General features: G+C 71.7%; 188 protein-coding genes, 1 tRNA gene, 1 other RNA gene and 7 pseudogenes (1 of these 197 cut by a window edge). 89 read left to right on the top strand and 108 right to left on the bottom strand.

Annotated features, from left to right (window positions below):
- Positions 1-176: 176 nt before the first annotated feature.
- Complete coding sequence (locus ACZ6D7_RS06845; RefSeq protein WP_469484504.1) at positions 177-2,000, bottom strand: hypothetical protein; 1,824 nt, start codon at positions 1,998-2,000, stop codon at positions 177-179.
- A 154-nt stretch (positions 2,001-2,154) separates the two neighbouring features.
- Between ACZ6D7_RS06845 and ACZ6D7_RS06840 the strand changes: the two genes are divergently transcribed.
- From ACZ6D7_RS06840 to ACZ6D7_RS06830, 3 genes are all read left to right on the top strand, one after another.
- On the top strand, positions 2,155-2,343 hold the full coding sequence (locus ACZ6D7_RS06840) for a hypothetical protein (RefSeq protein WP_469484501.1): 189 nt from the start codon (positions 2,155-2,157) through the stop codon (positions 2,341-2,343).
- Positions 2,344-2,605: 262 nt separating this feature from the next.
- Positions 2,606-4,114, top strand: coding sequence for a hypothetical protein (locus ACZ6D7_RS06835; protein WP_469484498.1), 1,509 nt, complete (start codon positions 2,606-2,608; stop codon positions 4,112-4,114).
- Positions 4,115-4,123: 9 nt separating this feature from the next.
- Positions 4,124-4,750, top strand: coding sequence for a hypothetical protein (locus ACZ6D7_RS06830; protein WP_469484496.1), 627 nt, complete (start codon positions 4,124-4,126; stop codon positions 4,748-4,750).
- Here ACZ6D7_RS06830 and ACZ6D7_RS06825 read toward each other — a convergent pair.
- The 3 genes from ACZ6D7_RS06825 to ACZ6D7_RS06815 form a co-directional block, all read right to left on the bottom strand.
- Positions 4,741-5,601 carry a hypothetical protein gene (locus tag ACZ6D7_RS06825; RefSeq protein WP_469484492.1) on the bottom strand — a complete coding sequence of 287 codons (861 nt, stop codon included), beginning with the start codon at positions 5,599-5,601 and terminating at the stop codon, positions 4,741-4,743. The genes ACZ6D7_RS06830 and ACZ6D7_RS06825 overlap by 10 nt on opposite strands.
- Before the next feature lie 74 nt (positions 5,602-5,675).
- Positions 5,676-6,584, bottom strand: coding sequence for a hypothetical protein (locus tag ACZ6D7_RS06820; RefSeq protein ID WP_469484489.1), 909 nt, complete (start codon positions 6,582-6,584; stop codon positions 5,676-5,678).
- 41 nt (positions 6,585-6,625) lie between these two features.
- The gene (locus ACZ6D7_RS06815) at positions 6,626-7,066 is read right to left on the bottom strand and encodes a MarR family winged helix-turn-helix transcriptional regulator (protein ID WP_469484487.1); all 441 of its coding nucleotides are present in this window, start codon (positions 7,064-7,066) and stop codon (positions 6,626-6,628) included.
- Positions 7,067-7,176: 110 nt separating this feature from the next.
- Here ACZ6D7_RS06815 and ACZ6D7_RS06810 point away from each other — a divergent pair, with 110 nt between their 5' ends.
- Together ACZ6D7_RS06810 and ACZ6D7_RS06805 are read left to right on the top strand one after the other, a co-directional pair.
- A complete protein-coding gene (locus ACZ6D7_RS06810) occupies positions 7,177-8,196 on the top strand; it encodes an NADP-dependent oxidoreductase (RefSeq protein ID WP_469484484.1) in 1,020 nt (339 codons plus the stop codon).
- A 121-nt stretch (positions 8,197-8,317) separates the two neighbouring features.
- A complete protein-coding gene (locus tag ACZ6D7_RS06805; protein WP_469484481.1) occupies positions 8,318-8,737 on the top strand; it encodes an organic hydroperoxide resistance protein in 420 nt (139 codons plus the stop codon).
- A 130-nt stretch (positions 8,738-8,867) separates the two neighbouring features.
- Here the strand turns inward: ACZ6D7_RS06805 and ACZ6D7_RS06800 are convergent, their stop codons facing one another.
- Together ACZ6D7_RS06800 and ACZ6D7_RS06795 are read right to left on the bottom strand one after the other, a co-directional pair.
- Positions 8,868-10,031, bottom strand: a complete 1,164-nt coding sequence (locus ACZ6D7_RS06800) for a serine hydrolase domain-containing protein (RefSeq protein ID WP_469484584.1) — start codon at positions 10,029-10,031, stop codon at positions 8,868-8,870.
- 5 nt (positions 10,032-10,036) lie between these two features.
- Positions 10,037-12,601, bottom strand: a complete 2,565-nt coding sequence (locus ACZ6D7_RS06795) for a M14 family zinc carboxypeptidase (RefSeq protein WP_469484478.1) — start codon at positions 12,599-12,601, stop codon at positions 10,037-10,039.
- 180 nt (positions 12,602-12,781) lie between these two features.
- On the opposite strand from ACZ6D7_RS06795, the gene ACZ6D7_RS06790 reads away from it, so the two are divergent.
- The 4 genes from ACZ6D7_RS06790 (at position 12,782) to ACZ6D7_RS06775 (ending at position 16,374) form a co-directional block, all read left to right on the top strand.
- Entirely contained in the window at positions 12,782-13,645 is an 864-nt protein-coding gene (locus ACZ6D7_RS06790) for a hypothetical protein (protein WP_469484475.1), read from the top strand.
- Between the two features lie 73 nt (positions 13,646-13,718).
- Positions 13,719-14,504 carry an EI24 domain-containing protein gene (locus tag ACZ6D7_RS06785; RefSeq protein ID WP_469484472.1) on the top strand — a complete coding sequence of 262 codons (786 nt, stop codon included), beginning with the start codon at positions 13,719-13,721 and terminating at the stop codon, positions 14,502-14,504.
- Positions 14,501-15,115: a LysE family translocator gene (locus tag ACZ6D7_RS06780; RefSeq protein ID WP_469484468.1), complete on the top strand. Its 615-nt coding sequence runs from the start codon at positions 14,501-14,503 to the stop codon at positions 15,113-15,115. The genes ACZ6D7_RS06785 and ACZ6D7_RS06780 overlap by 4 nt, the downstream gene beginning before the upstream one ends.
- The gene (locus ACZ6D7_RS06775; RefSeq protein ID WP_469484581.1) at positions 15,112-16,374 is read left to right on the top strand and encodes a winged helix DNA-binding domain-containing protein; all 1,263 of its coding nucleotides are present in this window, start codon (positions 15,112-15,114) and stop codon (positions 16,372-16,374) included. Before ACZ6D7_RS06780 ends, ACZ6D7_RS06775 begins: the two co-directional genes overlap by 4 nt.
- Here the strand turns inward: ACZ6D7_RS06775 and ACZ6D7_RS06770 are convergent.
- Complete coding sequence (locus tag ACZ6D7_RS06770) at positions 16,351-17,580, bottom strand: pyroglutamyl-peptidase I (protein WP_469484465.1); 1,230 nt, start codon at positions 17,578-17,580, stop codon at positions 16,351-16,353. The two genes, ACZ6D7_RS06775 and ACZ6D7_RS06770, sit on opposite strands and share 24 nt — an antisense overlap.
- Positions 17,581-17,655: 75 nt before the next feature.
- The gene (locus ACZ6D7_RS06765) at positions 17,656-18,609 is read right to left on the bottom strand and encodes a LysR family transcriptional regulator (RefSeq protein WP_469484462.1); all 954 of its coding nucleotides are present in this window, start codon (positions 18,607-18,609) and stop codon (positions 17,656-17,658) included.
- Between the two features lie 49 nt (positions 18,610-18,658).
- On the opposite strand from ACZ6D7_RS06765, the gene ACZ6D7_RS06760 reads away from it, so the two are divergent.
- Positions 18,659-19,051 (top strand): RidA family protein, encoded by a 393-nt coding sequence (locus ACZ6D7_RS06760; protein ID WP_469484459.1) that lies wholly within the window; start codon positions 18,659-18,661, stop codon positions 19,049-19,051.
- A gap of 3 nt (positions 19,052-19,054) precedes the next feature.
- Here ACZ6D7_RS06760 and ACZ6D7_RS06755 read toward each other — a convergent pair whose 3' ends face one another.
- Positions 19,055-19,636, bottom strand: a complete 582-nt coding sequence (locus tag ACZ6D7_RS06755) for a TetR/AcrR family transcriptional regulator (protein ID WP_469484456.1) — start codon at positions 19,634-19,636, stop codon at positions 19,055-19,057.
- Positions 19,637-19,689: 53 nt separating this feature from the next.
- On the opposite strand from ACZ6D7_RS06755, the pseudogene ACZ6D7_RS06750 reads away from it, so the two are divergent.
- Positions 19,690-21,147: pseudogene (locus ACZ6D7_RS06750) on the top strand (glycoside hydrolase family 3 C-terminal domain-containing protein); the annotation flags it as partial.
- A gap of 112 nt (positions 21,148-21,259) precedes the next feature.
- On the opposite strand, the gene ACZ6D7_RS06745 reads toward ACZ6D7_RS06750, so the two are convergent.
- Entirely contained in the window at positions 21,260-22,231 is a 972-nt protein-coding gene (locus ACZ6D7_RS06745) for an aldose epimerase family protein (RefSeq protein ID WP_469484454.1), read from the bottom strand.
- Between the two features lie 38 nt (positions 22,232-22,269).
- Positions 22,270-23,163: an SGNH/GDSL hydrolase family protein gene (locus ACZ6D7_RS06740; protein ID WP_469484452.1), complete on the bottom strand. Its 894-nt coding sequence runs from the start codon at positions 23,161-23,163 to the stop codon at positions 22,270-22,272.
- A 279-nt stretch (positions 23,164-23,442) separates the two neighbouring features.
- Here ACZ6D7_RS06740 and ACZ6D7_RS06735 point away from each other — a divergent pair, with 279 nt between their 5' ends.
- The gene (locus ACZ6D7_RS06735; protein ID WP_355708429.1) at positions 23,443-23,937 is read left to right on the top strand and encodes a DUF3145 domain-containing protein; all 495 of its coding nucleotides are present in this window, start codon (positions 23,443-23,445) and stop codon (positions 23,935-23,937) included.
- Between the two features lie 67 nt (positions 23,938-24,004).
- Here ACZ6D7_RS06735 and fabF read toward each other — a convergent pair whose 3' ends face one another.
- From fabF to ACZ6D7_RS06710, 5 genes are all read right to left on the bottom strand, one after another.
- Positions 24,005-25,270, bottom strand: a complete 1,266-nt coding sequence (gene fabF, locus ACZ6D7_RS06730) for a beta-ketoacyl-ACP synthase II (RefSeq protein ID WP_469484448.1) — start codon at positions 25,268-25,270, stop codon at positions 24,005-24,007.
- Positions 25,271-25,352: 82 nt separating this feature from the next.
- Positions 25,353-25,601 carry an acyl carrier protein gene (locus tag ACZ6D7_RS06725; protein WP_019067091.1) on the bottom strand — a complete coding sequence of 83 codons (249 nt, stop codon included), beginning with the start codon at positions 25,599-25,601 and terminating at the stop codon, positions 25,353-25,355.
- A gap of 78 nt (positions 25,602-25,679) precedes the next feature.
- Positions 25,680-26,681, bottom strand: coding sequence for a beta-ketoacyl-ACP synthase 3 (locus tag ACZ6D7_RS06720; protein ID WP_469484446.1), 1,002 nt, complete (start codon positions 26,679-26,681; stop codon positions 25,680-25,682).
- 12 nt (positions 26,682-26,693) lie between these two features.
- Positions 26,694-27,632 carry an ACP S-malonyltransferase gene (locus ACZ6D7_RS06715; RefSeq protein ID WP_469484443.1) on the bottom strand — a complete coding sequence of 313 codons (939 nt, stop codon included), beginning with the start codon at positions 27,630-27,632 and terminating at the stop codon, positions 26,694-26,696.
- 89 nt (positions 27,633-27,721) lie between these two features.
- Positions 27,722-28,927 carry a PucR family transcriptional regulator gene (locus tag ACZ6D7_RS06710; protein ID WP_469484441.1) on the bottom strand — a complete coding sequence of 402 codons (1,206 nt, stop codon included), beginning with the start codon at positions 28,925-28,927 and terminating at the stop codon, positions 27,722-27,724.
- Positions 28,928-29,023: 96 nt separating this feature from the next.
- Here ACZ6D7_RS06710 and ACZ6D7_RS06705 point away from each other — a divergent pair, with 96 nt between their 5' ends.
- On the top strand, positions 29,024-29,707 hold the full coding sequence (locus tag ACZ6D7_RS06705) for a pirin family protein (protein WP_469484578.1): 684 nt from the start codon (positions 29,024-29,026) through the stop codon (positions 29,705-29,707).
- Here the strand turns inward: ACZ6D7_RS06705 and ACZ6D7_RS06700 are convergent.
- Both ACZ6D7_RS06700 and ACZ6D7_RS06695 read right to left on the bottom strand, forming a co-directional pair.
- Positions 29,704-30,555, bottom strand: coding sequence for a serine hydrolase domain-containing protein (locus tag ACZ6D7_RS06700; RefSeq protein ID WP_469484438.1), 852 nt, complete (start codon positions 30,553-30,555; stop codon positions 29,704-29,706). The two genes, ACZ6D7_RS06705 and ACZ6D7_RS06700, sit on opposite strands and share 4 nt — an antisense overlap.
- Positions 30,556-30,574: 19 nt before the next feature.
- The gene (locus ACZ6D7_RS06695; RefSeq protein WP_469484435.1) at positions 30,575-30,715 is read right to left on the bottom strand and encodes a hypothetical protein; all 141 of its coding nucleotides are present in this window, start codon (positions 30,713-30,715) and stop codon (positions 30,575-30,577) included.
- 58 nt (positions 30,716-30,773) lie between these two features.
- Here ACZ6D7_RS06695 and ACZ6D7_RS06690 point away from each other — a divergent pair, with 58 nt between their 5' ends.
- Both ACZ6D7_RS06690 and ACZ6D7_RS06685 read left to right on the top strand, forming a co-directional pair.
- Positions 30,774-31,271 carry a MerR family transcriptional regulator gene (locus ACZ6D7_RS06690; protein ID WP_469484432.1) on the top strand — a complete coding sequence of 166 codons (498 nt, stop codon included), beginning with the start codon at positions 30,774-30,776 and terminating at the stop codon, positions 31,269-31,271.
- Positions 31,268-32,284, top strand: a complete 1,017-nt coding sequence (locus tag ACZ6D7_RS06685; protein WP_469484429.1) for an aldo/keto reductase — start codon at positions 31,268-31,270, stop codon at positions 32,282-32,284. The genes ACZ6D7_RS06690 and ACZ6D7_RS06685 overlap by 4 nt, the downstream gene beginning before the upstream one ends.
- Here ACZ6D7_RS06685 and ACZ6D7_RS06680 read toward each other — a convergent pair whose 3' ends face one another.
- The 3 genes from ACZ6D7_RS06680 to ACZ6D7_RS06670 form a co-directional block, all read right to left on the bottom strand.
- On the bottom strand, positions 32,285-33,145 hold the full coding sequence (locus ACZ6D7_RS06680; protein ID WP_469484575.1) for a DUF4429 domain-containing protein: 861 nt from the start codon (positions 33,143-33,145) through the stop codon (positions 32,285-32,287). It lies immediately after the preceding gene.
- Positions 33,146-33,202: 57 nt separating this feature from the next.
- Positions 33,203-34,420, bottom strand: a complete 1,218-nt coding sequence (locus ACZ6D7_RS06675; protein WP_469484426.1) for an alpha/beta hydrolase — start codon at positions 34,418-34,420, stop codon at positions 33,203-33,205.
- A gap of 116 nt (positions 34,421-34,536) precedes the next feature.
- Positions 34,537-35,184, bottom strand: a complete 648-nt coding sequence (locus ACZ6D7_RS06670) for a TetR family transcriptional regulator (protein WP_469484423.1) — start codon at positions 35,182-35,184, stop codon at positions 34,537-34,539.
- A 123-nt stretch (positions 35,185-35,307) separates the two neighbouring features.
- Here ACZ6D7_RS06670 and ACZ6D7_RS06665 point away from each other — a divergent pair, with 123 nt between their 5' ends.
- Positions 35,308-36,927, top strand: coding sequence for an MFS transporter (locus tag ACZ6D7_RS06665; RefSeq protein ID WP_469484421.1), 1,620 nt, complete (start codon positions 35,308-35,310; stop codon positions 36,925-36,927).
- Between the two features lie 297 nt (positions 36,928-37,224).
- Here the strand turns inward: ACZ6D7_RS06665 and ACZ6D7_RS06660 are convergent, their stop codons facing one another.
- Together ACZ6D7_RS06660 and aceE are read right to left on the bottom strand one after the other, a co-directional pair.
- Positions 37,225-37,962 (bottom strand): potassium channel family protein, encoded by a 738-nt coding sequence (locus tag ACZ6D7_RS06660; RefSeq protein WP_469484418.1) that lies wholly within the window; start codon positions 37,960-37,962, stop codon positions 37,225-37,227.
- An 81-nt stretch (positions 37,963-38,043) separates the two neighbouring features.
- Complete coding sequence (gene aceE, locus ACZ6D7_RS06655) at positions 38,044-40,776, bottom strand: pyruvate dehydrogenase (acetyl-transferring), homodimeric type (protein ID WP_469484415.1); 2,733 nt, start codon at positions 40,774-40,776, stop codon at positions 38,044-38,046.
- 341 nt (positions 40,777-41,117) lie between these two features.
- Here aceE and ACZ6D7_RS06650 point away from each other — a divergent pair, with 341 nt between their 5' ends.
- The 6 genes from ACZ6D7_RS06650 to ACZ6D7_RS06625 all read left to right on the top strand — a co-directional run bounded on the left by ACZ6D7_RS06650 (position 41,118) and on the right by ACZ6D7_RS06625 (position 45,713).
- Entirely contained in the window at positions 41,118-41,555 is a 438-nt protein-coding gene (locus tag ACZ6D7_RS06650; protein WP_469484412.1) for a DUF3052 domain-containing protein, read from the top strand.
- Positions 41,556-41,700: 145 nt separating this feature from the next.
- A complete protein-coding gene (locus ACZ6D7_RS06645; protein ID WP_469484409.1) occupies positions 41,701-42,159 on the top strand; it encodes a peroxiredoxin in 459 nt (152 codons plus the stop codon).
- A 203-nt stretch (positions 42,160-42,362) separates the two neighbouring features.
- On the top strand, positions 42,363-42,938 hold the full coding sequence (locus ACZ6D7_RS06640) for a calcium homeostasis/redox stress adaptation protein (protein ID WP_469484407.1): 576 nt from the start codon (positions 42,363-42,365) through the stop codon (positions 42,936-42,938).
- A 130-nt stretch (positions 42,939-43,068) separates the two neighbouring features.
- On the top strand, positions 43,069-43,644 hold the full coding sequence (locus ACZ6D7_RS06635) for a TerD family protein (RefSeq protein ID WP_469484405.1): 576 nt from the start codon (positions 43,069-43,071) through the stop codon (positions 43,642-43,644).
- Positions 43,645-43,720: 76 nt separating this feature from the next.
- On the top strand, positions 43,721-44,869 hold the full coding sequence (locus tag ACZ6D7_RS06630) for a DUF475 domain-containing protein (protein ID WP_469484402.1): 1,149 nt from the start codon (positions 43,721-43,723) through the stop codon (positions 44,867-44,869).
- Positions 44,870-44,975: 106 nt separating this feature from the next.
- Complete coding sequence (locus ACZ6D7_RS06625) at positions 44,976-45,713, top strand: TerD family protein (protein ID WP_469484400.1); 738 nt, start codon at positions 44,976-44,978, stop codon at positions 45,711-45,713.
- Between the two features lie 58 nt (positions 45,714-45,771).
- On the opposite strand, the gene ACZ6D7_RS06620 is transcribed toward ACZ6D7_RS06625, so the two are convergent.
- Complete coding sequence (locus tag ACZ6D7_RS06620) at positions 45,772-46,521, bottom strand: TerD family protein (RefSeq protein ID WP_469484398.1); 750 nt, start codon at positions 46,519-46,521, stop codon at positions 45,772-45,774.
- A 176-nt stretch (positions 46,522-46,697) separates the two neighbouring features.
- On the opposite strand from ACZ6D7_RS06620, the gene ACZ6D7_RS06615 reads away from it, so the two are divergent.
- From ACZ6D7_RS06615 to ACZ6D7_RS06605, 3 genes are read left to right on the top strand one after another with little or no spacing between them, the layout of a single operon-like run.
- Positions 46,698-47,864: an HpcH/HpaI aldolase/citrate lyase family protein gene (locus tag ACZ6D7_RS06615; RefSeq protein WP_469484396.1), complete on the top strand. Its 1,167-nt coding sequence runs from the start codon at positions 46,698-46,700 to the stop codon at positions 47,862-47,864.
- Between the two features lie 24 nt (positions 47,865-47,888).
- Positions 47,889-50,369 (top strand): phosphoribosyltransferase, encoded by a 2,481-nt coding sequence (locus ACZ6D7_RS06610; RefSeq protein ID WP_469484393.1) that lies wholly within the window; start codon positions 47,889-47,891, stop codon positions 50,367-50,369.
- Positions 50,369-51,181, top strand: coding sequence for an HAD family hydrolase (locus tag ACZ6D7_RS06605; RefSeq protein WP_469484390.1), 813 nt, complete (start codon positions 50,369-50,371; stop codon positions 51,179-51,181). Before ACZ6D7_RS06610 ends, ACZ6D7_RS06605 begins: the two co-directional genes overlap by 1 nt.
- Positions 51,182-51,252: 71 nt before the next feature.
- Here ACZ6D7_RS06605 and ACZ6D7_RS06600 read toward each other — a convergent pair whose 3' ends face one another.
- A complete protein-coding gene (locus ACZ6D7_RS06600; RefSeq protein ID WP_469484388.1) occupies positions 51,253-51,471 on the bottom strand; it encodes an FmdB family zinc ribbon protein in 219 nt (72 codons plus the stop codon).
- A 288-nt stretch (positions 51,472-51,759) separates the two neighbouring features.
- On the opposite strand from ACZ6D7_RS06600, the gene ACZ6D7_RS06595 reads away from it, so the two are divergent.
- From ACZ6D7_RS06595 to ACZ6D7_RS06585, 3 genes are all read left to right on the top strand, one after another.
- A complete protein-coding gene (locus ACZ6D7_RS06595; protein WP_469484385.1) occupies positions 51,760-54,006 on the top strand; it encodes a transglycosylase domain-containing protein in 2,247 nt (748 codons plus the stop codon).
- 47 nt (positions 54,007-54,053) lie between these two features.
- Entirely contained in the window at positions 54,054-55,337 is a 1,284-nt protein-coding gene (locus ACZ6D7_RS06590) for a polysaccharide deacetylase family protein (protein ID WP_469484383.1), read from the top strand.
- Between the two features lie 276 nt (positions 55,338-55,613).
- Complete coding sequence (locus tag ACZ6D7_RS06585; RefSeq protein ID WP_469484380.1) at positions 55,614-56,792, top strand: amidase domain-containing protein; 1,179 nt, start codon at positions 55,614-55,616, stop codon at positions 56,790-56,792.
- Here ACZ6D7_RS06585 and ACZ6D7_RS06580 read toward each other — a convergent pair.
- The 3 genes and pseudogenes from ACZ6D7_RS06580 to ACZ6D7_RS06570 form a co-directional block, all read right to left on the bottom strand.
- The gene (locus ACZ6D7_RS06580) at positions 56,780-57,346 is read right to left on the bottom strand and encodes a DUF4383 domain-containing protein (protein WP_469484377.1); all 567 of its coding nucleotides are present in this window, start codon (positions 57,344-57,346) and stop codon (positions 56,780-56,782) included. The genes ACZ6D7_RS06585 and ACZ6D7_RS06580 overlap by 13 nt on opposite strands.
- A 113-nt stretch (positions 57,347-57,459) precedes the next feature.
- Positions 57,460-58,833 carry a hypothetical protein gene (locus tag ACZ6D7_RS06575; RefSeq protein ID WP_469484374.1) on the bottom strand — a complete coding sequence of 458 codons (1,374 nt, stop codon included), beginning with the start codon at positions 58,831-58,833 and terminating at the stop codon, positions 57,460-57,462.
- A 75-nt stretch (positions 58,834-58,908) separates the two neighbouring features.
- Positions 58,909-59,269: pseudogene (locus tag ACZ6D7_RS06570) on the bottom strand (DUF4097 family beta strand repeat-containing protein); the annotation flags it as partial.
- A gap of 337 nt (positions 59,270-59,606) precedes the next feature.
- Here ACZ6D7_RS06570 and ACZ6D7_RS06565 point away from each other — a divergent pair.
- From ACZ6D7_RS06565 to ACZ6D7_RS06555, 3 genes are all read left to right on the top strand, one after another.
- Positions 59,607-59,681 (top strand) — tRNA-Val (locus tag ACZ6D7_RS06565).
- 79 nt (positions 59,682-59,760) lie between these two features.
- Positions 59,761-60,192: a DUF6153 family protein gene (locus ACZ6D7_RS06560; RefSeq protein ID WP_469484371.1), complete on the top strand. Its 432-nt coding sequence runs from the start codon at positions 59,761-59,763 to the stop codon at positions 60,190-60,192.
- Positions 60,193-60,277: 85 nt separating this feature from the next.
- On the top strand, positions 60,278-60,979 hold the full coding sequence (locus tag ACZ6D7_RS06555; protein ID WP_469484368.1) for a DUF305 domain-containing protein: 702 nt from the start codon (positions 60,278-60,280) through the stop codon (positions 60,977-60,979).
- On the opposite strand, the gene ACZ6D7_RS06550 is transcribed toward ACZ6D7_RS06555, so the two are convergent.
- The 3 genes from ACZ6D7_RS06550 to ACZ6D7_RS06540 all read right to left on the bottom strand — a co-directional run bounded on the left by ACZ6D7_RS06550 (position 60,976) and on the right by ACZ6D7_RS06540 (position 62,684).
- The gene (locus ACZ6D7_RS06550; RefSeq protein ID WP_469484365.1) at positions 60,976-61,320 is read right to left on the bottom strand and encodes a hypothetical protein; all 345 of its coding nucleotides are present in this window, start codon (positions 61,318-61,320) and stop codon (positions 60,976-60,978) included. The genes ACZ6D7_RS06555 and ACZ6D7_RS06550 overlap by 4 nt on opposite strands.
- 81 nt (positions 61,321-61,401) lie before the next feature.
- Entirely contained in the window at positions 61,402-62,244 is an 843-nt protein-coding gene (locus tag ACZ6D7_RS06545; RefSeq protein WP_469484363.1) for a serine hydrolase domain-containing protein, read from the bottom strand.
- 8 nt (positions 62,245-62,252) lie between these two features.
- Positions 62,253-62,684, bottom strand: a complete 432-nt coding sequence (locus ACZ6D7_RS06540) for a thiol-disulfide oxidoreductase DCC family protein (RefSeq protein ID WP_469484360.1) — start codon at positions 62,682-62,684, stop codon at positions 62,253-62,255.
- Positions 62,685-62,848: 164 nt separating this feature from the next.
- On the opposite strand from ACZ6D7_RS06540, the gene ACZ6D7_RS06535 reads away from it, so the two are divergent.
- On the top strand, positions 62,849-63,370 hold the full coding sequence (locus ACZ6D7_RS06535) for a GNAT family N-acetyltransferase (RefSeq protein ID WP_469484357.1): 522 nt from the start codon (positions 62,849-62,851) through the stop codon (positions 63,368-63,370).
- Here the strand turns inward: ACZ6D7_RS06535 and ACZ6D7_RS06530 are convergent.
- A complete protein-coding gene (locus ACZ6D7_RS06530) occupies positions 63,360-64,301 on the bottom strand; it encodes a ketopantoate reductase family protein (RefSeq protein ID WP_469484573.1) in 942 nt (313 codons plus the stop codon). The two genes, ACZ6D7_RS06535 and ACZ6D7_RS06530, sit on opposite strands and share 11 nt — an antisense overlap.
- A gap of 111 nt (positions 64,302-64,412) precedes the next feature.
- Here ACZ6D7_RS06530 and ACZ6D7_RS06525 point away from each other — a divergent pair, with 111 nt between their 5' ends.
- Entirely contained in the window at positions 64,413-64,634 is a 222-nt protein-coding gene (locus tag ACZ6D7_RS06525; protein WP_469484354.1) for a DUF2277 domain-containing protein, read from the top strand.
- A gap of 91 nt (positions 64,635-64,725) precedes the next feature.
- On the opposite strand, the gene ACZ6D7_RS06520 is transcribed toward ACZ6D7_RS06525, so the two are convergent.
- Entirely contained in the window at positions 64,726-65,340 is a 615-nt protein-coding gene (locus tag ACZ6D7_RS06520) for a DedA family protein (protein ID WP_469484353.1), read from the bottom strand.
- A 559-nt stretch (positions 65,341-65,899) separates the two neighbouring features.
- On the opposite strand from ACZ6D7_RS06520, the gene ACZ6D7_RS06515 reads away from it, so the two are divergent.
- Positions 65,900-66,067, top strand: a complete 168-nt coding sequence (locus tag ACZ6D7_RS06515; protein ID WP_469484350.1) for a hypothetical protein — start codon at positions 65,900-65,902, stop codon at positions 66,065-66,067.
- Positions 66,068-66,175: 108 nt separating this feature from the next.
- On the opposite strand, the gene ACZ6D7_RS06510 is transcribed toward ACZ6D7_RS06515, so the two are convergent.
- From ACZ6D7_RS06510 to ACZ6D7_RS06495, 4 genes and pseudogenes are all read right to left on the bottom strand, one after another.
- Positions 66,176-66,631 carry a DoxX family protein gene (locus tag ACZ6D7_RS06510; protein WP_469484347.1) on the bottom strand — a complete coding sequence of 152 codons (456 nt, stop codon included), beginning with the start codon at positions 66,629-66,631 and terminating at the stop codon, positions 66,176-66,178.
- A 101-nt stretch (positions 66,632-66,732) separates the two neighbouring features.
- Positions 66,733-68,644, bottom strand: a pseudogene (locus ACZ6D7_RS06505) (FAD/NAD(P)-binding protein).
- A 284-nt stretch (positions 68,645-68,928) separates the two neighbouring features.
- A complete protein-coding gene (locus ACZ6D7_RS06500) occupies positions 68,929-70,557 on the bottom strand; it encodes an alkaline phosphatase D family protein (RefSeq protein ID WP_469484345.1) in 1,629 nt (542 codons plus the stop codon).
- Positions 70,558-70,635: 78 nt separating this feature from the next.
- A complete protein-coding gene (locus ACZ6D7_RS06495; protein WP_469484343.1) occupies positions 70,636-71,280 on the bottom strand; it encodes an HNH endonuclease family protein in 645 nt (214 codons plus the stop codon).
- Between the two features lie 376 nt (positions 71,281-71,656).
- Here ACZ6D7_RS06495 and ACZ6D7_RS06490 point away from each other — a divergent pair, with 376 nt between their 5' ends.
- Both ACZ6D7_RS06490 and ACZ6D7_RS06485 read left to right on the top strand, forming a co-directional pair.
- Complete coding sequence (locus tag ACZ6D7_RS06490) at positions 71,657-72,238, top strand: TMEM165/GDT1 family protein (protein WP_469484340.1); 582 nt, start codon at positions 71,657-71,659, stop codon at positions 72,236-72,238.
- Between the two features lie 226 nt (positions 72,239-72,464).
- Complete coding sequence (locus tag ACZ6D7_RS06485; RefSeq protein ID WP_469484336.1) at positions 72,465-73,148, top strand: HAD family hydrolase; 684 nt, start codon at positions 72,465-72,467, stop codon at positions 73,146-73,148.
- An 87-nt stretch (positions 73,149-73,235) separates the two neighbouring features.
- Here the strand turns inward: ACZ6D7_RS06485 and ACZ6D7_RS06480 are convergent, their stop codons facing one another.
- On the bottom strand, positions 73,236-74,411 hold the full coding sequence (locus tag ACZ6D7_RS06480; RefSeq protein WP_469484333.1) for a peptidoglycan-binding domain-containing protein: 1,176 nt from the start codon (positions 74,409-74,411) through the stop codon (positions 73,236-73,238).
- Positions 74,412-74,603: 192 nt separating this feature from the next.
- Here ACZ6D7_RS06480 and ACZ6D7_RS06475 point away from each other — a divergent pair, with 192 nt between their 5' ends.
- Positions 74,604-76,685: an MDR family MFS transporter gene (locus ACZ6D7_RS06475; protein WP_469484330.1), complete on the top strand. Its 2,082-nt coding sequence runs from the start codon at positions 74,604-74,606 to the stop codon at positions 76,683-76,685.
- An 82-nt stretch (positions 76,686-76,767) separates the two neighbouring features.
- Here the strand turns inward: ACZ6D7_RS06475 and ACZ6D7_RS06470 are convergent, their stop codons facing one another.
- Complete coding sequence (locus ACZ6D7_RS06470; protein WP_469484327.1) at positions 76,768-77,262, bottom strand: GNAT family N-acetyltransferase; 495 nt, start codon at positions 77,260-77,262, stop codon at positions 76,768-76,770.
- A gap of 22 nt (positions 77,263-77,284) precedes the next feature.
- Positions 77,285-77,899 (bottom strand): dihydrofolate reductase family protein, encoded by a 615-nt coding sequence (locus ACZ6D7_RS06465; RefSeq protein ID WP_469484324.1) that lies wholly within the window; start codon positions 77,897-77,899, stop codon positions 77,285-77,287.
- Positions 77,900-78,152: 253 nt separating this feature from the next.
- On the opposite strand from ACZ6D7_RS06465, the gene ACZ6D7_RS06460 reads away from it, so the two are divergent.
- Both ACZ6D7_RS06460 and ACZ6D7_RS06455 read left to right on the top strand, forming a co-directional pair.
- Positions 78,153-78,836: a hypothetical protein gene (locus ACZ6D7_RS06460; RefSeq protein WP_469484321.1), complete on the top strand. Its 684-nt coding sequence runs from the start codon at positions 78,153-78,155 to the stop codon at positions 78,834-78,836.
- Between the two features lie 113 nt (positions 78,837-78,949).
- Complete coding sequence (locus ACZ6D7_RS06455) at positions 78,950-79,324, top strand: hypothetical protein (protein ID WP_469484318.1); 375 nt, start codon at positions 78,950-78,952, stop codon at positions 79,322-79,324.
- A gap of 3 nt (positions 79,325-79,327) precedes the next feature.
- Here ACZ6D7_RS06455 and ACZ6D7_RS06450 read toward each other — a convergent pair whose 3' ends face one another.
- Positions 79,328-79,783, bottom strand: a complete 456-nt coding sequence (locus ACZ6D7_RS06450) for a DnaJ family domain-containing protein (RefSeq protein ID WP_469484313.1) — start codon at positions 79,781-79,783, stop codon at positions 79,328-79,330.
- Positions 79,784-79,888: 105 nt separating this feature from the next.
- Between ACZ6D7_RS06450 and ACZ6D7_RS06445 the strand changes: the two genes are divergently transcribed.
- A complete protein-coding gene (locus ACZ6D7_RS06445) occupies positions 79,889-80,281 on the top strand; it encodes an FHA domain-containing protein (RefSeq protein ID WP_469484310.1) in 393 nt (130 codons plus the stop codon).
- A 24-nt stretch (positions 80,282-80,305) separates the two neighbouring features.
- Here ACZ6D7_RS06445 and ACZ6D7_RS06440 read toward each other — a convergent pair whose 3' ends face one another.
- Both ACZ6D7_RS06440 and ACZ6D7_RS06435 read right to left on the bottom strand, forming a co-directional pair.
- Positions 80,306-80,977, bottom strand: a complete 672-nt coding sequence (locus ACZ6D7_RS06440; protein ID WP_469484307.1) for an O-methyltransferase — start codon at positions 80,975-80,977, stop codon at positions 80,306-80,308.
- A gap of 92 nt (positions 80,978-81,069) precedes the next feature.
- Entirely contained in the window at positions 81,070-82,593 is a 1,524-nt protein-coding gene (locus ACZ6D7_RS06435) for a DUF2330 domain-containing protein (protein ID WP_469484304.1), read from the bottom strand.
- Between the two features lie 345 nt (positions 82,594-82,938).
- Here ACZ6D7_RS06435 and ACZ6D7_RS06430 point away from each other — a divergent pair, with 345 nt between their 5' ends.
- A complete protein-coding gene (locus tag ACZ6D7_RS06430; RefSeq protein WP_469484301.1) occupies positions 82,939-84,990 on the top strand; it encodes a bifunctional glycosyltransferase 87/phosphatase PAP2 family protein in 2,052 nt (683 codons plus the stop codon).
- A 40-nt stretch (positions 84,991-85,030) separates the two neighbouring features.
- On the opposite strand, the gene ACZ6D7_RS06425 is transcribed toward ACZ6D7_RS06430, so the two are convergent.
- Positions 85,031-85,483 (bottom strand): ATP-binding protein, encoded by a 453-nt coding sequence (locus tag ACZ6D7_RS06425; RefSeq protein WP_469484298.1) that lies wholly within the window; start codon positions 85,481-85,483, stop codon positions 85,031-85,033.
- 79 nt (positions 85,484-85,562) lie between these two features.
- On the opposite strand from ACZ6D7_RS06425, the gene ACZ6D7_RS06420 reads away from it, so the two are divergent.
- A complete protein-coding gene (locus ACZ6D7_RS06420; protein ID WP_469484295.1) occupies positions 85,563-86,393 on the top strand; it encodes a helix-turn-helix domain-containing protein in 831 nt (276 codons plus the stop codon).
- On the top strand, positions 86,371-86,628 hold the full coding sequence (locus ACZ6D7_RS06415) for a DUF397 domain-containing protein (RefSeq protein WP_469484292.1): 258 nt from the start codon (positions 86,371-86,373) through the stop codon (positions 86,626-86,628). Before ACZ6D7_RS06420 ends, ACZ6D7_RS06415 begins: the two co-directional genes overlap by 23 nt.
- Here ACZ6D7_RS06415 and ACZ6D7_RS06410 read toward each other — a convergent pair.
- Positions 86,612-87,781 (bottom strand): steroid 3-ketoacyl-CoA thiolase, encoded by a 1,170-nt coding sequence (locus tag ACZ6D7_RS06410; RefSeq protein ID WP_469484289.1) that lies wholly within the window; start codon positions 87,779-87,781, stop codon positions 86,612-86,614. The genes ACZ6D7_RS06415 and ACZ6D7_RS06410 overlap by 17 nt on opposite strands.
- Before the next feature lie 173 nt (positions 87,782-87,954).
- Between ACZ6D7_RS06410 and ACZ6D7_RS06405 the strand changes: the two genes are divergently transcribed.
- Positions 87,955-89,190, top strand: a complete 1,236-nt coding sequence (locus ACZ6D7_RS06405) for a cytochrome P450 (protein ID WP_469484286.1) — start codon at positions 87,955-87,957, stop codon at positions 89,188-89,190.
- Here the strand turns inward: ACZ6D7_RS06405 and ACZ6D7_RS06400 are convergent.
- From ACZ6D7_RS06400 to ACZ6D7_RS06370, 7 genes are all read right to left on the bottom strand, one after another.
- A complete protein-coding gene (locus tag ACZ6D7_RS06400; RefSeq protein WP_469484283.1) occupies positions 89,177-89,365 on the bottom strand; it encodes a tudor domain-containing protein in 189 nt (62 codons plus the stop codon). The two genes, ACZ6D7_RS06405 and ACZ6D7_RS06400, sit on opposite strands and share 14 nt — an antisense overlap.
- Positions 89,366-89,563: 198 nt before the next feature.
- Positions 89,564-89,977, bottom strand: coding sequence for an aggregation-promoting factor C-terminal-like domain-containing protein (locus tag ACZ6D7_RS06395; protein WP_469484280.1), 414 nt, complete (start codon positions 89,975-89,977; stop codon positions 89,564-89,566).
- Positions 89,978-90,313: 336 nt separating this feature from the next.
- Positions 90,314-91,120 carry an ECF transporter S component gene (locus tag ACZ6D7_RS06390; protein ID WP_469484278.1) on the bottom strand — a complete coding sequence of 269 codons (807 nt, stop codon included), beginning with the start codon at positions 91,118-91,120 and terminating at the stop codon, positions 90,314-90,316.
- On the bottom strand, positions 91,117-92,898 hold the full coding sequence (locus ACZ6D7_RS06385; protein ID WP_469484275.1) for an ABC transporter ATP-binding protein: 1,782 nt from the start codon (positions 92,896-92,898) through the stop codon (positions 91,117-91,119). Before ACZ6D7_RS06385 ends, ACZ6D7_RS06390 begins: the two co-directional genes overlap by 4 nt.
- Complete coding sequence (locus tag ACZ6D7_RS06380; RefSeq protein ID WP_469484569.1) at positions 92,895-94,019, bottom strand: CbiQ family ECF transporter T component; 1,125 nt, start codon at positions 94,017-94,019, stop codon at positions 92,895-92,897. Before ACZ6D7_RS06380 ends, ACZ6D7_RS06385 begins: the two co-directional genes overlap by 4 nt.
- A gap of 70 nt (positions 94,020-94,089) precedes the next feature.
- On the bottom strand, positions 94,090-94,728 hold the full coding sequence (locus tag ACZ6D7_RS06375; RefSeq protein WP_469484272.1) for an SCO2322 family protein: 639 nt from the start codon (positions 94,726-94,728) through the stop codon (positions 94,090-94,092).
- Positions 94,725-95,975 (bottom strand): prenyltransferase/squalene oxidase repeat-containing protein, encoded by a 1,251-nt coding sequence (locus ACZ6D7_RS06370; protein WP_469484269.1) that lies wholly within the window; start codon positions 95,973-95,975, stop codon positions 94,725-94,727. The genes ACZ6D7_RS06375 and ACZ6D7_RS06370 overlap by 4 nt, the downstream gene beginning before the upstream one ends.
- Before the next feature lie 290 nt (positions 95,976-96,265).
- On the opposite strand from ACZ6D7_RS06370, the gene ACZ6D7_RS06365 reads away from it, so the two are divergent.
- Positions 96,266-96,961, top strand: coding sequence for a phosphotransferase (locus ACZ6D7_RS06365; protein WP_469484266.1), 696 nt, complete (start codon positions 96,266-96,268; stop codon positions 96,959-96,961).
- On the opposite strand, the gene ACZ6D7_RS06360 is transcribed toward ACZ6D7_RS06365, so the two are convergent.
- Complete coding sequence (locus tag ACZ6D7_RS06360) at positions 96,958-97,485, bottom strand: nuclear transport factor 2 family protein (RefSeq protein WP_469484265.1); 528 nt, start codon at positions 97,483-97,485, stop codon at positions 96,958-96,960. The two genes, ACZ6D7_RS06365 and ACZ6D7_RS06360, sit on opposite strands and share 4 nt — an antisense overlap.
- Positions 97,486-97,625: 140 nt before the next feature.
- Positions 97,626-98,714, bottom strand: coding sequence for an MBL fold metallo-hydrolase (locus ACZ6D7_RS06355; RefSeq protein ID WP_469484263.1), 1,089 nt, complete (start codon positions 98,712-98,714; stop codon positions 97,626-97,628).
- A gap of 94 nt (positions 98,715-98,808) precedes the next feature.
- On the opposite strand from ACZ6D7_RS06355, the gene ACZ6D7_RS06350 reads away from it, so the two are divergent.
- Both ACZ6D7_RS06350 and ACZ6D7_RS06345 read left to right on the top strand, forming a co-directional pair.
- A complete protein-coding gene (locus ACZ6D7_RS06350; protein ID WP_469484566.1) occupies positions 98,809-100,266 on the top strand; it encodes an aldehyde dehydrogenase in 1,458 nt (485 codons plus the stop codon).
- A 3-nt stretch (positions 100,267-100,269) separates the two neighbouring features.
- The gene (locus tag ACZ6D7_RS06345) at positions 100,270-100,542 is read left to right on the top strand and encodes a ferredoxin (RefSeq protein ID WP_469484261.1); all 273 of its coding nucleotides are present in this window, start codon (positions 100,270-100,272) and stop codon (positions 100,540-100,542) included.
- A gap of 333 nt (positions 100,543-100,875) precedes the next feature.
- On the opposite strand, the gene ACZ6D7_RS06340 is transcribed toward ACZ6D7_RS06345, so the two are convergent.
- Both ACZ6D7_RS06340 and ACZ6D7_RS06335 read right to left on the bottom strand, forming a co-directional pair.
- The gene (locus ACZ6D7_RS06340) at positions 100,876-104,787 is read right to left on the bottom strand and encodes an NACHT domain-containing protein (protein ID WP_469484259.1); all 3,912 of its coding nucleotides are present in this window, start codon (positions 104,785-104,787) and stop codon (positions 100,876-100,878) included.
- Between the two features lie 86 nt (positions 104,788-104,873).
- A complete protein-coding gene (locus ACZ6D7_RS06335; protein WP_469484256.1) occupies positions 104,874-105,500 on the bottom strand; it encodes a TetR family transcriptional regulator in 627 nt (208 codons plus the stop codon).
- A 208-nt stretch (positions 105,501-105,708) separates the two neighbouring features.
- Between ACZ6D7_RS06335 and ACZ6D7_RS06330 the strand changes: the two genes are divergently transcribed.
- The 3 genes from ACZ6D7_RS06330 to ACZ6D7_RS06320 are packed head-to-tail and all read left to right on the top strand — an operon-like array spanning position 105,709 to position 108,898.
- Entirely contained in the window at positions 105,709-107,085 is a 1,377-nt protein-coding gene (locus ACZ6D7_RS06330) for a glycosyltransferase family 4 protein (protein WP_469484253.1), read from the top strand.
- Positions 107,079-107,831 carry a class I SAM-dependent methyltransferase gene (locus ACZ6D7_RS06325; RefSeq protein WP_469484250.1) on the top strand — a complete coding sequence of 251 codons (753 nt, stop codon included), beginning with the start codon at positions 107,079-107,081 and terminating at the stop codon, positions 107,829-107,831. The genes ACZ6D7_RS06330 and ACZ6D7_RS06325 overlap by 7 nt, the downstream gene beginning before the upstream one ends.
- Positions 107,828-108,898: a prenyltransferase/squalene oxidase repeat-containing protein gene (locus ACZ6D7_RS06320; RefSeq protein WP_469484247.1), complete on the top strand. Its 1,071-nt coding sequence runs from the start codon at positions 107,828-107,830 to the stop codon at positions 108,896-108,898. Before ACZ6D7_RS06325 ends, ACZ6D7_RS06320 begins: the two co-directional genes overlap by 4 nt.
- 311 nt (positions 108,899-109,209) lie before the next feature.
- Here the strand turns inward: ACZ6D7_RS06320 and ACZ6D7_RS06315 are convergent, their stop codons facing one another.
- Positions 109,210-109,503 (bottom strand): hypothetical protein, encoded by a 294-nt coding sequence (locus ACZ6D7_RS06315; RefSeq protein ID WP_469484245.1) that lies wholly within the window; start codon positions 109,501-109,503, stop codon positions 109,210-109,212.
- 149 nt (positions 109,504-109,652) lie between these two features.
- On the opposite strand from ACZ6D7_RS06315, the gene ACZ6D7_RS06310 reads away from it, so the two are divergent.
- From ACZ6D7_RS06310 to ACZ6D7_RS06300, 3 genes are read left to right on the top strand one after another with little or no spacing between them, the layout of a single operon-like run.
- Positions 109,653-110,948 carry a hypothetical protein gene (locus ACZ6D7_RS06310; protein ID WP_469484243.1) on the top strand — a complete coding sequence of 432 codons (1,296 nt, stop codon included), beginning with the start codon at positions 109,653-109,655 and terminating at the stop codon, positions 110,946-110,948.
- Positions 110,945-112,525 (top strand): substrate-binding domain-containing protein, encoded by a 1,581-nt coding sequence (locus ACZ6D7_RS06305; protein ID WP_469484240.1) that lies wholly within the window; start codon positions 110,945-110,947, stop codon positions 112,523-112,525. Before ACZ6D7_RS06310 ends, ACZ6D7_RS06305 begins: the two co-directional genes overlap by 4 nt.
- The gene (locus tag ACZ6D7_RS06300; protein WP_469484237.1) at positions 112,512-113,294 is read left to right on the top strand and encodes a hypothetical protein; all 783 of its coding nucleotides are present in this window, start codon (positions 112,512-112,514) and stop codon (positions 113,292-113,294) included. The genes ACZ6D7_RS06305 and ACZ6D7_RS06300 overlap by 14 nt, the downstream gene beginning before the upstream one ends.
- Before the next feature lie 15 nt (positions 113,295-113,309).
- Here ACZ6D7_RS06300 and ACZ6D7_RS06295 read toward each other — a convergent pair whose 3' ends face one another.
- The 6 genes from ACZ6D7_RS06295 to ACZ6D7_RS06270 form a co-directional block, all read right to left on the bottom strand.
- On the bottom strand, positions 113,310-114,323 hold the full coding sequence (locus ACZ6D7_RS06295) for an LLM class F420-dependent oxidoreductase (RefSeq protein WP_469484234.1): 1,014 nt from the start codon (positions 114,321-114,323) through the stop codon (positions 113,310-113,312).
- 102 nt (positions 114,324-114,425) lie between these two features.
- Complete coding sequence (locus tag ACZ6D7_RS06290) at positions 114,426-115,244, bottom strand: hypothetical protein (RefSeq protein ID WP_469484231.1); 819 nt, start codon at positions 115,242-115,244, stop codon at positions 114,426-114,428.
- Positions 115,245-115,423: 179 nt separating this feature from the next.
- Positions 115,424-116,395, bottom strand: a complete 972-nt coding sequence (locus ACZ6D7_RS06285) for an N-acetylmuramoyl-L-alanine amidase (protein WP_469484229.1) — start codon at positions 116,393-116,395, stop codon at positions 115,424-115,426.
- 10 nt (positions 116,396-116,405) lie between these two features.
- Positions 116,406-117,230 carry a hypothetical protein gene (locus ACZ6D7_RS06280; protein WP_469484226.1) on the bottom strand — a complete coding sequence of 275 codons (825 nt, stop codon included), beginning with the start codon at positions 117,228-117,230 and terminating at the stop codon, positions 116,406-116,408.
- Positions 117,227-117,769 (bottom strand): SigE family RNA polymerase sigma factor, encoded by a 543-nt coding sequence (locus ACZ6D7_RS06275; RefSeq protein ID WP_469484224.1) that lies wholly within the window; start codon positions 117,767-117,769, stop codon positions 117,227-117,229. Before ACZ6D7_RS06275 ends, ACZ6D7_RS06280 begins: the two co-directional genes overlap by 4 nt.
- Positions 117,770-117,805: 36 nt before the next feature.
- Complete coding sequence (locus ACZ6D7_RS06270) at positions 117,806-119,317, bottom strand: MFS transporter (protein ID WP_469484221.1); 1,512 nt, start codon at positions 119,315-119,317, stop codon at positions 117,806-117,808.
- Positions 119,318-119,626: 309 nt separating this feature from the next.
- Between ACZ6D7_RS06270 and ACZ6D7_RS06265 the strand changes: the two genes are divergently transcribed.
- Together ACZ6D7_RS06265 and ACZ6D7_RS06260 are read left to right on the top strand one after the other, a co-directional pair.
- Positions 119,627-121,369: an MFS transporter gene (locus tag ACZ6D7_RS06265; protein WP_469484218.1), complete on the top strand. Its 1,743-nt coding sequence runs from the start codon at positions 119,627-119,629 to the stop codon at positions 121,367-121,369.
- A 254-nt stretch (positions 121,370-121,623) separates the two neighbouring features.
- Positions 121,624-122,292 (top strand): class I SAM-dependent methyltransferase, encoded by a 669-nt coding sequence (locus tag ACZ6D7_RS06260; protein ID WP_469484217.1) that lies wholly within the window; start codon positions 121,624-121,626, stop codon positions 122,290-122,292.
- 275 nt (positions 122,293-122,567) lie between these two features.
- Here the strand turns inward: ACZ6D7_RS06260 and ACZ6D7_RS06255 are convergent, their stop codons facing one another.
- The 4 genes from ACZ6D7_RS06255 to ACZ6D7_RS06240 are packed head-to-tail and all read right to left on the bottom strand — an operon-like array spanning position 122,568 to position 126,262.
- Positions 122,568-123,038 (bottom strand): hypothetical protein, encoded by a 471-nt coding sequence (locus ACZ6D7_RS06255; protein ID WP_469484214.1) that lies wholly within the window; start codon positions 123,036-123,038, stop codon positions 122,568-122,570.
- A 14-nt stretch (positions 123,039-123,052) separates the two neighbouring features.
- Positions 123,053-124,087 carry a hypothetical protein gene (locus tag ACZ6D7_RS06250; protein ID WP_469484211.1) on the bottom strand — a complete coding sequence of 345 codons (1,035 nt, stop codon included), beginning with the start codon at positions 124,085-124,087 and terminating at the stop codon, positions 123,053-123,055.
- 49 nt (positions 124,088-124,136) lie between these two features.
- Positions 124,137-124,769, bottom strand: coding sequence for a response regulator (locus tag ACZ6D7_RS06245; protein ID WP_469484563.1), 633 nt, complete (start codon positions 124,767-124,769; stop codon positions 124,137-124,139).
- 29 nt (positions 124,770-124,798) lie between these two features.
- Positions 124,799-126,262, bottom strand: coding sequence for a sensor histidine kinase (locus ACZ6D7_RS06240; protein ID WP_469484208.1), 1,464 nt, complete (start codon positions 126,260-126,262; stop codon positions 124,799-124,801).
- 376 nt (positions 126,263-126,638) lie between these two features.
- On the opposite strand from ACZ6D7_RS06240, the gene ACZ6D7_RS06235 reads away from it, so the two are divergent.
- The 3 genes from ACZ6D7_RS06235 (at position 126,639) to ACZ6D7_RS06225 (ending at position 129,709) form a co-directional block, all read left to right on the top strand.
- Complete coding sequence (locus ACZ6D7_RS06235; protein ID WP_469484205.1) at positions 126,639-127,496, top strand: MaoC/PaaZ C-terminal domain-containing protein; 858 nt, start codon at positions 126,639-126,641, stop codon at positions 127,494-127,496.
- A gap of 163 nt (positions 127,497-127,659) precedes the next feature.
- On the top strand, positions 127,660-128,736 hold the full coding sequence (locus ACZ6D7_RS06230) for a Zn-dependent alcohol dehydrogenase (protein ID WP_469484200.1): 1,077 nt from the start codon (positions 127,660-127,662) through the stop codon (positions 128,734-128,736).
- Between the two features lie 16 nt (positions 128,737-128,752).
- Entirely contained in the window at positions 128,753-129,709 is a 957-nt protein-coding gene (locus ACZ6D7_RS06225; protein ID WP_469484197.1) for a 3-oxoacyl-ACP reductase, read from the top strand.
- 70 nt (positions 129,710-129,779) lie between these two features.
- Here the strand turns inward: ACZ6D7_RS06225 and ACZ6D7_RS06220 are convergent, their stop codons facing one another.
- Both ACZ6D7_RS06220 and ACZ6D7_RS06215 read right to left on the bottom strand, forming a co-directional pair.
- Entirely contained in the window at positions 129,780-129,941 is a 162-nt protein-coding gene (locus ACZ6D7_RS06220; RefSeq protein WP_469484195.1) for a hypothetical protein, read from the bottom strand.
- Positions 129,942-130,037: 96 nt separating this feature from the next.
- Positions 130,038-131,309 carry a hypothetical protein gene (locus tag ACZ6D7_RS06215; RefSeq protein WP_469484192.1) on the bottom strand — a complete coding sequence of 424 codons (1,272 nt, stop codon included), beginning with the start codon at positions 131,307-131,309 and terminating at the stop codon, positions 130,038-130,040.
- Positions 131,310-131,505: 196 nt separating this feature from the next.
- Here ACZ6D7_RS06215 and ACZ6D7_RS06210 point away from each other — a divergent pair, with 196 nt between their 5' ends.
- From ACZ6D7_RS06210 to ACZ6D7_RS06200, 3 genes are read left to right on the top strand one after another with little or no spacing between them, the layout of a single operon-like run.
- Positions 131,506-132,378, top strand: a complete 873-nt coding sequence (locus ACZ6D7_RS06210; RefSeq protein WP_469484190.1) for a Nif3-like dinuclear metal center hexameric protein — start codon at positions 131,506-131,508, stop codon at positions 132,376-132,378.
- The gene (locus ACZ6D7_RS06205; protein ID WP_469484561.1) at positions 132,375-133,118 is read left to right on the top strand and encodes a zinc ribbon domain-containing protein; all 744 of its coding nucleotides are present in this window, start codon (positions 132,375-132,377) and stop codon (positions 133,116-133,118) included. The genes ACZ6D7_RS06210 and ACZ6D7_RS06205 overlap by 4 nt, the downstream gene beginning before the upstream one ends.
- Positions 133,119-133,130: 12 nt before the next feature.
- A complete protein-coding gene (locus tag ACZ6D7_RS06200) occupies positions 133,131-134,483 on the top strand; it encodes a bifunctional RNase H/acid phosphatase (RefSeq protein WP_469484187.1) in 1,353 nt (450 codons plus the stop codon).
- On the opposite strand, the gene eda is transcribed toward ACZ6D7_RS06200, so the two are convergent.
- Entirely contained in the window at positions 134,455-135,123 is a 669-nt protein-coding gene (eda, locus tag ACZ6D7_RS06195) for a bifunctional 4-hydroxy-2-oxoglutarate aldolase/2-dehydro-3-deoxy-phosphogluconate aldolase (protein ID WP_469484185.1), read from the bottom strand. The genes ACZ6D7_RS06200 and eda overlap by 29 nt on opposite strands.
- 125 nt (positions 135,124-135,248) lie before the next feature.
- The gene (yaaA, locus tag ACZ6D7_RS06190; protein WP_469484182.1) at positions 135,249-136,031 is read right to left on the bottom strand and encodes a peroxide stress protein YaaA; all 783 of its coding nucleotides are present in this window, start codon (positions 136,029-136,031) and stop codon (positions 135,249-135,251) included.
- Positions 136,032-136,129: 98 nt separating this feature from the next.
- Here yaaA and ACZ6D7_RS06185 point away from each other — a divergent pair, with 98 nt between their 5' ends.
- Positions 136,130-137,563, top strand: a complete 1,434-nt coding sequence (locus tag ACZ6D7_RS06185) for an RNB domain-containing ribonuclease (RefSeq protein WP_469484177.1) — start codon at positions 136,130-136,132, stop codon at positions 137,561-137,563.
- On the opposite strand, the gene ACZ6D7_RS06180 is transcribed toward ACZ6D7_RS06185, so the two are convergent.
- Positions 137,514-138,116, bottom strand: a complete 603-nt coding sequence (locus ACZ6D7_RS06180) for a hypothetical protein (protein ID WP_469484174.1) — start codon at positions 138,114-138,116, stop codon at positions 137,514-137,516. The genes ACZ6D7_RS06185 and ACZ6D7_RS06180 overlap by 50 nt on opposite strands.
- A complete protein-coding gene (locus ACZ6D7_RS06175) occupies positions 138,113-138,865 on the bottom strand; it encodes a MerR family transcriptional regulator (protein WP_469484172.1) in 753 nt (250 codons plus the stop codon). Before ACZ6D7_RS06175 ends, ACZ6D7_RS06180 begins: the two co-directional genes overlap by 4 nt.
- A 338-nt stretch (positions 138,866-139,203) precedes the next feature.
- Here ACZ6D7_RS06175 and ACZ6D7_RS06170 point away from each other — a divergent pair, with 338 nt between their 5' ends.
- The 5 genes and pseudogenes from ACZ6D7_RS06170 (at position 139,204) to rnpB (ending at position 142,761) form a co-directional block, all read left to right on the top strand.
- Positions 139,204-139,965, top strand: a complete 762-nt coding sequence (locus tag ACZ6D7_RS06170) for a TNT domain-containing protein (protein ID WP_469484169.1) — start codon at positions 139,204-139,206, stop codon at positions 139,963-139,965.
- A 28-nt stretch (positions 139,966-139,993) separates the two neighbouring features.
- Positions 139,994-140,401, top strand: coding sequence for a hypothetical protein (locus ACZ6D7_RS06165; protein ID WP_469484166.1), 408 nt, complete (start codon positions 139,994-139,996; stop codon positions 140,399-140,401).
- 189 nt (positions 140,402-140,590) lie between these two features.
- Positions 140,591-141,427: a helix-turn-helix domain-containing protein gene (locus tag ACZ6D7_RS06160; RefSeq protein ID WP_469484163.1), complete on the top strand. Its 837-nt coding sequence runs from the start codon at positions 140,591-140,593 to the stop codon at positions 141,425-141,427.
- A 19-nt stretch (positions 141,428-141,446) separates the two neighbouring features.
- Positions 141,447-142,229 (top strand): annotated as a pseudogene (locus ACZ6D7_RS06155) (DMT family transporter); the annotation flags it as partial.
- Positions 142,230-142,356: 127 nt separating this feature from the next.
- Positions 142,357-142,761, top strand: an RNA gene (gene rnpB / locus ACZ6D7_RS06150) — RNase P RNA component class A.
- Between the two features lie 102 nt (positions 142,762-142,863).
- Here rnpB and ACZ6D7_RS06145 read toward each other — a convergent pair.
- The 4 genes from ACZ6D7_RS06145 to ACZ6D7_RS06130 all read right to left on the bottom strand — a co-directional run bounded on the left by ACZ6D7_RS06145 (position 142,864) and on the right by ACZ6D7_RS06130 (position 152,294).
- Positions 142,864-143,082 carry a hypothetical protein gene (locus tag ACZ6D7_RS06145; RefSeq protein WP_469484160.1) on the bottom strand — a complete coding sequence of 73 codons (219 nt, stop codon included), beginning with the start codon at positions 143,080-143,082 and terminating at the stop codon, positions 142,864-142,866.
- 420 nt (positions 143,083-143,502) lie between these two features.
- Entirely contained in the window at positions 143,503-143,868 is a 366-nt protein-coding gene (locus tag ACZ6D7_RS06140; RefSeq protein ID WP_469484158.1) for a hypothetical protein, read from the bottom strand.
- 153 nt (positions 143,869-144,021) lie between these two features.
- Positions 144,022-144,372, bottom strand: a complete 351-nt coding sequence (locus ACZ6D7_RS06135; RefSeq protein WP_469484155.1) for a hypothetical protein — start codon at positions 144,370-144,372, stop codon at positions 144,022-144,024.
- Positions 144,369-152,294: a ricin-type beta-trefoil lectin domain protein gene (locus tag ACZ6D7_RS06130; RefSeq protein WP_469484152.1), complete on the bottom strand. Its 7,926-nt coding sequence runs from the start codon at positions 152,292-152,294 to the stop codon at positions 144,369-144,371. The genes ACZ6D7_RS06135 and ACZ6D7_RS06130 overlap by 4 nt, the downstream gene beginning before the upstream one ends.
- A 574-nt stretch (positions 152,295-152,868) precedes the next feature.
- On the opposite strand from ACZ6D7_RS06130, the gene ACZ6D7_RS06125 reads away from it, so the two are divergent.
- A complete protein-coding gene (locus ACZ6D7_RS06125; protein ID WP_469484150.1) occupies positions 152,869-156,048 on the top strand; it encodes a DNRLRE domain-containing protein in 3,180 nt (1,059 codons plus the stop codon).
- Positions 156,049-156,132: 84 nt separating this feature from the next.
- On the opposite strand, the gene ACZ6D7_RS06120 is transcribed toward ACZ6D7_RS06125, so the two are convergent.
- The 3 genes from ACZ6D7_RS06120 to ACZ6D7_RS06110 all read right to left on the bottom strand — a co-directional run bounded on the left by ACZ6D7_RS06120 (position 156,133) and on the right by ACZ6D7_RS06110 (position 157,928).
- Positions 156,133-156,762, bottom strand: coding sequence for an FxLYD domain-containing protein (locus tag ACZ6D7_RS06120; protein WP_469484147.1), 630 nt, complete (start codon positions 156,760-156,762; stop codon positions 156,133-156,135).
- Positions 156,763-156,868: 106 nt separating this feature from the next.
- Entirely contained in the window at positions 156,869-157,288 is a 420-nt protein-coding gene (locus ACZ6D7_RS06115) for a MazG-like family protein (RefSeq protein ID WP_469484143.1), read from the bottom strand.
- 97 nt (positions 157,289-157,385) lie between these two features.
- Positions 157,386-157,928 carry a DoxX family protein gene (locus tag ACZ6D7_RS06110; protein WP_469484140.1) on the bottom strand — a complete coding sequence of 181 codons (543 nt, stop codon included), beginning with the start codon at positions 157,926-157,928 and terminating at the stop codon, positions 157,386-157,388.
- Positions 157,929-158,060: 132 nt separating this feature from the next.
- Between ACZ6D7_RS06110 and ACZ6D7_RS06105 the strand changes: the two genes are divergently transcribed.
- Positions 158,061-158,387 (top strand): nuclear transport factor 2 family protein, encoded by a 327-nt coding sequence (locus ACZ6D7_RS06105; RefSeq protein WP_469484137.1) that lies wholly within the window; start codon positions 158,061-158,063, stop codon positions 158,385-158,387.
- 70 nt (positions 158,388-158,457) lie between these two features.
- Here ACZ6D7_RS06105 and ACZ6D7_RS06100 read toward each other — a convergent pair whose 3' ends face one another.
- From ACZ6D7_RS06100 to ACZ6D7_RS06090, 3 genes are all read right to left on the bottom strand, one after another.
- Positions 158,458-159,216, bottom strand: a complete 759-nt coding sequence (locus ACZ6D7_RS06100) for an ABC transporter ATP-binding protein (RefSeq protein ID WP_469484132.1) — start codon at positions 159,214-159,216, stop codon at positions 158,458-158,460.
- 127 nt (positions 159,217-159,343) lie between these two features.
- Positions 159,344-160,852, bottom strand: a complete 1,509-nt coding sequence (locus ACZ6D7_RS06095) for an ABC transporter permease (protein WP_469484130.1) — start codon at positions 160,850-160,852, stop codon at positions 159,344-159,346.
- A gap of 478 nt (positions 160,853-161,330) precedes the next feature.
- The gene (locus tag ACZ6D7_RS06090) at positions 161,331-162,092 is read right to left on the bottom strand and encodes an SDR family oxidoreductase (protein WP_469484127.1); all 762 of its coding nucleotides are present in this window, start codon (positions 162,090-162,092) and stop codon (positions 161,331-161,333) included.
- 159 nt (positions 162,093-162,251) lie between these two features.
- On the opposite strand from ACZ6D7_RS06090, the pseudogene ACZ6D7_RS06085 reads away from it, so the two are divergent.
- The 3 genes and pseudogenes from ACZ6D7_RS06085 to ACZ6D7_RS06075 form a co-directional block, all read left to right on the top strand.
- A pseudogene (locus ACZ6D7_RS06085) lies at positions 162,252-162,803 on the top strand (alkaline phosphatase D family protein); the annotation flags it as partial.
- Positions 162,804-163,002: 199 nt separating this feature from the next.
- Positions 163,003-164,226 carry an RNA-guided endonuclease InsQ/TnpB family protein gene (locus tag ACZ6D7_RS06080; protein ID WP_469484124.1) on the top strand — a complete coding sequence of 408 codons (1,224 nt, stop codon included), beginning with the start codon at positions 163,003-163,005 and terminating at the stop codon, positions 164,224-164,226.
- Positions 164,227-164,287: 61 nt separating this feature from the next.
- A pseudogene (locus ACZ6D7_RS06075) lies at positions 164,288-165,372 on the top strand (alkaline phosphatase D family protein); the annotation flags it as partial.
- Between the two features lie 40 nt (positions 165,373-165,412).
- Here the strand turns inward: ACZ6D7_RS06075 and ACZ6D7_RS06070 are convergent.
- The 3 genes from ACZ6D7_RS06070 to ACZ6D7_RS06060 are packed head-to-tail and all read right to left on the bottom strand — an operon-like array spanning position 165,413 to position 168,841.
- Complete coding sequence (locus ACZ6D7_RS06070) at positions 165,413-166,399, bottom strand: small ribosomal subunit Rsm22 family protein (RefSeq protein WP_469484121.1); 987 nt, start codon at positions 166,397-166,399, stop codon at positions 165,413-165,415.
- Between the two features lie 40 nt (positions 166,400-166,439).
- Complete coding sequence (locus ACZ6D7_RS06065; protein ID WP_469484118.1) at positions 166,440-167,606, bottom strand: serine hydrolase domain-containing protein; 1,167 nt, start codon at positions 167,604-167,606, stop codon at positions 166,440-166,442.
- Positions 167,561-168,841, bottom strand: a complete 1,281-nt coding sequence (locus ACZ6D7_RS06060) for a multidrug effflux MFS transporter (RefSeq protein WP_469484115.1) — start codon at positions 168,839-168,841, stop codon at positions 167,561-167,563. Before ACZ6D7_RS06060 ends, ACZ6D7_RS06065 begins: the two co-directional genes overlap by 46 nt.
- Before the next feature lie 87 nt (positions 168,842-168,928).
- Here ACZ6D7_RS06060 and ACZ6D7_RS06055 point away from each other — a divergent pair, with 87 nt between their 5' ends.
- The 4 genes and pseudogenes from ACZ6D7_RS06055 to ACZ6D7_RS06040 form a co-directional block, all read left to right on the top strand.
- The gene (locus ACZ6D7_RS06055; RefSeq protein ID WP_469484113.1) at positions 168,929-169,930 is read left to right on the top strand and encodes a Gfo/Idh/MocA family protein; all 1,002 of its coding nucleotides are present in this window, start codon (positions 168,929-168,931) and stop codon (positions 169,928-169,930) included.
- Positions 169,931-170,005: 75 nt separating this feature from the next.
- On the top strand, positions 170,006-170,638 hold the full coding sequence (locus tag ACZ6D7_RS06050; RefSeq protein WP_469484110.1) for a TetR/AcrR family transcriptional regulator: 633 nt from the start codon (positions 170,006-170,008) through the stop codon (positions 170,636-170,638).
- Positions 170,639-170,752: 114 nt separating this feature from the next.
- Positions 170,753-171,490 carry a bifunctional DNA primase/polymerase gene (locus ACZ6D7_RS06045; protein WP_469484107.1) on the top strand — a complete coding sequence of 246 codons (738 nt, stop codon included), beginning with the start codon at positions 170,753-170,755 and terminating at the stop codon, positions 171,488-171,490.
- A 45-nt stretch (positions 171,491-171,535) separates the two neighbouring features.
- A pseudogene (locus ACZ6D7_RS06040) lies at positions 171,536-171,772 on the top strand (calcium-binding protein); the annotation flags it as partial.
- A 61-nt stretch (positions 171,773-171,833) separates the two neighbouring features.
- Here the strand turns inward: ACZ6D7_RS06040 and ACZ6D7_RS06035 are convergent.
- The 6 genes from ACZ6D7_RS06035 to ACZ6D7_RS06010 all read right to left on the bottom strand — a co-directional run bounded on the left by ACZ6D7_RS06035 (position 171,834) and on the right by ACZ6D7_RS06010 (position 178,873).
- Positions 171,834-172,844 carry an SCO2278 family lipoprotein gene (locus ACZ6D7_RS06035; RefSeq protein ID WP_469484104.1) on the bottom strand — a complete coding sequence of 337 codons (1,011 nt, stop codon included), beginning with the start codon at positions 172,842-172,844 and terminating at the stop codon, positions 171,834-171,836.
- Positions 172,792-173,676, bottom strand: coding sequence for an iron uptake transporter permease EfeU (gene efeU / locus ACZ6D7_RS06030; protein ID WP_469484101.1), 885 nt, complete (start codon positions 173,674-173,676; stop codon positions 172,792-172,794). Before efeU ends, ACZ6D7_RS06035 begins: the two co-directional genes overlap by 53 nt.
- A 3-nt stretch (positions 173,677-173,679) precedes the next feature.
- On the bottom strand, positions 173,680-174,927 hold the full coding sequence (efeB, locus tag ACZ6D7_RS06025; RefSeq protein ID WP_469484099.1) for an iron uptake transporter deferrochelatase/peroxidase subunit: 1,248 nt from the start codon (positions 174,925-174,927) through the stop codon (positions 173,680-173,682).
- A 17-nt stretch (positions 174,928-174,944) separates the two neighbouring features.
- Positions 174,945-176,096: an iron uptake system protein EfeO gene (gene efeO, locus ACZ6D7_RS06020; protein WP_469484096.1), complete on the bottom strand. Its 1,152-nt coding sequence runs from the start codon at positions 176,094-176,096 to the stop codon at positions 174,945-174,947.
- A 189-nt stretch (positions 176,097-176,285) separates the two neighbouring features.
- Positions 176,286-177,104, bottom strand: coding sequence for a heme ABC transporter ATP-binding protein (locus ACZ6D7_RS06015; protein ID WP_469484093.1), 819 nt, complete (start codon positions 177,102-177,104; stop codon positions 176,286-176,288).
- A gap of 683 nt (positions 177,105-177,787) precedes the next feature.
- The gene (locus tag ACZ6D7_RS06010; protein WP_469484090.1) at positions 177,788-178,873 is read right to left on the bottom strand and encodes a FecCD family ABC transporter permease; all 1,086 of its coding nucleotides are present in this window, start codon (positions 178,871-178,873) and stop codon (positions 177,788-177,790) included.
- A gap of 65 nt (positions 178,874-178,938) precedes the next feature.
- On the opposite strand from ACZ6D7_RS06010, the gene ACZ6D7_RS06005 reads away from it, so the two are divergent.
- Entirely contained in the window at positions 178,939-179,583 is a 645-nt protein-coding gene (locus ACZ6D7_RS06005) for a PhzF family phenazine biosynthesis protein (RefSeq protein ID WP_469484087.1), read from the top strand.
- Positions 179,584-179,707: 124 nt separating this feature from the next.
- A complete protein-coding gene (locus ACZ6D7_RS06000) occupies positions 179,708-179,923 on the top strand; it encodes a hypothetical protein (RefSeq protein ID WP_469484085.1) in 216 nt (71 codons plus the stop codon).
- A 116-nt stretch (positions 179,924-180,039) separates the two neighbouring features.
- On the opposite strand, the gene ACZ6D7_RS05995 is transcribed toward ACZ6D7_RS06000, so the two are convergent.
- Both ACZ6D7_RS05995 and map read right to left on the bottom strand, forming a co-directional pair.
- Positions 180,040-180,687 (bottom strand): biliverdin-producing heme oxygenase, encoded by a 648-nt coding sequence (locus ACZ6D7_RS05995; RefSeq protein ID WP_469484082.1) that lies wholly within the window; start codon positions 180,685-180,687, stop codon positions 180,040-180,042.
- Between the two features lie 174 nt (positions 180,688-180,861).
- Positions 180,862-181,719 carry a type I methionyl aminopeptidase gene (gene map, locus ACZ6D7_RS05990; protein WP_469484078.1) on the bottom strand — a complete coding sequence of 286 codons (858 nt, stop codon included), beginning with the start codon at positions 181,717-181,719 and terminating at the stop codon, positions 180,862-180,864.
- 59 nt (positions 181,720-181,778) lie between these two features.
- On the opposite strand from map, the gene ACZ6D7_RS05985 reads away from it, so the two are divergent.
- Positions 181,779-182,012 (top strand): hypothetical protein, encoded by a 234-nt coding sequence (locus ACZ6D7_RS05985; RefSeq protein ID WP_469484075.1) that lies wholly within the window; start codon positions 181,779-181,781, stop codon positions 182,010-182,012.
- Between the two features lie 12 nt (positions 182,013-182,024).
- Here the strand turns inward: ACZ6D7_RS05985 and ACZ6D7_RS05980 are convergent, their stop codons facing one another.
- A complete protein-coding gene (locus ACZ6D7_RS05980) occupies positions 182,025-182,621 on the bottom strand; it encodes a hypothetical protein (protein WP_469484073.1) in 597 nt (198 codons plus the stop codon).
- A 103-nt stretch (positions 182,622-182,724) separates the two neighbouring features.
- Between ACZ6D7_RS05980 and npdG the strand changes: the two genes are divergently transcribed.
- Complete coding sequence (gene npdG / locus ACZ6D7_RS05975; RefSeq protein ID WP_469484071.1) at positions 182,725-183,441, top strand: NADPH-dependent F420 reductase; 717 nt, start codon at positions 182,725-182,727, stop codon at positions 183,439-183,441.
- Positions 183,442-183,529: 88 nt separating this feature from the next.
- The gene (locus tag ACZ6D7_RS05970) at positions 183,530-183,709 is read left to right on the top strand and encodes a hypothetical protein (RefSeq protein ID WP_469484068.1); all 180 of its coding nucleotides are present in this window, start codon (positions 183,530-183,532) and stop codon (positions 183,707-183,709) included.
- Here the strand turns inward: ACZ6D7_RS05970 and ACZ6D7_RS05965 are convergent.
- Positions 183,699-184,499, bottom strand: a complete 801-nt coding sequence (locus tag ACZ6D7_RS05965; protein ID WP_469484065.1) for a site-2 protease family protein — start codon at positions 184,497-184,499, stop codon at positions 183,699-183,701. The genes ACZ6D7_RS05970 and ACZ6D7_RS05965 overlap by 11 nt on opposite strands.
- 170 nt (positions 184,500-184,669) lie before the next feature.
- Here ACZ6D7_RS05965 and ACZ6D7_RS05960 point away from each other — a divergent pair, with 170 nt between their 5' ends.
- Complete coding sequence (locus tag ACZ6D7_RS05960) at positions 184,670-188,116, top strand: AfsR/SARP family transcriptional regulator (RefSeq protein ID WP_469484063.1); 3,447 nt, start codon at positions 184,670-184,672, stop codon at positions 188,114-188,116.
- A 12-nt stretch (positions 188,117-188,128) separates the two neighbouring features.
- On the opposite strand, the gene ACZ6D7_RS05955 is transcribed toward ACZ6D7_RS05960, so the two are convergent.
- The 3 genes from ACZ6D7_RS05955 to panB all read right to left on the bottom strand — a co-directional run bounded on the left by ACZ6D7_RS05955 (position 188,129) and on the right by panB (position 191,063).
- Entirely contained in the window at positions 188,129-188,965 is an 837-nt protein-coding gene (locus ACZ6D7_RS05955) for an ABC transporter permease (protein WP_469484558.1), read from the bottom strand.
- A gap of 11 nt (positions 188,966-188,976) precedes the next feature.
- Positions 188,977-190,002 (bottom strand): ATP-binding cassette domain-containing protein, encoded by a 1,026-nt coding sequence (locus ACZ6D7_RS05950; RefSeq protein WP_469484060.1) that lies wholly within the window; start codon positions 190,000-190,002, stop codon positions 188,977-188,979.
- A 185-nt stretch (positions 190,003-190,187) separates the two neighbouring features.
- Entirely contained in the window at positions 190,188-191,063 is an 876-nt protein-coding gene (panB, locus tag ACZ6D7_RS05945) for a 3-methyl-2-oxobutanoate hydroxymethyltransferase (protein ID WP_469484057.1), read from the bottom strand.
- Between the two features lie 168 nt (positions 191,064-191,231).
- Here panB and ACZ6D7_RS05940 point away from each other — a divergent pair, with 168 nt between their 5' ends.
- From ACZ6D7_RS05940 to ACZ6D7_RS05925, 4 genes are all read left to right on the top strand, one after another.
- A complete protein-coding gene (locus ACZ6D7_RS05940) occupies positions 191,232-192,824 on the top strand; it encodes an MFS transporter (RefSeq protein ID WP_469484055.1) in 1,593 nt (530 codons plus the stop codon).
- 55 nt (positions 192,825-192,879) lie between these two features.
- The gene (locus tag ACZ6D7_RS05935) at positions 192,880-193,506 is read left to right on the top strand and encodes a TetR/AcrR family transcriptional regulator (protein WP_469484051.1); all 627 of its coding nucleotides are present in this window, start codon (positions 192,880-192,882) and stop codon (positions 193,504-193,506) included.
- A 227-nt stretch (positions 193,507-193,733) separates the two neighbouring features.
- Positions 193,734-194,801 (top strand): endonuclease/exonuclease/phosphatase family protein, encoded by a 1,068-nt coding sequence (locus tag ACZ6D7_RS05930; RefSeq protein WP_469484047.1) that lies wholly within the window; start codon positions 193,734-193,736, stop codon positions 194,799-194,801.
- Between the two features lie 123 nt (positions 194,802-194,924).
- A complete protein-coding gene (locus tag ACZ6D7_RS05925; RefSeq protein WP_469484044.1) occupies positions 194,925-196,148 on the top strand; it encodes an MFS transporter in 1,224 nt (407 codons plus the stop codon).
- Positions 196,149-196,178: 30 nt separating this feature from the next.
- Here ACZ6D7_RS05925 and ACZ6D7_RS05920 read toward each other — a convergent pair whose 3' ends face one another.
- From ACZ6D7_RS05920 to ACZ6D7_RS05910, 3 genes are all read right to left on the bottom strand, one after another.
- Positions 196,179-197,933, bottom strand: coding sequence for an NAD+ synthase (locus ACZ6D7_RS05920; protein ID WP_469484042.1), 1,755 nt, complete (start codon positions 197,931-197,933; stop codon positions 196,179-196,181).
- Positions 197,934-198,026: 93 nt separating this feature from the next.
- On the bottom strand, positions 198,027-198,641 hold the full coding sequence (locus tag ACZ6D7_RS05915; protein WP_469484039.1) for a DUF305 domain-containing protein: 615 nt from the start codon (positions 198,639-198,641) through the stop codon (positions 198,027-198,029).
- Positions 198,638-199,306, bottom strand: a complete 669-nt coding sequence (locus tag ACZ6D7_RS05910; RefSeq protein WP_469484036.1) for a DUF3105 domain-containing protein — start codon at positions 199,304-199,306, stop codon at positions 198,638-198,640. The genes ACZ6D7_RS05915 and ACZ6D7_RS05910 overlap by 4 nt, the downstream gene beginning before the upstream one ends.
- Positions 199,307-199,463: 157 nt before the next feature.
- Between ACZ6D7_RS05910 and ACZ6D7_RS05905 the strand changes: the two genes are divergently transcribed.
- Both ACZ6D7_RS05905 and ACZ6D7_RS05900 read left to right on the top strand, forming a co-directional pair.
- Positions 199,464-199,898, top strand: a complete 435-nt coding sequence (locus ACZ6D7_RS05905; RefSeq protein ID WP_469484033.1) for an RrF2 family transcriptional regulator — start codon at positions 199,464-199,466, stop codon at positions 199,896-199,898.
- 58 nt (positions 199,899-199,956) lie between these two features.
- Positions 199,957-200,490 carry a hypothetical protein gene (locus ACZ6D7_RS05900; protein ID WP_469484030.1) on the top strand — a complete coding sequence of 178 codons (534 nt, stop codon included), beginning with the start codon at positions 199,957-199,959 and terminating at the stop codon, positions 200,488-200,490.
- A 51-nt stretch (positions 200,491-200,541) separates the two neighbouring features.
- Here ACZ6D7_RS05900 and ACZ6D7_RS05895 read toward each other — a convergent pair whose 3' ends face one another.
- On the bottom strand, positions 200,542-201,735 hold the full coding sequence (locus ACZ6D7_RS05895) for a globin domain-containing protein (protein WP_469484027.1): 1,194 nt from the start codon (positions 201,733-201,735) through the stop codon (positions 200,542-200,544).
- A gap of 322 nt (positions 201,736-202,057) precedes the next feature.
- Here ACZ6D7_RS05895 and ACZ6D7_RS05890 point away from each other — a divergent pair, with 322 nt between their 5' ends.
- Positions 202,058-203,419 (top strand): glutamine synthetase family protein, encoded by a 1,362-nt coding sequence (locus tag ACZ6D7_RS05890; protein WP_469484024.1) that lies wholly within the window; start codon positions 202,058-202,060, stop codon positions 203,417-203,419.
- 1,248 nt (positions 203,420-204,667) lie between these two features.
- Here ACZ6D7_RS05890 and ACZ6D7_RS05885 read toward each other — a convergent pair.
- From ACZ6D7_RS05885 to ACZ6D7_RS05865, 5 genes are all read right to left on the bottom strand, one after another.
- Positions 204,668-204,922: a hypothetical protein gene (locus tag ACZ6D7_RS05885; protein WP_469484021.1), complete on the bottom strand. Its 255-nt coding sequence runs from the start codon at positions 204,920-204,922 to the stop codon at positions 204,668-204,670.
- Between the two features lie 390 nt (positions 204,923-205,312).
- Positions 205,313-206,836: a hypothetical protein gene (locus ACZ6D7_RS05880; protein WP_469484015.1), complete on the bottom strand. Its 1,524-nt coding sequence runs from the start codon at positions 206,834-206,836 to the stop codon at positions 205,313-205,315.
- A 683-nt stretch (positions 206,837-207,519) separates the two neighbouring features.
- A complete protein-coding gene (locus ACZ6D7_RS05875; protein WP_469484012.1) occupies positions 207,520-208,857 on the bottom strand; it encodes a tyrosine-type recombinase/integrase in 1,338 nt (445 codons plus the stop codon).
- A 77-nt stretch (positions 208,858-208,934) separates the two neighbouring features.
- Positions 208,935-209,177, bottom strand: coding sequence for a helix-turn-helix domain-containing protein (locus tag ACZ6D7_RS05870; protein WP_469484009.1), 243 nt, complete (start codon positions 209,175-209,177; stop codon positions 208,935-208,937).
- Between the two features lie 176 nt (positions 209,178-209,353).
- Positions 209,354-209,411 carry the end of a DUF3631 domain-containing protein gene (locus ACZ6D7_RS05865; RefSeq protein WP_469484006.1) on the bottom strand. 1,190 nt of this gene lie beyond the right edge of the window, so 58 of the gene's 1,248 nt are visible here — the last part of the coding sequence; its start codon lies beyond the right edge, outside the window; the stop codon is at positions 209,354-209,356.

Genomic DNA, 209,411 nt, shown 5'->3' with positions numbered 1-209,411 from the left:
CAACATCCGTGCTCGCGCGGAAGAGTTGTGGCGACGCGGGGCGCAGTCAACCGCCCCAGACCCACCCCCCGAACCCGAGGGTGGGACCGGACGCAGGCGCAGCACCACAGCCAGTGGCGCCCGCTGTGCAAGCCCGGGACTTTAGTCCCGGGTCGTTGACAAGCCCTCGGGTGCCGTCAGGTGCCGTACGGCCAGGGGAAGCCGAGTTCCTCGGCGCGTTCGCGGCTGCCGCCGGACACGCGGGCGTAGGTCTTCGGGTCCTCCTCGGTCAGCCGCCGGAGCGCGGCCGCGGCCTGGGCGGCGGGGGAGGTGCCGTCGTCGCGGACGGTCCAGCGGAAGACGAGCGGGTGGCCGTCCGGCTCCCCCGAGCCGAGACCCGGGGTGTACCAGAGTTCCGCCTCGACGGTGTCCGGATCCTGCCCTCCGGTGCTGATCCAGCCCTGGCGCATGTCCCACCGGCTCACCAGGTCCGGCCGGTCCGCCAGCCCCTTCCTGATCAGCCGGGCGAGGTCGCGGGCCGGCCAGGACCAGGAGGGGTCGGCCTCCACCCGGGCGATCTCCGCGTCGTAGGCGACGGCGTCGAAGCGCTCGGCGGACAGCGGGGGCGTCGGCCGGCCGCGGCCCGGCAGGGGCGGCCGCCGCCAGTTCTCCCACACCACCTGGTTCCCGTCGCGGCGGATGGTGACGGAGAGCGCGCCGCAGCACCCCTCGGTGCAGTCGGCCTCGGCGAGCCGCACCTCCCGGGGCTCCGGACCGGCCCGCAGCTCACCGTCGTCCAGCAGGAACTCGGGCCGGCAGGCCGGGCCGCGGGGGAAGAGCGCCGGGACCAGGGGACGTCCGTCGACGAGCACCCGGGTCTCGTCCGGTTCCCCGTCCAGCGGATCCCGGGCCACGACCTCGATGCGCAGCCGGCCGGGCGGCGCGGCCGGGAGCGTGAACGGCCGCCGTCCCGTACGCCGGATCCAGCGGGCCCGCGCGCGTTCGGCCGGATCGTCGGTGCCGGCGTCCGCCACGGCGGCCCAGCGGGGCTCCGCCAGCAGCCGTCCGAGCGAGTCCAGCAGTGCCGCGCGCCGGCCGGCGGGCCAGTCCAGCAGCACAGCGGTACCGCTGCTCAGGTCCAGGGCGAGGGACAGCAGGGCGGCGTGGTGGCCGAGGGTCGGCGGCAGAAGGCCGGCCCGCGCCACGACGGTCTCGTAGAGGGCGGGTGCGTCACCGCAGGCGAGGAACTCGGTGGCGCCGTCGTGCGAGGACGCCATCCGCACCAGGAGCCGGGCCGCCCGGCCCAACAGGGCGGTGCGGGTGGGGTGTCGGTCCAGCAGCTCGGGCAGGAGGGTGGCCTGGACGACGCGGCGGGCGCTCTCCGCGCCGAGGAACCGGGAGGCGGTGGGCAGGACTTCGAGCTCGGCGAGGACGGCCGCCCGGTCCTCGGCGCACAAGGCGCGTACGAGCGGCCGCAGTTCGGGGCGGTGGTCGTGGCCGAGCGCCAGCACGGCGGCCCGGCGGGGATCGATCGTGTCCAGGGCCTCGATGGCCGGGGCGCGGAATTCGCGCAGCATGCCGAGGGCGGTCAGGCACGCGACGTCCTCGGGTTCGCCGACGCGGGCGAGCAGGGCGAGGCCCACGGTGACGGCGGGCACGGTCGTCCCGGTCCGGGCCAGCCGTCGGCCCAGCGAACGGGCGGCGTTGCGCCGCTCGTCCGGCAGCGGGAGCCCGGCGACGACGTACCGGATCAGCGATCTGTGCCGGTCGCGGACGCCGAGTTCGGCGAAACGACGGTGCAGGGTGGCGGGGTCGGACGGCAGCGGGTCCAGCGCGGAGCGGACGGCGTCCCGCGCCTCCTCGTGGGGCAGGGCCGTCGACAGGCCGTCCTCGGGCGGGCGGGGGAGGGAGTATCGACGGCGGGGCGGGAGTCCGTCCCGGGACGCGCGCGTCAGGCGCAGGGCGACGTCGTACAGGGCGAGCGGGACGGCGAGCGCGGCGCGCTCTTCCGGGGCGCTCACCGAGCGGGGCGGTACTCGATTCCATGGATCATGGGGAGAGCGTGCCGCCCCGGCCGGCGGTCTGTCGAAGGAATTTTCGGGAACCGCCGGCCGTCTCCGGGCGTAGTGGAGGACAGGGCTCGACGAAGGGCTCTGCGGAAGAGGGGGGAAGAGCATGGCTGTACTTGTGCTGTCCGGTGTTCTCGCGCTGGTCGTCGGCGGCTGCGTCTGCGTCGTCTGGGCGGCCCGCGGCGGCCCCCGCTGGACCCGCGGGGTCTCCACCGTGACCCTGACACTGGCGAAACTCGTCAGCGCGGCGAACACCAAGTCGTCACGGTCTTCGGGCGGGGGTGGGGACGACTGAGGTCTTGCCGATGGCGGGACGGTCAACCCGCCTGATTGAAAAGGGAACTGACTTGTGCCTTCACGGTTGATGGCGCGCGAGTACCGGCGAGAAGGAGGAGAATAAAAGGGGCGAAACCTGAGGTCCGGACATCCGTGATGCCGGAGTTCCTCGCCTTTTCAACCGCATCCTCCCATTTCCTGGACTCATGTCATCTGACGCGCGATTCGTCTGGCGATGGCTGACCGCCGTGCTTGTGAGCATCGCGGTCTCATGGGCTCCGATGGCGTTCGCGGCGCCGGCCGCGGTCATGAAGCAGGAATCCATCACTCTCAGCCCTTCCGAGGGGCCGACGACGACCGTAGTGCATGTCTACTTCGCACAGTGTGTCGTCATTGACCCTGATACGGGAGAGATGCCCGGCACCATCACCTACCTCACCTGGGACCACGACGACCTGCCCTTTACGGCGTCCGAGGCGGCCGGGACCGGCGGGGCCACCTTCACCGTGCCGGACAGCGCCACCGCGGGCGGGCACACCGTGGTGGCGACGTGCGACAACGGCGCCGGTGGGGTCGAGGGCAGCGGGATCTTCACAGTGACGACTGTCGAGGGCGAGGGAGAGAACGAGGGCGAGGAGGAGGGCGAGGGAGAGAACGAGGGCGAGGGTGAGAACGAGGGCGAGAACGAGGGCGAGGGCGAGGGAGAGGAGGAGGGCGAGGGAGAGGAGGAGGGCGAGGGAGAGGAGGAGGGCGAGGGTGAGAACGAGGGCGAGGGTGAGAACGAGGGCGAGGGTGAGAACGAGGGTGAGAAGGAGAACGGGAGCGAGAGCGAGTCGGCATCCGCCCCCGATCCTGACATCACGTTGGATGCCTCCGAAGTCCCGCCCGGCACGTCGGTCGGCGTCGAGGGATCCGGTTTCGAGCGGTGCACGCCCCGAGGCGAGTCGGGCGGCGGCAGGGTCGAGATCCTCGTGAACGAAGTCGGCGTGACCGACGCGGAGGTCGACGCCGGAGCGGGCACCTTCGAAGCCGAGATCCCGATCCCTTCTGTCGAGGAGCCGGGCGACCGAGAGGTGACAGCCAAGTGCACTACCAACAGCAAGATCCGCGATACGGCGACATCCACGGTGGTGCCCCGCCAGCCGGGTGATCCCTTCCTCGTCCTGAACCTCTCCGAGGGCGCGGCGAGGACGCCTGTCACGGCGACAGGTTCCGCATTCAACTGCCCGGACGTGGAAGTGGTGTGGGACGACGACACCGAGCTCACCAGCGCCGAGGTGTCGGCCGAGGGGGACTTCGAGAAGGATTTCTCCGTTCCGGCGGACGCGGTCGACGGGACGTACAGCGTACGGGCCGAGTGTGCACGTGACCCCGGTGTGAACGCCGAGGACGTCTTCACGGTGACGAGCACAGGAACGAACGGAACGGAAACCGATGGCACGCCTACCGACGGCGCGAACACGGGCGGGACCGACGGGGGCAGTCCGGGAGAAAGCACCGATGGCGTCGGCCCCGGAGGCATCGGCCGAACCGGCGGCGGGGACACGCCGACCCCCGTCGGCTGGGTGGTCGGGCCTTCCGTGTTCGGGGCCGCGCTGCTTCTGGCCGGCGCGTTCTCCCTGCTGAATCATCGGCACCGTGGACCTCGCTGGGTCCGTGAGCACATCCGCGCGGCCCTGCGCCCCGGGAACCGAACGGCGCACCTGCGTGAGCGACGTGACGCCGGTTCCGCGGATCGCGCCGTACGGTTCGAGCCCCACACGGATCCGGGTCACCAGAACCTCGACTGAGGTGAAGCCATGACTACGACACCGACGACGGAACCTCTCACGGTCCGTGCCTTCCTGCTCGGCCGCGAGGACCCCGGCTCGGCCGAGGAGCTGCTCGCCGGCCCGCTCCAGGTGGGTGGGGCGGCCAGAGCGCTCCTCGACGGAGCACGTCCGCTGACGGCCGCGGCCGATCAGGCCGTCGGGCGCGAACTGGCGGCCGTGGTCGATTCCTTCCTCGCGCTGGACATCTTCGACGTGGCGGCGGGCGGCTGGCGAAAGCACGCCGCCCTCACCGCCGCCGCGCGCCGCACGCGTGACACCCCGGGCAGCGAGGAGGTTCTCTCGCTCGCGACCCACGAGATCACATCCAGCCATCGTCCCTACGTCGATGTGTTCGTGGACGGCGCCAAGATCGGCACCCTCGACGTGGTACTCGACCTGCTCTTCCGTGTCGCCGGGCTCGTCGCCGTGGTCCGCGACGCCCACCTGGTCGCCGTACGGGGTGGGGAGTGCGACCTGGAGGGATGCCTCACCGTGCAGCAGATCGTGCTGGCGGAACGACAGGGCCGGCTGGACCTCCCCGGTATCTGGCACCTGCACACCCCACTCCCTCTGCTCCGCGGCGACGGCGAGGGACCGCTGGACGCTCAGGGCTGAGGGATGAGCTGGACCCGGATGTCCTTCCCGTAGGGCAGGACGACGGTCTGGTCGCGGCCGATGACCCAGCTCGGGGTGACCAGGAACAGGCGGCCGCCGGAGGCCAGCAGCAGCCGGAAGCCCCGGTACCGGTGGCGGTACGCCCCCGTGCCGCCCGCCCCTGCCGCGCCGAGCCGGGCGGCCGTCACGCCCGTGGGCAGACCGTCCAGCGGCACCTTGGTGTCGACGACGACCTCGGGGCGGTCGACGAGTTCGTCCGCGTCCTGCTCGCCCCGGCCCCTCCCGTACGCCCATGCCAGTTGCGTCGACGCCCAGAACAGCCCCGCCACGCCGATCAGGAGCGCGCACATCACGCCGTTCCTGGCGAGGCCCTGCGGCAGCAGGGGGCGGCCGCGCCGGCGGCCGTAGACCCAGACGCCGTACGCCACCGAGGCCGGGCCGAAGGCCAGGGCCAGCGGGGTGGCGCCGATGACCACGCTGACGTCGGAGCCCTGGACGAAGATGCCGATCATGGCCCTGGCGATCAGGACCACGCCGATGAGGACGAAGGCGTACGCCAGGAAGGCGCCCGTGGTGTCCCGTGATCCGCTCTCCGGCTCACGGGACAGCAGCCACAGCACGAGGGCGTGGATCCCCACGAGGACCAGCACGCCGAGGAAGATCAGCGTCGCCGGGACGTAGACCACCTCCAGGCCCTGGAGGGTGAGGCTCTGGTTGGACAGGCCGGTCATGTCGAGCGGCACGCCGAAATACTCGTAGCGGGCGCGGGTGGCGACATAGCCGAAGTAGAGGAGCAGCGCCGTCGCGAGGGTCGTGGGCCCGATCGCCTCGGCGAGCTGCCGGACCCGCACGGAGACGGGCTGTTGGCCAGGGGCGGGTTCGGGTGCCGGTGCGGGGGTCGGCGGCGGTGGTTCTCCGGCCGTCATCACTCGTCCGGGGAGGGGGAGGAGTCCGGTGCGTCGGGGGGTGCGTCGGGCGGGGAATCGGGTGGCGAATCGGGTGGGGAATCGGGTGGGGAGTCCTCTTCGGGGTTCGGTCCGGGCGACTCGACGGTCATCGTCAGGATGAGATCCGCCTTGTCCTGGCGAGCCGTGCCATGGGTCAGGACAGGGTTCTCCGGCGTCGGCGGCGGGCCACCCCAGTCGGGCACTTCGCTGCACGGCGAGTGCTGGTCGTTGTCGCACAGGCAGGTGGAATGCACCACCGCCACGACCTTGTACGAGCCCGGCAGGGCGTTCGAGGCGAGGACCGCCCCCGCCCGGCACTGGTCGCCCTCGCCCACCGGGACGGAGCGGCAGGGGGGATCGACGAGAGGTTCGTTCTCGTCGACCGAGCAGTGCGCGGCGTCGTCCGAACGCACGGCCGGCCACGGCTTCGGGCCGTCGATCACCTCGAAGGAGATCCGCTCGACGGTGATGGGGGTAGCGGTCTTGTTGATCAGGGTCAGGCAGCCGGGGTCGTTGCGATTCCCGTCGAGGCGTGGGCCGTTCCAGTTGACGGACCTACGGCCGCCGCCCTGAGGCGTCTCGCCGCCGTCCGCTGTGTCATCGCCGTCTTCACCCGTGCCGTCCGGGGCCGTACCGCCGTCGGCCGTACCGGCGCCGGCCGTCGAGTCGTCGTCCGAGCCGCCGCTCCTGTCGCCGTGCGGCTCGGCGCTGCCGGCCTCGGCCGTGCCGTTCTCCGTGCCGTTCTCCGTGGCGGCGGAGTTGTTCCCCACGGTGTCCGACGTGTCGTCGCCCGTGGTCGCCGACCGCACCAGCCACACCACGCCGAGGACCGCTACCAGGCCGAGGGCCACGGTCATGGCGATGAAGCGGGAGCGCTGAGGTGGCATATTCGGAGGGTAAGTGCACCTTCATCCCGCTTCCTGCTGGGCTACTCCACTCGCAGCATCCGCTCCAGCAGCCCCCGCAGCACCACCCGCTCCTCCTCCTCCAGGCCTGCCAGCGGCTCGCGCGCGAAGCGGAGGGAGTCGCGGAGGCTCTTGGCCACCCCGCGGCCCTCGTCCGTCGCCGCGGCCAGCTTCACGCGGCGGTCGGCCGGGTCGGGCCGGCGTTCGACCAGGCCGCGGGATTCGAGGCGGTCGACGATGCCGGTGACGTTGGACGGCTCGCACTTCAGCTTCTGGGCGAGCTTGCGCATGGGGAGCGGCTCCAGCGAGAGCAGGCTCAGCAGACGGGCCTGGGCGCCGGTGAGGGCGTGGTCGGCGGCCGCCTCCTCGTAGTCCTCGTAGAAGCGGGCCACGACCTCGCCGATCAGCTCGACGACTTCCATGGTCAGGGCGTCGGGGAGGGGGGTCCGGGGTGAGGTGGCCATGGCACGAGGGTACCCCTCTTACTTGACATCATGAAATATTCAGGCGCATTGTTGTTTCAGGTAGTGAAACATTTCGGCAGTAGCAAGCAGTAGGTGAAAGGCAGCCCCCCATGACTGACTCCGCGCTCCCCGGCACCGGCCGCGAATGGCGTCTCCTCAGCCGTCCCGTCGGCTGGCCGAAGGCCGAGGACTTCGAACTGGCCGAGGCGGAGATCCGGCAGCCCGGCGCCGGTGAGGTGCTGGTCCGCAACGCGTACGTCTCCGTCGACCCGTACATGCGCGGCCGCATGAGCGCCGCCAAGTCGTACGTCGCCCCCTTCGAGCTGGGCAAGGCCATGCAGGGCGGGGCCGTGGGCGAGGTCATCGCCTCCGCGGCCGAGGGCATCGCCGTCGGTGATCACGTCCTGCACTTCGGCGGCTGGCGCGAGTACGCCACCTTCGACGCCAAGCAGGCCGTCAAGGTCGACCCCGAGGCCGCGCCGCTCTCCACCTACCTCGGCGTCCTCGGTATGACCGGCCTCACCGCCTACGCCGGCCTGCTGCGCACCGCCGCCTTCAAGGAGGGCGACGTCGTCTTCGTGTCCGGGGCGGCCGGGGCCGTCGGCAGCCAGGTCGGGCAGATCGCCAAGCTCAAGGGCGCCTCGCGGGTCATCGGCTCCGCCGGGTCCGACGAGAAGGTCAAGCTGCTCGTCGAGGAGTACGGCTTCGACGCCGCCTTCAACTACAAGAACGGCCCGGTCGCCGAGCAGCTGCGGGCCGCTGCCCCCGACGGCGTCGACGTCTACTTCGACAACGTCGGAGGGGACCACCTGGAGGCCGCCATCGGGTCGCTCAACCAGGGCGGCCGGATCGTCATCTGCGGCATGATCTCCGTCTACAACAACACCGAGGCCGCCCCCGGCCCGAAGAACCTGGCCCGCCTGATCCAGACCCGCGGCCGTATCGAGGGCTTCCTGGTCGGCGACCACTACGACCTCCAGGCGGAGTTCGTCCGCGAGGTCGGCGGCTGGATCCGCTCGGGCGAGCTGAAGTACCGCGAGACGGTCGTCGAGGGCATCGAGAACAACCTGGAGGCGTTCCTCGGCGTCCTGCGCGGCGACAACACCGGGAAGATGATCGTCAAGCTCTGACTCTCGTCAGGCTCTGACCCTCCCGCTGGTTTCCGGCATGCGGTAACTTCTTTCCGAAAACTCAACCGCCATGCAGCGACCGGGGCGCGAGTCGCGGCGGACGAAGGAGGAAGACACCCGTATGTCCATCCAGCAGTCCGACGTCCTCTACACCGCCGTCGCCACCGCGGAGAACGGCCGTGACGGCCGGGTCGCCACCGACGACGGCCGGCTCGACGTGACCGTGAACCCGCCCCGTGAACTGGGCGGCAGCGGCGCCGGCACCAACCCGGAGCAGCTGTTCGCCGCCGGCTACAGCGCCTGCTTCCAGGGCGCCCTGGCCGTCGTCGCCCGGGAGGAGAAGGCCGACCTGACCGGCTCCACGGTCACCGCGAAGGTCGGCCTCGGCAGGAACGGCGACGGCTTCGGGCTCGTCGTCGAGATCTCGGCCCGGATCCCCGAGGCCGACCCGGACACCGCCCGCGCGCTGATCGAGCGGGCCCACGAGGTCTGCCCGTACTCGAAGGCGACTCGCGGCGACATCACCGTGACGCTGGCCTGACGCCGGTCGTTGCGTACGACGAAGGCCGCACCCCTGGACGTGGGGTGCGGCCTTCGCCCATGAACGCCGGCGCACACGCCGGTAGGGGCGCGCACGTCCGTCCCGACGGGACATCGCCGCCGAGCGAACGTCAGCCCACGGCCAGTGCCGCCCGGTGCACCGCCGCCACCAGCCGCTTGTTCTCCGTCGCCGCGCCGCCCGGGAACGCGAACCGGCGCCGGGTGTACCCGTAGGCCAGGCCGCTGCGCGGGTCCGCGAACGCCTGGCAGCCGCCCGCCCCGCTGTGTCCGAACGCCCCGACGCCGAGGAACGGGTACCAGGTGTCCGCGGTCGCCTGGAAACCCAGCCCGAACGATTTGTGGGCGCGTGCCACCAGGTCGTACCCCACGGAGTGGAACTGCCCGAACTCCGCCGCCGTGTCCTCCTTCAGCAGCGGGACCTTCCCCTCCACCTCGCTGATCGCCGCCGCGTACAGCCCGGCAAGACCGCGGGCCGAGGCGACCCCGCCCACCGAGGCCGGACCCTTGGCCCGCACCAGCGGGTCGTTCGGCAGCAGTTCCAGGTCGGTCGGCTCGTTGGCGTGCCGGTTGAAGGCGATCGCGGCCAGGGTGTGCGGCCCGCCGGGCAACGCGTCCAGCAGCGCCTGCTCCGCGGCCGTCGCCGCCATCGGCTGCGCGCTGCGGAACCGCGGCTCGTGCGCGGCCGGCAGCCCCAGGAAGAAGTCCAGCCCGTACGGGGCGCGCACGCGCTCCTCGTACACCTCCTGGAGCGTACGGCCCGTCGCGCGCCGTACGACCTCGCCGGTGAGCGCGCCGATGACCAGGCCGTGGTAGCCGAAGGCGGTGCCGGGGCGCCAGAACGGCCGCTGGTCGGCGAGGCGTTCGGCGATCTGGCGGTCGTCGGCCACCTCCTGCGGCGAGAAGCCGGTGTCCGTGCCGACCACCCCGGCCCGGTGCGCGAGCAGCTCGCGCAGGGTCAGCTGGCCCTTGCCCTCGGCGGCGAACTCCGGCCAGTAGTAGGTGACTTTGCGGTCCAGCTCGAGCGTGCCGTCCTGCACCAGGAGCGCCGTCACCAGATGGGCCGCGCCCTTGGTGGACGAGTAGACGCCGTAGAGGGAATCGGGGTCCGTGCCCTCACCGGCCCACAGGTCGACCACCAGCCGGCCGTGCACATGGGCGGCCAACTGGCCCTCGTAGTCGGGCCGTTCGTCCGCCACGAACGCCGCGAACTCCTCCCGCACCGCCTCGAAGCCGTCGGCTACGGTGCCGTGGATCTCCTTCGTCGTCCGGGTCATCCCAGTCATCCGCTCTCCTCAGCCGGCCCGCTGCTTGCGTGCGCCATGGTGATCAACGCCTGTGCGACCTGAGGAAACTCCCCCTTCGGATGATCCCGGAAGAGGGGTTCCGTGCCGAACAGGACGGCATGCGGCCCGCTCACGACCGAGGGCCGGCCGGCCGCGGCGGCGGGCCCGCCCGACCCGTCGGGCAGCGCCCGCCAGTGGCCGGAGACGAGCGGGTTCCCGGTGGCGTACGACTGCTCGACGCGCACCCCGGGCCCGAGATCGGTGAACCAGACCGGCGCGTAGGCGAACGAGTGGTCCGGGGCGCCGGCCGTCACCGGACCCGAGTTCACCACCCGCACCACGCCGTTGGCGTCCCCGTTGCCTTCGACGGCCGTCGCGTCCAGCAGCCCGGCACCGGTGCCGACCGCGGCCCCGCCGGCGCCCCGCCCGACCAGTCCGTGCCCGGCGAGGAAGGCGTCCAGGGCGGTCCGGGCGGACGCGTTCAGCGCGGCCCGGTCCAGCCCGGCCGACACGAACAGCACGTCCGACGACGACCAGTCGAAGCCGGCGTTGAGCACGGCCGTCGACACCGGTGTGACGTCGAAGCCCATCTCCCGCAGCGCGAACAGCTCACCCGGGGTGACGGCCGCGGCGACCCGGACGGGGTGCAGGGCGGTGCCGCCGCTCGCACCGGCCGCCGTGAAGGAGACGTTCAGGGAGGAGGCGAGGGCGCGAGCCGCCCGGCGCGCCGACGCGGGCACGATCACACTCCCGTCGGCCGCCCGCCGTACCAAAACCCCCTGTCCGAGCAGCGAGTTGAGCGCGGCGACCGCGTTCGGGTCGTCGAGCCGCAACCGCAGGTCACCGCGCGGGGCGACCGTGCCGACGGGGGCCGCGGCGACGACCGTACGCAGGACGCCGCCCGGCAGTGCGCCGCCGCCCCTCACGGGCACGACCCGCGCGCCCCACAGCCGGCCCAGGCTCCAGCCCGAGATGTCGTACATCGCCGACACCCGGTCGCTGATGTCCCGCCCGTCGGCCAGCAGCACGTTCGCCAGCCCCCGCTTGGGCTGGCGCAGGTCGACGACGTACGAGCCCTTCGGGTACGACCGTCCGCCGAGCCGGAAGGCGTGGGCGGCGCGGCCGACACGGACGTCGTTGGCGAGGAGGTGGCCGACGAGCCGGGCGGTGGCCGTGTCCGTCGCGCCCGCCGGGAGGACGTAGGCGCGCGGGAAGGTGGTCGTGTAGACGTCCTCCGGGCCGATGCCGGGGACCCCGGGGACCGTCTCGGCGGACACCGGCACCTGCGCGGCGCCCGTCGCGCCCCGCCGGAAGATCTCGATCTGGTCGGCGACGAGCGAGGCGCGGTGGGTCCGCACGAAGTCGAGGGTGGCGGTCAGCGCGGCCCCCGCCACCGCGACGTTGACGGCGGACCGGCGCCGCAGCTCCTCGACCGGCAGGGTGGTGTAGGCCGCGTTGTTCACCTGCAACGGGATCTCGACCGTGTGCGCGGCGACCGTGCCGTGGAAGGCCGCGTACTGCGGGGTGAAGATCGGCGGCCAGTCGTCCCAGCCCTCCTCGGAGTCCCGGAAGGGGATCTGCGCGGGCCGCACACCGTCCGTCCCCGGGGTGTAGCCGAGGCCGTTGACGGCGGCCTCCATGCCGAGGGCGTTGGCGTAGGTGTTCTTCAGGAAGAGGTCGTACTCGTAGTTCTCGCCGTGCGGCGGGGTCGTCGGCTCGATGAGGGTGCCGTTGACATAGCCGTGCAGATCGAGCATGACCGCGGGCTGCTTGTCGATCTCGATCCGCCGCATCGCCCGCGTCTCGGGCTGCGAGGCGGTGACGAAGTCCCGGTTGAGGTCGAAGCCGCCCGCGTTCGCCCGGGTGCCCGCGATCCGGCCGTCCGGGTTGGCGGTGATGTTGAAGTACAGCCGGCTGTGCGCGAGGAGGTCCCTGGTGCGGGCGTCGTTCGCGGTGGCGAGCCGCTCGACGAGCTTCAGGGAGGCGTCGGTGCCCTCCCACTCGTTGCCGTGGATGTTGTTGTTGAAGAAGACGGGCGTCTTGTACCCGGACCTGATCTCACGGCTCTTCGCGGCGGCTGCGGGCGCGTTCTCGATTCTTTCGCGCATCCGCTCCTGCGCGCGGGCCTGACGGACCGTCTCCGGGGCGGTCACGGTGACCAGATAGAGCCGGTGTCCGCCGGCCGAGCGCCCCGCGATCTCGACGCTCACCCGGTCGCCCAGCGACTGAAGGGCGTTCAGCTTCGGGGCGATGGCGTGGTACGGGGTCAGCCCCAGCTTGATCGACTTGTCGGCGGGGTTCTCGGGCTCGGCGGTGAGCGTCTGCCGGCGGGGATAGCCGCGCACCTCGGGCCGGCCGGCCTCCGGCGTGCCGGTCAGGGCCCGCTCGGCCGTGCTCGCGGGGGACGTGGCGGCGGAGTGGTCGAGGGCCGGGGCGTCCCGGGTGACGGGCTTCGGGTCGGCGCCGGCGGTGTGGGGGGTCAGCAGCAGGGAGCCCGTCGCGGTGAGGACGAGGGCGGTGATCAGAACAGGCCGGGCAGGGGTGGTCTTCGTGATGCGCACGTGTACCTCCTCTGGACTTGCCGAGATCGTTGCTTCCGGAGATCGGTACGGCGAGGTGTACCTGTTCGACTCAACTGCAACAAGAGGGTGTTGGTGTCACCGATACCCCGGATGGCCTATGAGGACTGCCGGAAGGGGGCATGCTGGGGGCACCGGACGCGTGTGTGGCGAGGAGAGCCCATGGCAACGATCCCTTCGCTCCCCAGCAGGGCCGACGTCCTGCGCATGGCCCGCAGTACCACCGACATCACCGGACAACTCCTCGACACGGCGGGCAACATCACCAGGATCGCCCTCAACACCCTTGACCCGAGGGACGGTTCGGGCGCGGAGGCGCTGCGGGTGCTGCGCCGCACCACGGCGGAGCTGGCCGAGGCCAGCGCCTCCCCCGAGGCCCAGGAGTCCTTCTACCGCGTCGTCGAGGCCCTGACCCGCCTCGGCACCAGCGGCGCCCCGCTGGCCGCGCACCCGCTGGGCGAACCGGCCCGGGTCCTGTTCGTGGCCCTCGGCGACAGCCTGCTGCCGGTGCTGGACGCGCTGGAACCCGCCGTGGCGGAGGGCGCGGTGGCGCTGGGGGAACTGATCGAGGCGGCCGCCCCGCTGCTGCCGGCGGGCGCGGGGCTGGCCGCCGGGCTGCTGCTCGTCCTCGCGCCGGTGCTGCGGACGTCGGCGGAGGTGCTGCGGGACTCCTCGCCGGAGCTGCGACGGATCGCGGACGTGGTGACGGCGGCGGTGGCGCCCCTGCTGCCGGTGCAGACCGCGCTGGCGGAACGCGCCGCGACGGCGGGCGCGGACGTCGTACGGGCCGCCCTGCCCGCCCTCGCCGACCTCACGGAGGCCGCGGCCGTCTCGGCGCAGGCGGTACGGCCGGTGCTGGTGGCGGGGGAGGAGCTGGTGGTGGCCGGCCTGGAGCAGCTCCAGCCCGCGCTCCTCGCGGGCGCGGCCCGGGCCGGCCGGGTGGCCCGCGCCACGGCGATGCGGGTGTCGGCGGCGGTGTCCCCGACCGGGGGCGAGGGGGAGGTGCTGGTGGCGGTGCCGGTGTGAATCGGCCCCCGGCGTCCGCGGCGGCGGATGATATGTACACGACTGATATGTGCACGACCGATAGAGTTCGGCCATGCGAGATCTCGGGGCGGGGTTCCAGTACCTCCTGAAGGGCCAGCGCTGGGTGGCCCGGCACAGCAAGCAGTACAACTTCGGGCTGCTGCCCGGCCTGATCACCCTCGTCCTCTACGCGGCGGCGCTGGTCGCGCTCGCGGTGTGGGGCGAGGCCTTCGTGACGTGGGCGACGCCGTTCGCCGACGACTGGTCGAGCCCGTGGGAGAGGCTGTTCCGCGGGTTCCTCACGGTCGTGCTGTTCGCCCTCGGCCTGCTGCTGTCCGTCCTCACCTTCACCGCCGTCACCCTCCTCGTCGGCCAGCCCTTCTACGAGAGCCTCTCCGAGAAGGTCGACCAGGACGTGTCCCCCGACGGCATGGCCCCCCACTCGGGGCTGCCGCTCTGGCGGGAGCTGTGGAACTCCGCCCGCGACAGCCTGCGCATCCTGGCCCGGGCGCTGGTCTGGGCCGTGCTGCTGTTCGCCTGCGGGCTCATCCCGGTCGTCGGGCAGACGGTCGTCCCCGTGGTCGGGGTCTTCGTCACCGGGTTCTTCCTCACGGAGGAACTGACCTCCGTCGCCCTCCAGCGCCGCGGCGTCGACCTGCGCACCCGGCTCACCCTGCTGCGCGGCCGCAAGACCCTGGTCTGGGGCTTCGGCACCCCGCTGGGCCTGGCCTTCCTGGTGCCCTTCGTCGCGGTGTTCCTGATGCCGGGCGCGGTCGCCGGCGCCACCCTCATGGCGCGAGAACTGCTCGGTGAGGAGATCCGGGAGGAGAGCACGGACGGCGAGGAGGTCGCCGCGTGACCGAGATCCTCGCCGTCGCCGTCATCACCGTCCTGGCGGTCGTCGCCCCCGGCGCCGACTTCGCGATGATCGTCCGCAACAGCTATCTGTACGGCCGCCGTACGGGGCTGCTCGCGGCCACCGGGGTCGCCGCCGGCGTCCTGGTGCACGTCACGTACACGATGCTCGGCGTGGGCCTGCTGATCGCGTCGTCCACCTTCCTCTTCACGGTCATCAAGATGATCGGCGCGGCCTACCTGATCTACATCGGCGTCCGCACCTTCCGCACCAAGGGCGACGTCGAGATCGACCTCACCGGCGGGACGGAACTGACGCCGTTCGCCGCCCTGCGCGCCGGGTTCCTCACCAACGTCCTCAACCCGAAGACGACCCTCTTCGTCGTCTCCACGTTCTCCCAGGTCGTCAGCCCCGGTACGCCCGTCCACCAGCAGGCCGGCTACGGCCTGTTCATGGCGCTGGCGCATCTGATCTGGTTCGCGGTCGTCGCCGTCTTCTTCTCGCAGGAGCGGATGCGCACGCTGATGCTGCGCGCCCAGAAGGTCCTCAACAAGGTCATCGGTTCCGTCCTGGCCGGCCTCGGCGTCAGCCTCGCCTTCGCGCCCGCACACTGACGGCCGTGCGGACCCTCACCCCCGGCGAACTCAACCGGGCCACCCTCGCCCGCCAACTCCTCCTCGGACGCGAGGAGTCGACGGTCGCGGAGGCGGTCCGCCGGCTCGTCGCCCTCCAGGCCCAGGAACCCGCCTCGCCCTACCTCGCCCTCTGGAACCGCCTGGCCGACTTCCGGCCGGCCGACCTCGACGCGGCGTTCTCCGCCGGTACGGTGGTCAAGGCGACCCTGATGCGGATCACCCTGCACGCCGTCCACGCCGACGACCACCGGACCTTCCGCGGCGCGATGCAGCAGACGCTGTACGCCTCCCGCCTCGGCGGCCGTTTCGCCGAGGCCGGACTCACCCCGGACCAGGCCGGCGAACTCGTCCCGCGGCTCCTGGAGTTCACCCGGCAGCGGCGCACCTCCGCCGAGATCGACACATGGCTGGAGGAGCGGCTCGGCGCCGAGCGCAAGGCCGGCGCCTGGTGGGGCCTGAAGGGATACGCCCCGCTGCTGCACGCCCCCACCGGCGGCCCCTGGTCCTTCGGCCCCCGCCCGTCCTTCGTCGCGGCCCCGCCCGGCCCACAGCTCACCGGCCGGGCCCCCGAACCGGAGGCGCTGCGCACCCTGATCCTGCGCTATCTGGCCGGCTTCGGCCCGGCGACGGAGGCGGACATCGCCCAGTTCGCCATGGTCCGCCGGGGCCCGCTGCGTGAGGCGCTGCGCGCTCTGGACGACGGCACGCTGGAACACCTCACCACCCCCGAGGGCACCCTCCTCCACGACCTTCCCGGCGCCCCGCGCCCGCCCGCCGACACCCCGGCGCCGCCCCGCCTCCTGCCGATGTGGGACAGCGTCCTGCTGGCGTACGCCGACCGCTCCCGGGTGATCCCGCCGGAGTACCGCAAGCTGGTCATCCGGGTCAACGGGGACGTCCTGCCGACCGTCCTCGTCGACGGCCGGGTCGCGGGCGTGTGGCGACCCGCCCCCGAAGGCACGGCCCCCGAAGGCACGGCCCCCGAAGGCACGGCCCCCGAAGGCACGGCCCCCGAGGTCGCGGCCCTCGGCGGGGGAGCGGGCATCGAGGTGAGCGCCTTCCATCCCCTCCCGCCCGCCGTGTGGGAGGCCCTGGCGGCCGAGGCCCGCTCGCTGACCGCCCTGCTCGCCGACCGCGAGCGACGCGTCTACGGTCGCCACGCCCACTGGTGGGCCCCCGCGCGGGCCCTGGTCCCGCCGACCGCCGAGGTCCGGCTACTCGCCGGCGGCCACGGCTAGGATCGCCCGCACCTGCGCGACGATGTCCAGCCGGTTGCGGACGAACTCGGGGTCGGTCACCTCCGTGGTGTTGCCGGGGGCGAACTGGAGCACCGGCGTGTGCACATGCCCGCCCGGCAGGCCGTCGCGCAGACCGAGGCGGTCGCGCAGCAGGGTCGCCCGGTAGGCGATCTCGTTGGAGAGGTAGTCCCCGCCGCCCCCGGCCCGCGCGGTCGACCCCGCGGTGGGCCCGTCCGGCCGTACGACGGGGCCGGTGCCGCCCGCGGGAATCTCGGTCACGCTCGTGTTGTCGTAGACCGGGAACCGTCCGGTGTCCGCCGCCACGATCGCCGCGTACGGCAGGGTCGTGCCCGTCCACTGGGGCTGCGTGGCGGGGTCGGTGACCGGGATCGTGCCGGTGCGGCCGATGTTCTCGTTGTCGGCGAAGCCGCCCCGCCAGGCGCCGTTGGTGCGCTCCACGTCGAAGCGGCCGACGCGGCCCTGGCTGACCGTCGCGAACAGGTCGACGCGCGGGAGGTAGGGCCGCAGGGTGCGCTCCACCGTGTGGTCGGCGAAGTCCTGCCAGCGCACCGGGAACACGACCGTCTCCACCCGGGCCGGCCCGTCCGCCGTCCGGATCACCGTGCCGTCGAGGGCGAGGGCGCTCGCCCCGGACGGGTTGGAGATGCGGATGTCCCGGTCCAGGGTGAACGGGTCGAAGCCGGTGACCAGGATCCGCTTGAGCCCCTCGGCGTGCGGATAGCCGATACCCGTCTGGCCGCGCGAGGTGCGCTCCAGGGAGTCGAGCAGCGCGCCGCGCTCAGCCTCGCTGAGCCCGAACTCCGGCTCCCAGGTGCGTACTTCACGTGTCAGGCCGAGCCGGGCCCAGTACAGCGGCCGGTCGTCGTCCCGGCTGAGATCGCCGCCGATCGGCCCCCGCCCCTGCGCCCGGTCCACGGCCCGCCGCCACAGCGCCGTGCCCTCGCGGACGACGATCCGGCGGGCCTGCGTGGAGGAGTGCGCGTCCGCCAGCAGCCGGGCGAGGCGCGGGGCGAACGTGTCGAACCCGGAGCGGGCGAGGATCTCCTGGGGCACGGCCCGCTCCAGCCGCTGTTCCTCGACGGTGGGGACGGGCGCGGCCGGGGCCGCCGTCGCGGCGGTCGGGGCGGAGAGGCCGGCCAGCAGGGCCAGCCCGAGGACACCGACACGAACACGTAGGGATCGCACAGGAGTTCAGGTCCTTCCGTCGCTGTGGGGGAAGCGTGGTCCGGGACGACGGAAGTATCCCGTGACGGGTGTGGTTCACGCCATGGCGCGAGGGAGGCCGACGGCCGCCTCCCGCAGCGCGGCGACGAACTCCGTCACCGCCGGCGGGTCCGAGCGCCCCCGCACGGTCGCCGCGTACACCGCCCGCGCCGGCGCCCCCTCCTCCCGTACCGGCAGCAGGACCACGTCCGGCCGTACGGACGCGGCGGCGAGCGCCGGGACCAGGGCCACGCCGAGACCGGCCGCCACGTACCCCTGCTTGGCGGTCCACTCGGCGACCACATGGGCCACCCGCGGGCGGAAACCCGCGCGCAGCGCCGCGTCCAGGAGCGTGCCCTCGGGGCGCGGGCCGCCGGAGACCCAGTCGGCGTCGGCCAGTTGCCCGAGCCGCACCGGCCCGGCGTGCCCGGCCAGGGGATGGGCGGCCGGGACGGCGACGTACAGCGACTCGTCGAGCAGGTGGCGCAGGGCGTACGACTCCAGCGCGGCACCGCCGGTCGTCGAGACCACCGCCACGTCGAGACGGCCGTCCGTCAGCCGGTCCAGCAGGTCCGGCGTGAACCCCTCCTCGCGGGTCACCCGGACGCCGGGACGGCGGGCCCGGAACGCGGCCAGCGCCCGGGGCACCAGTGCCGCGTCCGCCGTCGCGAACGCCCCGAACCGCAGCCGCCCGCCCGTCCCCTCCCGCAGCGCGGCCAGCTCCCGCCGCGCCCCGCCCAACGCCTCGGTGACGGCCTCCGCGTACGGCACCAGCACCCGCCCGGCCTCCGTTGGCCGCACCCCCCGGGGCAGCCGGTCGAACAACGGCGCACCGCCCAACGCCCCTTCCAGGGAGGAGATCTGACGCGACACCGCGGACTGCGTCCACCCGAGCGCCCGCGCGGCCCCCGTGAACGAGCCCTGGCGGGCCACCTCCAGGAACACGCGCAGCCAGACGGTGGACAGGTCGGCCTCGGGAAGGTCGTGATGCGGATTCGGCATGGCAGCCATGCTGGACATTCGCTTGTCGCATCACAAGCCCGGTCCTAGCGTCGAGGACATGGAGATCACCCTGGACAACCCCGCCTCCGCGCCCCAGCCCCTCAACGCGTACTACTCCCAGGTCGCTCGCGTCCAGCACGCCGACGGCAGTGCCCTGTTGTTCCTCTCCGGCCAGGTCGCCGAGGGCGCCACGCTCGCCGAGCAGAGCCGGGGCGTCTTCGAGACGATCGACGCGCTGCTGAGGGCGCACGGGGCGGGCCTGGCCGACATCGTGAACATCCGCACGTACCTCACCGACATCGGCCGACTCGACGAATACGGCGCGGTACGCCGGGAGTTCCTCACCGGAACCCCGCCCACCAGCATGACCTTCGAGGTGCCGCGGCTGTTTCGGCCTCAGGCGCAGATCGAGATCGAGGTGGTGGCGGCGGTACCCGCCGCCGTCGGCTGACGGTCAGTCGGTCTCCTCGCCCAGCAGGCGCAGGAAGTCCCGGAACGCCCCCGGCATGTCCACCGACTCCGGGTCCAGCAGCCACTGGTACTGGAGGCCGTCCATCACCGCCACCAGCAGCGGGGCCGTCCGTTCCGGGGTGAGGCCGCTGGGGAGGCGGTCGCCGTACTCGGTGCGCAGGACCGTCGCCATGCTCTCCCGTACGCGCGTGTAACGCTCGGTGAAGTACTCCCGCGCCGGATGACCCTCCGTCACGCTCTCGCCGAGCAGCGCGGAGAAGGTCTGGATGATGGCGGGCCGCATCGCGTTGTACTCGACGAGGGAGACGAGCAGGTCGACCCGCCACCGGCTGTCCGGCACCGCGTCCCACTGGTCCCGCTCCTTCAGCGCCGCGACCAGCAGCGCCTCCTTGGTCGGGAAGTGGTGCAGCAGCCCCTGCTGGGTCAGTCCGACCCGCTCGGCCACCGCCGCCAGGCTCGCCCCGCGGTAGCCGCGCTCGGCGATCACCTCCAGGGCCGCCCGGACGATCTCGGCCCGCCGCTCCTCGCTCCTGGTTCTGCCGCTCATGCCGTCACGGTGCGGCATGAGCCGCCCCAAAGGTAACGTCGCAATAACGAAACCTACCGCTCTACAGGTTCCGCAACGAGAACGGCGTCCTGCCGCTGAAGGCCGGGTCGGTCGCCCTCATCGGCGCCGCCGCCCGCGACGCCCGTATCCTCGGCGGCGGCTCCGCCACCGTCTTCCCGGCCCGGGTCGTCTCCCCGCTCGACGGCCTCACCGCCGCCCTCCCCGAGGGCGCCCTCAGCTACGCCGTCGGCGCCGACCCCAGCACCGAACTCGCCGTCGCCGACCAGGGCTTCGAGCTGCGCGCCGTCTGCCGCGACGCCGACGGAAACATCATCGGAAGCGGTTCCGCACCGGGCGGCCAGATCCAGTGGATGGGCACCGACCTCCCCGACGGCGTCACCCACGACACGCTGCACACCGTCGAACTCACCGGCACCTTCACCCCGCGCGAGTTCGGCACCCACACCTTCGGCGTCAAGGGCACCGGCGCCTTCACCCTCACCGTCGCCGGGACGACGTACTTCGACGGCCCCCAGCTGCCCGCCGACGGCACCGACCCCTTCGAGTCGTTCTTCGGCGCACCGGTGCCCCGCGCCGAGACCGAACTGACCGCCGGCGAACCGGTCGACGTCTCCCTCACCCACGTCTTCGACCTCCCCGAGGAGATTCCCTTCAAGGTCGTCGCCTTCGCCCTGGCCCACCAGGGGCCGCCGCGCGATCCCGACGAGCTGATCGCCGAGGCCGTGGCGGCCGCCCGCGCCGCCGACACGGCGATCGTCGTGGTCGCCACCACCGACCGTGTCGAGTCCGAGGGCTTCGACCGGCGGGACCTGCGCCTGCCCGGCCGTCAGGACGACCTGGTCCGCGCCGTCGCCGCCGCCAACCCGGACACCGTCGTGGTCGTGAACTCCGGCTCCCCGGTCGAACTGCCCTGGCGCGAGGACGTCGCCGCCGTACTGCTCACCTGGTTCCCCGGCCAGGAGGGCGGCGCCGCCCTCGCCGACGTCCTCACCGGCGCCCACGAGCCCGGCGGACGCCTCCCCACCACCTGGGGCTCCCTCACCGACGCCCCGGTCACCCGGGTCGCCCCCGTCGACGGCGAACTCCCCTACACCGAGGGCGTCTTCATCGGCTACCGCGCCTGGGAGAAGGAGGGCCGCACCCCGGCGTACCCCTTCGGCCACGGCCTCGGCTACACCGACTGGGCCTACGAGTCCGTCGAGGTGGCGGGTACGACGGTGAAGGTGCGGGTCCGCAACACCGGCACCCGGAGCGGCCGTGAGACCGTGCAGGTCTACCTCGCGCCCACCGAGCCCGACGCCGGCCGCCCGGCCCGCCGGCTGGCCGGCTTCGCCGGCGCCGAGGCGGGGCCGGGGGAGAGCGTGGAGGTCGCCCTCGACCTGCCCCGGCGTGCCTTCGAGATCTGGGACGAGACCGCTCACCGGTGGTTCTTTGTGAAGGGTTCGTACGAAATCCAGGTGGGACACTCGATCGCCGACCGCAGGATCACGGCGACGGTTAACGTCTGACCCGGGCCCCACGCCCCCTTCGAGCAGCCCCGGTCCGGGACCTGACCCCTGGACCGGGGCTAACCGCTGTCCGCCCCCGCTGACCGGACGCCGCCCCTGCCCGGCGGAGCCGCTAGCGGGCCGAGAAGCCGTACACCGTCTCCGACCGGTACACCACGCCCGGACGCAGCTCGGTGCTCGGGAACTCCGGGCGGTTCGGGGAGTCGGGGAAGTGCTGGGTCTCCAGCGCCACACCCTCCCCGGGCACGAACGGCTCGCCCAGGTGGTCCGCCGAGTACACCTGGAGGCCCGGCTCGGTCGTCGCCACGGTCAGCACCCGCCCGGACGCCGGGTCGTACAGCTCGGCCACCTCGGCCGGCGCGCCGGTGACCCCCTTGTCGAGCACGAAGTTGTGGTCGTACCCGGAGCCGAGCTTGCGCGGGGTCCGGAAGTCGAAACGGGTGCCCGCGACCTCCGCGAGTTCCCCGGTCGGGATCAGATCCGCGTCGACCGGCGTGTACCGGGCGGCGGCCAGCCGCAGTTCATGGCCCCAGGCGTTCCCGGAGCCGGCCAGGTTGAAGTAGCTGTGATTGGTCAGGTTCACCACGGTCGGCGTGTCCGTGACCGCCTCGTACCGGAGGCGCAGCGCGCCCGACGCGTCGAGCGTGTACGTCGCCGTGACCTCCAGACTGCCCGGGAAGCCCTCCTCGCCGTGCGGGCTGACCCGGCTCAGCCGCAGCCCGTGCTCGACCGGCGTCACCTCCCACACCCGCTTGTCGAAACCGCGGGAGCCGCCGTGCAGGGAGTTGGGCGCGTTGTTGGGCTCCAGCGCGTACGTCACCCCGTCCAGCGGGAAGCGGGCGTGCGCGATCCGGTTCGCGTACCGTCCGATCAGCGCGCCGAGGAAGGGCTCCGGGTGCGTGACATAGCCGTCCAGGTCCGCGAACCCCACCACCACATTCGCCGTCCGCCCGTCCCGGTCCGGGACCTCCACGGACTGCACGATCCCGCCGTACGACAGGACCCGCACCCGGGTGCCCGCCCGCTCCAGGGTCCAGCGGTGCACCACAGTGCCGTCGGAAAGTGTTCCGAAGTGTTCGCTCATGAGCGAAACACTAAGTCACGGCCCTGGAGCGGCCCCCGTCACGCGCCTTTCGCCACCACCTGCCGGTACGCGATCTCCGCCAGCCGGGCCTGTCCGTCCGTGCTCGGATGGAACCAGTCCCAGTGGCTCAACTGATCCGTGCCGAACCGGAAGTCGTACACCGCGCCGCCGTCGAACCGGCACCGCTCGTCCTTCGCGCAGACCTCCTTCAACACCGTGTTGTAGTCCTCCACCCGGCGCTGCACGGTGTCGCGCCGCTCGGTCGCCGCCGCGTCCAGCGCGTCCGCGTCGCCCAGCATCGACGGGCAGATCCCCAGCTTCCACACCTGCTTGCCGAGCGCGCTGGTCCGCCCCTGCGCCCACAGCCGTTTCAGGTTCGGCACGCTCGTCACGTACACCTGCGTCCTGGGCGACGCCCGGCGCAGCGCGCCCAGCGCGTCCTCGAACTGCGCGCGGAAGTCGGCCACCGGCGTCATCGCCGCCGTGGAGTCCCGGCAGGCGTCGTTCGCCCCCGCCATCACCGTCACCAGCTGCGGCCGGTGCGCCGCCGCGCGTGTCACCTGGCCCGGCAGATCCGCCATCCGCGCCCCGGTCACCGCGTAGTTCCAGCTGTGCGTGGCCGCCTTCGCCGGGCCCAGCAGCCGGACCGCCAGGCTCTTCACCTCGGCGCTGGCGCCGGTCGCCCAGGACACCTCCGGACAGTCCTGGAGGACCGTACAGGCGTCGAAGCCGCGGGTGATGGAGTCGCCGACCGCCGCCACCGAGGAGGGGCTGGAGTCCCACAGCGGGGTCGGTGACGGGCTCGCCTGCCGCGCCCGCGTGGCGGACGACGAGGTGTCCCCACCGCCCAGTACGTCACAGCCGGCCAGGCCCAGCACGGCTGCCGTCGTGACGGCGAGTCCCGCCCGCACCCGCCGGTTTCGCATCCGCATCCCCTGGTGATCCCCTCGGTCCTCGTGCAACGGCCCCCTCATGACAACGTCCGGGAGTTCCCGGCCCATGACCCGGCCCGGAAAACATGGCCCGCACGATGCAACGGTTCACGCCCGTACAGGCGTCCTGCCGGGTGAATGGCGGACGTTCACGGCACCGGGACCGACGGTACGTCACACTCCTTGCGCCGCCACACGGTAGCCTCGCCATCAACGCGGCTGCCCGCCACCGCCGCCATGCCAGCCTGCAAGACTGTCCCGCTCTGCCCGGAGGTCCCGGTGACGACACGTGGAGTTCTGTACGTGCACTCCGCGCCGCGCGCGCTGTGTCCGCACGTCGAGTGGGCCGTCGCCGGGGTGCTCGGCACGCGCGTCAGCCTCGACTGGATCCGGCAGCCCGCCGCGCCCGGAACCTGGCGCTCCGAGTTCTCCTGGAAGGGCGAGGCGGGCACCGCCTCCAAACTGGCGTCGGCGCTGCGCGGTTGGCACCTGCTGCGTTTCGAGGTGACCGCCGAGCCCTGTGCCACCGCCGAGGGCGAGCGCTACAGCTGTACCCCCGACCTCGGCATCTTCCACGCTGTCACCGGCATCCACGGCGACATCCTCATCCCCGAGGACCGGCTGCGCGCGGCCCTGCTGCGCAGCCAGCGCGGCGAGACGGACCTGGAGGCCGAACTCTCCAAGCTCCTCGGCAAGCCCTGGGACGACGAACTGGAACCGTTCCGCTACGCGGGCGAGGGCGCCCCGGTGCGCTGGCTGCACCAGGTCGTCTGAGGTCAGGACAGCGTGAAGGGCCCCCACCGTCGGCGGTGGGGGCCCTTCACGTGCGTACGGATGCCGCTCAGATCGTGCGGAACGCCAGGACCACGTTGTGCCCCCCGAAGCCGAACGAGTCGTTCAGCGCGGCGATACGGCCCTCGACGGGCAGCTTGCGCGCCTCGCCGCGGACGATGTCCAGGCCCGCCTCGGGGTCGAGGTTCTCCACGTTGATCGTCGGCGGAGCCACCCGGTGGTACAGGGCGAGCACCGTGGCGACGGACTCGACACCGCCCGCGCCGCCCAGCAGGTGACCGGTCATCGACTTGGTCGCGGAGACCGCGAAGTGGTCCGCGTCGTCCCCGAAGACCTTCCGCAGCGCCTTCAGTTCGGCGATGTCACCGGCCGGCGTCGAGGTGGCGTGCGCGTTGACGTGCACGATCTCCGCCGGGTCCAGGTCGGTGCGCTCCAGCAGGTTCTGCAGCGCGTGCGAGATGCCCCGCCCCTCCGGCTCCGGCTGCACGATGTCGTGGCCGTCGGCGGAGATGCCCTGCCCGACCGCCTCGGCGTACACGCGGGCCCCGCGCTTCGCCGCGTGCTCGGCGGACTCCAGGACGATCACACCGGCGCCCTCGCCCATGACGAAACCGTCGCGGTCGACGTCGTAGGGACGCGAGGCGGCCTGCGGGTTCTCGTTGTTCTTGGACATCGCCATCATGTTGCCGAACGCGGCGATCGGCAGCGGGTGGATCGCCGCCTCCGTACCACCGGCGACGACGACGTCGGCGCGGCCGGTACGGATCATCTCGATGGCGTAGCCGATGGCCTCCGCGCCCGACGCGCACGCCGAGACCGGCGTGTGCACACCCGCGCGGGCGCCCACGAGCAGACCCACGTTGGCGGACGGGCTGTTCGGCATCAGCATGGGCACGGTGTGCGGGGAGACCCGGCGGACGCCCTTCTCCTTCAGCACGTCGTACTGGTCGAGGAGGGTGGTGACACCGCCGATGCCGGAGGCGATGACGGCGCCCAGGCGGTCGGGGTCGACACTCCCGTTCTCACCGGCCTTCGCGTCGAAGCCGGCGTCCTTCCACGCCTCCTGGGCCGCGATCAGCGCGAACTGCGCCGAGCGGTCCAGCTTGCGGGCCTGCGGCCGCGGGATGACCTCGGTGGGCTCCACGGCCACCCGGGCCGCGATACGGACGGCCTGCTCGGCCGCCCAGTCTTCCTCCAGGAGCTTGACACCGGACTTGCCGGCGATCAGCCCCTCCCAGGTAGAGGCTGCGTCGCCACCCAGCGGTGTGGTTGCGCCGATACCGGTGACGACCACGGTGCGATTGGTCGGGCTCACGGATTCTTTCTCCAACGTGACGAGGATTCAGCGGCGCCACCGCCGGGTGGCGGGGCAGTACGGTCCAGGGGACCGGGGTGGATCAGCCCTGGTTCTTGAGGATGTAGTCGGTCGCGTCGCCGACGGTCTTGAGGTTCTTGACGTCCTCGTCGGGGATCTTGACGTCGAAGCGCTCCTCGGCGGCGACGACGACCTCGACCATGGACAGCGAGTCGACGTCCAGGTCGTCGGTGAAGGACTTGTCCAGCTGGACGTCCTCAACCGGGATGCCGGCGATCTCGTTCACGATGTCGGCGAGACCGGCGACGATCTCTTCCTGAGTGGCGGCCATTGTGGCGCTCCTTCTTTGGTATCCAGAGGGTGTGGCAGTGGTGCTTCGTACCGGACCGCATGATCCGGCACGGAGTGCCTAGGGGAGGGTAACGACAGTGGCGGCGTAGACGAGACCCGCCCCGAAACCGATGACGAGCGCGGTGTCGCCGCTCTTCGCCTCGCCGGTCGCCAGGAGCCGCTCCATCGCGAGCGGGATCGAGGCGGCCGAGGTGTTGCCGGTGGTGCGTACGTCACGGGCGACCGTGACGGACTCCGGCAGCTTGAGAGTCTTCACCATCGAGTCGATGATCCGCTCGTTGGCCTGGTGCGGGATGAAGACGTCCAGGTCGTCGGCGGTGATCCCGGCGGCGTCCAGGGCCTCCTTGGCGACCTTCGCCATCTCGAACACGGCCCAGCGGAAGACCGCCTGGCCCTCCTGCGTGATCGCGGGGAACCGCTCGACGTCACCGTTTCGGAAGTCCGTCCACGGCACGGTCTGCTTGATGGTCTCCGACTTGTCGCCCTCGGAGCCCCAGACCGTCGGGCCGATGCCCGGCTCGGCGGAGGGGCCGACCACGACCGCGCCCGCGCCGTCACCGAACAGGAAGGCCGTCGCGCGGTCCTCCAGGTCGGTGAGGTCGGACAGCCGCTCCACGCCGATGACCAGGACGTACTCGGCGGAACCCTCGACGACCATGCCCTTGGCGAGCGTCAGGCCGTAGCCGAAGCCCGCGCAGCCTGCCGAGATGTCGAAGGCGGCGGCCTTGGCGGTGCCGAGCTTGTCGGCGATCTCCGTCGCGACGGCCGGGGTCTGCTTGAAGTGCGAGACGGTCGAGACGACCACGGCGCCGATCTGCTCGGCGCTGATCCCGGCGTCGGCGATCGCCTTGCCGGACGCCTCGATCGACATGGCGGCGACGGTCTCCTCGTCGTTCGCCCAGTGCCGGGTCTCGATGCCGGACCGTGAGCGGATCCACTCGTCGGAGGAGTCGATCGTCTCGAGGATGACCTCGTTGGGCACGACCCGGGTGGGCCGGTAGCCGCCGACGCCGAGGATGCGCGCGTACGGTGCGCCCTTGCTGGGCTTGATCTTCGCCATCAGGGCTCCTAGTCAGGCACCCGCCGCGTCGGCGGCTGATGTCGACGCCTCGGCGATGAGTTCGCGGGCGGCGTCGAGGTCGTCGGGGGTCTTGAGCGCCAGCGTCCTGACGCCGGGCAGCGCGCGCTTGGCGAGGCCGACGAGGGTGCCACCGGGGGAGACCTCGACGATCGCGGTCACGCCCAGCTCCCGGAAGGTCTCCATGCACAGGTCCCAGCGGACCGGGTTGGCGACCTGGCCGACCAGCCGCTCGAGGATCTCGGCGCCGGTGGAGACGGCCCGGCCGTCCTTGTTGGACACGTAGGTGACCGTCGGGTCGGCGGGCGCGACGTCCGCCGCGGCCTTGGCGAGGGTCTCGACCGCGGGGGCCATGTGGTGCGTGTGGAAGGCACCGGCGACCTTGAGCGCGACGACCTTGCGGACACCCTCGGGCTTGTCCTCGTTCAGCGCGGCGAGCTGCTCCAGCGTGCCGGCGGCGACGATCTGGCCCGCGCCGTTGATGTTCGCCGGGGTCAGGCCCAGCTTCTCCAGGTGCGCGACGGACACCTCGGGGTCGCCGCCGAGCAGCGCGGACATCCCGGTCTCGGTGATCGCGGCGGCGTCGGCCATGGCCAGACCCCGCTTGCGGACCAGGGTCAGCGCGGCGGTGTCGTCGAGGACGCCCGCGAAGGCGGCGGCGGTGAACTCGCCGACGCTGTGACCGGCGACGGCACCGGGGGCGACGTCACCGAGTGCCGCGGCGGACAGGAGGCCGGCGGCGACGAGCAGCGGCTGGGCCACGGCCGTGTCGCGGATCTCGTCCGCGTCGGCCTGGGTGCCGTAGTGGGCGAGGTCCAGGCCGATGGCGTCCGACCAGGCGGCGACGCGGTCCGCGGCACCGGGCAGTTCGAGCCAGGGAGTCAGGAAGCCGGGCGTCTGGGCGCCCTGGCCGGGAGCGACGAGTACGAGCACTCTCACACTCTCTCTTGGGGACGGGCAAAGCCGCCCGTGAGGACAGGGACGAAGAACGGCAAGGGGTTTTGTGGACCCCCGACAAAAGCCTAGGTCTGGGGTTCACCATCCATCAGGCGGCCCAGGATCAGTGCGATCCTCAGCGTGAACGCGGAGCGTACATCCGAAGGCGACCAGCCGGTGACGTCAGTCACACGTCGAAGCCGGTAGCGCACGGTGTTGGGATGGACGAACAGCATCCGCGCCGCGCCCTCCAGACTGCTCGCCTGTTCGAGATAGACGGAGAGCGTCTCAAGGAGCGCGGACCCGGCCTCCTCCAGCGGTCTGTAGATCTCCTCCACCAACTGCTCGCGCGCGCTGGGATCACCGGCGATCGCGCGCTCCGGGAGAACATCGTCCGCCAGCACCGGGCGTGGCGCGTCCTGCCAGGCGGAACACGCCTTGAGTCCCGCCGCGGCGGCCTGCGCGGACCGGGTGGCGGCGAGCAGGTCGGGCACGACCGGCCCGGCGACGACCGGACCCGCGGCGAAGGGCCCGATCAGGGACTTGGCGACGGCGAGCGGATTGTCGCTGCCGCCGGCGATGACGACGAGCCGCGACCCGAGCACCCCGGTGAGCACCTGGAGCTTGGCGTGCCGGGAGGCCCGCCGAATGGCCTCGACGGTCAGCTCGGAGTCCCCGTCGGGAGCGGTCCCGAGGACGACGCACACATGTTCCGGCGCGTTCCAGCCGAGCGCGGCGGCCCGGCTCACCGCGCCCTCGTCGGCCTCGCCGCTGAGCACCGCGTTGACGACGAGCGACTCCAGCCGCGCGTCCCAGGCACCGCGTGCCTCGGCGGCCTGGGCGTACACCTGGGCGGTGGCGAAGGCGATCTCCCGGGCGTAGACCAGCAGCGCCTCGCGCAGCACGTTCTCGTCGCCCGGGGCCGCGACCTCGTCGATCGCGGACTCCATGACCTCGATCGTGGTGCGCACCATCTCCACGGTCTGGCGCAGCGTGATGGCCCGGGTCAGCTCGCGCGGGGCGGTGCCGAACACATCGGTCGAGATCGCCTGGGGCGCGTCCGGGTGCCGGAACCACTCGGTGAAGGCGGCGATACCCGCCTGGGCGACCAGCCCGATCCAGGAACGGTTCTCCGGGGGCATGGCCCGGTACCACGGCAGCGTCTCGTCCATCCGCGCGATGGCCTGGGCGGCGAGACTTCCGGAGGATTTCACCAGCCGCTTCAGGGTCGCGGGGTGCGGGTGAGGGGCGTGTGCTGCGGCGTCGGGGTGATGGGCTTCGGGTTCGGGCACGGTGACAAGACTGCCTTATCGGGACGCGGACGTGCGCCGGAGGGTCACGGGGCGCGGGGCCGGACCGGCGCCGGCGGGTCTACCGTGGGGTCCGTGATGGACGTACGCCGCGCCGACGCGCGCTTTCCCGGCGGGGACCCGGCGGCCGGCATCGAGACCCGGCACGCGTTCTCCTTCGGCTCCCACTACGACCCCGACAATCTCCGGTTCGGGGCGCTGATCGCCTGCAACGAGGAGCGCCTCGCCCCCGGGGCCGGTTTCGACGAGCACCCCCACAGCCACACGGAGATCGTGACGTGGGTGGTGGAGGGCGAGCTGACCCACCGCGACTCGCGCGGCCACGGGACGACCGTCCGCGCCGGGGACGTGCAGCGCCTGAGCGCGGCGGCCGGCGTCCGGCACGTCGAGCGCAACGACGGCCCGGCCCCGCTGACCTTCGTCCAGATGTGGCTGGCCCCGCTGGACCCCGGCGGCGACCCGTCCTACGAGATCGTCCGGGGCATCGCGGACCCCACCCCGTACGCGGTCCCCGAGGCCGGCGCGATGCTCCACGTCCGGCGGCTGGCGGCGGGCGAGCGCACCGCGGTGCCGGACGCGCCGTACGTCTACGTCCATGTCGTGCGCGGTGCGGCACGGCTGGACGGCGTGGAGCTGGGCCCCGGCGACGCGGCCCGGATCACCGACGCGAAGGACCTGGCGGCGGTCGGAGTGAGCGAGACCGAGCTGCTCGTCTGGGAGATGGGCCAGGACCGGGCCGGCACCGGGCCGGGACCGGGCTAGGGCAGGTCGCCGAGTTCTGCGCGCACGGCGTCCGTGAAGGGCGGCCACGCCTCGACCGCCCACGGGCCGAACGCCCGGTCCGTCAGGGCCACGCAGGCCGCGCCTGTGCCGTTCCCGACCGCCCGCCCCGCGTCCGGGTCGATCCACAGGAACGTACCGGACTGCCCGAAGTGCCCGAAGGTGCGCGGCGAGGAGGACGCGCCGGTCCAGTGCGGGGACTTGGCGTCGCGGATCTCGAAGCCGAGACCCCAGTCGTTGGGGTTCTGGTGGCCGTAGCCCGGCAGCACGCCCTTGGTGCCCGGGTACTGCACGGTCATCGCCGCCGCGACCGTGCGCGGGTCCAGCAGCCGGGGTGCCTGCACCTCCGCCGCGAACCGCAGCAGGTCCGTCACGGTCGACACCCCGTCCTTCGCCGGGGACCCCTCCAGCGAGGTGTCCGCCATGCCCAGCGGCTCCAGCACCGCCTGGCGCAGGTACTCGGCGAAGGGGATGTCGGTGGCCTTCGCGAGGTGGTCGGCGAGCTGCTCGAACCCGGCGTTGGAGTACAGCCGCCGTTCGCCGGGCGCGGCCGTCACCCGGTGCTCGTCGAAGGCCAGTCCCGAGGTGTGCGCGAGCAGATGACGGACCGTCGCCCCGGGCGGCCCGGCCGGTTCGTCCAGTTCGACCGCGCCCTCCTCGTACGCGACGAGCGCGGCGTACGCGGCGAGCGGCTTGGTGACCGAGGCCAGCGGGAAGCGCCGCCCGACGGGGCCGTGCGTGCCCAGGACCGTTCCGTCGGCCCGTACGACACCCGCCGCGGCGGTGGGAACCGGCCAGTTCTCGATCAGCGCCAAGCTCTTCAACGACATGCCGTCGAGCCTAAGGGGCTCACAGGGACAGCCGCATCGAGGGGTCCGGCTCGCGGACGAGGCCCAGCGACGCGTACCGGGGCTCGGCCTCGGCGGACGTGTTGAGGTCGACCGGACTCGTGCCCGGCACGGTAACCGTCGTGATCAGGTCGCGTCCCATGGTTTTCTTACCGATTCCGCTTGCTTGGAGCGCACTCCAAGGCCATAGCGTGGAAGTCATGACGGTGTTGCAGACCACGCCCGTGACCACCGAGCAGACCACCACCCCCGCAGACGTCTGCTCCGCGCCACCACCGCGGCACCCCCGCCCCGACGGGCGGGACAGCTACACGATCAGCGAGGTCGTCGCGTTCACCGGCCTGACCGCCCACACCCTGCGCTGGTACGAGCGGATCGGGCTGATGTCCCACATCGACCGCTCGCACACCGGTCAGCGCCGCTACAGCAACCGCGACCTCGACTGGCTCGATCTCGTCGGCAAGCTGCGGCTGACCGGTATGCCGGTCGCCGACATGGTGCGGTACGCCGAGCTGGTGCGCGAGGGCGACAGCACGTACGGCGAGCGCTTCGAGCTGCTCGAGGCGACCCGGCGGGACGTCAAGGCCAGGATCGCCGAACTCCAGGACACGCTCGCCGTGCTCGACCGCAAGATCATGTTCTACTCGGACGCCACCCGCGCCCAGGCCTACGAAGCGGAGAGGACCACCGCCCGATGACCAGCCCCACCCTCCAGACCGCCCCGCTCGGCGACAACGGCCCCGAGGTGGGCGTCCAGGGCCTCGGCTGCATGGGCATGAGCTTTGCCTACGGCCCCTCCGACGCCGACGCGTCCCGGGCCACCCTGGAGCGCGCCCTGGAGCTGGGCGTCACCCTGTACGACACGGCCGACGCGTACGGCGCCGGCGAGAACGAGCGCTTCCTCTCCCCCTTCTTCCGTGCGCACCGCGACGAGGTCGTCATCGCCACCAAGTTCGCCCTGGCGATCCCGCCGGACGACCCGACCCGGCGGATCATCCGCAACGACGCGCCCTACATCCGGCAGGCCGTCGAGGCGAGCCTCACGCGCCTGGACGTCGACGTCGTCGACCTCTACTACATGCACCGGCGCGATCCGGCCGTGCCGATCGAGGAGAGCGTCGGCACGATGGCCGAGCTGGTCCGCGAGGGCAAGGTGAAGCACCTGGGCCTGAGCGAGGTGACGGCCGCCGAGCTGCGCGCCGCGCACGCGGTCCACCCCATCGCCGCCGTGCAGTCGGAGTGGTCGCTGTTCAGCCGGGACATCGAGGCGAAGGTGGTGCCGGCGGCCCGGGAGCTGGGCGTCACGCTCGTCCCGTACTCCCCGCTGGGCCGGGGCTTCCTCACCGGTTCCTTCGCCGACGCCGACCAGGACCTCACCGCCGACGACTACCGCCGCACCCAGCCCCGCTACACCGGCGAGAACGCCGCCGCGAACGCGGCCCTGTTGGACCCGATCCGGGCGGTGGCCGAGGCCCGTGGCGCGTCCCTGGGCCAGATCGCCCTGGCCTGGGTCCACCAGCGGGCCGCGGTGCACGGCCTCCCGGTGATCCCGATCCCGGGCACTCGGAAGCCGGGACGCGTGGAGGAGAACACGGGCGCGGTGGCGATGGAGCTGACCGAGGGGGAGCTGGCGGCGCTGGAGCCGATCGCGGCGAAGGTCGCGGGCACCCGCTACGCGGACATGACGTTCACCTCCGCCGGCCGCGAGTAGCTACAGCTCCGACAGCAGCTCCGCCTTCTTCACGGAGAACTCCTCGTCGGTGACCAGCCCGGCCCGGTGCAGTTCCCCGAGGTGCCGGATCCGTTCGGCGATGTCGGCGGGATCACGACGTGTGCCCGTGCCCGTGGCCGTGACCGCGGCCACGGGCCCCCGCGTGCGCACGGCAGCGAGGACGGCCGCGGCGAACGGCAGCGACTCGTGCACCGACCCGTACCCCAGCCCGAAGACGACCGTCGCCGGGTCCTGGTCGGCCTCGGCCGGCCGGTCCTCCCCGCGCACCAGCCGCAGATGTCCCTCGAACACCTCCGGCGACCGCCACTCCACACCGTTCAGCTCGGACACGGCGAAGCTCTGGTCGCCGGCCTTCCACTTCGCCGACGACGCTCCCGTCCAGAACCAGCGGAACCGCACGGTCCGCCCGTCGAAGGACGCCTTCGCGTCGTACGCCTTGAAGGACAGGGGCGCCTCCGGGGCCGGCACCAGGAAGCGTTCCGCCGGACCGGGGTCGGCGGTCAGCCGGGCGCGCAGCTCGTCGGCGTAGTACTCGGCGAGGACCTCCCGCTCGGCCGGCAGCACCAGCCGGTACGGGTCGCACCCGTCCTTCAGCTGTCCGGCCGCCACCTCCATGAGGGGATCGGCCCCGGGCCGTGGCTCGGCGCGCAGGACGACCGTCCCGCGCCGCCCCGGGGTGAGCGTCACCCCGGCCAGAGCCGTCAGCGGAATCCTTCGTTCACCCAGCGCGGCCAGCAGCTTGGGTGTGCGCATCCCCCGTTCGTAGCGGATGAGGACGGAGTCGGACTCGAACTCCCAGGCGGCATGAAATCCGGCCAGTACGTCACCCATGCGGCTCATCGTATGCGGGACACGCATCTACGTCCCCTCCCTGCGCGCGCCGCAATTCCTGCGTCTCTACGCGCGTCCGGCCGTCGTCGTGTCGGACAAACCCACCCGGCAGGTGTTCTCGTCCTCGGCGCACCGCACCGAGCGGTACGCGCCAGTGCCGATGTCGGCGAGGTTGCGCAGGCTGTCCGTGCCGGGCACGAAGTAGCCGCCGTGGCCCTTCGCGTCCTTGGAGGACAGAACCCGCGCGCCGAACGCGTCCGCCATCGGGTCCTCGCCGTGCCCGAGGCCGCCGACCTCGAGGTGCGGCACGTCCTGCACCCAGTCGTCGGCGTCCCGCATCGCCCAGACCTGGGCACCGGTGCCCAGCTGGGCGGCGTTCTCCACGCGCATGCCGGGGCTGCCGGCGACGGCTATGTCGGCCACCCGCTCCGGCATCCCGCGCGCGGCGACCCCGCACACCACGGAGCCGTAGCTGTGGCAGAACATCGAGACCGCCGAGGTGCCCGGCAGGGCGTGGAGCATGGCGTTCAGCCGTACGGCGCCGTTCTCGGCGCGCATCGCGGTCGCGGAGTCGATGCCGAGGCCGTCGGGGGAGGTGTAGTCCGCCCAGGCGATCACGGCCGTCCGGGTGGCGGGGCTCGCCTCCCGCTCGGCGTCGTACAGGGCCTGGGCCATGCCGACGGGGGCCGAGTACCTGCGGTTGGTGCGCTGGAAGGTGAGCAGGTCGGTGTCGACACCGGGGACGACCACGGAGACCCGCTCGGCCCCGTCGAGGTCGCCGAAGACCTCGGCGGCCCGGCCCGCGCCGTCCGGGTCGAAGGCCAGGATCTGCCGGTCGGCGGCGCGCATCGCCTCGTAGCGGTTCATGCGGCGGCCGGCCTCCTGCTGCCCGCTGGGCGAGAGTCGTTCGTCGTGCGTCCGTCTGGCCTCGACCCGGATCTGCCGGCCGAGCGCGATGCGGTTGGCCTGGTAGCGCAGCTCGACGGGCGCGCCGTTCATGTTGCCGACCGCGAGCGCGTAGTCGTGCGCGAGGTCGGTGCGCTGGGGGGCGGTCAGCGAGGCGAAGAAGCGGGTGAGCCGGGTGGGCTCGGCCTTCGGGTCCGGCAGTGCGCGACCGCCGATCCGGCCGCTCTCCCATGCGGAGAGCGAGGCTTGGAGGGCGGTGGGCTCCCGCTGCTGCCGCAGGGCGGTCCAGCCGGTGGTCGCCAGCATCACGAACACCACGGCCAGGGCGAGCAGTGCGCGCCAGACGCCGAGTTGTGGGGAGGTGTCGAAGGAAGTCACTGGGAGGACACACTAGGAGAACGGGAGTGTCTCGGGTTAATTAAGTGACGGGGATCACGTTTCGTCGGGCGTGGTGACGGACATAAACCCCTTCAGGTCTCCGCCGCGGACGCCGGTCAGGCCGTCCGCCAGTCTCCGAGCAGGGCCGGTCCCACCTGGTCCAGGTAGCGGGACGTGAGCGCGTGGATCCCCGCCAGGCTGAACTCCTCCTCCAGCAGCCACTGCCGTTCCGTCACCCGCATGACCCCGCTGAAGACCGCCACCGCCAGTCGCGGCCGCGGATCGGCGTCCAGGTCGAGCCCCTCGCGCTCCGCGATCACCCCGGCGACCGTCTCCTCGGTCTCGGTCGCGCGCCGCAGATGCGCGGCGAGCAGGACCGGCGTCGACTCGATCACCCGGTACATCCGCAGATACAGCTCCACGGGGACGACGGACTCGACGATCTCGTTGATCGAGTGCCAGCCGCTCAGCACGGCCTGGCGCAGCGCCTCCATCGGGGGCTCGTGCGGCGGGCGCACGCGGAGCGCCTCGACGAAGTGCGCCACGGTCAGCTCCTCCAGGGCGAGCGCGGCCTCCTCCTTGCCGGCGAAGTAGCGGAAGAAGGTGCGCTGCGAGACGTCGACGGCGGCGGCGATCTCGTCGACGGTGGTGCGCTCGTACCCCTGGGAGACGAACAGTTCCACGGCTGCCCGCAGCAGTGCGTCCCGGGTGCGCCGTTTCTTGCGCTCGCGCAGTCCCGGCCGGGGCGGTGACGCCGTGTCCATGGGCACTCTCACTCTCTCTTTCCACTCTTTCCCGCATCTTTTCGGCCAGAACCGAATGTCGTGACAGTTACCGACTAGTGAACTGGTTTGTCAATTGTCAGTCGCTGTCACTAGCCTCGGAGCATGACTAGTCAGACCACCATCGACACGCCCGGGCCGGGGGGCAAGGCGCCGGGAACCCCGTCGGGTCAGCCGCCCGCCACGGGGCTGCGGGGTCATCCGTGGTTCACCCTCATCACCGTCGCCGTCGGCGTCATGATGGTGGCCCTCGACGGCACCATCGTGGCCATCGCCAACCCGGCCATCGCGGACGACCTGGGCGCCACCTTCGCCGAGGTCCAGTGGATCACCAACGCCTACTTCCTCGCCCTCGCGGTCTCCCTGATCACCGCGGGCAAGCTCGGCGACCGCTTCGGTCACCGCCAGACCTTCCTGATAGGGGTGGTCGGCTTCGCCGCCGCCTCCGGTGCGATCGGGCTCAGCGACAGCATCGCGCTGGTCGTCACCTTCCGGGTCTTCCAGGGGCTGTTCGGCGCGCTGCTGATGCCGGCCGCGCTCGGCCTGCTGCGGGCCACCTTCCCGGCCGAGAAGCTCAACATGGCCATCGGTATCTGGGGCATGGTCATCGGCGCCTCCACCGCGGGCGGCCCGATCCTCGGCGGTGTCCTCGTCGAGCACGTCAACTGGCAGTCGGTGTTCTTCATCAACGTGCCGGTCGGTGTCCTCGCGCTCGCCCTGGGCGCGCTGATCCTGCTCGACCACCGCGCCGAGAACGCGCCGCGCTCCTTCGACCTGCTCGGCATCGGCCTGCTCTCGGGCGCGATGTTCTGCCTGGTCTGGGCCCTCATCAAGGCCCCGACCTGGGGCTGGGGCGACGGCAAGACCTGGGCGTTCATCCTCGGGTCCGTGCTGCTCTTCGCGGGCTTCGCGTTCTGGGAGACCAAGGTCAAGGAGCCGCTGATCCCGCTCGGACTGTTCCGGTCCGTGGCGCTGTCGGCGGGTGTGGTCCTGATGGTCCTGATGGCCATCGCCTTCATGGGCGGCCTGTTCTTCGTGACGTTCTACCTCCAGAACGTGCACGGCATGAGCCCGATCGACGCCGGTCTGCACCTCCTGCCGCTCACCGGCATGATGATCGTCGGCTCGCCGCTCGCCGGCCTGGCGATCACCAAGCTCGGCCCGCGCATCCCGCTGGCCGGCGGCATGGCGGCCACCGCGATCGCCATGTACGGCATGTCCACGCTGGAGAAGGACACCGGCAGCGGCATCATGTCCGTCTGGTTCGCCCTGCTGGGCCTCGGCCTCGCGCCGGTCATGGTCGGCGCCACCGAGGTCATCGTCGGCAACGCGCCGATCGAGCTGTCCGGTGTGGCCGGCGGTCTCCAGCAGGCCGCCATGCAGATCGGCGGCAGCCTCGGCACGGCGGTCCTGGGCGCCGTGATGGCCTCCAAGGTGGACAGCGACCTGGCGTCCAACTGGACCTCAGCGGGGCTGCCCGAACTCACCCCCGCCCAGCTGGACCAGGCCTCCGAGGCGGTCCAGGTCGGCGTGGCGCCGGTGGCGCAGGGCACGCCGGCGGAGATCGCCGCGAAGATCACCGACGTGGCGCACGACACGTTCATCTCCGGCATGAGCCTGGCGTCGCTGGTCGCGGCCGGGGTCGCGGTGGTGGCGGTGTTCGTCGCGCTCCTGACCAAGCGGGGCGAGAACGCGGAGGCGGGCGCGGGAGTGGGCCACATCTGAGCCCGTTCGGCCCGCCCCGGAGGCGAGGGAACCTGACGCCGCGTCAACGAATTTCCCCTATCAGGGTGACAACGCTAAAGGTCCCTCGCCTCCGGCACGCGCCACACGTCACAGTTAGTCAAGCCCTCCGGATGGCAGGGCGGCCAGGGCCGCGGGGGGGGGGGGGGGGGGGGGGGGGGGGGGGGGGGGGGGGGGTGGTGGGGGGGGGGGGTGGGGGGGGGGGGGGGGGGGGGGGGGGGGGGGGACCCCCCCCCCCCCAGGCCCCGCCACAGCGGGCCCTCTTCCACCGACGGCCGGTCACGACTTGACGGGACGGTCCTGCAGCGCCGCGACCTCCGCCCGCAGCGCCCGTACCTCTTCCGTCAGAGCGCGGATCGCCTCCGTCTGGGCGCGCTCCTCCACATCGTCCTTCTCGAAGCGCTCGATGAACCACGCCGCGATGTTCGCGGTCACCACACCCAGCAGCGCGATGCCGGACAGCATGAGCCCGACCGCGATCACCCGGCCCAGACCCGTGGTCGGCGCGTGGTCCCCGTAGCCGACCGTCGTCATCGTCGTGAACGACCACCACAAGGCGTCACCCAGCGTGCGGATGTTCCCGTCGGGTGACTCCCGCTCCACCGACAGCACCGCGAGCGACCCGAACATCAGCAGCCCGACGACGGCCCCGGCCACGTACGTCGTGACCCGGATCTGCGAGGCCATCCGGGCCCGCTGCCCCACGAGCAGCAGCGTCGACACCAGCCGCAGCAGCTTCAGCGGCTGGATCAGCGGCAGCAGGACCGCGCACAGGTCCATCCAGTGCGTACGGACGAACTCCCGCCGGTCAGCCGCCAGCCCCAGCCGCACCACGTAGTCCATGGCGAACGCCCCCCACACCACCCACTCGACCGCCGCGCACACCGCGGTCAGCGACCGGCCGGCCGAGGTGTCCACGATCGGTACGGCGTAGGCGACGGCGAACACCACCGCGAGAGTGAGGAGAGGCCGTTGCGTCCGCTGTTCCCACCGGGCCTGTGCCGTTCCTTGTTGCATGGTCGCATCGTAAAGAAGGAGTGAAGGGCGGTGGAGCCACAAGGCCCCACCGCCCTTCACCCGCTCAAGGAGAGCGCCGCGTCACGCGTCGCCGCCCGCCGCCCCGGGGTCCGCCGCCGCGACGTCCAGCAGCTGGTAGCGGTCGATGGCCTGCTTCAGCAGCGACCGGTCGACCTTGCCCTCCCGCGCCAGCTCGGTCAGCACGCCCACCACCACCGACTGCGCGTCGATGTGGAAGAAGCGCCGTGCCGCGCCCCGGGTGTCCGCGAAGCCGAAGCCGTCCGCGCCCAGCGACTGGTACGTGCCCGGCACCCACCGCGCGATCTGGTCCGGCACCGACCGCATCCAGTCCGACACCGCCACGAACGGCCCCTCGGCCCCGCTCAGCTTGCGCGTCACGTACGGCACCCGCTGCTCCTCCTCCGGGTGCAGCAGGTTGTGCCGCTCGGCGTCGACGGCCTCGCGGCGCAGCTCGTTCCAGGAGGTCGCGGACCAGACGTCGGCCCGTACGTTCCACTCCTCGGCGAGGATCCGCTGCGCCTCGAGCGCCCAGGGGACGGCCACGCCGGACGCGATGATCTGCGCCGGGATGGACCCCGAGGTGCCCTCGCTGAAGCGGTGGATGCCCTTGAGGATGCCCTCGACGTCCACGTTCGCGGGCTCGGCCGGGTGCTGGATCGGCTCGTTGTAGACGGTGAGGTAGTAGAAGACGTCCTCGCTGTCCGGCCCGTACATCCGGCGCAGACCGTCCTGCACGATGTGCGCGATCTCGAAGCCGAACGCCGGGTCGTACGCCACACAGCCCGGGTTCGTCGAGGCGAGCAGCTGGGAGTGGCCGTCCGCGTGCTGGAGCCCCTCACCGGTCAGGGTCGTACGGCCGGCGGTCGCGCCCAGGACGAAACCGCGCGCCAGCTGGTCGGACATCTGCCAGAACTGGTCGCCGGTGCGCTGGAAACCGAACATCGAGTAGAAGACATAGACGGGGATCAGCGGCTCGCCGTGCGTGGCGTACGCCGAACCCGCCGCGATCAGGGACGCCGTGCAGCCGGCCTCGCTGATGCCGTCGTGCAGCATCTGGCCCGTCGGCGACTCCTTGTACGCCAGCAGCAGGTCCCGGTCCACGGCCTCGTACTGCTGGCCCAGCGGGTTGTAGATCTTCGCGCTCGGGAAGAAGGAGTCCATGCCGAACGTGCGGTACTCGTCCGGCGCGATCAGCACGAACCGCTTGCCCAGCTCCTTGTCCCGCATGAGGTCCTTGAGCAGCCGGACAAAGGCCATGGTCGTCGCGATGGACTGCTGGCCCGAGCCCTTCTTCACAGTCGCGTACGTCTTGTCGTCCGGCAGCGCGAGCGGCTGGGAGCGCACGACGCGCGTCGGGACGTAACCGCCCAAACCCTTGCGCCGGTCGTGCATGTACTGGAGCTCCTCCGAGTCCCGCCCCGGGTGGTAGTACGGCGGCAGGCCGGACTCCAGCTCCCTGTCGGAGATCGGCAGGTGGAGGCGGTCGCGGAAGCCCTTGAGGTCGGCGACCGTCAGCTTCTTCATCTGGTGCGTGGCGTTGCGGCCCTCGAAGTTCGGGCCCAGGGTCCAGCCCTTGACCGTCTTGGCCAGGATGACCGTCGGCTGGCCGGTGTGCTCCACGGCCGCCTTGAACGCCGCGTAGATCTTCTTGTGGTCGTGACCACCGCGCCCCAGGTGCAGGATCTGGTCGTCGGTCATGCCCGCGACCATCGCGCGCAGCCGCTGGTCGTCCCCGAAGAAGTGGTCGCGGATGTACGCGCCGGACTCGGTGGCGTACGTCTGGAACTGGCCGTCCGGCGTGGTGTTCATCTTGTTGACCAGGATGCCGTCGCGGTCCTGCGCGAGCAGCGGGTCCCAGGTCCGGTCCCAGATCAGCTTGATCACGTTCCAGCCGGCGCCCCGGAAGACCGACTCCAGCTCCTGGATGACCTTGCCGTTGCCGCGCACCGGGCCGTCGAGCCGCTGGAGGTTGCAGTTGACCACGAAGGTCAGGTTGTCCAGGCCCTCACGGGCGGCGATGGTCAGCTGGCCCAGCGACTCGGGCTCGTCCATCTCGCCGTCGCCGAGGAACGCCCACACGTGCGACTTCGAGGTGTCGGCGATCTCGCGCGCGTGCATGTAGCGGTTCATCCGCGCCTGGTAGATCGCGCCGATCGGCCCGAGGCCCATCGACACCGTCGGGAACTCCCAGAAGTCCGGCATCAACCGCGGATGCGGGTACGAGGACAGTCCGTACGGCGCTTTCGACTTCTCCTGGCGGAACGCGTCCAGGTTCTGTTCACTCAGCCGGTCCAGCAGGAACGCGCGCGCGTAGATGCCCGGGGAGGCGTGCCCCTGGAAGAAGACCTGGTCGCCGCCGTCGCCCTCGTCCTTGCCGCGGAAGAAGTGGTTGAAGCCCACGTCGTAGAGGGACGCGGAGGACGCGAAGGTGGCGATGTGGCCGCCGACACCGATGCCGGGCCGCTGGGCCCTGGACACCATGACGGCCGCGTTCCAGCGGGTCGCGTTGAGGATCCGGCGCTCGATCTCCTCGTTGCCCGGGAAGAACGGCTCGGCCCTGGTGGGGATGGTGTTGACGTAGTCCGTGCTGCGCATCTCGGGCACGGCCACGCGCTTCTCGCGGGCCCGCTCGATCAGGCGCAGCATGAGATAGCGGGCCCGCTCCCGGCCGCGTTCGTCGATCGCGGCGTCGAGGGAGTCGAGCCACTCCTGGGTTTCCTCGGGATCGAAGTCAGGAACCTGACTCGGAAGGCCGCCAATGATGATCGGGTTGCGATCGGATCCGGAAGCCACGCTGTTCCCTACTCTCGCTGTTCACCAGTATCTGCACCGCCACCATCGTGTACCTCGGGGACGGAAACGTCATCTCTACCCCGAGGTAACCAGTACCCGTTCGAATCTCGTACCCTTGGATGGTTCTCAAATACGCAAACAGGGCAGATAGGTGTGGTGTGTGTCACCATCCATCCCGATCTCGTGCCTGGAGTTGCGTCGACACGGCCAGGATCGTCACCGTTTCGGCGGTCTGAACCGCCGGGTACTTGCGCGATCCGTCCCGCCCGTGTGGACTACGGCCAATGCTTCGCGCACGCGCGTGGCTGAGTTATTCCCAAGACATGATCAGGAGGCAACCCGTGAGCGCGACCGCGGACCACGCGGAGGAGCGGACGAGCCCTGCCGTCAGGCTGGGGTTCCAGCCCGAGCAGGTGGTCCAGGAGATCGGCTACGACGACGACGTCGATCAGGAGCTCCGCGAGTCCATCGAGGAAGTCATCGGCAGCGACCTGGTGGACGAGGAGTACGACGACGTGGCCGACGCCGTCGTGCTGTGGTTCCGCGACGATGACGGCGACCTGACGGATGCGCTGGTGGACGCCACCACGTACATCGAAGAAGGCGGCTCGATCCTCCTCCTCACGCCGAAGACCGGCCGGGACGGATACGTGGAACCGAGCGACATCTCGGAAGCCGCGACCACGGCAGGTCTGTCGGCGAGCAAGAGCGTCAGTGTGGGCAAGGACTGGAGCGGCAGCCGGCTGGTGACGCCCAAGGCCGCCAAGTCCAAGAAGTGACGCCCGAGGCCGCCACGTCCGACAAGTGACGTGACCGCACCGGCGTACGGGCCGGGCCGCTTGGCTCGGCCCGTCCGCCGGTTCCCGGGGATCGCTGCGTAGGGTGGTGTCACCCAGACAGCCCCACCGAAGGGACATCCCCGCGATGGCGATCCAGGTCGGCGACAAGGCCCCCGACTTCGAGCTCAAGGACAACCACGGCCGGGCCGTGCGGCTCTCCGACTTCCGGGGCAGCAAGAACGTCGTCCTGCTCTTCTACCCCTTCGCCTTCACCGGCGTGTGCACCGGAGAGCTGTGCGAGGTGCGCGACAACCTGCCGAAGTTCTCCGACCGCGACACCCAGGTGCTCGCCGTCTCCAACGACTCCATCCACACCCTGCGCGTCTTCGCCGAGCAGGAGGGCCTGGAGTACCCGCTGCTCAGCGACTTCTGGCCGCACGGCGAGGTCTCCCGCGCGTACGGCGTCTTCGCCGAGGACAAGGGCTGCGCGGTGCGCGGCACCTTCGTCATCGACAAGGAGGGCCTGGTGCGCTGGACCGTCCTCAACGCCCTCCCCGACGCCCGTGACCTCGGCGACTACGTCACGGCACTCGACGCGCTCTGACCCCTTTCGTTCCCCGGATCCGGGGACGGCGGCCCCCGGCACATGCCCGGGACGCCCCGGGGATGCCCCAGGATTTGCCGACACCTGTGATTCTTCGGCTCCAGGGCCTGCGAGGGGCGGGAACCCGTAACTAGGATCGACACGTTGATCCGATATCCAACGCACTACGGGGCGTCCCGCCCCTGGACACCAATGGAGGACTCGTGGGAGTCAGCCTCAGCAAGGGCGGCAACGTATCGCTGACCAAGGAGGCCCCCGGCCTCACCGCGGTCATCGTCGGTCTGGGGTGGGACATCCGCACCACGACCGGCACCGACTTCGACCTGGACGCGAGCGCGCTGCTGCTGAACAACTCCGGCAAGGTCGGCAGCGACGCCAACTTCGTGTTCTTCAACAACCTCAAGAGCCCCGACGGCTCCGTCGAGCACACCGGTGACAACCTCACGGGTGAGGGCGAGGGCGACGACGAGCAGATCAAGATCAACCTGGCCGGTGTCCCGGCCGACATCGAGAAGATCGTCTTCCCGGTCTCGATCTACGACGCCGAGAACCGCCAGCAGTCCTTCGGCCAGGTCCGCAACGCGTTCATCCGCGTGGTGAACCAGGCCGGCGGCACCGAGATCGCCCGCTACGACCTGAGCGAGGACGCCTCGACGGAGACCGCCATGGTCTTCGGCGAGCTGTACCGCCACGGCGCGGAGTGGAAGTTCCGCGCCATCGGCCAGGGCTACGCGTCGGGCCTGCGCGGCATCGCCCAGGACTTCGGCGTCAACGTCTGACACCCGGCGCTCTCACACGCCCGGCGCCGTTCCGTTTGCGCACGGCGCCGGGCGCGCAGGACAAGGGAGAAGTCGTGCGACGCGGGGCGCAGGACATCGGGAAGTACCGTCTCGGGGAGGGACCAGCATCATGGGCGTCACGCTCGCCAAGGGAGGCAATGTCTCCCTGTCCAAGGCCGCGCCGAACCTCACTCAGGTGATGGTCGGGCTCGGCTGGGACGCGCGCTCCACCACCGGAGCCCCCTTCGACCTCGACGCCAGCGCGCTGCTGTGCACCGGCGGCCGGGTCCTCGGGGACGAGTGGTTCGTCTTCTACAACCAGCTCAAGAGCCCGGACGGCTCGGTGGAGCACACCGGTGACAACCTCACCGGCGAGGGCGACGGCGACGACGAGTCGCTCATCGTCGACCTCCCCAAGGTGCCCACCCACTGCGACAAGATCGTCTTCCCGGTCTCCATCCACATGGCCGACGAGCGCGGCCAGACCTTCGGCCAGGTCTCCAACGCGTTCATCCGCGTCGTCAACCAGGCCGACGGCCAGGAACTCGCCCGCTACGACCTGAGCGAGGACGCCAGCACCGAGACGGCGATGATCTTCGGCGAGCTCTACCGGTACCAGGGCGAATGGAAGTTCCGCGCTGTGGGCCAGGGGTACGCGTCAGGGCTCCGGGGCATCGCTCTAGACTTCGGAGTCAATGTTTCGTAAAGCCGAGTACGGCGCGGGGGAGTCCCGCCCTCGGACCTTCGTCCGGGGGGACCCCGAACACAGGATTGGGTAGCCAGTGGTTCTGAAAACCTTCGGCTGGTCGTTCGCGGTCACCGCGCTCGGCCTGGTCGCAGCGGTCTTCTACGGGGGGTGGGAGGCCTTCGGCATCGTGGCGATCCTCTCCGTCCTCGAGATCTCGCTGTCCTTCGACAACGCGGTGGTCAACGCCGGAATCCTGAAGAAGATGAGTGCCTTCTGGCAGAAGATCTTCCTCACCATCGGTGTGCTCATCGCGGTCTTCGGTATGCGGCTGGTCTTCCCCGTCGTGATCGTCGCGATCAGCGCCAAGATCGGGCCGATCGACGCGGTCGACCTCGCGCTCAACGACAAGGACCAGTACCAGGAACTGGTGACCGACGCCCACCCGTCGATCGCCGCCTTCGGTGGCATGTTCCTGCTCATGATCTTCCTCGACTTCATCTTCGAGGACCGTGACATCAAGTGGCTCGGCTGGCTGGAGCGCCCGCTCGCCAAGCTCGGCAAGGTCGACATGCTGTCGGTCTGCATCGCCCTGATCGTCCTGATGATCACCTCGATGACCTTCGCGACCCACGCCCACCAGCACGGCGGCACCCACGTCGACAAGGCGCAGACGGTCCTCATCTCCGGCGTCGCCGGCCTGATCACCTACATGATCGTCGGCGGACTCTCCGGTTACTTCGAGGGCAAACTCGAGGAAGAGGAGGAACGCGAGCACGAGGAGGAGGAAGAGGCCAGGCGGACCGGCAAGAAGAAGCCGGCCATCGTCCTCGTCGGCCAGGCCGCGTTCTTCATGTTCCTCTACCTCGAGGTACTGGACGCTTCCTTCTCCTTCGACGGTGTGATCGGCGCCTTCGCCATCACCAACGACATCGTCCTGATGGCGCTGGGCCTCGGCATCGGCGCGATGTACGTCCGGTCGCTCACGGTCTACCTGGTCCGCCAGGGCACCCTCGACGACTACGTCTACCTGGAGCACGGCGCCCACTACGCGATCGGCGCCCTCGCCGTGCTCCTGCTCGTCACCATCCAGTACGAGATCCACGAGGTCATCACCGGTCTCGTCGGCGTCATCCTGATCGCCTGGTCCTTCTGGTCCTCCGTGCGCCGCAACCGCGCGCTGGCGGCCGCGGAGGGAAAAGCCCACGGCTCGGACGAGAAGACTGAGGTCTCGTCCGGGGTGTGATCACCTTCGCGGTGAGGAACGCTCTTGTGCGGGGCGGTCGTCGAGGAGATGTCCTCCGCGGCCGCCCCGCCGGTCTATTCAGTGGCAGCCGACGTGGGGGGCGGGAATGGGTTTCTTCGACGGGCTCTTGGGCAGCCGCACGGCCGACTTCGACTCCGGCAGCGCGGCCAGCAACGCGATCGAACTGACCAAACGGCATCATCAGGTCTCCCTCACCAAGCAGGGCGCGGCCACCGGAAACCTGCGGGTCAACCTGACCTGGCGGATGCGGACGTCCGACATCGGCGGACCGCAGCGGGAGAGCCTGCTGCGCCACCCCTTCAAGGCGCTGCGGCCCCCGGAGGTGCTGGGCCACAGCCAGAGCATGGTCAACGTCGACCTCGACCTCGGCTGTCTGTACGAGCTGGCCGACGGGACCAAGGGCGTCGTCCAGCCGCTGGGCGGGCTGCTCGGGGACGTGAACGCCGCGCCGTACGTCAAGCTCAGCGGCGACGACCGGTTCGGCTCGGCGTCCGGCGAGACGATGTACGTCAACCTCGACCACCGGGACGACATCAAGCGGCTGCTGGTCTTCGTCTACATCTACGACCAGACGCCGGCGTTCGACCGTACGCACGCGATCGTGACGCTGTACCCGAGCAACGGGCCGCGGATCGAGATAGGCCTCGACGAGCGGCACCCCCAGGCGCGCTCGTGTGCGGTCGTGATGATCGAGAACGTGAAGGGCGAGCTGATCGTGCGCCGGGAGGTGCGGTTCGTCTACGGGTTCCAGGGGGAGCTGGACCGGCTGTACGGATGGGGACTGCAGTGGGGGCGGGGCTACAAGACGAAGGTCGAGAAGTAGCCCCGCGGCGTCCCGGCGGCCCGTACCGCCCGGCCGGCTGCCCGGCCGACCGCCCCGCCTACCGCCCGATGAACTGCGGCCCCTGCGGCGGCATCCGGAAGGGGCCGTCCGGATAGCCGTAGCCGTGCGTCGGCAGGTTGGGCGGGTAGCCGTACGCCGGCTGCTGGGGCACGGCCGACGTCGGCTGTTCCGGCGGCAGGGGCTGGGAGAGGCTCGGGGTCGGCGGGAGCGGGGCCGGGGTGGGGTCCGAGGAGGCCGCCGCCTCCTCCGATTCGTCCACCGAGATGCCGAAGTCCGTCGCCAGGCCCTTGAGACCGTTGGAGTAGCCCTCGCCGAGCGCGCGGAACTTCCAGCCCTCGCCCCGGCGGTACAGTTCGCCGCAGATCAGGGCGGTCTCCTCGCCGGTCTCCGGGCGGATGTCGAAGGTCGCCAGCGGCTCGCCGTCGGTGGCCGCGTCGTACAGCAGGATGGTGAGGGCGCGTACGCGGTCGAAGGTGACGCCGTCCGCCGAAGCGACCAGGAGAATCTGACTGACGCCGGGCTCGACACCGGTCAGATCTGTCTGGATGGTGTCGGTGAGGCCCTCGGCGACCCGCTTCTTGCCGAGCCGCCAGACCTTCCCGGAAGGGTGCCGGGGCTGGTTGTAGAAGACGAAGTCCTCGTCGGAGCGCACACGACCGTCGGGGCCGAGGAGCAGTGCCGAGGCGTCGACGTCCGGGACCCCCTGCCCGGGTGTCCAGCGCAGCACGGCGCGCACCGTGGTGGACTTGAGCGGGACGTTGGACCCCTTCAGCATCGCGTGCGTCATGCGGTCATCCTGCCCTCTCGGTCCTGATCACGACAACGCGGGGGTACGGCACCCCCACACAGGCGAGTTACCTGAAATTCATGCCCGGGGGGAACCCCCGACATGGACTTCTACGTACTATTACCGGCCACCTCTTTCTCAATCCACAGTCTTACCGTGCGTCACGGGGGAGATTTATGCGTCATTTCGGGCACCTCACCCCTGAGGTGCGGCAGCGACTGTTCTTCCGCGAGCCGTGCGTGTTCGACACGGACTCCCCCGCCCGGCTGCTCGCCGCTGCCCTGGGCGCCACGCTCTACAGCCCCGCGACCAGGCCCCGGCTGGCCGACGACATCGTCAAGCAGACCGGACGCGGCGTGATCTCCATGGTGCTGTGCCTGGAGGACTCCATCGGCGACGACGACGTGGTGGCGGGCGAGGAGAACCTCGTCCGGCAGTTCGCCGACCTCGCGAGCCGTACGGACGTGGAGCGGCCGCTGCTGTTCATCCGCGTGCGCACGCCCGAGCAGATCCCCGACCTGGTCCGCCGCCTCGGCCCGCACACGGAGCTGCTGAGCGGGTTCGTGTTCCCGAAGTTCACCGAGGAGCGCGGCATCCCGTTCCTGGAGGCCCTCGCGATCGCCGAGAGCGCGAGCGGGCGCCGGCTGTTCGGCATGCCCGTCCTGGAGACGCCCGAGCTGATGTACCGGGAGTCCCGGGTGGACGCCCTGGAGGGCATCGCCCGGGCCGTGGACAAGTACCGGGGCCGGGTGCTCGCGCTGCGCCTCGGCGTCACCGACTTCTGCTCCTCCTACGGCCTGCGCCGGGCGCCCGACATGACGGCGTACGACGTCCAGATCGTCGCCTCCGTGATCGCCGACGTGGTGAACATGCTGGGCCGCGCCGACGGCACCGGGTTCACGGTGACCGGCCCGGTGTGGGAGTACTTCCGGGTTCCCGAGCGCATGTTCAAGCCGATGCTGCGGCACAGTCCCTTCCTGGAGGGGCAGGCCGTGGAGCTGCGCGAGAGACTGATCGAGCACGCGATGGACGGGCTGCTGCGCGAGATCTCCCTCGACCACGCCAACGGCCTGCTGGGCAAGACCTGCATCCATCCCTCGCACGTACCGGCCGTGCACGCGCTGTCCGTCGTCAGTCACGAGGAGTACAGCGACGCGGTGGACATCCTGCGGCCGGAACGCGGCGGTGGGGGTGTTCTCAGGTCGCAGTACACGAACAAGATGAACGAGGTGAAGCCGCACCGCGCGTGGGCCGAGCGGACCATGCTGCGGGCGGAGGTCTTCGGCGTGGCCAACGAGGACGTCAGCTTCGTCGACCTGCTTGCGGCCGGCATTCCCGGCTGAACACACCTCACGATCTAGGGACGCATGAGAAACGCAGTGAACAACGGGGTCTGGTCCGGGACCTGGGTCGCCGAGCGACTCGGACTGGAACTGGTGGGCGACGACGCGCTGAAGGGCATGCTGGGGCTGGCCCTGCGCCGCAACCCCAAGCGGGCGCACCTGCTGGTCTCCCACGTGCTGGGCAAGCACGTCCCGCAGTCCCCGTCCGTGGTCTACGGCCACGGCTTCGCCCTCGGCCGCCGGGTGCGGGAGCTGCTCGGCCCCGAGCGGGCGGCCGAGGCGGTCGTCCTGGGGTACGCGGAGACGGCCACCGGCCTCGGCCACTCCGTCGCCGACGGCCTGGGCACCGCCCCCTATCTGCACTCCACCCGCCGTCCGGTCGCCGGCGTCGCACAGGCGGGCGGCTTCGAGGAGTCCCACTCCCACGCCACCTCCCATCTGCTGCTGCCGGAGGACCCGGCGCTGCTGGTCGGTGACGGCCCGCTGGTCCTCGTCGACGACGAGTTCTCCACCGGCAACACCGTCCTGAACACCATCCGTGACCTGCACGAGCGCTATCCGCGCCGGCGGTACGTGGTGGTCGCCCTGGTCGACATGCGCTCCGCGGCCGACGCCGGACGCCTGGACGACTTCGCCCGGGAGATCGGCGCCCGGGTCGACCTGGTCGCGGCCGCCGCCGGGACCGTACGGCTGCCGGAGGGGGTGCTGGAGAAGGGGCAGGAGCTGGTCGGCCGGTACGAGCGGACGGAGGTGGCCGCGCCCCGGTCGTCCCGCGGCCGCGTCGAGCGGGTCGACCTCGGCTGGCCGCACGGCCTCCCTGACGGCGGCCGCCACGGCTTCACCCCCGCACACCGCGACCGCCTGGACGCCGCGCTGCCCGCGATGGCCGCCCGCCTGGCGGAGGCCATACCCGAGGACGCCACGCGCGTCCTCATACTCGGCTTCGAGGAGCTGATGTACGCGCCGCTGCGGCTCGCCCGGGAGCTGGAGCAGCTGGTGGGCGCCGAGATCCGCTACTCCACGACCACCCGCTCGCCCGTCCTCGCGGTCGACGACCCCGGCTACGCGATCCGCAGCCGAATCGTCTTCCCGGCGCACGACGACCCGGCCGACGGACCCGGCGAGCGCTATGCCTACAACGTCGCCGGCGCGGGTTTCGACGCCGTCGTCGCCGTCGTGGACTCCACGGCCGACACCGGGGCGCTGCACGCCCCCGACGGCCTGCTGTCCCAGCTCGCCGCGCACACCCCGCACGTGGTCCTCGCGGTCGTGCCGTCGTACGTCCCCGAGCCGCTGTACGTACCCGAAAGGCCCGCCATGCTGCCCGAGCCCCTCCGCGGCCCCGCCTTCTCCTCGTACGCGCCCGAGGAGGTCGGCTGGCTGCTCCAGGACCTCTCGGACGTGACGCTGGAGGCGCCGACCGAGGAGCGGGAGGAGGCCATCCAGAGCGGCGGCGCGCACTACGCCGAGTCGCTGCCGGTGGAGTACCAGCCCAGCGAGCACTACCAGGAGCTGTTCCACGCGGCCCTGGAGACCTCGGCGGCACGCATCGCGCAGGCCGTCGGCGTCGTGACCGAGACGGTGATCGCCGAACTCCCCCTGCGCCGAAAGCGCGGGGGGACCCCCACCCCGCGCCCCGTGCTCGTCTCGCTGGCCCGCGCCGGTACCCCGGTCGGGGTGCTGATGCGCCGCTGGGCGCAGTTCCGGCACGGCGTGGACCTGCCGCACTACGCCGTGTCGATCGTGCGCGGCCGGGGCATCGACGCCAACGCGCTGCGCTGGCTGGCCGCCCACCACGACCCGCGCGACGTCGTCTTCGTCGACGGTTGGACCGGCAAGGGCGCCATCACCCGGGAGCTGGCCGCGGCGATCGAGGAGTTCGAGGCGGCGGGCGGTGCGGCCGGGTTCGACGCGGAGATCGCGGTGCTGGCCGACCCGGGCTCGTGCGTGCGGACGTACGGCACCCGGGAGGACTTCCTGATCCCCTCCGCGTGCCTCAACTCGACCGTCTCGGGGCTGATATCGCGGACCGTGCTCCGCGCCGACCTGGTCGGGCCGGACGACTTCCACGGCGCGAAGTTCTACCGCGAGCTGGCTGGCGCGGATGTCTCCGTGGCCTTCCTGGACGCCGTCTCCGCCCGCTTCGGCGAGGTCGCGGACGCCGTGGACGGCGCGGTGAAGGAGCTGCTCGCCGCCGACCGCACGCCGACCTGGGAGGGCTGGGCGGCCGTCGAGCGGATCAGCAAGGAGTACGGCATCCACGACGTGAACCTGGTCAAGCCCGGCGTCGGCGAGACCACCCGGGTGCTGCTGCGGCGGGTGCCCTGGAAGATCCTGGCGCGGGCCGGGGCGGGCGCCGACCTGGACCACGTACGGCTGCTCGCGCGGCAGCGAGGCGTTCCGGTGGAGGAGGTCGGCGATCTGCCGTACACCTGTGTCGGGCTGATCCATCCCCAGTACACGCGCGGGGCGACCGGCGCCGACGGCAAGGCGGTGGCGGTCTGATGCCGGTACTGGTGGCGAGCGACCTCGACCGTACGCTCATCTATTCGGCCGGCGCGCTGGCGCTGACCATGCCGGACGCGCGGGCGCCCCGGCTGCTCTGCGTCGAGGTGCACGAGAGCCGTCCGCTGTCGTTCATGACGGAGACGGCGGCCGGGCTGCTGACCGACCTCGGGGACGCGGCGGTGTTCGTGCCGACGACCACCCGCACCCGCAAGCAGTACCTGCGGATCAATCTCCCCGGACCCGCCCCGACGTACGCGATCTGCGCGAACGGCGGGCACATCCTGGTCGACGGGGTCTCCGACCCGGACTGGCACGCGGGCGTGAGCGCGCGGCTGGCCGAGGAGTGCGCGCCGCTCGAGGAGGTCCGGGAGCACCTGGAGCGGACCGCCGACCCGCTGTGGCTGCGCAAGCACCGGATCGCCGAGGACCTCTTCGCCTACCTCGTGGTGGAGCGCGAGCTGCTGCCGGAGGAGTGGGTGAAGGAGCTGGCGGCCTGGGCGGAGAACCGGGGCTGGACGGTGTCGCTCCAGGGCCGCAAGATCTACGCCGTGCCGAAGCCGCTCACCAAGGGCGCGGCCGTGCGCGAGGTGGCCCGGCGCACCGGCGCCGTGCTGACGCTGGCCGCCGGTGACTCCCTCCTCGACGCCGACCTGCTGCTCGCGGGCGACCTCGGCTGGCGGCCGGGCCACGGCGAGCTGGCCGACACCGAGTTCACCGCTCCCGGCCTGACCGCCCTGCCCGAGCGGGGCGTCCTGGCGGGGGAACGGATCCTGCGGGAGTTCCTGAGGACGTCCCGGGCACCCCGGTAGGGCTTGTGGGGCTGCTGGGCCGTAGGGTCGTAGGGCTTGTCGGGCCTGTCCGGTGGACAGGCCCGACAGTCTCAGGAGCAGCAGCCTCCGCCGCAGCAGCCGCCTCCGCCTCCGCCGCCCGACCGGGGCGCGGGGGCGGACGCCGTGCCGCCCACGGCGACGGTTGAGAGCAGTTTCACAGTGTCCGCATGGCCTGCCGGGCAGTCGGCGGGGGCGGCCGAATCCGCCATGGGACGGCTCAGTTCGAAAGTGTCGCCGCAGGTCCGGCAGCGGTACTCGTAGCGAGGCATGGCCATAGGCTAATGCCCCTACACCCGGACAGGTCTCCCATAGTTTCGACTGTGTTCACTTCTGTCGATTTCTTATGTGGAGAATTTGCGAAGAGCGCTGGTAATTTGAGGGTGCCGCGATGAACCGCGAGGTCGGGGGGATTCAGGGTTTGCAGCCGCGTCCACGGCAACCATGTCAGACCCTCGTACGTCTGTACGTCTGCCTGTGCGAGCAATACGAAGTGCGGAGGGAGACGCGTAGTGACTCAGGGGGGGCGGGGGGAGGAGCCCCAGGAGCCGGACGCCACCATGCAGCTGAAGGTGCCTGCCTCTTTTCGGGCGGACGAGACCATGCAGTTGCGCGTGTCGGATATACCAGACATACCCGAAAATCGGGAAAAGGCATCCCGGTCGGACGAGTCGCAGAAGTCGGGAAATTCCGACGCGTCGGAGAAAGCGGCCCGATCGGGAAATCGACGTAAGGCACCCCGCGCCTCCCTCCTCGTCCGGCTCTCCGCCGCCCTCGGCCCCCGGCTGGCCCCGCTCCTCGTGGTCCTGGCCCCCTACGCGGCCCGGCTCGCCCCGTACGCCCGCAAACTGCGCCCGCTCTATCCGCGCCCGGGCCACACCGGCTGGCGGCGCTGGATACCCTCCTGGCGGCAGTGCCTGGGGGGCTTCTTCGCGTCCATGGGCCTGACGAGCATGTTCCTCGTGGTCGCCTACGCGGCCACCGACATCCCGGACAACCTCAACACGTACGCCACCCAGCAGGACAACGTGTACTTCTGGGCCGACGGGACGCCCATGGCCCGTACCGGCTGGGTGCAGCGGCAGGCGATGCCGCTCAAGGACATCCCCGAGGACGTCCGCTGGGCGGTCCTCGCGGCCGAGAACGCGAGCTTCTACAGCGACCCCGGCATCTCGCTCAAGGGCATCAGCCGCGCCCTGTTCCGCACCCTCGGCCAGGGCGACACCCAGGGTGGCTCCACGATCACCCAGCAGTACGTCAAGAACGTCTACCTGAACCAGAACCAGACGCTCAGCCGCAAGTTCACCGAGGCGATGATCTCCCTCAAGCTGGACAACCAGATGAGCAAGGACGACATCCTCGAGGGCTACCTCAACACCAGCTGGTTCGGCCGCGGCACCTACGGCATCCAGCGCGCCGCCCAGGCCTACTACGGCAAGGACGTCAGCGAGCTGAACGCCAGCGAGGCCGCGTTCCTCGCCTCGCTCCTCAAGGGCGCGGGCCTCTACGACCCGACCCTCAGCTCCGCCAACCGCGCCCGCGCCACCGAGCGCTGGACCTGGACCCTGGACCGGATGGTCGAGATCGGCAAGTTGTCCAAGGCCGAGCGCGCCTCGTACAAGAAGTTCCCCGAGCCGCTGAAGAGCAACCCGCTCTACGACACCGGTGAGCAGAGCGACTACCTGGTCGAGCTCGCCTCCCAGTACGCCAAGAAATCGGCCGGCATCTCCGACAAGGACTTCGACCTCGGCGGCTACCAGATCTACACGACCTTCGACAAGACGCGCGAGGACCAGCTCACCGAGGCCGTCACCAAGGCCCGCGAGAAGGCGCTCAAGGACGACCCGAAGAAGGCGAAGACCGCCCACTACGGCGCCGCCTCGGTGGACACCGACGGACGGATCCTGGCCGTCTACGGCGGCCCCGACCACCGTACGCAGGGCTACAACGAGTCCAACGCCACCACCGTCCCGGCCGGGACCGCCTTCACGCCCTTCGTGTACGCGGCCGGGCTGGAGAACGGCGTCCACAAGACCCGCGACGGGGACACCACGCCCGTCACCGGGGAGTCGCTCTACAACGGTGACAACAAGGTGCCGGTGACCACCCCCGAGGGCCCCTACTGGGACCGCAGCGGCAAGAAGGTCGCCGCCGAGAACGACGGGGAGCGGTCCTACGGGCAGATCTCCCTGCACCGGGCCATGGAGCTGTCGGTGAACACGCCGTTCATGCAGCTCGGCATGGACACCGGACTGGACGTGGTACGCAAGACCGCGGAGGACTCCGGCTTCCTGTCCTCCAGCATCGGCGCCCAGGTGCCCGCGCTGTCCCTGGGCAGCTCCACGCCCAGCGCGATCCGGATGGCGAGCGGCTACTCCACCTTCGCCGCGGACGGCAAGCACACCGAGCCGTACTCGGTACGGAAGATCACCAAGAACGGCACCAAGGTCGTCCTGGACACCCCCGCGGCCCGGCGCGCGGTCGGCGCGGACGTGGCCCGGGAGGTCAGCTCCGCGCTCGCCGACAACTTCCGCGCCTCCCACCCGTCCGACGTGCCCGCCGGACAGCAGACGGCAGGGCAGTCCGGGGCCGACTCGGCCGAAGTGGCCGGAAAGGTCGGGACCACCCCCAACGACACGGCAGCCTGGTACGTGGGTACCGCCAAGGCCGTGTCCACGGCGGTCGTCGTCTACCGCATCGACCTCACCAAGAGTCTTGAACCGCTTCCACTGGAGGGCATCGCCGGCCCGACCGACGACAGCGTCCCGTACGGCATCTGGTCAGGTGCCATGAGCCCGCTCGGCTGACCGACGAGCAGGCCCCGTGTCCCCAACTTCCGGAGAATGAGCAGCACATGAAGTCACCGTCGGGCCGCCGCCGCAAGGCCCCGGCACAACGCCGCCCCGCGGCCGCGCACCCCGGGTTCCTGACCCTGGCGGCGCTCCTCGTCGTCGCCTCCCTGGTGGGCGGCTACCTGGTGCTCAACCGCACGGCCAACACCGCGCCGACCGCGTCCTCGGGGGAGAGCAAGAAGGACTCGGCGAAGGCCAGCAAGGAGCCGGAGTGGGACGGCAAGACCCACGTCCTGGGGGACGGCTCCACCTCGTACACGGGGCCGCAGACGGACCAGCTGAAGCCGGTGCCGCTCAAGCCCGGTGAGAAGCCTCCCCAGTTCGTGGTCTTCTCCTGGGACGGCGCCCTGAGCGGCGACGACGAGCTCTTCGCGCACTACCGGGACATGGCCAAGCAGTACAACGCCCACATGACCTTCTTCCTCACGGGCATCTACCTGCTGCCCAAGAGCAAGAAGGACCTGTACTCCCCGCCGATGCACTCCAAGGGCGCGGCGGCGATCAGCTTCCCCACCGACGAGCACATCCGCACCACGCTGGAGCAGCTCGGCAAGGCGTGGGAGGAGGGCAACGAGATAGGCACCCACTTCAACGGGCACTTCTGCGGCGCCAAGGGCGGCGGCGAGTGGAGCGTCGAGCAGTGGAAGAGCGAGATCGACCAGTTCTTCTCCATCACCGAGAACTGGAAGACCAACACCGGCTACACGGACCTGGACCCGCTGCCCTTCGACTTCAAGAAGGAGGTCACCGGCGGCCGGGCGCCCTGCCTGGAGGGCCAGGAGAACCTGCTGAAGGCCGCCAAGAGCTACGGCTGGCGCTACGACGCCTCCTCCGCGGGCGACTTCCAGATCTGGCCGACGAAGAAGAACGGCCTCTGGGACTTCCCGCTCCAGGGGCTCCCGTACGACGGCGGCGACATCCAGGCCCTGTCCATGGACTTCAACTTCCTCTACAACCAGACCGGCGGCTCGACCGAGGGCGACCCCGCCAAGTACCCCGAGTGGCAGCAGGCGACCATCGACGCCTACATGGCGGGCTTCAACCGCGTCTACTACGGCAGCCGGGCCCCGCTGTTCATCGGCAACCACTTCGAGCAGTGGAACGGCGGCATCTACATGAACGCCGTCGACCACGTCATCGAGAACGTGTGCACCAAGAAGGACGTCAAGTGCGTGTCCTTCAAGGAACTGGCCGACTGGATGGACGTCCAGACGCCCGCCACGCTGGAGCGGCTGCGCACCCTGGACCCGGCGCAGAACCCGGACTGGTCGACCGTCGTGAAGTGACGGCCGCCGTCCGAAGCGAGTGCGGTCGACCGTCCGAAGCGAGTGCGGTCGACCGCTCGGAGGGACGTGCGGTCGACCGCCTGGAGTGACGTGCGGACCGTCCGAAGTGCCGTACGGGGGCCGGGCGGTGGCCGACGGGCGAACGTGCGATGGCCCGTGGAGCGGGCGTTGGCGTAACCAAACCTCAACCGCATCCCCCTTCACAGGAGCTGCACAAGGCGTGCGAAGATGCCGTACCCCGGCATCCCTCCCGCCGGGGCAAGAGGGGAAACATCAGTGAAGTCAAGGAAATTGAGCGGGACGCGCCGCAGAGTCACGATACTCGGAGCCGCCGCCACCTCCGTCGTCGCCGGCGTCGCGCTGCTGCCCAACTGGAGTGCCGGTGCCGCGGTCGTGGACGACCCCACCGTGGACGCCCGGACCAAGGCCACCTTCCAGCGCCTCGCGGACGCGGTCTTCACCGACCGCACCGAGGCCCTGGTCGACGGCGGGCAGGGTGACCGGAGCAAGCCGCTGACCGACGGCTTCTCCGGCGACGTCCGGCTGTCCTCCGGCACGGCCCGCAGCGAGGACGCCGCCCTGTCCTCGCTCGGCCAGCGCAAGGACAAGCTCGCCAAGGCCGGCGAGAAGTACAGCAAGGCCGCCACCACCGTCACCCTGAACGCCACGCGCGTGACGGGCCGTACGGCCAAGGCCGCGGTCACCGAGACCACGACCCTGACCTACGACAAGGCGCGCGGCGGTGAGCCGAAGACCACGGGGTTCCAGGCCCACCACGAGCTGACGTTCAAGGCCGACCGGCAGGGCAACTGGCAGCTGACGACCATCCGCGACACCGACCAGGGCGGCCTCGCGGTGAACACGCTGTCCAAGCCGGCGACGGTCAAGGCGACCACCGCGGACGACACCATGCCGTCGGCCCCGCGCGCGGCGACCACCTGGCCCGCCCCCGCCAAGCCCAAGACGCTCACGGGCGCCGCCCTGGACTACAAGGCCATGGGGACGTACGCGGAGAAGTACTGGAGCAACTACAACCCCGACTACCCGAACTTCAACGGGCACGGCGCGGGCGGTGACTGCACCAACTTCGTGAGCCAGTCCCTGAAGGCGGGCGGCTGGAAGCATGTCCCGGGCTACGTGTACGACTACACCAGGTGGTTCGGCAACGCGACCATCCAGTCGGACTCGTTCGTCGGCGTCAACGAGTGGTCCTGGTTCGCCCAGAACTCCAAGCGGACGACGGCCCTCACGAACGTCTACCAGATGGACGTCGGTGACGTGCTCCAGGTGGACTTCGACAAGGACGGGTCCAAGGACCACACGATGATCGTCACGTACCGCAGCCCGCAGGGCGTGCCGTACGTGACGTACCACTCGAACAACACCTTCCGCCGGTCGGTGCAGAGCATCATCGCGTCGTACCCGACCGCCGCGTACTACGCCTACCGCACCTGATCAGGCCGGTCCCGCCGCTCCGTGAGTTCCCCCTGCCGCGCCTCGCGCGCGGCCAGTTCGGGGTGGCGGGCCCGCCAGTACGGGTTGTCGTGCGGCAGGGCGGATCCGACCCTGCCGTACATCCCGAAGACCATCAGCAGGATGCCGATCACGAAGCTGAGCATGCAGTTCTGGATCTTGAAGGCCAGGAAGTTGTAGTCCGTCTCCAGCAGGGCCATGTTCAGGAACCCGCTGAGGATGAACAGGACCCCGAGACTCATGTTCAGCGTGGACGCGAAGTTCCCGCCGATCACCATGCCGACGAAGAGCAGCAGCCCGACCCCGACCGACAGCCAGCTGAGGGCGCCGTTGGTGTTGAGGCTCCAGACCTCGTCCCCGCCGGTGTCGAAGAAGCCGATCTTGTCGATGATGCCGAAGATCCCGAAGACGAGCAGGCCCAGGCCCATCAGCCCGGCGCCGATCCGGTAGACCATGTTCAGACGGTGGTCGACAGGCAGATGATCGTCGAGCCTGATCCGGCGCCTGTGTTCGGAACGCACTGCATGGGTCGCCATCTCCGCCTCCCGATGGGTGAGACAAGCCGGCGGAGGCCTTGTGTACCTTCAATATCCGCCCGTCCCGCCCCATGGGCAACGGGGGCCGCGGGGCCGCGGGGGCCCGTGGCCGGTCAGTGCGCTGTGCCCCGCTCCTCACGGATCCGTGCGACGACCGCCGCCACCGCCCGCCGGACCGCCTCCGTCTCGGTCAGGAAGTGCCAGTAATCGGGGTGGCGGTCCTCCAGCGTGATGATCGCCCGTTCCAGCCGGGCCACCGCCTCGTCCAGCGGGCGCGCGTCCCGGGGGTCCGGTGTGTTGCGGCCGGCCATCGCCAGGCGCTGGGCGTCGCGGATCGCGAAGCGGGTGCGGTCGATCTCCTGACGCGGGTCCTTCTGCACGGCGTTCAGCCTGGTGAGGCGGTCACCGGCGGCCGAGACCGCCTCATCGGTGGTGTTCAGTAGCGCGCGGGCCGTGGACAGCAGCGCGGTGGCGTCCGGCCAGCGCTGCTCGTCCCGCGCGGCCTGCGCCTCGGTGAGCTTGCGCTCGGCCTGCCGGACGTGCTCCACGGCCTGGTCCGGCACGTGCTGGAGGTCCTGCCAGCAGGCCGCCGTGAACCGCCGCCGCAGCTCGCTCAGAATCGGCTCCACCTGGCCGGAGCGGGTCGTGAGCGCCTGCGCGCGGGTCCGCAGCGACACCAGCCGGTGGTCGATCTCGGCGGCCCGCTCGGGCAGCCGCCCCGCCTCCACCCGGACCGCCTCGGCCTCCCGCGACACCCGCTCGGCCCGCTCCAGCGTCTGCGGCACCCCGTGCTGCCCCGCGCCCTGGTTCAGCTTGGTCAGCTCGGGCGCCAGTGCCGCCAGCCGCGCCGCGAGGTCGTCCGCCCGCAGTCCCGTCTCCCGTACGGCGTCCAGCTCGTTCGACGCGGCCAGCAGTGCCTGCCGGGCCCGCTCCACGGCGGGCGCCAGCCGGGCCAGCTGTGTCTCGGCCTTGCCGAGCAGCGGTCCCAGCCCGTCGGCGAAACGGTCCAGCTCCTGCTTCACCCGACCCAGCTCGTCCTTGGCGCGGGTCAGCTCGGTGCGCGCCCGGCCGGCCGTCGAGGCCTCCAGGTCGTCCCGGTCGAGGTCGTGGGCGTCGACCGCCTGGATGTACTGGTGGCTCGCCTCGTCGATCCGCCGGCCGATCGCCTCGAAGTCCGTGACCGCGCGCCGGGCGGCCGGGGAGGCGTCGACCGCCATGATCGTCTCGATCGAGATCCGCAGGTCCCGCTGGGCGGTGTCCAGCTCGTAGAAGGCCGCCGCCGCGTCGTCCTTCGCCGCCTGCGCCTCGGCCCGCTGGCTCTCCGCGCGCCCGCCGAACCAGCGCCGGGTGCCGCCGCCGGCGAACGCGCCGGGCAGCGCCAGGGCGACGACCACCGGCAGGGCGAGAAGGGTGAGGGTGTCCCGGAGCGCGCGAAGGTGTGCGCGCGGCACCGACGGCGAGTTCGGCTGCGCTGGTGTCGCCGTCACATCCCTCTCCCGTGCTGTGGTCCGCCCTGCCCGGATGTCATTCTCCCACCCGTTAAGGACGAACACACGAGCCCGTTAGTTCGCCGTTCGGACGGTGACTTTGCCGTCGTGCGTCTCGGCCTCCACCACGTGCGGGCTGTTCTCGTCCCGGGGCACGGACACCTCCCGCGCGCCGTCGTGCGTCCGCGCCGTCACCTTGTACGTCGCCCTCGGCAGCGAGATCGTCACCGCGCCGTCCCGGGGACACGGACTCCACCCGGTCCGGTACGGCGGCCAGGTCGAGGCGGACCGAGCCGTCGTCGGTGTGGGCGCGCACGGTCCGCGAGGAGACCTCGGCGCGCACGGAGCCGTCCTCGGTGCGCAGTTCCAGTGGCCCGCGGGAGTCCTCGACCCGCACCGAGCCGTCCTGCGTGCGGATGCTGAGCGCGTCCTCGAACCGTTCCTATGGACTGAGCGGGAGTGAGTCCTGTTGCCACCCATCCCGCACCCCCGCCCCGCACAGCCCTCGACAACTCGGTCACCGCACCCGACGAGCGCCACCGACAAAGGTCACCCATTCGACCGACGAACTCCCATTCCCACCCCGGAAGGACAGTCCGAAGCCCCCGCCACGACCGTCGACGCTCACTCACACACGCCGGCACACACTCATGCTCAGTCAATCCCCGGCAGCCCCCAAGCCCCGTCCGTGCCCCGCCGCGAACGGTCCGATGCCGCTGCGATACGGGTTTGCGGGACACCGCCCCGGGCAATGTAGGCTGTCGACTCGTTCTGGGTGCGTAGCTCAGGGGTAGAGCGCCTGCCTTACAAGCAGGATGTCGGCGGTTCGAAACCGTCCGCGCCCACCAGACGGTGCCGCAGGGCCTCCGGATCGTTCCGGGGGCCCTGCGGCGTGTCGGACCGCCGGCGCTCCCTAGGATGGCGCCTGTGAACGGACTGTGGCGGCGGGCGGTGTGCGTGCTCGGGCTCCTTGTGGGCCTGCTCGGCATGCACGGTCTCGCGCCCGGCGGGCTGCACTCCGCGCACGGGGGGAGCCGGCCCATGGCGGCGACTTCCTCGCCCGAGGCGGCGACCTCACCCGTCGCGGCGGCCGCACCCATGGCGGCGATCTCGGGCTCGGTGGTCGCCGAGGTGCACGACGGCTGTCCCGAGGGCCACTGCGGCGGCGGACACGCCCGGCACGCGGACGCGACCTGCGCCTCGCCCGCGCTGGGCGACGGCCCGGTGCTGCCCGGCCTCGTGCCCGACCCGGCCCCCGTGCCCCGGGCGGACGGCCCGGTCCGCGCGTCCGTGACCGAGGACCCCGACGGCGCCCGCGCGCCGCCGTCCCTGGCGGAACTCCAGCTCCTGCGGATATAGACACCGCTCCCGCACCGCGTGCCCCCGTGGGCCGACGTGGTGCGCCGACGTGTCCACATCCCCTTTTCTCCCCAGGAGTTCCCGAATGACCAGCACCACTTCCCGTCGTGTCAGCCGAGTCCGTCGTGCCGGCGGAGTCCGTCGTGTCAGCGGAGTCGGCGGAATCCGTCGGGCCTGTGCGGCGGCGGTGACGGTGACCGCCGCGCTCGTCCTCGCCGCGTGCGGCGGTGCCGACGGCGACGACACCGGTGAGCGTGCCGCGGGCGGGAACCCGACCGCCTCGGCCGGCGTTTCGGCCGGCGCGCACAACGCCCAGGACGTCACCTTCGCGCAGGGCATGATCCCGCACCACCGGCAGGCCCTGGAGATGGCCGAACTCGCCGCCGACCGCGCCTCGTCCACGGCGGTCAAGGACCTCGCCACCCGGATCGAGCGGGCCCAGGAGCCGGAGATCGAGAAGCTGACCGGCTGGCTGAAGGCCTGGGGCGAGGACGTGCCCGAGGAGGGCGCGGCGACGGACCAGGGCTCCCACGGCTCCCACGGCGGCGGCATGGCCGGAATGATGGACGACGCCGCGATGCAGGAGCTGTCGAAGGCCTCCGGTGAGGCCTTCGACACCGCGTTCCTGACGCTGATGACCGAACACCACGAGGGCGCCGTCGAGATGGCCGGAACCGAGCGGGACAAGGGCCGTTACGCCCCCGCCAGGTCCATGGCCGACGACATCGTCACCGGGCAGACCGCGGAGATCGCGGAGATGAACGGGCTGCTCGGGAAGAAGAGCTAGCTCTCCTCGCCGGGTGGGGTCTCGTGCGCGTGCTTGAGGCGGGTGCGGGCCTCCACCCGGTCCCCGGCGGCCACCTCCGACCAGAAGCGGTGGCCGCTGACGAACACCGCCAGCTCGTGCTCCCGCCGGCGGAGCTTCTCCACCTCGGCCTGCTCGTCGGCCGTCCAGCCGGGGGAGGCCGGGCGCTCGATCTTGCGCCAGCCGCTGTCGTCGCTGAATCCGTCCAGGGGCTCGACCGACCAGGGCAGCCGCTTCAGGAGGACCGACAGCTCGGCCCGGACCTGATGCAGCTCCTCCTGACCGGCGCGCAGGTCGCTCGGAAAGTCATAGGTCGTAGCCACGCGCTAATGCTACGCCTGTTCGATTTTGCGGGGCGAGCTCCTTTGGGGTGTTCGTGTGAACGTGCGTTCGATCAGGGGTGGTCAGGTTCCGGCCGTCCGGCGCTGCCGCAGGATCTCCACGCCCATCCGGTCCGTGATCTCCGCCTGCGCGTTGAGCCGGTGGACCACCACCCAGTCCCCGTCGTCCAGCGCGCCGGTGAACACCGAGGCGTGCCGGGTCGCCCCGTTGTGCCAGCGCAGGGGCCCGGCCTCCTGCCAGGACGGCGACGGATCCCCCAGCCGGCGCTCCACCAGCAGCCGTACGACCAGGTCGGCCACCGCGCGCGGCGTGGCCCACAGACCGCCGGCCGGCAGGATCGCCCCGTCCATCGTCCACGGCCTGCGGGACCCGCCGAGCCGCCCCGGCGTCGGCAGACACCGCTCCGGGGCGGGGTGCGCGGTCATCTCCGTGATGTCCAGCGGGTCCAGCACGTACGTGGTCACCAGCTCCTCGTACGTCGTCCCGGCGGCGGCGCCCAGGGCCGCGCCGAGGACGGCGTAGCCGAAGTTGGAGTACTCCTCCTCCTGACCGGGCGGGCGGGTGGCGAGCGTGTCGAGACCCGGCAGGAGCGCGTGCAGCGCGGCGTGGTCGAACCCGGCGTACGGGTCGCGCGGGCGGACCCGGCCGGGTGGCAGACGGGGGAGGCCCGAGGTGTGCCGGGCCAGGTGCAGCAGCGTGATGCCGGTCGCCGGCGCCTCGGGAAGCCACCGTTCGACCGGGTCGTCGACCGAGAGCACCCCGGCCGCCGCCATCCGGGTCAGCGCGGTGCCGGTGACGGCCTTGGTGAGCGAGCCGATCTCGACGTACCGGTCGACGGCGTGCCCGTCGGCGAGGGCGGGCGGGGCGCCCGGGACGAGGACACAGGTCGGGACACGACGGCGCACGGGGGACCTCACTTCGCGGCGGGCGGTACGGCGCACGCGGGCGTGCCGCCGGGCAGCCGGTGGCGGTTGCGGGACACCCAGCGGTAGGCCGCGCGGGCGCAGGAGCGGACCCCGGGCAGCCGGACCACGGCCGCGAGCACCCGGTACGCCGGGGACGGCGAGGTCCCGACATAGCGAGCCAGCGCGTCCGCCCCGCCGGCGAGGACCGTGCCGCCTCGCAGCAACAGGACCTCCCGGTCGAGCCGTTCGAGGTGCGGGGCGGTCGTCCCGGCGGGCAGGAACTGCCAGGGAACCGCTTGCAGCGCCGGTGCGGCGAGCGCCCGCAGACGGTCGACGGAGGTCTGGCAGAAGCCGCAGTCGCCGTCGTAGGCCAGGACGGGGGGTGCGGAGGCGGGTGAGGGCGCGGGGGCGGGTGTGGGTGCGGCTGCGGAGCCGGGCATGGGTTCTGCCTTTCAGGGGGTCAGGTCAGGGGTCAGGTCAGGGGTCAGGTGACGGGTCAGGTGACGGGTCAGGTCAGTGGGTGCAGCAGCCGGTGCCGGGGAGTCAAGGCTCGGGCCCGGCTGCCGGAGGGCCGGTTGTCAGACCCTCGCTCTACGGTGGGGGCATGGATCTCAGCGGTGTGGAGCGGGTGCGGCTGGTGCCCTGGTCGGAGGGCGACTTCTGGCTGCTGCGGCGGACCAACAGCCCCGAGATGACCGAGCATCTCGGCGGGCCGGAGACGGAGGAGAAGCTCCTCGCCCGGCACCGGCGGTACTGCGAGCTGTCCGACGGCCGGATGTACCGGGTCACGCTCGCGGACGGCGGCGGGACCGCCGGCTCCATCGGGTACTGGGAGCGCGAGTGGCGGGGCGGCACCGTGTGGGAGACGGGCTGGGGGATCCTGCCCGAGTTCCAGGGTAGAGGGCTCGCCGCGCTGGCCGCCCGCGCCCTCGTCGACGTCGTACGGGAGGTGGGCGGCCACCCGGCCCTGCACGCCTTCCCCGAGGTGGACCACGCCGCGTCCAACGGGGTGTGCCGCAAGGCCGGGTTCACGCTGCTCGGCCAGGCCGACTTCGAGTATCCGAAGGGCAACTGGATCAGATCCAACGACTGGTACGTCGATCTGCGCGCCGGGCTCAGCGGGTAGCCGCCCCCACCTCCGCCACCAGACGCGCCGCCACCGGCACAGGCACGCCGTGCCGCTCGGCCGCGCGCAGCAGCGCCCCGCCGATCGCGTCGAGTTCGAGGGGCAGGCCGGCCTCGGCGTCGCGCTGCATGGAGGACTTCGCCGTGGGATCGAAGGCGTCGTAGAGGGCGAGCGCCCGGGCCGGGTCGGCGGGGGCGCCGCAGGCCCGGCTGACCGCGGCGGCCTCCTCGACCAGCGCGGTCAGATCCTCCCGGTGCCGGGTGCGGATCTCGCCGACGGGGACGCCGTGGCGGGTGGTGAGCAGGGCGAAGGGCGCGAGGAACGCCAGCTTCGCCCACAGGACGGCCGTCTCGTCCGGGTGCGCCCGGACCACCGGGTCGACCGCGGACAGGGTCCGGGCGAGCGCGTCGAGACGGTCGGCGGGCACCTGGTCCCCGGCGAGGTCGATGCTGGTGAAGCGGCTGCCGTGCTCGATCACGCCGGGCGCGACACGGGTCGACTCGACGCGGACGACGGCTGGGGCGACCCGGTCCGGGCGATGGTGGGCACGCAGCCGCGCGGGATGCTCGACACCGTTGAGGAACGGCACGAGGAGGGTGTCGTCGCCCAGCGCCGAGGGCGGGATCCTGGTCAGCGCCGTGTCCAGGGCGGTGTGCTTGACGGTGATCAGGACCGCGTCGACCGGGGTGCGCAGGGTGGTGTCCGCGTCGACCCGGGCCGTGAAGTCGCCGAACTGGCCGCTGCGGACGCGGATGCCGTGGGTGCGCAGGGTCGCGGCCGTGTCCTCGCCGGCCAGGCAGACCACCTGGTGGCCGGCCCGGGACAGCAGCGCCGCGAGCAGGCCGCCGACCCCGCCGGGGCCGAGGACGGCGACGGTGCGTATGTCGTCGCGTACGTCGTCGCGTACGTCGTCGTGCACGCCGTCGCGCATGTCGTTCGCCATGATGCTGTTGTTCCTCTCGTCGGTCGGCCCCGCGGTCGCGGTGGCCGCCTCGGAGATGATCATGGCACGGAGGCCGGGTGACGGGGGAGACTTGAGGACATGTGCCGCAGCATCAAGACACTCCGCCCGCCCGCGCTGGCCGAGGAGGCCACGCAGGACGAGATCCGGGCCGCCGCCCTCCAGTTCGTCCGCAAGGTGTCGGGCTTCAGGGCGCCGGCCGAACACAACCGGGAGGTGTTCGAACGAGCGGTCGAAGAAATCGCCCTGGCCACGACAGAACTGCTGGACGGCCTGGAGGTACGGGGCGCGCGGCAGGCGTGACCCCCGCGCAGCCCCCGGTCCCCGTCTCGGGTGGTCCGGTCCCCCTCCCGGGTGGTTCGGTCCCCCTCCCGGGTGGTTCGTCGGCGCCGTGTCAGGCCGACGAAGGCCGGCGCATGACGTAGGCCGCCGCCGCGCCCGCTCCGAAGAGGGCCAGGACCGAGACGCCCGTCGCCAGCCAGGCCGTGCCCAGCCAGTGGGCGCCGTAGTAGCCGAGGGCGGCGCTGTAGGCGGCCCAGGACAGGCCGGCCAGGGCGGACCAGGGCAGGAAGTCGCGGGCGCGGCGGTGAGCGGCGCCCGCGATCAGGGAGACCACCGAGCGCCCGGCGGGCGCGAAGCGGGCCAGCACCACCAGCGCGCCGCCGCCCTTGGCGAGCGCCTCGCCGAGACGTTCCTGCGCCGTGGTGAGCCGTCGGGAGCGGGCGATCGCGCGGTCCAGGCGTTCACCGCCCCGCCAGGCCAGCCGGTAGGCCACCAGATCGCCCAGCACGGACGCGGTGGTCGCGGACAGGATCAGCACCATGATGTCCGGCACCTCGTCCGGCACCTGTCCGGTCGCCGCCCCCGACCCCGCCGCGGCGGCCGTCGCCGCCGTGATGACGAGCACTCCGCTCGGCAGTACCGGCAGGAACACGTCGAGGAGGACCGACAGGCCCACCACCGCGTAGATCCATGGGCTGCCGAACAACGCCCCCACACTCTCGAACACCGATCGCTCCCCGTGTCTCCCCCGTGACGGCCGACCGTGCCGCTGTGTCGCGAGGGAGCGGCAGGTGCGGCCAATACAGCCATACAGCGTACGCCGAGGGTGTGACAGGAGATTCATGGGGGGCGCGTGCGTTCGGCACCGGACGTTCACCGGAGAGGCCGTATCGGATCCCGAGCGATAAGCGGAACGGGCCGTGGTGACAGGTGGGTGGGAGGGGGTCCTCACGGCCGCCGTGTTCGCGGGGGGTACCGGCGGTGCCGAGGGGGCCCCCGGGTGCTGGATGCGGAGGGAGGGGCGGTTCGCGCCGTCGGCCGCGTTCGTGCCCTCGGCGGCGGTCACTACGACCAGGGGCTGGTCCCGGCGGCCGCGTGGATCGAGGTCCGCCAGGAGATCGGCGGGACGGGCGCGGCCACGGCCGTGGAGCTGAACGTGTCCGGATTCGCGCCGGGTCGCGCGTCACCGCGTCCGGGTCCACCGCGGACCCTGCGGGACCGACCCGGCTGCCGCGGGCGATCGCTACCGGCACGACGAGACGGGCGGCGCCGACGCCGGGAACGAGGTGCGGCCGGACTTCACCGCCGGCCCGGACGGCACGGGCGAGGCCGCCGCCCGGCACGGCCGGGGTTTCCGGCGGGGCGAGGCGTCCTCGGTCGTGATCCACGACCACCCGGGCTCCGACGGAACCCGGGTGGCGTGCTTCACGGTGCCCTTCGGCTGGGTCGCCTGAGAGGGGTCGCTCGGGAGAGGTCGTCCGCGACGGGCCGGACCGACCGTGACGGGTCAGAGCGATCGCGACCGTGACGGGTCAGGCCGATCGCAGACAGATCGTGACGGGTCAGGCCGTGACGGTGGCCGTCTGCGCGGCCGGCTCCCGGTCCCCGGCGGTGCGCTTGGCGAAGAGCCGGTCGAGGCCGAGGGCGCCGGAGCCGGTGAACACCAGCAGCAGGAAGGCCCAGCAGAACATCGCGGAGGCCTCGCCGCCGTTCTCCATCGGCCACAAGGCGCCCGGCTGGTGCACCTTGAAGTAGGCGTACGCCATGGAGCCCGAGGCCAGGAACGCGGCGGCCCGGGTGCCGAGGCCCAGCAGCACCAGGCTGCCGCAGATCAGCTGGATCACGGCCGCGTACCAGCCGGGCCAGGTGCCGGCGTCGAGGGTGGAGCCGTCGGTGCCGGCGGCCCCGCCGAGGACGCCGAAGAGCGAGGCGGCTCCGTGGCAGGCGAACAGCAGGCCGACGACGATACGGAACAGGCCGATCGCGTAGGGCTGCGCGGTGTTGAGACGAGCGGACATGGTGGGGGGTGCTCCTTCGGTGTCGGTCGGTCGGTCTCGATGGGGGAGAGGACCGGTCGGTGGGGGCGGCGGTACCGAATGAGCAATTACGCTAGGCAACCTCAACCAGTAATTGCAAGTTCAACATTTAGCCATGGCTTGACTTCCGCTGTGACGTTCCGCTTCCGATGCCGCCGCACGGAGTACGGCTCGCGCGATCGCGTCCGCGTCCGAGAGCGTGACCGAGTCCACGCCCGGGCGGGCGCCCGCCGCCGTCACCCAGTGCACGCCCTCCGTGGGCACCCCGAAGGCGAACCGCCTGGGGTGCGGCCTGCCTTGACGGTCCACCAGGTGGTAGGGGCGCGGAGTCACGTCCAGACCTCCGGTCGGATATCCGTCGACCGTGTGCGGCCGGCACCGCCCGGTCTTCAGCAGCCGGGCGAGCAGATCGTCGGCGGTGCGTCGCAGATCCGGTTCCGGGAGCCGGGCCTCGACGAGCGCCGCCACCCGCACCGCGGAGCCCGGCACCTCCGGCGAGTGCGCCCGCCAGGCCCCGTCCTCCTCGCTCACCTCCAGCCGCGGGCCGAGCACCTCCACCACCCCCGCCTCCAGCAGTGCGGTGAGTTCCTCCACGCGCCGGCGGGGCGGACCGATGGACAGGAAGGCGTTGAGCGGGGTGTACCAGCGGTCGAGGTGGTCCCGGCGGGAGACGCCGGCCAGCCCGCCGTGGTCGACGATCAGCCGCAGCTCGTTGCGCAGGTCCCGCAGCACGTCCAGGGCCGCCTTGGGCGGGCCGTCCACATTGCCCCGGGCGGCTTCCTCGGCGTCCCGCCGCAGATACCCCAGCAGCCACTCCCGCCACTGCCCCGGGTGCGCGAACCGCCGTTCCGCATACGGCCTGGAGATCCGGTCCCAGCTCCAGCGGTCGGCCTCCGTGACCCCGAACGCGTCGAGAATCTCCGCCTCGCGGGGGTCACCGTGCGTAACGGCCAGAAATCGGTCCACGAACCCTTCCCGGCGGAGCAGGGTCGCGTAGTAGACCGTCTCCACCTCCTTCGCCACCAGCGGCCATATCTCCGCCAGGAAGTCGGGCGCCTCCCCGGAGTCCGCGCGCTTGCGGAAGCCCGCGATCACCTCCGGGGTGAGGACCAGCGGGAGATGACGGCCGTACGGCCCCTTCGCGTTGTCGCCGCGCGCCCGGTACGGGACGCCGCGCCGCGAACCGGCGTACAGCCGTGGCTCGTGCCCGGAGGGTATGTACCGCAGGCCGCGGGAGCCGGAGCCCCCGGTACCGGTGCCCCCGGTACCGGAGCCGGTGCCCGGGCCGACGCGGACGAAGCGGCCGCCCCGGCCGGTGGTCAGCAGGGCCAGGTGGTCGAAGAAGTTCAGGCCCAGGCCGCGCAACAGCACCGGCTCGCCCGGCGCCAGCGCGGAGAGGTCGACGTCGGCCGGGTTCGCGGGCGCGATGTGCCGCAGGCTGTGGCGCTCGGCGTACGCCGCGTGGCGCTGCTGGGCCGCGTCCGCGACTACCGGAAGATGGCCCTGGGCCAGGACCACGGCGGACAGCCCGAGCAGCACCCGGCCGTCGTCCAGGGTGAGGACCTGGCGGCCGTCGGCGGCGTCGTCAAGGCGGACTGCGCGGGCCGCGTGGGTCTCGACCCGCACCGCGGACGGCGCCCGGCGTACCGTCCGCGCGAACACCCACTCCAGGTAGCGGCCGTAGTGCGCGCGGGTCGGGTACTCGTCCGGGCCCAGCGTGCCCGCCGCCCACTCATGCAGGCTGGGGCCCGGCCGGATCGGCCCCGCGCAGTCCACGCTGTCGTCGGTGAACAGGGTGACCTGCGAGGCCACCGTGTTCATCAGCAGTTCCCGCGACTGCGCGGTGCGCCAGACCCGGCCAGGTCCCGGCGGGGCCGGGTCCACGACGTGGACCGTCAGCCGCGCTCCCGGCGGCAGGAGGTCCGGCGCGGAGGCGCAGAGGCGTTCCAGGACGCTGGTGCCGCGCGGCCCGGCGCCGACCAGGGCGACGGCCACCGACGCCGACGCCGACACCGCGTGCTCGTCCACGGTGGCTCGCGGGGTCACTCCCGCGGTCGCTTGCGCGGTCACTTCCGCGTTCAGTGAGGACACAGGGGGGACTCCCGGGCGTGTGGGGGCGCGATGGAGCGGACCGCCAGCAGCGCTGCCGTGCACTGCACTGCACCGCACCGCATTGCACGGCACTGCACGGCACCGCACTGGAAGCGGACGGTCCGCCTCATCATGCCGTCGAGCGTCGCAGAAGCCAACGCGGGCCCCACTGGCCCCAGTTGTCCGGCTCAGGGGGCCAAGTCGGACTCCTCCACGGTTGTCAGCACACCCTTCCCGCGCGCCTGCTCCAGCCGCAGCCGGGCCGAACGCCCGCGCAGGACCAGGGTCATGAGCTGGTTGCCGAACCACGGCCCGCTCGTCTTCCGCCAGTCCACGGGCGGGTGCGGACAGCGGCCGTGCCGGGCGAAACCGCGGCCGAGGGCACGGGCCACCGCGCTCCAGCCGAAGCGGAAGCCCATCTTTATCGACAGCGGTATCGAGTTGTGCACCGGCGAACAGGTCAGCTGGAGGACGCGCGCGTCCGGGCCGGGCCGATCGCGCCAGCGCGGCTCGGCGACGTACGCGTGATGGACGTCCCCGGAGAGGACGAGCACCGTCGCCGGGGCCGTCGGGCCCGTGCCCACCTCGGCGATCAGCTCGCTCAGCGCGGTGAAGGAGCCGGGGAAGGCCGCCCAGTGCTCCAGGTCCGCCGCCCGCCGCAGCTTCTCCCCGAACCGCGCCCAGCGCGCGCCCCGCTCACCCCGGCACAGCGCCGCGTTCCACGCCTCGGCGTCGTGCACCAGCCGCGGCAGCAGCCAGGGCAGGGAGGTGCCGATCAGGAGATGGTCGTAGGAGCCGGGGTCGTCGAGGACCTGGGCGCGCAGCCACGCGGCCTGGCCCGGGTCGAGCATGGCGCGCCCGCCCTCGTCGAGGACCCGCGCGGCCCGGGTGTCCACCATCAGCAGCCGCACCCGGCCGAAGTCGCGCCGGTAGCTCCAGCGCACGGAGGCCGGCTCGGCGTCCGCCCGGCAGGCGAAGGCGCGCAGCGCGTCGGTGCCGTCGGGGGTGGCGCGTACGGCGGTGTAGAGCGGGTCGGCGGCCAGCTCGGCGGGGGAGAGGTTGCCCAGCTGCTGGTGGACCCAGTACGACATCAGGCCGCTCAGGATCCGCTCGCGCCACCAGGGCGCGGCCCGCATGTCGGCGAGCCAGGCGGCGGAGGTGTTCCAGTCGTCGATCACGTCGTGGTCGTCGAAGACCATGCAACTGGGCACGGTGGACAGCAGCCAGCGGACCTCGGGGTCGAGCCAGGACTCGTAGTAGAGCCAGGTGTACTCCTCGAAGTCGGCGACCTCCGCGCCCGGCGGGTCGGCGAGTCCGCGGCGGGCCCGGATCCGCTCCCGTGTCGCGTCGGAGACCTCGTCGGCGTACACCTGGTCGCCGAGCAGCAGGAGCACGTCGGGCCGCTCGGCCCGCGGGTCGGCGGCGAGGCGGGCGGCCAGGCTGTCCAGGGCGTCGGGGCCCACGGGGTCGGCCTTGCCTGCCGGGGGTGCCGCCCAGCGGCAGGAGCCGAAGGCCACCCGGAAGCCGTCGCCGTCCGCCGGGACGCGGATGACCGACGGCGGGAAGCGGGAGTCGGGGAGCGGCCACACGCGGGTGCCGTCCAGGAACACCTCGTAGGCCGTTTCCGTGCCCGCCGTCAGACCGGTCACCGGGACGAGGGCGTAATGATGGCCCGCCACCTGGAAGGTGCGGGCCGTGCCGACGGAGCCGTCCGCGCAGCGCACCTCGGCGGCGCACGGACGGCTCGCCTCGACCCAGACGGTCGCGGACGAGCCGTCGGTGTGTCTCAGCAGTGGTCCCAGCCGCAGTCCGGCCACGTGATCGCCCTCCTCCGTCGCTCCGTACGGTACGGAACGACGGAGGCGAGCGGGGAGGTTCCTGCGGTCACGACTCGGTCAGCAGCCGGAGAGGTAGCTGGTGAGCGCGGACTTCTCGGCCGAGTCGACGGAGAGGTCGTAGTAGTACTTCACCTGCACCCAGGCGCGCACGTAGGTGCAGCGGTAGGAGGTGACCGACGGCATCCACTCGGCCGGGTCCTGGTCGCTCTTGGACTGGTTGACGTTGTCCGTGACCGCGATGAGCTGCGGACGGGTCAGGTCGTTGGCGAAGTTCTGGCGCTGCGTGCTGGTCCAGCTGTCGGCGCCGGAGTCCCAGGCCTCGGCGAGCGGGACCAGGTGGTCGATGTCGAGGTCGGAGGCGGCGGTCCAGGTGGCGCCGTCGTACGGGGAGTACCAGGTGCCACTGGTGGCGGCGCAGGCGGAGCTGGTGACGACGTTGGAGCCGTCGCGCTTCAGGACCGTCTCGCGGGTGTTGCAGGTGCCGCTGATGGTGATCCAGTGGTTGAAGAGGTCGCGGTCGTAGCCGGTGCGGTCCTCGGTGGCCACGGTGAGGGTGGCGAGGTAGCTGCGGGCGGTGGCGGCGCTGACCGGAGTGGGGAGGGCGGCGGAGGCGGTCGGCGCGTTGAAAAGCCCGACGGAGGCTATGAGGCCCGCGAGTGCCGCGAGTATGCTCAGCCGTCGACGCGCGTAGAACTTGGGCATGCGAACTCCTTGGTGGGGCGGGGGCGTTGGAGTGCGAGCGGTGGAATGCTCGCCGGGTCGCGTTGCGGGGAGGTGTGCGCCCGGTAAGAAAGTAGTGACGGGTACATGACACGACAAGGTTTATGGCGAAACGATCTCGTATGATTGACGGAGCAGAAGGGGAGTAGCTCTTCGCCGGACCGTCGACATACTGCTCAGCTCGTCTGAGCCGGCGCCCGGAGGCGGGTCCCGTAGGGGACCGGCCAGCGAGACCTTCGGCAAGCAGTGCACATCCGTGCCCCACGGCACGGATGCCATGTGTGCTGCCGTGCCGAGGTGTGTCTACTTCTTCTGGAATCAGGCTCTCGGTGGGGTGGCCCCGACCGATTGAGGAACCTTGATCAGTATCAGCGTCACGGCGCTCGTCTTCGGTGTCGTCTTCCTTGCCGAGCTCCCGGACAAGACCGCGCTCGCCGGTCTCGTCCTCGGCACCCGCTACCGCGCCTCGTACGTCTTCGCCGGCGTCGCCGCCGCCTTCGCGCTGCACGTGACGCTCGCGGTGGCCGCCGGCAGTGTGCTGACGCTGCTGCCGCAGCAGATCGTGCACGCGCTGACCGGTGTGCTGTTCCTGGGCGGCGCGGCGGTGCTGCTGATGAAGAAGGACGAGGGCGACGAGGAGGTCCGGCGGCCGGAGAACCAGTCCTTCTGGAAGGTCTCCGGAGCCGGTTTCATGCTGATCCTGGTCGCCGAGTTCGGCGACCTCACGCAGATCATGACGGCGAACCTGGCCGCGCGCTACGACGACCCGCTCTCCGTCGGCCTCGGCGCGGTGCTGGCGCTGTGGGCGGTGGCCGGCCTCGGCATCGTCGGCGGAAAGGCGCTGATGAAGCGGGTGCCGCTGACGCTGATCACGCGGATCGCGGCGCTGCTGATGCTGCTGCTGGGCGTGTGGAGCCTGTGGGAGGCGATCGCCGGCTGAGGCGGGCGCGCGGGGTGGGGCTGGTGCGGAGCGACCTGAACGGCGAGTGAACGCTTTCCGGCGCTTTCCGTGGCGAGTGGCGGGCGACCCCTCTTGTTTTGTACCGTAGAGAAACAAAGTGGCTCCCGCTCGTTTTCCCTGACCGGCGGGCGGGGCCGCCTTGTTTCTGCGTTCTACGTTCTGCGTTCTATGTTCTACGTTTCTGTGTTCGACGTCTCTGCGTTCTATGTTTCCGAAGCCGCACCTGGAGCTGCTGATGCCGGTCCTCACCGCCCGTGCCCTTCTGCTCGACATGGACGGCACCCTTGTGAACTCCGACGCCGTGGTCGAGCGGGTCTGGCGGCGCTGGGCCGACCGGCACGGGCTGGACGGCGACGAGGTCATGCAGGTCGTCCACGGACGGCAGGGGTATGCCTCGATGGCCGTACTGGTGCCCGAGCGGCCCATGGAGCAGAACTACGCCGACAACGCCCGGATGCTGGCGGAGGAGACCGCCGACCTGGACGGGGTCGTGCCGGTGCCCGGGGCGCCGGAGTTCCTCGCCTCACTCCGCGCGCAGGGGGTGCCGCACGCGCTGGTGACCTCGGCGGACGTCGCGCTGTCCACCGCGCGGATGGCGGCGGCGGGACTGGAGCTGCCGGACGTGCGGATCACCGCCGAGTCGGTGGGCGCCAGCAAGCCGGATCCCGAAGGCTTCCTGAAGGGCGCGGCTGAGCTGGGGGTCGCGGCCGGGGAGTGCGTGGTGTTCGAGGACTCGGGGGCGGGGATCGCCGCCGGGCGCTCCGCCGGGATGCGCGTCGTGGGCGTCGGGGCGAGGGCCGCGGCGTACCGGCCGGACGTGGTGGTGCGGGACCTGCGGGAGATCCGGGTCGAAGCCGTGGAGGACGGGGTCCGGATCCACGTCGGGTGAGACCGGTTGCCGGAAGCAGGGTGAGACCGGTTGCCGGAAGCAGGGTGAGACCGGTTGCCGGAAGTCGGGTGAGACCGGTTGCCGGACCTACGGCTCGTCGGTCTCCGACTCCAGGCTCTGACGGGTAGCCGCCCCGTACACGCCCAGGTCGTCGGACTTGATGCCCCGCGACCACTGGTAGTTGCGCAGGGCGTCCTCGACCGCGCCGGTGAAGATGCCGTTGGCCTCGCCGCTGAAGAGGTACAACTGGCTCAGCCGGAGCTGGAGTTCGGTCACCTCCGTGCCCCTGTCGCCGCGGCGCAGGACGGGCGCCGCGATGGTCTCCTCGCCGCCGCTGTCGGCGCCGTTGTCGGGCCCGGTGGTGCTCGTGACCCCGGCCGTCGGTGTCGTCTGGCTCGGCTCGGCCGACGCGGAGGCGGACGGCGAGGCGCTGGACGCCTCCGCGGACGGCGACGCGCTCTCGCTCGCGGAGGGCGACGGCGACGCGCTGGACGCCGAGGGGGACGGGGAACCGCTCGGCGAGGGCGACACCGAGGCCGCGCTGGTCGAGCTGTCGGGTACGGCGGCCCGGACGTCCTTGGGGGCGGCGCTGTCCCGGGTCGGCTTCTCGTAGGAGAACAGCCCGCCGGCGAACCCGGCCGCGGTCACCACGGCCACGACGGCACCGGTCGTCGCGAGCAGCAGGGCGCGACGGCGGCGCCGGCCGTTCGGGGTCGCCGCGTCCTCGTCGTCGGAGGCCGCGTACGCCCCGCCCTGATCCCAGCCCCGGTCCCACTCCCGGCCCCGCTCCCGATCCCCCGCGTCGAACAGGCTCAGATCGGTGGTGCTGGGCTCGGCGCCCGTCGGGGTGAGGGGCGTGGGGAGCGCCGTGGTCGCGTCCACGGCCCGCAGCGGGACGGTCTCGTCGGCGGGGACCGCCCGCAGGGGCATCGTCACGTCGGTGGCGCCGGAGAAGGTACCGGAGCGGGAAGACGCGCCGGAAGCCGTGCCGGAGGCAACTGCCTCGGGAGTCGCCCCCTGTCCGCCCTGTCCGCCCTGTCCGCCCTGCCCGTCCTCCCCGATCTCGACGTACGGCCGTATTCGGAGCGGATCGAAGTCCTCCGCCGCGGCCGCCTCCGCCGTGCGCGTGTCGCGCAGGGCGTCCGAGGCGCGCTGGGCGCAGGAGCAGGACGGGGTGTTGTCCGGGGCACGCAACGCGCCGCACTCCGGGCACGGCAGCCCCTGCCGTTCCCGTCGCCGTTGTCGCCCCGTCGGATCGCTCACGTGTTCGTTCCTCCCCATCCAAACTCCAGAGATTATGCAGATCCTTCACACAACCGTTCGCCCGCGCCCCCCGGAATGTCAGATTCCATCAGGATCCCTGGAGGGTCCCGGGTTACCCCAAGGGGACTCGAGAGGCCATAACGGGTCACACCGATCACGATGAAAGGGTCACTTGAGCCTCAGGAGGCATCCATGGCCTTGGACGCGCACAGCGCGACGGCGGATCCGCGTCAGGAGCACGTGTCCGGAAACGTGCTCGTCTCGATCGGCGCCCTGCTGCTCGGCATGTTCCTCGCGGCCCTCGACCAGACGATCGTCTCCACGGCCCTGCCCACCATCGTCAGCGATCTGGGCGGCCTGGACCATCTGAGCTGGGTCGTCACCGCGTACCTGCTCGCGTCGACCGCCGCCACTCCGCTGTGGGGCAAACTGGGCGATCAGTACGGGCGGAAGCGGTTGTTCCAGGCCGCGATCGTGCTCTTCCTGATCGGTTCGGCGCTGTGCGGAATGGCTCAGAACATGCCCCAGCTGATCGCCTTCCGGGCGGTCCAGGGGCTGGGCGGCGGTGGCCTGATGGTGCTGTCGATGGCGATCGTCGGAGACATCGTCCCGCCCCGGGAACGCGGCCGCTACCAGGGCCTGTTCGGCGCGGTGTTCGGCGCCACCAGCGTCCTCGGCCCGCTGCTCGGCGGCCTGTTCACCGAGCATCTGAGCTGGCGCTGGGTGTTCTACGTCAACCTGCCCGTCGGGGTCGTCGCCCTCGCCGTCATCGCGACCGTCCTGCACATCCCGCGCAGGGCGGCCCGGCACGTCATCGACTACCTAGGCACCTTCCTCATCGCCTCCGTCGCCACCTGCCTGGTGCTGGTGGCGTCCCTCGGCGGCACCACCTGGGACTGGGGCTCGCCGCAGATCGTCGGTCTCGCGGTGCTGGGTGTCGTCCTGGCCGTCGCGTTCGTGGCCGTCGAACGCAGGGCCGCCGAACCCGTCCTGCCGCTGAAGCTGTTCGGCATCCGCACCTTCACGCTCTCCGCCGTGATCAGCTTCATCGTCGGCTTCGCGATGTTCGGCGCGATGACCTATCTGCCGACGTTCCTCCAGGTCGTCCAGGGCATCTCCCCGACCATGTCCGGCGTGCACATGCTGCCGATGGTGGCCGGCATGCTCCTGTCGTCCACCGTCTCCGGGCAGATCGTCAGCCGCACCGGCCGCTGGAAGGTGTTCCCGGTCGCCGGTACCGCCGTCACCACCTTCGGTCTGCTCCTCCTCCACCAGCTGGACGAGCACAGCTCCACGGGCGAGATGAGCGCCTACTTCCTCGTCTTCGGCCTCGGTCTCGGCCTGGTCATGCAGGTCCTGGTCCTGATCGTGCAGAACGCCGTCTCCTACGAGGATCTCGGCGTCGCCACCTCCGGTGCGACCTTCTTCCGCTCCATCGGGGCGTCCTTCGGCGTCGCCGTCTTCGGTACGGTCTTCGCGGGCCGCCTCGGCGACAAGCTCACCGAGGCCTTCCGGGGCGTCAGCCTCCCGTCCGGCGTCTCGGTCGACGCGCTGGAGGCCGACCCGCGCCGCATCGCCGCGCTCCCGTCCGATCTGCGACCACGGGTCCTGAGCGCCTACGCCTCCGCGATCACCGACGTCTTCCTGTACGCCGCACCCGTCGCCCTGTTCGGTTTCGTGCTCGCCTGGTTCCTGCGCGAGGACCCGCTGCGCGGCTCGGTCACCGCGCCCGACGTGACGGAGACGCTCGCCAGCAACCCGGTCGAGCGGTCGTCGTACGACGAGGTGTGCCGGGCGCTGTCCGTCCTCGGCACCCGCGAGGGCCGCCGCGAGATCTACCGGGAGATCGCCGTCCGGTCCGGCCACGATCTGCTCCCGGCGGCGAGCTGGCTGCTGCTGCGAACCTGGAAGTACGGCAGCGTCGAACCGGCGGTGCTCGCCGAGCGCAGCACCGTCCCGTTGAACGTGATCCTGGACGCCGCCCGGCAGGTCGAGGGGCGCCGGCTGGCCGTGCGCGAGGGGCTGGACCTGGTTCTCACCCCACGGGGCCGCGAGGTCGCCGAGGACCTGGCCCGGGTCCGTGAGGAGTCGCTGGCCGAACTGCTCGGCGACTGGTGGGGCCCGGACCGGCCCACCGACCTGGTCCAGCTGGTCAAGGAACTCAACACCGAACTGTGCGGCTCCGACCGCGAACGGCCGCACGGGGAGGGACGGGAGCCCCGCGACCACCGGCCCCCACCCCGGGACCACCCTCCGCCACCACAGGGCATATGAGCGGTCGCCGCTGCCGCCGCCGTCGCTGGGCCTGACGGGCGTCCGCCACCGGATCGGCTCCCTCGGCCGACGGCGGCCTCCGTCACCGCAGTGGCTTGGTGAACCAGTGCTCGGCGTACGGGCCGGTGTTGTGCGGCTCGGTCTCCGTGTAGCCGAGCCGGGCGTACAGGGTGCGTGCCTCGATCAGGTCGCTGCGGGTGTCGAGGACGATCCGCGTGGCGCCGAGCGCGCGGGCGGCGTCCTCGGCGGCCCCGACCAGCAGCGGGGCGCCGCCCTTCCCGCGCAGCCCCTCCCGGACGAACACCCGGGTCAGCTCGGCCGTCGCGGCGTCCAGCAGCCGTACGCCGGCACAGCCGCCGGGCGTACCGTCGTACCGCCCCACGAGCAACCGCCCGCCGGGCGGCGTGAGTTCGGCTCCCGGTTGGGCGGCGATCTCGCGCTCCAGCTCGGCGGGGTCGGTCCGGTGCCCCTCGTGCAGCAGGTACCAGCGGTCGCTGACCTCGGTGTAGTACTCCCGCCACAGTGCGGCGGCGACCGCCGAGTCGAAGGATTCGGGGGCGATGGTCCAGGTCGTCATGGAGGCATTGTCGGGAGCCGCCCTATCGGGCCCGCAACCGAATATGGGTGACCTCGGGGGAGTCCAGCACCTCGGTCTTCGCCCACTCGACGGGCGTGTCCCCGGCCCCGTCGAACAGCCGCCGCCCGCCGCACAGGAGCACGGGGACGATGTGCAGCAGCAGCTCGTCCAGCCACCCGGCCCGGATGAACTGCCCGACCAGGTCCGCTCCGCCGGCCAGGGACACGTCCTTGTCCCCGGCCGCCTCGCGGGCGAGCGCGAGCGCGTGCTCGGGCCCCTCGGTGACGAAGTGGTAGGTGGTCCCGCCCTCCTTCACGACGGACGCGCGCGGCTGGTGCGTGACGACGTAGACCGGCATGTGGAACGGCGGTTCGTCGCCCCACGGGATCTCGCCGCTGATGTACATCCCGTGCCCCATCACCACGGCCCCCGGCCGCTCCACCCACGCGGCGAGCAGCTCGTCGTCGGGGCCGCCCGCCCCGCCCTCCATCCCCTGCATCCGCCGGAACGTCCGCAGCCCGTACACCCACGCGTGCAGCCGCTCCCCGCCGATGCCCAGGGGGTGTTCCCGGCCGGAGTCCGGCCCGGCGACGTACCCGTCGAGTGACATGGCCAGCCGTGCGACGACCTCACCCATGACAGCCTCCTCGATCCCGATCGCTGTTCCTCGTGCCTCGTGCCTCGTGCCTCGTGCCTCGTGCCTCGTGCCTCGTGCCTCGTGCGTCGTGCGTCGTGCGTCGTTCTTCGATTCCTCGTGCTTCGTTCCTCTCACCCTCACGTCGATCGGGCCGCGGCCGGATCGACACACCGTCGGAACCCGTTTGGACGGGGCCGTCCGGGCAACCCGGGTGCGGAACCGGCCCGAGGGGCCGACCCATCGGAGGGCAACCATGTCCACAGGTGTGATCATCGCTCTGATCGTGATCGTGGCGGTCGTCGTGGTCGCCGTCGCGGCCGTCCTGACCGTGCGGGCCCGGGGCGCGCACGGCGGAGGCGGCCTGAAGCGGCGCTTCGGGCCCGAGTACGACCGTGCCGTCGACCGGCACGACGGGGACGTCAAGGCGGCCGAGCGGGAACTCGGCGCCCTCGTGGAGCGGCACGGCGGACTGCGCGAGCGGCCGCTGGAGCCCGCCGAACGCGAGCGGTACGAGGCCCGTTGGACGGCCGCACAGGAGAATTTCGTCGACTCGCCGAGGAAGGCGGTCACCGAGGCGGACCGGCTGCTCGCAGAGGTGGCCGGCGCGCGCGGCTTCCCGGACGCCGCGCAGTACGAGGAGCAGGTCGCCGCGCTCTCCGTGCACCACGCCCGCCATGTGCAGGGCTACCGCAGCGTGCACCGCGTCGCCGCCGTGACGCCCGACGGCTCACCGGACGCGACCGCGCCCGGCACCGAGGACATGCGGGCCGCCCTGCTCGAGGCCCGCGCGCTCTTCGACGACCTGCTCACCCCGGCCCGCGGCGAGCCCACCGCCCGCCACCGCGCCGAGCGCACCCCGGCCGCGGCCACGCCCGGGGACGACGGCCACCGCCACCTGCCGCGCGCCTTCCACCGCCACCAGCCGAAGGAGGGCTGAGCGCGATGCCGGACGTGACACCGAGGGGAGACGTGACACCGAGGGGAGACGTGACACCGAGGGGAGACGTGACACCGAGGGGAGACGTGACACCGAGGGGAGACGTGACACCGATGGAAGACGTGACACCGAGGGAAGACGTGACACCGAGGGGACGGGACGAGGGCACCGTGGTCGCACCGGACGCGCCGGGTTCGCTGCTCCCGCGCGAGGAGAGCGACAAGCTCGCCGCCCGCATGGAGCACGCGGTCGTCGGCTTCGTGGACGGCCCCCGGGACGCCGTGGAGGAGGCCGACCGCGTTCTGGAAGACCTGACCGCCCGCCTGACCGACGCCGTGCACCGCCGTCGCCGCACCCTGCGCGGCGCCTGGCAACCGACCGACACCGCCGAGGACCCGACCGGCACCGACGCCTCCGCCGACACCGAGCAACTTCGGCAGGCCCTGCGGGACTACCGCGAACTGACCCGACGCCTGCTACACCTCTGACCCCTACACCTCTGACCCCTGGCCCGGGGCCTCGCCCGGGGCCCTCGCACCCGCCCGGCGCTCCCGGCGCTCCCGCCACTCCCGTACGACCGCTTCCACGTCGTACGGCTTCATACCCAGCGGGGGGCCGGGCGGCGGCTTGAACATCATGTCGCGGAGCTTGACGTTGACGTCCGTGATGATCTTCCGGACGATCCGCTCCGACGGAGCCGCGTACGCCGCCACGAGGGCGTCCTCCGCCTCCTTGCGCAGGGCGAGCGTCGGAGGCAGGACCGAGAGACCCTCGCGGGCCATCTTGCTCTTGATCCACCAGAGTTCGTCGTACGAGGTGTCCGTGCCCGGCGGCAACGGCTGCCCCGCGCCCGGGAGTCGGTCGAATTCGCCGCGCCGCTCGGCGTCACGGATCTGCTTGTCGACCCAGGACTCGAACGGCACACCAGGTGGCTTTCGCTCGGTCATGCGTCCATTGTGCCGGACGCGACCGGCCCGGGCGATTTATCATGCGGCCGCTGTGCAAACACTGTTCAGCCGCTGATGCAGCCGTTGTTTCACGAAGGAGCGCACGTGCTCGAACTCACCATGGCCACCGTCTCCGGGACGGAAGAGGGTGCCACGGCCGGCATGCTCATGGCCGACGCGCCCAGTGAACCGGGCGCCGTGCTGCGGGTGGGCCGGGACAAGTCCGTGTGCCGGCTGGTGACGCCCGAGGACTGGCTGTTCGTGTCCCGGGTGCACCTGGAGTTCCTGTGCGGTCCCGAGGGCACCTGGCAGGTCACCTGGCTCCAGGGCTCCCAGGCCGAGCCGTCCTCCGAAGTGCGGCTGGTGGCCGGGGCGTACGCCCAGCCGCTCCCGTACGGCGGGACCGTGACGCTGCCGCGCGGCGGCTCCGGCGAGATCATCGTCCTCGACCGCACCGGGCCGCGCAGCGTCAACGTGGGCTTCTACCACGAGGCGTAGCCCCGGGCAGGGGTGCTTCAGGGGCTACGCCAGGACGCGCGCCAGCGCGAAACCGTCGTAGCCCTTGGTGCCCACCGTCTGGATCGCGGTGCCGCTCAGTCTGGGGTGCGAGCCGATCAGTTCGAGCGCGGCCCGGGTGCCGCGTACGTCCCCCTCGGTGCTGTCCGTGTCCACGATCCGGCCGCCGCGCACGACGTTGTCCACGACGATCAGGCTGCCCGTGCTGGTGAGTCTGAGCGCCCACTCCAGGTAGTGCTCGTTGTTGGCCTTGTCGGCGTCGATGAAGACCAGGTCGAACGGCGGCGGGTTCTCGTCGGCCAGCAGCGGCAGCGAGTCCAGCGCCGCGCCGACCCGCACCTCGACCACCTTGTCGAGGCCCGCGCGCGCGATGTTGCGCACGGCGACCTCCGCGTGCTGCGGGCTGTACTCCAGGGAGATCAGCTTGCCGTCCGCGGGGAGGGCGCGGCCCAGCCAGATCGTGCTGTAGCCGCCGAGCGTGCCGATCTCCAGGATCGTCCGCGCCCCCTGGATCTCGGCGAGCAGCTGGAGCAGCTTGCCCTGGTTCGCCGTGACGTTGATCTGCGGCAGCCCGGCGGCGTCGCTGTCGCGCAGCGCGGCGTCGGTCACCTCGTCGTCCGGGGCGAGGTTCGCCGTGAAGTAGGCGTCGACGGCGTCCCAGACCTGCGACTCGCTCATGCGCTCTGCCTCTCGTGTACGCGCCTAGTTAGAACCGCTAACTAGTCATGCCAACGGCCAGGACCGCGCAGGGGTTCCCTTCGGACCGGCCGTCAGCGGTTGCCCGTGCGCGAATTCACTCGTTCGGCGGAAGGAATGCGGGAGCCGGGACTCGGGGGCGGGGCGGACGGCCTGGGTGGGGTCGGGGGCGTGGGGGGTGCGGGGGGTTTGGGCGGTGCGGGCGGCTGGGCCGGCTGGGGCGGTGTGGGTGGCTTGGCAGGAGCCGGAGGGGTCGGAGGAGCCGGAGTTACGGGTGGTACGGGTGGCACGGGTGGTGTGGGTGGAGCCGGGGGTTTGGGAGGCGTCGAGGGCATCGGGGGAGTCGAGGCAGTCGGGGGCGTGGGCGGCATCGGAGGCGCGGCCCCGGCGACGTCGGCGTTCTGTCGCTGTCGCTGTCGCTGTCGCTGTCGCCACGCGTGCGCGTGCTGTGCCCGTACCGTCCCTCGTCCCTCCCGGTCCCGGCGTACGGCGTGGACGATCGCCGCCGTGGCCAGCGCCGCGAGCCCGCCGCCGACCGTCAGGAGCCACACCGGGACGTCGATGACCGTCAGCAGCCGGTCCTCGTAGATCACCTGGCGGAAAGTGGTGTCCTGGGGCGCCCGGCGCAGCTCGTGGTCGCCGGAGACGGCCGAGGGGACCGGGAAGTCCTGGGCGACGGCGGTGAGGAAGGGCGTGCCGGCGGCGAGGGCGCGCAGCGGGCCCGTGGTCGTGCCGAGGCGGCCCGCGAAGGTGACCCGGGGGCGCTCGCCGCCGATGCGGGACGCCGGTTCCATGCGGTGCGCGGCGAGGACGTACAGGCCGAGCGACTGCGGGGTGGCCGCCAGCCGGGACAGCCGCATCGGGTAGACGAGGCGGTCGGAGGCGAAGGTGAGGTGGAGCGGTTCGAGGTCGCCGTTCAGGGGGACGCCGTCGGCCTCGGGGGCGAGCCGGACCGCCACGTACTCCCAGCGCAGGTCCACGTACGGCTGGAGGGCGCTCTTCAGGCGGGCGGGGAGGGCGAAGTCGTGGGAGGTCAGCCAGTCGTCCAGGGCGGCGGGGTCGGTGGCGGTCAGCCGGGCCACGTCGAACGGCCCGAGCTTCTCGCGTCCGACGACGTCCACGCCGGCGCGGGCCCCGGCCCCGGGCGGGGGCGGCGGGGGTCCTCCGTCGTCGCCGGTGGTCAGCGGCCAGTCGTCGTCCTGGGGCCAGAAGTGGTAGCGGGTGCGCTGCGCCGGGGCGGTGGCCTCGGCCAACTGGTCGAACAGCTCGGCGTCGCCGAGGCGGACCGTCGCCCGGTTCGGCACGGGCATGATCCAGGCGGCCCGGTCGGCGCTCCCGCCGACGGTCAGGCTCATGACGATCTGCTCCTGCTCGCCGTCCCAGCGCACGACGGAGACCTCCCGGCCGACCGTCATCGGCCGCTGGTCGCCGGGCAGCAGGGCGCCGCAGCCGCAGGCGTGGGCCGGGGCCAGGAGCGAGCCGAGCTGGACGGCCAGCAGGGCGAGCAGGACGGCCCCGACGCGGGCCCGTAACTCCTTCGGGTGCCGCCGTCTCCAGCGCGCCCTCAGGAAACCGACCGTGCCGACCGAGCCGACCATCCCCGCAGCCCCTTCGTCGTCCGTCCGCCGCCGTCCGCGTGCCGTTCGTTCATGACCGTTCATGACCGTCCGCCGCCGTCGGTGGCGTACGACGGTACGGCTGAAGTGGCTGTTCCGTTCGTGTGAAGTGCCAGTTCCGGCCGCTCTGTGACCCACATCGCGCCGTGCGGAGGCAACGTCACCCACGGCGCACTATCGTCTTCCGGACAAAAGGAGGGCCGACGTCAGGTGAAGCAGGGGTGGCCTGCGTCCCTCTCCGGGGGTGGTGCGAGCCTCATAGGGTTCGTGCAGGAGACGCCCACGCAAAAACCGCGTGGCACGAACGGGGCGGGAGGCCGACGAGGCGTGGCGAATGCGGAGCACAGCCGGCGACGACCGACGGAGGTCTTCGGGGCGACGGCGGTCGGCGCGGCGCCGTCGCGCCTGCGCGCGGCCCGTCTCGGCCTCTGGCTGGTCGCGGTGGTCCTCGCCGTACGCCAGATGGCCGTCGTCCTCGGCACCCCGCGCGGAGAACGGCTGACGGATCTGGAGACATGGGTCGGACCGAACGGCGTGCTGCACGTCAACGGCTCGCTCTACGACTCCACCCGCTTCACCGGCACCCCGTTCGGCGGGCTCGTCCTCAAGCCGCTCACCCGGGCGGCGGAACAGGCCCTGGGCTGGGGGTGGACCTTCGGCACCCTGCTGCTGGTCGTGGCGATCGGCCTGGTCGTCGCGCGGGCCCTGCCGCAGCCGGTCAGCAGACGTACGGCCCTGCTCGCCGCGCCGGTCGCGATCAGCCTGCTCATGCTGTCGCTGCCGGTGCGCAACACGCTGTGGCTCGGCCAGACCAGCATCATCCCGGTGCTGCTCGTCCTCCTCGGCTGTTTCGTCGTACGGGACTGGCGGGCCGCCGGTGCCCTGATCGGTGTGGCCGCCGCGCTCCAGCCGACCGTCCTGCTCTTCGCGGCGCTCCTGTGGTTCACCGGCCGCCGCCGGGTCGCGGTGGCCACCGGGGCCACGTTCGCCGGTGTCACCGTGCTCGCGTGGGCGGCGATGCCGCACGACTCGTACACCTACTGGGTGCACCACATGGCGGGGGTCGGCCTCGGCGGGAAGGCCGACGCGCTCGCCAATCAGTCCCTGCACGGCGCGCTGCTGCGCCTCGGCCTCTCCGGCCCGCTGGAGATCGGCCTGTTCCTGACGCTGGGCGCGGCCGTCGCCGTCCTCGGCATCCGCCGGGCGGTGCGCTACGCCCGCGACGGCCAACTGCTGCTCGCGGTGGCCCTCACCGGCTGCGCGGCGATCGCGGTCTCCCCGACGACCTGGCAGCACCAGCTGCTGTGGGTGCTGCCGGCGGTGGTGGGCCGGGTCGGCAAGCGCGCCTCGGACCGCTATGTCTGGCCGGTTGCGGTCGTCCTGGTGATGACCCTCCCGGCGAAGATGATGCTGCCGAACATGGCGACCCTCTACCCCCTGCGCGACAACGCGATCCTGCTGATCGCGATCGCCGCCGCGACGGTCGTCCCCTTCCTCTCGCGCACCTCGCCGTACTACCGCACGCCGATCCCCACGGAGTACGCAGAACCGGTCCCCACCCGCTGGAAGCGCGTCCCTCTCCTGCCCTTCCTCCGTCGCGTCCTGACCCGCCCGAACCTGCTCCTGGAACTGCTCCTGATCCGCGTCACGTACGCGGCGTACCAGCAGGTCAGGCTGGCGGCGACCGGCGGTTCGAACTCGGCCGGCCGGGTCCGGGCGGAGGCCCACGGCCAGCAGATCCTCGACCTCGAACGCCTCCTGCACATCGACATCGAGCACGCGGTCAACCACTGGGTGGTCGGCGTCGACTGGCTCCGCGAGTTCTTCGACTTCTACTACGAGTCCTTCCACTTCGTAGTGCCCCTGACGGTCCTGGCGGTCCTGTACTGGCGCCGCCCCGTCGACTACCGCTGGGCACGCTCGGCCCTCGGCTTCGCCACCCTCCTCGCCCTGGTCGGCTTCTGGCTCTACCCGCTCGCGCCCCCGCGCCTGATGCCGGCCCTCGGCATCATCGACACGGTCCACGGCGTCCAGGACTTCACCAAGCCGGACTACGGCACGCTCACCGCGTTGACGAACCAGTACGCGGCCATGCCGTCCCTCCACTTCGGCTGGTCCCTGTGGTGCGGCCTGGTCATCGCGATCGTCGCCCCCAAGTGGTGGATGAAGGCCCTGGGCCTCCTCCACCCCTTCTTCACCGCCTCGGCGATCGTCGCGACGGGCAACCACTGGATCCTGGACGCGGCGGGCGGCGCGGCGGTCGTCGTGGGCGGCTTCGGGCTGGCGTACCTGTTCATGGGGCCGCGGGCACGGTCGGCGAAACCGCTCGAGAGAGTCGTATCGGCACCGGAACAGAAGCACCCGACCCCGAGCGGTTGAGCTCTCCATGAGAGCGGTCACGGCTGAGACCGGGTGGGCATCACGGTCGGACGGGTGAGTCGGAGGAGTCGTCGATGACGTTCTCGCACTCGAACCACACCGTCTTTCCGCCCCCGGGCGCCGACGTCACGCCCCACTCGTCGACCAGCGCGTCGAGGAGGAACAATCCGCGGCCGCTCTCCGACTCCGGCCGTAGATCGGCCGGGGTCGGCTGGAGTTGGCCATAGGAGTCCGTCACCTCGACCCGGATTCCCGTCGGCCGCTTCAGGAGGAGGAACGTGCAGCGGCGGTCCGGGACGTGGCGGATCACGTTGGTGATCAGTTCCGTCACCGCCAACTCGACCGGGTCCGTGAGGTGTTCCAGGTTCCAGTCCTCCAGGAAGCTGCGGACGATGCGGCGGATGTGGTGCGGTGAGTGGTCGCCGGCCGTGAGCGTCATGCGGTACTGGGTGGGGACCGGGGGCGCGTAGATCGAGGGGAAGTATCCGTTCACGGGACGAGCGTGACCTGCCCCGACTACCCTGGGCTACCGATCGAATGCAACGCGTTCCGTCGTGAGAGGGGACCCCCGCGTGACCCACATCAACGTCCTCGACCCGGGTGCTTCACCGCTCGACTACTACGGCTTCGAGTTGCGGCGGTTGAGAGAGGCCGCCGGGCTCACTCAGCGGCAGCTGGGCGATGTTCTCAACTACACCGGGTCGTTGGTCGGGCAGGTCGAGACCGCGCGGAAAGTGCCCACGCTGGAGTTCAGCGAGCGGGTGGATGCGGCGCTCGGGACCGGTGGTCTGTTCTCGCGGCTCGTGGTGCTCGTCCTTCGTAGTCAACTTCCGGCCTGGTTCCAGCAGGTCGCTGAGCTCCAAGCGCGGGCCACCGAGATCTGCGCCTTCGAGACTCACATGGTGCCGGGGCTGCTCCAGACCAGGGGTTACGCCCGTGCTGTGCTCGGGGCGCTCGACCGAACCGACCTCGACGACCGCACCGCAGTGCGACTGGGTCGGCAGCGCATCTTCGAGAAGGAGCAGCCACCTCTCTACTGGCTGGTGCTGAGTGAGGCCGCACTGTGCCAGGAGATCGGTGGCCGGGCGGTCATGCGGGAGCAACTGGCCCACCTGTTGTCCTTCGAGGGCAATCCGCGAATCAACGTCCAGGTGCTGCCCTTCGCGGCGGGCGCGCATGCGGGGTTGCAAGGCTCGTTCGACGTCTACCGCTTCGCGGGCGACCCCGCCATCGTCTATACCGAGGGCTACAACAGCGGGCATCCGACCGCCAACCCGGACACCGTCAAGGACTGCTCGCTCCGTTACGATCATCTGCAAGCTGCCGCGCTCTCCCTCAAAGACTCGGCGGCGCTGATCCGGCGAGTGATGGAGGAACGCTATGGAGAGCAGCATCTGGCGTAAGTCCAGCTACAGCGGCGACCAGGGCGGCCAGTGCGTGGAATGCGCGACGGTCGGAGCCCTGGCTTGGCGTAAGTCGTCGTACAGCGGAGACCAGGGCGGCAACTGCGTCGAGATCGCCGAAACCCCCGCCACCATCGCCATCCGCGACTCCAAGAACCCGGCGGGCCCGATCCTCACGCTCCGGCCCGCCGTGTTCTCGGCCTTCGTCGGCTGGGCGGCTACAGCCGCTGAATGATCGTCCCGGTCGCCAGCGCACCCCCCGCGCACATGGTGATCAGGGCGAACTCCCTGTCCGTGCGTTCCAGTTCGTGGAGGGCCGTCGTGATCAGGCGGGCGCCCGTCGCTCCGACCGGGTGGCCGAGGGCGATCGCGCCGCCGTTGACGTTGACCTTGGACAGGTCCGCCTCGAAGACCTGCGCCCAGCTCAACACCACTGACGCGAACGCCTCGTTGATCTCGACCAGGTCGATGTCCTTCAGGGACATGCCCGCCTTGCCGAGTACCGCCCGCGTCGCGTCGATCGGGCCGTCCAGGTGGTAGTGGGGGTCCGCGCCCACCAGGGCCTGGGCCACGATCCTCGCCCTCGGCTTCAGTTTCAGGGCGCGGGCCATCCGTTTCGACGCCCACATGATCGCCGCCGCGCCGTCGCTGATCTGCGACGAGTTGCCGGCCGTGTGGATCGCCGTCGGCATGACCGGCTTCAAGCGGGACAGGGCCTCCAGGGACGTGTCGCGTAGACCCTCGTCGCGGTCCACCAGGCGCCACATGCCCTGGCCGGCCGCCTGTTCCTCCTCCGTCGTCGGGACCTGGACGGCGAACGTCTCCTTCTTGAAGCGTTCCTCCGACCAGGCCGCCGCCGCCCGGTTCTGGGAGAGCAGGCCCAGCCCGTCGACGTCCTCCCGGCTCAGGCCCCGGTGCCTGGCGATACGTTCCGCCGCCTCGAACTGGTTCGGCAGGTCGACGTTCCACTCCTCCGGGAACGGCTTCCCGGGGCCGTGCTTCGAGCCGGAGCCGAGGGGGACTCGGGACATCGCCTCGACCCCGCACGAGATACCTACGTCGATCACGCCCGCCGCGATCATGTTCGCCGTCATGTGCGACGCCTGCTGCGAGGAGCCGCACTGGCAGTCGACCGTGGTCGCCGCCGTCTCGTACGGCAGGCCCATCGTCAGCCAGGCGGTGCGCGCGGGGTTCATGGACTGTTCGCCGGCATGGGTCACCGTGCCGCCGACGATCTGTTCGACCGCGTCGGCGGGAATGCCGGTGCGGCCCAGGACTTCGCGGTAGGTCTCGCCCAGGAGGTAGGCGGGATGCAGGTTGGCCAGCGCGCCGCCGCGCTTGCCGATGGGGGTGCGGACTGCTTCCACGATCACGGGTTCGGCGGCCATGGGTGCGGATCCTCCTCCGAGGAACTAGTACGTGTTCTAGTTCTTCCGAGCAGTCTGCGGACGTGATGTGGGTCACCGCAAGGGTCTTGCAGCCTTCAGCACCCTGAACTACCTTCACGGCAATCTATTTCTGATGAACCGTCAGATGGAAAGTTCGATGGCTGGAGCTGCCCATGCCCTGTCCAGCGCTTCCCGACGGGTTCGACTTCACCGATCCCGACCTGCTGCACCACCGTGTGCCCCTCCCGGAGTTCGCCGAGCTGCGCCGCGCCGAACCGGTCCGCTGGATCCCGCAGACGGGCAATGTCGCCGGCTTCCAGGACGAGGGGTACTGGGCCGTCACCCGGCACGCCGACGTGAAATACGTTTCCACGCACCCGGAGATCTTCTCCTCGTACCTCAACACCGCGATCATCCGCTTCAACGAGCACATCCAGCGGGACTCGATCGACGCGCAGCGGCTGATCCTGCTCAACATGGATCCGCCCGAGCACACGCGCGTGCGGCAGATCGTGCAGCGCGGGTTCACGCCCCGGGCGATCAGGGGCCTGGAGGAGCGGCTGCGGTCACGGGCCGCCGCCATCGTCGAGACCGCCCGCGCGCACGAGGGCCCCTTCGACTTCGTCACCGAGGTCGCCTGCGAGCTGCCCCTCCAGGCCATCGCCGAGCTGATCGGCGTACCGCAGGACGACCGGGCCAAGATCTTCGACTGGTCCAACAAAATGATCGCCTACGACGACCCCGAGTACGCGATCACCGCCGAGGTCGGAGCGCTCTCCGCCGCCGAGCTGATCTCGTACGCCATGAACATGGCCGCGGAGCGGAAGCGGTGTCCCGCCCATGACATCGTCTCCACGCTGGTGGCGGCCGAGGACGAGGGGAATCTGAACTCCGACGAGTTCGGGTTCTTCGTGCTGATGCTGTCCGTCGCCGGGAACGAGACCACCCGGAACGCGATCACGCACGGCATGCACGCCTTCCTCACCCATCCCGAGCAGTGGGAGCTGTACAAGGCCCGGCGGCCCGCCACCGCCGCCGAGGAGATCGTGCGGTGGGCCACACCCGTCGTCTCCTTCCAGCGGACCGCCACCCAGGACACCGAGCTGGGCGGCAAGCTGATCAGGAAGGGGGAGCGGGTCGGGATCTTCTACGCCTCCGCCAATCACGATCCGGAGGTGTTCGACCGCCCCGACGAGTTCGATGTGACCAGGGATCCGAATCCTCATCTCGGGTTCGGTGGCGGCGGGCCGCACTTCTGCCTCGGCAAGTCGCTCGCCGTGCTGGAGATCGACCTCATCTTCAACGCCGTCGCCGACGCCATGCCCGGACTGACGCTCGTGGAGGATCCGAGGCGGCTGCGGTCCGCCTGGATCAACGGCGTGAAGGAGCTGCGGGTCAGCGCGGGGTGACGAAGTCGCTGCGGGTGACCGTGGTGGTGGAGCCGTCCTCGCGTTGCACCGTGTACTCGACCTTGGTGATCGTGCCGGGGGTGGGGGTGACGGGCGCGGTCAGGTTCAGCAGGTCGCGCATCTCGGTGTCGTTGAACACGACGTGGTCGCCCACCTGGTAGTCCGGCATGGTCATGGTCACGGTCTCCGCTCGTCGGGTGGCCGGCGGGTCGTCCGGCGCGTCGCGTGTACCAGTACCGCGCCACGCCGGACGGCACGCCCGCCGTCCCTCACTCGGATCAGCCACCGGGCTCAGGGGAAGCCGAGCGAACGCCGAAGCGGCGGCCCCGGGGTTCGGGGCCCCCCGCGGTCAGGCGTGCGGGGTGGGTGCGGCTCAGTACCAGCCGTTGGCCTGCCAGAAGTTCCAGGCGCCGGCGGGGCTGCCGTAGCGGGAGTTCATGTAGTCCAGGCCCCACTTGATCTGGGTGGCGGCGTTGGTCTTCCAGTCGGAGCCGGCGGAGGCCATCTTGGAGCCGGGGAGGGCCTGGACGAGGCCGTAGGCGCCGGAGGAGGCGTTGGTGGCGTCGACGTCCCAGTTGCTCTCGTGCTTGACGATGTTGGCGAAGGCCTTGTACTGCGTGGCGTCCGGGATCATCCTGTGCGCGATCGCCTGGGCCTGCGAAGCCGACGACGAGGCCGCGTGGGCCGGGGCCGCGGTCATGGCCAGGCCGGCGGAGGCGGCGACCAGGGCGACGGCGGTGAGGGCCTTCTTCGGGCTGGCGATGCGGCGGATGATCGAGACGGACACGGAGAACCTTTTTCTTCGGGGACAGGTGCGGTCGCTTGCATGCGGAAGTCACGCGGTGCGTGGCCGCTCCGCGTGGTGTGCGGTGGGTGGCTGCATGCCTCGGCGCCGAGGCCCGTGGGCTCGTCGGCGCCGTGCGACGTCATCCAGATAAGCAGGCCCGGAAGGCGTCCGCAAAGACCCCTTTTGCTAGTTGTGGTCGTATTCGAGAGCGAGGCGGTCCGTGTGAGCTGGCTCTCAATGCGCAGGTCAGGGCGGGTTATGGCATGGGCATGGCGTCCGAAATGCACCACTAGGGAAGGTAGTAGGTGATGTGGGTCATGTGGGGTGCTTCACCGGTCAACGGCCCTCGAACGTGACCGCGGTCTCGAACGCGGCCCGCCGAGTGGCTCTGCGTAGCGCCTTGAGCACGGCCGGACCGAGGGTGAGGGTGAGGACGACCGTCACCACCGCCCGGCCCAGGTCCCAGCCCAGCGAGGTCGCCACGCAGTACGCGACGAACCGGGCCAGGTTCGCGGGGACCGCCGCGTCCGGGTCGAAGGCGATGTGCGAGGCCAGCGTCCCCATGAAGGGCCAGCCCGCCATGTTCATCGCCGTCCCGTACGCGAAGGCGGCGAGGAAGCCGTAGCCGGAGAGCAAAGCCAGTTCCGTACGGCCGCGCAGGCCGGCCCGGCCGGGCAGCAGGCCCGCGCCCATCGTGAACCAGCCCATGGCCAGCATCTGGAACGGCATCCACGGCCCCACCCCGCCCGTGAGCAGGGCGGACGCGAACATCGTGACCGAGCCGAGGACGAAGCCGAAGCCCGGCCCGAGGACCCGGCCGCTGAGCACCATCAGGAAGAACATGGGCTCGATGCCGGCCGTGCCCGCGCCGATAGGCCGCAGGGCCGCGCCCGTCGCGGCCAGGACGCCCAGCATCGCCACCGCCTTCGCGCCGAGCCCGGACTCGGAGATCGTCGCCGCCACCACCGCGACGAGGAGCACCAGCAGGCCCGCGAAGAGCCAGGGCGCGTCCTGGGCGTGCGCGTTCAGCGTGGAGGCGGGCGGGGCGAGGAAAGGCCAGGTGAAGGCGATCACACCGACCGCGCTGACCAGGATCAGGGAGAGCAGGGAGCGGGGGCCGAGGCGGACGGCTCGCGCGGTCATGCGAGCGCCTCCCTCACCTGCGCGACCGTGAGCCACTCCTGCGGGGCCAGGATCTTCGTCACCTGCGGGGCGAAGGACGGGGAGGACACCACCACCTCCGGGGTCGGGCCGTCGGCGATCACCTCGCCCTCGGCGAGCAGGACGACCCGGTGGGCCAGCTCGGCGGCGAGTTCCACGTCGTGCGTCGCCAGGACGATCGCGTGTCCGGCCGCCGCCAGCTCGCGCAGGACGGCGACCAGGCGGGCCTTCGCCGCGTAGTCCAGTCCCCGGGTCGGCTCGTCGAGGAGGAGCAGGGGCGGGCGGGCGGTCAGGACGACCGCGAGGGCGAGGGTGAGGCGCTGGCCCTCGGAGAGGTCGCGGGGGTGGATGTCGTCCGTGATGCCGGGGAGGAGGTCGGTGACCAGGGCCCGGCAGGTGCCGGGGGTGGCCTGCGCGTCCCGGTCGGCCGCCGCGCACTCGCCGGCGACCGTGTCGGCGTACAGCAGGTCACGGGGTTCCTGCGGGACCAGGCCGACGCGGCGGACCAGGTCGCGGGGCGGGGTGCGGTGCGGTGTGAGGCCGCCGACCCGGACCGTCCCGGCGGACGGCTCCACGAGCCCCACCAGGGTGGAGAGAAGGGTGGACTTTCCGGCGCCGTTGCGTCCCATGAGGGCGACCGTCTCGCCGGGGCCGACGGTCAGGTCGACCCGGCTGAGGGCCTGCACCTGGGCACGGCGGACGGAGAGGGCGTGGGCCTCGGCGGGGGGTGCGGAGGACAGTCGTACTGAGGCTTCGGGCCGACGCCCGCGCCCGCGCCCGAAGGGGAGCCATCGGGAGACGGCGGTGGGGCGGGGAACGGGGGGCAGGGGTGCGGGGCCCGGTGACACGGGCCCGGCCTCGGCGCCTTCGCCCGGGTCGCTCGCGGTGCTCCCCGAGGCGCCCCCCGGCTCCGATCGCTGCTGCTCCTGCCTCTGCTCCTGCCTCTCCTCCAGCCGTTCCCGCAGGTCGGACGCGCGGCGGCGGGCGTCGCGGACCGTCAGCGGGAGGGGGGTCCAGCCCGCGAGGCGGCCCAGGTCCACCACCGGCGGGTACACCGGGGAGACGGCCATCATCTCCGCCGGGGTGCCGAGCAGCGGGGCCGCGCCGGGGGCGGGGAGGAGGGCGACCTGGTCGGCGTACTGGAGGACGCGCTCCAGCCGGTGTTCCGCGAGCAGCACCGTCGTACCGAGGTCGTGGACCAGGCGCAGGAGGACGGCGAGGACCTCCTCGGCGGCGGCCGGGTCGAGGGCGGAGGTCGGTTCGTCGAGGACGAGGACCCGGGGGTGCGGGGTGAGGACCGAGCCGATCGCGACGCGCTGCTGCTGGCCGCCGGAGAGGGTGGCGATCGGGCGGTCGCGCAGGGCGGCGAGGCCGAGCAGGTCGAGGGTCTCCTCGACCCGGCGGCGCATCACCTCCGGGGGCAGGCCGAGTGACTCCATGCCGTAGGCCAGCTCCTCCTCGACCGTGTCGGTCACGAAGTGGGAGAGCGGGTCCTGGCCCACCGTCCCGACGACGTCGGAGAGTTCGCGTGGTTTGTGGGTGCGGGTGTCGCGGCCGGCGACGGTGACGCGGCCGCGCAGGGTGCCGCCGGTGAAGTGCGGGACCAGGCCGGAGACCGTGCCCAGCAGCGTCGACTTGCCGACGCCCGACGGGCCCGCGAGGAGGACCAGTTCGCCCTCGGGGATGGTGAGGTCGACGCCGCGGAGGGTGGGCTCGGGGGCGCCGTCGTACGTCACGGAGACGTTCTCGAAGCGGATCACGACGGCTCCTTGGGCTTTTCCGTGGGGCTCTGCGGTGCGAGGAAGGCGGGGAGGAGGCCCAGGAGGACCGCCGCCGCGGGCCAGAGGGGCAGGGTCGGGGCCGTCAGGGGGGCCACGCCCGGGTGCAGGGCCGCCGGGTCGGTGGTGGAGGCGACGGTGAGCAGCGCGGCCACCGCGATGCCGGACGCGGCGATCAGACAGGCGCGCGGGGTCCAGCGGTCGGGGCGGTAGCGGGTACGGGGGGAACGGCGGCCGCCCAGCCGGAGTCCGGCGAGCGCCGCGGTGACGCCGGCGAGGAGGAGGGGCAGGCCGTAGGTGCCGCCTTCGGCGGTGAGCAGTCCGTACGTTCCCGCGCAGACGCCGAGCAGACCGCCGAGGGTGAGGGCGGTCGTCGTACGGCGGACCGGGGCGGGGACGTCGGCGGTACGGCCGTAGCCGCGGGCGTCCATCGCGGCGGCGAGGGCGACGGAGCGTTCCAGCGCGCCCTCCAGCACCGGGAGGCCGATCTGGAGGAGGCCCCGGACGCCCCGGTCCGGGCGGCCGCGGAGGCGGCGAGCGGCACGCAGCCGCTGGACGTCGGCGATCAGGTTCGGCGCGAAGGTGAGGGCCACGACCACGGCCACGCCCGTCTCGTACAGCGCGCCGGGGAGCGCCTTGAGCAGGCGGGAGGGGCTGGCGAGGGCGTTCGCGGCGCCCACGCAGACGAGGAGGGTGGCGAGGCGGAGGCCGTCGTAGAGGGAGAAGAGGACACCCTCGGCGGTCACCTCGCCACCGAGGCGGATGCCCTGCGCCCAGGCCGGCAGCGGGACTTCGGGGAGGGTGACGATCACCTGCGTGCCGGGGACGGGGGAGCCGAGGGCGACGACGAACACGAGACGGATGAGGAGGACGGCGAGGGCGAGCTTGAGGAACGCGGAGTAGGAGCGGGCCCAGGGCGTGTGGGGGCGGCAGGTGGTGACGACGTAGGCGGAGGTGGTGAGGAGCAGGGCGAGCAGGAGGGGGTTGGTGGTGCGGGTGGCCGCGGTGCCGAGGGCCAACGCCCAGACCCACCAGGCGGCGGGGTGGACGGTGCGGACGAGGCGTGCGGGGCGTGCGGTGGACCTGGGGTGCGCGGCGCCCAGGGGGCCCGCGGGGCCCGCGGGGTCCACGGGCTGCGCGGGCTGCGCGGGGTGCGCGGGTCGGATGTGGCGACTAGCCACGCCCGCGCCGCCGGGACTGCCAGACGGCCGCCGCCGCCAGCGCCGCCACCACCGCGCCGCCCGCGATCAGGCCCACCGAAGGGCCGGTGTCGTCGTCCTTGCTCTTCGTGGTCGTCGTCGCCTCGTCCGACGACACCTGGTCCCCGCACCCCGTCCTCGGGTAGCCCGCGATCGCGCAGAGGAGGGCGTTGGTGTCGTAGCGGAGGGGTTTGGCGACGGCGGCGAGGGCCTCGGCCGTCGTGGCGTCGGGGGAGACCTGGGCGCAGGCCCAGCGGGTGGCGGGCGGGGTCTCGCCGGACGGGGCGTCCGCCCTGGTGCCGAAGTCGATGACCAGGGCGACCCGCTTCGTCCCCTCCTTCGCGGGCGTGCGCGCGCAGATCGCCCCGAAGGACGCCGCGCCGCGGGGCCGGTCCGCGTCGGAGGAGTCCTCGCTGACCGCGAAGCGGAAGCCCTGGACGTCGCCGTCGGAGGGGCGGGCCAGGGAGGGGCCCTGGGTGGCGTAGACCCAACGGTCGCCGGTGCGGTCCCAGAAGGACCAGTAGCGGTAGCCGGCGGCCTGGGCCTGGGTGGGGGCCGACAGCAGCAGGAGGCAGGCCAGCGTGAGGAGCAGGGCGCGGGCGGGGCGGGTCACGACTGCCGGCGCTTCCGGGCGCGGCCTATGAGCACGAAGCCGATGATCGCGCCGATGAGGAGACCGCCGCCGACGGTCCAGGCGGCGTCCAGGCCGTCGTCGTCGTCCCCGTCGGCCGAGCTGGTGTCGCTGTCGCTCTTGCTGTCGGCGTCGGCGGAGTCGGTGTCCGAGGCGGACCTGGGCGTGGGGCCGGTCTCGTTGAGAAGGGCGATCAGGTCCTGGCCGCCGAAGTTCCGTACGTCGATGTCCGCCGCGTGAGCGGCGAGGACCAGCTGGGCGTAGGCGGCGGGACCGCTCTGCCGCGCCCACTCCTTGTACTCGCGCTCCAGCCAGCGCAGGACGTCCGCCGCCTCGCCGCCGTGGCCGGAGGTCGCGAGGGCGAGGGCGGCGTCGGCCGTGTTGCCGTAGTCGGGCTGGTCCTCGGCGCCGGGCAGCGTGGACGTCAGGTGCTGGCCCTTGGCCAGGAGCCGGACGAGGTACATGGCGCCGTTCTGCGCGGCGCGCTCGGGGTCCTTGGCGTCCTCGCAGGTCAGGGTGTCATCGGTGGGCGCTTTGGCCTCGCCGGCCAGGCCCTTGCCCAGCGCCCCCACGACGGCCGCGGCGGTCGCGTCCGCGTTGGCCGTGAGTGTGCCCTTCTTGTCCGGCTGGTAGGCGAAGGCGCCCTGCCCGCCGCTCTCGCAGGCCAGAGCCAGCTTCAGCAGGGCGTCGTAGGGGGACTTGCCGCCCTTCAGCACCTGCGCGGGCTGCTCCCCGGCCGCCGTCAGCGCGCCGATCACGACCGACGTCGAGTTCGCGTCGCTCGCCCCGCCCGGCGTGTAGCCCCAGCCGCCGTCCGCGTTCTGGACGGACTTGAGCCAGGTGGCCGCCTTCTTCACACCGGCGTCGTGCTTCCCGAGCGCCGCCAGTGCCTGCGCCGCGGCCGCGGTGCTGTTGGTGTCCACCATGAGCTTGGCGTCGCAGGCCCCCGCCGGGTCCTCGCGGAACGCGGCGAACGCGCCGTTCGCGCACTGCTGTTCCGCCAGCCAGTCCACCGCCCGGTCGGCGGGGACCACGCCCACGGTGTCCTGCGCGAGGAGCGCCAGCGACTGGCGCCACACGCCGTCGTACGTCGGGTCGCCGGTGCCGTACAGCCCCTCGGGTATCGCCACCGGGGTGGGGGACGGGGTGGCGGCTACGGACGGGACGGCGGCACCCAGGACGACGGCGGTACCGGCGGCCAGGGCCGCGGCGCTGTGGCGGAACTTCATGATCGGCGGGTGCCTCTCCCAGTCAGGGAGCCGGGCAGCACGGGACATCCCGGCGGCTCGGCTCCGTATACCTCGACGGTGCCGTACGGCGGCGGGCCTGCCGGCGCACGTGAGCCGGTCAACATCCCGTACGAGGCAGTCCGGCTTGCCACCGGGGTGGCTCACGGTTGCGGGTCAGCGCCGGGTTTGCACCGGCTTCCCCCCGTACGGGTGTGATGACGACTCGGTCACTCTACCGGCAGGTAGCTGCGAGCCTGCGGGGCGTCCGTGGGCCCGGGTAGGTTCCGGTCATGACCATGACGGGGAGAGGGCCGGGTGCGGCCCCGGGCAGGCTGCTGGGCTCAGGGCGTTCGGCCGACGTGTACGAGATCGACGAGGCGTGGGTGCTGCGCCGCGACCGGGAGGGCTGGGGGGACGCGGCGGCCGAGGGAGCGCTCATGGAGTATGTGCGCGGGCACGGCTACCCGGCGCCCCGGGTACGGCCGTCCGGCTCGCGGACCGACCTCGTGATGGAACGGCTGGACGGGCCCACGATGGTCCAGGCGTTCGCGGCCGGCACGCTGGACTCGGCGGAGGCGGGCGCGACCCTCGCCCGGCTGCTGCGCGAGCTGCACACCGTGCCGGGGCTGACCTCGGCCGACGCGCGGATCCTCCACCTCGATCTCCACCCCGAGAACGTGATCCTCACGGCGGACGGCCCCCGGGTCATCGACTGGGCCATGGCCGAGGAGGGCGACCCGGGACTGGACTGGGGCACCTCGGCGGTGATCCTCGCGCAGGTCGCCGTCTCCGCCGCGCCGGTCGCCGCACCGGCCGGCGCGACGCTGGCCGCGCTGCTCGCCGACCCGTCCGACCTCACGGAGGAGGGGCTGGCTGAGGCGCTGCGGCGGCGGGCGGCCAATCCGACGATGACCCGGGAGGAGACCGGACTCCTGGGCGCGGCGGAGGAGTTGATCAGGTCCCTGACGCGTCACGACTGGTCTTAGAGGCGGGGCGTCGGGCCGCCGCAGGGGAGGAACAGGGTGCGGGCCGCGAGCAGCCAGGTGCCGTCGGGGGTGCGGCGCAGGGCGTCCTCGTAGTGGCCGATGCGGACCGGGGGCCCGGTGTCGGGACCGGTGTGGAGCCTGGTGCCGGGACTGGTGTGGGGCCTCGTGCCGGGACCGGTGTGGGGCTGTGTGCCCGGCCCGGCGGCGACGGTGGCCGGCCGGCCGTGGTCGACGCGGAAGGTCGTGAAGTACGACGTCGCCCTCGCCGTGTCCGGGGACGTCACCTCGACGCGCACGTCGGACATGAGACGGCGGGCGTGGCGGTCGGCGGGGCGGGAGCCGAAGTGGGCGCGCAGGGCGGCGCGGCCCTTCACCAGACGGTCGCCCTCCGGCCAGGTCCAGGTGCCGTCCTCGGTGAACAGGTCGGCCACGGAGCCGGGTTCACCGAGGTCCAGACGGCGGACGAGGTCGAGGAGCAGGCGCTGGCAGGCTCGTTCGGCGAGGAGCTGCTCGATCGGGTCCATGGGCGTTGCCACCAGGGGTGCCGGGACGGGTGCGGTGCGGTGTAATTCGCTGTCAGGGCACCGTACGGCCCGGTCGTGAACTCGGCGGATCGGCCGCGTGAACGGCACCGCTCACAGCCCTGTATCTCGAAGGGCGACGCTCACGCGGCCACGTACGTCACAGGATCGCTCCCCGTCACCGCCTCCGCACGCCCGAGCTTCACCAGCCGCCGCAGATGGGCCTCCGCCTCCGAGACCGCGATGTTCCTCGATCCGTAGGGGATCTGCGGCCAGGGCCGGTTCCACTCCATGCGCTCGGCGAGCTGCCAGGGGGTGAGCGGGGAGGCGAGGAGGGCGAGCAGGTCGGTGAGGCGGGCCTCGTGGTGGGTGAGCAGCTCCCGTACCCGGGACGGGGCGTCGGTGAACGCGTACTGGTGGGCGGGGAGGATCTCGGCGGGGGCGAGCCGGCCGACGCGTTCGAGGGAGTCGAGGTAGTCGCCGAGCGGATCGGTGACGGTGGCGTCGTCGGGGTCCTCGTACAGGCCGATGTGCGGGGTGATCTCGGGGAGCACGTGGTCGCCGGAGAACAGCCGGCCGTGGCCCGGCAGTCCACCCGGGTGCTCCTCCTCCAGGTGGAGGCAGACGTGGCCGGGGGTGTGGCCCGGTGTCCAGATCGCGCGGAGGCGCCGGCCGGGGAGGTCCAGGAGTTCGCCGGGGACGATCTCGCGGTCGGGAAGGGCGGGGGAGAGGCCGGGGAGCGTACGGCGCCGGGCCGTGCGCAACGGGGCGATGTGTTCCTCGGGGGCGCCGGCCGCGGCGAGCTTGTCCGCCATGTACGTGTACCAGCGCTCCGGGCGGGTCTCGCGGGTCCGCCGCACGATCGAGGCGTCCGCCGCGTGCATCGCCACCCACGCCCCGGACGCCTCCCGCACCTTGGCGGAGAGACCGTGGTGGTCGGGGTGGTGGTGCGTGATGACGACACCGCGCAACTCGGCCACGGACGTGCCGCAGGCGGTGAGCCCGGCGGCCAGCGCGTCCCAGGACGCCGGGTCGTCCCACCCGGTGTCGATCAGCACCGGCCCGCGGTCGGTGTCGACGACGTACACGAGGGTGAAGCCGAGCGGGTTGTCCGGGATAGGGACCCGCAGGGAGCGGACGCCGCCGCCATGGTCGTACGTCCGGGGGTCGTACGTCTGAGGGTGGTACGTCTCGCGGTCGGATGTCTCGGGGTCGTCCTGGCTACTCGTCATCTGCCCTCCGTCCCACGGCCATTGCCCACTATAACTAGAACTGGTATCAGTTTCTGAAACACCGTCAGAAACGATGCAGACGAAGGCAGTGGCCATGGCCGAGCTCGTGGAACACGGACAGCTGTTCATCGGCGGGGAACTGACCGACCCCCTGGGCAAGGACGTGATCGAGGTGATCTCCCCGCATACGGAGGAGGTCATCGGACGGGTGCCGCACGCCTCGGCGGCCGATGTGGACCGGGCGGTCGCCGTCGCCCGGCGGGCCTTCGATGAGGGGCCCTGGCCGCGGCTGTCCCTCGATGAGCGGATCGCGGTCGTCACCCGCATCAAGGACGCGATCGCCGTGCGGCACGAGGAGATCGCCCGCGTGATCTCCTCCGAGAACGGCTCCCCGTACTCCTGGAGCGTCCTCGCGCAGGCCCTCGGCGCGATGATGGTGTGGGACGCGGCGATCACCGTCGCCCGGGGCTTCCCCCACGAGGAGCGGCGTGACGGCGTCCTCGGGAAGATCCTCGTCCGGCGTGAGCCGGTGGGTGTGGTCGCGGCCGTCGTCCCGTGGAACGTCCCGCAGTTCGTCGCCGCCGCGAAGCTGGCGCCCGCGCTGCTCACGGGCTGTTCGGTGATCCTCAAGCCGTCGCCCGAGTCGCCGCTGGACGCGTACATCCTGGCGGACATCGCGCGGGAGGCCGGGCTGCCGGAGGGCGTGCTGTCGATCCTCCCGGCGGACCGCGAGGTCAGCGAGTACCTGGTCGGGCACCCCGGGATCGACAAGGTCTCCTTCACCGGCTCGGTCGCCGCGGGGAAGCGGGTCATGGAGGTGGCCTCGCGGAACCTCACCCGCGTGACCCTGGAGCTGGGCGGCAAGTCGGCGGCCGTCGTCCTGCCGGACGCGGACCTCGCCACGGCCGTCCCCGGGATCGTCTCGGCGGCCTGGATGAACAACGGCCAGGCCTGTGTCGCCCAGACCCGCATCCTCCTTCCCCGCTCCCGCTACGACGAGTTCGCGGACGCCTTCACCGCGGCGGCGAGCGCGCTCGTGGTCGGCGACCCGCTGGACCCGGCCACCCAGGTCGGCCCCCTGGTGGCCGAACGGCAGCAGCGCCGCAACCTCGACTACATCCGCATCGGCCAGGAGGAGGGCGCGAAGATCCTCACGGGCGGCGGCCGTCCGGCGGGCCTGGAGCGCGGCTGGTACGTCGAGCCGACCCTCTTCGGCGACGTCGACAACACCATGCGGATCGCCCGCGAGGAGATCTTCGGCCCGGTGATCTGCCTCCTCCCCTACGGCGACGAGGCCGAGGCGCTGAAGATCGCCAACGACTCCGACTACGGGCTGAGCGGCAGCGTCTGGACGGCGGACGTGGAGCACGGCATCGAGATCGCGCGCCAGGTCCGGACGGGGACGTACTCGGTCAACACCTTCAGCCTGGACATGCTCGGCCCGTTCGGCGGCTACAAGAATTCCGGGCTGGGGCGGGAGTTCGGGCCCGAGGGGTACGGCGAGTTCCTGGAGCACAAGATGATCCACCTGCCGGCGGGCTGGGAGGGCTGAGGGATGGGGGTACCTCCCGCGCGAGCGGAGTCGAGCGTGGGGGCGGGTGACCGCTGGCACGTCGAGGTCGACCGTTCCCTGTGCATCGGCTCCGCCCAGTGTCTGCACCACGCCCCGGACGGCTTCCGCCTGGACAGCGCCCGTCAGTCCCACCCGGTCGATCCGGACGCGGGCGCGAACGAGGGGGTGCTGGCGGCGGCGGAGAGCTGCCCGGTGGAGGCGATCACGGTGACGCTGCTGGGGAGCGGGGAGGCGGTGTTCCCGCCGGAGGAGTAGAGGAGTGGAGGGAAGAGAAGCGGAGGGTGGAGGAGTAGGAGAGTCAGGTGGGGCAGGTGGGGCAGGTGGGGCAGGTGGGGTGAAAAAAGTTCTCCTTTGGGAGGGTTCATCCCACTCCAGGCGTTATATCCTGGTAATGGCCTACGAGGCGAGTGAGGGAGTTCAACCGGAGTAGCCGACTTTGGCGAGACGCAAACGGCATCCGCTGAGGCCGACGTCGACGGTCGGGCTGAGAGGCCGAACAGCAGCAGTCAGTAGGGCTGGACGGCGACCCCCATTACCTGATCCGGGTAATACCGGCGAAGGGAACCCGTCTCGTAGGTTCTTCCGCGCTCAGAGCCCCGGCGACTCGGGGCCGCGCCACGTCCGCTCCACCTCCTCGAACCTCGTGGCGTAGGCGCCCGTCGGGAGGGCCGAGCGCAGATACCGCAGGTCGGAGGGGCGCAGGAGCTCGAAGGCTTCGGCGGGCAGGGCCTCGAGGATGTCCGGGGCACGGTCGGCCAGCCAGTCGTCGAGGTCCAGCTCTGCCGCGAGGCGGAGGAGGTCGATGAGGGCGGAGGGGTGAGAGACGGCGACCGCGGGCAGGTCGAGGCGCGCGAGCAGGTCGTCGAAGTGACGGGCGGCGGCCTTGCCGCGCAGGGAACCCGACCACGCCCACGTGCCCGTGGAATGGCTCAGGTGGGTCATGCGCAGAAGGTCGCGCAGCGGGTCGTCGCCCTCGCTGAGGACCACGCGCAGGGAGTTGAGCGAGTCGGCCAGATGAGGGCCGCGGTGCAGGGTGTGCCGGACACAGGCCAGGAGTGCCTGGTCCATCGACGCGGTGAGATTCCCGCAGCTCGCCACCGCCCGGTAGCTCTTGGCCATGACGGACTGGAGTGCCGCGTCGGACAGCGCGGGGGCGTCCTGGGCCAATTGGCGCAGGACGACGTCGAGGTAGGGGCCCCGCTCGCTCGGTCCGAGGGCCTCGACGTGGTTCAGGCATTCGAGGTACAGATCGGGCAGCACCTCGGGGCCGTAGACGTCGCGGGTCAGCAGGGCGGCAAGCGTGTGGGTGGCCGTCTGGACCAGGCCGCCGAAGACCGCGTTGAACGTCATCACGGCGGTCGGAGCCTGGAGCAGGAGCGGGTATCCGACGTGCAGCAGGACCTCCGTGTCGAGATCGCCGATGAACGAGACCCGTCGGATCAGATCCGAGACGCCGGTCGCGTCGAGCCGGGCTGCCAGCCGCTCCGGAAGGGCACCTGGGACCCCGGGCCGCGACACCCCCATGGACCAGCCGAGTTCGTGGTGCGTGACCGGCGTCCGGCGCGTGCTGATGCGCAGATCCGCCTTCTGCCTGCCCGTGGTGTCCTGTGGATCGGGGCGCCAGCAGCGTTCGGGGCCGAGGGTCGAGGACAGCGCGGCCCAGGACTCGGTGGACAGCTGTCCCTTCCAGCCCATGGCATGCCGTCGCCAGTCGGCGGCCGTGTCCTCGTCGCCTCCGACGAACTCCGAGGCGTACACCTCACCCACCGCCAGGACCGCGATCAGCAGCAGGTTGGCCTCGTACACCGCGTCCCGGTACGTCCGGCGCAACCGCACCGGTGCGTACGCCATGGAGCCGCGGTGCTCCGGGTCCCAGGCCGCCGCGCGGAAGAGAGCGGCGAGCGTGGGGGCCAGACGGGTGTGCCGGTGGTCATGCGGCCAGGTGGTCAGCATGTCGCGCAGGTTCTGCCAGAGCTGCGCCCGGTCGGTGAGCGGGGCGAAGGACAGGAGGGCGTACAGCTCGCCGTCGTCCGCCGGGGTGAGCCGGCGCAGCGCCCCCTCGATCAGCCGCGCGGCCAGGTGCTCGCCGAACGTCGCGTGCATGAACTCGTAGCTGCGCAGCCGCTCCTCCGTGACGACGGCCTGGGCCTCGTGGACGAAGAAGAAGCGGCCGAACAGCAGCCCCGAGCCGTCCTCGCCCGGCGACACGGCGCCGAGCGCCCGCAGGTCCCGCTCCGCCTCCTCGCCGTTGATCGCCTGGGCGCCCCGGTGGAACATCGACAGGGCGACCACCGACAGGCGGTGCAGCTCGCGTTCCACGGCCGCCGCGACCTCGGACGGCGGCAGCGGGCCGTCCTTCTCCACCTGGCGGTGGACGAACTCGGTGAGCAGCCGGTCGTACAGCTCGGTCCGGCTGAAGTCCCCGTCCGCCCCCTCCGCCCCGTCCGCCCCGTCCGCGTCCGCCTCCTCCGCCTCGCCCGCCCCCTCCTCCTCGTCCTTCCCGTGCTCGTCCTTCAGGCGGTGGAGCGCGTTGTCGGCCGCGTCGTACAGCGCGAACATGAGGAGCAGCAGGGGCTGGGCGGCGAGGTCACGGTGGTGGGGGAGGACGACATCCGGGGTGAGCGGCCGCAGGCCACGGCGCTCGAAGTAGCCGGTGTTCGCGGTGTTCCAGACGGACAGCCAGCGCTCGATCTCCGGCTCCGCGAAGGGTTCCAGCCGGACCACCTCGCTACGGGCGGGGATGTCCGCGCGGTCGGCGACCACCGTACGGCTCGTCACGATCACGATCAGTGGGCGGCCGAGCATCGCCTCGCGCTTCTGGAAGCTCTCCACGTCCCGCAGATAGCCCCACTGCCGTGCCGTGCCGAGCCGCTGGGCGCCCGCCTGGAGGAGTTCATCGAAACCGTCCAGCAGGACCACGGGGACGGGGCCGGGCTCCTCCTCGGACCAGTCCGGCCAGCTCACCGAGCGTCCCGTGGCCCGTCGGAGCGCGTGCTCCAGCTGGGTCTGCACGTCCGCCTCCGCGGGCGTGTGCCGCAGCTCCACCCGCAGCGGGCGGAATTCGCTCGCCGGGAGCCGGGCCGTCAGCAGTTTCGTCAGCAGCGACTTGCCCGCGCCGGGGTGGCCGAGGACGACGAGCGGGGCCAGCAGGGCGTGCAGGCCGAGGAGATGGGCGGCGAGGAACCGCTCGATGTCGTCGTACGACGGCTGCTCCTCCCACCACTTGTCGGAGGCGATCCCGGCCCGCGGGTCCCGGGACGGGCCGGCGAGCCGGAAGCGCGGGGTGACATAGCCCTCCGCGAGGCTCGGCAGACGGGGGCCGGGGGAGTCGAGCGAGGCGATCGGGGCGCGCAGCAGGGCGCCGGCGGCGGGCCTCGCGTCCCGCCCGGCGAACTCCGCCAGCAGCTCACCCAGCCGCACCAGCCCGGTCCCGGCGGGACGGTCCCCGACGGAGGTCCCGCAGTCCCTCGCGGTCCTGGTCCTGGTCCCGTTCCCGGCCCCGGCCCGGGTCCCGGTTCCGGCGGGACGGCCACCGGCGGAGGGACGGCAGTGCCTCGCGTCCCCGGCTCCGGCTCCGCCCCCGGTCCCGCCCTCGCACCCACCCCCGCCCCCGTTGGGACAGTCCCCGCCCCAGGTGCCGCAGTCCCCCACGGCCCCGGCTCCGGCCCCGATCCCGCTCCCGCCCCCGATGGAGGTTTCGCCCACCCCCGTCACCAGTGCGAACTCCGGGCAGACCGCGGCCAGTGGGGCGGCCAGGCGCACATGGTCGGCGGCGGACCGCGCGAGGTTCTCGCCCCACAGGTAGTCCGGGTCCGCCAGCGACATCGCGTACGGCATGACCGAACCGTCCGCCAGCTGCTGGACCAGGACGGCGGCCTCCGGGCGGCGCGTCTCGTCCAGCGCCACGGTCGCCGCCACCAGCACCACCCGCGCCGCCTGGATCAGGGCGGCCCGGGCCATCCCGTGCGCGGCCCGCACCCGCTCCGGGAAGCCCTTCAGCACATAGTTCAGGACGCGCGGCTCGCTGCGTTCCGCGTGCGGCGGGTTCATCAGCGTGTCGAGTGCCACCGTCCACTCCTTGCGGTCGCCGGCCAGCAGGCCCACCGCGTCCTCGACGCTCATGGCGGAGCACTCGGTGGCGTCGAGGCGCGGGACGACCGGCGAGACCTCCGTCTCGGCGGGCCGGCCGGTGCGCTCGCGCGACGCCTCGGCCGTCCGCTCCAGTTCGGCGTGGCGCAGCCGCCACCAGCGGACGTCGAGGTTCATGCCCTGCGGGGGCCACGCGGTGCCGTTCCGCTCGGTGCACAGCTCGACGATCCGCCGCACCGTGTCCCACTCCGGTGGCGTCCGCTGCCGTCCGTTGAGCAGTTCCGAGACGGAACTGACGCTCCTCAGCCCGAGCGCGTCGGCGATCTCCCGCTGCGGCACCCGGCAGGTGTGGACCAGGCGGTGCAGCTCGGCGCAGAAGTCCGCGACGGGACCCGCCGGTGGTGCGGTCAACTCCCAACCCCTTCGACGCGGTTCGCCGGTCGACTCCGAAGCGTAGGGCCTGACCTGCGGGTACCGCCGGGAATCGGGAGCAGTGGTCAGGACCGGTCGCGGGTGTCCGGATCGGTCACGTCGATCAGGCGGCACACCGTCTCGATGTCGATACGGACCTGGGCGATGGACGCGCGGCCGGAGAGCCAGGTGATCAGGGCCGAGTGCCAGGTGTGTTCGATGACGCGGACGGCGGAGAGCTGCTCCGGGGTGGGGTTCTCCAGGCCCATCGCGTCGAGGATGATCGCCGTCGTCTGACGGGAGACCTGGTCGACCTCGGGCGAGACACTGCGGTCGGCGAACGTCAGCGCGCGGACCATCGCGTCGGCCAGGTGCGGCTCGCGCTGGAGGGCGCGGAAGGCGCGCATCAGGGTCTCCGCGACCCGGTCCGCCGCCCGCTCGCCCGCCGGGGGTTTCTTCCGCAGGGTGCCGTGCATGTGCTCCAGCTGGTCCTGCATGGTGGCGACCAACAGGTGCACCTTGGAGGGGAAGTAGCGGTAGAGCGTGCCGAGGGCGACCTGGGAGGACTCGGCGACCTCCCGCATCTGCACCGCGTCGAAACCGCCCCGGCTGGCCAGCTGCGCGCTCGCGTGCAGGATGCGCCGACGGCGGGCCTCCTGCCGCTCCGTGAGGGGGGAGGAGGCCGGGCGCTGGGTGCTGTCTTCCGCAGGCATGGGTCCCGTTCCGTGACAGTCGGTGAGGGTCGGTGATCACACAGCATGGCAGCGCGGCCGCCGTGGCGTGAATCACCTGATCCACTGCTCACCGCGTCCCTACCTGCCGGTAGATTCAGAGCCTCCCGAACGATCAAGTCTGAAACTTGTTCTAGATTAGCGTCCCGTCGTAGTCTCGCGGGACAGTGCAGGCAGAAGGGGGCCCGGAGTGACCGCTGAGGCCAGTCAGGCGGGGTCCCGGCATGACCTCGCCGCCGACGGCGGACGACCGCTCGACATCGCGCTCCTGACCTATAAGGGGAACCCGTTCTGCGGGGGCCAAGGGGTCTACGTACGGCACCTCTCGCGCGAGCTGGCGCGCCTCGGCCACCGCGTCGAGGTGATCGGTTCCCAGCCGTATCCGGTGCTCGACGAGGGCCACGACGACCGGCTGTCCCTCACCGAGCTGCCCAGCCTCGACCTGTACCGCCAGCCCGACCCCTTTCGCACCCCGGGACGCGGCGAGTACCGCGACTGGATCGACGCCCTCGAAGTCGCGACGATGTGGACCGGCGGGTTCCCCGAGCCGCTGACCTTCTCCCTGCGCGCCCGCCGCCATCTGCGTGCCCGGCGCGGCGAGTTCGACATCGTGCACGACAACCAGACCCTCGGATACGGGCTGCTGGGGGACGTCGGAGCGCCCCTCGTCACCACCATCCACCACCCCATCACCGTCGACCGGCAGTTGGAGCTGGACGCCGCCGACGGCTGGCAGCGCCGCTACTCCGTGCGCCGCTGGTACGCCTTCACCCGGATGCAGAAGCGGGTCGCCCGCCGGCTGCCGTCGGTGCTCACCGTCTCCGGGACCTCCCGCCAGGAGATCGTCGACCACCTCGGCGTCCGCGACGACCGCGTCCACGTCGTCCACATCGGCGCCGACACCGACCTGTTCTCGCCCGACCCGTCCGTGGCCGTCGTCCCGGGCCGGATCGTGACGACCTCCAGCGCGGACGTGCCGCTCAAGGGCCTGGTCTTCCTCGTCGAGGCGCTGGCGAAGGCACGCACGGAGCACCCGCAGGCCCACCTCGTCGTCGTCGGCAAGCGCCCGCAGGAGGGTCCCGTCGCCCAGGCGATCGAGCGCTACGGCCTCGAAGGCGCCGTCGAGTTCGTCAAGGGCATCTCGGACGCCGAACTGGTCGACCTGGTGCGCTCGGCGGAGGTCGCCTGCGTGCCCTCGCTGTACGAGGGCTTCTCGCTGCCGGCCGCCGAGGCCATGGCCACCGGCACCCCCCTGGTCGCCACCACCGGCGGCGCGATCCCCGAGGTCGCCGGACCCGACGGGGAGACCTGCCTCGCCGTACCGCCCGGCGACGCGGGCGCCCTGGCTGCGGCGCTGACCCGGCTGCTGGGCGACCCCGGGCTGCGGGCCCGGCTCGGCGCGGCCGGACGGCGGCGGGTGCTGGAGCGGTTCACCTGGGCCCGGGCGGCCGAGGGCACGGTGGCCCGCTACCGCGAGGCGATATCCGCGGGCGGCGCCGGAGGGGCACACCCGGCCCGCGAAGATGTTGACGTTGTATCCGATCGCGAAAGCAGGGCCACGTGCTGACCGTCGACTTCTCCCGGTTCCCGCTCGCCCCGGGTGACCGGGTCCTGGACCTCGGCTGCGGGGCCGGCCGGCACGCCTTCGAGTGCTACCGGCGGGGCGCCCAGGTCGTGGCCCTCGACCAGAACGGCGAGGAGATCCGCGAGGTCGCCAAGTGGTTCGCGGCGATGAAGGAGGCCGGCGAGGCCCCGGAGGGCGCCACCGCCACGGCCATGGAGGGCGACGCCCTCGCGCTCCCGTTCCCCGACGAGTCCTTCGACGTCGTCATCATCTCCGAGGTGATGGAGCACATCCCCGACGACAAGGGTGTGCTCGCCGAGATGGTCCGGGTCCTCAAGCCCGGCGGACGGATCGCGATCACCGTCCCGCGCTACGGCCCCGAGAAGGTCTGCTGGGCCCTCTCCGACGCCTACCACGAGGTCGAGGGCGGCCACATCCGCATCTACCGGGCGGACGAACTGCTCGCGAAGATCCGCGAGGCCGGCCTGAAGCCGTACGGCACCCACCACGCGCACGCGCTGCACTCGCCGTACTGGTGGCTGAAGTGCGCGTTCGGCGTCGACAACGACAAGGCGCTGCCGGTGCGGGCGTACCACAAGCTGCTGGTCTGGGACATCATGAAGAAGCCCCTCGCCACCCGGGTCGCCGAACAGGCGCTCAACCCGCTGATCGGCAAGAGTTTCGTGGCCTACGCGACGAAACCCCATCTGCCGAGGCTCGCCGAGAAGACCGGGGCGGACACCAAGTGACCACCCCCCGGACAGAACACCTCGTCCTGCCCGGGGTCCTCACCGCCGAGCAGGCCGCCGCGACCGTCGCCGGCATCCTCGCCGTGCAGCGGGAGGACGGCGCGATCCCCTGGTTCCGGGGCCACCACCTCGACCCGTGGGACCACACCGAGGCCGCGATGGCCCTGGACGCGGCGGGCGAGCACGAGGCCGCCGAGCGGGCGTACACCTGGCTGGCCCGCCACCAGAACGAGGACGGTTCCTGGTACGCGGCCTACCAGGACGGCGACTTCGCCGACGTCACCGACCGCGGGCGCGAGACGAACTTCGTCGCCTACCTCGCGGTGGGCGTCTGGCACCACTACCTCTCCACCGGCGACGACACCTTCCTGGACCGCATGTGGCCGGCCGTCTACGCGTCCGTCGAGTACGTGCTGCGGCTCCAGCAGCCCGGCGGCCAGATCGGCTGGCGGCGCGACGACGACGGCACGCCCACGGCGGACGCGCTGCTCACCGGCTCCTCCTCGATCCACCAGGCGCTGCGCTGCGCGCTGGCCATCGCCGACCAGCGGGAGGAACCGCAGCCGGACTGGGAGCTGGCCGCGGGCGCGCTGCGGCACGCCATACGCCGGCACCCGGAGCGGTTCCTCGACAAGGACCGCTACTCGATGGACTGGTACTACCCGGTGCTCGGCGGCGCGTTGACCGGCACGGAGGCCAAGTCCCGGATAGAGGCGGACTGGGAGCGGTTCGTGGTGCCCGGACTCGGGGTGCGGTGTGTCGTGCCCAACCCGTGGGTGACGGGCGGCGAGTCGGCCGAACTCGCCCTGGCGCTCTGGGCGATGGGCGAGTCCGACCGGGCGCTGGAGATCCTCCAGTCCATCCAGCATCTGCGGGACCCCGAGTCGGGGCTGTACTGGACGGGGTACGTCTTCGAGGACGACGCGATCTGGCCGCGTGAGCTGACGACGTGGACGGCGGGATCGCTGCTGCTCGCCGTCGCCGCGCTGGGGGGCCATGAGGCCACCTGCGCGGTGTTCGGGGGCGAGCATCTGCCGCTGGGGCTGGACCCGGACTGCTGCGGGTAGCCTCCGGCGGTTTTCGGGGGCCTTGGGGTGGGTGGGTGGTTCTGCTGGGGGCGGGTGCGGGGCGGCTGTGGCTGGTCGCGCAGTTCCCCGCGCCCCTGGAGGGCGTGGCGCTCGGCCTTCGGTGACGGTCGCGCAGTTCCCCGCGCCCCTGGAGGGCGTGGCGCTCGGCCTTCGGTGACGGTCGCGCAGTTCCCCGCGTCCCTGGAGGGCGTGGCGCTCGGCCTTCAGTGACGGTCGCGCAGTTCCCCGCGTCCCTGGACGGCGTGGCGCTCGGCCGCGCTGACCGGGCGAGGTTCTGCCGGGAGGCGTGCTCAGTGGCGGTGGACCCGGTTTGCGATTGCGTGGCCGATGAACAGGTAGACCACCGCCGCCAGGCCGTAGCCCGCGACCACCCGGACCCACGCCTCGTCGAACGTGAACAGGTCGTGCGACCAGCCGGCGAGCCAGCGGGCCACGTCGTGGACGAACTGGACGAAGCCGTTCCCGCGGTTCGCGTCCAGCAGGTACATGAGGATCCAGAGGCCCAGCACGAGGGCCATGATGTCGGCGACGACGGCGATGACCGTCCCGGCCTGGTTCGCACCGTTGCGATATCGAGGGGACATGCCCCCCGGGTTGCCGTTTCCGCGCGGCCGAAACCCGACGGGCGACCCGCCGTCATTTTCCCGGTGTTGGGCTGGAGTTGGCCCTTCCGGGGGAGAATGTTCGAAGGGGTCCCTGATGATCCTGCCCCCGGAGTGGCAGGAGAGGGCCGTTGTCCGTCACCGGAAGACCCGCGATCGAGGAGCCGAGACTCACCACCCGGCGGGTGCGCCGCCGCCGCGTTCCCCGGCATGTCGTCGCCGCCCTGCCGCTCGCGCTGGCCGGGCTGATATCCCTGCTCGTCTCCGGGAACACCCTGAGACCCTTCGAGCGGATCACCACGCTGGAGGCGAAGATGGCCTCCAAGTCCGACTTCTTCAAGGACCCCGAGGTGCAGCGGCTGTTACTCCGGCACGGCATACGGGTCGACATCCACCGGCTCGGCTCGCGCGGCATCGCCACCCAGTCGCTGAAGGGCATGGACGTCGTCTTCCCGTCCGGGCAGCCCGCCGCGAAGCTCGTCCTGGACCGGCAGGACCGTTCCGTCCGCTCGGTCCGCCCCTTCGTCACCCCGCTCGTCCTCGGCACGTTCCGTGACTACGCCGAAACCCTCGTCAAGGCCGGGGTCGCCACCCCCCAACAGGCGGCGGGCGGCCAGACCCTCTACTACGACCTCGACATGCGCGGTCTGATGGGCCTGCTCGACGGCAAGGCCGGCGGCCGCGCCACCGCCGACCAGGACGGCGACGGGAAGACCGAGGGCGCCGACACCTGGAACGGCATCGGCTTCGACACCGCCGGCGGCCACAGCAACAGCGGCCGGGTGCTGGTGCGCACCTCCAGCGTCTGCGAGTCCAACTCCGCCGGCACCTACCTCAGCCTCCTCGCCTTCGTCGCCAACCGGAACAGCACCCCGGGCACCCAGAGCGTCAACGACCCCCGGCTCGCCCGGGAGGCGGTGACCGACCTCGCGGCCCGGATCAAGCCGCTGATCAACCTCCAGGGCATGTGGGCCGACGATCAGGCCGACAGCTACCTCTCCGACCTCGGCGAGTCCATCGCCCCCATCTCCGTGATCTACGAGCACCAGTACCTGGCCCACCAGATCGCCTACCACGACGAGCACGGCAGCCAGGACCCCGACCGCGTCCTGCTCTACCCCACCCCCTACGCCCTCACCGAACCCCAGCTGATCTCCCTCACCGACCGCGGCGACCGGCTCGTGCGCATCCTGGAGGAGGACGACGCCCTGCGCGACCGAGCCCTCGAACTCGGCTTCCGGGTCCGTGACTCCGACACGCAGGAGAACACCGGCGAGCGCCTCGACGCCTACCTCCGCGACCACGGCATCCAGGTTCCCGTCCCCAACACCGACCAGACCAAGGCCTACGAGCCGGACCTGGACGTCCTGGAGCGGATCATCGACTACGTAGGGAACTGTCCGCCGCCCGCCCAGGACGCCCCGTGAGACGGCGGATCGGCGCCCTGGCCCTCGCCGTCGCCCTGATCGGCACACTGACCTCCGCCTGCACCGGCGACACCGACCACCTCACCCTCAAGGTCCTCGCCGGCCCCGAACTCGCCGACGTGGAACCGCTCCTGGACGAGCTGGAGGAGGACACCGGCGTCAAGCTGGAGATGACGTACGAGGCCACCGCCGACCTCGCCGGGCAGCAGCCCCCGGCGGCCGGGAAGCCCGCCTACGACCTGGCCTGGCTCGCCTCCGACCGCTCCTTCCAACTGCGTGTGCAGGACTCCGGCGGGCGGCTCACCCGGCCTGAGTCCACCTCCGTGATGCGCTCGCCGGTCGTCGTCGGCCTCACCCCCGAGGCCGCCGCGGACCTGCGCGCGAACGCCCCCGGTGGCCGGATCACCTGGGCCGATCTCGCGGACGCCGCCGCCGACGGCCGGCTGCGCTTCGGCATGGCCGACCCCCGGCGCAGCGACACCGGCCGGGCCGCGCTGGTCGGCGTCGCCACCGCGGCCGCCGGCACCGGCAGCGCCCTGCGCGAGGAGGACGTCTCCTGCGACCGGCTGCGCGGGTTCCGCTCCGGCCAGAACCTCACCGCGGCCGGCTCCCGCACCCTGCTCGACACCTACCTCAAGGACCAGGGCGCGGCCGACGCGCTGATCGCCCATGAGTCCGAACTGCTGGCCCTGAACGCCGGCGGAGAGCTGGGCACGCCCCTGGAGATCGTCCACCCGGACGACGGCATGGTCCTGTCCGACTTCCCGCTGCTCCTCCTCGACCCCGCCGAACGCACCGCCTACCGCAAGGTCGTCGACTGGCTGCTGAGCGCCGACACCCAACGGGAGCTGATGGAGCGCACCTTCCGGCGGCCCGTGAACCAGGACGTCGAGCCGTCGAAGCGGCTGCGGACACCGGTCGGCAACGCCCTCTCCTTCCCCGACCGGCTCTCCATCGTCGAGCGGCTCGTCGACGACTACGGCGACCCCGCGCATCCCACCGGCGACCAGATCGTCTTCCTGCTCGACTTCTCCACCTCGATGCGCGGCGAGCGCATCGCCGACCTGCGCGCCGCCTTCGCGGGCCTCAGCGGCGCCGACCGCACCGCGACCGGCAAGTTCGCCCGCTTCTACCGGGGCGAGCGCCTCACCGTCGTCCGCTTCGGCGGCCGGGTGCTCCAGGAACGCACGGTGACCGTGCGCGGCGACGGCGATCTGAAGACCCTGGACCGGGTGGTCGCCGACGGCGGCTTCGACGACGCCACCGCCGTCTGGTCGGCCCTCGACCGCGGCTACCGCATCGCCGCCGACGCCGTCCGCGCCGCACCCGAACGGCCCGTCGCCATCGTGCTGATGACGGACGGTGAGAACAACGCGGGGCTCACCTACGAGGAGTTCCTGCGCCGGCACGAACGGCTCGGCTCCGCCGCCGACGCGGTGCCGACCTTCCCCGTCCAGTTCGGAGAGGCCGACGCGGCCGCGCTGCGGCGGGCCGCCACCGCCACCGGCGGCCGGATGGTCGACGCCGGTCTCTCCTCGCTCTCCGACGCGTTCAAGGAGATCCGTGGGTGTCATTGACAGTCAGTGGTGGAGCCTGTGGGGGCCGTGGGTGGCCGTCTGGGCGGTGACGGCGGCCGCGTGCGCCGTGCTGGCGCGGTACGTCCTGCAGCGGTTGGGCTGGCTGCGGCGCCGCCGTCGCGACGGCGGACGCACCGTGCAGGGCATGTGCTTCTTCCTGCACAAGCCACGGGTCATGGACCTCTACGAGTACGGCGGCTTCTCAGCGGCCCTGGAGGCGGAGGTCGCCGACCGCACCAACGTCAACGCGGGGGTGGGTCTGTTCGCGCGGCTGTTCGGCGGCCTGTTCGGGGCGCACGGGGAAGCCACCAGGGAACGCGTCACCGCCTACATCCAGCAGAGCACGCCCATCACCGTGATCCGGCTGGTGATGGACACCATGCGCAAGGAGGACGCCGTCGTGCACGCCGACCTCACCACCGGTGTCGTCACCCCGAACCGGGCGCTCGCCGACCGCCTGGCCGAACAGGGCGGCGACGGACGGGTGCCGCTGACCGCCATCGGCGTCGCCACGGCGTTCGTCTCGGTCACCGGCCTGTTCACCGCCCGCCGCGCGGAGAACGGCGACATCGTGCTGCGCGCCCAGTACGGCACCGGCGAGCCCGCCGCCCAGGTACGCATCACCTGCGAGGCGTCCGGGGTGCGCGAGGGCTTCCAGAACGCCGAGTACTTCACCGGGGAGTTCCAGGCCCGCTGCCTGGGCAAGGTGCCGACGTGGAACCGGGAGAACGGCGAGCTGTCCCTCAACCCGATCGCCATCTTCCTCTGACGGGCCCGGCGGGCCTCACGCGTTCAGCTCGGCCAGCACCCGCAGGGTGTGCGGGTCGGGCGCCAGCGCCAGCAGGTCCGTCACCGGGCCCTTGCGCCACAGCTCCAGTCGCTCCGCGATCCGTTCGCGCGGCCCGACCAGCGAGATCTCGTCGGCGAACGCGTCCGGGACGGCCAGCACCGCCTCCTCCCGCCGGCCCGCCAGGAACAGCTCCTGGATCCGCCGCGCCTCCTCCTCGTACCCCATGCGCGCCATCAGATCGGCGTGGAAGTTGCGGGTGGCGTGGCCCATGCCGCCGATGTAGAAGCCGAGCATGGCCTTCACGGCCAGCAGCCCCTCGCCGACGTCGTCGCAGACCCGCACCCGGGCCATCGGCGCGACCCGGAACCCCTCCGGCAGCCCGGCGATCCCCGGCCCGTACGCGTCCGGCCGGCTGGGCGACCAGTACAGCGGCAGCCACCCGTCGGCGATCCGCGCCGTCTGCACCACGTTCCGCGGCCCCTCGGCCCCGAGGAACACCGGCAGTTCCGGCCGCAGCGGATGCGTGACGGACTTCAGCGGCCGGCCCAGACCGGTCGCGTCCGGCCCCCGGTAGGGCAGCGGGTGGAACCGCCCGTCGCCCAGCTCCACCGGCGCCTCCCGCCGCAGCACCTGACGTACGACGTCCACGTACTCCCGCGTCGCGGTCAGCGGCGACCTCGGGAACGGCCGCCCGTACCAGCCCTCGACCACCTGCGGACCCGACAGGCCGAGCCCGAGCGTCAGCCGACCGCCGGAGAGATGGTCCAGGGTGAGGGCGTGCATCGCCGTGGCGGTGGGGGAGCGGGCCGCCATCTGCGCGACCGCCGTGCCCAGCCCGATCCGCGTGGTGTGCGCGGCGATCCAGGTCAGCGGGGTGAAGGCGTCCGAGCCCCAGGACTCCGCCGTCCACACCGAGTCGTACCCGAGCCGCTCCGCCTCCCGTGCCAGCTCCACCTGGCCCAGGGCAGGGCCGCGGCCCCAGTAGCCGAGCGCGAGACCGAGCCGCATCACTGCCTCCTGACGGTCCGTCAGACATGGGGAGGCTGCGACTGTACGACAACGGCCCCCCGCCCGGAAGGGCGAGGGGCCGTGAGCTGCCCGCGCGGTCGCTCAGCCGCGCTGGATGCCGGAGGAGTCCCGCAGGACACCGCGGCGGCCGTCCTGGGTCTGCGCGATCAGACCCTGGGCACCCTGCTCGACCGCGAGGTACCAGGTGCCGGGCGCCAGCTCCGCGATCGGCATCGGCGCACCGTCCTCCCCGTACAGCGGCCGGGGCACCGGAACGGCGAACCAGAACGGCGAGAAGTCCGGCGCCGGCGGCTGCGCCGGACCCGGCTGCGCGCCGAACGGCGGCTGCCCCTGGGCCGGCGGCTGCCCGCCGAAGGCCGACGGCTGCGGCGCACCCGGGTATCCGTAACCGGCGGGCGGCTGGGCGCCGTAGGGCTGCGGCGTCGGGGGCTTCGGGGCGGGGATCAGACCGGCCTGGAGGGCGGGGACGAGGGGGGTGGCGATGGCCGCGCCCGCCATGATCAGCGTGGCCACCAGGGCGAGGATCAGGCCCGTACCGGCGTCGGGAGCACTCGAATCGCCGCCGCCGCCGATGTTGTCCAGGCCGCCCACCGGGTCGATGACATTGCCCAGGGCGCTCCACGCGGCGAACAGCGCGAAGGCGACACCGAAGGGGCCGAGTTCCAGCCCGACGACCTTGCGGGGCTGCGGCAGTCCTCGAGCGACAACGACGAGGGCCGCCCCGATGAGGCCCGCGAGGACGACACTGAGCAGGACCGGTCCGCTCGACCAGAGGCTCGGCATGTCGACGCTGTCGGGTACGTCCTCGTACGAGTAGTTGTCGAGGAACGACGCGATGAACAGCAATACCGCTGCTCCGATCACCACGCCGTCGCCTCGAGTGAGGGAGCGGATATTCACTTCAGGTCCTTCGTCAGTCGTCTCGTCATCAGTACGTCATCACTACGCGTCGGTAGAGGCGTCGCTGTCACCATGTCGCCCTCAGGCTCCTGTGTGAAGCGCGGGGGTGGCCCCTCATCGTCGGGACGACACTATCGTCCGCACGATCGGGATGTCCGCCCGGATCAGCGCGCTGATCACTACCCGCGCAGGAAACTCACGATTCCCTCAGAGATCCCCTGCGCCGCCTTCTGCCGCCACGCGCCACTGGTCAGCAGCGCCGCGTCCTTGCTATCGCGCATGTTGCCGCACTCGATGAACACCTTGGGAACCGTTGACAGATTGAGACCGCCCAGGTCCTCACGTGTGACGAGACCGGTGCCGTCGCCGATGTAGTTGGACGGGGAACTGCCCGTCGTGCGCGCGAAGTCGTCCACGATCCGCTTCCCGAGGTCCTTCGACGGGGCGACGATCGCGCGGGTGTCGGCGGCACCCTCGCGCACCGAGCCCGGCAGGATCACATGGAAGCCGCGGTTGCCGGTCCCCGAGCCGTCCGCGTGGATCGAGACCACCGCGTCGGCGTGCGCCGCGTTCCCGATCCGGGCCCGCTCGTCCACACACGGCCCGTACGGCCGGTCCTCGTCCTGCGTCAGCTTCACGGTGGCGCCCTGCTGTTGCAGCAGTGTCCGCAGCCGGTGCGCCACGTCCAGCGTGAAACGGGCCTCGCTGTACCCCGAGTTGGTGGACGTCCCCGTGGTGTCGCACTCCTTGCTGTTGGTGCCGATGTCCACCGTGCTGTTGATCTCGGCGGTGTGCTCGACGTTCGTCGGGTTGTGACCGGGGTCGATGACGACGACCTTGCCCGCGAGCGAGGCCGAGCCGCCCGGCGCGGTGCCGCCGGACCCGGCGGGCGCGGACGGTGTGGAGCCGCCGGACGTCCCCTCGCCGTCGGTGGGCGAGCGCAGCACGCTCGACGACGACCCCGCTCCGGCCGTGCGGCCCGCTCCGCCGTCCCCGCCCCCGCCGAGCGTGCCGTACGCCAGCCAGCCGAGCAGCGCGCCCGGCACGAGCACGGCGAGCGCGACCGTCAGCCGGCGGCGCAGCTGGGAGCGGCGGGGCTGCGGGGCACCGAAGGGGTCGAAGGGGTTGGGGGTCGAGCCTGTGTACGACACGCCCGCCACCCTAGCCGGAGGCCTGTCCGGTCACCTCCACCGACTTGTAGGCGGTGCCCTGGGGGGCGAGGCAGACGAACCAGGAGTACGGGGAGCCCGCGGGATCGCGGATCACCAGCTCGTCGCTGTTGACGTCGTCCGAGGAGGCCCGCTCGACCACGGTGGTCGTGCCGTCCTTCCAGGTGCAGGTGACCTGCCGGGCGGTCTTGGCGACATGGCCGATCACCAGGCGCTGGGCGTCCTCGCCGGGGAACAGGGGGATGGAGGCGGCCTCGACGTCGGTGCCCGACAGGGTGTCGCCCTTGGGCACCAGGTTCTCCGTCACATCTTTGTCCCGGGCCTCGTCGCCGGTGCGCCGGTACACGAAGTACGCGATCTTGCCGACCAGGTCGGAGGGCGTGCTGACGCCTTCCGGGTACTCGCCGTACTCCGCCATCGCGTCGAGGGTGGACCGGGCGTCCGCCGTGTCCACCGGGGCCAGCCACACGTCGATGCCGACCTGCCACGGCTCACCCCCGTCGGTACCGGTCGCCAGGACCGTCCGCCCGTGGGGCTGGAACGGATTGGGCGTCCCCGTCACCGACGGCTGGACCGCCGGCAGTCCCCGGTCCGTGCTCCCCGGCAGCCCCGACACCGCCAGCGCCCCCGTCGAGCCGGCCACCACCAGGGCCGCGGCCCCCGCCACCGCCCAGCGCCGCGCCTTGCGGCGGCGGCCCCCGCGGATCAGCGCCTGGGTGGGGGCTATGCCGATCTCCACCTCGTCCGCGGCGTCGGCCAGCAGGAGGGCGATGTCGTGCTGTGTCATGCCGTGGTTCTCCCGGTCCGCGCTCATCATGTCCGCCCTCCGTGCGTCACCATGTCCGCCAGTCCCGGTATGGCACGCAGTTTCGCGATCCCCTTGGCCGCGTTGCTCTTGACCGCGCCGACCGAACAGCCCATCGCCTCGGCCGTCTGCGACTCGGTCAGGTCCTCCCAGTACCGCAGGACCACCGCCTCGCGCTGCCGCGGCGGCAGCTCGGCCAGCGCCTTCAGCAGGGCGTGCCGGTCGTCGGCCTGGGCGATGCGGTCGCCGGTGTCGGCGATCTCGTGCGCCAGGCCCGGGTCCTCGCCCCTCGGCGCGAGGAACTCACGCAGCTTCCTGCGGTATTTGCGGGCGTGCGCGTTGATCATCACGCGCCGTACGTACGCCTCCGGTTCGTCGGCCGAGGCGACCCTGTTCCAGGCCACATAGACCTGTTCGAGCGTCGTCTGGGCCAGGTCCTCCGCGGCGTGCTGCTCCCCCGTGAGGAGGAATGCCGTACGCATCAGCCGCGGCCAGCGGCCGATGACGAAGGCCTGGAACTCCGTGTTCCCGGCCTGTTTCGAATCCCCCATGGCACCTCCTAGATGTTCAAAGGAGGCCCCGAGGGGTCAGGATCGTTGCCCCGGCGCGGAAAGTTTTTCCGACGCCTCGCCGACCGGCTCCGCCCCGTCGACCCCCGTGGCCCCGCCGGTCGCGCGCGGCAGCCACACCAGCATCAGCACGACCCCGGCGAGCAGCACCCCCGTGCCCGTGCGGAACGCCAGCGCGTACCCCTCCGTCAGGGCCTGCGGTGTCCCGCGTCCCGCCGTCCGGGAGGCCGCGATCGTCGACAGGACCGCCAGGCCCAGCGAGCCGCCCATCGTGCGGGAGGTGTTGACCAGGCCGGAGACCAGGCCGGCCTCGCCGGGCGCCGCCCCCGAGGTGGCCAGCGCGGCCAGCGGGGTCGACGCCAGGCCGGCGCCCAGCATCATCAGCACGCCCGGCAGCATGATCCCGGTGACGTACGGGTCGTCGATCCGCATCGTCGACTGCCAGCCGAAGCCGGTCGCCGCGACGAGCGTGCCCAGCGCCGCCACCGTGCGCGCCCCGGCCGTGCGCATCAGGCGCGGCGCGAGCTTCGAGCCGAGGACGACGGCCAGCGAGCTGGGCACCAGCGCGAGACCGGCCTCCAGCGGGGTGTAGCCGAGGGCGTTCTGCGCGTACAGCGTCAGGAAGAACCACATGGCGAACATCGCCGAGCCGGACAGGAACATCGCCGCGTTCGCCGCCGACACCGCCCGCCGCCGGAACAGCCCCAGCGGCATCAGCGGGGCCGCCGTCCGCGCCTCGACGGCGAGGAACAGCCCGATCAGCGCGAGCCCGGCGGCCAGCGGCACGAGCGTGGACGGCGCCGTCCACCCCTCGGCCTCCGTCTGTGAGATGCCGTACGCCAGCGTGGCCAGTCCGGCCGTGACCAGCAGGGCGCCCGGCAGGTCCAGGCGGCGGCCGGCCGCGGCGCGGCTCTCCCGCAGCCACCGCAGGGCACCGGCCAGCACGACGGCCCCGACGGGCACGTTGATCAGCAGCACCCACCGCCAGGACAGGACGTCCACCAGCACGCCGCCGACGAGTCCGCCCGCGGCGCCGCCGCCCGCGCCGACCGCCGTCCACGTGGCGATCGCCCGGGCCCGGGCGGCACCCTCCGGGACGGCGGAGGTGACGATCGTCAGCGTCGCCGGGGCGAGCACCGCCGCGCCCAGGCCCTGCACGGCCCGCGCGAGGAGCAGCTGCCAGCCGTCCTGGGCGAGTCCGCCGGCCAGCGAGGCCAGAGTGAACAGGGCGAGCCCGGCCAGGAACATCCGCTTGCGGCCGTAGAGGTCGCCGGCGCGACCGCCGAGCAGCAGGAAACCGGCGAAGGCGATGGCGTAGGCGTTCACCACCCACTGGAGTCCGGACGGGCTCAGGTCCAGATCGGTCCGCATCGACGGCAGGGCCACGTTCACGACGGACACGTCCAGCACGACGAGGAACTGTCCGGCGCACGCGAGCGCCACGACCAGCCAGGCGGCGGGAGCGCCACGGCCGGGGCCGTGGGGGCGGGCGAATCTGCGGGGGCGGGTGGTACCGGCGGATTCCAGCATGGGCGTCATGGTCTCAACCGGGCTGCGCCCCTTGCATCGGGATTTGGCCCTAGGCCTGAGGTCCGGTTCCGAGGTTCGGCTACGAGGCCAGGTCCCGAGGTCCGGTCCCGAGGCCAGGTCCCGAGGCCAGGTCCCGAGGTCCGGTCCCGAGGTCCGGTCCCGAGGTCCGGTCCCGAGCCCGGAGGGGCGCCCGCTTTCCCAAGAGAAGCTAAAGAAATTGTTAGCGCGTCGAAGTATCGGAATAGTTGCCCATGCATACAGGTTCGGGGTCCATGTATCCCCTACGCGCCGCCCCGGAGGCCCCCTTCCATGACGCACACGACGATCGAACGGCCCACCCGCCGGGCGCGCGGAGCCGTCGTCCCGGTGCTCGCCTTCGCGGGCATCGTGGTCGCGGTGATGCAGACCCTGCTGGTCCCGGTCATCAAGGACCTGCCGCAGCTGCTGGGCACCTCGCCCAGCAACGCCACCTGGGTCCTGACCTCCACCCTGCTCTCCGGGGCCGTGGCCACCCCGATCATGGGCCGCCTCGGCGACCTCTACGGCAAGCGGCGCATGCTCATCCTCAGCCTGGCCGTGATGGTCGTCGGCGCCCTGGTCAGCGCCGTCACCAGCGCGCTGCTCCCGATGATCGTCGGCCGTACCCTCCAAGGCTTCGCCATGGGCGCCATCCCGCTCGGCATCGGCCTGATGCGCGACATGCTGCCCCGTGAGCGGCTCGGCTCGGCGATGGCCCTGATGAGTTCCTCGATCGGCGTCGGCGGCGGCCTCGCCCTGCCCGCCGCGGCCCTGGTCGCCCAGCACACCGACTGGCACGCCCTCTTCTACGGCGCCGCCGGCCTCGGCGCCCTCGCCATCGCCCTCACCCTCCTCGTCGTCCCCGAGTCCCCGGCCCGCGCCGAGGGAACCTTCGACCTGCCGGGCGCGATCGGCCTCTCCGCCGGCCTGGTGCTCTTCCTGCTGCCGATCACCAAGGGCAGCGACTGGGGCTGGACCTCCGGCACCACGCTCGGCCTGTTCGCCGCGTCGGCCGCGGTGCTCCTGCTGTGGGGCGTCTACGAGCTGCGCACCAAGGCACCCCTCGTCGACCTGCGCACCACCGCCCGCCCCGCCGTCCTCTTCACCAACCTCGCCTCGATCATGGTCGGCGTCAGCTTCTACGTCGTCTCCCTGGTCCTGCCGCAGCTCCTCCAGCTGCCCACCGCCACCGGGTACGGCCTCGGCCAGTCGATGGTCGTCGCCGGACTGCTGGTGGCCCCGCTCGGCCTGACGATGATGGTCACCGCGCCCGTCTACGCCCGCCTGTCCGCGAAGTACGGCCCCAAGGTCACCCTGATCCTCGGCATGCTGATCATCGCGATCGGCTACGGCGCCGGCCTCGGCCTGATGAACGCCGCCTGGCAGAGCCTGGTCATCGCGGTGGTCCTGGGCGCCGGTATCGGCCTCGCCTACTCCTCGCTGCCCGCCCTGATCGTCGGAGCCGTCCCCGCCTCGGAGACCGGCGCGGCCAACGGCCTCAACACGCTGATGCGGTCCATCGGCACGTCCGTCTCCAGCGCCGTCATCGGCATGGTGCTGGCCAACACGGCGAACGACGTGGGCGGCGTCGCGGTCCCGACCATGCACGGCTTCCGCGTCTCCTTCCTGATCGCCACCGCCGCCGTCGCCGTCGGCCTGGTGCTGGCCCTGTTCCTGCCCCGGCAGCAGCGCCCGTCCGCCGGACCGCAGCTGCGCGCCAGCAGCGAGGAGGACGCCAACCTGGAGCGCGCCGAAGAGGCCCTGCGCGGCTTCCGGGGCCGGGTCCTGGACGCCGCCGGCACGCCGGTCGCCCGCGCCCGGGTCACCCTGATCGACCGGCGCGGCCGCCAGGCCGGCGCGACCCTGTCCGAGGAGGACGGCAGCTATGCCCTCGCCGTCCCCGCCCGGGGCGCGTACGTCCTCGCCGCCAAGGCCACCGGCCACGGACCGCTCGCCTCCTCCGCGACCCACGCGGGCGACGAGCAGGCCGTACGGCTGGACCTCGCGCTGCCGGGCGAGACGGTCACCGCGTAGGCGCTCCGCCGGACGGGCCGTGCTGTGCCGCCGGTCGTCCGCGGTGCCGGCGGCGCCGTCGGGGCTGGTCGCGCAGTTCTCCGCAGTTCTCCGCGCCCCTTCAGGGGGCTGCCGAACCGCGGCGGACTTCGCCGGACCCGCTCGGTTCGCTTCCGCCCCCCCCCGAGATCCCGCACCCCCTGTCGCTCCGCCGGCCGGGGGTGCGGCAGCATGGGCGCCCGTACACCCACCACCCGTGTTGGAAGGCAGGCCCCATGACCGCGGCACCGAAGCCCGAGATCCTGGCCGCGTTCGAGGCCGCGAAGGGGTTCATGCCCGTGGACGAGGGCCTCGCGCTGTACGCGGCCGCCGTCGAGGCGGGCGGGCTCGGGCTGCCGCTGCTCGAGGTCGGCACCTACTGCGGACGCTCCACGATCCTGCTCGCCGACGCGGCCCGCGCCGCCGGCGTCACCGCGCTCACCGTCGACCACCACCGGGGCAGCGAGGAGCAGCAGCCGGGCTGGGACTACCACGACCCGGAGACCGTCGACCCCGAGATCGGCCTGATGGACACGCTGCCCACCTTCCGCCGCACCCTCCACCGGGCGGGCCTGGAGGACCACGTCGTCGCCCTGGTCGGCCGCTCGCCGCAGGTGGCGAAGGTCTGGTGCATGCCGCTCGGCCTCGTCTTCATCGACGGCGGCCACACGGACGAGCACGCGACCGCCGACTACGAGGGCTGGGCGTCCCATGTGGCGGAGGGCGGCCTGCTCCTCGTCCACGACGTGTTCCCGGACCCGGCCGACGAGTTCACCGGCCAGGCCCCCTACCGCGTCTACCTGCGTGCCCTGGCCTCCGGCGCCTTCCGGGAGGTCTCCCACACCGGTTCCCTGCGGGTGCTGCGGCGCACGGCCGCGGACTTCCAGGACCGGCGGGGCGACTAGGACCTGTCCGGCCGATCATGCCGCAGACGCGGGGTGTGGCACGCCCTCCCCCGGAGGGGGTACCCCCAGCGGCGTTGTCGTCGGTTGCCGACTCCCCCACGCTCGGCTGCGCTCGCGCGGGGGGACCCCCATCGCGTCGACGCCCTCCTCCGCCTTGCAGCTGCACGCACCACACCCCGCTCACCGGCGTGCCCAGGCACCGCCGCTTTCCTGCGACTTGATCGGCCGGACAGGTCCTGGTGCGACCAGCGTCCTGAGTCGGAAATCATCGGAGATCACGACGGCGCCGTGCGTCCGCGTCGACGGCGGTGCCGGAGCACCCCCGCCCCCACCGCCACGGCCGCCACCAGCAGCGCCGGGACCAGCACGGCGGGCCGCAGGACGGAGCGGTAGAGCGGGGCAGGCGACGCCTCCAGCGGGATCGTCGCGACGTCGTTGCCGGTGGTGCGGTCGAACGGGTTGTAGGTGCGGATGGTGCCCTTCGCCCCCGGGACCCGCCGGTCGATCCGGATGTGGAAGTCGATGGCGGTCGTCCCGCCTTCGTGCCGCACCTCGTAGAACCGGTCGTAGCCGATCTCGCAGACGAACGCCCCGCCCGGCCTCTCCGGCCGGTTGCACGCCCATGACCCGCCGTCCCCCTCGAAGCTGTACGGGACGGAGGTCACCGTGGTGCCCTCCGGCGGGACCACCTCGAAGCGGCCCAGTTCCTCGGGGCCCGGCGGCCGGCCGGGGCCGAGGTCGCTCACCCCGAGCCGCACCTTCACGGTGTCGCCGACCCGGCCCCGCACGGTCGCGGTGACGGGACGGTAGTCGACCTCGTGGTGACGCCGACCCTGCCGTGGCTGTCGTCGAAGTCCTGGCCGGCCGTGCGGACCAGGCCGATCGGTGCGCCCGAGCCGCGCACGGTGTGGCCGGCGGGCCTGCGCGGGGCCGCCGACCAGGTGTAGGTCACCTCGCCGATCGGCTGCTCCGGATCGGTGACCGAGTAGACCAGCGGGGCGCTCGCACGGTAGGCGGCACCCGCCGCGGCCCTCGTGGGGAACGTGCACCACGCCGAGGTGGGCGCCTGCCCCGCGTAGAAGCAGTTGCTGTGCCGGGCGGTCAGCGTCATCCCGTCCGACACGTTCACCTGTACGGCGACGCCGTCCGCCGTGGGGAACCGGGTCCTGTTCGTGAACCGCGGGGTCACCTTCGCCGGCGTCCCCGGCGCCAGCCCGCTCACGCCCGGCTCCTGACCGGGCGCGGCCAGTGTCGGACCGCCGACAATCATCCGGGTCGTGCCGGTGAGGGCCGCCGCGTTGTCGGCGGTGGCGGTGTACGTGACCGTCCCGCTGTCGCCCGGCTTCACGCCGTCCACGCCGTGCAGGGTGAAGGGCGGGTTGCTCTCCCCGTCGCCGTTCTGGAGATCGCCGTACACGCAGGTGAACACCGGGGCCTCGCCGGTGCAGTTGCCGCCGTGGCCCCGCTCCACCCGGGCGACGCCGGCCAGCCCCGAGGCGTCCACGACGACCCTGACGTTCCGGGCCGGGCCGCCCTCGCTCGGCACGACGTACACGGGCACCACGAAGTCGTCGTTCGCTGCCCCGGCACCCTCGTCGGCGTTGTACATGACGAAGGTCTTCTCGGTCTCGAACCGCAGCACGACCTCGTCGGATCCGGCGGCCGCGGCGGGCCCCGGGGCCAGGGCGAGGACGGCGGTGAGGACAGTGGCGAGGACGGCCGTGAGGCTCGACACCCGGGCGGCCGCCCGCCGGAGCACCCGTCCGAGTATCGGCAACAGCGTGGGCATGAGCATGCAGGGACTATGCACTATGCCGGCGCCACCGGTGCCGATGCCGGTGCCGCTACAGCCAGCCCTGTCGGCGGGCCTCCCGCATCGCCTCCATCCGGTTGCGGGTGGCCGTCTTGCCGATGGCGGAGGAGAGGTAGTTGCGGACCGTGGACTCGGACAGGTGCAGCCGCCCGGCGATGTCCGCGACCGTCGCGCCGTCCGCTGACGCCTTCAGTACGTCGCACTCGCGGGCGGTGAGCGGGTTCGGGCCCGCGCCCAGGGCGGCCGCGGCGAGCGCCGGATCGACGACCGTCTCGCCCGTCAGCACCCGGCGGATCGCCGCCGCCAGCTCCTCCACGGGACCGTCCTTCACCAGGAAACCGGCGGCCCCCGCCTCCATGGCCCGCCGAAGGTAGCCGGGCCTGCCGAAGGTGGTCAGGATCAGCACCCGGCAGTCGGGCGCCTGGTCGCGCAGTTCCGCGGCGGCCTCCAGACCGCTCATGCCCGGCAGTTCGATGTCGAGCAGGGCGACGTCCGGGCGGTGGAGCAGGGCCGCGTCGACGATGGCGTCCCCGGCTCCCACCTGGGCGACGACCTCGATGTCCGCCTCCATCCCCAGCAGCAGGGCGAGCGCGCCGCGCAGCATGCTCTGGTCCTCCGCCAGCAGCACCCTGATGGACTTGGCGGGCCGGTGGTCGCGAGGCATCTCGTCCAGGGGCCGGCCGGGCATCTCGTTCACGGGCCAAGGGTAGGTCCGGCCGGAACGGGAGGCAGCTCCCGTGCGGGCTCCGGTGTCGCGGACGGCGTCGGCGTGGGCGTCTCCACGGGGAGTTCGGCCGTCACCGTGAAGCCGCCGCGCGGGCCCGGACCGGCCGTCAGCGAGCCACCCGCCGCCGCGAGGCGCTCCCGCAGACCGATGAGCCCGGTGCCACCGCTCCTCGCGCAGGCCGCAGTTACGTCATCGACACCTCGGCCGCCGACCGCATCCTGCTCACCGACCGCATCCTGCTCGCCGCCGGTGCCCCGCCCCTCGTCCGTGCCCCGCCCCTCGTCCGTGCGCCCCTCGTCCGTGCCCCACCTCTGGTCCGTTTCCGGCCTCTCGCCCGCCCCCCTCCCGTCGTCCGTCACCGTCAGCCGGACCCGTTCTGTCGAGCCCGACACCGTGATGCCGCAGTGCGTGGCGCCGCTGTGCCGGACCACGTTGGTGACCGCCTCGCGCACCACCCAGCCCAGCAGGGCGGCGGTCCGCGGCTCCACCGGCGCGCCCGACTGGCTGACGGAGGGCTCGACGCCCGCCGCCATGAGCGCCGAACGGGCCCGGTCCAGCTCGGTGGGCAGGCTGCCCTCGCGGTAGCCGGTGACCGCCTCGCGTATCTCGGTCAGCGCCTGCCGGCCCACCGACTCGATGTCCGTGATCTGCGCGAGGGCGGAGTCGAGATCGCGGGGTGCCAGCCGCCGGGCCGCCTCCGACTTCACGACGATCACCGACAGGGTGTGCCCGAGCAGGTCGTGCAGGTCCCGGGAGAACCGCAGCCGTTCCTTCTCCACCGCCCGCCGGGCCAGCTCCTCACGGGCGGCGCGCAGCTCCCGCACCGCCTCGGCCAGGGTCAGGATCACGGCCGTCACCACCGTGGAGATCCACGTGGCGTAGGCGATGTCCAGGCCGCCCCAGCCGTCGTGCAGGACGGCGACCACCCCGGCGAGCAGACTGAGCACCACGCTGCTCGCCCGCAGCCGTGGTCCACGCAGGGCGGCGCCCGCGGCGAGGCCGAGCAGCGGGAAGAAGAGCAGCCAGTTGCCGCCGTAGGCACCGGCGAGACCGCAGGTCACCAGTGCCATGACCGCCAGCGCCACCCGGGTGGACGGCGCCTCGCGCTTCTCCTTCACGAAGGAGCGGACGGTCACGTAGATGTAGCAGGAGTTGAAGGTGAGCAGCCCCAGGCCGCCGAGCAGCGGGTTGGGTGTCTCGCCCTGGAAGAGGTTCGAGAACGCGCCCATTCCCAGCAGCAGCCAGGGCAGCAGGGCCACGGGCGTCGGCGGCGGGCCCGGCGGTTCCCCAGGGCCGCCCGCCCGACGGGCGGCCCGCTGCTCGGCCCGCTGCTCGGCCCCGTACCGCTTCTGTTCCGCCCGCCAGGCGCGCTGGCGCTCCCGCGCCGCGCGGAACGGCGCGCGCCAGGCGGCCCCGTGGCATGCCGCCATCTGCCCCCACTGCCTCGGTGACCTCGCCATGTCCCCGCCCCCGATCGATCCGGCCACGTCCTCGTTCTCGACGCTACGGTTCCGGGCGGCCGTCCGGCAGGGCCGCATGTCATCGACCGGGCAGGACAAATGTCATCGACAGGCGCGCCCACCCCCACCCCGCCGCCCTGCGCCTTCCTCCCCCGCCCTCTGTTTCTGACATGCCGTCAGGAGTCTTCACAACTACACAGGGCTCGGCTATACAGAGGGTCGCCGCACTGGAACGCGTTCTAGAACCCCGGCGGGTTCCGCGGCCCCGTGACGACCTCGGTGCGGCCGACGGTGCGGACGGCCGTGCCGGGGTCTTGCACCCCGTACCGCCACCGTCAGGAGCCCCATGCCCATCGACGCAGCCAAGGCGCTCGCCGCCGAACCCCGGACCGGCGAGATCTCCTGGGACCGCAAGGACGTCCAGCTCTACCACCTCGGGATCGGCGCGGGCGTCCCCGCCACCGACCCCGACGAACTGCGCTACACGCTGGAGTCCCGGCTGCACGTCCTGCCGAGCTTCGCCACCGTGGCCGGCTCCGGCTCGCCCGGGGTGATCAGCGGACTGTCCATGCCCGGCGTCGACGTCGACCTCGCCCGCGTCCTGCACGGCGGACAGCGCCTGGAGATCCACCGGCCGCTCCCGGTGGAGGGCCGCGCGACCGCCACCGGCCGGATCGCCGCCGTGTACGACAAGGGCAAGGCCGCCGTGCTCGTGATGCGCACCGAGGTCGCCGACGCGGACGGGCCGCTGTGGACGAACGACGCCCAGATCTTCGTACGCGGGGAGGGCGGCTGGGGCGGCGACCGGGGGCCGTCCGCCCGGCTCGAACCGCCCGTGGGCGAGCCCGACAAGGTGGTCGAACGGGCGGTCCGCGAGGACCAGGCCCTGCTCTACCGCCTCTCCGGCGACTACAACCCGCTGCACGCCGACCCCGAGTTCGCGAAGCTCGCCGGATACGACCGGCCCATCCTGCACGGCCTGTGCACCTACGGGATCACCCTCAAGGCGGTGGTCGACACGCTGCTCGACGGGGACGTCACCCGGGTGCGGTCGTACGCCACCCGCTTCGCCGGGGTCGTGTTCCCCGGCGAGACCCTGCGCATCCGGCTGTGGCGGGGAGAGGGCGGGGTGCGGGTGGCCGTGAGCGCGGCCGAGCGGGAGGACGCGGCGGTCCTCGCGGACACCGTCGTCCGACACACCTGAACGCCCCGTTCCGGCGCACCTGAGCCCACCGCCCGTTCCGGCGCACCTGAGCCCACCGCCCGTTCCGGCGCACCCGGACCCACCGCCCGTTCCGGCACACCCGGACCCACCGCCCGTTCCGTAAGGCACCGCCCGTAAGGGGACCCGAGGGGAGAGCCGCACCATGCGCGCAGCCGTACTGCACGAGATCGGTCAGGACAAGCTGGAGGTCCTCGACGACGTCGAGGCGGTGGGCTTCGGCCCGGGCCGGGTCAGGGTCCGGATCCGGGCCACGGGACTGTGCCACTCGGACCTGTCCGCGATGGGCGGCGTGCTGCCGCAGCCCGCGCCCTTCGTGCCCGGCCACGAGGGCGCCGGCGAGATCCTGGAGGTGGGGGAGGGTGTCACCAGGGTGAAGCCCGGCGACCGGGTCGTCGTGTGCTGGCTGCCCGCCTGCGGCGCGTGTCCCGCGTGTCGGCGCGGCCAGCCCGAGCTGTGCCTGGCCGGGTTCATGAACGCCGGCACGCCCAACTTCCGCCGCCCCGGCGGGAACGTGTTCGGCTTCGCCGGGACCGGCACCTTCGCCGAGGAGGTCGTGGTCGACGCGGGCTGCGCCGTCCCGATCCCCGACGACGTGCCCTTCGACATCGCCGCCCTCATCGGCTGCGGCGTGACGACCGGCCTCGGCGCCGCGCTCAACACCGCCGACGTGGAGGCCGGTTCATCGGTCGCCGTCATCGGCTGCGGCGGGGTCGGCGTCTCCGCGATCCAGGGCGCGCGGCTCAAGGGCGCCGCCGAGATCGTCGCCGTCGACCCGGTCGCCTCCCGCCGCGAGGCCGCACTGGGGTTCGGTGCCACGAAGGCGGTCTCCCCCGACGAACTGCCCGCCGCCAAACAAGAGGTCACCGGCGGTGAGGGCTTCGACTACGTCTTCGAGGTCGTCGGCCGCTCCGCCACCGCCCGCACCGCCTACGAGAACACCCGGCGCGGCGGCACCCTGGTCGTCGTCGGCGCGGGCGCCATGGACGACTTCCTCCAGCTCAACATGTTCGAGCTGTTCTTCGACGAGAAGCGGATACTGCCCTCGATGTACGGCGGCGGCGACGTGCTGCGCTCCTACGAGCGGACCATCGCGCTGTGGCGGGCCGGCCGGATCGACCTGGAGGGCCTGATCACGCACCGGGTTCCGCTCGCCGAGATCAACGAGGCGCTGGACCAGATGCGCACCGGGGCCGCCCTGCGGACCTGCATAGAGATCTGAGGGGCGGGCGGATCGTATGGCACTGCCGATCGAGGGACCGCTCGCGGGGCTCTCCGCGATCGTCACCGGCGCCGGGCGCGGGCTCGGCCGGGCCGAGGCGCTGGAACTGGCCCGGCTGGGCGCGGCCGTCGTCGTCAACGACTACGGGAGGCCCGGCCGCGACGGCTCGGGCGAGACGTCCGCGGGCCCCGCCGAGACGGTCGCGCGGGAGATCCGGGCCGCGGGAGGCACCGCGCTGGTCCACACCGGGGACGTGTCCGACTTCCGGCAGGCCCGCGAACTGGTCGAGACGGCGATCGGGACGTTCGGCAAGCTGGACGTCGTCGTCAACAACGCGGGCATCCTGCGCGACCGGATGGTCTTCTCCATGGCGGAGGAGGAGTGGGACGCGGTGATCCGGGTCCACCTCAAGGGCCACTTCAACACCACCCGCTTCGCCGCCGCCCACTGGCGGGAGCGGTCCAAGGCGGCGGGCGGCCCGGTGTACGGGCGGATCGTGAACACCTCCTCGGAGGCGTTCCTGGCGGGCTCGGCCGGACAGCCCAACTACGCGGCCGCGAAGGGTGGGATCGTCGGGCTGACGACGTCCACGGCCCTCGCCCTCGCCAAGTACGGCGTCACGGCCAACGCGATCTGCCCGCGCGCCCGGACCCGGATGACGGAGGACGTCTTCGCCGGGTTCGGCGAGCCGGCCGAGGGGCTCGATCCGCTCGCCCCCGACCATGTCGCCCCGCTCGTCGGCTACCTGGCGTCACCGGCCGCCGCGCGCATCAACGGGCAGCTGCTCGTGGTGCACGGCGGGATGGTCGCGGTCGTCGAACGGCCGCGGGTGCGGGCGAAGTTCGACTGCAAGGGGGACCTGTTCGGCTTCGAGGAACTGGACGCCGCCCTGGGCGCGCACTTCGCGGACCGGCCGGACGGGGAGACGTTCGCGGCGGCCGAGGTGCTGGGGCTGCGGCGGGAGCCGGGCTGACCGGCCGGGCCCGGATGTGCGAAGGGGCTCCGCCCGTCCTGTGGACGGGCGGAGCCCCTTCGGCGTACTGTCAGGCAGCCGCTTCGGCCTTGTCCTCGGCCGGCTTGCGGTGCCGTCCGCGAGGAGCCGACTCGCCGTCGTGGGACGACGAGACCGGGCCCCGGTGTCGGCCGTGCCCTGCCGTCTCCTGGGAGTCGGCGGACAGCGGCTGCGTGATGCTTGCGTCGCTCATCGGTTGAGTTCACCCCGTCAACATGATCTTTCTTACCGCCGGGCGATTTTATCCGGCGCCCCACGGGGCGAATCCAGGCGGCCACGCCAACCGCAGCTACTTCGTTACAAGTCGGTCCAGCGGCGCCTGTTGCAGGGGTACGGGACGGGCCGCGGCCGGGGGGCCCGGGGGTGCGGCCGGCGCCTCGTCCGCGGGCGGCGGGAGGACGATCGGCGGGCTCAGCCGCGCCATCCCGCAGGGCTCCGCCGGCGTGGCGCACGGCAGGCGCAGCACGCCGTCCGGCGTCCACAGGCCGGCGCCCGCCAGCCAGCCCTCCGGCGCGGCGAGGTGGTGCAGTTGCCGCTCCGCCGGGCGCCAGCTGCCGACCCAGCTGCCGATGGGGCCGTCGATGCGCAGCGCCACCGCGCAGGCCTCCGGTTGCAGGATCTGGCCGGGCTGGATCGCGAACGGTGTGAGCGTGCAGCCGGGCAGCCGCAGCGACTCCGGGAAACGGACGGGCAGGGTGCTGCCGAGGACGCCCCAGCCCAGCCGGGGCGCGCCGGGCGAGGGGGCGTCCGAGGCGATGAGCAGCAGCCCGCTGTCCAGGTCGGCGAGGAGCAGCCGGTCGTCGCTGCCGGCGGTGATCTGGAGCAGCGGGGACATCTCTCCGCCGCGCTCCAGATCCACCACCAGCGCCTTGGTGCGGCCGCCGATCTCGCGGTCCAGCGCGAGCATCCGGCCGGTGTGGTCCAGCCAGACGCCGCCCGAGCAGCGGCCCGGGATCTCGGCGAGGTGCTCGGGGCCGAAGGTGCCGCCCGCCACGAGCCACACGGCGGTGGAGTACCGGCCGACGGCCAGGGCGTACGCCCGCTGTCCGCAGGGGGCGGGCGGCAGCAGGCGCAGCCGGGTGCCCTCGTCCGGGCACTCCACGGCGCCCAGCGGCAGCTCGCCGGTGTCGGGGCCGGTCGGGTACAGCAGGGAGAAGGCGTGCCGCCCCTGCGTGAACCGCCGGACCAGGACCCGCCCGTCGGCCATCGGCTGCACCTCCGTACCGGGCTCCTCCGGCTGGTGGGCGGGCAGCGGTACGGCGTACGGCTCGGGGCCGAGGGTCCAGCGCTCCGGGAACCAGGCGTCGGAGCGGGCGTCATGGGCGAGGCGCGCGGCGTAGCCGCCGTCCGCGGTGATCACGCAGGGGGGGTAGGGGGCGTGCCCCGTCCCACCGCCGTCCCTCCCGCCGCCGTCCGTCCCGCGGCCGCCGGCTCCGCCACCGTCCCCCCTGCCGCTGTCCGGGTCGCCGCCGTCCGGTTCCCCCGTCCCGTCCGCCTCCGGCGCCTCTTCCGTCCCGTCCGCTCCGTCCGCCGCGGTGGGTTCGATCGCACAGGCCGTCATGGTTCGGTCACCTCCGGCGACGAAGCTAGTTTTCGTACGCCTGGGCGGCGGACCACGTGGCGGGGGCTTCCCTCGAAGGAGTGGTGCAGAAGCGATTCGCCTGAGGTCGGCGCGGCGACTGTGCCTCGGCCCGTCCGCCGCTCCCCGGCCCGACCGCATCGGTACGGCCCCCACAGCGGCCAGGTAGCCTTTCCCCGTGCCCCGTCTGTCTGAAGTCATCGCCGCGCTCGAGAACCTGTGGCCCCCCGAGCGGGCCGAGGCCTGGGACGCGGTCGGAACCGTCGTGGGTGAGCCCGACCAGGACGTCAGCCGGGTGCTGTTCGCCGTCGACCCCGTGCGGGAGATCGTCGACGAGGCCGTGAAGCTCGGCGCCGACCTGCTGGTGACCCACCACCCCCTGTATCTGCGCGGGACCACGACCGTCGCGGCCTCCACCTTCAAGGGCCGCGTGGTGCACACCCTGATCAAGCACGACATCGCGCTCCACGTCGCCCACACCAACGCCGACACCGCCGACCCGGGCGTGAGCGACGCCCTCGCCGGCGCCCTCGACCTGCGCGTCGTACGGCCCCTGGTGCCCGACCCGAGCGACCCCGACGGCCGCCGCGGCCTCGGACGGATCTGCGAGCTGGACCACCCGCTCACCGTCCGCGAGCTCGCCGCCCGCGCCGCCGAGCGGCTGCCCGCCACCGCGCAGGGCATCCGGGTGGCCGGCGACCCGGAGGCGGTCGTACGGACCGTCGCCGTCAGCGGCGGCTCCGGCGACAGCCTCTTCGACCGCGTCCGCGCGGCCGGCGTCGACGCCTTCCTCACCGCGGACCTGCGCCACCACCCGGCGTCGGAGTTCCTCGCGGACCGCGATCACGCCCATCGTCCTCTCGCGCTGCTCGACGCGGCGCACTGGGCCACCGAATGGCCCTGGTGCGAGCTGGCCGCCAGCCAGCTCGACGAGATCTCCGACCGCAACGGATGGGGCCTGCGGGTCCATGTCTCGCGCACGGTCACCGACCCCTGGACCGCCCACGCGGCGTCCGTCACCACCACTAACGCTCCGGGAGCCCCCAACTGAACGCCGAGCCTGCCGACCAGATCCGACTCCTCGATGTCCAGGCCCTCGACGTCCGGCTCCAGCAGCTCGCGCACAAGCGCAGGTCGCTGCCCGAGCACGCCGAGATCGAGTCGCTGACCAAGGATCTGACGCAACTGCGCGACCTCCTCGTCGCCGCGCAGACCGAGGAGAGCGACACCGCCCGCGAGCAGACCAAGGCCGAGCAGGACGTGGACCAGGTGCGCCAGCGCGCCGTCCGCGACCAGCAGCGCCTCGACTCCGGCGCCGTCACCTCCCCCAAGGACCTGGAGAACCTCCAGAAGGAGATCGTCTCCCTCGCCAAGCGCCAGGGCGACCTCGAGGACGTCGTCCTGGAGGTCATGGAGCGCCGCGAGTCCGCGCAGGAGCGGGTCGCCGAGCTGACCGAGCGCGTCGGCGCCGTCCAGGGGAAGATCGACGACGCGACCGCGCGCCGGGACACCGCCTTCGAGGAGATCGACGGCGAGGCCGCCACGGTCACCAAGGAGCGCGAGGTCGTCTCCGCGGCCGTCCCCGCCGACCTGCTGGGGCTCTACGACAAGCTGCGCGCCCAGCAGGGCGGCATCGGCGCGGCCAAGCTGTACGCCCGCACCTGCCAGGGCTGCCGCCAGGAGCTGGCCATCACCGAGCTGAGCGAGATCCGCAAGGCCGCGCCCAACACGGTCGTCCGGTGCGAGAACTGCCGTCGGATCCTGGTGCGTACGTCGGAATCCGGTCTGTAAGGGGTCTGCGGCGTGCGGGAGTTCATCGTCGAGGCCGACGGCGGGTCACGGGGCAACCCGGGGCCCGCGGGCTACGGCAGCGTGGTGATCGACGCGGCGACGGGGGAGACCCTCGCCGAACGCGCCGAGTACATCGGCGTGGCCACCAACAACGTGGCCGAGTACCGGGGGCTGGTGGCCGGTCTGCGCGCCGCCCGTGACCTCGACCCGTCGGCCGGCGTGCGCGTCCGCATGGACTCCAAGCTGGTCGTCGAGCAGATGTCGGGCCGCTGGAAGATCAAGCACCCCGACATGAAGCCGCTCGCCGCGGAGGCCGCCCGGATCCTCCCGGCCGGCCAGGTCAGCTACGAGTGGATCCCGCGCGAGCGCAACAAGCACGCCGACCGCCTGGCCAACGAGGCCATGGACGCCGGCAAGCGGGGCGAGCAGTGGGACCCGGAGACGTCACGGGCCGCCCTGGACACGTCCGCGTCCGTCGCGTCGGCCGTGTCCCGGTCCCTTCCCGAGCCGTCCGGCCCGCCCGGCGACGCGACCGCGGGCGCGGCGAAGGCCCGCGAGGCGCTGGCCCGGGCCCGGGACACGGAGGGCACCACGGCCCCCACGACCACCGAGGCGGAGGCAGGGGCTCAGGCCGACCCCGACCTCCGTGCCGCCCGCACCCTCGCCGCCCCGTCGACCACGGCGTCCGCGCCCCCGGCCGCCCAGCCTTCCGTCGGCTGGGCCGCCGCCCCCGACCTCGGCGCCCCCGCCACCTTCGTGCTGCTCCGGCACGGCGAGACGCCCCTCACCCCGCAGAAGCGGTTCTCCGGCAGTGGCGGCACCGATCCCTCCCTCTCCGACGTCGGCCGGGAGCAGGCCGAGCGGGTCGCCGCGGCGCTCGCCCGGCGCGGGACCGTCCAGCACATCCTCGCCTCCCCGCTCGCCCGGACCCGCGAGACCGCCGGGGCCGTCGCCGCCCGGCTCGGGCTGGAGGTCACCGTCGAGGACGGGCTGATCGAGACCGACTTCGGCGCCTGGGAGGGGCTGACGTTCGGCGAGGTCCGTGAGCGCTGGCCGGACGACCTGAACCGCTGGCTCGCCGACCCGGAGGCCGAACCCACCGGCGGCGGTGAGAGCTTCGCGGCCACCGCGACCCGGATCGCCGCCACCCGCGACAAGCTGGTCGCTGCGTACGCGGGCCGCACGGTCCTGCTCGTCACCCATGTGACCCCGATCAAGACCTTCGTACGGCTCGCCCTGGGCGCCCCGCCCGCGTCGCTGTTCCGGATGGAGCTGTCGGCGGCCTCGCTGTCGGCGGTGGCGTACTACGCCGACGGCAACGCCAGCGTCCGCCTGTTCAACGACACGTCCCATCTGCGGCCCTGAGCCCCAGCGCGGAGGCGGCGCGCGCCAGGTCCTCGATCCGGGCCCAGTCCCGCGCCGCCACCGCCTCCGCCGGGACCATCCAACTGCCGCCCACACAGCCGACGTTGGTCAGTCCCAGATACTCCGCCGCGTTGTCCGGTCCGACCCCGCCGGTCGGGCAGAAGCGGGCCTGCGGCAAGGGTCCGGCGAGGGAGCGCAGATAGGCCGTGCCGCCCGCCGCCTGGGCCGGGAAGAACTTCATCTCCCGCACCCCGCGCTCCAGCAGCGCGACGACCTCCGTGGCGGTCGACACCCCGGGCAGGAACGGCACCCCCGACGCCCGCATCGCCGTCAGCAGGCCGTCCGTCCAGCCGGGGCTGACCAGGAACCGCGCGCCCGCCGCCACGCACGCCGTCACCTGCTCCGGCGCGATCACCGTCCCGGCTCCGACCACCGCCTCCGGCACCGCGTCCGCGACCTCCCGTACGGCGTCGAGCGCGGCCGCCGTCCGCAGCGTCACCTCGATCGCGGGCAGCCCGCCCGCCACCAGCGCCCGCGCCAGCGGTACGGCGTCCGCCACGTCCCGGACGGCCACCACGGGCAGCACGGGCGCGAGATCCAGGACGGAGGCAGCCGCGGCGGAGGGCAGGGGAGAGGCCATGCGCGTCATCCTGCCCCCGGTGTGCAACCCGCGCAAAGACCGTTGCACATGCTGCAACCCGCGCGTGCGGTGCGTCCGCGTGAGGGGTGCGCCGGTGTGCGCGGTACGTCAGGGTGCGGGGTGCGTCAGTGCACCTCGTCCACCAGCACATCCAGCGCCCACGCCGACCCCGCCCGAGCCGGCGCCTGTACCTCCACCACGTACCCGAGGTCCCGCAGTGCCTCCACCAGCTCCGCCGGGCCCTTCGGCGCGATGCCCGCCGTCAGCAGACTCCGGACGATCCGCCCCTTCGTCGCCTTGTTGAAGTGGCTGACGACCTTCCGGGTCGGCGCGTGCAGCACGCGTACGGTCGCCGTCCGCCCGGCCACCTCGCCCTTCGGCTTCCACGCGGCCGCGTACGCCGCCGACCGCAGGTCCAGGACCAGCCCGTCCCCGGCCGCCTCGGGCAGCACGGCCGCCATCGGCGTGCGCCAGTGCGCGCCCAGCGCCCCCAGCCCGGGCAGCTTCACCCCCATCGAACAGCGGTACGACGGGATGCGGTCCGTCACCCGGACGGCGCCCCACAGCCCCGAGAACACCAGCAGGGCGCGGGCGGCGCGCTTCTTCGCCGCCGCGTCCAGGGAGGCCAGGCCCAGGGCGTCGTACAGGACACCCGTGTAGATCTCGCCGGCCGGGCGCGCGCCCGCGGTGCGCAGTCCGGCGTTCTTGCCGACCTCGCCGCGCAGCCCCTCGCTCAGTCCGAGCACCTCGCGCGCCTTCTCCTCGTCGCCCGCGCACAGCTCGACCAGCTCGCCGAGCACCGCCTCACGGGCGTCGGTCAGTCCCGGCAGCGACAGGGCCTCGGGCTTCAGCGGGGCACCGCGGCCGGAGGCGGCCTTGCCTTCGGACGGGGGCAGCAGGACGAGCACGCGGAATCTCCTTCGGACAACGCTCCGGGACGGCCGGCCAGGGCCACTGCGACAGCGTACGGCGTGCCGCCTCCCCGCCCGCGCCCTACGCTCGCCCTATGCCCCGTCGCCCCCTCCGCGTGACCGGTGCCCCCGAAGCGCCCCTGCGGGCCGCCCTCGCCGCGCTGCGCAGCGGACTCGGTGTGCCGGTCGCCTTCCCGCTCGGAGTGCTGGCCGAGGCGGAGCGCGCGGCGAAGGCCCCGGCGCTGCCGGGGCACGACGCGACCGACATCCCCTTCGTCACCGTCGAGCCTCCCACCGCCACCGACCTCGACCGGGCACTGCACCTGGCCCGCCGGGGCACCGGCTACCGCCTCCGGTACGCCGTCGCCGACATCGCCGCCTTCGTTGTCCCCGGCGGTCCGGTGGACGCCGAGGCGCACCGCCGGGTGGCCACCCTCTCCTTCCCGGACGGCACGGTTCCGCTGCATCCGGCCGTGCTGAGCGAGGGCGCCGCCAGTCTGCTGCCCGGCAAGGACCGGCCCGCCGCGCTGTGGACCCTCGACCTGGACGCGGACGGCCGTACCGTCGCCGTCGACGTCCACCGCGCCCTCGTCCGCAGCCGCGCCAAGCTCGACCACACCGGCGTACAGCGGCGGATCGACGACGGGACGGCCGAGGAGCCCCTCCGGCTGCTGGCCACCGTCGGGCGGCTGCGGGAGCTGCTGGAGGAGGAACGCGGCGGGATCTCGCTGAACGTGCCCGAGCAGGAGGTCGTCGAGCACGACCACACCTACGCACTGGCCTACCGCGCCCCGCTGCCCGCCGAGGGCTGGAACGCCCAGCTGTCCCTGCTCACCGGGATGGCCGCCGCCGACCTGATGCTGGCCTCCGGCACGGGCGTCCTGCGCACCCTGCCCGCCGCCCCCGACGGCGCCGTCGGCCGGCTGCGGCACACCGCGCACGCGCTGCGCGTCGACTGGCCGCACCATGTCTCGTACGCGAAGCTCATCCGCTCCCTCGACCCGCACGAGCCCCGGCACGCGGCCTTCCTCCAGGAGTGCACCGCGCTGCTGCGCGGCGCCGGCTACACCGTCTTCCGGGACGGGAGGCTCCCCGGGATCACCACCCACTCCGCCGTCGCCGCGCCCTACACCCACGGCACGGCCCCGCTGCGCCGGCTCGTCGACCGCTACACCACCGAGCTGTGTCTCGCCGCCGTCGCCGGGGAGACCCCGCCCGACTGGGTGCTCGGCGCGCTGGACGCCCTGCCGGCGGAGATGGCCGAGGGCGGGCGGCGCGCGGACGCCGTCGAGCGGGCCTGCGTCGGCACCGTGGAGGCCGCGCTGCTCGGGGACCGGGTGGGCGAGGAGTTCGACGGCTGCGTGGTCGACGTCGACGAACGCCGGCCGACCGTCGGCACCGTCCAGCTGGAGTCCCCGGCGGTCGTCGGCCGGATCGACGGCGACCGCCTCCCCCTCGGCGCACGGCTGCGGGTCCGCCTCACCGTGGCCGATCCGGCAGCGCCGGCGGTCCGCTTCGTGCCCGCGTGACCGCGTCGGCCAGCGCGCGGGCGTCGTCGGCGTGCAGCCGGATCAGGGTGATCTCCCGGCGGCGGCCGAAGAACGTGACGTGGGGGAGCGGTCCGCTGAGTTCGAGCGTGACCGTGGTCCGCGAGCCGACCGGGAGGTTCAGCTCGCCGTCGGCGCGCCCGTGCGTGGTGCGCGTCTCCCGGCGGACGGCCGCGATCCGTTCCAGCGGGACCCGCAGATCGACATGGGCGGCCCGGCGGACGCGCAGGACGTCGTCGTACAGCACATGCGGACGGACCGTCCACGCCGCGTACATGCCGAGCACGAACAGCAGGGTGTAGAGGTCCATGACCAGCACCACCCGGTGCGTGGTGGGCCAGTGGCGCAGCAGCACGGACATGGTGAACGTCTCGATGGCGCACACGAACAGGAATCCGCCCAGCACCGCGCCCTGCCCCCGCGCGTACCCGAACGCGCGCCCGTCCCCGACCCCGTGCGGCCGCCGGGCCGCCCACCGGGCCAGGCTCGCCAGCAGCCGCAGCTCGTGCCGGGCGAGCACCGCGACCGTTCTCACGTCTCGTCCGTGAGGATGCGCAGCGTCCGGCGGATCGCCGCCGCCTGGGCCGGCTCGAAGTCGGCGTACAGGGCCAGGAGGAAGCTGTTGTCGTGATCGACGGCCTTCGTGTCCGGGAGCAGTTCGCGCGGGGTGCACTCGGCGAGCCGGCGGGCGGCCGTCTCCACCCGGGGGTCGTCCGGGTCGGCGTCGGCGAGCGCGTCGAGCAGTTCGTACGCCTCGTTGGCGCGGGCCACCGCCTCCGGCGAGGCCATGACCGCGCCCACCGCCGTCAGCATCCGTTCCCGCTCCGCGGGCGTCGCGGCGGTCTCGAGCAGCGCCAGCACCTCGCGGTCCCGGGCGGCCATGGGGGAGTCGGACAGCTCGGCCGACGTCCGCGCGAACAGGGCGGTGAGTTCGGGTGGGACCGGGCCCTCGGCGGGCAGCTCCTCCGCCTCCAGCAGCGTCCGCAGCCGGGTGCGGCGCTCCCGGATCGCCGCCTCCTGCCGGGCCAGGTCCTCGTCCAGCTCGGTCAGCACCTCGGCGAGGTCCTTGCCGGCGTCGTGTGCGAGCACGTCCCGCACCTCCGCCAGGCCCAGCCCCAGCTCGGTCAGCCGCCGGATCCTGGCGAGGGTGACGGCGTGCCGCAGCGAGTAGTCGCGGTAGCCGTTGGCGCGCCGCTCGGGCTCGGGCAGCAGCCCCAGGTGGTGGTAGTGCCGGACGGTCCGCGTGGTGACGCCGACGGCCTCGGCGAGTTCTCCGATCCGCATGTCTCCAGTAGAAACTCTGACGTCGCGGCAGGGTCAAGCGTGCTCCGGCGACGCGGACGTGGACCTGAGCCGGGGGCGGGCCCGGGGCAGGCCCGGGGGCGATCGCCAGGGCCCGGGGCCGCCGCCGTCTCTGGCGAACGAGTGGCGGGTGAGCCCGTTCGGCCCGCCCGCGTTGCTGCGCCCCGGCGGGGCTTCTGTGATGGATCAGGGCGCTCCTGACGCCCCGTGGACTCGATCTTTCGGAGGCATCAGTGGCAATCCGTCGATGGCGTGCGAGCGTGGCCGCGACGGCCGGCCTTGCCGGTTCCCTTCTGCTCAGCGCTCCCTCGTCCGCTGCCGTGGACACGCGGACGTCCACCGCCGATCGCTCCCTGACACCGGCGATCGCCGCCCCGCCGCCGACGTCCGGCCGGGCAGCCGACGGGGGCAAGCAGGGGCAACAGAACCGCCGGCCCGGGGCGGACGGCGAGAAGACGCGCTGCCTGGGGCTGGTGCCGTCGCCCTACCCCTACGCGCACACGGATTTCGTGTGCAACGACTGGCGGTTCGGCCCGGCCAGGCTGCCGCGCACCGGGGTCCTGGGCGGCATCCTGAGCGGCTACAACCGGCTCGGCCCCCTCACCCCGGTGGAGTTCCTCAACAAGTGGTGGAACCCGACGGGGGACTTCGGCCAGGGCGACTGGAAGTACAGCCTGGTTCCGGACAACGGCTTCGCCCATGACAACAGTGGGAATGTCCTCGCGGCCGAGGTCACCCTCCACCCCGGCCAGCTGCTGGACCGCTTCGGCAATGAGTTCGGCAAGTTCCTCTCGCCGGCCGGCGCCAAGTACGGGGAACGCTCGATTCCGCCGTCCGGTCTCAACACCGAGGACGCGCGGTACCCGTACAACTACCACCTGTACCGGGTGAAGAAGGACACCGTCGTGTGTGCCGGGCCTGCCGCACCGGCATTCGAGCAGCCCGGCCAGGGCGTGCAGTACGTGACCTCGGTCGCGTACCAGACACCGTACTGCCCGAACGTGCAGCCCCCCGCCGCGGATGTGCCCGGCGCGACAGTGAACACTCTGGTGCGCAGCGGCAATCTGGAGCGGGTGAACTGAGTACTGAGGGACAGGGCAGGATCGGGACATGGACCGTCACCAGCTGTGCGAGGCGCTGAGCGCGGCCAGGGTCCCGGCGGGGCTGTACGAGATCGCCGACTGCCCAGGCTCCCCCGGCGGCCCCAGGCCGGAGGACCGCCTCTACCTGGAGGAACAGGCGGGTGAGTGGGTGGTGGGCGTTCAGCAGCGGGGCATGCGCACGGTGCTGGAGCGATTCCCTGACGAGGACCAGGCCTGCCGCAGCCTCTACGCCGAGCTGACCGACGGGGGCCCACCGCCCTCGCCGCTCACACCCGAGGAGACCGAGGAGCTGCTGCACGACAGCGAGGGCATCCAGCGCCGTGCCCGCGAGCAGCTGGCGCGGGCGCTGGAAGCCGCCCGACAGCCACCTCAGGACGATGCCGGACAGCATGCCCGAGACGATCCGGGCCGCTGACCGCACGACGAGGGCCGCAGCCCGCTCATGACTGCGGCCCTTCCAGGGCTGGGGCATGCCGGTCCGCTCGTCCGGTCGGCGCGACCTCTTCGCATCGCTGCACGACGAATCGCTGCACGACCTGCGGACCGGGGCATGGAATCGATCCCGTCGGCGTTCCACCCTGAGGAACACAGCAGGGGGTGCGGGATGAGCGGCGCGGGCCGTGAACAGGCGTTGTGGACGAGAGCCCGGCTGGGCCGCTGTGGTCCGCCCCTCGACCTGCTGACCGCCCGCTTCGACAAGCACGTCTACGCCCCGCACGCCCACGACGAGTACACCGTCGGCGTCTGCGTCAGCGGCTCCGAGATCATCGACTACCGGGGCGGCCACATCCGCAACGGCCCCGGCGCCATCGTTGTCCTCGCCCCCGGCGAGATGCACACCGGCGGGCCCGCCACCGACACCGACGGCTACGCCTACCGCGCCCTGTACGCCGGCCCCGCCCTGCTCACCGAGGGCACCCTCGGCGGCCCGCCGCACTTCCGCGAGCCGCTGATCGACGACCCCGAACTCGCCGCCGCCCTGCGCGCCGCCCACACCGACCTCAGCACCTGCCCCGACCCGCTGGAGGCCGAGTCCCGGCTGCCCTGGCTGCTCACCGCCCTGGCCCGCCGCCACTCCACCGCCCGCCCCGCCGACGACGTGGTGCCCGGCGCCGGCCGCATCGCCCTCGCGGTCCGCGACCGCCTCGCCGACGAACTCCTCGCACCCCCCACCCTCGCCGACCTCGCCGCCGACCTGGGCCTCTCCCGCTACCAGCTGCTCCGCGCCTTCCGTACGACGATGGGGATCCCCCCGTACGCCTGGCTCGCCCAGCACCGGGTGACCCGGGCCCGGGGCCTGCTGGAGGCCGGACTGCGCCCGGCGGAGGTGGCGCCCCTGGTGGGCTTCGCGGACCAGGCGCACCTGACCCGCTGGTTCCGCCGCGTGCTGGGCGTGACCCCGGCGGCGTACCGCAACAGCGTTCAAGACACCCGGTACTGACCGGGCCGACACTCGCCGTATGACTGCACGCGGCTGGTTCCTGTTCTCCCTGATGGGAGTGGTCTGGGGCATCCCCTATCTGCTGATCAAGGTGGCGGTGGACGCGGACCTCTCCACCTCCACGGTGGTGTTCACGCGCTGTGCGCTGGGCGCCCTGCTCCTGCTCCCCTTCGCGATCCGCCAGGGCGGCCTGGTGCGGACCGTCCGGGCGCACTGGGCGCCCATGCTGGCCTTCGCGTGCATCGAGATCATCGGCCCCTGGTTCACCCTGACCGACGCCGAACGCCATCTGTCCAGCTCCACGGCGGGCCTGCTGATCGCGGGCGTCCCGATCGTCGGCGTCCTGGCGGCCCGTTTCGTCGGCGACGCGGAGGCCCTCGGCGTCCGCCGGATCGCGGGCCTGGCCCTGGGCCTGGCCGGCGTGGCGGTCCTGACCCTGCCGCACCTCACGGGAGGGGACGCGCGGTCGCTGGCGGAGGTGCTCGTGACGGTCGTCGGCTACGCCACGGCCCCCCTGATAGCGGCCCGTCGCCTCAAGGACGTCCCCACCCTCCAGCTCATCGTGCCCTGCCTGACCCTGGCGGCCCTGGTCTACGCCCCCGCGGCGGCGGTCACCCGGCCGTCGGAGCTGCCCGCCCCCTCCGTACTGGCGGCCCTCGCGGCCCTGGGCGTCATCTGCACGGCGGTGGCCTTCGTCGCCTTCCTCGAACTGATCAAGGAGATCGGCCCCACCCGCTCCACGGTCATCACCTACGTCAACCCGGCGGTCGCCGTGGCCGCGGGCGCCCTGTTCCTAGACGAACCCCTCACGGCGGGCATCCTGGCGGCCTTCGCGCTGATCCTGGCGGGCTCGGTCCTGGCGACGGCGTCGGGCCCGGCCGCCGGACGGAAGAAGGGCGCGCGCCCGGTACCATGGTCGACACGGCAGACGAGCCGGGCGGACGGCCGCGTGGAGTCCCCCTAGGGGGCTTCCCGAGGAACGTCCGGGCTCCACAGGGCAGGGTGGTGGCTAACGGCCACCCGGGGTGACCCGCGGGACAGTGCCACAGAAAGCAGACCGCCGGGGACCTCGGTCCTCGGTAAGGGTGAAACGGTGGTGTAAGAGACCACCAGTGCCCAGGGTGACCTGGGCAGCTAGGTAAACCCCACCCGGAGCAAGGTCAAAAGGAGCGCCGTGAAAAGCGCTCTGCGCGGACGTTCGAGGGCTGCCCGCCCGAGTCCGCGGGTAGACCGCACGAGGCCGGTGGCAACACCGGTCCTAGATGGATGGCCGTCTCCCCGGCCGCCGCGAGGCGACCGGGCGACAGAACCCGGCGTACAGCCCGACTCGTCTGCCCCTCAGGGCCCTTGGCCAGCGAAATCGCAGGTCAGGGGCCTTTGTCGTAGGTTTCACCCTCCGGGACCGGCCCGTCGGGTCATGCGTTCAGGGGCAGGTCTCAGACCCAGCGGGCCGGGAGTTCGGGGAACCCCCGGCCGACCGTCGAGACCTTGGCGTACGGATCGGATGCGACGAATCCGGACCGGGCCGGCAGCTCGGGGTCCGCCACGACGACATGAATCCGTGGCGGGCGGCCGGGGGAGTCGGTCAGATACGGCTCCGCCACCACGACCGCGTCGTCGAAGCGAACCCATCGGGTGACGCTCCCACCTGTCACCGGGTGAGGCCGCCCTCGGGAGATGACCTCCACGGCATCGGAGAACCGGAGTCCGGCACTCGTCATGGCCGTCCAATTCCCGCAGCGTCGACCAGAGCGTCACCGTCTCCACGAACTCCACGAACTCCACGAACTCCGCGAAGTCGGCGAGCATGTCCAGATATTCGCCGCTCCAGGACACTCCGACCCTCCCGTCGCGACGCAGAACGATCGCGTAGGGGGCGTCCTGGTTCTCCGCGATGCGGATGAACTCGAGCCGACCTCGGGAAGCCCACGAGGGGCACGTACTTCCTCGTTCAGGAATCGGACGGCCTCTGCCGACCGTCTCACCAGGACGCTCCTTTCAGCCGTCGGACGGTTCGCGCGGCCACGAGCAGCGGGAGTTCCCGGAGGGGCACAACCCTCCGGGAACTCCCGCGATCACTCTTGCTTCGACCTCTGGATCGACTTCAGGAAGTCGATCACCTGTCCGAGCATCCTCTCGAACTCGTGGGCACTCATCCGACAGTCCTCGAACTGCCCGTACCTGTCCCCGAGTTCGATCTCGTCCCGCCCCACGCGTCTGACCTGCGCGCTCGTGGTCGCCAGGGAATGGTCGTCGCCGAACTCCTCCGCCATCCTCCGCCACTCGCGCAGATAGCTCTCCACGGAGTCGGGAGAGTCGCCGAAGGGAATCAGCACGGTCTCGACGGCGAGCCGCACGTTCTCCGGCACACCGGAGGGTGCGACGACGAAGACCATGCCGTCCTCGTCCACCGTGAAGGACCACTCGTCGGTGTCCGTCATCATCGCCTTCCTCGAGGGGAGAAAGTGGGGGCCTGGGCGCAGGGCCCCGACTTCGCCCGGCCGGCGAGTGCGTACGCGCGAGGGCCCTGTCGGAGAGTCTCTCCGACAGGGCCCTCGCTCAGAGCGGTCTATCGATCCTTCAGGTGTACGCGGCTAGGAGGCAGGCCACCGCTCGAGTGCCGCGACGATCTCTTCGAGGCGTGCCTCGAAGCCCGCGGAGGTCGTCTCTCCGCGCTCGAAGAGCTCCCAGAGCTCCACGAGTTCGTCCACCAGCTCCCCTTGGCGGATGAGCATGTCGGCCAGCTCGAGCCCGGGGGTCGACGCCTTGCCGTCGGCGAGCATCCACAGCGTCGCGGCGGCGTCCGCGGAGATGCCTCTTCCGGCGATCTTCACGGCCTGCCACGTGACTCTGCCGTCACCGGCGATCCTCAGCAGCACGTCGAGTGCCTCGGAGTTTCTCGCAGCCATGTTCTGCCTCTCTTGGTCGTACAGGAGCGCGGTCATCTTCTCCTGCCACCGCCACCCAGGAGTCTGGTCGCCCACGGGATGGCCGCCCGGCCTTCGGGTACGTCCAGTCCGCCCGCGCGCAGGACCTGCATGCAGTAGTTGAGACAGTTGTTGCTCAACTCCGTGTAGGTACCCCAGCCACCTTGGTTGTCCCGCTGGAAGTCCAGCGCGCCCCGGGCATCCGGAATCTCGAACGTGTGAGTCCTGATTCCGGGGTCTCCCGAGTAGGGACCGACGACGGCTTCGCCGCCGTGCGGCATGAGGTGGGTGTGGGCCAGCTCCTCGCCGTCGGTCACCTCGATGCTGAAGTGGTTGCCCTGGCCGTGGTAGTGCAGCGTGGCGAGGCCGGCGGTCGGGCAGGACTCACCGTCGTTGTGAACCAGGAGCGGTACGGCTTCGGCGAACGCGAAGTAGGTGTGCGTATTGCCGACGGTGAGGTTGTGGACGGTCGCCGCCTGGGCGGTCCAGCGCTGGATCGCGGTGATCTGGACGCGGGTGCCGGCGCTGGTCTGGAGCCACTGGCCGGGCTTCAGAGCGGTGGCGTCGGTCCACGCGCCGAGCTCGGGGACCCAGAAGGGGTGGCCGGCGGTCGCGGTGACCTGGGCCGTCTTCGAGCCGAGCTTGCCGTCGGTGTCGATCGTGACCTTGACCAGGTGCTTGACGCCCTGGCCCTTGATCTCCGCGGTGACCGTCTCGACGCGGGTCCCCCCGGTCTTCGGGTCGGTCGCGACGACCTTGTCGCCGGTCTTCACCTTCTCGATGGGCTTGGTGGAGCCGTCGGCCATCAGCACCTTCGTGCCGGGCACGAAGCTGTTGCAGGTGCCGCTGCCGCCGCTGCCCTCGGCCTTGCCCGAGCCGCCGCTACCGCTGGTGCCGCCGTTGCTGCGGGCGGAGCCGCCGGACTTGCCGCCGCCACCGCCGTTTCCGGAGCTCTTGCCCGCGCTGCTCTTGCCTCCGCCGCCCTTGCCGGACGAGGGGTGGGAAGAGGACTTGGGCGCGGCCTTGGCCTGGGCCTGCTTCTGTGTCGGGTTACCCGTCTTGCGTTTCGCGGCGGCCGCCGCGTCGGCCTTTCTCTTGGCCGCTTCCGCGGCTTTCTTCTTGGCCCGTTGCGCGGCCTCCTTCTTGGCCTTCTCGATGGCCGCCTTCTTGGCCCGTAGCGCGGCCGCCTCGGCGGCCTTGGCCGCCTTCAGGACCGCCTCCGCGGCTCTCTTGGCGGCCTTGAAGGCCGAGATGGCGTCGATGGTGCGGTTGATCGCCTTCAGGACCGACGGGATCTTGCCCAGCTTCGTCCATGGAATGGCGTCCAGGATGATGCTGCCGCACGACCACATGTCACCGCCGAAGCAGGCCATGGCGTCGTTGATGCCGATGAAGTCCTTCAGCGTCTCCCAGGCCACGGCCAGGATCACCGAGGTCAGGGACTTGCCCATGGTGGACTGTGCCTGCGCGACCTGCGCCGCGGACAGACCTGCGCCGGCGAGGGCCGCGGCCTTCTCCGAGGCGGTCAGGGTGATCGCCAGACCGGTCGGGTCGGAGTACGTGACCGGGTTGTTCTGCGCGTAGGCGTACCCGTTGGCCTGCAGCGGGTCGTTCAGGTCGAGCACCGGGTCGACGGACAGGAAGCGTCCGACCACCGGGTCGTACAGACGCGCGCCGAGCGGCTGGAAGCCGGAGGCGTCGTCCCGCGTCTTGCCCAGGAATCCCTTGTGGTTCTGCAGGTTGGCACCGGCGGTGCCGCGCTCGTTGCCGAAGGGGTCCTGCTTGCGGATGCGCACCGACATGCCGCCGTAGAGGGCGACCTCCGTGTACGCGCTGCCCTGGTGGTCCGTGGTCTGGGCGACCAGGGTCTCGGAACCGTTTCCGTAGGCGTAGCGCATGACCGCGCCGCCGGGAGCGGCGTACGTGCGCTGGGTGTTGACCAGGACACCGCCCTGCTGGACGGTGACCTCGGCCTCGCCGAGGTACAGCGTGGCCTGCTTGCCCTTGACGGTCAGCAGACGCTCCCCGTCGGGGCCGTAGATGTGACGGGTCTCGTTCTGCGGCTGCCAGAGCTGCGCGGCCGACGTACCGTCACAGGTCGCCAGGACGATCGGCGTGGCGTTGGCCGAGTTCGCACCCTGGACCGTCAGGCACAGGCCCGAGTCCATGTGGATGAGCTGCCCGGTCGCGTTCCGCCTCAGCTCCTGGGCGGTCACCTGCACGGGGGTGGTGCCGCACTTCTGGATCTGGACCGCCGACCCGGGCGCGTTCGCGGTGGGCTGGAGGCACCAGGTGTCGTAGAGCGACAGGGTGCCCCGGTTGGGATCGTTCTGCGTCCCTCCGACGGGAGCCGGGGTCGGCGTGAACTTGAGGTTCTGCGCCACCGAGGTGTTGCAGGCGTAGAGCTGCATCGGCTGGCCGGCGGCCGCCGCACCGGACTTCAGGTCGAGACACTTGTCGGCCAGGCCCACGTACGGGGTCTTGCCGCCGTTGCCCTGACCGCTGATGCGGTCGACCTTGCCGTCGTAGGTCCAGGTCAGCTCCTGCTTGTCACCGTTCTGGATCGAGGTGATCGACTTGGTCTCGCCGGTCAGCTCGTACAGACGCGTGGCCTCGGCCTTGACCTGCGCACCCGCGGGGGTCGTGTAGGTCTTCGACACCTTGGTCAGCGTGTGCGGCTGGCTGCCGTCGGCCTTGCCGTAGGCGTAGTCGGTCGTGGCGTCCTTGGCGGTGTTGCCGGTGAGGTCCTTCTCGGTCAGCTTGGTGCGGTTGCCGAGGAGGTCGTACTCGTACTCCTGCCAGTAGCCGGAGTCGTCCTTGCCGGCGGCGACGTTGGGCGTGCCGTCGGCGTTCTTCGGAGTGGTGCACCCCTGCGTCGGGACCTTGGAGGTCCAGGCGGACTTCAGCTGACCCATCGGGTCGTAGACGAAGCACTGCCGCTCCTCGATCCCGACGGACTTCTCCTCGATCGAGGTGACGTTGCCCGCCGGGTCGTAGGTGTACGCCCGGTTGGAGACCAGGTTGCCGCCGACGACGGAGTTGTCCGCGGTGGCCCCCGACTTCTCGCGGTAGACCTGCTGGTCCTTCAGCTCACCGCTGGACTCGTCGTACGAGTTCTGCGTCCACACCCGGTAGGGCTGGGCGCCCAGGGTGGAGCGCAGGACCTGGCCGTACGGGTCGTAGAGCGTCTCGGAGCCGTACCAGTCCTTGCCGGAGACGGAGAGCGGCTTGCCGTCCTTGTTGTAGCGGACGACCAGCTTCTCGGCGTCGAACGTGCCGATCGCCGGGAGCGTGCTCTCCTCCAGCGCACCCGTGTCCGAGTAGGAGTAGCTGTAGGTGTAGTCCTTCTTCAGCCCCCACGTGTCGACGATGGTCTGCGGCAGGGACAGCGTGGTCGAGGTCGGCTGGTAGTCCTTCGTGTAGCCGTCGACCGTCTGGGTGTACGCCAGGAAGTCCGTGTACCGCTTGGCGGTGGCGGGCATGCCCTTGCCGCCCGGGGCGGTGTCGTACGTGAAGTCGGCCAGCACGGTGCCGTTGGCGTCGTTCAGGCGCTGCTGCTTGGGCCGCGACAGCTCGTCGTAGGCGTTCCAGACCTTGATGCCACGGGAGTTGGTGCTCGTGAGGACACGACCGCGGGCGTCGTACTCCGTACGGCTCGTGCCCGCGTCGGGGTCGGTCGCCGTCTCCATCCGGCCGTTGTGGTCGTACGTCCAGGACCACGGGTGCGTCGGGTCGGCCGAGGCGATCGCCTTCGACACCAGGCCCTTCGCGTTGTACTCGTAGCGCGTCGACGTGAAGCCGCCGGGTGCCGCGGGGTTGAAGGTGTCGGCGCGGACGGTCCGGCCCGTCGCGTCGGTGAAGACACGGTAGGACGAGTCGCCCTGCGGCTGGATGACCTTCGACCAGTCCTCGCCGTACTCGTAGCGGACGCCCCGCTCCGGGTACGCCTTCGAGCTGCTCTCCTGGGTGGTCGGGTCCACGTACTTCAGGTACGGGGTTTCCTGGACCACGCGGCCGAGACCGTCGTAGGTGTAGCGGGTGATGTTGGGGACGGCCGTGTCGGAGACCGGGGTGAAGAGCTCGCCCGGCTTGACCTCCTGGCTCAGGTAGGCGTTGTTGGTCTGGTAGACGTCGCCGGCGTTGTTGTACAGCGTGTCCGTGACGAGCCAGCCGGAGTCGTTGTCGGCCTCCTCCTGCGTCTGCCGCTCGCGGCCGAGGCCGTCGTAGAGGGTGACGGAGGTCTCGATCCGGTTCTCGTAGCCCCGCGCGTAGGTGGTGACGTACGGAGGCTTGCGGATCTTGATGTTCGGGTCGGCCGGGTCGGTCTCCTCCGGCGGGATCGTGTAGACCGCGCGGAAGTCCGGCACCGACGACGCCGACGGGGTGCGGCCCGGGGCCCAGGCCTCGGAGAGCCGGCCCAGCGGGTCGTACACGGCGTCGCTGACGTGGTTGTTGGCGTCGGTCGTCCGGACGGTGACCGAGCGGCCCGGCTCCAACTCCATGATCTGGCTGTGGCCGAGGGGGTTGGTGTAGGTGACCTTGAAGACCTGACCGGTGGCCGGTCCCACGGAGGCGTAGGTGACCGTCGAGGCCTTCGGGGTCGGCTTGGCCAGCTCGTCGGGGTCGGTCTGCCGGACGACTCGGCCGATCTCGTCGAAGCCCGTCGTTCCGTTGGTCTGGAAGCCGGTACCCGTGCCGTTGAGCGACCACGACTCGGTGGCCAGGCCTCGGGTGGTGCCGGCGAGCGGGGTGTCGTAGGACGCGCCGTCGTACGCGGTGCGGCTGGCGCCGGTGAGCGTGCTCAGGTCGGACCAGTCGGCGTTCGCGCAGGTCGTCGGAGAGGTCAGGACCTGCTTGGACAGACCGATGAGGTTCTTGCCCTGGTGGTGCAGGTACTCCAGCTTGGTGCAGGACTCGTCACCGGTCTTGGTGGCGGCGGCGTCGCCCAGGGACTCCACCAGCGTCGGCAGACCGTACGTCGGGTCGTACGTCGTCGTCGTCTTCACCGACCGCACCGGACGCGTGTCGTCCGTGTTCGTACCGGACGACTTGGTGTACGCGATCTCCTCCGGCTCCGTGACCCGCCAGGCCCGCAGCGGGCTCAGGCCGTCGTCACGGTCGCGCTTGCCGAGTTCGGTGGCCTCCGGCTTGGTGACGCTGCGGCTCAGCCAGTCGGTGTCGGCCTTGGTGGAGTCGGTGTAGGTCAGCTCCTCGGCGATCCGGCCGGCGAACGGCTCCTCGTCCTTGGCGATCTCCGCGCCGGTGATGTCCTTGACGGACACGGTGTCGCCGAGGCCCCGGAAGTAGCGGGTGACGGACTTGGAGCGCTTGGCGGCGCTGCTCTCGTCGTCCGGGCCGGTCAGGACGGTGGTCTGCTCGACGCCCGCGAACTGCGAGTAGGTGCGCTGGGACTTCTTGGTGAACTCGGCCTCGGCGAGCTTCCACGCCGGGTTCTTGTACTTGTACGCCGTCTTGACGGTGTAGGCGCCGTCGATGTTCGGCAGTTCCTCGATGGTGTCCACGACGTACTTGTGGAACCAGTCGATGTCCTCGACCTCGGGGTCGGGGTTCCAGAACGAGGGGTAGCAGAGCCGGTCGTTGACCTTGAGCTGGGCCTGCAGCCGGGCCATGGCCGTCGCCCGGTCCTCGCCCTCCCGCTGGTCGAGCACGGGCAGGTCGCCGGTGAGGCAGGCGCCCTCGATCGGCTTGTAGTTGACGACGGTCTCGCCGCCGTACTCGTTGACGACGCGTCCGATGCGCAGCCGGGAGAAGCCGGGGCGCTCCGCGTGGACCGCCTTGACGCGGTTCGGCATGTCCTCGGTGTTGGGCTCGAACCGCACGGTGTTGAGCTTCACGCTCGCGTCGGTGGAGCCGTTGCGGGCGTAGCCGGTGCGCTGGACGGACTCCAGCCACAGGGCCGTGTTCGGGCCGGTCTTCAGCTTGGCGAAGCTCTGCTTCAGCTGGTACTCGTCGACGACCTGGCGGGCGGCGGTGTCGGTGCGCCGCTGGGCCGAGGTCGTGATCTTGTCGAGGCGCTTGCGGGTCCAGAAGCTGGGACCGGCGTTCCAGCACTTCTTGTCGTCCTCACAGCGCAGGTCGGCCGGAGTGTCGAACCAGGGCCGGTAGTTGCGCGGGTCCTTGGACGTGAAGTTGGTCTCGGAGCAGGTGACGTCCTCGACGGTGTAGCAGCGCTCCGCCACGGTGAAGCCGACCCGGGCCGGTGCGGTCGCCGTGAAGATGCTGTCGCTGCGCTGGCCGTAGTAGATGTGGCTGAGCCAGCCGTCGCGGTCGTAGACGACCGGGTCCTTGAAGTTGAAGTTCCGGGCGTAGTAGTTCTGGTCCTTGTCCCACCACAGCGACATCGCGTTGCCGTGGACGTCCTCGACGTAGTCGAGGCCCCAGCGCCAGCCCTGGGTGCACCAGGAGTTGGTCCAGTCGGTGGTCGTGGGGCCCTTGTAGCAGTCCTCGCCGTCGTGGTTGCCGTACACCGGGACGGTCAGGACGGACTTGGTGGTCGGGTCGTCGGCGGCGGTGCCGTGGTCGGACCAGCCCGGGAGCTTGTTCTTGCCGAAGTGGTACTTGATGCCGTCCTTGGTGGTGACGACCCAGTACTCACCGTCCTTGGCGCCGTTGCCGGTGGCCTCGCCCTTGATCAGCTGGACGGTGGAGCCGTCGCCGTTGGCCGTGAACCACTTGCTCTTGGTCTTGTCCCACACCAGCTCGGTGGTCATGCCGCCGAGGGAGAGGGTGGCGTTCTCCGAGCCCCAGCACAGGTCCGCGGTGCGGTGCGTGGAGTTGTTCGATCCCGCCTTCTTGGAGTCCTGACGGCAGTTGGCGTACGTACGGGTGACGGAGCCCGCGTTGTAGTCCCAGCCGTCGCCGATCCAGGAGGCCTGGTTGTTCGTCGAGGACGTGCGGCCGTCGACGGACTGCGAGGAGTACGCCAGGCCGACCTTCGGCATCAGGCCGCCGGCGGTCTCCGGGACCTGGACCTGGTACGAGTAGGTGAAGGCGCCCGAGGACGAGCCCGACGACCAGGAGCCGGAGGACAGCAGCGGCGAGGCCGTGAAGTCACCGGACACCGACGAGCCGGTGTCGAGACCGCCGATGGCGGCGCCGCCGTTCGCGGCGACCGCGGGCTGGACGCCGTCCCGGTAGGAGGCCTTCGTCGCCTCGGAGGGGACGAAGCCCTCGCCGACGAGGCTGGAGACCGGGATGGTGCCGCCGAGGATCTTGCGGGTCTTGGCGTTCTTGGCCGTCTTGGTCCTGGTCGGCGCGTCCTTGGCCGGCACGGTCTCCACCGTGCTGCGCAGCCGCTGGAAATTCTTCTTGCCGTTCTTGACGTCCTTGTCCCCGGCGGGGACGGACATCGTGGTCACACCGCCGCCGTCGGCGCAGTCGCCCGTGGTCGGGGAGGAGTAGACGCACTCGGGCAGCAGCATCAGACCGAAGCGGTCGGCGGCCTGCGGTCCGTAGAGGTCGGCGAAGCCCGTGGTGTCGATGCTGATGGCCACCTCGGCGGCCGGGTCGACCGTGGCCGGCGGGGTGAGCTTCATGACGATGCCGGAGACGCCCGCGTCCTGCGAGGTCGTCTGCGGGGCCACGCCCACGGTCCAGTCGCCGGCGAGGGCGGTGGCGTCGCCGCCCTCGGGGACGCCGATGGCGACGGGCAGGTTGTTGGTGACCGGCACGGTGGTGCCGGGCTCGCTGGTCGCGGAGAGGGTGGCGTTACCGGTGCCGGAGGTCCACGCCGCGGTCGCCGTGGGGGTGTACGGGGCGACCGGGTTCTCCGGAGCCAGGGTCAGGGTCTTGTCGGCGGCCTCGTCGCCCTCGACCTCGGTGGCCTCCGGCAGGTCCGGGAGGTCGACCTTGGCGATCGACTCCTCGCGGCTCATACCGGGGTCGGGGATGGCCAGCGCCTGCCCGCCCAGGCTGGTCACGGTCAGTGTCGAGGACAGCAGAAGAATGGTCGCCGTGCGGCATAGCCGCCGGCGCCTTCGTTGTGACTCCGTCAAGGCTGGGCGTCTCCGCCCCAGCCATGACAGCGGACCTGAAGCACGCATACGCGGCGACTCCCACCCTGGCGGATCATTCATCATTCAACGGACGAGGTGCGCAAACACCAAAGGGCACACGTCTGGCTCAGGCGCGTGCGTGCGCACTCTCTGTCATGTCCGCCGCAGAATTCAAGATCGGCCGATGGCCGGAAACAGCCTGAAGAATGATCTGCGTCACGGGGCGAAACGGATCAGACCATTCTGTTGACGACCCATCAGGCTGATCGGGGGAATCATCTGATCACGACTCATATGACACCGGAAAAGCCCTGAACCGGACCAAGTTGACGCACCGTCATGTCGGATCGGCATTTGCGTAACGGATTCACAACTTCCTCACAGATAGACGTGATCCTGCGCATGTGTGATCGTGTGCCCGCCTTCTGCCCCGCGGCCTGCCGAACGGGGCTGTCTGTGCTGTCCTCAATCCGCTTGGTTCCCACGGGAGTAGACCGCCGTGACCGCGCCGCCCCGATATCTCAGCCCCTTCGTGCGCACGCGCACACGGCTGTCCCTGACCCTCGGCCTCGTGCTGGCCGCCCTGACCGCCGCCCTGCTGCCGTGGTGGCACCCCGGCGGCTCCGCCCCGGCCAGGGCCGGCGCCACCGACGCCACCCCAGCCTCCACGGGCCCGCGCGACGAGGCCGCCGCCATGGCCCAGGCCCTGCGCACCGGCAAGCAGGTGCTCGTCGACACGGCCACCACGGCCACCACGCTGACCTGGGCACTGCCCAGCGGCCGGCTGAAGACCCGGATCACGGCCGCGCCGACCCGGGCGAAGAACGCCGACGGCGAGTGGGCCCCGATCGACAACACCCTCGAGCGAACGGCCCGGGCTCCCCAGGGCCTTGGCATCGCACCCGCGAATCCGGCCGTTCCGGTGCGCTTCGCGAGCGGCAACGCCCGCAAGGCCCGCGCCGACCGCTCCTTCACCCGCGCCGAGGCCCCGGGCGAGACCGTGCTCGCCGAGGTCGACCTCGGCGGTCACACCGTCGCCTACACCTGGCCGGGCCCGCTGCCCGAGCCGGTGCTCGACGGTCCCCGGGCGCTCTACTCCGAGGTCCTGCCGGGCGTCGATCTGCTGCTGGTGGCCCGCGAGGAAGGCGGCATGGCACAGGTCCTGATCGTCAAGACCCCTGAGGCGGCACGCCAGAAGGCGCTGGCCACCGTCACGTACGGGCTGCGCTCGGACACCGCCGTCTTCCGGAAGGACACCAAGGCCAGCCGGGTCCAGGTCCTGGACGACAACGGCAAGGAGGTCGGCTCGATCCCCACGCCGTTCGCGTGGGACTCCAGCGGCCGTGACCCCGAACTGCCCGAGGGCGCCCCGCACCGTACGGCCGTGGGCACCCCGGCCGAGGTGCTGAAGCTGTCGGGCCTCACCGGCATCGAGCCCGGCGCCGAGTCCGCGCCCCTGCCGATCGGCCTGGACGGCGCGAGCACCGGCACCACCCGGCTGGAACTCGGCTTCGCCGCCACCGGTCTGGCCGACCGCGAGGGCGTCACCTACCCGCTGTTCGTCGACCCGCCGCTGAACCCCGGCTGGGACGCCTGGACCGTGGCCTACAAGCCGTACCCGAGCACGAGCTTCTTCAACGGCACCAACTTCTCCTCCGGCACCTCCGACGCCCGCGTCGGCCACGAGAGCGACACCGGCGGCACCGCCCGCTCGTTCTGGCGCATGGACTGGTCCAGCGCCATCAAGGGCGCGGAGATCAAGTCCGCGACCTTCAAGGTGCTCAACAACCACTCCTGGTCCTGCACGACCCGCGAGTTCCAGATCTGGCGCACCGGCCCGATCTCGTCCGGCACGACGTGGAACGCCCAGCCGAGCTGGTCGGACGAGCTCCAGCGCAAGTCCTTCGCCCACGGCTGGTCGTCGAGCTCCTGCCCCGACGAGTACGAGGCCTTCAACGTCAAGGACGCCGCCCAGTACGCCACGACCAACGGCCACTCGACCCTCACCCTCGGCATGCGGGCCACCAGCGAGTCGGACACCCAGACCTGGCGCAAGTTCAGGGCGACCTCCGCGACCGTCGAGGCCGTCTACAACCGCAAGCCGAACGAGCCCACCGACGGTGAGACCGTCCCCGGCGGCGACTGCGTCGTCGGCTCCCCGGGCCGCACGGTCGGCAAGAGCCTGCTGACCCTGAAGGCGAAGGGCTACGACCCCGACGGCAACCTGAAGGGCCTGCGCTTCCGCTTCTGGAAGAAGGACACGACCGCCCCGGCGACCGGTGTCATGGGCACCAACCTGAGCAGCGGCTGGGCCAAGCACGAGATCCAGGCGGCCGACCTCGTCGACGGGGCCACCTACTACTGGGACGTACGCGCGGAGGACTCCGACACCCCCACCTCGGCGGTCTCCACCTACTTCCCGCCCGGCACCACGCCGTGCGCCGTGACCATCGACGGCTCCGGCCCGCCGCCGCCGGTCGTCACCAGTGACGTGTGGCTCAAGTCCACCCCGGACGGCGCCACCTGGGCGAAGGTGAACTTCGGCGAGACCGGACCGATCGCCTTCTCGTCGCCGGGCGCGAAGAAGTTCACGTGGGCCTGGGGCGGCGTCGCCCCGGTCCCGGTCAACGCCGACAGCAGTGGCAACGCCACCGTCCCCGACCTCCAGCCGCCGAACGCCGGCCCCAACACCCTCCAGGTCTACGCCTACGACAGCCTCGGCAACCCGAGCGCGCGAACGGACTACACGACGTACGTCCCGCCGAAGGAGAACGCCGACACCCCGGGTGACACGGGCGGCGACGGCACGCCCGACCTGCTCGTCATCGACGCCACCGGTGTCCTGCGGACGTATCCGGGCCAGCCGGGCGGCGAGCTGTACGGCCAGCTGACCTCGTCGTACCTCAGGGGCGCCGACGGCAAGGCGACCCTGAACCCGCCGGGCCACTGGTACGACGCCGCCTCCACGATCGGCAACAAGGCCGCGCTGATCGCGCACTACCAGGACACCTACCCGGGCGACGGCACCACGGACCTGTTCGCCCGCACCCCGGACGGCGGTTTCTGGCTCTACCCGGGTGACGGCTACGGCTCGTTCGACGTCGGACAGCGGATGAAGATCCGCCTGCCGGCAAACGCACCCGCGCCGTCCACCTGGACCCAGCTGAAGGCACTCGGCGACATCACCGGCGACAAGCTGCCCGACCTGGTGCTGCGCACCGCCACGGGCTTCTGGGTGCTCTCCGGCTACACCGGCGGCAGCATCCAGACCGCGACCATGATGAACCCCGACGCCTGGGCCCGCCGTGACATCGTCAACCTGGCCGACATGAACAAGGACGGCACGCCCGACCTGCTCTGGCGCAACCTGGACACCGGCACCATGTCCCTGCGCCGCGGCAAGCCCGGCGCGGTGACCGGCAGCGTCGACCTCAACTCCCTGATGCTGGCCTCCAACGCCGTCAACGGGGACGAGCCCTTCGGCACCAGCTGGACCGAGGCCAACGTCAGCACGGCGATCGGCATCCCGGACATCAACGACGACGGCATCCCGGACATCTGGGCCCGCTTCGCGTCCGACGGCCACATGTCCGTCTACCACCCGTCCACCACCAACACCAACCCCCCGGTGAAGACCGTCATCGGGTCCGGCTGGAACGACAAGCTGGCCTTCGGGTGACCTGATCGCCCTTCGGGCCTGAACGGGTGAGCCCCCGACGCCGCACGGCGCCGGGGGCTCACCCGTTTCCCGCCGAGGGCGGCGTCAGTTGGCCAGGGGAACGCGTTCGACGTGGGCGACCTTCACGGACGCGATGTCCGACAGGTCGTGGTCGCCCTCGAACTCGGTGTACTCGTCGAAGTCGCCGGTGTCGGCCTCGGTCTTGCCGGGGCCCAGGTGCGCGACGCTGGCGTAGGCCTGGCCGACGAAGTCTCCGTCCTCGTCGAAGCCGTTGACGATCACGGAGTAGTTGGCGGGTTCGTCGCCCTTGTTGGTGATCTTGTAGATGTACTGGTAGACGGTGCCGGCGTCACAGTCGTTGTAGGAGTACTCGTCGGTGTCGTCGCACTCCTCGTCCTCGTCGAGGAGCGTGTTCTCGCCCTCGACGAGCTTGCCGCCCGAGACCTCGACATGGCTCAGGGCGTCGCCGTCACCGGACAGCGCCCACCAGGTGACACCTCCGCCGGCCAGCAGGACGACGGCGACCGCGCCGGCGATGAGGGCCCGACGGGCCGTACGGCGCGGCGGGGCGCCGGCCGGGAGCGGGGCCGGTATCGGTACCGGGGCCGTTCCCGGGACGGGGGCCGGGGCCGGGGCCGGGGCGGCGGCGAAGGGTGCGGCGGGCGGCGGGGGCGGGAAGGCGGCGCCGGGATCCTGGGGCGCGTTCTCGGTCACGGGATGGGGGTGTCCTCTGCACAGGAAGACGCCCGTCCGCTCGGACGGGCGCCGGTCAGTCTCTGGGGCACCCTGATCATTTCAAGTCGACATCCCCATACGCCACTTACTTACGACATGCCGGGCCGTCGGCCGGCCCCAGCGACCGCTCCCTCACCCGTCCCAGATGCGCCGCGAACACCCCCTCCGCCTCCGGCGTCAACGTGCGCAGGGCGACGAGGGCCGTGATGGCCACGTCGCAGAGTTCCGAGCGGACGTCGTCCCAGGTGTGGGTGGTGCCCTTGCGGGGGTTCTGGCCGGTGGCGCCGATGACCGCCTGGGCGGCCTCGCCGACCTCCTCCGACAGCTTCAGAATGCGCAGCAGCAGGCCCTCGCGGCCGGTGATCGGCTGGTCGGCCTCCAGCCAGGCCCAGAGGGCGTCGACGGTGGGCCAGAGGTCGGCGACGGGGACAGGGACGGGGACAGGGACGGGGGCGGGGCCGGGGGAGTCGGGCCGGGGGGCCTGGGCGTCGTAGGCGGCGGTCATACCGGCAGCCTGCCATGCCTGCCATGCCTGCCATGCCTGCCATCCCTGCCATGCCTGCCATCCCTGCCCTGCGGCGCGGCCCGGCACCGGGCGACGACTAGTCGAACAGCGCCTCCTGCTCCCCCTCCTCCCGCTTCCGCAGGCGCAGGTTCCGCATCCCGACCACCACCGCCGTGACCGCCGCCGTCACGCCGAGGGAGGTCGGGACCATCCAGCTCTGGTCGACCGAGTGGCCGAGGGCGTGGTCCAGGGAGAGGCGGCCGGGGCCCGTGATGGCGAGGCCGGCGGCGGTCAGCCCCAGGGTGGCGGCGTACTCGTAGCCGCCGCCCTGGTTGAAGAAGCCGTTCGGCGCGTGGACGGCGGACGCGCCCGCCATCGCGCCGGCCGCCGCCGCACCCGCCGCCGGGGTGGCAAGGCCCAGCGCCAGCAGCGTGCCGCCGCCCGCCTCCGCCAGACCCGCCGCGGTGGCGCTGGCCTTGCCGGGGGCGTAGCCGACGGACTCCATGAACTGGCCGGTCCCTTCCAGGCCGTGCCCGCCGAACCAGCCGAACAGCTTCTGTGTGCCGTGGGCGACCAGCACTCCGCCGGCGCCCAGCCGGAGCAGCAGCAGGCCCACATCACGTCGGTCGTAACAGGTCACGGTGACTCCCTGAGCAGATGACAGCAGGAACACCCCCACATGTCTCCACCGTCGCACCTCCCCCACCGGACCAGCCCCTCCTGGGCGCCGTTCGGGTGGCGGGGGCCGGGAGGCGGTGTGACGCTGACCCGTATGACGATCCAGACCGGAAAACTCACCGACCCGGCCGTCCGGGCCTTCGTCAGCGCTGTCAACGCCCATGACGAGAGCGGCTTCCAGAACCTGCTCACCCCGGACGCGACCATGTCGGACGACGGTTCCGACCGTGACCTCACCCAGTGGGTCGACCAGGAGATCTTTTCCTCCCGGGGCCACATGGAGGTCGTCAAGGAGTCCAACGGCGGCCGTGACCTCGTCGTCGACTACCGCAACGACACCTGGGGCGAGATGCGCACCCGGTGGCACTTCGACATCACGGACGACGGGCACATCTCCCGGTTCGAGACCGGCCAGGCGTAGACCGGCCGGCCTCGAACCGGCCGGCCCCAATCGGGTGATCGGGCGATCGGGCAACCGGCCACGCGTCGGCTCAGCAGCCCTCGGTGCCGTAGCCCTGCGCGCCGTACCCGGCGTACGGCGGCCGCGCCTGCTGCTGGGCGTACGCCCGCGCCCCGCCCTGCTCGGTCAGCGTGATCTGCCCGGCCTTGATGGTGGCCAGACGAGGGGCCTTGCGGGCGATCGACGAGTCGTGGGTGACCATGATGAAGGTCAGCCCGTACTCGTGCCACAGGCCCTCCAGCAGGCCCATGATGTCGTCGCGGGTGCCCTCGTCGAGGTTGCCGGTGGGCTCGTCGGCGAGCAGCACCTTCGGCTTCTTCACCAGCGCGCGGGCGATCGCGACGCGCTGCTGCTGGCCGCCGGAGAGTTCCGAGGGCGCGTGCCCGAGGCGCTCGCCGAGGCCCACCGAACGCAGGGCCTCCGCGGCCCGTTCGCGCCGCTCGGCCGGCTTCACACCGAGCGGGACGAGGGCGGTCTCGACGTTCTCCTGCGCGGTGAGCGTCGGGATGAGGTTGAACGACTGGAAGATGATGCCGATCTTCTCGGCGCGCATCCGGGTCAGCTTCGCCTCGCTGATGCGGGCGAGGTCGACGCCGTCCAGCTCGACGCTGCCCTCGGTCGGGCGGTCCAGGCCGCCGATCATCTGGAGCAGCGTCGACTTGCCGCCGCCGGTCGGGCCCTGGATGACGAGCTGGTCGCCGTCCTCGATGGTCAGGTCGATGCCGCGCAGCGCCTCGACGGTCTCCTTGCCCCGTGTGTAGCGCTTGGTGACGCCGGTCAGTCTGTACATGGGTAGCTCCAGCTCCGTAGCCGCGTAGAGAGAAAGAAGAGGGACGGGGCGCCGCGTGCCGGGGGGAGGGGGTACGCGACGCCCCTGCTCGAGTGGCCCTGTTCGAGGGGCCCCCGCGCGGGGTGGGTTACGACACGCTCCGCAGCGCGTCCGCCGGCCGCATCCGGGAGGCCCGCCAGCCGCCCATCGCGCCGGCGATCAGACCGCCGGCCACCGCCAGGCCCACCGCGAGGGCGATGGTGGTGACGGAGACGGGGGCGGAGAGGGCGATCTCCATCGTGCTGGACGCCGACTGCTGGCCCGGACCGCCGCCGGCGCCGGGGCCGCCGCCCATGCCGCCACCGCCACCGCCGCCGCCGCCACCGCCGCCGCCGGCGCCGCTGCCGAGCTCGGCCGTGAGCTTGGGGCTGATCGCGGTCACCGTGTACGCGGCCGCCAGGCCGAGCGCGATGCCGAGGGCGCCGCCGAGCAGACCGTTGACGATGGACTCGCCGACGACCTGCCGGGTCACCCGGCGGCTCGGCCAGCCCAGCGCCTTCAGGGTGCCGAACTCACGCACCCGGCGGGACACCGCCGAGGAGGTGAGCAGCGCGGCGACCAGGAACGCGGCGGCGAGCACGGCGATCGACAGCCACTTGCCGACGCTGGTGGCCAGGTTGGACGCGGTGGAGAGGGAGCCGGAGACGGTCTCGGCCAGATCGGCGGAGGTCGTCACCGTCGTACCGGAGATGTTCTTCTGGATGGCCGCCTTGACGGTGTCGATCTGCTTCGAGTCCGTCGCCTTGACGTAGATCGTGGTGACCTGGTTCTTGGCGTCGGCGAGGGTCTGCGCCTGCTTGAGCGGCAGGTAGACGTCGGTGGTGGACTCGCTGCTCTCGGGCGTCGCGATGCCGATGATCTTGTACTTGGTGCCGGAGATCTTCAGGGTCGAGCCGACCTTGTACTCGTTCTCCTTGGCGTACGACTTGGCCACGACCGCGACCTTCGCGTTGGTCTGCGCGGACGTGAACGTCCTGCCCGAGGTGATCTTCGAGCCGGCCAGCGGCCCGAGGCCCTGGTCGGTGACGTCCACACCGGCGACGGAGTAGGAGTTCACGTCGAAGGAGGCGCCGCCGCCCTGCACCTGCGGGGCCGCGGTGGAGCCGCTGTTCTGGCCGCCGCCGGGACCGCCCTGGCCGCTGTTGCCGCTGCCACTGCTTCCGGTGGAGCTCTCCGCGCGGCCCTGGGTGAAGGAGCCGTCGACCTTCGTGACGTTCAGGGTGAGCGCGCCGACCGCGTTCGCCACGCCCTTCTGCCCGGCGACCTTCGTCACGAGCGAGGACTTCAGGGCCTGACCCCCCTGAGTCATCACCCGGTCCGAACTCTGCTCGGTGTCGTCGTCCTCCGAGGAGGCGTCGAACTCGAATCTCGGGCCGCCCGAGCTGTTGTCCGTGGGTGCCGTGCGCGCCTTGGTCACGGTCATGTCCGTGCCGAGTCCGTACAGCGACTGCAGGACCTTGTCCTGCGCCTGCGTCATGCCGGCCGACACCGAGTTGACGGTGATGACCAGGGCGATACCGAGCGCCAGACCCAGTGCGATGACCAGGGCCGCCTTCTTGCGCCGGCCCAGCTCGCGCTTGAGATAGATGCCAAACATCCCGTTCCTCGAAGGTTCTTGACGCCCGCTGTGGGCGCGGCCCAAAAACTAGGGAGGAACCTTTGAGTCGGACTGAGTGAAGGATGTGTAAGGACTGAGAATGCGGGCCCTTTCCAGGCTCCCGGATCAGAATTCCGTCAGACAGCTGATTCCTCAGCTGTGGAGGGTCTCTTCCCAGGTGGGGCGGGTTGACTGCCCGGCCCCGGCCCTCGGCCCCGGCCCCCGCGCCGACGTGTGCGGCAGCCGTCCCACGGCCCCGGTGTGTACCTCGCGGTCCCTTGCGAGGGCCACCCCCACCCGGTGCCGTGGGACGGCTGCCCCTCCCCCCTCGGTGTGGTCCACGGAGCGGAGCGCTCACGCTCCAAGTGTGAAGTTCTTGTGGAGGAGAGTTGAGCATAAGTCCGCTACCGGCCGCAATGGTACGGATGGCCAAATTCCGCTTGTGTAGGTTGAGGGGTTGACGACCTGTGGGGCCGCCTCAGCCCCGCCCCACGTACGGCATCGCCGTCGCCAGTACCGTCGCGAACTGCACGTTCGCCTCGAGCGGCAGCTCCGCCATGTGCCGCACCGTGCGTGCCACGTCGGCGACGTCCATCACCGGTTCCGGCGCGATCTCGCCGTTGGCCTGGAGCGCGCCCGTCTCCATCCGGGCCGTCATGTCGGTGGCCGCGTTGCCGATGTCGATCTGCCCGACCGCGATGCCGTACGCCCGCCCGTCCAGGGAGAGGGACTTCGTCAGCCCGGTCAGGGCGTGCTTGGTCGCCGTGTAGGGCGCCGAGCGCGGGCGGGGCGTGTGGGCCGAGATCGAGCCGTTGTTGATGATGCGTCCGCCGCGGGGCTCCTGCTCCTTCATCTGCCGGAACGCCGCCTGCGCGCACAGGAACGCCCCGTTGAGGTTGGTGTCCACCACGTGCCGCCAGGCGTCGTAGGGGAGTTCCTCGAAGGGCACCCCGCCGGGGCCGAACGTCCCGGCGTTGTTGAACAGCAGGTCCAGCCGCCCGAAGCGGTCGCGGACGGCGGCGAAGAGCGCCGTGACGTCCTCCGGCCGTGAGACGTCCGTCCGTACGGCGAGACTCGCGCCCTCGGGCACCAGCGCGGCCGTCTCCTCCAGGGTCGCGGCCCGCCGGCCCGCCAGCGCCACCGACCAGCCCGTGCGCAGCAGTTCCACCGCCACCGCGCGGCCGATGCCCGACCCCGCGCCCGTGACCACCGCGACCTTCGTGTTCCTCAACGCGTCCATGGGCTCGCAGCGTACGTCAGGCGCCGGAAGTCGCCGTCCGCCATGCGGAACATGTCGGTCCGTCATTCGACTGTCGTGTACGCGCCAACCGGGGGATGCTCCCGTGTCGTTCCCGGCCACTCCAATGCCTCCTGCATCCATTTTCAGGGGAGGACCGGAATGACACCCGCAGCACGCCAGTCCCAGCACGCCCCCGAACTCCGCGAGGCGGCCCGGCGGATCGGCCGCCGCCGCTTCCTCACCGTCACCGGCGCGGCCGCCGCGCTCGCCTTCGCCGTCAACCTGCCGGCCGCCGGCACCGCTGCCGCCGCCGAACTCGACCCCGCGCGCATCACCGACGACCCCTTCACCCTCGGCGTGGCCTCCGGCGACCCGCTGCCCGGCTCCGTGCTGCTGTGGACCCGCCTCGCCCCGGCCCCGTACCAGCCGGACGGCGGCCTGCCCGCCGAACGCGTCGCCGTCCACTGGGAACTGGCCCACGACGAGAACTTCCGGCGGATCGTCAGACGCGGCACCGCCACCGCGCACCCCGAGTTCGACCACACCGTCCACGTCGAGGTCGGCCCTCTCGCCCCCGGCCGCGTCTACCACTACCGCTTCCGCACCGGCGCCTGGACCAGCCCCGCCGGCCGCACCCGCACCGCGCCGGCCCCGCACGCCCGGACCTCGGCCCTCACCCTCGCCGCCGTCTCCTGCCAGGCGTACGCCGACGCTACCGGGATTCATTCGCAGTGCTCCGGCCTTCAGGCCGGGGGTGAAGCGAATCTGATGACGGCGACGCGGAGCGTCGCGGCATTGTTCCGGCGGAGCCGGACGCTGCGGTGGGGAGGGGAGGCGAGAGAGTCAGGGTGATGATTCGTTCGCATGTTCTCTCTGGTGACGCGTGTGCGACCTCCCTAATGTGATCGTCATGCAGCTCCGGTACAGCTTCCGTCTGTACCCGGATGCCGGCCAGCGCACTGCGCTGGCCAGGGCGTTCGGGTGCGCCCGGGTGGTGTTCAACGACGCGGTGCGTGCCCGCGAGGACGCCCGCCGGGCCGGGCAGTCGTTTCCGACGGCCGGAGAGCTGTCGAGGAGGCTGGTCACGGAGGCGAAGCGGACAGCGGAACGGTCCTGGCTGGGCGAGGTCTCCGCGGTCGTCCTGCAGCAGTCCCTGCGGGATGCCGAGAGTGCGTACCGCAATTTCTTCGCTTCCCTCACTGGCACCCGCAGGGGTCCGAAACTGGGTGCACCCCGGTTCAAGTCCCGTAAGGACACCCGGCAGTCGGTCCGGTTCACCGCCAACGCCCGCTGGAGCATCACCGGCAGCGGCCGTCTGAACCTGCCGAAGATCGGCGCGGTGAAGGTGAAGTGGTCCCGCGCGCTGCCCGCCACCCCCGCCTCGGTCACCGTCGTGATGGACGCGGCTGGCCGGTATTTCGCGTCCTTCGTCATCGACACCGACCCCGCCGCCGACGCGACCCGGATGCCCGAAACCGACCAGACCATCGGCATCGATCTGGGCCTGACCCATTTCGCCGTCCTGTCCGACGGCACGAAGATCGACTCTCCCAGGTTCCTGCGCCGGGCGGAGAAGAAGCTGAAGAAGGCGCAGAAGGAGCTGTCCCGCAAGCAGAAGGGATCCAGGAACCGGGCCAAGGCCCGCCTCAAGGTCGCCCGCGCCCATGCGAAGGTCGCCGACGCACGCCGTGAGTTCCACCACCAGCTCTCCACGAGGCTGATCTCCGAGAACCAAGGGATCGCCGTGGAGGACCTGTCGGTGGCGGGGCTGGCCCGCACGAGGCTGGCCAAGTCCGTGCACGATGCCGGATGGTCCTCGTTCACCAGCATGCTGACGTACAAGGCGGATCGGTACGGCCGCACCCTGGTCACGATCGGCCGGTTCACACCGACCTCGCAGACCTGCTCTACCTGCGGCGCCGTGGACGGACCCAAACCCCTGAACGTGCGGGAGTGGACGTGCGGCGCCTGCGGCGCGGTCCACGACCGGGACGTCAATGCCGCGATCAACGTGAAGATGGCCGCCGGACTGGCGGTATCGGCCTGCGGAGCGCCGGTAAGACCGGGAGTAATCCCGGCACAGCGCGAAGAAACAGGAAGCCACGGATTCCCGACCGGAAACCGTGCCGCGTAGCGGCACAGCAACCAGTCGAGAAGGCCAGAATCCTCGCCCTTCAGGGCGAGGAGCATGTCAATACACGCCCTACGGCCACCTCTCGCCCAGGACGACGTCGACGTGGTCTTCCACCTCGGCGACTACCTGTACGAGTACGCCATCAACGCGGTCGGCAACAACCGCAACTACACCGACCGCACCCTCCCCGACCTGTTCGACCGGGAGACCGTGACCCTGGAGGACTACCGCCTGCGGTACGCCCTCTACAAGTCCGACCCCGACCTGATGGCCGCGCACGCCGCGCACCCCTTCGTCGTCACCTGGGACGACCACGAGACCGAGAACAACTACGCCGGCGACCTCCCCGAGAACGACGTCCCGCCGGAGGAGTTCCTGCTGCGCCGCGCCTCCGCCTACCGCGCCTTCTGGGAGAACCAGCCACTGCGCCGCCCGCAGCTCCCCGACGGCCCCGACATGCGCCTGTACCGCCGCCTCCACTGGGGCGACCTCGCCCAGTTCGACGTCCTCGACACCCGCCAGTACCGCTCCAACCAGGCCTACGGCGACGGCGCGCAGCTGCCCGGACCCGACATCGACGACCCGGCGCGCACCATGACCGGCGCCGGCCAGGAACGGTGGCTGCTCGACGGCTGGCACGCCTCACGGGCGCTGTGGAACGTCGTCCCGCAGCAGGTCACCTTCTCCCAGCGGAAGTTGGACCTGAACCCGGTCGCCAAGCTGTCGATGGACGCCTGGGACGGCTACCGCGCCTCCCGCCGCCGGATCCTGGAGGGCGCGCGGGCCGCCGGCGTCGACAACCTGATGGTCCTCACCGGCGATGTGCACGTCGGGTACGCCTTCGACCTCAAGGACGACTTCGACGACCCGGCCTCCCGGACCCTCGGCACCGAGATCGTGGCCACCTCGATCGCCAGCGGCCGCAACGGCTCCGACAAGCCCGCGAACTGGAACACCTACATGACGGCCAACCCGCACATGAAGTTCTACAACGGGCGGCGCGGCTACGTCACCGTCGCCCTCGGCCGCGACCTGGCCCGCGCGGACTTCAAGACCGTCCCGTACGTCACCACCCAGGGCGCCCCGATCGGCACGGCCGCGTCCTTCGTCACGGAGATCGGCGACCAGGGCCTCCAGCCCGTCTAGGGCACGTGCAAGGCACGTACAGGGCCCGTCCAGGGACCGGCTAGTCGGCCGGCGGCCAGGCGTCGCCCCAAGCCGCGTCCCGGGCCGCCTTGTACAGGTCGCCGTGCTTCTTCGTCACCGTCGTCCGCTCCAGCCGCTCCTCGGCCTCGCACAGGTCGAGGAGCACCTGGCCCTTGCGGATCTGCGGCCGCCGCACCACCCGGGACGGGGCGGGGGAGACGGGGAAACGGGCGGCGGCGACATAGGCGAACTTCTCGTCCTCGTACGGCAGGGAGCCGCCCTTGACCTGCCGGTGCAGGGAGGAACGGCTGACCCGCGCCGAGAAGTGGCACCAGTCCGCGCCGGGCGCGATCGGGCAGGCCGCGCTGTGCGGACAGGGCGCGGCGATCCGGAAGCCGGCCGCGATCAGGCGGTCGCGGGCCTCGATGATCCGGGCGTAGCCGTCCGGGGTGCCGGGCTCGACGATCACCACGGCCTGCGCGGCCGCAGCGGCGGCGTCCACCAGGGCGGCGCGGTCGGCGGCGGACAGCTCGTTGAGCACGTACGAGACCGTCACCAGGTCGGTGCTCTCCAGCACCAGGGACGAGCCGATCCGGGCGCGCCGCCAGCGGACGTCCTTGAGGGCCGGGTTCGCGGCAGCCACCTCACGGCCCAGCGCCAGCGCCGGCTCCGCCCAGTCCAGGACGGTCACCGGGCGCGTCCCCTCCCAGGTCGCGCCGACCGCCCAGGTCGCCGCGCCGGTGCCGCCGCCGACGTCCACATGGCTGCCCGGCGTCCACCGCGGCACCGCGTCCGCGAACGCCTCCAGCGCCGACCGCACCGCCTCGAAGGTCGCCGGCATCCGGTACGCGGCGTACGCGGCCACGTCGGCGCGGTCGCGCAGGATCGGGGCGTCGGTCGGGGTGGCCCCCCGATAGTTGGCGATGAGCCGCTCGACGGCCTGCGCGGCCTGCCGGGGCGGGAGCCCGTCGAGCAGTTCCCCGAGGGCGGTGCGCAGGGTCTCGGCGGCGGATACGGAGACGTTCACCTGGCGATTTTACGAGGCCCCGGGCACCGCGCGACCCCCATCACCGCACCGCCATGGCCATCCGCGTCCCCACCAGGGCCCGCGGCGCGCTGTCCGGCTGTCGGCGGACGGGATGCACCGTGTTCGCCAGCAGCACCACGAAGGTGTCCGTCGCCGGGTCCAGGACCAGCGAGGTCCCGGTGAAGCCCGTGTGGCCGGCCGCGCCCTCGCCCGCCAGCTCGCCCATGAACCACGGCTGGTCCACGGCGAAGCCCAGGCCCGGCGCGGCCAGCAGCAGCTCCACGAAGTCGGGGCCGAGGATGCGGGCCGGGCCGTAGGAGCCGCCCGCGAGCAGGGTGCGGCAGAACACCGCCAGATCGCGGCCGGTGGAGAACAGGCCCGCGTGCCCGGCCACCCCGCCCAGCGCCCAGGCGTTCTCGTCGTGCACCACACCCCGCAGCATCCCCCGGTCCGCCTTGGCCCACGGCCGCCGCTGGTCCTCGGTGGCCGCCGCGCCGGGGCAGGGCCCGAAGTCGGTCGCCGTCATGCCCAGCGGCCGGGTGATCCCGTCGTGCACCAGGACGTCCAGGGTGCGGTCGGTGAGGCGCTCCAGCAGCTGCTGGAGGAGCAGCATGTTCAGATCGGAGTACCGGTAGCCGCCCGGCTCGGCCACCGGCGCCTCCGCGCGCAGCACGTCGAGGCGCTCCGTGTCGTCCGCGTACGAGTACAGCGGCAGCTCGGGGCGCAGCCCGGAGGTGTGGGTGAGCAGCTGTCGCACGGTGATGTCGTGGGCGGCGGCCGCCCGGAAGTCCGGCAGATACGCGCCGATCCGCGCGTCGATGCCGAGCGTGCCGCGCTCGATCTGCTGCACCGCCGCGACGGACGTGAACAGCTTGGTGAGAGAGGCCAGGTCGAAGGGCGTGTCGACGGTCATCGGCACCCGCTCGGCGGCCGGCAGCTCCACGCCCTCGTCGGCCCGCGGGTCGTAGGCCGAATAGCGCACGGCCCAGCCCACCGCCTCCTGCACGGCGATCACCGGGCCGCGCCCGGCGACCACCACGGCGCCCGCCGCCCACGGCCGGTCGCCGGCCGTCAGGTCCACCACATCGCGCACCAGGAGGCGCGTTTCCTCGGGGTCGAGCCCGGCCCGTTCCGGGGTGTCGACGCGCAGTCTCGGTGCGCTCAGCTCCCTGCTCCTTCCGCCCCCGCCGCTGTCCAGGGACGGCACATTCCCACGAAGAAGGCCAGCGCCACCAGTGCCGCCGCCAGTTGGACGACGGCCATCGGGACAGCGGTGCGCTCCCCGGCGATCCCGACGAGCGGCGAGGCGATCGCGCCGATGAGGAACGACGTGGTCCCCAGCAGCGCGGAGGCGGAACCGGCCGAGTGCCGCACCCGCATCAGGGCGAGCGTCTGCGCGTTGGGCAGCGTCACGCCCATCGCGGACATCAGCACGAACAGCGCGGCCGCCACCGGCGCCAGCCCGACCTCGCCGAACACCCCGGCCGACATCAGCAGCAGCGCGGCCGAGGCCAGCGTGATCACCGTCAGCCCGGCCGCCAGCACCCGGTCCAGCCGGACCCGGCCCACCAGCACCTTGCCGTTGATCTGCCCGACCAGGACCAGCCCCACCGAGTTCAGGCCGAACAGCAGACCGAACGTCTGCGGGGAGGCGCCGTAGATCTCCTGCACCACGAACGGCGAGGCCGAGATGTAGGCGAAGAGCGCCGCGAAGGAGAAGCCGCCGGTCAGCATGTAGCCGGTGAACCGCGCGTCGGCCAGCAGCCGGCGCATCGAGCGCAGCGCCTCCCCGACCCCGCCCGCATGCCGGTCACGGGGGTCCAGGGTCTCCGGCAGCCGCGCCCACACCAGCCCGGCCAGCGCCAGCCCCACCGCCGTGAGCAGCACGAACACCCCCCGCCAGTCCGTCGTCCGCAGGATCTGGGCGCCGATCAGCGGTGCCACCACCGGCGCGACCCCGGAGATCAGCATCAGCGTGGAGAAGAACCGGGCCATGGCCACGCCGTCGTACAGATCGCGGACGACGGCCCGCGCGATCACGATCCCGGCCGCGCCCGCGAGTCCCTGCACCAGCCGGAACGCGACCAGCAGCTCCACGGTCGGGGCGAGGGCGCACAGCGCGGTCGCCAGGACGTACACCGCGAGCCCGGCCAGCAGCGGCCGCCGGCGCCCCCACCGGTCGCTCATCGGGCCCACCACCAGCTGGCCGAGCGCCATCCCGGCCAGACAGGCCGTCAGGGTCAGCTGGACGGTCGCGGCGGGCGCGTGCAGATGGCGGGTGACCTCCGGCAGCGCCGGGAGGTACATGTCCATCGACAGCGGGGGAGTGGCGGTCAGCCCGCCCAGGATCAGGGTCACCAGCAGCCCGGTCCGCCGTCGCGCGCGCGACGGCGCCGCCACGGCGGCCTCGGTCACCTCGGGTATCGCCCCGCCCTCGGGCATCCGCTCGCCCCTCCCTCACCGACATCAGCGCCACCTATGCTCTCAGCTCGAACGGACTGCTGGTACGGCACGAGAGACGGGCAGGGTATGACGACGGACACGGTGCGGTGGGCAATCCTGGCGACCGGCGGGATCGCCGCCGCGTTCACGGCGGACCTGATCGACCTGCCGGACGCGGAGGTCGTGGCGGTCGCCTCGCGCACCGAGACCTCCGCGCGGGCGTTCGCCGAGCGGTTCGGTATCTCCCGGGCCTACGGCGACTGGGAGGCGCTCGCCCAGGACCCGGACATCGATGTCGTCTACGTCGCCACCCCGCACTCCGCCCACCGGGCCGCCGCCGGGCTCTGCCTGAAGGCCGGGCGGGGCGTGCTGTGCGAGAAGCCGTTCACGCTGAACTCGCGCGAGGCCGAGGAACTCGTCGCGCTGGCCCGCCAGGAGGGCCGCTTCCTGATGGAGGCCATGTGGATGTACTGCAGCCCGGTCGTGCGCCGGCTCAAGGCCCTGATCGACGACGGCGCCATCGGTGAGGTCCGCACCGTCCAGGCCGACTTCGGCCTCGAAGGCCCCTTCCCGCCCTCGCACCGGCTGCGCGACCCCGAGCAGGGCGGCGGCGCCCTCCTCGACCTGGGCGTCTACCCGGTCTCCTTCGCCCAGCTGCTGCTCGGTGAGCCGGCCGGGATCTCCGCGCAAGCCGTGCTCTCCGCCGAGGGCGTCGACCTCCAGACCGCCCTCGCCCTGTCCTGGGACTCCGGCGCGCTGGCCGCCCTGCACTGCTCGGTGAGCGGCGGCACCGGCACCACCGCGTCCGTCACCGGCTCGCGCGGCCGGATCGACATCCCGTCCGGGTTCTTCCACCCCGACCGGTTCGTGCTGCACCGCGCCGGGCGTGACCCCGAGGAGTTCACCGCCGACCCGGCCGACGGCCCCCGCACCACTTTCCGGCACGAGGCCCGCGAGGTCATGCGCGCGCTGCGGGCCGGCGAGACCGAGTCCCCGCTCGTCCCGCTCGACGGCACCCTCGCCGTGATGCGGACGCTGGACGCGGTCCGGCGGCGGATCGGGGTGCGCTACCCGGGGGAGCCCGCCTGAGGCTGCCCCGGACCTGCTGAGGCTGCCCCGGACCTGGCGAGACGGGGCGTCTCATCGGCTTGGTACCGTCGACGCATGGTCACCAAGCCGGCGAAGGCCGCCCCCGACACCGCCCGCCGCAGCGAGAAGTCCCGCCGCGCGATCTACGAAGCCGCCCTCGCCCTCGTCGGCGAGGTCGGCTACCCCAGGACCACCATCGAGGGGATCGCCGCGCGCGCCGGCGTCGGCAAGCAGACCATCTACCGCTGGTGGGGCTCCAAGGCCGACGTCCTGCTGGAGGCGTTCCTCGACCTCGGCGAACAGTCGGCGCGCGAGGCCGGGGCCTCGGAGCAGGGGCCGTACGCCCTCCCGGACACCGGAGACCTCGCCGCCGACATCAAGGCCGTGCTGCGGGCCACCGTCGACCAGCTGCAGGACCCCAGGTTCGAGGCGCCCGCCCGGGCCCTGGCCGCCGAGGGCGTGGTCGACGCGCAGGCCGGCCGGAGGTTCACCAGCGCGCTCATGGAACCGAACATCCAGCTCTACGTCGACCGGCTGCGCTCCGCCCAGGAGGCCGGCCAGGTCCGCCCCGGGATCGACCCGCGCATCGCCCTGGAGTTCTTCATCTCCCCGCTGGCCCAGCGCTGGCTCCAGCACACCGGCCCGATCTCCTACGACTACACCGACACCCTCGTCGACTACGCGCTGTACGGTCTCGCCCCCCGCTGACCCCTGCGGACCCATCCGCCCCACCTGCCCCGTTTGGGGGTACCGCACCCCCGATGCGCAGGATGATGGGACCATGAGGCATGCTGTCCGCACCACAGCGAGGCGAGGGGACAGATGAGCGCGGAGTTCGGCGGCCCGACCGGCCTGCGGGGCAGACTCACCCGGTGGCTGCGCGGAAGCCGCCCGACGCAGGCCGCCGGCGACGGCGACCGTGAGGCCCTGCTCGTCGCCGCCGCCGAGGCCGGACTCCCCCTCGCGCCCGCTGCCCACCCCGCCGCCGGCTACGGCTGCTCCTGCGACCGGGTCGGCTGTCCGACCCCCGCCCGGCACCCGGTGTCCTTCGCCTGGCAGACGCAGTCCACCACCGACCGCGCCCAGATCGAACGCTGGGCCCGCCACCAGCCGCAGGCCAACTTCATCACCGCGACCGGCATGACCCACGACGTCCTCGACGTCCCGCTGGAGGCCGGCCGGGAGGCCCTGGAAGAGCTCCTCGGCTCCGGCGTCGAGGTCGGCCCGGTCGCCGAGAGCGACGACGGCCGCATGCTGTTCTTCACCCTCACCCGGGGTACCCCCGAGGACGAGGACGAGTGGTGGCCCTGTGCGCTGGACTGCCACCCCGAGACCATGGACGAACACCCCGGCATGCGCTGGCACTGCCGCGGCTCCTACGTCCTCGTGCCCCCCGCCCGCCTCCCCGGCGAGGACGGCCGGACCGTCCACTGGCTGCGCGGCCCGGAACACCCCCTCCCGGACCCTCTGACCCTCCTGGAGCCCCTGACGGACGCCTGCGCACGGCACGCGGGCCAGGACCAGGACCACGCCGCGGGGGCGTGGCCGCTGCGCGGCTGACCGGTTCCCGCGGCTGACCGGTTCCGACGAGTACGGCTGGGGACGAACTGGGAGACCGGCGCGTACCTGGGCAACACCAACCAGTCGGTCAAGCTCCAGTTCCGCAAAGAAGGGCGCCAGCACCTACACCACCGTCAGGACCGTCAAGGGCGGCGCCGACGGGGCCCTCAGGGCCACGCCACCGCCACCGCCACCGCCGACGGGTACTGGCGCTGGTCCTTCGCCGGCACCGTCACCACCGGTCCCGCCACCTCCGCCGCCGACTACGTCGACGTGCGGTAGCCGCGACCGGTACGGCGACCTCGCGCCGCGGCGCCGGGCCCTTTCCGGAGGGCGCCGGCGCCTACTCGCCCTTCGCGCCGGTCAGCCCCTCCAGCCGGCTGAGCATCGACACCTGCCCCGTACCCGCCGCGGCCGGATCCATCGCGATCCCGTTCGCGACGAACTCCATCGTCAGCGACTGCTTGACCTCACCGACGGTCAGCGCCTTCACGCTCTTGTTCGGCGTCGGCACCGCCGCGCCCGCCGCGGCCGTCTGTTTGACGTAGTGGTGCGTGCTGAAGAACACCAGCGCGCCGCCGTCCGCCGTGCGCAGCGCCAGCGGCGCGAAGTCCCCGTTCGTCAGCGGCTCGTCGATGTACTGCTGCACCAGCCCCGGCTTCGAGGAGTTCTTCGCCCGGGTGGCCCGCAGCGTGCTGGTGTACGCCCCGTCCTGGAACCCGTCGCCGCCGGACTTCAGATAGGAGGCGTACTCCTGGCTCAAGTCCTCGGGCGCGACGGCCAGTCCGGCGGCGTCGGCGGGCACGGCCTCCGCCCAGCCGTCCTTGTCCTTGGTGAACTCCGGCAGCGCGCCCGGCGCCACCAGCGTGAGATAGGCCGCCTGGAACGGCTCGGACAGATCACCGCGGGTGAACACCAGCACCCAGCGGGAGCCGCCGCCCTTGTTGGACTTGGCGTCGGCGACGAACCAGCGCGGCCAGCCCGCCTTCTTGGGGATCGTGTACGTCACGTCCGACAGCACCAGCGGCGTGTGCTGCGGATTGCCGCCGGGGTTGTTGACCTGCCCGGCCTTCAGCCGGGCCGCGTCGATCGCCCCGAGGGCGCCGGTGGTGTGCGCGGCGTCGAGGGAACCGTCGTACGCCGCGTCCGCCTTGTTGTACGCGGTCGTGAACTGCTCCAGCGCCTTCGCGGCCTCCGCGCGGGTGGCCCCGGGAAGCACCTCGCGCTCCCCGTGGACCACCACACACCCGCTCGCCGTCAACGACAGAACGGTCGCCGAGGCCGCTATCAGTGCGCTCCGGTCAAGCCTGCGGAGCGTTCGAGGGCCGCGATCCCTGGTCCTCAGGTGCGTCATCAGGTGTCTTCACCTTCCCCTTCCCGGAGGCGAACCCTACCGGGGCGAGGAACAGCGCGAGCGTCGGGACCAGGTACAGCAGCCACACCGTGACCTGGACGACGGTCGGATCGGGCTGGAAGTTGAACACGCCCTTCAGCAGGGTGCCGTACCAGCTGTCCGGCGGGATCGTGCCGCTGATGTCGAACGCCTTGTCCGTCAGGCCCGGTACCCAGTCGGCCTCCTGGAGGTCGTGGACGCCGTACGCCAGCACACCGGCGGCGACGACGACGAGCATGCCGCCGGTCCAGGTGAAGAACTTCGCGAGGTTGATCCTCAGGGCGCCGCGGTAGAACAGCCAGCCCAGGAGCACGGCGGTGGCCAGACCGAGCGCCACGCCGATCAGCGGGCGCGGGCTGCCGTCGCCGGCCGCGTGCACGGACGCCCACACGAACAGGGCGGTCTCCAGGCCCTCCCGGCCCACGGCGAGGAACGCGGTGGCGACCAGCGCGCCGGTGCCCATCGCGAGGGCCGCGTCGAGCCTGCCGTGCAGCTCGGACCTCAGGTGCCGGGCGGTGCGCCGCATCCAGAACACCATCCACGTCACCAGGGCGACCGCGAGGATCGACAGGGAGCCGCCGAGCGCCTCCTGCGCCTGGAACGTCAGCTCCTGGGACCCGAACTCCAGGACGCAGCCGAACCCGAGGGCGAGGAGCACCGCGATGGCGATGCCGCCCCACACGGGCTTCAGGGCGTCCCGGCGTTCGGTCTTCACCAGGTAGGCGATGAGGATGCAGACGACGAGCGAGGCCTCCAGCCCTTCCCGCAGTCCGATCAGGTAGTTGGAGAACACGGGCTACGCCTCCTCGGAGAACAGCGTCCGGCCCCACCAGTCGTCCTTGTCACGGACGCCCGGCGGGACGGCGAAGACGGCCGAACCCACGTGCTGGATGTACTCGTTGAGCGCATCGGTGGCGAGGTTGCGCTGGACCCGCACGAACCCCTCGCGCACATCGCGCTGGTAGGCGAGGAAGAACAGCCCCGCCTCCAGCCGGCCGAGGCCGTCGGTGCCGTCCGTGAAGGAGTAGCCGCGCCGCAGGAGCGTCGCGCCGCCGTTGGAGTCGGGGTGCGCGAGCCGGACGTGCGCGTCGGGCAGCATCGCCTTCAGGAACGGCTCGTCGCGCTCCTTGGCCTTGCCCACGGGTGCGCCCTCGCCCTTGTCCCGGCCGAAGATGTCCTCCTGCTCCTGGAGCGAGGTGCGGTCCCAGGTCTCGATGTGCATCCGGATCCGCCGGGCGACGAGATACGAGCCTCCGGCCATCCACCGCGACCCGTCCTTCTCGCCGGCCCACACGAACTTCGCCAGCCGGTCCGTCTCCGTTCCCGCGATGTTGCGGGTGCCGTCCTTGAAGCCCATCAGGTTGCGCGGGGTCTGCGCTTCGGGCGTCGTGGACGAGGTCTTGCCGAAGCCGAGCTGCGACCAGCGGATGACGACCTTGCCCATGCCGATCCTGGCCAGGTTGCGGATCGCGTGCACGGCGACCTGCGGGTCGTCCGCGCACGCCTGGACGCACAGGTCGCCGCCCGAGCGGGCCGCGTCGAGCGCGTCCCCCGCGAACTTGGGCAGGTCGATCAGCGCGTCGGGCCGCCGGTCGGCGAGCCCGAACTTCTCGAACAGGGACGGCCCGAACCCGATCGTCAGCGTCAGCCGGGACGGCTTGAGCCCCAGAGCCTCGCCGGTGTCGTCCGGCGGGGCCTCCGGGAGACCGCCGTACGCGCCCTCCCCGACCGCCTTCCCGGCCGTCATCCGGCGTGCCGCCTCCGTCCAGTCCTTGAGCAGGCGGACGAACTCGGCGCGGTCCGTGGTGGTCACGTCGAACGCGGCGAAGTGCAGCCGGTCCTGGACCGGGGTGGCGATGCCGGCCTGGTGCGCGCCGTGGAACGCGATGGCGGCGCCCGTCTCAGCGGCGGTCGGGTCGAGGTCGTCGCCGGTGCGGGTCATCGCGACCGCGCCGCCCGCCGCGGCGGCGCCGAGCGCGAGCCCGGCACCGCCCCAGCCGATCAGCGCCCGCCGGGACGGGCTGCCGCTCTGGATCTCCGTCATGTCCCTGGTCCCCCGCTCTACTTCGCCACGGCCGCGGCGAGCTTGGACAGCGGCTCCGCGAGCGCGTTGACCGCGTCCGACAGCTCCTTGCGGTCCGCCTTGCCGACCTTGTCGTAGGAGGTGAACTCGTACGACGACGTGTTCGGGCGGTACTTGTCCAGCAGCGCGTTCAGCGCGGCGAACTGCTTGTCCAGCTCGGTGACCAGGGCCGCGTCGTTCTCCTTCGCGACCGGCTTCAGCAGCTCGTACGACTCCTGCGCGCCCTCGACGTTGGCCTTGAAGTCGACCAGGTCGGTGTGCGAGTAGCGCTCCTCCTCGCCGGTGACCTTGCCGGTGGCGACCTCGTCGAGCAGCTCCTTGGCGCCGTTGGCCATGGAGGTCGGGGTGATCTCGGCCTTGCCGACCCGGTTCTGCCAGTCGGTCAGGTCGGTGATCAGCTGGTCGGCGAGGGCCTTGTCCGCGGCGGTGATCTTCTTGTCCTGCCAGAGGGACTTCTCCAGCCGGTGCCAGCCGGTCCAGTCCTTCGCCGGGTCCTGGCCCTCCTCCAGGCCGTCCTCGCGGACGTCGACCTTCGGGTCGATGTCGCCGAAGGACTCGGCGACCGGCTCGGTGCGCTCCCAGCCGATGCGGGAGGGGGCGTAGGCCTTCTTGGCGGCCTCCAGGTCACCGGACTTGACCGCCTCGGCGAAGGTCTTGGCCAGCGGCAGCGTGGCGTCGGCCTGCTCCTGCGCGTAACTGCGGTAGGCGGCGACGGCCTTGTCCAGCCGCGGGTCGCGCGCGGCGACCTTGCCGCCGGTGACCTTGAGGTCCTGGCGGATGCCGTCGCCCTTCATACCGGGCTTGCAGGCGATCTGGTACGTGCCGGCCTTCACCTCGGCGGTGACCCGCTGCTTGGTGCCGGGGCCGATGTTCTCGCGCTCGGTGACCACACGGTCGTCCGGGAAGAGGATGTAGACCTCGGTGACCTTCGAGCCCTTGTTCTCGATGGCCAGTTCGACGTGCCCGGCGGAGATCTCCTTCGTGGAGGTGTCGCACTTCGAGTCGGTGGCGGTCACCGCGATCACCCGGTCGCCGCTCTTCGCGTCGCTCTTCTCGGTGCAGCCGGTGACGGCGGTGAGGGCCGACACAACGGCGACGGCGGTGACGGCGGACAGTCTGGCGGCTCGCATGCGCGCTCCCGGCGGTGGCTGAAAAATCACGTGACAGGGCTCACACGGTTCGGTGAGGCTCGCCTAACTTATCCAAGCCTTACCTGCGTAATACCCTGCCGTGCAGTGATTCACCTCTCATAGACGCTGTAAGAGCACGACTCGATCACGGTGACTCAAAACGGACGCCAAGCAATGGTCAAAGGAGATTCAAAGGTTCCGCTTGGGAGTCACCAGGAGTGCTCCGGTCCGGGGGTGCGGCAGCACCTCCACGGGCTGGTCGTAGACCTCCGACAGCAGCCGCTCGGTGAACACCTCGGCCGGCGGCCCGTCCGCGGCGACCCGCCCCGCGTGCAGGACGGCGACCCGGTGCGCGTAGGCGGCGGCGAGCCCCAGATCGTGCAGGACGACCACGACCGCGTCGCCCTCCCGGGCCCGGTCCCGGCACAGCCGCAGCACCAACTCCTGGTGTTTCAGGTCGAGTGCGGCGGTCGGCTCGTCCAGCAGGAGCAAAGGGGCGCGCTGCGCGAGGACCCGGGCGAGCGCCACCCGGGCCCGCTCGCCGCCGCTCAACGCGGAGAACGGCCGCCCGGCGAAGGCGGTCACCTCGGTCGCGGCCATCGCCTCGGCGATCGTCAACTCGTCCTCGGCGGGCGAGGAGTCGTGCGGCGCCCGCCCCATCCGGACCACCTCCGCCACGGTGAACGGAAAGGACAACGCCGCCGCCTGCGGCAACACGGCCCGCCGCAGGGCGAGTTCCGGAGCGGACCACTGTGAGGCGGGGCGACCGTCGATCCGTACGGTGCCCTGGGCCGCCGGCAGGTCGGCGGCGAGCGCGGCGAGCAGCGTGGACTTCCCGGCCCCGTTGGGCCCGACCAGCGCGAGCACCTCCCCGGCCCGGACGCCGATGTCCACCCCCCGAAGCACCTCCCGCCCCCCGAGCCGCACCCGAACCCCAACGGCCTCGGCAATCACATCACCGGCCACGACAGCACCGGGAGGCATAGGACGACCACGGAGAAGTCTCATGCGGGGCTCCTTGAGGGGGGAGGGGAGGGAAGGGGAGGGGGCGCGGGGGGAGTCGGTAGTGGGGCTGGGGGGAGTAGGGCTGGGGGGCGAGGCCCGAAGGGCCGGCCCCCAGGGGCGCGGGGAACTGCGCGACCGGCCACGACGGCGCGGCACCGGTCGTCGCACCGTCCGCCGCATGGCGAACCGCGTGGGCCTGAAAGGGCCGGGCCCTTCAGGGGCGCGGGGAACTGCGCGACCGGCCACGGCGGCGCGGCACCGGCCGTCGCACCGCCCGCCGCACGGCGAACCGCGTGGGCCCGAAGGGCCGGCCCTCCAGGGGCGCGGGGAACTGCGCGACCGGCCACGACGGCGCCGCACCCGCCGTCGCACCGTCCGCCGCACGGCGAACCGCGAGGGCCCGAAGGGCCGGCCCTCCAGGGGCGCGGGGAACTGCGCGACCGGCCACGACGGCGCGGCACCGGCCGTCGCACCGTCCGCCGCACGGCGAACCGCGAGGGCCCGAAGGGCCGGCCCTCCAGGGGCGCGGGGAACTGCGCGACCGGCCACGACGGCGCCGCACCCGCCGTCACACCGCCCGCCGCATGGCGAACCGCCCAGGGGCGCGGGGAACTGCGCGACCGGCCACGACGGCGCGGCACCGGCCGTCGCACCGCCCGCCGCACGGCGAACCGCACGGCGACCGCTCACGCCCAACCACCCTGCCGTCGCCGAGTCCGTCGCAGCAGCCAGAAGAAGAAGGGGCTCCCGAGCAGTGCCGTCAGGACACCCAACGGCAGCTCCGCCGGGACGGCAACCGTGCGGGCCGCCAGATCCGCCGCCAGCAGCACCAACGCCCCCAACAGCGCACTCCCCGGCACCAGGAAACGATGACCCGGCCCCGCCGCCATCCGCAGGAGGTGCGGCACCACCAGCCCCACGAAACTGATGATCCCGGACACGCTCACCGCCGCCGCGGTCAGCAGCGCGATGACCAGGATCAGCACGATCCGCAACCGCTCCACCTCCACGCCCAGATGCCGGGCCGGCCGCTCCCCGAGCGCCAGCAGGTCCAGCCGGCGTGAGTACAGCGGCGCCAGCGCCAGCCCGATCACCGCGCACAGCAGCACCGCCAGCACCTTCGGCCAGGTCGCCTGGGAGAGCGATCCGAGCTGCCAGAAGGTGATCTGCTGGATCGCCGCCGTGTCCGCGAAGAACAGGAACAGCCCGATCAGCGCCCCCGCGAAGGCGTTCACGGCGATCCCGGTGAGGATCAGCGTCACCACCTCCGACCGCCCGCCGGACCGCGACAGCGCGTAGACGACCAGCACCGTGCCGAGCCCGGCGAGGAACGCGAACGCCGGCACGGTCCAGTTGCCGAGGAAGGTGATGCCGAACGCGATCGAGGCGACCGCGCCGACCGCCGCGCCCGAGGAGATCCCGATGACGCCGGGTTCGGCGAGCGGGTTGCCGAACACCCCCTGCATCAGGGCTCCCGCGCACCCCAGCGAGGCACCCACGAGCAGCGCGAGCACGATCCGCGGGAACCGCACGTTCCACAGCACCGACTCGGCGACCCGGTCCAGCTCGGCCCCGCCGAGCCCGATCCGGTGCTGCACGGAGGCGAGCACGTCCCCGACCGGGATCGGGTACGCGCCCAGCGCCCCGGCCACCGGCACGAGCACGAGCAGCGCCGCCACCAGCCCGGCGGTGAGCAGCCAGGCGGTGGCGCGTCTGCCGCGGGGCGCGGCTGCCGGAGCCGCGGTTTCGACTTGCGTGTCCAGGACGGTCATTGGGAAACCTTAGGTTAGCCTTACCTATATCAAGGGCGCTGGTCCGGCCATGTTCCAATGCCCGGGTGACTGATTACGACGTGCTCCGCGTCTTCTGCGCGCCGAACGGCGGCTACGGCAACGAACTGGGCGTGGTCCGCGACGGCTCGGTCCTGCCCCGCCGGGAGGACCGCCAGGACCTCGCGGCCAAACTCGGCTTCAGCGAGACGGTGTTCGTCGACGATCCCGAGCGCGGGGTCATCGACATCTACACGCCCACCCTGCGCCTGCCCTTCGCCGGCCACCCCTGCGTGGGCACGGCCTGGCTGCTCGACGTGCCCGAGCTGGTCACCCCGGCGGGAGTCGTCGGCGCCCGCCTGGACGGGGAGTTCAGCTGGATCGAGGCGCGGGCGGAGTGGGCCCCGCCGCGCACGCTGCGTCAGTACGCCGGGGCCGCCGAGGTCGACGCCCTGCCCGTACCGCCGCCCGGGGAGTGGATCTACGCCTGGGCCTGGGAGGACGAGCCGGCCGGCCGGATCCGTGCCCGTGGCTTCCCCGGCCGCGACGACGGCATCGAGGAGGACGAGGCGACCGGCGCGGCGGCCCTGCTGCTCACCGAACAGCTGGGCCGCGCCCTGAACATCACCCAGGGCGCCGGCTCCCAGATCCTCACCGCACCCCAGCCCTACGGCTGGGTGGAGATCGGCGGACGGGTGTTCCTGGAGCGCTGACCGTACGGCCGTGCGCGGGCTTCCGCGATCTTCTGGGCGGCCGTACGGGTGGTCCCGCGTGTGTGCGCCGGGGCGAACGGGGACCTCTGGGCGTGACCACTCCGCCTCCGTGAAGAGGAGCACCATGCGTATCCGATCTGCCCTGGCCGCAGCCGTTCTGGGGATCGCCCTGGCCGCCGCCGGCGCGACGAGCGCCACCGCCGACGAGGATCACCGCGGCTACGGCGAGCCCCGGCACCACGGCGTCGAGCACGGCGACGTGTGCAGCCCGTACATCGGCTGGATCGACACGTCCTCCAGCGACCTGTTCTGGGCCGGCGAACACTGCGACCGCTTCTGATGATCCGTACCGGGCCCCCTCTCGCCGTGGGGAGGGGGCCCGGAAGTGTCCCGGGATGCCCCGCGTGGGATCGGCGGGATCGGAGGGATCGGCGAGATCAGCGGGATCGGGCCGGATCAGGCGGAGAGCCGGAACTCCTCGCCCAGCGCCCGGAAGACGGCCGTGTTCAGCGCGAAGGCGCGCTTGCACTCGGCCACGATCCGCTGCTTCTCCAGGTCGTCCGCCCACACCCCGTCCAGCAGTTCGCGGTAACCCCGCTTGAACGCGGCCGGGTTGGTGATCTCCTCGAAGACGTAGAAGCGGACGCCGTCGCCCTTCTTCTCGAAGCCCCAGGTCCGCTCCGCCCGGTCGCGGATGATCTGGCCGCCGGAGAGGTCGCCGAGGTAGCGCGTGTAGTGGTGGGCGATGTAGCCGCCCGGCCACCGCTCGACGCACTCGCGCACCCGGTCGGCGTAGGCCCGGGTGGCCGGCAGGGCCGACAGCCCCGACCGCCAGGCGGGGCCCCGCAGATGCGCCAGGTCCCGCTCCAGCGCGTCCAGCCGGTACAGCTCCGGCTGGACGAAGGGACCCGCCACCGGGTCCGACGTCAGCCGCTCGGTGCCGGCCTCCAGGGCCTCGTACACGAACCACAGCTGCTCGGTGTAGCGCGCGTACGCGTCGACCCCGAGTTTGCCGCCGAGCAGGTCGCTCATGAACGTCGAGGTCTCGGCCTCCACGTGCTGCTCGTGGGACGCCGTACGGATGAGTGTCGAGAACGAGTCCATAGGGCAGATTTTCTATGGTTAGGCTTACCTAAGTCAACGCTTTGCCGACTCTCTGTCGGTAAAACCGTACCCGGATTTCGCGCCATGCCCACCTGGGACGGCAAACGGGTATACGAAAGGCCCGCTCTCCGTGGAGAGCGGGCCTTTCGCGGGCGCGGACGGGAACGGGAACGGTCAGGGCAGGGTGAGGATCTCCGCGCCCGTCTCCGTCACCACCAGCGTGTGCTCGAACTGGGCGGTCCGCCGGCGGTCCTTCGTCACCACGGTCCAGCCGTCGTCCCACATGTCGTACTCGTGCGTGCCGAGCGTCAGCATCGGCTCGATCGTGAAGGTCATCCCGGGCCGCAGCACCGTCGTCGCGTGCGGGCTGTCGTAGTGCGGGATGATCAGCCCAGAGTGGAACGACGAGTGGATCCCGTGCCCGGTGAAGTCCCGCACCACCCCGTACCCGAACCGCTTCGCGTACGACTCGATGACCCGGCCGATGATGTTGACCTGCCGGCCCGGCTTGACCGCCCTGATCGCCCGCTCCAGCGACTCACGGGTCCGCTCGACCAGCAGCCGGCTCTCCTCGTCGACGTCCCCCACCAGGTACGTCGCGTTGTTGTCGCCGTGCACCCCACCGATGTACGCGGTCACGTCCAGGTTGACGATGTCGCCGTCGCGCAGCACCGTCGAGTCCGGGATGCCGTGGCAGATCACCTCGTTGACGCTGGTGCACAGCGACTTGGGGAAACCGCGGTAGCCGAGCGTCGAGGGGTAGGCACCGTGGTCGCACATGTACGCGTGCGCCACCCTGTCCAGCTCGTCGGTGGTCACCCCCGGCGCGATCAGCTTCGCGGCCTCCGCCATCGCCCGGGCCGCGATCCGCCCGGCCCGGCGCATCGCCTCCACCGTCTCGGGCGTCTGCACCTCCGGTCCGGTGTACGGCGTCGGCGCGGGCTTGCCGACGTACTCGGGCCGGCGGATGTTTCCGGGCACGGAACGGGTGGGGGACAGCTCCCCTGGAACGAGCAGCGACTGGCCAGACATGCCGCCGAGTCTATCGAGCGACCGTGGGGGAACATGTGGGGTGGCGAGAGGAGCCGGCCATGCCGCTGTTCAAGAGGCGCGTCACCGGAAAACCGGGCGAGTGGTACTACTGCCTGGAGCACAAGAAGGTCGAGGAGGGGCCGGACTGTCCCGGCAAGGACCGCTTCGGCCCCTACGCCTCCCGCGAGGAGGCCCAGCACGCCATGGAGAACGCCCGCGAGCGCAACCTCGAGTGGGAGAACGACCCCAAGTGGCACGACGCGCCCTCGGGCCGCGCCACGGACGAGGACTGATCACCCGCGGCATCACCAGGGGGGAGGGGGCGGGGCCGTCAGGGACTCCGCCAGGCCGGCGAGGCGGGCGCGGAGGGTCCGGCGCGATCGGCCGGGGCGGGCGTTCTCGCCGGCCGCCGCGCTCACCAGGTGCTGCACGGTGTCCAGGTCCAGCTCCGAGCCGTCCGGGACCGCCAGCGTCTCGTGCGACAGGGCCGTCAGCTCCCCCTCGCCGGGCCCGAGCGCCAGCACCGTCACCCCGGCCCGGCGGGCGTCGGACACCCGCTCCAGCAGGGCCGCATCGCCCTCCGGCGACGCCACCAGCAGCGTCTCGCCCCGCCGGGCCGCCTCGATCCGGCCCAGGCCCACCGCGAGGTGCGCCGGGTCCGACGGGCGCGCGTGATGCCGTACGAGCGTCGGCGCCAGCTCCGGCGTACCCGACCAGGCGGCCTCGTCCACCAGATGTGCCGCGAGGTGCCAGGGCTCGTACCGCGCCGACCCCACCAGCAGCAGTCCGCCCCCGTGCGACACCACCGCACCCCGCAGCACCGCGGCGAACCTCCGGGTGGCCCCGAGCCACTCCGTCCCGGCGAGCACCTCGCGCAGCAGCGCGACCCGTACGGCGTCCATGCGGCCGCATCCTGCCCCAATCGGCCACCGGGGGCGGGCGGTTCGCGCCGCATTCACCCGGCACGGCGAAGGGACCCCCGCGACCCCCACGTAAAGTCGGCCCATGACCTCTACCGACAGTGCACAGAACGCTCCCGCGAAGGCCCCCGCCAAGGACCCCTGGGACCTTCCCGACGTCTCCGGACTGGTCGTCGGCGTGCTCGGCGGCACCGGCCCGCAGGGCAAGGGGCTGGCCTACCGCCTGGCCAAGGCCGGCCAGAAGGTGATCATCGGCTCGCGCGCCGCCGAACGCGCCGAGGCCGCCGCCGAGGAACTCGGGTACGGCGTCGAGGGCGCCGACAACGCCGAGACCGCCCGCCGCAGCGACCTCGTGATCGTCGCCGTGCCGTGGGAGGGCCACGGCAAGACCCTGGAGTCCCTGCGCGAGGAACTGGCCGGCAAGCTCGTCGTCGACTGCGTCAACCCGCTCGGCTTCGACAAGAAGGGCGCCTACGCGCTGAAGCCGGAGGAGGGCAGCGCCGCCGAACAGGCCGCCGCCCTGCTGCCGGACTCCCGGGTCACCGCGACCTTCCACCACCTCTCCGCCGTCCTCCTCCAGGACCCGGAGATCGAGGAGATCGACACCGATGTGATGGTGCTCGGCGAGGAGCGCGCCGACGTGGAGATCGTGCAGGCGCTCGCCGGCCGTATCCCCGGCATGCGGGGCGTCTTCGCCGGGCGGCTGCGCAACGCCCACCAGGTGGAGTCCCTGGTCGCCAACCTGATCTCGGTCAACCGCCGCTACAAGGCCCACGCGGGACTGCGGGTCACGGACGTCTGAGCGCATGGGGGACACTGGACGGCACAAGCCGGTGTCCCCCGGACAGGAGCCGGTGTCCCCGGACAGGACCGACAGGAGAAACGCCCCCATGCCCCGCCTCGCCATCTACACCCTGGCCGTCTGTCTCCTCGCGGTGGCCGCCGCCGTGATCTCCTTCGTGCAGGGCAGCTTCCTGGGGGTCGTCTGGGTGCTGCTGGCGGGCCTGTCGTCCAACATGACCTGGTACTACGTCAAGCGGGACAAGGCCCGGAAGTCCGTCACGGGCTGACCGAGCAGTACTCGCTCGTGCCCTCCCAGAAGCGGTAGAGGTTCTCGCCGCAGTAACGCTCGAGGCCGTCGACGCCCAGCGCGTCCAGGATCGAGTAGATCGCCTGGAAGAACTCGCGGTTCACCCCCGGCACCATCAGCAGCACGAACACGAACAGCAGCCCGAACGGCGCGAACGGCTCCACCTGGCGCCGCACGTCGTACGACAGCCACGGTTCGATCACGCCGTAGCCGTCAAGGCCCGGCACCGGCAGGAAGTTCAGCAGCGCCGCCGTCACCTGGAGCAGGGCGAGGAACGCGAGCGCGTACTGGAAGTCCGGCGGCACGCCGTCCAGCGCGTCCAGCCAGAACGGGGCCGTGCACACCACCGCGAACAGCACGTTCGTCAGCGGACCGGCCGCCGAGACCAGACTGTGCCGCCACCGGCCCCGGATCCGCCCGCGCTCGATGAACACCGCGCCGCCCGGCAGACCGATCCCACCCATGATCACGAAGATCACGGGGAGGACGATGCTGAGCAGCGCGTGCGTGTACTTCAGCGGATTCAGCGTGAGGTACCCCTTCGCGCCGACCGAGATGTCCCCGCTGTGGTGGGCGGTGCGCGCGTGCGCGTACTCGTGCAGACAGAGCGACACGATCCAGGCCGCCGTCACGAACAGGAACACGGCGACACCGGGCTGCTCGGCGAACCCGGTCCAGGTCGCCCAGCCGGTGACCGCCGTGACGGCCAGGATCCCGAGGAACACGGGACTGATCTGCCGCTCGCCGCGGCGGGTGGTGGCGGTGGTCATGGGGCTCCCCCGGGGACTCGTGCGCACGCTCGGACCGGCCCGACCGTACCGGGCGTACGGGGAAAACGTCTCGCGGTGGGCCCGGGGTTCCATGGAAGGGTGGGGAGCCGGACACGACACCACCCCGGGCGGACGGATCCCCGTGACCGCCCCGGACGCCACCGGACAGAATGGACCCCGTGCGCTACCGCATCCTCGGCACCACCCAGGCGCTCCGTCCGGACGGCACCCCCGTCGCCGTCGGCGGGGCGCGGTTGCGTGCCCTGCTGACCGTGCTGGCGCTGCGGGCCGGACGGAGCGTGCCCGCGGGCACGCTGGTGGACGAGGTGTGGGCCGGGGACCCGCCGGTCGACGCGCCGGGCGCGCTCCAGGCGCTCATCGGGCGGCTGCGGCGGGCCCTGGGCGCGGACGCGATCGCCTCCGCGGCGGGCGGCTACCGGCTCGCCGCCACGCCCGACGCGGTCGACCTGCACCGCTTCGAACGGCTCACCGCCGACGGACTGCGCGCCCTCGCCGACGGCGACCCCGCCAAGGCGGCCACCCTCCTCGACGACGCCCTCGCCCTCTGGCAGGGGCCGGCCCTCGCCGATCTGCCCGACCGCAGCGCGGAGGCGGCCCGCCGCGAGACCCGCCGCCTCGACGCGGTACGGGCCCGCCACACCGCGGCGCTCGCCCTCGGCCACGCCGAGCAGTCGCTGCCCGAACTCACCGCCCTCTGCGACGCCCACCCCCTGGACGAGCCGCTCCAGACCCTCCGGCTGCGCGCCCTGCGCGACACCGGCCGACCCGCCGAGGCGCTCGCCGCCTACGACGACGTCCGCCGCCTCCTCGCCGACCGCCTCGGCTCCGACCCCGGCCCCCACCTCCGGGCCCTGCACGCCGAACTGCTCAGCCCGGCCGGTCCGGAACCGGCCACGGGACGAACGGAACCGGTCGCGCGGCGAACGGAACCGGCCATGCGGCCAACGGCACCGGTCGGCGCGTCGCCGGGCCACTCGCCCGCGCCGCCGCCGGACGGCTCCGTCCCGTCGGCCCTCGGTTCCGCACGCCCCACCTCGCCCGCGGTCTCCGCCACCGAGACGCCCCTGGACAGCACCGCCCCTCCCCCCAGCAATCTCCGCGCCCGGCTCACCTCCTTCGTCGGGCGGGAGGCCGACATCGAGGTGATCCGGGAGGACCTGGCGGGAGCGCGGCTCGTCACGCTGCTCGGGCCCGGCGGGGCCGGGAAGACACGGCTGTCGCAGGAGGTCGGGGAGGCCGTACGGCGGTTCCTGCGGGACGGCGTGTGGCTCGCCGAGCTGGCCCCCGTCGCCGACCCGGAGGCCGTACCGCAGGCCGTCCTGACCGCCGTAGGAGCGCGGGAGACCGTCCTGTACGGGGCCGGGGCCGAGGAGATGCGGGCCGTGGGCGAGCGGCTCGACGACCCCGTGGAGCGGCTCGTCGAGCACTGCGCGCGCCGCCGGATGCTGATCGTCCTCGACAACTGCGAGCACGTGGTCGGCGCCGCCGCCCGGCTCGTCGCGGAGCTGCTGGAGCGCTGCCCCGGCCTCACCGTCCTCGCCACCAGCCGGGAACCCCTCGGTGTGCCCGGCGAGCTGGTGCGGCCCGTGGAGCCGCTGCCGGAGCCCGTCGCGCTGCGGCTGCTCGCCGACCGGGGCGCGGCCGCCCGGCCGGGGTTCCGGACCGAGGACGACCCGGAGGCGTGCGCCGAGATCTGCCGGCGGCTCGACGGTCTGCCTCTCGCCATCGAGCTGGCCGCCGCCCGGCTGCGGATGCTCACCCCCCGGCAGATCGCCGACCGTCTCGACGACCGCTTCCGGCTGCTCACCTCCGGCAGCCGGACCGTGCTGCCCCGCCAGCAGACCCTGCGCGCGGTCGTCGACTGGTCCTGGGACCTGCTCGACGAGGACGAACGCGACGTCCTGGGCCGGCTGTCGGTCTTCGCCCGCGGCTGCGACCTCGCCGCCGTCGAGGCGGTCTGCGGCCGCGCCGTCGCCGACGCGCTGGACCGTCTGGCCTCCCTCGTCGACAAGTCCCTGGTCGTCGCCGCCCCCGCACCCGACGGCGCGATGCGCTACCGGCTGCTGGAGACCGTCGCCGAGTACGCCGCCGAACGGCTCGACGAGTCCGGCCACCGCGCCGACGCCGAGCGCGCGCACCTGACGTACTACCGCGAACTCGCCCGCACCACCGAGCCGTTGCTGCGCGGCTCCCGGCAGCTCGCCGCCATCGAACACTTCCAGGTCGAGTACGAGAACCTTCGCACCGCGCTGCGCCGCGCCGTCGCCGCCCGCGACGAGCAGGAGGCGCTGATGCTCGCCCTGTCCCTGGTCGGCTACTGGCAGATGCGCGACCTGCGCATCGAGGCCCGCACCTGGTCCCGCGCCGTCATGGACCTCGGCCCCGACCCCTTCACCGACCCCGTCCGCCCGGCCGCCCCCGTTCGGGAGCCCGTCATCGACGCCCCGCCGCCCCTGACCGGCGAGGTCCTCCTGGAGGCCCGGCGCGGCGTCCACCTCGCCCATCTCGCCTGCATGGACATGGAGCTGGACGACTGGCAGAACCCCGCCGCGCAGAACAAGCTGCGGGTCATCAGCGAGACCTACATGCCCGGCCTCCCGCAGACCTGCCGCGCCCCCGGACTGCTCTGGTTCTACGCCGTGATGCTGACCGGCGACATGGAGCGCATCCGCACCATCAGCGACGCCAACGTCGAGACGTGCCGTACCACCCCCGGCTACGAGCACGAGCTGGCCACCTGCCTCCAGATGCGCGCCAACCTCCTCGCCAACCGCGCCGACTGGGCCGGCGACGCGGGCCGGGACGCCGACGAGGCCCTGGAGATCTTCGAGCGGCTGGGCGACTCCTGGGGCGCGGCCGAGGCGTTCTCCGCGCGCGCCGAGTCGAACGAGCGGCTGGGCGCCTACCGGGAGGCCGCCGCCGACTACGAGTCGGCCATGGTCCACGCCGAACGGCTCGGCGCCCGCCACCAGCTGGCGGTGCTCGGCGCCCGGCTGGGCAGCGCGCTCCTGGAGGCGGGGGACGCGGAGCGCGGCGAGCGCCTGCTGCGCGAGGTGATCGACAGCCAGTGGGGCCACGCCAACGAGGCGATGCCGGCGGCCCGCCTCTTCCTCGCCGGCTGGCTCGGTCTCACCGGCCGCCGCACCGAGGCCCGTGAGCAGCTCCGGCTGCTGCGCGAAGAGTTCGCCATCGCGCACTTCGTCGTCTTCGACGCCTTCATCCTCGGCGCGGAGGCCTGGCTGGACGCACTCGACGGCCGGTACGAGGAAGCCCTGGCCGCCGTTCGCCAGGCCCTGGAACGCGCCGGCGACAGGTTGACCACGAACATCGCCCCGCACATGCGCCCCTTCTATCTCGCCATCGCCGCCGTCGTCCTGGCCGGTGCCGACGGCGGCCGCCGCGCCGCGGCCGCCGCCCGCTGCCTGGGCGCCGCCGACGCCCTGCTCCCGGCCAGCCACGTCGCCGTGCGCCTGGAGCGTGAGGCGCACGGGCTGGCCACCACCCGTGCCCGGGCCGCGCTCGGCGACGAGGGGTTCGAGGCCGAGTACGCCGAGGGCGGCGGCCTCTCCTACGAGGAGGCCGCCGCCCTGGTGTGAGCGCGGGTCCGCTCAGGTCTTGGTGCGGAACTTGTGGATCGCGACCGGCGCCATCACCGCGGTGAGCCCCAACGACCAGGCCAGGGTCACCCACAGGCCGTGCGCGACCGGGCCGCCCACCATCAGTCCGCGCGCCGCGTCCGCGAGCGAGGACAGCGGGTTGTACTCGGTGAAGTTCTGCAGCCACCCCGGCATCGAGGCGGTCGGCGCGAAGATCGACGAGCCGAACTGGAGCGGCATCAGCACCAGGAAGCCCATCGCCTGCACCGACTGCGCGTTCTTCATCGTCACACCGAGGGTCAGGAAGACCCACATCAGCGCCGAACCGAACACCGTGGCCAGGCCGATCGCCGCGAACAGGCCGGGCCAGTGGGTGATGTCGAAGCCGATCAGCACAGCGACGACCATGAGGATCACGCAGGCGACCAGCATGCGCATCAGCTCGACCACGATCTTGGCGAACAGCACCGAGCCCCGCCCGATCGGCAGGGACCGGAAGCGGTCCATGACCCCGGAGTTGAAGTCCTGGTTGAATCCGGTGCCCACGCCCTGGGCCATGTTCATGCCCATCATGGCCAGCAGTCCGGGGATGACGTACTGCACGTACGCCTCCTGGCCGCCGCCCAGCGACTGCCCGATCGAGCCGCCGAAGACGTACACGAAGAGCAGGGTGAAGATCACCGGGAACAGGACCGCGTCGAACATCGACTCCGGGTCCTGGCGGATCCACAGCAGGTTGCGGCGGATCAGCGCGCCGGTGTGGCGCAGATGGCTGCGCAGCGTGATGCGCGAGTCGGCGGTGGCGACGGCGGTGGGGGCGGTGCCCGCGGGGGCCGTCGCGGGGGTCATCGTGGGGGCGCTCATACGGCGACCTCCTCGCGGGTGTCGGCGGGGGCGGTGTCCTGCGGCGCACTGGCACGGTGGCCGGTCAGCGACAGGAACACCTCGTCCAGGCTGGGCAGTTCGGTGGTGAGGGAGGAGAGCGTGATGCCGCGCGCGGTGACCGCGCCGACGACGGCGGTCAGCTGCTCGTCGCTCAGCACCGGCACCAGCACCGAGCCGCGCTCGGTGTCCACGACGGTGGTGGCGAGGCCGGTGATGCCGAGGTCGTCGAGCGCGCGGGCCAGCGGGCGCAGGTGGACCGGATCGGCGGGGCGTATCCGCAGCGTCCGGCCGCCGACCTTCGCCTTCAGCTCCTCGATACCGCCGTTCGCGATGACCCGGCCGCGGTCGACGACGGTCAGCTCGGAGGCGAGCTGCTCGGCCTCCTCCATGTACTGGGTGGTCAGCAGGACGGTCACGCCGTCCCCGACCATCGTCTTCACCTCGGTCCACACCTCGTTGCGGGTGCGCGGGTCGAGGCCGGTGGTGGGCTCGTCCAGGAACAGCACGGCGGGCCGGCCGATCATCGACGCGGCGAGGTCGAGTCGGCGCCGCATACCGCCGGAGTACGTGCCCGCCGGCCGCCTGGCCGCCTCGGTGAGGGAGAACCGCTCCAGCAGCTCGTCGGCCCGCCCCCGCGCGTCCTTGCGGGACAGGTCGAGGAGGCGCCCGATGAGATACAGGTTCTCCCACCCGGGGAGCTTCTCGTCGACGGAGGCGTACTGCCCGGTCAGCCCGATCACCCGGCGCAGCTGCCGGGGCTGTTGTACGACGTCGTAGCCGACGACGGTCGCCCGGCCGGCGTCGGGGGCGAGGAGCGTGGACAGGATCCGCACCAGGGTGGTCTTGCCGGCCCCGTTCGGGCCGAGCACCCCCATCACGGTGCCCTCCCGTACGTCGAGGTCGACACCGTCCAGTGCCTTGGTCTCGCCGTAGTGCTTGACCAGCCCCCGAACGGTCACGGCGCTTCCGGCGCCACTGGGTTTCGTGTCGATTCGCGTCATGACAGAAACCCTCCCAACCCCCACCGACAAACGACCGACATCGCGCCGACACCCCGCCGACAGGCAGGGGGCGGTCGATGTCGGCGCGTCGGCGTCCGGGGCCGGGGCCCGGCGGGGGCGAGGGAAACGCGCGGCAGCCCGCCGACGGGGGAAGATCGGCGGGCTGCCCTGTGCGCGGAGTTGGCTCAGTGAACGCTGTGCTCGTCCAGCGGGAACGTTCCGCCGACGACGTCCTCCGCGAACGCCTTCGCCGCGTCACCCATGACCCGGCGCAGATCGGCGTACTGCTTGACGAACTTCGGCACGCGCCCGCCGGTCAGACCGAGCATGTCGGTCCACACCAGCACCTGCGCGTCCGTCTCGGGACCGGCCCCGATCCCGACCGTCGGGATGTGCAGCACGCGCGTGACCTCGGCCGCCAGCTCCGCCGGCACCAGCTCCAGCACCACCGCGAACGCGCCCGCGTCCTGCACGGCCTTGGCGTCCCGCAGCAGCTGCTGGGCGGCCTCCTCGCCACGCCCCTGCACGCGATAGCCCATCGCGTTCACGGACTGCGGCGTCAGCCCGATGTGGGCCATGACCGGGATCCCGGACTCGACGAGCAGCTCGATCTGGCGGTGCGAGCGCTCCCCGCCCTCCAGCTTCACGGCCCCGACCCCGGCCTCCTTCACCAGTCGGGTCGCCGAGCGCAGCGCCTGCACCGGACCCTCCTGGTACGAGCCGAACGGCAGGTCGCCGACGATCAGGGCACGCTGCGTGCCCCGTACGACGGCCGCCGACAGCATGGTCATCTCGTCGAGGGTGACGGGCACGGTCGTCTCGTACCCCAGGTGGCAGTTGCCCGCCGAGTCGCCGACGAGCATCACCGGGATGCCGGCCTCGTCGAACACGGACGCGGTCATCGCGTCGTAGGCGGTGAGCATGGGCCACTTCTCGCCCCGCTCCTTGGCGAGGGCGATGTCGCGGACGGTGATACGGCGTGTGCCCTTCCCCCCGTACAGCGCCTTGCTGCCGTCGGTGGGCTTCTGCGATGCAGTCTGGGCAGCCGAAAGCTGCGTCATTGCAACGGCTCCTTACGTCATCTCGAGGCGCCCTCACGGCGTCCCCGGACCACCACCATGGTGGCACCTCGTGCCACCCGGGGCCAGACCACCCCCCTATGGGTAAGGTCTCCGTAAAGGATTCCGATACGAGACGGTTCCGTATTGGAATTGTCCTACCCTCGGCCCATGACTACTCCTGCCGCCCCGCGGATCCCCGAAGCGGTGCACCGGCGCCGCTGGGCCATCCTCGGCGTGCTGATGCTGAGCCTGCTGATCGTGGTGCTGGACAACTCCATCCTGAACGTCGCCATCAAGACGATCTCCACTCCCGCCCCGGTCGGCCTCGGCGCCACGCAGAGCGAGCTGGAGTGGGCCATAAACTCCTACACCCTCGTCTTCGCGGGCCTGCTGTTCTCCGCCGGTCTCCTCGGCGACCGCGTCGGCCGCAAGAAGGTGCTCCTCGGCGGTCTCGTCGTCTTCGGTATCGGCTCCGCGCTCGCCGCCGAGTCCGGCTCCCCGGCCCAGCTGATCGCCTTCCGCGCGCTGATGGCTGTCGGCGCCGCGTTCGTGATGCCGGCCACCCTCGCCGTCCTGATGAACGTCTTCGAGCGCGAGGAGCAGCCCAAGGCGATCGGCGTCTGGGCGGGCGGGGTGGGCATCGCCATCGCGATCGGCCCGATCACCGGCGGTCTCCTCCTCGACCACTTCTGGTGGGGCTCGGTCTTCCTGGTCAACGTCCCGATCGTGCTGATCGCGATCGCGCTGATGATCTGGCTGGTGCCCGACTCCCGCGACCCGAAGCCCGGCCGGATCGACCCCGTCGGCGTCGTCCTGTCCGTCGTCGGCCTGGTCCTGCTGGTCTACGGGATCATCAAGGGCGGCGAACTGGCCGACTTCACCGCCCCGACCGTGCTGGCGCCCATCGTCGCCGGGCTGGCCGTCCTCGCCGCCTTCGTCGTCTTCGAGGCGCGCAGCGACCACCCGTCCATCGACGTCACCTACTTCAAGAACAAGGTGTTCTCGGCCGCGATGGCCGTCATCACCCTGGTCTTCTTCGCGCTGATGGGCGTGACCTTCTTCTCGGTCTTCTACACCCAGAGCGTGCGCGGCTACTCGCCGCTGCAGACCGGTGTGCTCCTGCTGCCGCTGGCCGCCGCCCAGATGATCTTCGCGCCGCGCGCCCGGCTGGTCGTCGACCGGATCGGCGTGCGAGCCACGACCACGGTCGCGATGCTCGTCCTCGCCGCGAGCCTGCTGGCGTTCGCCGCGTTCGACACGGACACCCCGATCTGGCTCCTGGAGGTCGTGTTCTTCGCCATGGGCGCCGGCATGGCCCACGTCATGACGCCGACCAGCGTCGTCATCATGCAGGCGCTGCCCCGCGAGAAGGCGGGCTCCGCCTCCGCGCTCAGCAACACCTTCCGCCAGGTCGGCGGCGCGCTCGGCATCGCCGTCCTCGGCTCCGTGCTGTCGACGGCGTACCGCAACGGCATCGAGGACAAGCTGGGCGCGCTGCCGCCGGGGCTGCGGGACACCGCGGGGGAGTCCATCGAGGCGACCCTGGGCGTCGCGGCGAAACTCGGCGACCAGGGCAAGGCGCTCGTCGGGCCCGCCGACGAGGCGTTCCTGCACGCCATGCACGTCACCGCCGTCGGAGGAGCCGCGGTGGCGCTCGTGGGCGCGGTCGTGGTCGGCCTGTTCCTGCCGGGGAGGCCGAAGGCCGACCGGGAGAACGCCGGGGAGGCGGGGGACGGGGAGCTGGCGAGCGTGGAGTCGTAGGCGCGCGAGACAATCTCCCCACCGGGCAACGCCGCGCCGGCCAACGAAAGGATCGATGGACGTGAGCCTCGTCGACCGTGGAACCGCTCCGGAGCAGCCCGCCAGGGGGCGGCCCCGCAGCGAGGCCGTGGAGCGGGCCATCATCGAGGGGACGATGAAGCTGCTGGAGGACGGCGTTCCGCTCGCCGAGATCTCCATAGAGCGCATCGCCCGTACCGCCGGCGTCGGCAAGGCCACCATCTACCGTCGCTGGAGCGGCAAGGAGGAACTCTTCGTCGACGTCCTGCGCGCCGCCGAACCCGAGGACCCCGAACTCCCCGGCACCTCCCTGCGCGACGACCTCGTCGTCCTGCTGGACACCCTGCGCCGGCGCGGCCTCGCCAACCGCTCCTCGGCGATCCTGCACAACGTCCACGCCCAGATGAAGACCAGCCCCAAGATCTGGGCGGCGTACCACAGCTCGGTGATAGCGCCCCGGCGCAGGATGGGCCTGGAGGTCCTGCGTCGCGGCCAGGAGAACGGCGAACTGCGCGCCGGGCTCGACCTGGAGCTGGTGAACGACATCTTCGTGGGCCCCATGCTCGTCCGCGCCGTCCTGCGTCCCGACGCCGACCTCACCGAGGAGGACCTCGCGGAACGTATCGTCGACACCCTGCTCGGCGGACTACGGCCCGTCAGTTAGCGGGTGAGGCAGTCAAGTTCACGCTGCGGCCCGTTCCCGGACGGCATGAATGTGCGCGTTTCGTCACAGACCGCGCTTCTCGGGCCAGAGCCGGAACCCCCGGCGCCGCACCGGTCGTCCTCGTGCCCGTACGGCCGTCACGGGACGGCGAGAACCAAGCCGATCATCCCCTAGGGTCGTACCCGCGGAGGACGTACGGTGTGCACGGCAGGCAGTGAGGCGACGGTATGGCGCAGCAGGCGTACATGACGGAGACGGACGGCAACGGCGGCTCGGGACCCGAGCGTCGGGGAGCCCGGCTCCGGCGCCTGATCGCACGCCTGGCCGAACGGCTGTCGGCGGGCTGGCGGAACGACCCGAGGATCTGGCGCCGCGGCCTGGTCCTGGCGGCACTGGCGCTCCTGCTCTCGCTCGTGATGCTGGTGCACTCGCGCATCCCCAACCGCTTCGGCAACCTCGGCAGTCTGACAGAGACGTTCCTGCCCTGGTTCGGGCTGCTCATCCCGCTGCTCCTGCTGTTCGCGCTGGTGCGCAGGTCGGCGACCGCGCTGATCGCGGTCGTCCTGCCGGCGGTGGTCTGGCTGAACCTCTTCGGCGGGCTGCTCACCGACAAGACCGGCAGCGGCGGTGACCTCACCGTCGCCACGCACAACGTCAACGCCGACAACCCCGACCCGTCCGGCACCGCCCGGGACGTGGCCGCGTCCGGCGCGGACGTGGTGGCGCTGGAGGAACTGACCGCGACGGCGGTGCCGGTGTACGAGGAGGCGCTCGCCGCGACGTACGAGTACCACTCGGTGCAGGGCACGGTCGGGCTGTGGAGCAAGTACCCGCTGAGCGGGGTGAAGCCCGTCGACATCAAGCTGGGCTGGACGCGCGCGATGCGGGCCACGGCCGCGACGCCCGAGGGCGACGTGGCGTTCTACGTCGCCCACCTGCCCTCCGTGCGGGTCAAGCTCCAGGCCGGGTTCACCGCCCGGCAGCGCGACAAGAGCGCGGACGCGCTGGGCGAGGCCATCGCCGCCGAGAAGCTCACCCAGGTGGTGCTGCTGGGCGACCTCAACGGCACGATGAACGACCGCTCGCTCAACGCCGTGACCTCCCAGATGCGTTCCACGCAGGGCGCGGCGGGCAGCGGCTTCGGTTTCAGCTGGCCGGCGTCGTTCCCGATGGCGCGGATCGACCAGATCATGGTGAAGGGCGTGGAGCCGGTCACCTCGTGGACCCTCCCGCAGACCGGCAGCGACCACCTGCCCGTCGCGGCGCGTGTGAAAGTCGACACAACCGCTTCCTGAAAGGGCCCCGCAACCGGGTCTCAACCCCCTGGAACAGTCCTGGAATATCAGGCCGGGGAGAGTTTGTTCCGTACTTGAACATATGCTGTACGGAACCCCCGACCTGAAAGGCTGAGCCCCCTCATGCCTCTGGCCCTGCTCGCCCTCGCCGTGGGCGCCTTCGGCATCGGCACCACCGAGTTCGTCATGATGGGCCTGCTGCCCGACGTGGCGGCGGACCTGCACACCTCGATCCCCACGGCCGGACACCTGGTCTCCGCGTACGCGCTCGGCGTCGTCATCGGCGCGCCGCTGCTGGCCGCGGTGACGGCCCGCAGGTCGCGCCGTACGGTCCTGATGGCGCTGATGGGCCTGTTCGTGGCCAGCAACGCCCTGTCGGCCCTGGCCCCCGACCACGGCTGGCTCCTCGCCGCCCGCTTCCTCAGCGGTCTGCCGCACGGTGCCTTCTTCGGCGTGGGCGCGGTCGTCGCCACCACCCTGGTGGCGCCGGAGCGCAAGGCACGGTCGGTGTCGCTGATGTTCCTCGGCCTGACCGTCGCCAACATCGCCGGCGTCCCGGTCGCCACGCTCATGGGCCAGCACCTGGGCTGGCGCGCGACCTTCCTCGGCGTGAGCGTGATCGGCGTGGCGGCGATCGCCTCGCTCGCCCTCCTGATCCCCCGGGACCTGCCGGGCGCGGCGCCCGCCACCGGCCTGCGCGGCGAACTGGCGGCGCTGCGGTCGCTCCCGGTCTGGCTGGCCCTGGGCACGACCGTCGCGGGCTTCGGCGCGCTGTTCTCGGCGTACAGCTACATCACGCCGATGCTCATGGACTCCGCCGGGTACGCCGGCTCCAGCGTGACCGTGCTGCTCGCGCTCTTCGGCGTCGGCGCCACGATCGGCAACCTCCTGGGCGGCCGCCTCGCCGACCACGCCATGCGCGCCACGCTCTTCGGCGGCCTCACCTCCCTGGCGGTGGTGCTGGCCCTCTTCCCGCTGCTGATGCGCGCGCAGTGGAGCGGGGCCCTCGCGGTCGTCCTCCTCGGCGTCGCGGCCTTCGTCGCCGGCACCCCGCTCAACCTGATGGTCATGGAACGGGCCTCCGCGGGCCCGTCCCTGGCCTCCTCCGCCAACCAGGCCGCCTTCAACCTCGCCAACGCCGGCGGCGCCTGGATCGGCGGCCTCACCCTGGCAGCCGGCTTCGGCGCGACCTCCCCGGCGGTGGCGGGGGCGGCGCTGGCGGTGCTGGGGCTGGGCGTTGCGGGTGTGGCGTACGCCGTGGACGTACGGCGGGCCCCCGGTCGGGGCCGGGAGCGCGTGGTGGCCGTGAGCACGCCCCTGCGCGCGGAGACGGGCGTGCGTCGCTGACGTCGAGGTGCTCCCCGACGTCGAGCCGGGTCAGAGGGACTCGCGCCAGCCGTTCGTGATCGGGAGGCGGCGGTCCTTGCCGAAGCCCTTTGCCGAGATCTTCGTGCCCGGCGGGTACTGGCGGCGCTTGTACTCGGCGGTGTCGACCATGCGCAGGGTCTTCACGACCAGATCACGGTCGTACCCCGCCGCGACGATCGCGTCCGCGCCCTGGTCCCGGTCGACGTACAGCTCGAGGATGCCGTCCAGGACGGGGTAGTCCGGGAGCGAGTCCGTGTCGACCTGGCCGGGGCGGAGTTCCGCGCTCGGCGGCTTGGTGATCGAGTTCTCGGGGATCGGCGGGGTCTGGCCCCGCTCGGCCGCCGCCCGGTTGCGCCACTCGGCCAGGCGGAAGATCGACGTCTTGTAGACGTCCTTGATGGGGCCGTACGCGCCCACCGAGTCGCCGTACAGCGTCGAGTAGCCGACCGCCAGCTCCGACTTGTTGCCGGGGGCCAGCACGATGTGGCCCTCCTGGTTGGAGATCGCCATCAGGAGCGTGCCGCGCAGCCGGGACTGGAGGTTCTCCTCGGCCAGGCCGGTCAGCTCCGTCGAGGACATGTACGCGTCGAACATCGGCGCGATCGGCACCGTACGGAAGTTCAGCCCGGTCCGCCGCGCCAGCTCCGCCGCGTCCCCCTTGGAGTGGTCCGAGGAGTACTTCGACGGCATGGACACGCCGTACACGTTCTGCGCGCCCACCGCGTCGCACGCGATCGCCGCGACCAGCGCCGAGTCGATACCGCCGGAGAGGCCGATCAGCACAGACCTGAAACCGTTCTTGGCGACATACGCCCGCAGGCCCACGACCAGCGCCGAGTACACCTCCTCGTCGTCGTCCAGCCGCTCCGCGTACCCACCGGCCAGGGTGGGCTCGTACGCCTCCACCGGCTCCTCGGACACCACCACGCGGTCGATGCGCAGACCGTCGTCCACGATGCCCGTCGGCGCGTTCGCCGACGCCGCCGGCAGGTCGAGGTCCAGGACCACGCATCCCTCGGAGAACTGCGGCGCCCGCGCCACGACCTCGCCGTCCCGGTCGACGACGATCGAGTCGCCGTCGAAGACCAGCTCGTCCTGTCCGCCCATCATGGCGAGGTAGGCGGTGGTGCAGCCCGCCTCCTGGGCGCGCTTGCGCACCAGCTCCAGCCGGGTGTCGTCCTTGTCGCGCTCGTACGGCGAGGCGTTGATGGACAGCAGCAGGCCCGCCTCGGCGGAACGCGCCGCCGGCACCCGGCCGCCGTCCTGCCAGAGGTCCTCGCAGATCGCGAGGGCCACGTCCACCCCGCGCACCCGCAGCACCGGCATGGTGTCACCGGGCACGAAGTACCGGAACTCGTCGAAGACGCCGTAGTTGGGCAGGTGGTGCTTGGCGAAGGACAGGACCACCTCACCGCCGTGCAGCACCGCCGCCGCGTTCCGCGGCGCGCCGGCCGGCTGGCCGTACTTCGGCTGGGCGGTCCCGGCGCGGTCGAGATAGCCGACGACCACCGGCAGCTCGCCGAAGCCCTCCTCCGCGAGGCGCGCGGCGAGCGTGCGCAGCGCCGTGCGGGAGGCCTCGACGAAGGACGAGCGCAGGGCGAGGTCCTCGACGGGGTACCCGGTCAGCGCCATCTCCGGGAACGCCACGAGATGCGCTCCCTGTTCGGCGGAGTGCCGGGTCCAGCGGAGGATCGTTTCGGTGTTGCCGACGAGGTCGCCGACGCGCGAGTCGATCTGGTTCAGAGCGAGACGAAGTTGAGGCACGGGCCCAGTGTAATCGTCAATGCGACGCGATGGGGGTGGCGTGCGGTGTCGTCCACCTCACGCTCCGAGCCGGAACGGACCACCCCAGGTTTCTCAGGGTTTGGCGCCCCGCTCCTTCAGCATGTCCGTCATCAGCTGGATCTCCGACTCCTGCGCGTCGACCATGCCCTGCGCGAGCCGCTTCTCCACGTCGACGGTGCATTTCTCGACACACCCCCGGGCCATGTGGATGCCGCCCTTGTGATGGTCCGTCATCAGCTGGAGGAAGAAGACCTCCGCCTGCTTGCCGTTGAGCGTGCCGAGCTTCTTCAGCTCGGTGTCGGTGGCCATGCCGGGCATGAGCGCGCCGTCCTCGCCGTCGGCCATCCCGGCCATGCCCATCCAGCTCATGGGCTCGTCTGACGACACCTTCGGCAGCCCCCACAGATCGAGCCAGCCCAGCATCATCCCGCGCTGGTTGGCCTGCGTCTGCGCGATGTCGTAGGCGAGCCGCCGGACGTCCTCGTCGTCCGTCCGGTCGCGCACGATGTACGCCATCTCCACGGCCTGCTGGTGGTGCACCGCCATGTCCCGGGCGAACCCGGCGTCGGCCGACTCGACGGCGGGCGGCTCGACGCCCGACCGGCCGTCCTCGGCGACGGAATAACTGATCGCACCGGCCGCGACGAGCACCCCGGCCACGGCTACCGCGACTCCCGCGTACCTCACTGCGCCAGACCGCCCGTGCACGCCGCGCCCGGCTCGGGCGTCTGCTCGCCCTGCACGAACTTCTCGAGGAACGCGTCCACGTTCGGGTCGCTCGCCCCGGTCACCGTCCGCTGGTGCCCCCACGCGGTCAGCATGATCGGGTCGGCCTGGTCGTCGTCCGGGCTCATGAGCGAGTACGGCGTCTTTTTCACCTTCGCCGCGAGAGCCGCGACATCGGCCTTGTCGGCCTTGCTGTTGTACGTCACCCAGACCGCGCCGTGCTCCAGGGAGTGCACGGCGTTCATGTTGTTCAGGGCCTTGGTGTAGACGTCCCCGTTGCAGTTCATCCAGGCCTGGTGGTGGTCACCGCCGACCGGGGGCTCCATCGGGTAGTTCACGGTCTTGGTGACGTGGGTGCGCCCCAGCGTCCCCTTCCACGTCCTCACCCCGTCCGAGCCGGTGACGAACTTCCCCGAGCCCTTGGAGTCGGACGCGGTGGTGGTGTCGTCGTCGCCCGACTGCGACTTCACGACGAACACACCGCCGACGACGAGCGCCACCACGGCGACGACACTGCCGGTGATCACGAGAAACCGGTTACGCCGCTCGCGGGCCTTCTCGGCCCGCCGCATCTCCTCTATGCGCGCCTTGCGCGCCGCACTGCTGGTCTGATCGGCGGAACCCATGAGGCCTGTCCTTCTGGGGGAAAGGGGCGGGACGGTCGGGGTGTTCGGGTCAGCTGATCGTAATGGGGGAGGTGGGCAATGTCGTAGACAGGTCACAGCCAAGGCCGCCGCCGCGGGATAATTTGAAGGACAGATGCGTATTATCTACGCTTCTCTCATGCGGTTGCTGCGATCCACCGACCTGGCCCTGCGTGTCCTCATGCGACTCGCGGTGGCGGGCGAGACCACGCCCACGACCCGCGACGTGGCCGCCGCGATGGCGGTCCCCTACACCCACGCGGCCAAGGTCGTCGCCGAACTCCAGCACCTGGGCCTGCTGGAGGCCCGCCGCGGCCGGGGCGGCGGCCTCGCCCTGACCGAGAAGGGCCGTACGGCCTCCGTGGGCGGCCTCGTCCGCACCTTCGAGGGCGACGGCGACGTGGTCGACTGCGAGGGCTCCACCCCCTGCCCCCTGAACTCCGGCTGCCGGCTCCGCGGAGCCCTGCGCCGCGCCCAGGAGGCGTTCTTCGCCTCCCTGGACCCGATCACGGTGGCCGACATCGTGGCGGAACCCACGGGGCCGCTGTTGCTGGGGATCTCGAAGCCGGCGTGATCACGGGGGTGTCTCTCACCCGCACCCCCGCTACCCTCCCCCCCGCTACCCTCCCCCCGTGACCTCGCTGATCGCCGCCATACGCGCACACGACGAGACCGCTCGCCACCTCGGCCGGGTGGGGGACTTCGACCTGGACCGGGGTGACCACGTCGAGGAGGTCCACCTCGCCTCGGGCGCCGCGCTGGAGGGCTTCGCGGGGGACGGCGCCGGCGGTACCTGGTTCTTCTGCGGCGAGGGCGGCGAGGAACGGCCGGTCCTGTACGCCGACTCCGAGGGCAGCGCCGCGCTGGTCGCGATCGGGCTGCCCGAGCTGCTGCGACTCCTGTTGGTCGTCCCCTGGTGGCGCGACTGCCGGACGTTCACCGTCGAGGAGAGCCGGGAATCCGCCGCCGAGTACCTCGCGGACATGCCCGACCTCCCGCCCGCCCGCGACCGCGCCGCCGCCACCCTGGGCCTCGACCTCCCCGACGAGGCCACCGTCCTGAACCGCCTGCGCGAGGTCGCCCTCGGGCCCGGCCCCGGCCGGGAACACGTCCTGGTCTTCACCCCGGAGAACGAGCCGTACGACCCGCTGTTCCGGGAGCCGTAGACGCACGGTGCGGCGGCCCCCGACGTCGGGCGCGTCAGAGGGGTGCCGGAATCAGGCCCCCGCCTGCCAGAGGTCCGGTCCGAACACCTCGTAGTGGATGTCCGCCGGGGCCACGCCCTTCTCGATCAGCTGACCCCGCACCGCCCGCATGAAGGGCAGCGGCCCGCACAGGTACGCGCGCGTGCCCGGCCGTACGGGGACGTCCGTGAGGTCGGCCAGGCCCGTTCCCGCACCCTGCGGTGCCTCCCGCTCGTACCAGAGGTGGACGGACGCCTCCGGGAGCTTCGTCGCGTACATCTCGTGGTCGGTGCGCAGGGCGTGGTCGGCGGGGGAGCGGTCGGCGTGGACGACCGTGACCGGAGCGCGGTGGCCGGTGTCCGCGAGGTGGGCCAGCATCGCGACCATCGGGGTGACGCCGATACCGGCCGAGGCCAGCAGCAGCGGCGCGTCGTCGGTGCGGTCGAGGACGAGGTCGCCGTACGGCTCGGAGAGCTGAAGCACGCTGCCCTCACGCACACGCGCGTGCAGGTGGTTCGAGACCTCGCCCTCCGGCGTCGTGGGGTCGCCGAGGACCCGCTTGACGCTGATCTGCCGTACGGCCGAACCCGGCGCGCCGGACAGGCTGTACTGGCGTATCTGGCGGGCGCCGTCGGGGAGTTCGACGCGGACGGAGACGTACTGGCCGGCGCGGAAGTCCCGTACCGGGCGGGGGTCGTCGTCGAGCGGGCGCAGGCGGAAGGTGACCACGTCCTCGGTCTCCGGGACGCGCTCCACGACCTGCCAGGTCCGCCACTCGGGACCGCCGCTCTCCTCGTACAGCCGCCGCTCGATCGCGATCAGCGCGTTCGCCATCAGCCAGTAGACCTCCGTCCAGGCGGCCGCGACCTCGGGGGTGACCGCCTCGCCGAGGACGTCGGCGATGGCGGCGAAGAGGTGCTCGTGCACGAGGGGGTACTGCTCGGGCGTGACGCCCAGGGAGGCGTGTTTGTGGGCGATGCGGGTGAGCATCGCGTCGGGGCGGGTCTCCGGGTGGTCGACGAGGTGGACGGCGAAGGCGGCGATGGAGCCGGCCAGGGCCTGGCGCTGGGTGCCGGCGGCCTGGTTGCCGCGGTTGAAGAGGTCCCGCAGCAGCTCGGGACGTGCGGCGAAGAGACCGGCGTAGAAGCGCTCGGTGATCTCGCCGATCGCCGCGCCCACGACAGGCAGCGTGGCGCGGACGGTGGCTGCGGACTGCTCGGACAGCATCGGGCCTCCTCGGGCTCGTCGGCGCGCGGGGTGCTGCGCTCGACCTGTCCGGCACGGTAGTTAAACTTGCATCTGAGATGCAAATTAAGTGGGTGCGGGGAGCCGGAGGGGGCCGGGCATTACGGATGTCCGTCCGAGCAGGCAAGATGGGCGGCAGAGCTGTACACCGGCCGGACGTGAGGCGTTCAGGGCGAGGTCGCCGAGGCGATCATGGTCCGCAACGCGCACGAAATGGTGTTGTGGTGGGATGCTCAGGTGCCCGACCGCCTCTCCGTGGGACGGGAGACAGGCGGCCTGACCAGCAAGGATGGGGAAGCGGAAGATGGACAAGCAGCAGGAGTTCGTGCTCCGGACGTTGGAGGAGCGCGACATCCGGTTCGTACGGCTGTGGTTCACGGACGTGCTGGGCTTCCTCAAGTCCGTCGCCGTGGCCCCGGCCGAGCTCGAGCAGGCGTTTGACGAGGGGATCGGCTTCGACGGCTCCGCGATCGAGGGCTTCGCCCGGGTCTACGAGTCCGACATGATCGCCAAGCCGGATCCGTCCACCTTCCAGGTCCTGCCCTGGCGCGCGGAGGCCCCCGGCACCGCACGCATGTTCTGCGACATCCTCATGCCGGACGGCTCGCCGTCCTTCGCCGACCCGCGCTACGTGCTGAAGCGCGCCCTGGCCCGCGCCTCCGACCTGGGCTTCACCTTCTACACGCACCCCGAGATCGAGTTCTTCCTGCTGAAGGACAAGCCGACCGACGGCTCCCGCCCGACCCCCGCCGACAACTCCGGCTACTTCGACCACACCCCGCACAACGTGGGCATGGACTTCCGCCGCCAGGCGATCACCATGCTGGAGTCCATGGGCATCTCGGTCGAGTTCTCCCACCACGAGGGCGCCCCCGGCCAGCAGGAGATCGACCTCCGCTACGCCGACGCGCTCTCCACGGCCGACAACATCATGACGTTCCGCCTGGTCATGAAGCAGGTGGCGCTGGAGCAGGGCGTGCAGGCGACCTTCATGCCCAAGCCGTTCTCCGAGCACCCGGGCAGCGGCATGCACACGCACCTGTCGCTCTTCGAGGGCGACCGCAACGCGTTCTACGAGTCGGGAGCGGAGTACCAGCTCTCCAAGGTCGGCCGCTCCTTCATCGCCGGCCTGCTGAAGCACGCCGCCGAGATCGCCGCCGTCACCAACCAGTGGGTCAACTCCTACAAGCGCATCTGGGGCGGCTCCGAGCGCACCGCGGGCGCCGGCGGCGAGGCTCCCTCGTACATCTGCTGGGGCCACAACAACCGCTCGGCCCTGGTCCGCGTCCCCATGTACAAGCCCGGCAAGACCGGCTCGGCCCGCATCGAGGTCCGCTCCCTCGACTCCGGCGCCAACCCGTACCTGGCCTACGCCATGCTCCTCGCCGCCGGCCTCAAGGGCGTCGAGGAGGGCTACGAGCTTCCCCCGGGCGCCGAGGACGACGTCTGGGCCCTCTCCGACGCGGAGCGCCGCGCGATGGGCATCGAGCCCCTCCCGCAGAACCTCGGCGAGGCCCTCACCCTGATGGAGCGCAGCGACCTCGTCGCCGAGACCCTCGGTGAGCACGTCTTCGACTTCTTCCTGCGCAACAAGAGGTCGGAGTGGGAGGAGTACCGCTCCGAGGTGACCGCGTTCGAGCTGCGGAAGAACCTGCCGGTGCTGTAGGGGCAGGTCAGGGCGGTATTTCCGCTGTGATGACTAGTGGGGCCGACGGTCGTGGATCGTCGGCCCCATGGCGTGTCGCTGCCCCTGGGCCGTCTGTGGGCCGTCAGCGCGGATCTCACGCTTCATGCGCACCTCGGGTGCTCGCTGGAAGTAGGAGCCGTTACAGCTTTCACTTCCTAGCTCAAGCCCCGGCTCCGCTCCGCTCCGCTCCGCCGGGCGCGCTCAGCTCCGCTGCGCGCTGCGCTCCTGCCTTCGGCCGGCTCCGCGCACGCTGCGCCGACGCGCGCCACATGTGGATAGGGCCGACGGCCATGAGGTGATCACCGCGTGACGCGACCGCGGGCACAAGCGGTGCCTCCGGCGGGGGATCGGCTGGCACCGGGATGGAGGGGCGCCGTTCCGGGCTGCGGTTCGTAGTGGTGTGCGCTGGGTGCTTCCATCCCGTCCACCGTCGACCCAGGCAGAGCCGAGCAGACGCGGCGCATGGCGTCCAGGTTGTTCGTACAGCGCCGTGCTCCACCTGGACGCCATGAACCACGCCCGCTCCACGGTGTGTGGGTCGACGGCGGACGGGATGGAAGCTGGGGTGAGTGGTGGGTTGTTCTGGGTGGCCTGTGCTGCGGGGAGTAGGGTCGCAGCACAGGCCCAGGGCTCTCAGCGGTGGTGATTCCACCAGTAGAGCGCCAGCGCTCCGACCCCACTCAGACTGGCCTTCACGCCGACACGCATGAGCTCATCCGTGGCGGAGTTCATGAGACGGCGGAAATGATGCTGTGCCGACCGTTGCTCCAGTTCAGCGCGCATGCGCCTCCGCGAGCGAGCAGGCTGAAGAGCCTTCGCAGTGGGGCATTGTCGGACCCGGCACCTACACTTCCTATAGCTGGGAATCTTGGCCTCCTTTGGTTGACGTCCCAGATGGTGATGGCGGCCTCCTGCGTAGGACCAGGGGGCCGCCGCCTTTTCTGGCGGAGGCCTGTGACCGCGCTAGAACAGTCTGACGCACGGCACTGACAGTAGGTGCCTCTCGGGGTCAAGCCAGGTCATGCCTCCCCCTCAAATAGGGGGCAACGGGAGCCCGTTCGTGCACTTAACCGGGCAGTTGCTGCGTGTACGGGAGGAACTGCCCCAGCATGACAGGCGACTTGTACTTCCGGCGCTGCGCCTCTGCCCTTCCTGACGTCGATCCTCTTGGGCTTCCCTGCCAGGTCCATCACGACGAATACGACCACGTCAGGGAGGGCCTCTGTACTAGTCGGAGCGCAGCAACTTCTGCCCGAGCTTGCCGGCAGCGTGCAGCTCGGTTATGGCGATTTCGGCGCAGGCCAGGCCGACTTCGGGCCCGACGATGACCGAGATGCTTGACTCGAGGGTCTCGTCGACGGAGTTGTCGATGATCTCCCACAGGGAGTGCAGCAGGACAGAGTCGTCGCCGCCCTCGTTGGTCAGCTTCTTCGAGTCGATACGGGTGCGCAGCGACGACCTGGAGGTCGTGGCTAGGCGCAATCGAACGGGCGTTTCGCGTGAACCGGGACTCGGAGCTGTGTGCGTCCACCGATCGCTTCGATCTCGTGCAGCACCCAGTCGAAGAGGTACGCCAAGTGCTCCGTACTCACTGTCGGGGCAACCGTCAAGCGGCTCACGCTCCCGTACGACACCCTCCGGCACGGCACCCGTCCCGGGCCCACCGCGACCGATGTCTGACACCAGTGGCTGACACCAACAGCGGCGGACGGGTGCGCACCAAGACGGACTCCCGCAACCGGCCTGACGCGGCCCGGCTGCGGCCTTACAGGTGCACCGGACGACAAGGATCGACCTGATAAGGATGAGGTCAAACCTCAAGGGCTGTATACCGTGCGGCGTCGTCCTCAACCGACGGATCACCTCTCGAAGTTATGGGACTGCAAGAATTTGGTGAAATACATACAGGAAGAACGCCGTAGCCAGCAAGGTGAACAACTCAATCAAAAGAAATGACTGGCGGAACCTTCGGAGGCGCATGACCAGTGTTGAATTATCCTTGACTAGCAAAAAAGAGGCCACAAAGGCGACAGGGATAAGGATTACGGTGGAATCTTTGGCAGTCAGGCCGTGCACTTCATCGCCAGCGCCTTTTGATTCGAACACGCCTCGCCAGATGAGCAGATATACGGCGCATGCCGTAATTACCATGGTTAGGTAGAGGAAGAGTGAAAGCAGTCGCGGAAGCCGCAAGTGGCATTTAATCCAGATCCGCGCCGGGCGACCAGGGGTGGAGTCGTGGCGCAGGTAAAGCTCGGAGGTTCCCGCTTCCTCGTCCAGCTCCACCTTGAAGGATTCCCCCTTTTCGTTCATAGTTTCACATCTAGGGTGCAGTCGAGCAGAGGTGCTATCCGCTAGTCGAATGCTAACATGGTTGGTGTCTGCATCGGCAAAATTGACCGCTTTCCAAGCTGTCTTGCCAAGGTGCTCCCCCACGGGAATTGCTCTAATGCTCCTATATTCCTTGCTTCGCTTGCACTGGAAATAAACAGATCGCCGCTCCCTTACGTCAATAATGAATGGCTCTTTGAGCGGGACACTGCATCTCGCAAATGTCATCCATCGATAGCCGTACGCAGCGTACATCGAGAGCAACTGTTGCGCCGCGTTCCCTTCTTCTGTTTGTTTATGTGCTGCCTGAGCATGCGCTTCTCTGAGGAGGTCACGCAGGTTTCGGAGCCGAGTGCTGCACTGTTGCTCATCCAACACCTCGCCTTTTAGTCGTTTCGCCTCTTGAAACATGTGAGGTAGCGAAATTAGCGGGTTCTCGGCACCATTTAGTTCATCATGCATCGCCTCCTGGAGGACGTATTCTCTAATGTCGTCGCCAATTGCATTCCATTCGCGGTAAACCTGATTCTTGACCTCGAAGTCCAAGAAACGGCGATCGTCGAGGAAGATGCGTAGCGGATCCTTTCGGCCGACGCTCGTCAAGACACTGCGGTACCAGCTGCGGGGGTCAAAGGAGATCTGGTGGTAATTTTTCCAGATCGCCGCATATCGGCTCGTCGGCAGAAAGAAGATAGCAGCCAGCAACTCTAGTAGCCCGCCCGCGAAATCGATTTGATCGAGGTGGGCTTTTTCAGCGAGAACTTTCATGTAGCGCGCCTGGAGTTGTGCGCTTTGGTCAAGAGGAATCCGGTAGACCTGTTCTCCGGCGACTGTGATATGTAAATCAAGTACGGGCACCTTTGGGTGCTCTGCGATCGGAAGAATCAATTCGACTCTGCCATCTTCATCTTTAGGCAGGCGGGCCAGCGCTGCATGCAAACCGGGTACATGGCCCGGATTCCCGGGGGGTACCAGAGCCACCTTTTCAAGTGGCTTGACATGGATCTCTCGATCTCTATCCGCCCATAGTGCGCTTGAGAGTTCGATTCGCTCGATGGCACGCATTCGCCAAGCCGGGAGGTCGTGCAGTAGCTTCAGAGCTACATCCTCTGTCATTGCTCCTGCCCTAAGGGATCTCTAGCGGATTACCTGTTACCGCCATCCATGCACACTTAGGGGATCGATGCATCCGGGGCTGGTCCGATTGGAAGGATAGATCCCCTCCCAAGGGTGAATGAAGGAGCAAGAATAGAGGCCGATGCCGCTTCGGGCCCGACGACTTCCCGGACCTTGACTTATTATCGGTCGCAGGGTAAGAACGCTGGGTTATTCTAGATTGAGTGGCAGTGTCCTGAATGAAGATCTCTAGGTGAACGGTTTTATCGGCGACGCTTCGCCCCGTGCTCGGACGCACCACCGACGCACCACCGAGGGCTGGCCCTACCGCACCCTGTCGAACGCGCGTCTAAAATTGCTCCCTACGGGCGTTCTTTGAGTCGTACGTTCAGGTCACAGGTACGTGACCCGAGAAGTAGTCCAGCGACTTCTAAGCTCTCGGCCGCACCATTGTCCTGCTGGGGGTGGTGGCCAGTGCACGTGTCCTCGCGTCCGGCCAAGGGGAGATGTACCTACGTAGGCACACCTGGAGACCCCCGGGCGTTGCAGTACAGCACAGAAGTACAGCAACCGCGGCGACTACAGGCGACCGTCCCGAGCCGCCAACATCCCCGTGGTCAGGTCGGGAGACCTCAGCGACCTCCCCGCCCGTAGTTCGCATCGAGGTGCCCGTGAGCCTCCGTTCGTTTGACGGACGGGGGTTCCTTTCCAGCAGGTTCAGGATGCGGGTGGCGTCGAAACGACGCTTTTTCGTACAGGCCGTCCACAGCCTGCCGGGCCCGTGCGTCGCTACTCGGCATGAGGTGCGTGTAGACCCGGAGCGTGAACCCGGGATCGCTGTGTCCGAGGTAGGCACTCAGCGCTTTAACGTTCTCGCCGGCGTCCAGCAGCACGGAAGCGTAGAAGTGCCTGAGGGCATGCATGCCGTGCTCGCGGGCCGCCTGGTGCCGCTCGCCCGGCTTGGGCTTCGGGATAACGCCCGCGGCGACGAGCGCGGGCTTCCACGCGCGAACGTTGAAGTCGGTCCGTCGCACCGCGCCGGCGCCGTTGAGGCGGGTGAACACGAGCCGCTTCGTGACGGGCGGACCGTCCGGCCGAAGCCAGGGCAAGGTGACGTCGACCGGCGGGAAGGCTTCCATGTGTTGCTTGAGTACCTCTGCCACACGGTCCGGCAAGGGGACGTCGCGCTCCTTGTTCCGCTTGGGCGGGGCGAACACGAGATGCCCCCTGGCCACCTTCACTTGGTTGGCGATGTGCAGCCATCCTGAGTCGAACCTGACCCCATCGGCGGGAAGACCGAAGATCTCACCTTGTCGGAGTCCGCATCCGCCTCCGAGGTCGACCGTTGCGCGGAAGCGCTCGGGGAGGCCCGCCCGTATGGCGAAAGCACGCTCAGCGGTCCACGGCACGATGCGGCCTGTTCCAGGGGCAGGGGGCCGAACAGACTGCGCATGGCAAGGGTTCTTCGTCAGGTGACCGTCGTCGACGGCGGCGTTCAGGACCGTCGAGACGTTGTTGTAGATCACGCGTCGGTATGACGACGCGGGTACAGCCGACTCCAGCTTGCTCAGCCAGTCCCGAATGTGTTCCGGCTTGAAGGAGCCGAGCGGGCGCGGCCCGAGGTAGGGGATCGCGTGGCCCCTGAGGGACGATTCGACAGTCTCCCGCGTCGTCATTTCGGTGGTCTGCGTGCTCAGCCACTTCTCTGCGTACTGCCGGAACGTCACACGGCTCGCGGCAGGGTCGACGTACTGACCGCGCGACATGTCGGCTTCGATGTGGGCCAGCCACTTGTCGGCCAGCCGTTTCTGTCCGTCGGGGAACGACTTGCTCCTCTCGGTCCCGTCCGGGCCGATGTAGCGGGCGCGGTAGCGCATCCCAGAGCCGTAGCGGTCGGTGCGCACGCGGCGCGGCTTTCCCGCCGCGTCAGGTTCGGTCTTGTACCAGCGGTCCTGGATGTGGCCTGCCATATGGCAGTTGTCCTCTCGACATGCGGCAGGGAGAGCCGCCGGCGCGGCTCTCCCTGCTCGGTGCGGTGGGTGCTGGCTTATGCCGCGGCGTCGGCGGCCTTGAGCTGTTCGACGTAGGCGCGTACGTCGGCGGGGTCGTAGCGCAGGTGCTTGCCGATGCGGAAGCCGGGTGGGCCGGTGCGCTTCTTGCGCCACTGGTAGACGGTCTCTACGGGGACGTCGAAGATCTCGGCGATGTCGTCGGGGCTGAGGTACCGGTCGGGAAGACCGCCGCGGAGGGTGGCGCGGGGGTCGGTTTCCTCCCGGATGTGGAGCGTCACTGCGTCCTCCGGGGTGGCAGGTCCGTTGGGGGCTCTCTCTTCTGGGGGATCCGCCACGTCCGCCACGCCGCCACGTCGCAGGTCAGAGCCTTGATCGTGTGGCGGATAGCGGTTTTGTGGCGGATGGGTGCCGCCACACCTGGCAGGATGCGGCGGCACCAGGGGCGCCTGTTCGGTCAGCCGGCGAGGGCGGGCTGTGTGGCGGCTTCCTCGGCCGTGTGGCGGATCGCTGTG

The sequence above is a fragment of the Streptomyces sp. NPDC041784 genome, from assembly GCF_055591025.1.
The sequence above is the reverse complement of the archived record's forward strand: the minus strand, read 5'-3'. Positions and strand labels throughout refer to the sequence as shown.

What these genes read in the sequence shown, in the direction of transcription:
- ACZ6D7_RS06840 (WP_469484501.1), top strand. Translation starts at nt 2,155, where the DNA reads ATGGCTGTACTTGTGCTGTCCGGTGTTCTCGCGCTGGTCGTCGGCGGC.
- ACZ6D7_RS06835 (WP_469484498.1), top strand. Translation starts at nt 2,606, where the DNA reads ATGGCGTTCGCGGCGCCGGCCGCGGTCATGAAGCAGGAATCCATCACT.
- ACZ6D7_RS06830 (WP_469484496.1), top strand. Translation starts at nt 4,124, where the DNA reads ATGACTACGACACCGACGACGGAACCTCTCACGGTCCGTGCCTTCCTG.
- ACZ6D7_RS06820 (WP_469484489.1), bottom strand. Translation starts at nt 6,584, where the DNA reads ATGCCACCTCAGCGCTCCCGCTTCATCGCCATGACCGTGGCCCTCGGC.
- ACZ6D7_RS06815 (WP_469484487.1), bottom strand. Translation starts at nt 7,066, where the DNA reads ATGGCCACCTCACCCCGGACCCCCCTCCCCGACGCCCTGACCATGGAA.
- ACZ6D7_RS06810 (WP_469484484.1), top strand. Translation starts at nt 7,177, where the DNA reads ATGACTGACTCCGCGCTCCCCGGCACCGGCCGCGAATGGCGTCTCCTC.
- ACZ6D7_RS06805 (WP_469484481.1), top strand. Translation starts at nt 8,318, where the DNA reads ATGTCCATCCAGCAGTCCGACGTCCTCTACACCGCCGTCGCCACCGCG.
- ACZ6D7_RS06800 (WP_469484584.1), bottom strand. Translation starts at nt 10,031, where the DNA reads ATGACCCGGACGACGAAGGAGATCCACGGCACCGTAGCCGACGGCTTC.
- ACZ6D7_RS06790 (WP_469484475.1), top strand. Translation starts at nt 12,782, where the DNA reads ATGGCAACGATCCCTTCGCTCCCCAGCAGGGCCGACGTCCTGCGCATG.
- ACZ6D7_RS06785 (WP_469484472.1), top strand. Translation starts at nt 13,719, where the DNA reads ATGCGAGATCTCGGGGCGGGGTTCCAGTACCTCCTGAAGGGCCAGCGC.
- ACZ6D7_RS06765 (WP_469484462.1), bottom strand. Translation starts at nt 18,609, where the DNA reads ATGGCTGCCATGCCGAATCCGCATCACGACCTTCCCGAGGCCGACCTG.
- ACZ6D7_RS06760 (WP_469484459.1), top strand. Translation starts at nt 18,659, where the DNA reads ATGGAGATCACCCTGGACAACCCCGCCTCCGCGCCCCAGCCCCTCAAC.
- ACZ6D7_RS06755 (WP_469484456.1), bottom strand. Translation starts at nt 19,636, where the DNA reads ATGCCGCACCGTGACGGCATGAGCGGCAGAACCAGGAGCGAGGAGCGG.
- ACZ6D7_RS06745 (WP_469484454.1), bottom strand. Translation starts at nt 22,231, where the DNA reads ATGAGCGAACACTTCGGAACACTTTCCGACGGCACTGTGGTGCACCGC.
- ACZ6D7_RS06740 (WP_469484452.1), bottom strand. Translation starts at nt 23,163, where the DNA reads ATGCGGATGCGAAACCGGCGGGTGCGGGCGGGACTCGCCGTCACGACG.
- ACZ6D7_RS06725 (WP_019067091.1), bottom strand. Translation starts at nt 25,601, where the DNA reads ATGGCCGCCACTCAGGAAGAGATCGTCGCCGGTCTCGCCGACATCGTG.
- ACZ6D7_RS06720 (WP_469484446.1), bottom strand. Translation starts at nt 26,681, where the DNA reads ATGGCGAAGATCAAGCCCAGCAAGGGCGCACCGTACGCGCGCATCCTC.
- ACZ6D7_RS06705 (WP_469484578.1), top strand. Translation starts at nt 29,024, where the DNA reads ATGGACGTACGCCGCGCCGACGCGCGCTTTCCCGGCGGGGACCCGGCG.
- ACZ6D7_RS06700 (WP_469484438.1), bottom strand. Translation starts at nt 30,555, where the DNA reads ATGTCGTTGAAGAGCTTGGCGCTGATCGAGAACTGGCCGGTTCCCACC.
- ACZ6D7_RS06695 (WP_469484435.1), bottom strand. Translation starts at nt 30,715, where the DNA reads ATGGGACGCGACCTGATCACGACGGTTACCGTGCCGGGCACGAGTCCG.
- ACZ6D7_RS06690 (WP_469484432.1), top strand. Translation starts at nt 30,774, where the DNA reads ATGACGGTGTTGCAGACCACGCCCGTGACCACCGAGCAGACCACCACC.
- ACZ6D7_RS06685 (WP_469484429.1), top strand. Translation starts at nt 31,268, where the DNA reads ATGACCAGCCCCACCCTCCAGACCGCCCCGCTCGGCGACAACGGCCCC.
- ACZ6D7_RS06680 (WP_469484575.1), bottom strand. Translation starts at nt 33,145, where the DNA reads ATGAGCCGCATGGGTGACGTACTGGCCGGATTTCATGCCGCCTGGGAG.
- ACZ6D7_RS06670 (WP_469484423.1), bottom strand. Translation starts at nt 35,184, where the DNA reads ATGGACACGGCGTCACCGCCCCGGCCGGGACTGCGCGAGCGCAAGAAA.
- ACZ6D7_RS06665 (WP_469484421.1), top strand. Translation starts at nt 35,308, where the DNA reads ATGACTAGTCAGACCACCATCGACACGCCCGGGCCGGGGGGCAAGGCG.
- ACZ6D7_RS06660 (WP_469484418.1), bottom strand. Translation starts at nt 37,962, where the DNA reads ATGCAACAAGGAACGGCACAGGCCCGGTGGGAACAGCGGACGCAACGG.
- ACZ6D7_RS06645 (WP_469484409.1), top strand. Translation starts at nt 41,701, where the DNA reads ATGGCGATCCAGGTCGGCGACAAGGCCCCCGACTTCGAGCTCAAGGAC.
- ACZ6D7_RS06635 (WP_469484405.1), top strand. Translation starts at nt 43,069, where the DNA reads ATGGGCGTCACGCTCGCCAAGGGAGGCAATGTCTCCCTGTCCAAGGCC.
- ACZ6D7_RS06625 (WP_469484400.1), top strand. Translation starts at nt 44,976, where the DNA reads ATGGGTTTCTTCGACGGGCTCTTGGGCAGCCGCACGGCCGACTTCGAC.
- ACZ6D7_RS06620 (WP_469484398.1), bottom strand. Translation starts at nt 46,521, where the DNA reads ATGACGCACGCGATGCTGAAGGGGTCCAACGTCCCGCTCAAGTCCACC.
- ACZ6D7_RS06615 (WP_469484396.1), top strand. Translation starts at nt 46,698, where the DNA reads ATGCGTCATTTCGGGCACCTCACCCCTGAGGTGCGGCAGCGACTGTTC.
- ACZ6D7_RS06610 (WP_469484393.1), top strand. Translation starts at nt 47,889, where the DNA reads ATGAGAAACGCAGTGAACAACGGGGTCTGGTCCGGGACCTGGGTCGCC.
- ACZ6D7_RS06605 (WP_469484390.1), top strand. Translation starts at nt 50,369, where the DNA reads ATGCCGGTACTGGTGGCGAGCGACCTCGACCGTACGCTCATCTATTCG.
- ACZ6D7_RS06600 (WP_469484388.1), bottom strand. Translation starts at nt 51,471, where the DNA reads ATGCCTCGCTACGAGTACCGCTGCCGGACCTGCGGCGACACTTTCGAA.
- ACZ6D7_RS06595 (WP_469484385.1), top strand. Translation starts at nt 51,760, where the DNA reads ATGCAGCTGAAGGTGCCTGCCTCTTTTCGGGCGGACGAGACCATGCAG.
- ACZ6D7_RS06590 (WP_469484383.1), top strand. Translation starts at nt 54,054, where the DNA reads ATGAAGTCACCGTCGGGCCGCCGCCGCAAGGCCCCGGCACAACGCCGC.
- ACZ6D7_RS06580 (WP_469484377.1), bottom strand. Translation starts at nt 57,346, where the DNA reads ATGGCGACCCATGCAGTGCGTTCCGAACACAGGCGCCGGATCAGGCTC.
- ACZ6D7_RS06555 (WP_469484368.1), top strand. Translation starts at nt 60,278, where the DNA reads ATGACCAGCACCACTTCCCGTCGTGTCAGCCGAGTCCGTCGTGCCGGC.
- ACZ6D7_RS06540 (WP_469484360.1), bottom strand. Translation starts at nt 62,684, where the DNA reads ATGCCCGGCTCCGCAGCCGCACCCACACCCGCCCCCGCGCCCTCACCC.
- ACZ6D7_RS06535 (WP_469484357.1), top strand. Translation starts at nt 62,849, where the DNA reads ATGGATCTCAGCGGTGTGGAGCGGGTGCGGCTGGTGCCCTGGTCGGAG.
- ACZ6D7_RS06530 (WP_469484573.1), bottom strand. Translation starts at nt 64,301, where the DNA reads ATGCGCGACGGCGTGCACGACGACGTACGCGACGACGTACGCGACGAC.
- ACZ6D7_RS06525 (WP_469484354.1), top strand. Translation starts at nt 64,413, where the DNA reads ATGTGCCGCAGCATCAAGACACTCCGCCCGCCCGCGCTGGCCGAGGAG.
- ACZ6D7_RS06510 (WP_469484347.1), bottom strand. Translation starts at nt 66,631, where the DNA reads ATGTCCGCTCGTCTCAACACCGCGCAGCCCTACGCGATCGGCCTGTTC.
- ACZ6D7_RS06495 (WP_469484343.1), bottom strand. Translation starts at nt 71,280, where the DNA reads ATGCCCAAGTTCTACGCGCGTCGACGGCTGAGCATACTCGCGGCACTC.
- ACZ6D7_RS06485 (WP_469484336.1), top strand. Translation starts at nt 72,465, where the DNA reads ATGTTTCCGAAGCCGCACCTGGAGCTGCTGATGCCGGTCCTCACCGCC.
- ACZ6D7_RS06475 (WP_469484330.1), top strand. Translation starts at nt 74,604, where the DNA reads ATGGCCTTGGACGCGCACAGCGCGACGGCGGATCCGCGTCAGGAGCAC.
- ACZ6D7_RS06470 (WP_469484327.1), bottom strand. Translation starts at nt 77,262, where the DNA reads ATGACGACCTGGACCATCGCCCCCGAATCCTTCGACTCGGCGGTCGCC.
- ACZ6D7_RS06465 (WP_469484324.1), bottom strand. Translation starts at nt 77,899, where the DNA reads ATGGGTGAGGTCGTCGCACGGCTGGCCATGTCACTCGACGGGTACGTC.
- ACZ6D7_RS06460 (WP_469484321.1), top strand. Translation starts at nt 78,153, where the DNA reads ATGTCCACAGGTGTGATCATCGCTCTGATCGTGATCGTGGCGGTCGTC.
- ACZ6D7_RS06455 (WP_469484318.1), top strand. Translation starts at nt 78,950, where the DNA reads ATGGAAGACGTGACACCGAGGGAAGACGTGACACCGAGGGGACGGGAC.
- ACZ6D7_RS06450 (WP_469484313.1), bottom strand. Translation starts at nt 79,783, where the DNA reads ATGACCGAGCGAAAGCCACCTGGTGTGCCGTTCGAGTCCTGGGTCGAC.
- ACZ6D7_RS06440 (WP_469484307.1), bottom strand. Translation starts at nt 80,977, where the DNA reads ATGAGCGAGTCGCAGGTCTGGGACGCCGTCGACGCCTACTTCACGGCG.
- ACZ6D7_RS06435 (WP_469484304.1), bottom strand. Translation starts at nt 82,593, where the DNA reads ATGGTCGGCTCGGTCGGCACGGTCGGTTTCCTGAGGGCGCGCTGGAGA.
- ACZ6D7_RS06415 (WP_469484292.1), top strand. Translation starts at nt 86,371, where the DNA reads ATGGAGAGCAGCATCTGGCGTAAGTCCAGCTACAGCGGCGACCAGGGC.
- ACZ6D7_RS06410 (WP_469484289.1), bottom strand. Translation starts at nt 87,781, where the DNA reads ATGGCCGCCGAACCCGTGATCGTGGAAGCAGTCCGCACCCCCATCGGC.
- ACZ6D7_RS06405 (WP_469484286.1), top strand. Translation starts at nt 87,955, where the DNA reads ATGCCCTGTCCAGCGCTTCCCGACGGGTTCGACTTCACCGATCCCGAC.
- ACZ6D7_RS06400 (WP_469484283.1), bottom strand. Translation starts at nt 89,365, where the DNA reads ATGACCATGCCGGACTACCAGGTGGGCGACCACGTCGTGTTCAACGAC.
- ACZ6D7_RS06390 (WP_469484278.1), bottom strand. Translation starts at nt 91,120, where the DNA reads ATGACCGCGCGAGCCGTCCGCCTCGGCCCCCGCTCCCTGCTCTCCCTG.
- ACZ6D7_RS06370 (WP_469484269.1), bottom strand. Translation starts at nt 95,975, where the DNA reads ATGAAGTTCCGCCACAGCGCCGCGGCCCTGGCCGCCGGTACCGCCGTC.
- ACZ6D7_RS06365 (WP_469484266.1), top strand. Translation starts at nt 96,266, where the DNA reads ATGACCATGACGGGGAGAGGGCCGGGTGCGGCCCCGGGCAGGCTGCTG.
- ACZ6D7_RS06360 (WP_469484265.1), bottom strand. Translation starts at nt 97,485, where the DNA reads ATGGACCCGATCGAGCAGCTCCTCGCCGAACGAGCCTGCCAGCGCCTG.
- ACZ6D7_RS06355 (WP_469484263.1), bottom strand. Translation starts at nt 98,714, where the DNA reads ATGACGAGTAGCCAGGACGACCCCGAGACATCCGACCGCGAGACGTAC.
- ACZ6D7_RS06350 (WP_469484566.1), top strand. Translation starts at nt 98,809, where the DNA reads ATGGCCGAGCTCGTGGAACACGGACAGCTGTTCATCGGCGGGGAACTG.
- ACZ6D7_RS06345 (WP_469484261.1), top strand. Translation starts at nt 100,270, where the DNA reads ATGGGGGTACCTCCCGCGCGAGCGGAGTCGAGCGTGGGGGCGGGTGAC.
- ACZ6D7_RS06335 (WP_469484256.1), bottom strand. Translation starts at nt 105,500, where the DNA reads ATGCCTGCGGAAGACAGCACCCAGCGCCCGGCCTCCTCCCCCCTCACG.
- ACZ6D7_RS06315 (WP_469484245.1), bottom strand. Translation starts at nt 109,503, where the DNA reads ATGTCCCCTCGATATCGCAACGGTGCGAACCAGGCCGGGACGGTCATC.
- ACZ6D7_RS06295 (WP_469484234.1), bottom strand. Translation starts at nt 114,323, where the DNA reads ATGCGGCTCGGTCTCGCGCTCGGCTACTGGGGCCGCGGCCCTGCCCTG.
- ACZ6D7_RS06280 (WP_469484226.1), bottom strand. Translation starts at nt 117,230, where the DNA reads ATGATGAGCGCGGACCGGGAGAACCACGGCATGACACAGCACGACATC.
- ACZ6D7_RS06275 (WP_469484224.1), bottom strand. Translation starts at nt 117,769, where the DNA reads ATGGGGGATTCGAAACAGGCCGGGAACACGGAGTTCCAGGCCTTCGTC.
- ACZ6D7_RS06270 (WP_469484221.1), bottom strand. Translation starts at nt 119,317, where the DNA reads ATGCTGGAATCCGCCGGTACCACCCGCCCCCGCAGATTCGCCCGCCCC.
- ACZ6D7_RS06265 (WP_469484218.1), top strand. Translation starts at nt 119,627, where the DNA reads ATGACGCACACGACGATCGAACGGCCCACCCGCCGGGCGCGCGGAGCC.
- ACZ6D7_RS06260 (WP_469484217.1), top strand. Translation starts at nt 121,624, where the DNA reads ATGACCGCGGCACCGAAGCCCGAGATCCTGGCCGCGTTCGAGGCCGCG.
- ACZ6D7_RS06250 (WP_469484211.1), bottom strand. Translation starts at nt 124,087, where the DNA reads ATGCTCATGCCCACGCTGTTGCCGATACTCGGACGGGTGCTCCGGCGG.
- ACZ6D7_RS06245 (WP_469484563.1), bottom strand. Translation starts at nt 124,769, where the DNA reads ATGCCTCGCGACCACCGGCCCGCCAAGTCCATCAGGGTGCTGCTGGCG.
- ACZ6D7_RS06240 (WP_469484208.1), bottom strand. Translation starts at nt 126,262, where the DNA reads ATGGCGGCATGCCACGGGGCCGCCTGGCGCGCGCCGTTCCGCGCGGCG.
- ACZ6D7_RS06235 (WP_469484205.1), top strand. Translation starts at nt 126,639, where the DNA reads ATGCCCATCGACGCAGCCAAGGCGCTCGCCGCCGAACCCCGGACCGGC.
- ACZ6D7_RS06230 (WP_469484200.1), top strand. Translation starts at nt 127,660, where the DNA reads ATGCGCGCAGCCGTACTGCACGAGATCGGTCAGGACAAGCTGGAGGTC.
- ACZ6D7_RS06225 (WP_469484197.1), top strand. Translation starts at nt 128,753, where the DNA reads ATGGCACTGCCGATCGAGGGACCGCTCGCGGGGCTCTCCGCGATCGTC.
- ACZ6D7_RS06220 (WP_469484195.1), bottom strand. Translation starts at nt 129,941, where the DNA reads ATGAGCGACGCAAGCATCACGCAGCCGCTGTCCGCCGACTCCCAGGAG.
- ACZ6D7_RS06215 (WP_469484192.1), bottom strand. Translation starts at nt 131,309, where the DNA reads ATGACGGCCTGTGCGATCGAACCCACCGCGGCGGACGGAGCGGACGGG.
- eda (WP_469484185.1), bottom strand. Translation starts at nt 135,123, where the DNA reads ATGGCCTCTCCCCTGCCCTCCGCCGCGGCTGCCTCCGTCCTGGATCTC.
- ACZ6D7_RS06185 (WP_469484177.1), top strand. Translation starts at nt 136,130, where the DNA reads ATGCCCCGTCGCCCCCTCCGCGTGACCGGTGCCCCCGAAGCGCCCCTG.
- ACZ6D7_RS06175 (WP_469484172.1), bottom strand. Translation starts at nt 138,865, where the DNA reads ATGCGGATCGGAGAACTCGCCGAGGCCGTCGGCGTCACCACGCGGACC.
- ACZ6D7_RS06165 (WP_469484166.1), top strand. Translation starts at nt 139,994, where the DNA reads ATGGACCGTCACCAGCTGTGCGAGGCGCTGAGCGCGGCCAGGGTCCCG.
- ACZ6D7_RS06160 (WP_469484163.1), top strand. Translation starts at nt 140,591, where the DNA reads ATGAGCGGCGCGGGCCGTGAACAGGCGTTGTGGACGAGAGCCCGGCTG.
- ACZ6D7_RS06140 (WP_469484158.1), bottom strand. Translation starts at nt 143,868, where the DNA reads ATGACGGACACCGACGAGTGGTCCTTCACGGTGGACGAGGACGGCATG.
- ACZ6D7_RS06135 (WP_469484155.1), bottom strand. Translation starts at nt 144,372, where the DNA reads ATGACCGCGCTCCTGTACGACCAAGAGAGGCAGAACATGGCTGCGAGA.
- ACZ6D7_RS06115 (WP_469484143.1), bottom strand. Translation starts at nt 157,288, where the DNA reads ATGACCGCCGCCTACGACGCCCAGGCCCCCCGGCCCGACTCCCCCGGC.
- ACZ6D7_RS06105 (WP_469484137.1), top strand. Translation starts at nt 158,061, where the DNA reads ATGACGATCCAGACCGGAAAACTCACCGACCCGGCCGTCCGGGCCTTC.
- ACZ6D7_RS06100 (WP_469484132.1), bottom strand. Translation starts at nt 159,216, where the DNA reads ATGTACAGACTGACCGGCGTCACCAAGCGCTACACACGGGGCAAGGAG.
- ACZ6D7_RS06095 (WP_469484130.1), bottom strand. Translation starts at nt 160,852, where the DNA reads ATGTTTGGCATCTATCTCAAGCGCGAGCTGGGCCGGCGCAAGAAGGCG.
- ACZ6D7_RS06090 (WP_469484127.1), bottom strand. Translation starts at nt 162,092, where the DNA reads ATGGACGCGTTGAGGAACACGAAGGTCGCGGTGGTCACGGGCGCGGGG.
- ACZ6D7_RS06080 (WP_469484124.1), top strand. Translation starts at nt 163,003, where the DNA reads ATGCAGCTCCGGTACAGCTTCCGTCTGTACCCGGATGCCGGCCAGCGC.
- ACZ6D7_RS06060 (WP_469484115.1), bottom strand. Translation starts at nt 168,841, where the DNA reads ATGCCCGAGGGCGGGGCGATACCCGAGGTGACCGAGGCCGCCGTGGCG.
- ACZ6D7_RS06055 (WP_469484113.1), top strand. Translation starts at nt 168,929, where the DNA reads ATGACGACGGACACGGTGCGGTGGGCAATCCTGGCGACCGGCGGGATC.
- ACZ6D7_RS06050 (WP_469484110.1), top strand. Translation starts at nt 170,006, where the DNA reads ATGGTCACCAAGCCGGCGAAGGCCGCCCCCGACACCGCCCGCCGCAGC.
- ACZ6D7_RS06045 (WP_469484107.1), top strand. Translation starts at nt 170,753, where the DNA reads ATGAGCGCGGAGTTCGGCGGCCCGACCGGCCTGCGGGGCAGACTCACC.
- ACZ6D7_RS06035 (WP_469484104.1), bottom strand. Translation starts at nt 172,844, where the DNA reads ATGACGCACCTGAGGACCAGGGATCGCGGCCCTCGAACGCTCCGCAGG.
- efeB (WP_469484099.1), bottom strand. Translation starts at nt 174,927, where the DNA reads ATGACGGAGATCCAGAGCGGCAGCCCGTCCCGGCGGGCGCTGATCGGC.
- efeO (WP_469484096.1), bottom strand. Translation starts at nt 176,096, where the DNA reads ATGCGAGCCGCCAGACTGTCCGCCGTCACCGCCGTCGCCGTTGTGTCG.
- ACZ6D7_RS06015 (WP_469484093.1), bottom strand. Translation starts at nt 177,104, where the DNA reads ATGAGACTTCTCCGTGGTCGTCCTATGCCTCCCGGTGCTGTCGTGGCC.
- ACZ6D7_RS06010 (WP_469484090.1), bottom strand. Translation starts at nt 178,873, where the DNA reads ATGACCGTCCTGGACACGCAAGTCGAAACCGCGGCTCCGGCAGCCGCG.
- ACZ6D7_RS06000 (WP_469484085.1), top strand. Translation starts at nt 179,708, where the DNA reads ATGCGTATCCGATCTGCCCTGGCCGCAGCCGTTCTGGGGATCGCCCTG.
- ACZ6D7_RS05995 (WP_469484082.1), bottom strand. Translation starts at nt 180,687, where the DNA reads ATGGACTCGTTCTCGACACTCATCCGTACGGCGTCCCACGAGCAGCAC.
- map (WP_469484078.1), bottom strand. Translation starts at nt 181,719, where the DNA reads ATGTCTGGCCAGTCGCTGCTCGTTCCAGGGGAGCTGTCCCCCACCCGT.
- ACZ6D7_RS05985 (WP_469484075.1), top strand. Translation starts at nt 181,779, where the DNA reads ATGCCGCTGTTCAAGAGGCGCGTCACCGGAAAACCGGGCGAGTGGTAC.
- ACZ6D7_RS05980 (WP_469484073.1), bottom strand. Translation starts at nt 182,621, where the DNA reads ATGGACGCCGTACGGGTCGCGCTGCTGCGCGAGGTGCTCGCCGGGACG.
- npdG (WP_469484071.1), top strand. Translation starts at nt 182,725, where the DNA reads ATGACCTCTACCGACAGTGCACAGAACGCTCCCGCGAAGGCCCCCGCC.
- ACZ6D7_RS05970 (WP_469484068.1), top strand. Translation starts at nt 183,530, where the DNA reads ATGCCCCGCCTCGCCATCTACACCCTGGCCGTCTGTCTCCTCGCGGTG.
- ACZ6D7_RS05965 (WP_469484065.1), bottom strand. Translation starts at nt 184,499, where the DNA reads ATGACCACCGCCACCACCCGCCGCGGCGAGCGGCAGATCAGTCCCGTG.
- ACZ6D7_RS05960 (WP_469484063.1), top strand. Translation starts at nt 184,670, where the DNA reads ATGGACCCCGTGCGCTACCGCATCCTCGGCACCACCCAGGCGCTCCGT.
- ACZ6D7_RS05955 (WP_469484558.1), bottom strand. Translation starts at nt 188,965, where the DNA reads ATGACCCCCGCGACGGCCCCCGCGGGCACCGCCCCCACCGCCGTCGCC.
- ACZ6D7_RS05950 (WP_469484060.1), bottom strand. Translation starts at nt 190,002, where the DNA reads ATGACGCGAATCGACACGAAACCCAGTGGCGCCGGAAGCGCCGTGACC.
- panB (WP_469484057.1), bottom strand. Translation starts at nt 191,063, where the DNA reads ATGACGCAGCTTTCGGCTGCCCAGACTGCATCGCAGAAGCCCACCGAC.
- ACZ6D7_RS05940 (WP_469484055.1), top strand. Translation starts at nt 191,232, where the DNA reads ATGACTACTCCTGCCGCCCCGCGGATCCCCGAAGCGGTGCACCGGCGC.
- ACZ6D7_RS05935 (WP_469484051.1), top strand. Translation starts at nt 192,880, where the DNA reads ATGGACGTGAGCCTCGTCGACCGTGGAACCGCTCCGGAGCAGCCCGCC.
- ACZ6D7_RS05930 (WP_469484047.1), top strand. Translation starts at nt 193,734, where the DNA reads ATGGCGCAGCAGGCGTACATGACGGAGACGGACGGCAACGGCGGCTCG.
- ACZ6D7_RS05925 (WP_469484044.1), top strand. Translation starts at nt 194,925, where the DNA reads ATGCCTCTGGCCCTGCTCGCCCTCGCCGTGGGCGCCTTCGGCATCGGC.
- ACZ6D7_RS05910 (WP_469484036.1), bottom strand. Translation starts at nt 199,306, where the DNA reads ATGGGTTCCGCCGATCAGACCAGCAGTGCGGCGCGCAAGGCGCGCATA.
- ACZ6D7_RS05905 (WP_469484033.1), top strand. Translation starts at nt 199,464, where the DNA reads ATGCGGTTGCTGCGATCCACCGACCTGGCCCTGCGTGTCCTCATGCGA.
- ACZ6D7_RS05895 (WP_469484027.1), bottom strand. Translation starts at nt 201,735, where the DNA reads ATGCTGTCCGAGCAGTCCGCAGCCACCGTCCGCGCCACGCTGCCTGTC.
- ACZ6D7_RS05890 (WP_469484024.1), top strand. Translation starts at nt 202,058, where the DNA reads ATGGACAAGCAGCAGGAGTTCGTGCTCCGGACGTTGGAGGAGCGCGAC.
- ACZ6D7_RS05880 (WP_469484015.1), bottom strand. Translation starts at nt 206,836, where the DNA reads ATGCGTGCCATCGAGCGAATCGAACTCTCAAGCGCACTATGGGCGGAT.
- ACZ6D7_RS05875 (WP_469484012.1), bottom strand. Translation starts at nt 208,857, where the DNA reads ATGGCAGGCCACATCCAGGACCGCTGGTACAAGACCGAACCTGACGCG.